Raw genomic sequence first — 230,686 nt, 5'->3', positions numbered from 1 at the left:
TAAAGCAGTCCTCCAAAACCCAAAATGGCTAATACAAGCGGAAAAACCCAGTTAGACATATTGACAAGTTAGTTTAAATGTATTATAATTTGATGATTGATCGTTGAATTGTCGGTGTTTGGAAGGAATTTGCCGAGGAGTGGCCATATCAACAATGCCATACGTGGGTTGGTCCCTCCTCTGCAATTTTCTCTCAAGCACCGGTAAGTATAAGCTCACCCAAAATCCAGCACAAGCCCATTTCCTAAAATTCAGGAAAATTTCAGGAATTTGTCAGGAAAAAAGGTTTAGCATGGTCGCATGCATGCTTACCAAACCAAAGCCAGAAAAATCCCAGGAACAGACTTTCGGGAAGTAAGACGAATAGCTTTTGAAATTTTCAAAAAAATAAAGAAGAAGAGTAGGAGAGCTCCTTATGTTAGATCAGCATACTTTAAAAAAGATAAAGTTTTTTTGAATGTATTCTGGCATCACTTATTTGAAAAACAATGGGCAGATAGGATGAGAAGGTTGATGTATTTTGAAGCGGCAATTGAACTTATTATTAATAGTCGTTTTCCTCCCACCACGAAATCTCATGGGGATAAACCCGGAGATCTACTGCATCGTTTTACTGGCACCACAAGAGATGGAGATATTTTTTATGTACAATTAAAGGAAAAGAAGATTTCAGGCAGAAAAGATCTAATCTCAATTTTCCCTGAAAAATGAAAAAGCCCCCCGCTTAGTTGTGGTATATAAACCACGGGCCGCAGAGCTTCTTCATATATAATTTTAATGAATTCAAAATAAAAATCAACAAAAAAGCCCCCCCGCTAAGCCAGTGCAATCAAAAGCACTCCTGCAAAAATCATCAGAGAGGCACCTAAGCGAATTCCAAAATGCTTTTCTTTAAGAAGATGTCCTCCCGCCAGAACCGCTAAAACCACACCGACTTGCCTAAAGCTCATGACATAGCTCACCGCAGATAAGCTCATGGCGAAAAGGGTGAGGGGGTAGTTGAAGGCCGTTAAAAAACCACTCGAAAGAATGTAGGACCTCTCTTTTTTCCAAAAAGTCCTCACGAGCTTCCACTTACCAATCGCCACCATGTAAAAACTAAACAAAAGTGTGGCAAAACCACACTGAACCGCCGCATAGGTCATGGGATTCATGTGACCAATCCCAATCTTATCCACCACCGCATACACGCCGGTCATGAGCAGCGCGAGGAAGGCAAACTGAATATGGATATCTTTAAAGAGGCCGGAGAAAGGTTTGAGGAAAGCGCGAAAAGACAAGGAAGTCAGGTTGATGCAGTACACGCCAAGGCTGGTGAGCAAAATACCCACCACTCCAATGGGGGTGATCTGCTCGTGCAAGAAAAAAGTCCCAAAGAGCAACACCAAGAGAGGAGTGGATCGAATGATAGGGAAGACTTGTGACAAATCCCCATGATCATAAGCACGGGAATAAAAAATCCAGTAGGCACAGTGCACGAAGCCGGCAGCCAGAGGAATGAGCAGAAACCGAGGATCCACACCATCTTTCCAATAAAAATAAGCGCCAAATGGAATGAAGAGGAACAACGATAAAAAGCTGATCCACCATATGAAAACCTGCTTATCCTGCGATTTTTTGGTCTGGAAATCTCTAAAAGTAAGAAGAACGGCAGAGAGGAGGACAAGCAGAATCGCAGCAAGACTCATGCACGCATCCTAGCACATGCCTTTGAGTCTATTCCAGGCTAAGCCACAAGTTCCGCCTCCCGGCAAAGCTGCAGTAGTCTTTGGTAATCTTCTCCAGTCCAATAGGGGCCTTTTAGATTTTTGACATTAGCCTGACTCATCTGCATGCGGCTAACCGCGGCAGGGATGTTACAACTTTCGTATGCGGTAGCGCAGGTACGGATCCAAGTGAGGATCTCTTCCAACCTTTGCGGATCACTTGTTTGCATAGCCTGGAAAGAGGCAACCTGAGACTGGACTTCCTCCTCCGTAGGGCGGCGCCACTTCATCCTTGTTATCCATCTGGCTTCTGTCAACGGATGGCGAGCAAGCTCTTCCCAAGTTTCATTTTCTTGGGGCAAATCAGGGGAAATATCGCGATCTAACGCCATAGTTTAGGGTTACTTTATTCTTCTTTCTTGGCCTTAGCTTTTTTGGGCTTCTTTTCTTCTTCATCCGCTGTTTCTGCACTCGCTTCAGTGGCGGCCTCCTCTTTGGCTTCTTTCTTGGCCTTGGCTTTCTTTTCTATCGGAGATTCACCCTCCGGGAGGAGAGAGAGACCAATGCGTTTTTCTTCTTTGTTGATTTCAATCACGCGAGCGTCCACGGCTTGACCAACCTCAAGGGCCTTAGCGGGATCTTCGGGGTTTCCGGGAATCTCGGAGTTGTGGATGAGTCCGGTGATGTCATCGGAGAGTTGAACAAAAGCACCAAATTGAGCGAGACGGCTGATCTTGGTCTTGATCTGAGTTCCAATCTTGTATTTCTTCTCGATCTCTTCCCAAGGATCTTTGGTGAGTTGTTTCATGGACAGAGAAATTTTATCTCCATCGATACCGATGATCTTAACCTCCACCTTGTCTCCAAGTCGGGCAAAGTCATGAGCGTCGGAGACATGGCCCCAAGCAATCTCGGAGATGTGCACCAAGCCTTCCAGTCCATCAAAGGCCACGAAGATACCAAACTTCACAATTCCACTCACCGTACCGGAAACCGTGTCCCCGGTGTTGAGTCCGGAAAGGGCATCGCTGCGTTCGCGTTCGTATGCGCTGCGTTCAGAAAGAATGAGTTTTCCATTCTCTTTATCCAGGTTAATGATCTTCACGCTGAATTCCACACCAATAAGATCTTGCAGACGGGAAAGAATCTTCGCGCTGTCGGCACCATTCACTCGTGGGTAGTGCAGAGGAGCGAGTTGGGAAACAGGGATGAATCCCTTAATTCCGTCCACATCCAGCAAAAGACCTCCTTTATTCGCCTCTTTTGGACGAACTTTAAGAGTGGTGTTGTTTTCATAAGCTTTAACAAATCGATCCCAAGTCTTATCTTGACTGGCACGGCGCAGAGAAAGCACCACGAGTCCATCCTCATTTTCAGGATCAAGCACACAAGAAGTCACCTCATCGCCAATCTTAAGGTCATCAATAGTGGCAAAAGAATCTTTAATTTCACGGCCGGAAATCATTCCGGTGAGCACTCCACCAAGGTCCACAATGATGCAGTTCTTTTCAATGGAAACAACCGTTCCCGTGACCATTGCCCCGGGTTCGGGAAGAGTAAGCGCAGGGGAGTCCTGCATGAGTTGGTCCATGGGGACCATGATAAGGGCTTGATTCATAAATCAATCGGCATAAGGTTGAGTTAGAAGTATAGAGCCCTACCGTTCAGCAACCTTATGACTTGATACTGAATGAAGTAAAGCCCGGCGATTCTAATCAGTTTTTCTCTACCTGTAAAGCCGATTTTTCCTCAAGCTTCTTTTTAAGTCCCGCTTTTGTTCGTGGGGCTTTCTTCTTGAGTTCAACCGTATCCTCCTTTTTGACGATTTGGATGGTGTCTCCTTCGGCAAATTGCTCGTCGAGAATACCTTGAGATAGGGGGTCTTCGATGAGTTCTTGCACCTTTCGTCGAACAGGCCTTGCGCCGTAGTCGGGATCCGTGCTCAGTGTCGCGAGCAGGTCGAGCGCATCAGGAGTGAGATCGAGCACAATGCCCTTGTCCTTGATTCGATTTTGAAGCTCGCGCACATGGATTTCCACAATGTTTTTGATGCTCTCATGTGTGAGAGGCCTAAACACGATGATATTGTCCACACGATTGAGGAATTCAGGTTTGAAATGACCCTTGAGATCCTTCATCACTTCCTCTTTTTTGTATTCAAAGGAGTGCATGGCGGCATCCAGCTCTGAACTGCTGAGCTTGAATCCAATGGGGGCGGCACTTTCGGTGAGTTTTCGAGCACCGATGTTGGAAGTCATCACAATAATGGCGTTGGTGAAATCCACTTTTCGTCCTTTTCCATCGGTCAAAACTCCATCTTCCAAAATTTGAAGAAGGATGTTGAACACATCGGAGTGAGCTTTTTCAATTTCATCGAAAAGGATCACACTGTACGGTTTGCGGCGCACCTTTTCGGTGAGCTGACCGCCTTCGTCATAACCCACATAACCCGCCGTGGTTCCGGTGAGTCGAGAGGTATTGTGTCGTTCCATGAACTCACTCATGTCGATTTTAATGAGCGCCTCTTCATCATGATAAATTTCTCGAGCCAAAGTTTTAACGAGTTCAGTTTTACCGACTCCGGTAGGCCCAAGGAAAATAAAGGAAGCAATGGGGCGTTTCCCACTGGAAATTCCGGTGCGACTTCGGCGGATGGCCGTGGCCACCTTTTTAAGCGCTTCTTCCTGACCCACCACATGGCGGACAAGAGTATCTTCGAGCCCTTTGAGCTCTTCGATATCTTCTTTCACCAGTTTGGTAACGGGAACACCAGTCATGCGAGAGATCACTCGTGCAATGTCTTCACCATCGATACTGCCACGCATTTCTCGAGGAATTTTAATATGCTTTTCTTCCTCAATTTTTTCCATAAGGACCAATTCTTGCTGCCTCAAATCGGCCGCTTGTTCATAGTTTTGATCCGAAACCGCCTTTTCCTTCTCTTTGGTGATGCGCTTGATTTGCCGTTGGTATTCTTTAAGCACATCACTTTCTTGTTTGCTCACCATCCCCTTGAGGGCGGCGGCCTCATCCATCACATCAATGGCTTTGTCGGGCAGGAATCGGTCGTTGATGTAGCGTTTGGAAAGCTTAACCGCGGCTTCCAAAGCATCGTCATGAATGATCAAATTGTGATGATTCTCAAAGCTCTCTTTAATTCCCTTTAATATCAAGACCGTGTCTTCTTCGGTGGGTTCATCCACCATAACAGATTGGAAACGGCGTTCGAGTGCGGCATCCGCCTCCACATGTTTACGGTATTCATTGGTGGTGGTGGCTCCAATCACTTGAACCTTTCCTCGGGAGAGGGCGGGTTTAAGGATATTGGCGGCGTCCAAACTTCCTTCGGCGCTTCCGGCCCCAATAACAGTGTGCAGTTCGTCGATAAAAAGAATCACATTGGGTTGACTGGCCGCTTCCTCCAAAATGGTTTTGATGCGTTCTTCAAATTCTCCACGGTACTTGGTGCCCGCTACAACCGCAGCCATGGAAAGGCTCAAAATGCGTTTGTCGAGCATGCTGTCGGGCACTTTTTCTTGAACAATCCGTTGAGCGAGTCCTTCCACCACGGCGGTTTTACCCACCCCGGGTTCTCCGATGAGCACCGGATTGTTTTTGGTTTTTCGCAGCAAAATGGCGACGCATCGTTCGATTTCTTTATCTCGCCCAATGACAGGATCCATCTTTTTATCCTGAGCCTCTTGAACCAAGTCTGTGGTGAAATAGTCGAGGGCGGGGGTGCCGGATTTAGCCTCTTTCTTTTTGGCTTCAAATCCAGATTCTTTGGGTTCCTGTCCGGCAAGGACTCCTTGAAGTCCATTGAGGAAGAATTCTAAAGGATTCACCGCCCCGGGCATCACAGGAGTGATGGGGCCGCCGGCAGGAGGGAGGGGATTCTGTTTCATCCGTTCAAAGGTCTGCATGATTTCTTGGCGAATATCCTCCGGAGAAATTTTCATATTTTCCAAAATAACCGTAGCCGCCGTATTCTCTTGAATCACAAGCGCGTACAAGAGGTGTTCGGTGCCCACAAACATATGCGCAAATTCATGAGCGCTTCGAATAGCATCTTCGATCACTTTTTTTGCAAAACCGGAAAGTCCGCCGGGGTTTTTACCTCCTCGTTGAGACACTTGAGTGCGTCCCACCGTTTTGAGCACCAGGTTTACATTCTCCAGAGTTACACCAAAATTTTGCAAAATAGTGGAGCCCAGGGAGCTGCGTTGAGCCAATATTCCAATAAGAATATGCTCGGTGCCCACATAACTGGTCCCGGTTTTTTTGGCAACCTCTTGCGCCACAATCAGCGCTTGCTTGGCTTCTTTGGTAAACTTGTTGAATTGATCTGGGTTCGACATGAAAAGTTTGAGGTTAAGTGTTCATTTCATCATAGCAAATGCCATGCGTTTTTTCATCTAATCCGCTTTGCCTAAAACAGGAAAAGCGGTCTAATATCACCCTTCTTTTGTGGAGGTGATGGAGTCAGCCATGGTCTGAAGTACGCTTTGGTATTCAGCGGGGCCGCTCAGGGTGTAGCTTCGGCCATCCACTTCAACCGTAATGGAAACGGTGTCTCCGCTGCGGGTAACGCCGCCCACAAGTCTCAGATTGAATTCCAACTTCAAAATGAAAGGGCTATTTTCATCTTCAATGGCTTCATCCCCAAAAACATAGCCGGTATTGCTGCCGGAGTAGTACCAATTGCTCGGATAAGACATGGTGAATTCAAAGGGGGCGCTCGTCAGTTCTCGGTAAGAAGGGAAGGACACTTGCTCGCCTTCAGGCTCAGCCACAGGTTCCTCTTCCTTCACAGGCTCTTCCTCCTTTACAGGTTCTTCAGGAGCTTCAACCACGCCTTCACCCTCTCCGTAAGGAGTGAAGCGGAAGCTGCTCACCAGGCTGGAAAAGACATTCCCGTTGGTCAGCCGATCTTCGTCCGAAACAGATTCATGATAATAGCTGAGTTCAAAAAGCTCCTCACCACGGGGAATGAACGAGTAAGTATCCCCATCGCCGGTTTTATAGCGAACACTCAAGAGGCGATCCGGCCCGATGTAAGTGAGTTCATTCTCAATTCCAACCAAGGCAAGGTATTCCCCCGCCACAAAGTCACGAATTTCGGTGACGCGGTCTTCTTGAGCATCTTCAGTCGTTTTTTCAAGAGCGGCCTCCGTTCGTGCGATGACAATACTGTCCAGGACTCGAATTTCAGAAAGTTCAGACCCCTCCGCCTCTTCCTCCACCGCCGGAGCGGGAGCGGTTAAAATGACGGAATTGGGGGTGGTGCTCAAGGTCCAATTGCTGGGATAGCTCATGGAAAAGCCAAAATCAGGATCTTGGTAAGAGACAGAGGTCACTTCTTCGCTGCCCTCATCTTTTTCGGGGGCATCCGTGATCCGTTTGACCTCAAAAAGGGGCTTATCCAAGTTTTCATAAGTGGTGAGCACGCCATAAGCCTCCACTTCAAGTCCAAAGTAATCGTCGCTGTCCAAATCATAGCGATCGGAATAGGCGTACAGAATTTCGCCCCCCTCAGTCTCAAAGATATGAGTGATGATTTCGGCGACTTTGCCACTTCCCAGAGATTTAAACTCTCCGACAGTGGTTTCATAATCTCGAGTGAGCGGTTCATTGAGTTTGGTCGAAGAACACGCCGTGAGCAGCAGTGCGCAGACAAGAAGGATTCGATAGGTTTTCATACAAGGTGGTTAGGTCGGCGAAGGCCAAAGTAAGTATATCCATTTTCGGTCAAAAGTCTACCCCTGGGCGTGCGTTCCAAAAAACCCAATTGCATCAAGAAGGGTTCGTAAATTTCCTCGATGCTTTCCTCCTCTTCACTGGTGGCGGCGGAAAGGGTGGAGAGTCCAACCGGACCGCCCTTGAACTTGTCCGCCAGGGTGAATAAAAGCTTGCGATCGGTGGAGTCGAGCCCAAGGCCATCGATCCCCAGCAATTCAAGGGTTTCTTCCACCATTTTTTTATCGACACGAGAGCTATTTTGAACCGAGGCAAAGTCCCGTACGCGCCTCAGTAAACGGTTGGCCACGCGCGGCGTCCGCCGCGCGCTCTGTGCTAGTTTTTGAGCCGCCTCTTCCTCCACTTCCACGCCCAGGATCCGTGCGCTGCGGTGCAGAATCTTTCCAATATCTTCTTCGTTATAAAAGTCCAGTTTGAGGACATTGCCAAAACGATCCCTGAGAGGGGAGGAGATGGCCGAAAGTTTGGTGGTGGCACCCACCAGGCTGAATTGGGGGAGCCCAATACGCATGCTGCGGGCCGAAGGCCCTTTGCCCACCACAAGATCCAGCGCAAAATCTTCCATGGCACTGTATAAAATTTCTTCTACGGCCGGGCGAAGTCGATGAATTTCATCAATAAAAAGGATGTCGTTTTCTTGCAAATTGGTGAGGAGAGCCGCCAAGTCGCCCGGCCTCTCGATGGCCGGCCCGCTGGTGATCCGAATTTGTACGCCCATTTCCTTTGCTAAAATAAAAGCCAAGGTGGTTTTCCCGAGTCCGGGGCAGCCGTGCAAAAGCACATGCTCCATAGCTTCTTGCCGTTTTCGTGCCGCCGGCAAAAAGACCGCCAAGTTCTTTTTAATTTCATCTTGCCCAATATAATCCTCAAGACTTTGGGGCCTGAGCACATTTTCACTTTGCCGCTCGTCTTGAGTGGACTGCGCTTGCAGAGGCATACTCATCTCCTCCCCATCGTTGATGTTTTTTTCAATAACCATGGCTTCCAATCTAACAAATTTTTTCGTATAATGCGAGCCAAAGCACAACCATGCAAGTACCTTTCACCCTCCGCGACATTTTCAAAGTTTTTAGCCTCAGCCTCCTGCTTTTTTTGGCACTCACCCTTCTGTTTGAGGCGCTTCCGGAGGCCGCCAATGCTCTGGAGGGATTCCATCCCACCCTTTCTTTTCTAGTTCAATACCTCATCCAATTTGTGATTTTATTTTTCCCACTCTGGATTCTTGTGGTGGATAAATACAATGTTTCTTTGGCCGATTTCGGATTCCAAAAGATCAAGCCCTGGCTCCTCATCAAAACCGTGTTGCTCTGTTATGGCTTTTACCTCCTGGTTTCTTTTGTGTTCGCGGCGATCCTTTATTATACGGATCTCAATCTGCCGGGCTACCAAGAGCAAGAATCCTACCTTCCACTCTTTGGTTACGACGCCATCGGACTCATGGTGGCCTTCCTCGTCATCTCCGTGCTCGCCCCGCTTCTAGAGGAACTCTTTTTCCGAGGTTTTCTCTATCGAACTTTTCAAAAAACTTGGCCCATCTGGCTGTCCAGCATCATCACCGCCACTCTCTTTGCCCTCATCCACTTTCAACTCGAAACCTTTCTCCCGCTCTTCTTTTTGGGGCTGATTTTAAACTATGCCACCCAAAAAACCGGTTCCGTTTGGACCTCCGTGGCTTTCCACAGTTTAAATAACACCATTGCGCTCACCGTGGATATTTATCTATACTTCCATCCCGAACTCCTCGAACAAGTCCTCTTCTAAAATGCCCTGGTAGCTCAGTGGATAGAGCAGCAGCCTTCTAAGCTGTTGGTCGCAGGTTCGATTCCTGCCCAGGGTACCATTTCCTTATCTACAAGCCATAATTCAGAGTTTGAGGGTCGAGCCAATGACCTACAGCCAAAGGCTTATATCCCTTGGCTCCAAATTATGAATATGAATATCAACCAACTCCATGCGAGTTTCTGCGAAGAAGCTCGGCTTATTAAAAATTACACACCGGCCACTATAAAATGGTACACCAGCACCTTGGGGGCTTACCTCAAGCACCAACCACGGATCACTGAATTGAATGAGGTCACACCGGACTCCCTGCGTGAATTTCTTTACTATGGCCGTTTGAAGCGGCTATGGACCGCTGACACATTTTTGAACCATTACAAAGGACTGAAGTCATTTCTAAAGTGGTGTACCAAGCGCGGCTACATCAGCACTAACCCGATCGACTCAATTGAAAAACCCAAGCTTGAAAAGAAACTCCCAAAACGGATCAGCAAGCAGGACGCTCTCAAGCTCCTTGAGTACGCTTTCCATCAACCGCGCTTCTACCGTTTCCAGCGTTATCGTGATCGTGCCGTCTTTGCCGTCATGATTTTCGCCGGACTCCGGAGCAAAGAAGTGCTTGGACTAAAGATGAATGATGTGGACTTGGAGAACAGCGTCATCGCCGTGTTCAGTGGAAAAGGAGGCAAGGACCGTATGGTCCCGATTTGTAGCACCCTCAAAGTCATACTAGAAGAGTACAAAAAAGACAGGCTCCGGCTCCACAAACAAGATATCCAATTCTTTTGCCGTTTAAGGGGTGAAGGACCCTTCACGGTGAATGGACTGAAGAAAGTTGTAGAGGTACTGAGAGCACGCTCCAAGGTCGATTTTTCACCTCATAAGCTCCGCCACACCTTCGCCACTATGATGCTCGAAGGGGGCTGCGATATTTTCACCCTTTCAAAGATGCTTGGACATTCCGACATTAAGACCACTACAATCTACCTGTCTGCTTCCGTTAAGCACATGCAGGAGCAGATTATGAAGCATCCTTTGAATTGATCTTTGCAAGGGGCCGGTCTTCATTGAGCTTCTTGAAATCTATTACTTCTTCACCTTCCAAGTACCATCCCTTTCTAAACTTAGCCGTGTCACCCATCGCAATTCCGAAACCTTCATCTGTAAAAAAGAAATTTTGACAATTTACACTTTCAGGGTGCCTTTCGAATACGGATTTGGTGTCATCTGAATGATGAAGTGCGAACCCATAGAGCCTTCCATTTTCTACGAGTAACTCTAAAATGTCGTAATCTGTTGTCTTGAGGTAATGGGGTAAACCAGTGATCTGATGAAGAGAAGCCTCCCACACGGTAAAAAATGCATCATAGAAAGCAAACGCCTTCACCATAACCTCTTCAACATAACTAAGGTCGAGCTCTCTTCCTGGTCCACCCTCCCTAAATCTATACTTCTCCTTTTTCAGGTCAATGCAGTAATCGGAATGGGAGAACGAGTTCCTTAGATCTGAATTAAAGATTTCATTTAATGCATCCGTAAGATTGTTTTCACCTGCGTCACTCGCCATTTTTTTGAGTTGTTTGAACTTGCTGGTTAAACCTGGGGGCTGAAAAAAGATTTCTTTGGATTTTTTCCTTTTTTTCATGAACTCTTCATTCCAAAGCGGCCGCATTTTAAAAGGCTTTCCGGATAAAACCCTTAAGAGGTTAGCAAGTACATTTTGAACTTCCGTCATTTCAATCGAGTGACAGTACATCAAAAGGGAAATTTTAATTTCCTGCTTACGATTCCCATTACCTTGAGCTTCTTCTAAAATTGTAGGGAAATCTCTAAAGCTGTCCTTAGCTTCTTCTAGAGGGTCCCAGTGCCCGATGAACATACCATCAAACCTTAAAATCGTGGCAATGAAATTCAGGACATCTTTCTTGAAGGCAGCTCCAAAAAGTTTTTTAAACAGATCCTCATAATGCGCGTAGACTTCTTCTGGTGTATTCATCAAAATGATTTTACATTTTTTGGCATCAATTAACATCCAAAAGCGTAAGCCTGCGTGGCAGATGGTCGCTGGCTAAAAAGTCCTCAACTTAAGGTGCTGAATCTCTCAGGTGTCATCAGAGAAGAAACCTTAAGGTTACTTAAGGTCGGGGGGAGGGGGGGTCGGGAAAAACATGGGTCCCATATTCAGTATATTTGGTGCTTCGCTAGTTTTGCGTTTTACGAGTGTCTGACATTGCTATCAATAACTGAGAATTAAAATTAAGATTGGCAGGAAGGGTATTTTTTCATGTCGTGGGTTAAGTGTTAATCAAGATTTTAGTGACTCCCAGTATTCCTTTTTCGCAAGTTCTTTCTTTTCTTCTCGCAACTCTCGTCTTCGTTCGTTGCGGTACCAATTCGCTCGTGCTTTCTCTGTTTTTTTCGTTTCATAGTTTATGAATGCGATAAACCCACCACCAATCGTGAGGAGTATGAGCCAATCCATACCTGTCATTCCAGGGTCTGGACCGTAGCACCGGGGGCTTTCCGGATACTCCTCGCAGTCAGGCTCGCCATAAATATCCTCCGCAGTAGGTGCGATTGCTTTAGCATTGCCGACTTCAAAAATGGCCATTATAAGGATCCAAATGACAATGACCACAGTTGCACTAATGGCGGTTTTCCACATGTTATTTTGATGCTCAGTTTCCTCATTTGAAAGGGGCCGTTTCCCGTAGGCAATGTATAAAACCAGCTTCCAGAGGCCATATAGAATTGCACCATTGATTCCTGTTGCCGTTACAGCGTCAATTATGAAGCCACCGCCATTATAGAAGCCCGCCACGGCACTAGCGGCTAAAATCGTCCAAAATAGAACCTGGCACAGTCTGTACCACCAGTAACTCTTGAGCACTTCAGCGGAAGGATATGTTTTCTCCCTTGTTGGCATTGGCTTTTTGGTTAGGAACGCAAAAGAGGGTACCTAGGTCGTTCAAAACCACTTGCCCCAAGAGGTAGCCGATTTGTGGCTAGGTACCCACCTCTGAGCAAATCAGGGTGGGCACCTCGCTGGGGAACTTGAATACGGTTTTGAACGACAGGGTGATTCTACGCTAGAATGGTGTCATGGCAAAGATTTTTTCACACTCACGGCCGGTTCTTACGCGAAGTGGCCTCCGGTTGACTCCACCTCAAGAGGCCTTCGCTCGAGCCTATGCTGCTTTCGGAAAGGATACATTCTGCAACGGCTACTTGAGCCTAATTCGCACTCGTGAGTTCAAGGGGTCCAAAAATAGTGCCTACTCCTACGCCAGCCAACTCAAGTCACACCATGCGGTCCAGGCCCGCATCCAGGAACTTCTAGAAGACGCCGGATTTAGCGACGGCGAAGTGGACCTGGAGCACCTCAAAGTTATAAAACAAGACAAAGATTTATCCAATAAGATGAAAGGGATCATCGAATATAATCGCCTAAAAAATAGACTAGTGCAGGCCAAGACCTCTATTACTGTTCAGATCGTGGACTTTCCAGCTATGCTTAAAGAGTCTGTCAGACACGAAACCTTGGAAGAAGACTGAAGGCCTGATACATTGGCGGTAATGAATATGAACTGCCAATGATTCTCAAAGTTACTCCCAAAGAAGCATTAAAAAAGATAGATTCACTGCTCGTTGAAGCGGTGGAGTTGAGACGGGACTTTAACGAAGAGTATTGGACATCAGACTTTGAACGGGTCAAGGAGCTTCTTAAGGATCCTGAAAAATTTCTAGAGACTGCTGAAGTACGCGCGGGATCCTTACCATCACTCGTTGAACACTTGGATTCTTTCAAGAAAAAAGTTGCCCAGGAATTGATAAAAACCTACGACGAACTAGCAACGCCAGCACTTTTTCTGGCTTTAGACCGTAAGGTTGTCGTAGCAGACATCCCAAAGAACGGAGATGGCCACTATTTTTACGCCGAAAAAAGGTTAGACCTTTGCATCGACTTCCTCGAAGCTAGACACCAAGAACTCATCAAGGAGATAAAATCACCTTTGCAGTACCTTCGAGAAAAAGCAAAGCTCGTTTACTTCGATGCCGTCTGTCAGTTGACGCCCAACTCAAACGAAGACGAGCTCTGCGACATAATGTGCGATTCTAGTATAGGTGAGTGCAAAGAGATGGATGAGATTTATGAGTACATGAAAGGCAAAGAAACTGGAGATTTCCCCTCCGACTGGAAAAAAACAGTCCGAAATTCCATAGAAGGAGTAAATGAAAAAACGAAAGAAAAGTTTGGATTTCCGATTTTTACTATCAAGAAAAACGCAGTTAGCTTGGTGATCCCAGCCGAGCTAATTGCTTCCTATAGATAAAAATGGCTTAAAAAAGCCATACAATCCTCCCTGCTCCGAACAGCAAGCGGGTTTTTATAATTGGCTCAGTCTTTAACTTTATAAAATGAAAGATAATGAATTCCAAACGACATGCCTCAACACCGCAACGGTGCTGGTGACGGCTGGTTTCGCCCTGCTCTCTATTGAGAAAGGACAAAGTGGTGATCCCCGTCTAAGGTTCCATTTCAACGATGAGCCTCGACTCCACTTGGTACTAGATCGGTACACCCGGCAGGAATTGAACCTTCCTGCCCATGCGGTTCTATCGAACCTGCGTTTTTTGAAGACTCGAATTAACGAATTCAGCATATGAAGAGAAACGATCAATTCCAGCAGTGGGAGAACTCATGGCGCCGTAGCTCGCCTCAGATGAACTTGGAGACCATCAAGGCAGCTTTCCCAGACATGTACGAGGCTGAGACTCATCGGACTCTCCTTGATGATGTCGAAAAATATCAGCGACTGGCTGAGAAATGTAGGGCAATGATGGAAAGGCAGAGAGCCAGTGATCCAAAAACAAAGAAACTTCTGGATCACACGATTCGTGCCGTTGCTGTTCCTCTTATCTCACTTACCCGGGACAGAATTCTGAAGAAACTTTCCATGTTGGGATCCTCAAGCCCACAGGTACGAGTACGCATGACTGAAGAAGACAAAGCACGAGCAAAGGCAGCTCCTATTGTTCAGATAGCAGAGTGGAACGGACTTCATCCAAGAAAAATTGGAGTCCGATTCGTAATCCTGTGCCCCTTCCATGAAGAGAGGCACCCGTCGTGCACGCTGTATCCGGAAACGAATAGTTTCTACTGTTACGGATGTGCCGCCGGCGGAGATGTCATCGCATTCACGAAAGACCTGAGAAGGGAAAGTTTTCCAGAAACCATTAACTACCTAAACCGACTATGAACACACCACTAAATGAAAATGAAGAAAAGAAAATACTGGAAGTCATTTCTCTAGAGAAAGGAGACGAGAAATCCGGTTCAATCACAGAAAAATTACTGAAAATATTTGAAAAAATGGAAGTAGTGCTTTTTATCGATCAGTTCGACACACCATTTTTCTCTACAGTTATCAAAGGAGTGAGAACGAACTTTCCAATTGAAACTAAAAATTTTAGACATTTTGCTCAAAAAGTATCATTTGAGGGGGGCTTAGGGCTGCTCGGTAGGGAGGTTGTACAGAAGGTGGAAGATCTCTTCGCTGCCAAGGCGATCCACGAGGGTGAAGTAATCAACCTGGCCAATAGAGTAGCTTCTTATGAAGAAAGTTTTTGGTATGACCTCGGCAAAGGCCAAGCTATTCGAGTAGATAAAAACGGATGGATGCAGGAAGATGCCCCGATGATATTTAGGTCGTATCAGCACCAACTCCCTCAAGTCTCACCTCAAACCATCGGAGGAGATGCACACCTATTGCTCAGATTTATTACATTAAAGAACAAGGAAAATGAGTGCCTCCTCCTAACATGGACGATCACTTGCCTCATTGCTGATATTCCACACGCCGTCTTAGTTTTACATGGCGAGAAAGGGGCCGGAAAGTCCACAACAATGAGGTTTATTCAAAGCTTGGTGGATCCTTCAAAAGCAGGAATCCTGAGCTTTCCCAGGATATCCGAACTCGTGCAACAAATGCAGCATCATCATTGCATATTCTACGACAATTTAAGAAAACTCAGTGACGCCGAGGCGGATGCTCTTTGTCGGGCAGTAACGGGTGGAGGAAATACCAAAAGGAAACTTTATACAGACGATGAGGATGTGGTGTACAACTTTCGCCGCTGCATAGGGTTGAATGGAATCAGTAACATGGTAGAGACCCCTGATCTCACTGATAGGAGCCTCACTATTGAACTGAGCCGTATTGAAAGCAGCGCAAGAAGAACAGAGCAAGAGATCGATGAAGAATTCGAACTCGCCCGGAGCACAATGCTTGGAGGTTTTTTTGACATTCTTTCCAAAGCCATTGAGCTATACCCAACCGTAAAGCTGAAAAACTACCCCAGGATGGCAGATTTTGCCAGGTGGGGATACGCAATCAGCGAAGCGCTGGGTTACGGAGGTGAATTTTTCCTCAAGGCTTACAACAACAATATTCAAAAGCAAAACGAAGAAGTCGTGGAAGCAAACCCAGTAGCTTTTGCCGTAAGAAAGCTTATGGAAACCGAGGAAGGGTGGCGTGGCACTCCTGCAGAACTTTTGGATCAGTTCACAAAGCATTGGAGTGACTGGAAACTCGACGAAAAGGCGTGCCCAAAAAATCCAAGTGTACTTGGCAAGTTCTTAAAAGAGGTGAAGTCAAACCTTGAAGAAATTGGCATTCACTTCGAATATTCAAAGGACGATCGTGGTCGGCACTATACTTTCGCAAAAACTTCTGTCTTTCCCGTCCTGCCGTCCGGTGAACCTGAATCTGTAGAGGACACGAGGGACAGCAAAGACAGCAGTTTGCCGGCACTTTCGGACGATCAAATCCGGAGTGCTTTGTGGCCCAAAGCTGAAATCATCACTGAACCACTTAAGAAATGAACGACCTAGCCAATCTTCACCGGGAATTTCGCCGTTTTTGCTCTCTAGAAGAGGGGCTGGCTGGTCGAACGGTGAAAGCAATGGAAATGTCGTTCGGAACCTTCCTAAGACGAACAGGCCTTAAGGAATTGAACGAGGTCAGCGAAGCTACCTTACGAGAGTTCTTCTATGAAGGGAGGGAGAAGTATCAATGGTCTCAGAGTCACTACTCAAACAATCACAAATATCTCAAGCGGTTCATGGGCTGGTGTGTGCAGCGTGGACTAAGGAAGGACAATCCATTGGAGGTCATAAAAAGACCGAAAGCCGCACAGCCTTTGCCGCGCAGGTTGACAGGAGAGGACGCACGGAAAATCCTCTATGGGAGCTTCACCTTGCCTTGGCGTTACGAATTCGAGCAGACAAGGAATCACGCCATAATCTCAACATTCCTCTTCACGGGTTTACGCATGAGCGAACTGCTGAACTTGGAACTCACAGATGTCGACCTCAAGAACCGGTCCATCCTTGTCCGCCACGGAAAGGGGAACAAGGACCGATGGGTACCAATTCATTACAAGCTGGTTCGAACACTTTCACAGTATTCGAAAACGAGACTAAAGGCCACTACGCCATGGTTCTTTCCGGGAAAACAAGGCGGAAAACTCACGCCAAAGAATTTGAGCAAAATCTGCAAAAGAATTGGACAGCACACAGGAGTTCGCTTCACTTGCCACCAGTTGAGGCACACTTTCGGAAGTGTAAGCGTGGAACAAGGACTTGGTATTGTTCAGCTCAAGGAAATCATGGGACACAGCAACCTCGCCTCCACTATGATCTACTTGAAGATGTCCGCAAAGAGCCTTGAGGAGGGTGTGAATCGGCTCGAATTGTTTTAGTTCGCGGAGAAGCCGTCCGTCTGATACCTTGGAAATGTCTCACCTCGTTTCAAATGCCCCCGATACAGGAACACATCAACAGTTCAATAGTCTTACTCAATACAGTATGGCCACAGGGAGAGAAAGGAGGAACGGGATTTTTCTATCGCCATATATCTGATGAGAGTCTGAAAACGATTAGTGAGCCTGGATGGGTAACGATTGAAGGACAGTACTTGGTTACCGCAAAACATTGTTTTTTGAGTGAAACACCTGGAACGCTACTTTTGCCAGACAAGGTTGTGCTGCGTTATGTTTTCCCTCAACAAAATGGCATTCCTGCAAAACAATTAGAAGTTCCAATTGAGCGAAAGTTACTTGAGCAACATTTAATTTTCTCTCGTGATCCTAGTGTAGATATAGCAGCGATTAGAGTCACAAATTTGATCGCTTCAGTCGAAGCTCCTGAACTCGCCGGATTTCCTCTTAACCTATCATTCGTACCCACCCATGCATTCACTCGGAACAATCTTCCCAAGCATTCTAAACTCATCGAAGTAGAAGCGACCTCGCGCATTGTGATTATTGGATATCCAGAAGGATACCACGATGAACATAACCTATTCCCTTTATCCAAGTCTGGAAGTATAGCCTCTGGTTGGGGCATGAGATTTAACGATGAGCCTTGCTTTAAAGTCGATGTGCAACTTTTTCCAGTTTCCTCAGGAAGCCCTGTCATTTCCGAACCGACAAACATTGTTGTGAAGGACGGGAAGATAATGACCAATACGCAAAAAGACTTTCTTCTCCTGGGAGTCTATTTAGGAGAGTGGCAGGTCCCTTCTAAGGAAGAATGTACCTTGGTTCAGGATGGTATTGAGAAAAAAGTGGAGTTAAATCGAAGACGATCTTTAGGGATAGGAACTGCTTGCTATGCAGATGAAATCGAAAAAATGATTCTCGACCCAATTTCCTTTGAGGAATTAAAAGCGTTATAACTTTCATTTTCGCTAAACTTAAGACATAATCATAAACGAGCTGTTGGTCGTTGAATAAACGCCGACTCAAAAACTCTGAATGGTCGAATATGGCTAAGGTAAGCCAATAATCAGGCATACCGAAGGTGGAAAACGGCTTCTAAGCTGTTGGTCGCAGGTTCGATTCCTGCCCAGGGTACCATATCTCAATCGGTCTACGCCTCTAAAGGTTCACGAAGGGAATATTCTGGTGGTGTATACTCTGGAAGTGCCTCATCTGCGCTAACAAGAACATCATCTTGATCTGAAATGGGTACAACTTGAACCGTGATACTCACCACATCTGCAATTTCATCTCCAAGGTTCTCTCTAAGAGTTTTCTCTGTTGCAACCCTTGCTGCGTCTAAGAGCTCTCTTTCCGCATGTCTTCTATCTCTACGAACAGCAAACTCCCAGTTTTCCCTTAATTTGGTCAACAAATCTTGCATAGCATCCTTTAGGCTAGCCCCTTTCCCAATATAAATTCCAAATCTTGTAATGTCTGTCTGCGCATCTTCTCGATCATCAATGACGACAAACACCGACCCATTATGAACGACTTGTTTTAAAACCCTACGGCCTTCGTACTCAATCCAACCGACATCCGCTCCCTCTTTGTTACGGAGTTTTTCTGCCTTAATATATTCACCTTGAATGGGGTCACCAGTCTCGCTCATATCCTGAGTATTAGGCATTAAATTTAAGTGTACAGTCTAGAACTTATAGGATGCCCCGTCAAGTCCCTATGTAGGTCCAGTGCGTGATCTTGATAAAATCAGGTTTGACCTGTAACTTGCATGAGTAACCCAAATAAATGAAAAAATATTTTGTCCTTCTCCTCTCTCTCTCATTAGTAAGCTGTTCCACCAGCCCATCTGTAGAGACAGTGAGTTATAAAAATCCTGAAAATGGGTATTCCCTAGAACTCAGCGAGGGTTGGCTTATTGAAGAAGATTCCCATTGCACCAACTTCACCAGCCCCCAATTAACCGCCTATAACGAAGCGTGGATAGAGTCTCATCTAGATGTAACAGGGGGAGACTTTTGGGTCCCGTATGACCTAAGAATCTGCAGAGAGCAAGGGCCAATGCCAACTCCTTATGGTGATTTATCCGATCAAGAATTAATCACCATTGATGGGATTGAAGCCAAGAAAATGAAAGTCCAAGCAGAGCTTTGGACGGGCTCTGTAATCCAAATCTCTTTAGATAGTGAGTATATCGAAATCGAATATCGTCCCAGCCCAGAATGGCTTCCAGAAAGCGACTTCTTAGAAATTTTTGAGACCTTACAACTTGAGATCAATTGAAATTTGATAATAGATTTCATTCAGCTGAAGCCTTTGCGTATTGCAAAAAGAGCACAATGCCAGTAGGCTCACACCTTAGCCATTTAATTTGTTCGCCATGTTTAAAAGATCTTTGCCTCTAGCGCTAGCAGCAGGGCTAGCAGCCTGTGAGTTAGACCCCAAAAGTGATACCTCCGGAGATGTTGACGCTGATGTCCCTCAAATGCATCAAGAGGCGCAGGAGGGATCTGAGGTGCCAGTTGTTGATAAACCTGAATCAAACGGTGTAGAACGATTAGCTGACCAACCTGTCGTGAGAGCCAGAAGAGTGCTTAAGTCCACATATGCAAATTGTCTTGGGAGTGATCATGGGGGTCCAAAGCCTCATAATGCACTGCAGAATCAAGTTGTGACCGCTTATCAAGAGTGTAATCCGCTGCCACCGGATGATTTTGAAGCATGTATCTTGGATCCAGAACAATTTGGAGGTGCAAAAAATTCAAGTGCTCTTGCTGAGTTCTGGGGGAGTAAATATCCCGATCAAGAAGTATCTATGACCCACTATGGGGCTAGGTATGGCAGCTGGCATGAGGCCGACATTCAAGAATATCCTGGTGGCTATTTGGCTGCGCTCGTGGTTAATAAAGGTGAAAACCTTGATTCTGAGACCGTAACATTTGCCATAAATGGAGTACCCATTCATACAGGAAATTTGGGATGGATTGGACTCGTCGATAAAGAGCCTGGAAGAGCCTTCTTCAGAGAAACTGGTGGTGCTGACAGCATGTTTGGCAGCACGAATGTGTTTGTGGTTGATTTCACGGGCATACCAAGCCTTTGTGAATGAAAGTGACTCTTTATAGCTCTATGAGCGAAACCTCTTTAACCGAGTTACAAGCCGATTTGCCCCCGGAAATGTTGAGTAGATCCTTGGAAGCCGTGATGCAGCTTTTTGATTCCTGCCCAGGCTTTTCCTTTGAGGAAGAAATTGAGGAGCGCTTGGATATAACAAACCAAAGAATCCTGAGGGTTTTGAGCGCGGCATGTGGGTCTGGAGCTCATCTTGAAGAACTGTGTAGGACAATCGATACATTTTCGGATTCCCCCATAGCGATAGCTCCGAAAATTGAGGCGATGGGTATAGATCTGAAACCACAGCCATCCCTCATCCCGGAGGAGGTTCTGTGCCTTGGCCCAAGCAGATCGCTTTCTGCACGACTCATCTCGGGTGACATTCAAGATCTCGCCTCCATTCCAGACGATTGGATTGATTTCTATTGGTGTGCCTCAGGATTTCAGTATACCCCAAATACCCTCGAAGCTCTCGAAGAAGCATGGAGGGTGCTTAGGAAGCCAGCGGATGGCTATCCGGGTGGAGTGATGATTATAGATTGTCCTTGGCGACTCCTTTCCAATCCCTCAATTTCTCAAATCTTAGACCGTACCCCAGGAGCAAGAGCAACTTTCTCTTTAAGGCAATCCATGAGTCCATTCACAGATAGGGTGGGAGATCAGTTTATTCTTGCACGAAAGGGGACGGATACGGAATTCAGAGGGTTTCCATTTCGATTCACTGGCGCAATACCAGCCTTTGAAAACCCAGAAAATGCACGAAAAAAACATTGTGTCATCGGGCAGTATGAAGCTTTGGAAAGGTAGAAAAGATCTCATAGTTGTTGGATCATCCAGCCCAGGGTTCTTCGTAGATATAGTAAATCTATGCGAGAGGTGCTAAACTCCGTTCCATTCATATCTATGGAAATTTTTAAAATCTCTCCTGCAGGGCCAGAACTGGATGAACTGAGTAGAAAATCTCTAGTAGAAATACTTGAAGATTGGGACGCAAGAGATACGGGAGGCACAATTTCTTCTGCAACGCAGGGCGTCTCAACCGACTTTCATCCTGAACTCCTACAAACCTACAGTGGAAGGAAAAGGCACAAAGATAAAGGCATTCACAAGCTTCACCGCTTTGGAGACGAAGAGATTCAGAGAACGGCTCAAGAAAGGGGCATACAGGTGCAAGGACTCATCCCAGGTAGTTTTTGTGTGGACTTAGAGGCAAGAATCATAGCGCATCACCCCAGGCTCTCGATGAGAGGCCGTGACGATTATAGGAAAGACAACCCTATGGAGAACTACCGTATTCGTGGAACGGCGATTGATCTCGTTCGAGAGCTCGTAAAATTCAAATTTCGCCTCTACGAACTATTGAATCCATATGAGGGGGGTGAGTATCGACTGGGAAAAGAAATAAACCATGAAGCTTTGGGAGGGCACCCTATTTACCAAAAGTCCGATTAGGGGTATAATCAACAGATATAAGCAATTATTTATGGCGGATACAGACCCAATTGACCCAACAGTCACAACAGTTGATGCAGTAGAAAGTGGAGATTCAGCACCTGCTGAGGCCGCGATGCCTGCTTCACCAGAAGTTGAAATGGTGTGTGCGGAAGAAGGCACTCAGCTTATGGATGTCATTGAAGCCCCTTCAGTTTTGGCTGCTTTGCATCCTGTCCTTAGTGAAGCTTTAAACAGCGATGCCGCGGCTTATCTTCGAGAAGAAAGACGGATCAGGGTGGGGCAAATGACCACGAATCCAGATTTAGAAAGGGTGCTACGAGAACTCAATCAAGAATTCGAGGAATTCTATGAAATTGTGAAAGATCCCAGTAGGAGGTTAGGCGCCACCATGGGACAAAGGTTGATGCAAGCTATCTTGAGGGTCCGCCATATATTGAGGGACTGTGGAGTGGATGATGAGATCATGCTTGCCTTCGCTGCCTTTGCCATGACTACTGGACGGGAACTGATCAAGCAGCACCCTACCACAAAACCTTTCAATCCAGAGGAATTTGAAAGGGAAAAAATGCTACAGGAAATCATGATGGATTTGATCAAAGGACGGAGCGCGAGCTAATGTCTGTCATCCCAGCATCTCATAACTGTTCAGTACGGCAAAAGCCCCTGGCCCGAAGGCTCTTTACAAATCCATAAACATATTGTAGTTTAGGCTATAAAATTTCTCTCTCATGACTCATCTAAGTGAAGTAGAAGCCCGCGCCCTCTACGATAGGGGCTTGGATAAAGTTCTTTCGGCTCCAGGAAGAAACCAAGAAGATGAAAGGCTTTTAGCTACAATGCGTAGTTTCAAAAGTCGAGTACTTTGGGTAGAGTTGCAAGGGGATCGATTGATAAGTGTTGAAGGTGGTACAGGAATTCAAGGATACAAATGCATTATTCCTTTCGAGCATCGTTTGTTTACAACGGCACAACCTATATTTGTTGCAGATCGAACTGACCTCAATCTTCTAATGATGAAAGCCTTTCCTGTGGAGGAGACATGGGCCGGACTGCTAGGAGTACATGAGCATCGACATCTTTACGACAAAGCAGTGGGGATAGAGCCTAAACAATCGAATGCAGGAAGCGCACGATCATCTGCCTACTACGCTGGAGAAGGACGGGCCTACGCAACAGAAAATGCTGCCGCCGATGCGTACACAGAAGGTGAATGGCGCAGGGTTTTAGAAAAAACTATTCAGAGACACGGCATTACAAAGGCAAAAAAGATTTCTAATGCAGTTAGAAAAGGTGCTATCAAAGGGGTGGTTGATCTTCAAGAGCTTGAAAGCGTAATCACCACCAAACCTGCGGAGTCTGAACAAGAAGAAGTCTTAAGAGATGGTTTTAGTCTGATGGCTTTAACCCAATACCTGCTGGAAAAGGAAGGCCGGAAAGAAGATTTCCCTAATCACATACAGGCGATGATGGAGAGACCAAGGCGTAGATAAAAGGATTATCACTTATCGAGACTCTCTAAGCCAACCGGCAGGATTAGCCTGGATTTAACAGAGAAAAAATGCTATAATTAAAAGATTAGAATTCCATCCATTGCAAATATGAGTAAAGGAGCAGCACCAGAGGGGCAAATAACAGCACTCACCAGAGTGGATGCTGCTGTTGACATGCCCGAAACGCTACAACAACTGGAGGAGTTCGGAAAAATGGGTCTTTTTGCCCAGGAGGCACTGCACGCTTATCGGGAGGCAGTCGCGAGGGATGAAGCCGCCATAAATGCATTCAGAAAAAAAAGAGAGGAAATTGACGCGACTGAGTATAAAGAGCCACAACAGTTGAGAGACAGCTTCCCCAACCCAGAATTCGAAAGACTACCTGATGCGCTTCTTGGGTTCAGTACAGAGATTTCTCAAATAATTAGAGTATTGCCTCCCGAGCAAAGGAACCCCAAAAAAATTCTGGAAGAGCTATTCATGCAAGACCCGAGCAAATTAGTCTTGGTAGTAGAGAGCATAGACCTTGATACAAGAGGATTCTCCGACGAAGTAAGCCAGCTCTTTGTGAAGATTTTGAATGTATATTTCAAGGATGAAGGCGGCCCAAAGTTTGGTTCCAAGATTGCTTATGAAAAAAACTTTGATCCACACGTTGATGATAAGGTGAGTACGCCCTCTGCTAGAGTGATAAACAAAGCTCACTCTTCTTATATCGTGGGTGTAGGGTTGCCAGCTGCCCGTAGGGAGACTTTGGCAGATTGGTTCTCAGAGCTATTTTTAAGCATGAAGGAAATGCAGTTGGATCCCAAGGGTAACTTTCCACTGATGGCTAAAGCTACCATCCTTACCCTTGAAGATTTGTCTACAAGGAGAGTTGTCGTCAAGGCCATTATTGACCGGCTTTTCTTGGGTCAAACTGTGGAGCAAAGGGCTGGTTGCCCGGAAGATGTGTGGAGTGCCATGCTGAAAGCGCGTTCCTCATCACAGTTGAAAGCTCCGGTGCTGGGGGAGAACAGTTTGATAGATTTCGTGAGATTACAAATGGTTCACCCCGACTTAGACCAAAGACCACTTTTGAAAAAAGGCTTGCAGAGCCACGCAAGAAAAGCAGCACTTCAATCGGGACTGAAGCCGGAGGATGCAAGCACAAGGCTTGTTATAGAAAGGCTGCTTGGGAAGAACTTTCTCGAAGATCTCACGAAAAAAACAGAAAAATTAGCTTGGATTGTTCCACAGTTGTCCCACAGGTTTGCCACTTGGTACCGCTTTTGGATCAATGAGGACCACATTAAAGAAACAGAGGACATCCTAAACGCTAAGGTTGAACCGGTAGTGGAACAGTTCTATGAAGGCTTTAAAATCGCTACATTTTTTCGTCATCTTGGAGAAAAGCTAGCAAAGGGCGCTGCAGAAAACCCGGAATTTACTGAACAAGCACTCTTGTATTTAGCTTTGGCAAGAGGCATCTCTGAAGAACTGACGCGGCAAGCCTCATTGATTGAGGTGTCTCTTGATATGAAGACACTAGGAGATGGATTTGATCTGAGTGCCGTCATGAACGGCGTGGCAGCATTGGAGTTTTTACGCTCAGATCCAGCTGCGAGTGCAGTAGTGGGCATCATCCAAGATGTACTTCACAAAGTGCAGGCATCCAGTGAACTGGCAAGGCTGGAGTCTTAGGCCAAAACTACATCTCTCCCCACACCCTTCCGGTTCCAAGATCCACGCACCCCTCAAGGCTAAGCCAACTGGCGCCGCCCGGAAGGTCGTGGCAAGGGAAAGAAGAAGTGCAGCGTTCATGTAATAAGGTTAATGTTAAGATGCTTTTCTCCGGTGTATGCGGGTTTGAAGAACTTCTGTCACCAAGGGAGTGCGGAGCGATGGAACTTCCATGAGCAGCAACTTTATGCTCGCAACGATCTTTTGTCCTTTGGACTTATTACCATTTCGTAAAGCGCTTTGAAGATTGAAGACGGCTTTAGCTAAACGCGAGTAGCGGGCAGAAGGGGGAATCATATCCAGTTGATGGATAATCTCATACCTAAAGCCCTGCGATTCCAAGGCTTGAATAGCTCGAGCGGTCTGGGTGAGGTAGGTGAGCTCGTTTGGGTTAAGATCTCTAAGATTCGTATTCCCAAGCTGGACCAAACGATCGTGCAATTCCTCACGCATATCTGCGAGCACAGTGGGGTCTCTTTCTTCGGCTATCTCGTCCTGCAAGAGGTCGATGTGATATTGAGAACGCTGCAAGGCCTCCAAGCGACCTGTAAGTGCAGAAAAAGACTCCATGCTCCAAGGTTAGAAGCATGAATAATAGACCTTTTACTTAAAATGTCAATTTGCCTGCATGAGGCTGGTGTACGGGGTTCCGCCATTTTGTTCCACCACGATCATTCGGTAAATGACCTCGGCCACTTCAATGCGGCTCATGGGGTCCCCGGGGTAGAACAAATCACCACTGATGGGGAAGAGGTTCTTTTCCTTGGCATACGCAACGAAAGGAGCGTACCAAGAGAGGTTGTTCACATCCTCGTAAGGATCTTCTTCAACCACAGGGTCGATTTCGAGGCCTAAGGTGCCAATCATCTTGAGGAATTCCACGCGGTTCACCCCTTGAGTGGGCTTAAAGGAACCATCGGGGTAACCCTGCACCACGCCATTGGAGGCGGCGGTGGCTAAGACATCGGAATACCACTCACCATTTGAGGTGTCGCTGAAGCTAACGGTGAGTCCGCTGTTCACTCCTTGGTCGAGACCGCTGAAGATGAACTTGAGCGCCTCCACGCGGGAAACAGTATTGTCGGGCTTAAAGGAACCGTCGGGATAACCCTGAACCGTGCCTTTTTCAAACAAGTAGCTCACAGAAGTATAAAATTCATGCAGTTCGGAAACATCACTAAAGAGCTGAGATTCCAGGGTGCTGCTTTCGGTCACCTTGGTTCCATAAGTCACGCGAATGATCACATTTTCATCGGAATCAGAGGTGAAATCCACCGTGGCAATACCGGTAGTTAAATCCTTTTTAGTGAACTTATCCTTAGAAAACGATCCGGATCCCTGCACAAGGTCGAGCTCAATGGTTCCATCTCCATAAAATCCTGGAGTGGGCTTACCGGTGAGGTCTTGAGATTGAATTTGAATGCTTTCCGGCTTGCCGGGAACAAAAAACCCATCGTGCGCAACGCCAAACTTGGCAAAAGGTTCAATGCTGGCGATCACATACACGGTGGAAGAATAGTAACTGCGCGTGGCAACCGTTGCCGTAAGGGTCACTTCTCCTTCATGGTCCGCGTAAAGCGAGAGCTCCGCGACTCCATCCTCAAAGTCCGCCGCATTGATCGAGCTACGGTTCAGCTTGGCGGTGCTTTCGTCCGAAACAGTGAGGGTCATGGAGCCTTCAAAATCGGCGTCCTTTCTCACTTCGCCCGCCTCGTCCAAAAGGGTGATGCGGATGCTTTCGTTTTGCCCCGGCATAATGAACGCGGGGGTACTGATTTCGAGGTCACTAAAGTCGATGCTCACCACGGAAGAATCCACTTCCTCTTCAGTGGGGGTTTCCTCTTCCTCCGGCTCCTCTTCTTCTGGAGTGGCCGTGCTTTCTACGGTTGAAACAATGGGCGCATCCGTGAGCGTGGCGTCCTCATCCAAATGGTCTTGGACAAAATCCAAAGGATTGCGCGTGTATCTGTACATATTCTCTTCTCCAACTCCGGCAGTCACCGCCTCCCAAAAACTGTATCCGGCGGCACTGGCCTCTGCACTGGTGAAAGGCCAATAGGGATGCCAAGGCGCATCGTCAGTATCGAGCTGAAAATGCAGATGATAAGTCGTGGCCGTTCCCGTGTCTCCCACTTGGCCAATCACTTCACCCTTGGCTACTTCCTCTCCCTCCGTCACAAAGAAATCAGAAAGGTGAGAATAACTGCTATCCAAGGTGGTGGTTTGTCCTGGGAAATTGGGATCGGGGACACCGTTGTGTCTCACCACAATATATTTTCCAAAACTGCTGGAAGTCCCGGCACTGATCACAACTCCGTTGGCAATGCTGTAGACCGGCGTATTTTCGGGAACTTTAATGTCCACAGCGGGGTGAGTTCCAGATCCTTCACCAGAGTCGTCGAACTCATAGTTGTCCCCATAAGCCACGGAGAAGGTGATTTTGGTGTCTCGAATGATATCGTGTTCAGCATTTCCCCACACCAAGTCATCAGAGTCAAAAGTCAAATAATCATTGCGATATTCCGGAATAGGTCCAAGCGCAGACTTGGGAAGCTCTTGGTAACTCATGTCCCACTGCTCATCCGTCAAGTGCGTCCAACGCGGAGATTCCTGAATCGGCATCACCGTTCCATCAAAAGGATCATGCTCCTCCGTGCCGGTGAGGGATGTGAAGAGCAGGTGTGTTTCGTAACGGTAATTCACTCCAAAGACCGAAACTCCCAAAAGGGTTAAGAGCGAAATCCACTCTCGAACATGACGATTTTGGAGCTGACTGCGGAGTGTCTTCATATTTCTTTTGGTTTGATTTTGTTTTAATCTAGTAATAATAGCATATTTTCATGCAAAATACCACTCAAACCGCCGCGGAGACCATGGCTTTGGCAAAATCCTTGCTTGAGCAGTACCCGGAGCACAAAATTTGGCTGCTCTACGGGAACTTGGGGGCGGGAAAAACCACGCTCGTCAAAGGCTTGGCGGAGGCACTCGGCATTGAAGCAAGCGCCATCAAAAGCCCAACCTTCACATTGATTTCAGAACACCCTGGCCTCATTCATTACGATTTGTACAGACTCGAAAAGCTAGACCCCTTCACTTTGGATCAACTGGAAGAACACTTGGCGCAGGGGAAACACTTGGTGATCGAATGGCCGGAAAAAATAGAAGCACAGCTCCAACGACCCCATTTACGAATCCACCTAGAGCACAAGGGCGGGGATGAACGAGAAATCACGGTAACGGAGGTTCCCTAAAGAGGGAATTCTGGGGAAGATTGTAAAGAATGGGCGAGGTACATAAAGGCTCCCGTACCAGTCCACTATAACGAGGGATTTCTAAAGAGGTGTGAAGCACATAAAGGCTCCCTAACGAGGGAATTCTGGGGAAGATTGTAAAGAATGGGCGAGGTACATAAAGGCTCCCGTACCGAGCGCAATCTTTACAATCTTCCTCCCCTAGAAATCCTCCTTTTGGAGGCTCGCCAAAGTCTTGTCCGGCATCATAAGGGCCAAGCGACCCGCTTCGAGTTCTTCGCGTTGGTAGGCCATGAGACTTTTGCTTTCGTAACGGCTGGCCAAAATGGAGTTGAGCGCGCTGCGCGTTTGAGGCCCGAGGTAACCGGCTCCACTGTCGGTTTCGCTGGTCACGATGCCTTGAGATTGTTGGAATTTATAAAGGGCGTGCGCGGTGCTTTCTCCAAAAAGTCCGGTGGGAGCAATGCGCAAGAATCCAAGCGTTTGCAGTTCTTCTTGCAGGCGAGTCACGGTTTCTCCGCTGTCCCCAAGCGTGAGTGCGGTTCCAAAGCTTTCCTTCTCTTCAAACAAGTGAGGATACTTACTCATCAAGCTCTGTCCCTTTTGCAATTTAACCATTTCGTCCGAAACGCCGCCCAGGATCAAATCGTCAAATTTTCGACGAGTTTGAGGTCCAAAATGACCGGCTCCAAGCTCTTCGGAATCTGAAACAATGGCGTAGTCGGTTTGGAATTCAAACAAGGCTTGAGCGGTGTCCGCTCCATAAAAGCCATTGGTTTCGGTGAGGTAACCCCAATCCACCAAATATTGCTGCATTTTGGTGATTTCCTCTCCGGAATCTCCATAATAAAGGTCATCGGGGAATTCCAAAGTGTTCAAAAAGGTTTGAGTGTAGATGTTTTCAACGGTCAGGTATTGATCGAAGTAAACGGCAGCTTCAATCTCAGGCTTAACCCCATAGACACGGCATTCCACCGTTCGTTTTCCCCAACCGAGTGCTGCACGGAGACCTTCATCTCCATGTCCCATCCAAATATCCAAACGGTCATAAGAATTTCCTCGATTTCCGGCGGTTACAATGGCACCTCCTCTATCATTGACTGAGGTGGTTCCTACTCCGGGGATATAGATCTTAAGGCCAAAAGGGTAGCTCTTGGGAGCGGCGATCATACCCGGAAAAACCGGAGTTCCATCCGCTCCATTGGTCCCCCTTCCATTTAAAGTAATATCCCCTTCATACGAACCGGTCACATAGTTTTGTTGACCGAGCAAAGGAGAATAGTAGGCCGTAATAATGAAGGTTTGTATGTAATACTCAGCCTCTTCTTCGGGAGGAGGGGGAACACTGTCTTCCGCCAAGGCCAATAAAGTCCCACTGACTTGCAAAGCCATGAACAGAGAACTGAATACGAGCGCAAAGGTTTTTTTGACGATCATTTTTATTTTTAGTTTTATTTTTGAATCCTGATTTCAATTCAAGAATTCTTATCATTATAGCAGAAAACCGCGCATCGCGCCGCCCACTCGCCTTGACAAAATAGGGCGATCCAAAGAACCACCAGTAATTTTACAGATCACAATCCCTCCCTAGGGAGACAGTCTAACCTGTAAAGCTAGACAACAAAACGACAGTGATCCCAAAGATCAGGGCAAGGACAAAGGCGCCCACCTTGAGTGCCACAAAGAAGATTCCCCAGATTTTCCATTTGTCTTGAGCTTTTTTAAACTCTTGGACACTGGCCCATTCTTGGCTTCGCCACGCCCATTCATTGCCATGGAGGCCAAGCACAATCCACCAAAAGAGATTGATCGGAGAGATCCAAGATAAAAGAGAAATCCAAACACTGTGGTACGCGCCCCAAATCCAAGTGAGTCCGGCCGCACCCCAGTTCCATCCTTTAAGCTCAGCAGGAATCACGGAAGAAGGACCTTTTCCGGAACGAGCATCCACTTGCGAGAGCCGTGCGGCGGTGGTGTCTTTTCGCGCCAAGAAAAAGATTCCAAGAGGAATTCCAATCATCACGCCCAGGGTTCCAAGCAAACCGATAAAGGCAAGGCTGGTGTTCAAGGCAGCCTGGAGCTCGGAGATCTCTTCATTCGCCAACGGATTGGACCCCAAAATCATATTCACCAGGGCAAAACAAAACAGCGCCACCAGGATAAAAATCGGCGGAAGGATAATAAGCAGAAGACCGATGGATTTATTTTTACTTAAAGCCATAAACAGAGGGGTTAAATGACAGTTCCGAGGCGCCTAAACACCTCCCGTTCCACAAACTCTCTATCGCGGCCGTATTTGAGGCGGGAGAGCTGTTTGTAGGCTTCGGCCGCTTCAGGGTCGCCCTTATCAAGATAAGGATTCAGCGGAACAATGCTGAACGGTTTGGAGGGCTGCGTGTCGATGGAAAGTTTCATCACGGCCTTGTACTTATCGATGTTGATGAGATCTTGATCACTGAACACCGGCGCCATTTCTTTGGCCATGTACTCCGCATCTTGCGCGCCAATTTTGTACGCCATGATGCTTCCCACATTCCCGAATACGGCATCTTTCAGGTTCACGCCCTTGCCCTTCTTTCCATCCGCTTCCAGCTGCGCCAAATACTGATGCGCCATGGCGAGGCCCAGACGGTACTTTCGAGCTTCGGACAAAATCACTTCAATGGAATCGGTCACATAGTTTTGGAACTCATCGATGTAGAGGAAGAAATCCTTTCGCATCTCTTTGGGAAGCCGCTGCCGGCGCAAGGCCGCCACTTGGAGCTTGGACACAATAATCATACCCAACAGTTTACTGTTGATGTCTCCGGTTTCTCCCTTCGAAAGATTCATGAGCAAGATTTTGTTGGTGCTCATCACATCGGTAAAATCAAAGGCGCTGTGCGTTTGCCCAATGATGTTACGCATCATTCCGTTGGTCACAAACTGACCGAACTTGGCGGCAAAGTACGGAATCATTTCCTGCTTTTCTCGAGCCCCGGTCTTGGCCATCTGCTGATCCCAAAACGATTTCACGATGGGGTTTTTGAGGTCTTTGGTACGCTCATACTGGAAATCATCATCCGTAAAGAGGCGAACCATATCGGTGAGACAGCCGCCGTCTTTGTATTCCATCAAAGTCAAACACCCGTTTCTAAAATAATCCTGAATGCGGGGTCCAAATATTTCTTCATCAAACAATTTGATCATCATGTTCATGGCGTCCATGGCCACCAAGTCGCGTTCCTCCGGAGTCTCGGCTTCCAGCAAGTTGAGCCCCAGCGGTCGATCGAGGTCGGCTGGATTGAAATAAATGACATCATCGGCGCGTTCTCGAGGAATGAACGGAAGAATATCATCGATGAGCTGTCCGTGTGGATCCACCACACAAATCCCTTTGCCATTCTGTAGATCCTGGCGAACCATCACCTGTAAAATGGAAGATTTACCGGTACCCGTTTGTCCAATCACATAAAAGTGACGGAAACGATCCTCATTCTTCATGCGGATTTCCTTCTTCACTCCACGGTAAATATTGTGTCCCAACAAAATCCCTTCATCCGGAATGTTGGAAGGGGGAGGGGCAATTTTATAATTTTGCCAGTTGATGGTGGGGGCGCGATTGTAACGAATATTGGGGAGGTGGAACAGGCTTGCGAGCTCTTCCGGACACAAAATCATTTTCTCTGAAAAGAGGAAGCGCAGCGGTCGTTTCATGTCACGCATCAAAAAGTGATGCACCAAATCCCCCAAATAATTATCCCGTGCCGAAAGAGCATTGTTGTCGGTGGTGGTGTACTGGGCGAAGGCGGTCTTCATGCTGTGCAGCAGCGCTTCTGCTTTATTATGGGCATTGGAAACCGCCACCAAACGGATCACCGTTTCAAATCCCACTTGAGTATTTTTTTCCTCAATCGCCTTCACTTGTTCATCCAAAACCGAAGTGGTGCGCCCGCCTCCGGCTTCGTGCTCTTTCCCCGCCTCTCCGCGGAAAAGAATATTCAACATATCTCCAAGCCAAACCAAAGGATTGAAGCCGTGCAAAAAGCCCTCATGTTTATCTTCCATCACGGTTTTAGCCAGCTTGCGCCCCTTGTGTTGCCAGTGGTTGTGTAGGGGGCGAATCATGATTTGAATGCCTGCAGTTTCATAGGTCTCCAACTTGGAAAGCACATTGGTCATGGTGTTGAGCGGATCCGCCGTCATTCGTTGATAGGTGCGGATGGGGTAGGAGTAAGACTTGCTGAGGGTGAAGGTGGCATAAGCGGCCTTAGACCCCTCTTGAAAGAGATTGTAATCGGGCTCTTCTTCAATGTAGCAATCCGGATAAAAAGCCGTGAGCTGCTTCTCCACTACGGTGGTGAGGTGGTGAGGAACCACCAAGAAAAAGTCGATCAAATTGTCGCGAATGACATACTCACAAGAGATGAAATCATTCCCAAAAAAATGCTTGCGCCAAGTCTCATCTTCCAGCGAAGCCAAAGATTCAAAAAACTGCTTCATCACCCCCAGTGTGTCTTTAAAGTCCCGTTGCGAACCCATGGACTCCGTATCCTGCTCTTTATCTTCTTTAGATTCCTTTTTAGGAATACGAATTTTTAGGAACGACATCGAAAGCGAGCGCTTGCGATCCGCCTCAGCCCGCAGGAAATAAAGGAAGCCCCCAACGAGTGCAACGCCTCCAATAGCAACAAGTGCAATGATGAAATAAGTCATGCGTGAAAAAAGCTCGTGCCTACTTTAACACAAGCAGGGGAGATGGGTAAGGAAAAGTTTTACAAGTGCTCCACCCCTTTCACCGCCTCCCGGTACGCGCAAAAGTCGCACTCTTTGCCGGATGCCGGAATCTCTCCGCCCTGCAAACACTTATACAAAGCCCCCACAACACCCTCAATCCACCCATCGTCGCCGGTATACGGAATCAGCTTAATGCTGAACTCCAATTTCCCATCAAACGCGGCCTTGTCCGTGTCGCCGTTGCAGTACACAAAGTAGCCCGTGTCCGAAACGCGAAAGCCATTCCTCCTAAACAGCCATTGATAAATTTCCATCTGCCGCTTGTAGCCGTCCTGCCACTCCGCATCGAGCGAAACCTCCTCTTCTTTGGAAGTCGCCTTGTAGTCCACAATCAGCAGCTCGCCATCCGGCTTCACCCACACATCATCCACTCCTCCCGTCAGCACAAGATTCGTCCCCGGAAACTCATAGGTAATTCCTCTCCGCAACGAATCCCTCCACTCATCCATTCGCTCATCCACCAGCGGCACGGCCTCCAGCCCATACGCCTCCATCAACGGATGCGCCGTCCCTTTCGCCCTATGCAGATCAAACTCTTTCTTCAGCAGCGTATCCACCGCCGAATTCAACGAAAACGGATACCCCGGCGGCTGCCCCACTCCCAACCTCCGATCCAAATAAAAACACCTCGGACATTTTATGAACAGGTCGATTTTAGAGCGACTGATTCGAAACGGCTCCGACGACTTAGGATCGTAGAGATTCCGCGTGCGGTGAGGATTGTAGTATTTGGACATGGGGGAAGTGTAGCATTTAAAAGGTTGCCTAACCAAGTGGGTACTGTATGATTCAGCCAACCAATTTGGAAGGACGAAATTTACCTCACGCAGCAGGCATCATAAATGCAGTATGCTCACGGTGTGCATTGAAAAGTATTGACATTAATTTTGTAATAGCTGTATACATGAAGCATGCAAAGTAAATGTCTCAAAGAAATTTCGGAAATCATAGCAGGCTATACCTTTCGAGAAGCTCTAAAAAGTGATCCTCGGGGTGAAACTCAGGTTTTACTAGCAAAAAACATAAATGACGACGGCAGTATAAATTATCCTGAATTGATCCGCGTCAACTTAACTTTGCCTCGTACAAACGCATTTATTACCAAAAACGATGTTCTTCTCTCTTCACGAGGAGTTTTTCGGGCAGGGGTTTTCGTTAAAGAGCCAGAAGGTATTATCGCCGCCTCATCACTCTTTATATTGAAAATTAAAGACAAAAATGTCCTCCCCAAATATTTGTCCATTTACCTAAATTCCGAAGCAGGACAAAATAGTATTCAGAAAATTCTTACGGGTAGCACTATCAAAACCATTTTGCGAGGAGCCTTGGAAGAGTTATCCATTCCTGTCCCATCATTAGCCATCCAAAAAATGATTATTGAGATAAGTGATAATTGGCAGGAAAGAGAAAAACTTTTAAACCGAAAAATAGACCTCAGCAAAAGTATTACTGAAGGAACCATAAACCAACTTCTAACCACTTGAAATTATGAGCGATTCAACGACTCAAGAACATTTAAACAAAGTCCTCTGGAGTGCTGCGGACTCTTCCCGTACTTCCTTGGATGCTGCGGTATACAAAGACTATGTTTTGGCCATGCTTTTCTTTAAGTATCTAAGTGATCTTGCAAAGAAGGAGCATCAAAAACTCCAAGATCGTCTTGGCAATGATGAAGGCCGTATTCAGGAGAAAATGAAGTCCAGCCGATTCTATCTCCCTCCAGATTCTTCCTTTGATTACATCTACTCGATTCACGAAAAAGACAATATCGGAGAAGAGATGAATAAAGTGATGCACCGAATAGAAGAGAATAATAAAGGAAAACTTGAAGGAATTTTTAGCGGTTTGGACTTCAATTCAGAATCGACTCTGGGAAAAGTTGAGCAGCGCAACAAGATGATTCGCCATCTTATAAATGACTTTCATACGATTGATCTGAGCAGCATGGACGATGATGTGATCGGAAACGCCTACATGTACATGATCGGTCAATTTGGATCACAAGCCGGAAAGAAAGCGGGTGAGTTTTTCACACCACGTCATATTTCACGATTATTGGCAAAACTTGCTCAGCCCAAAGAAGGTGCCCGTATTTGTGATCCGGCCTGTGGATCAGGGGGTCTTCTGTTATTGGCTGGAGAAGAAATCGAAAAGCAGGGATCTAAAAACTACGCCTTATATGGGCAGGAAAGCACCGGTTCAACTTATCAGTTGGCGCGTATGAACATGTTCCTGCACGGCAAGGATTCCACAAGGCTTGAATGGGGCGATACTTTAAACAACCCTTTACTTGTTGAAGATGATCGTTTGATGAAATTTGATGTAGTAATAGCGAACCCCCCTTTCTCTCTCAAAAAATGGGGAGCTGAGAATGCAGAAAACGACAAATATAACCGTTTCTTCCGTGGTGTTCCTCCGAAGGATAAAGGTGACTTCGCTTTCATTACACATATGGTGGAAACCGCCAAAGCTAAGAGCGGCCGAGTGGCTGTAATTGTACCTCACGGAGTCTTATTCCGAGGAGGAGCTGAAGGCAAAATTCGACAATCCCTCATAGAAGAAAATAGTGTTGACGCCGTCATCGGTCTTCCTGCCGGACTTTTTCAAACAACCGGTATTCCTGTCGCCATTTTGATTTTAGATAGATCACGAGAAACAGGCGGTGCCAACGAAAAGAGGAAAGACATCCTGTTCATAGAAGCCTCAAAAGAATTCAAGCAGGGTAAAGCCCAAAATTCGTTGAGTGAAGAAAATATTGATAAAATCTACAATACTTACGCAAATCGTGAAGAAATCGACAAGTTTTCCAGGAAAGTGATGTTGGCAGAGATCAAAGAAAATGACTACAACCTGAATATCACAAGATATGTGGACACTTTTGAGGAGGAAGAAGAAATCGACATCGCAGCAAACCTAGCTGAACTTAAAAAGCTCGAACCAGAACTTCAAAGGCTGGAAAAAGAGATGGAGGGACATCTCAAAATGTTGAATATTTCTTAATTGATAAAGTATGATCAAAAATTTAAGCCCTATGTCTCCGAATAAAGGTTTTGAAGACATCAAAAAAGTTGACGAGCACGGCGTGGAATATTGGGAAGCGAGAGAATTGATGGTGATTTTAGAATATAGCAAGTGGAGTAATTTTGAGAATGTCATCGAAAAAGCAAAAACTGCATGTTCGTTAAGTGAACAACCTGTTGAGGATCACTTTGCCGACATCAGCAAAGTGATAAAAGGCGGCAAAGGAGCCATTCAGTCAATACCTGACTATAAGCTTTCCAGGTACGCTTGTTACCTTATTGCTCAAAATGGAGATTCGACGAAAGAGCCTATTGCGCTGGCTCAAACCTATTTTGCCACTCAAACCAGGAAACAAGAACTCCTTGAGGCCTTAACGGATGATGAAAAAAGGCTTTTAACCCGAGATGAGGTCACAAATCATAATAAAAAACTGTTCAAAACAGCCCAGGATTCCGGAGTAAGAAATTTCGGTAAGTTCAATGATGCTGGTTATTTGGGCTTATACGGGCTAACTAATAAACAAATACAAGAGCAAAAACAGATTGGTGACGATAAAATACTTGATAGAGCTGGTGCCACAGAGTTAGCGGCTAACCTCTTTAGGATAACTCAGACTGATGAACAGCTAAGATCGAAATTGCAAGAGGGAGAGGCCATTGGTGAGAGTCGTGCCTCAAAAGCCCATTTTATTGTGGGTGGAAAAGTCAGAAAGGCTATAAAAGACATCGGAGGGACCATGCCCGAGGATTTATCCGCCCAAGAACACATAGACGAAGTGAAAAAAAGAATTGGGGGCAAGAAGACTCTGAAAGTTGATGTGACTTCACCTCAAATCACAAAAGCAAAATTACTTAAGGATTAGTGCAAATAGTGAGTGGTTAGCAAAAAATTGAATTAATAATTTACTTATGAAAATACAGTCACTAGAAATCAAAGATTTTCCGCCGATTAAAAATCTAAAGTTTGAAAATTTAGGTGATATCGTGATAATTGCGGGAGCAAATGGGTCGGGGAAAACGAGACTAAAAGGAGCGTTAGTACAAACTTTGCAAGGAGACTCACAGTTGACGCTAACGGTGCTAGCCACAAGGGAAGAGGAAACTACTGCCTTTCGAGGAACTTCCATTACCACTCAACAAGGACAAGTAAATCAATCTTTACAGCAGTATATACAGAATCGACGTTTTGGAGGCCGGGCTAGATATGTTGGCTCTCTTGTTCAGATTGACTCCGACAGAAATATAAAAACAGTGAACTATCCGCAGGTCAATTGGCTCGGATCAGATCCGGATGACTCGGACACCCCCTATAATTGGGGTTATGGGAACTTTACAAGTAGGTGGCAGGATTTCATGACATATATTTATCAAAAATATGCAGTCCGCGATAAAAAACTTGCAGACGAGCTAAAGAAAAATCCAAGCGAAGGTGAAAGAATCATTCAGGAGAATCCTGATCCATTGGATAAGTACAAGGAAATTTTTGTGCAACTATTACCAGGGAAGGAATTACAGGACATCAAACCAGAATCCCCACGAGAATTTCAATATAAAGACACCACTGGTAATATTTTACCGTTTAGCTCTCTAAGCTCTGGTGAGCAAGAAGTCGTTAAAGTGATTTTTGATGTTGCGAGAAAAGATATAAAACATTCCGTAATTATTGTTGATGAGCCGGAACTACATCTACATCCAACATTGGCTTTTAAGTTAATAGAAACTTTAAAAACCATTGGTGACCATACGAATCAATTTATCTTCCTAACGCACTCTGCTGATTTAATTTCCACATATTATTCTACCGGAGACGTTTATTTTATAGACTCTGTGCAAACGGGTTCAAACCAAGCACATAAGCTTAGCGAGCTTAATCACAGCCATAAAGAACTCGTGCAATTGATTGGAGAGAATCTTGGCCTCTTTGCTGTAGGTAAGAAACTTGTTTTTGTTGAGGGTGAGGGCAGCAGTTTAGACCGTTTGACCTACCATGCAATTGCACAAAAATATCTACCAGAAGCAAAGATTGTACCAATAGGATCCGTTGAAAAATTAATTGCTCTTAATGCATTTGAGCAAGAGATAAGAAATTCAATTTTTGGAATAGATCTTTACCTGATTCGCGATAGGGATGGTCTTTCGGATGAACAAATAAGTACTGTTGAAACTAGCGGTAAAATAAAATGCCTAAAAAAGAGACACCTTGAAAATTATTTCCTGGATTCAGAAATTCTTTTTAAAGTCGCGGAAAGATTTTGTATAACAGCGAAAAAGACAGACCTAACACAGACTTTCATTGAGACGAAAATCAAAGAAATTGCGACCGAATCGCTAAAATTAAATTTGCTACAAAATACCAAGGAATACCTTGCTTTAAATCACGGTTTTGAAATATCGACAATTCGAGCAGTAGAAACAAAAGATTTAGATACAATAAAATTAGAAATGATTAGCAGTACCCTGAGCTCTATATCCAAGTTATCCACAGATTTGTCGGAAGAAAATTTAAAGCAGTGGATGGATTCTGAACAGGCCAGGCTCGAAGCAGCACTCTCGAGCGATAATTGGAAAAATGAATTTCAAGGGAAAGAAATATTTTCTATTTTCTGCGGTAGAATTTTTGAAGAAGATAAGATAAAAGTTAGAAAAGCATATGTTGAAATTGCCTTGGAAGAAAAACCAGCTATTTTTGATGACATGAAGGTAATTTTTGAAAGTTTTAAATAATTTTTTGCCAATGACTATGATTAAAACAACAATACCAAAAGAATGGAAAATTACTAAAGCATTTGAATGTATTGATGTTCGCGATGGCACACATGCTACGCCTAAGCCAGTAACAGATGGAATCCCTTTGATTACATCAAAGAACATCATTAAGGGTAAACTAACTTTAGTTGATTTTTATAACGTTAGTAATGAGGATGCTCGTGAAATAAATAAAAGATCTCAAGTCGTTATTGGAGATATTTTGATTTCAATGATTGGTACAGTTGGTGAGGCTGCTATTATAATAGATAAGCCCAATTTTGTAGTTAAAAATGTTGGAATTTTCAAAACAGGAAGCAAAGAAATCTTATCTAGTTTTCTAGTAAAGCAATTTCATTCAAAATATTTACAAAATAAAATCCAGTCACTTTCGAGTGGGGGGATTCAAAAGTTTATTTCACTTGGACAACTTCGAAAGCTTCCAATTTTACTACCTCCTCTTCCCGAACAAGAAAAAATCGTCGAAGTCCTCGAAACTTGGAACAGCTATCTCGACAAGCTTGCAGAGGCAATTGAGCTGAAAAAGAAAGTCAAAAAAGGATTGATGGAGAGCTTGTTGAGTGGCAAAACTCAATTGAAAGGATTCAATGATTCTTGGCATAAAATAAAATTAAGTGAGGCTTGTACAATTAATCCTAAGAGCAATATTCTACCTACAGAATTTGTTTATATCGATCTTGAAAGTGTTGAAAAGGGTTTGTTGAAAAAAGAAAGAATTATTAAATTGGAAAATGCGCCAAGTAGAGCTCAGAGGAAACTAAAGAAGAGAGATATTTTGTTCCAAATGGTAAGGCCATATCAAAAGAATAACTTGTATTTCACGAGAGATGGTGATTACGTCGCTTCAACCGGCTATGCGCAAATACGAACTCAAAATAACCCTGAATTTTTATACCATATTCTACACACAGAAACATTTGTTAATCGGGTTTTGGATAAATGCACTGGATCAAACTATCCAGCGATAAATTCTACAGATCTAGGTGAAATTGAGATCAAGTTGCCAATCATCGAAGAGCAAACCGCCATTGCCCAAATTCTCACCGCCGCAGATCAAGAAATTGAAGCGCTAGAAAAGAGAAAGGGATTAATTGAGCAACAGAGAAGATTCTTACTCAATAATATGATTACTGGGAAATTAAGACTACCCGAATTTATCAAGAACAAGCCTTCAGATCGTTTTGCTGACCTCAACAAAACGATAAAAAAATCTAAACTCTAACACTATGATCATCCAAGCAAATTTTGATGAAGCGAAGCAATCACAGCTCCCTGCAGTGGAACTGTTGGTTAATATGGGCTACAAATACCTTTCTCCGGCGGAAGTAGATGCGCAGCGCAGTGGTGATCACTCCAAGTTTATCTTGAAAGATATTGCCTTCAAAAAGTTGATGGAGATCAACTGGTACGATGACATGGGGATTGATTGTTTATTCAGTGAGAAAAATGTCCGTACCGCCATTCAGGAGCTTGAAAACATCCCTTTGGAAGGGCTTATGGATACTTCGCGAGATGTTTATCATACTTTGACATCTTCGAGTGGAAAAACCCTCAAAGAGTTTATTGATGGCAAGATTGAATCTTTTGATTTCAAATTCATTGATTTTGAAAATATTGAAAACAATGACTTCCATGTGACTGTGGAGTTTTGTGCTGAAGGCAAACAAGGCATACGACCCGATATTGTGCTTTTTGTGAATGGAATACCTTTTGCTATTATCGAGAACAAAAAATCCGGAACAAAAGTTGAGGAAGCTTTAAGCCAGATGAATAGAAATCAGGGGCCGGAATACTGCCCAAAACTTTTTGTTTATCCTCAACTTTTAATTGGCACGAATAAAACCGAACTTTTATATGGAACAACAGGGACTCCAAACAAGTTTTACGCGCGTTGGAAAGAAAAAGAAGACCCCCAGTTTGACGAGAAAGTAAGCGGACTCATTTCCAAGCCTATTGAAAGTGAGCTTTATGCGCAAATTTGTGCTGATCTAAATGGTGCTACTTTGGCTCACAAACAAATAACCGATAGGCTTTTAACCGAGCAAGACAAAGGTATAGTGGCTCTTTTGGAACCAAAAAGAATGCTCGATCTCGCCAAAAATTTCATGCTTTATGATGCTGGAATTAAAAAAGTTTCTCGCTATCAACAGTATTTTGCGATTCATAAGAGTTTGAAAACTATCGAAGTAGAAAAAGAAGGCCCTGCAGGTTTAAGAAGAAATGGAGGTTTAATATGGCATACGCAGGGCTCGGGCAAGTCTCTGACTATGGTGATGTTTGTAAAAGCTTTAATTGAGGATGAACGCATCCAAAATCCTCGGGTTATTATTGTTACAGACAGAAAGGATCTCAATAAACAAATAGCGGACACATTCCGTGACTGTAAGCTCAAAAAAGGTGTAGTTGAAGCGACAAGTGGCCAAGACCTTTTAAGATTGATTAAAGAGAAAAATCTCAATGTAATAACTACCTTGGTTCATAAATTTGAAAGTGCAAAAAAACACCGAGCGGGTTTTATTGACGATTCAAAGAATATTTTTGTACTTATCGATGAGGCCCATCGCACACAAGGAGGAATGGCCAACGCAGAGATGAACCGAACCATCCCAAACGCCTGTTATATCGGATTTACAGGCACTCCGTTGATGAAAAAAGACAAAGCCAGTTGGCTTAAATTTGGTGGATATATAGATAAATATACGATTGATGACGCTTTAAGTGATGGCGTAATTTTGCCTCTCATTTATGAAGGCCGTTATGTGGAATTGACTCAAAATAAGGAGCAGATTGATCGACAGGTTGACCGCATTACCAAAGAGCTGAACCAAGAGCAAAAGCGTGAACTCCAAAAATTTGTAGACAAGCGTGTTATTCGTAACAATCCACAAAGAATTGCGGAAATTGCCTATGATATTCAGGATCACTATATCAAGAATTTTCAGGGGACTGGCTTGAAAGCTCAAATTGTTGCTCCTTCGAAGTACTCCGCCATTTTATTCCAGAGAGCTTTTGAGGGGTATGGAGAGAAAATCAACTCCGCAGTAATAATTTCCGAAACAACGACTGAAGAAGATGAGAAGGACACGCATAAAAAAGAGGTCTCCGAGTTTCTCAAGACGATAAACCACAATTTTAGGGATCTCGCTTCTTATGAAAAACAAAAAATCAACAGCTTCAAAAAGAACGATGAGGGGGTAGAAATTCTTATTGTTGTAGACAAGCTACTCACAGGCTTCGATGCGCCGAGAAATACCGTCCTCTATCTGGCTAAAGACCTCAAAGACCATAATCTACTTCAAGCCATTGCTAGGGTGAATCGAATTTATGAAAATAAAAAATCTCCGAAAACAGCAGGTTTCATTATCGATTACTCCGAAAATGCAAAGAATATCGATACGGCAATGAAACTGTTTGGGAACTATGACGATGAAGATGTTAAAAATACCCTAATCGATGTGATAGCCAAGAGAACGGAACTTGAATTTAGTTATGACGCACTGCATGAGATGTTCAAGGAGCTTAAAGGCTCAAAGGATGATGAAGTTTACATCCAAAAGTTGTCAGACGAGCAAGAACGCGCCCTTTTCTACAGGGCACTCAACACATTCATACGGCAATTTAATGAATGCCTTGCCCTTCAGGACTTCTCAATTGGATTCCCGCACCTGGATATGTATAAACAAGATCTCAAAAAATTTCTGGAATTGAGAAAAACTGTAACTCTCAAGTATGCCGACACAGACGATTTTTCTGAGTACAAACTGCAGCTTGTCAAAATCCTTGACCAATACATTGATGCTAAACAGGTCGAGGTGTTGACGAAGCAAATCAGTATTAATGATACGGAAGCGTTCTCCGAGGCGATAGCCAATTTGGGCTCAAATAAATCGAAGGCTGAAGCGATAGCCGCACAGGTTCAAAGGACAATTACTGAAGAAGCGAGAGAAAAAGATCCCGAGTTCTATCATCGTTTTTCCGAAAAAATATCAAAACTCTTACAGAAATTGAGAGAAGGTAAAATTGCTGATGTTGAGGCCTTAAATGAGATCAAGGAAATCAAGGTACAGGTTTTACATAAAGAGGATGAGGAAATTCCCGCCAAGATCAAAGAGAAGATCGGTGCTGATATTTTCTATAGAAATCTGAAAGACATTCTGGTCAAGTATGAGGTTGAGGAAGACTTAATTGTTGATATCATTTTGGACATATTCAATATCTTGAAAGCTGAAACCATTGTTGATTGGCATAAAAATGCCGAGGTCAAAAGGGTCATTACTAACAAATTGGATGACTATCTGTACGACACGGTTAAAACTCAAAAAGCTATAGGACTTAGCGACGAAGACTTACAGACTCTGCTTTCAACAATCATTGATCTCGCTACCAGTAACTATGAAATTTTTCGCCAATGAAAATAAGTACATTCAAATATGGGAAATATTCATATGAATATTATTTAGTATTTCAGGATCGTAAGACAATTGCATTAACGGTTCAGCCGAGCTTAAACATCATTTTAAAATGCCCTATTGGTTATGATATTGATAAAATTGATAAATTCCTAAAAAGAAAATGGTTGTGGCTGGAAAAACAAGTGCAGTACTTCAAAAAGTATCAGAAAAAGGTGGCTCAAAAAGAATATGTTTCAGGCGAAAGTTTTCTATACCTTGGACGGCAATACAAGCTTCTGGTGAAATCAGGAGAAACTCCACAAGTTAAACTCGAAAAGGGAAGGATAACTGTATTTACAACGGAATCACCTCAAAATCGAAGTGTGAACAAGGCAATACTTGATGAATGGTTTGAGCTGAGGATGAAATCAGTTTTTACAGCTCGGCTGGAAGAGGTGATTAAAGATTTTAATAATGATCGCATACCTGAGCTCATCACAAGAAAAATGACAAAACGGTGGGGAAGCTATTTATCCAACAAAAAAATCATTCTCAATCCTTTACTTATACGAGCATCGAAAGATTGCATTGATTATGTGATCACACACGAACTTTGTCACATGAAACACAAGAATCACAACAAGAATTTCTTTAAGCTTCAAGAATCAGTCGTTCCTAATTGGAAAGAAGTGAAAGAAAAACTTGAATTAAGATTTTTGTAAAACTCGGATGGACGCCTAAGCTCCACAGTCTACTCCTCCTCCACGCACTTCACATGCATCTCCTTCAGCGTCTCATCTGGTAACGCGCTGGGTGCTCCGGTGAGCAAGTCCTTCGCCTTGCTGTCCTTTGGAAAGGCAATCACCTCTCGAATATTGGGCTCGTCCCTCAAAAGCATGACGATGCGGTCGAGGCCCCAAGCGATTCCTCCGTGGGGAGGCGCGCCGTAAGAGAAAGCTTCCAGAATGTGGCCGAAGCGGCGTTCGATTTCGATGTTGCTAATGCCTAAAGTTTTGAAGATTTTTTCTTGAACAATAGGGGAGTGGATACGGATGGAACCTCCGCCGATTTCGCTGCCGTTCATGGCGATGTCGTAGGCTTTGGCGAGGACGGTTTTGGGGTCGGTGTCGAGTTTTTCAATCTGGTCGTCCTTGGGGCTGGTGAAAGGGTGGTGGGCGGAAACGAGGCGGCCTTCGTCGCTGGTTTCGAACAAAGGGAAGTCCACAATCCAGAGCAGAGCGAGTTTATTGGGATCGCGGAGTTGGAAACGGTCGCCACAGGCGAGGCGCACATAACCCAGAGAGTTACAAACCACCTCAAAGCTTTCGCTGGCGGAGAAGAAAATGATGTCTCCGGTCTTTGCGTCGGCAGCCTTTATCAGGGCTTCGAGCTCTTCAGGCTTAAAAAATTTCGCAATGGGGGACTTGGGACCTTCGGCTTCCATTTGAATGTAGGCGAGACCCTTGGCTCCATAGACCTTGGCGATTTCGGTCATGTCGTCGATTTCCTTGCGGCTGAACTCGGCACCACCTTGCACCGTGAGGCATTTCACGAATCCTTTTGCGGCGGCATCGGCAAAAACCTTGAAGTCGCAGTCTTTCACGAGCTCGGTCACATCCTTAATTTCCATTCCAAAGCGCATGTCGGGCTTATCGGTTCCAAAGCGGCTCATGGCTTCGTGCCAGGTGAGACGGGGAAACGGCGTTTGCAGAATTTCTTTTTCGGGCACGAGCTCTTTGAGCAAAATCGTCAGCACTTCTTCGTTGAGAGCAATCACATCTTCTTCTTCCACAAAAGACATTTCGAGGTCGAGCTGGGTGAATTCGGGCTGGCGGTCTCCACGGGAATCTTCGTCACGGAAACAGCGGGCGATCTGGAAATATTTGTCCATTCCGGCCACCATCAAAAGCTGTTTGAGCTGTTGAGGCGACTGGGGAAGCACATAAAAAGTCCCCGGGTAGAGACGGGCGGGCACAATGAATTCGCGGGATCCCTCGGGCGTTCCCTTCATGAGCATGGGTGTTTCCACTTCACAGAATCCGCGTTCGTCCATGAGGTCGCGTAGGCGTTTGATGAACTTGTGGCGGAAAAGGATGTTGTTTTTCAAACGATCTTTGCGCAGATCCAGGTAACGGTACTTGAGACGAATTTCCTCATTCACCTCCTTATTTTGGTCGATTTCAAAAGGAGGCGTTTTGGATTTGTTCAAAATTTCAGCCTCACTCACAGCCACTTCAATGGCTCCGGTGGCCATGTCCTTGTTTTCGAGTCCGGCGGGGCGAGTCCCCACTTTCCCGGTCACTTTGAGCACAAACTCGGGGCGCGCTTCCTCCGCAATCTTGTGCGCGGCGGCATTCTCGGCAGGGTTGAACACAATCTGCGTGAGCCCGTAACGATCTCGAAGATCAATAAAAATCAATTCTCCGTGGTCACGGCGGCGATGCACCCATCCGCTCAGGGTCACGGTCTGGCCTTCATGAGAAGGGCGAAGTTCTCCACAGGTGTGCGTTCGATACATAGGGTGAGGTCAAATTAGGTGAGGGTATTCTAAGAGGCAATTGCGTTGAAGTCAAAAAGGAGTTTGGGTAAAATGAGAATGTTTTCGGGACTTTCCCGCGGCCCCGCTAGGAATAGCGGGGAATTTTTGCTTGATTGTTCTGATCACTTAACTTAAAATCTAAGCATTAGTGGCTTCGGCCTCCGAGAGCTCCTTCGTAAGAGGGAGCTCGTTTTTTTTATAAATAATTCTTCAGCCGGAATAGCACTTCAGAAAAGCTTTTCTTATCTATAAAGCCAAGTTTGCGATGTATTCGCTTGGAACTGAAAACTCGAAGTTGAGTCAGATTAGCTAAAGAAGTACCTTCACTGTGATGAATTAAAAGGAGATGAGGATTAGAGTTGACTTTCGAGGTAAGTGGTATGCCCCAAAACATCATTCCATTGAATTTTTTAATTATAAGAACTGGGCGTTCAAAATAAGTATTCTTTCCATCTATTTCTACGCCAATATTTACGCCGAGCGTGCACCACCATATTTCCCTCTCATGGAAATAAAATGATTCCAAGATTCTTTTCTTATCTACTTTCTTTTTCTTCTCATTCCACATATCAAAATTCTTTTCGTACATAAATTAAGTTTTTTAAAGAACCCTCATTATAAAGAACGCTCAGTACAAAAGTCCTGACAAATTCCTGAAAATTTCCTGACATATTGAGCGGGACTACAGTCCCAGCAATTTCTTGAGTTCCGCCTGCACTTCAGCATCGGCCATGTTCACACCAAAAGGCACTTTGACTCGCTTTAAAACAGTGCCGGAAGGAATGTGGATTTCCACGGTGGTCTCGCCTTTGTGCGCCTCCAGGAGAGGTTTGAGTTTTTGCAAAGCGGCGGGGTCACAGCCCTCTTCAAGTTTGATGATATAAGGGCCCACTTCGCCATCCGGAGTTTCAAGCTCTTCCGGTTTTTCTTCACTGCGCAAGGAGGGAACGCCCACCAGATGCTCCTCGGGATCAAAAAGATCTTTTTCGTGAGCGGAATTGAGGATGTTTTCTAAAGAGAGCGGAACGAGCTTGTCCACAATCACTTGAAAATCTTCACCTCGCATGTCGAGGCGACCTTCCATGGAATAAACCTTATCTTCGTCCAGCAAGGCACCATGAGCATCATAGGCTTGGGGGAAAAGCACAAAAGGCACGCGAGCGGTGGGATCTTCCAGCTCTCCCATGGCCATGTAGCGGCCGGATTTGGTCATCACTTTTCTGAGCTGAGCCACAAGACCGGTGACTTTTATTTTCTTTCCAACAGATTTCTCATTCAAAGAGCCGATGAGCTTTCCCTTGCCCTGGAAATAGCGCTTGAGACCCTGGAGAGGATGTCCGCTGATGTAAAGCCCCATGTATTCTTTTTCCCAGCGGAAGCGTTGACTGCTGTCGGCCGCAGGGACGGGAGTGAGCTTGAGCTTCGCCGTTTCGGAATCGGAAATCACGCCAAAAATGTCGGTTTGTCCTTCGGAAAGAGAGGCCTGAATATTCTTGGCATAATTGCTGATTTCATCCGTATTGGCGGCCAATTCGGCCCGTTCTCCCATACCATCCATCGCCCCCGCATAGGCCAAGCACTGAATACTTTTTTTGTTGAGCAGTTTGGCGGGAACTCGTTTTGCAAAATTTTCCAAACCGGTGAAGGGGCCTTCTTTTTCTCGAGCATTGATGATTTCGTGCACGGGGCCAACGCCCATCCCTTTAATAGCGGTGAGTCCAAAACGAATGGTTTTATCATCCACCACGGTGAAATGGGATCGGGATTCGTTCACACTGGGGGGGAGCACGGCGATGCCCATGTTGCGGCACTCCTGAATTTCCACCACGATTCGATCCGTGTTGTCGGCATCGGAAGTGAGCAAAGCGGCCATAAACTCCGCGGGGTAATGCGCCTTGAGGTAAGCGGTTTGAAAAGCGATGAGCGCGTAACAGGCCGCGTGGGACTTGTTGAAACCATATCCGGCAAAAGGCTCGATCACTTCATCAAAGATCTTTTCTGCCAATTTTTTTTGGTTGCCTTGCGCCACAGCCCCCTCAATAAATTTCTGTCTTTGAGCCACGAGTTCTTTGGCCACTTTTTTCCCTATAGCTCTGCGGAGCAAGTCCGCTTCCCCAAGTGAAAAGCCGGCGAAGCGCTTGGCGATTTCCAAAATTTGTTCCTGATAAATGGCGATTCCATAAGTTTCCTTGAGCACCGCTTCCAGCGAAGGATGCAAATAAGTCACCTTTTTCTTTCCATGTTTCCCATCGATGTACACGGAAATAAACTGCATGGGCCCAGGACGGTACAAAGAAACCATGGCGATGATGTCGCCGAATTCCGTGGGTTTGAGGTCCCGCAAATATCGTTTCATCCCGCCGGACTCCAACTGGAAGACTCCGGTGGTTTCTCCCCGTTTCAAGAGTTCATAAGTTTTTTCGTCATCGATCGGCAGCCGAGCCAAATCCAAAACCAAATCGGGCCGCGTGCGCTTTAAAATTCCAAGAGTCGTTTCAATAATACTCAAGTTGCTGAGACCCAAGAAGTCCATCTTAAGCAAGCCAAGTTCCTCGCACGGTTTCATAGAATATTGAGTGATCACGCCCTCCTTTTCTCCGGTGGCTTTTTGGATGGGCGTGTGTTCCATGAGTGGATCCCTGGAAATGATCACGGCACATGCGTGGGTTCCCACTTGCCGAATCGTTCCCTCCAGTTTAATGGCGGTGTCCAAGACTTCCTTGGCATGTTCATCGCTTTGGTAGAGCTTGGAAAGTTCAGGGTCGCTCTGCACAGATTCCTGCAAGGGCGCGTATTTGCCCAAGATGGCGGGGGGAACTTTTTTGGCAATGGCATCCACTTCTCCATAACTGTAAGCCAGCGCCCGTCCCGCGTCTCGGATGGCCGCCTTGGGGGCCAAAGTTCCAAAAGTAATGATTTGCGCCACATGATCCTCTCCATATTTTTGCGTCACATAGCGCAAAACTTCATCTCGGCGATTGTCCGCAAAATCCACATCAATATCCGGCATACTGATGCGCTCCGGATTCAAAAATCGTTCAAAAAGTAAACCGTGGGCGAGGGGGTCGAGCTCGGTGATCCTTAAACAGTAGGCAATAATGGATCCGGCGGCACTTCCACGCCCCGGCCCCACCACAATGTTTTTTTCTTTCGCGTAACGAATAAAATCATGAACGATCAAAAAATAGGTGTCAAAGCCCATCTTGTGGATGGTGTCCAATTCAAACTCGAGCCGTTCCCTGGCTTCGGGGGAGGGTGTTTTGCCATATCTTTCTTCAAAACCCTTGTCGCAAAGCTCTCTTAAATAGACTTGAGGATCCACCCCTCCGGTATCAAAAATCGGAATTTGATAGTGTCCAAACTCAAGTTTCACCTCACACATATCGGCAATTTTAACCGTGTTGCTCAGCGCTTCCGGGCAAAACCGAAAGGCCTCTTCCATATCTTCCGGGGAGCGCATGGCGTAGTTCCCGGTGAAGCGAAACCGGTGCTCGTCTTGCACGGTTTTTTGATTTTGCACACAAATGAGCACATCGTGAGCTTCGCTGTCCTCCGGGTAGGCGTAATGACAATCGTTGGCGGCCACAAGGGGAGCCCCGGTTTCTTCCGCCAAGGTCAGCAGTTTGCTGTTCACAATGCTCCAGTTGGCCACTTCGGGATGATGCTGCAGCTCCAGGAAAAAATAGTCTTTGCCAAAAATACCCTGGTATCTTTCTATAAGGGCCTTGGCTCCTTCCATATTGTTTTCCAAAATCGCTCGGGGAATTCCTCCTCCCAAACTGCCCGAAAGAGCAATGAGCCCGGCCCCGTATTTTTCCAAAAGTTCATCATCAACACGCGGTTTGTAATAAAAGCCTTCCAAAGCCGCAAAGGTCGAGAGCTTGAGGAGGTTTTGGTAGCCCTCATTATTTCGAGCCAAAAGAACCAAGGAATTGTAACGGTTTTCCGGGGTTTTATTCTCGCGTCCCAAGGGTGCAATGTACATTTCCACACCCAAAATAGCCTTGATGCCGGCCGCCTTCGCCGCCTTATAAAACTCAATAGCCCCATACATAACGCCGTTGTCCGTAATCGCCACAGCGGGTGCTCCTTGTTCTTTGGCGATCTTTATATATTGATCGGGCTTGGCGAGGGCCGTAAGAATGCTGTAGTGAGTGTGATTGTGAAGGTGAACAAAGCTCATGAGTTTTTCAAAGTGGTTTCGAGCCAAACATTAATCGCTTCCGTAAAATCTGAGAAGAAGGGGAGTTCCCCCATAACCTTATTGGTGATAAAACCAAGGATCGTCAGGAAAATCGCCGTACCCAAAATAAATCCCAGGCCATGAAAGGTTCCGGCCAAAAAATTCCGCCAAGCAATAGGCCAAGGGTGTGAAAGATACTTAATATACTTTTTAAAGTCCTTCTCATTATCGACTTGAAAATGCATAGTGGGTGGAGTTAGGGGGGAAGACAGACAGGGAAGGCTCGTCTACGACGAGTGTGGTGCTCGGGGAGAGACTTGAACTCTCAATCCTTTCGGAACTGGTTCCTAAGACCAGCGCGTCTACCATTTCGCCACCCGAGCTTCGCGAGAATAGTATAGGATTTGAAGGGTTTGGCAAGCTATTGACATAAACGAAAAATAGGCATAGATTGTACTATCTTACGAAAAGTTGACGAAATGAATGATAAATTTTCTATTGACGCTTATGCCCCATATCAATATCTTAGGGTAGCCCTGAATTTTAGTGAATTTAACTGATTAATCTTTTATGTCCATCTCACTGAAAGCAAACACTCCTGTACTCAAACTCAATTTGACAGAGATCATCGAAGATATTTTCATGGTCCTCACGGAAAAGGAACGAGAAGTGGTGGTGCAAAGGTTTTCACTGGACAACAAGGATCGCCGTACGCTCGAAAGCATCGGCCGTTCCTTTAATGTGACCCGCGAACGCGTTCGACAAATCGAAAAAATCGCCCTCGGAAAACTCAAACGAACCGTGAACAGCAGTAAACTTCGTTTCATTCACGAAGTGGCGGAAGCCATTTTACGAGAAAATGGGGGATTGCTTTTGGAGGAAGAGCTCACTCGAAAAATTCTGAACATGATTGAAAACACCATGGAAGTGGATCGTTCAATCGTACGACTTTCCCTCACTATTTGTCCCGGACTTTCTTACATCGAAAAGAACAACATGATCAAAGTGAGCTGGCACTTGAGCAGCATTTCTCCGGAAGTGATTATGGATCTTTTGGAGCACGCGCAAACCGTCTTCAATCAAAAGAAAGAGCTCATGGATGAAAAAGCGGTTGTGACCGAACTTAAGAAACACAAACACGCGCAAACCTACAGCTTTGAAGATGAATTTTTTGCGGCGCTGCTCCAAATGGATGAACGCATCAAAAAGACCGAACTGGGCTACGGACTGATGGTGTGGAGACACATCAACCCCAAGAGCATCCGAGACAAGGCTTTGATTGTGCTCCGCAGAGAGAACAAACCTCTGCACTTTGTGGACATTGCAAAAAAGATCATGGATGCGCATTTCGATGCAAAAAAAGTAACGGTTCAAGCCGTTCACAACGAACTCATCCGTTACCCTCAATTTGTATTGGTGGGTCGTGGACTGTATGCGCTCAAGGAATGGGGATTTGAAGATGGAACCGTAACGGACATCATCGAATCTTTGCTTGCAAAGAAAAGCCCTCTCAGCAAACAAGACATCATCAAAGGAGTGCTCAAACAACGCCGTGTGAAGAAGGGAACCATTTCCCTCAATCTTCAAAAGAATCCACAGTTCATTCGTGTGGGTCGCGCGGTCTACGATTTGGACCTTTCTAAAAAGAACTAGTTTTCTTTTTGAACCCCGCCATGGAAAAAACTCTTTTTCAAAAAATCATCGATAAAGAACTGCCCGCCGATTTTGTATTTGAAGATGAACGGTGCATCGCCATAAAGGATCTTTACCCAAAGGCTCCCGTCCATTTTTTGGTGATTCCCCGCAAGCCCATTCCCAGCATCGAAGACCTCCAAGAAGAAGATCGAGACCTCGTGGCGCATTTGATTTTTGTGGGCAAACAGCTCGCCAAACAATACAAGTGCGCAGGCTACCGCCTCCAATTCAATGTTGGCGAAAAAGGCGGCCAGGTGATCTTCCACCTGCACCTTCATGTAATGGGGTGGCTCTGATCCTCGGCGGAGCCGAGTCTGTTCCTGTTCTAAGCGAACTTGTGTACCACCTTCAGCCAAACCTCCTTCAAGGCTTCGTAGCTCGCCTCGGCAATTTCTTGAAGTTGGTGAACCACCAATCTCAGTTGAGCCACGGCATCACTTAAGAGTCGATAATTTTGCTTGCGGGAATATTTCTTCACATCAGATTCAAGAGAGGCTTTTTTCTGCAAGAGCACTTGCTTCACCTCACTGCGCATCGCGGATTCTTTAGGAGCGGCGGCCAGCAATCGTTCGCGGAGTGCCATACGGTCTCCCATCTCTTCCAAATGTTTCTTCTCCTTTTGGACATTGGAGGTGTCATCATCTCCCTTTGAGCCCTGTCCGTGAGCCTTATTTTCAGAAGCACCATCTTTGGCGATTTCACTCACTTCTCCGGAAATCAATCCAGATTCCTCATCCAAAGCGCTATCCGTCATCTCCGTTGCCTCAAGCACCTCAGGGTTACTGAGTTTTTCTTCCGCCTCCGATTTTGGATTTTTAAATGGATCCATACACTTGCATTATACACTATTTTCTTGTCTCTCGTCTACAGGTGTGGTTTATTTAGAGCCATGAAAGAAATTGAAAAAACCTATTCGGCCAAAGATCACGAAGATGCTCTTTACAAAATGTGGGAAGAGTCGGGCGCTTTTGCACCGGATCCAGATCCAAAAAAACCGCCATACTCCATCATGATGCCGCCCCCCAACGCCACGGGAACCCTGCACCTTGGACACGCCACCATGCTGGCCATTGAGGATATTTTGGTGCGTTTTAAACGGATGCAAGGTTTTGCGGCGTTGTACCTGCCCGGAACGGATCATGCCGCCATCGCCACGCAAAGTGTGGTGGAGAAAAAACTTCAAGAAAGTGGAATGAAAAATCCTCGCCAGGAGCTCGGAAGGGAAGGTTTATTGGAAGAAATCCGTAAATTTGTGGAAGTGAGTAAGGGAACCATCCGCAATCAGATTCGAAAAATGGGAACCAGCTGTGACTGGAGCCGTGAACGCTACACTTTTAGTGAGGACATGAACACGGCCGTGAACGAACTTTTCCGCATGATGTATGAGGACGGTTTGATCTACCGCGGAGGCCGCATTGTGAATTGGGACCCCAAAATGCAAACCACCGTGGCGGACGACGAACTGGAATATGTGGAGGAAAAAGTCCAGTTTTATACTTTTCAATATGGGCCTTTCCAAATCTCCACCGCTCGCCCGGAAACCAAGTTTGGCGACAAAGTGGTGGTAATGCACCCGGACGACAAACGGTACAAAAAATACAAACACGGCGATACCTTCGAAGCGGAATGGATCAACGGACCCGTGAAAGCGACCGTGATTAAGGACGAAGCGGTGGATCCTGAGTTTGGAACCGGAGTAATGACCATCACACCCTGGCACGATGCCACCGATTTCGACATTGCCCAGCGCCACAACTTGGATAAAGAACAGGTGATTGGTCTGGACGGATGCCTCCTCGACATTGCGGGAGAATTCGCCGGAATGCCCATTCAAAAAGCTCGCCCCAAGATCGTAGAAAAACTCAAAGAGAAGGGCTTGCTCGTGAACATTCAAGAAGATTATGTACACAATGTGGCCGTGAGCTACCGTGGAAAAGGCATTGTGGAGCCTCAAATCATGAAACAATGGTTTGTAGATGTGAACAAGCCCGTGGTGGACTGGAAAGGTAAACAATGCAGCATCAAAGAAGTACTTCAAGACACGGTGCGCAGTGGAATGATCCGCATTGTGCCGGACCGTTTTGATAAAATTTATTTCCATTGGATCGATAACCTCCGCGATTGGTGCATCTCTCGCCAAATTTGGTGGGGCCACCGTATTCCGGTTTGGTACAAGGGCGACGAAATAAGAGTTCAAGCTGAAACTCCCGGGGCCGAATGGACTCAAGACGAAGACACGCTGGACACCTGGTTCAGCTCACAACTCTGGACTTTTTCTACGCTCGGTTGGCCGGAAAAAACGCCAGATCTCATGCGCTTCACCCCCAGCAACTGTTTGGAAACGGGTTACGACATTCTCTTTTTCTGGGTGGCCCGCATGATCATAGGCTCCACTTACGCTCTACGCAAAACCGGCTTCTCCGAAGAAAAATCCATTCCTTTTAAGGATGTGTATTTGCATGGCCTCATCCGTGACATTCGTGGAAAAAAGATGAGCAAATCCAACCCGGAAACCTGCATCGACCCGCTCGACATGATTGAAAAATACGGAACGGATGCCATTCGTCTCAGTTTGGTGATTGGCGGAACGCCCGGAAACGACATGCGCCTTTACGAGGAAAAAATCGCCGGCTACCGCAACTTTGTGAATAAAATTTGGAACGGATCCAGATTCGTGATGATGTCCTCGGCAGACCTCGACCTTTCTTCCGATGAAATCGACCCCAAAAAACTCTCCCGTGCCGACAAGTGGATTCTCACACGCCTCAATGAAATCATTGAAAAAGTGACGAGGGAGCTCGAAAACTACCAACTGTCCGAGGCCGGACTCACCGTCTACGACTTCTTTTGGGGGGAATATTGCGATTGGTATTTGGAAATCAGCAAAGTCCTCAAAAATCCGGCAGTGCTCAAACATGTGCTCACAACCAGCCTCACGCTCATGCATCCCTTCATGCCTTTTGTGACGGAAGCAATCTGGCAAGCAATGGCCGAAGGTGAACCCAGCTCCATGCTCATGACGGCCGACTGGCCCAAGCCCAATCCCGCTTTTGATTTTCCTTCCGAGGCGGACGAAATGGGTCGCATCATGGACACCATCGCCGGCATCCGCGTGCTGCGGGCAGAGGGGGGAGTGGAGGCGGCTAAAAAAATTCACGCCATCATCATTGCGCATGAGGACACCGCGCTCATTCAAGACAAAGCCGAAGTCATTAAACGCTTGGCCAACCTTGGGCAGCTCGATATTTACGAAAATGGCAAAAAAATCGACAAAGCCCTCAGCTCCTTTGTGGGCGACATTGAAATTTTCCTTCCACTCGCGGACCTCATCGATTTTGAGGCGGAAAAGAAACGACTCGCCAAAGAGCTCACCGAACTCGAAAACTACCTCACTTCACTCGAGAAAAAACTTTCCAATAAAGCCTTTGTCCAAAACGCGCCCGAAGAAATCATAAAGAAAGAAAAGGGGAAGATGGAGGAAACGCAGCAAAAAATGGAAAAACTGAAAAAGCAGCTCCTAGACCTTGGAAAATAGTCTGATTTAGGGTATAATGAGGGGATGGCCACGCAGAACCCCAAAATTGCCGAAACCCTGAAGACGCTGAAACGACTGAAGTCCGAAAAGAACTTCGACGCACTGCTTTTGAGCGCTCAGCAAGCTTTACTCCAGTTTCCGGAGGAGAGCAGATTCCTCCAATTTTTGCATGAAGCTCAAGAGGAATATGTTAAGAACAAGCTGGATTCTCAGATTGTGGCCCAACTCATAGAAAAAAAGGATTACGCCGCCTTGGCCGCCGTTTACCAGAGACTGCTCAGCATTTTGCCGAGCTCCCGCAGCCTCCAAAACCGCCTTCAAAAAGTCCAAGAAAAAATTCAAGAGGGTAAAAAAGAAGAGATTGAGGCCTATTTCACCGAAGCCGAAAAGCAAATCACCGTAATGCTACAGAAAAATGACTACGAAAATGCAGTAAAGGCTTGCCACGAAATTTTGGATCAAAATCCTCAAAACAAAACATTCATCAAGCTTTTGGTGAAGGCCGATGCCGGTTTAGAGAAAGAAATGGATCAGCTTTTGCAGGTTTATTATAAGGAGGATTTGCCAAAGTTCACAAAAGAATATCAAGCCGCAAAAGATCAATTCATTCGTATTTAAAGTTTCTTTGCGTTAAACTGGGCGCATGGATTTTAGGGAACAAGTTTTTGCCGTGGTACAAAAGATCCCCAAAGGAGAGGTGCGAAGCTACAAAGAAGTGGCTGCCCTGGCCGGACATCCCGGTGCCGCTCGTGCAGTCGGCACACTCCTTAAGCAAAACTACGACCCCAAAATCCCGTGCCACCGCGTCATTCGCAGCGACGGAGCCTTGGGCGAATACAACCGTGGCGCCGCCCTCAAAAAACAACTCTTAACGGAGGAAGGAGCTCTTAAAGGATAGGTGTTGTTGAGCTTGTAACAACGCTAGCCATGGTACTATGGGGCTGTAGCTTAATTGGCTAAAGCCCACGGATTGACTAAATCGATAAATTAAGTTATAATCAACTCAATTAACCTATTGATTTATGAGTAACGCACCCAGAGAAGAACCAAATTCACTCGGCCAAAGGATTATGGACCTGCTCCAAAATGAGACAAATCGGGCCTCTGTCCTAGAGGCAGTGAGCATTTTTGAGGAAAGTGATGAATTGGTGGATGCCGATGTAGCCTTTAAATTGGATGGTGCGATGAGTGCATGGGGCCTGCGCCCTCAAGCCAGTGAGGCAGAACTCCAGGCTCGTGTTAAACTGGATGAGGCGCGGGTGGGTGTTCCTAGTCCCTATCCTGACATCAAAAGATGCAGCGATGAATTGGACGCAGCCATGGCCGATTGGTCAGAAAAGTTTGAAAAGATAGGAGAACTTCCTTCGGGAACAGAAACACTGCCTGCAAAGATCCAGATGTTGAGTGAAGAACTTACGATTTTGTTACGAGCAAGAAGGGCTCTGGAAGAATTGAAAACCCACAGAGCCAAAGTAAAAGCTTATTTCGTAGATAAAAGTTTAGATTGGAACATTACTCGTTTCGGAGAAAAATTAGCTCAACGCGTGAAGCCAAATGAAACGCTTAACCCTGTGACACAAACAGCATTAGAGGAAGCGGAGGCAAGCTTGGTGAGACGAGAGTCTACCCTTAATAAAGCGGAGGATGCAACTCAGGAAGCACTCGAGAGTTATAGTACTATTCACACAAATATCTTAGCCCTTCTGGAGACTTACCGCGCTGAGAAGGCTGAAATCGGTCAGAGAGCCATTGACGCAACCATTGCAGATACGGTGGCAAGGGTGACAAGTGAAGGGACTCCGGACGATGGAGAGAGCAATTAAAGGAGACATCTCCTCTTGCCCCTTTCCCCCATCATCCTTAAAATACAAATACCCTTAACCAAATCACGATGATGGACCGAGCCACCATTGCCTCTCAGATCCCGCTCGTTCTGAAAGGCACGAATTTCACGAACCTTGGAACTTATTACGAAGGAAAAGTTCGTGACAATTACACGCAAGGCAATCGTCGAATTCTCATCACCACCGACCGGCTTTCGGCTTTCGATCGCATCATTGCGCTCATCCCATTCAAAGGAGAAGTGCTCAACGCCATGACACAGTTTTGGTTTGAAAACACCAAAGACATTTGCCCAAACTATATTGAATCCTACCCCGACCCCAATGTGATTGTGGGGAAGGAGTGCAAGCCCATCATGCTCGAGATGATTGTGCGCGGGTACATCACCGGTTCCACCACCACCTCCGCTTGGTACAATTACGAAAAAGGCGTCCGTAATTTTTGTGGAAATACACTGCCGGACGGACTCAAGAAAAATCAACGACTGCCGGAACCCATCCTCACGCCCACCACCAAAGCGGCGCACGGGGAGCACGATGCGAACCTCAGTGGAATTGAAGCAGTGGAACGGGGACTCGTGACCATGGAAGAATGGCAACAACTCTCTCACTATGCTTTGGGCCTCTACATGCGTGGGGTGGAAATTGCGGCACGCCAAGGAGTGATCCTGGTGGACACCAAATACGAATTTGGCCGCGATCCGGATGGAAAAATCGTGGTGATTGATGAAATCCACACGCCGGACTCTTCCCGTTTCTGGATCGCCGAAACCTACGAAGCAAAAATGGCGGCGGGGCAGGAGCCGGACAACATCAACAAAGAATTCTTGCGCCTCTGGCTCGCGAATCAAGATTATCGTGGGGAAGGAGAAGTGCCAAAGATTCCGGAAGATGTTATTGTGGAAACGGCTGAAAAATACATTCAGGCGTATGAAATGATCACCGGGCAAGCCTTTGTGGGCCATCCGGGAGAACCGCTCTCACGCATTGAAGCTAACCTTAAAAACTACAGCATATGATTGTCCCCTTCATCCTCGGTTCCAGCGTTGACCTCGATCATGCCAAAGTTATTGCAAAGGTCTTGAGCGATTATGGAGTAAAGCACGAAATTTATGTGGCCTCCGCACACAAGGTCCCCGAAAAAACATTGGAAATCATTAAAAAGTTCAACGAAAAAAAAGAATCCGTTGTCTTCGTGACCATTGCGGGTCGCTCCAACGCTCTAAGCGGACTCGTCTCTGCCAACACGCATTTTCCAGTGGTGGCTTGTCCTCCATTTAAAGATCACGCGGACTATTTGGCCAATATTCACTCCACCTTGCAGATGCCAGGCGAAACCCCCTCTCTCACGGTGGTGGACCCCAAAAATGCAGCCCAAGCCGTGGTGCGCATTCTGGCCCTCACCGACAAAGACCTCGCCAAAAAAGTTAAAAACCACATCAAAGTAGTGCAAAATTCCTTCGATACTAAGCCAATAACAAGCTGAAGCGAAGCGCAAGCTAAGCAATAACGCAGCGTAAGCTGCATCAATATTATATTATGATCAACTCCCTCTCTCCCCTCGACGGTCGGTACGCTCCAAAAGTTGGGGAACTCGCACGATTTTTCTCGGAATCCGGGCTTGTCCGCAGCCGAATCGCAGTGGAGGTGGAATGGCTGATCCATTTGTGCAATGTCCTCAAGTTGGAAGGAACAAGCCCCTTACAAGAAAAAGAGCGAGACGCCCTGCGAAAACTCTACACGGATTTTCAGGAATCCTTTGCGGAGGAGATCAAAGAGATTGAAAAAACAACCAATCACGATGTAAAAGCGGTGGAATATTTTTTGCAAAAAGCCGTTGGAGTGCTGGGTCGAAGTGATTTGATCCCTTTCATCCATTTCGCCTGCACTTCCGAAGACATCAATAACCTGGCTTACGCGCAAATGTTGAAGGGAGCGGTTCAAACCGTGCTCATTCCAAATCTGGAACAAGTCCTTGCGGAGATTAAAAAGCTCTCCGAAGAACACCGAAAAGTCCCCATGATGTCCCATACGCACGGTCAGCCCGCCAGCCCCACCACCGTGGGGAAGGAATTTAAGAATGTAGGGGCTCGGCTCTTCCGCCAATTCGAACAACTGCAAAAGATGGAATATTTGGGAAAAATCAACGGAGCTTCGGGAAATTTCAACGCGCACGCCGTGGCTTACCCGGAAGTGGATTGGATTGGAACCTCCAGGCTCTTTGTGGAAGGGCTCGGCCTCACCTGGCAACGCTACACCACTCAAATTGAACCGCACGACAATCTTGCGGAAATCTTTGATTGCCTCCGCCGCATCAACACCATTCAAATGGATCTTTGCCGTGATGTGTGGACTTATATTTCCATGGGCTACTTCAAACAAAAGGTGGTGGCCGGGGAAGTGGGTTCCAGCACCATGCCCCACAAAGTGAACCCCATCGATTTCGAAAATGCCGAAGGAAATCTGGGCCTCGCCAACGCTCTGCTCACCCATTTCAGCGAAAAATTACCGCTCTCTCGCATGCAACGGGATTTGACCGATTCCACCGTTCTTCGGAACATTGGAACCGCGCTGGGCCACTCGCTTTTGGCCATCAAAAGCCTCCTCAAAGGACTTGGCAAGCTTGAAGTGAACGAAGCTCGTCTCCGCGAAGACCTCAATGCAAACTGGGCGCTCCTCTCCGAGGCCATCCAAACCGTGCTCCGTCGCTACGGTGTCCAAAACGCCTACGAACAACTCAAAGAACTCACTCGCGGCGAAACCGTAGACCAAGCCAAAATCGCCGCCTTCATCGAAACTCTGGACATCCCCAAAGACGCCAAAAAACGCCTCATGGAACTTACGCCGGAAAGCTACATTGGATTGGCGGCGAGTCTTTAAGGGAATGGGCTGACATTGAACTCTGCCATCAACCTTGTGAAAAGTATCTTTATATGCTAAAATATTAAGATTTCTTAAATAATAAAAAGATATGAGAGCTCAAACAAATCCTGATCATCCTGAGTATAGTCAGTCGGAGAATTCTAAAGGCGAGCCGCCTAAAGCGGAAGAATTCCAATTTGTAGATGAAGGAGAATCCAGAGATTCAGAGGGTCCAGATCTAGATGGTGAAACAGACGATGTAATAGAGGAATCCCTCGCTTTTAATATAGATAATTATAGTGCATCAATAAAAAGCGCGCTCGGGGCAAATCCAGAAGGAGCAAGAGAAGAACTTGAAGATCTCTACATGAGATTGGCGACCGAGATAACTGAATTGAATAAAAGGGGTCACCAAGGTGCATCCATTGAGTTTGGCGATATTACGATAAGTGTTGAGTGGCCTCAGCGTTTCGAAACAATACGAAAAGGGGATTATCGAGGAGATCATACCCAGAGCACCGACAGGGTTAGAGTGAGCTTCCGAACCGCGAAAAAAGAGGGGGAAAGAGTCGTACCTACAGGTATTGAAGGGCCTCGTTATATCAGATTTACATCATTTGGGCAGGGCGGCATGAGCGCCGACCGTGTTGGCCTTACGGAGCTCGCAAGGTGGATCCAAGAAAAAGGAGGAGGAAGATGCACAGTTAAGGCGTGGGGACAAAAGGAGAAATAAACCCCATCTCCAACTAGCGGGAGCTTTGTGAGAAAAACTGCCGAAGGGCTTCAAAAATGGTACGCATCTGTGAGGCCATCATACTATTTTTGAGGATGACTCCACTCATATCTGAAGGATCGTAAGACCAAAAAGCAACCTTATCTCCATAAATAGCTGTAGTGAGGGTGAGGGGGAATTTCACAGGATCCACAAAAATAAACTCGTCATAGGCTTCAGAAGCCTTTTTTTGATATTCTCGGGCTTTCTCACCATCATTCATGATGATTTTATTTTTATTTTTATGCTTACGGACGGCTGGAAGGTACACATCGTAGGTGTATTCACGAATTTTAGGATGCATCATGTTGTGGCCGGAGATGTAAAGAACTGTTTGGTCGACTGAAGAAAAATCATCCAACATTCGTTCCAGCCCCTTTACACCCTGAAAATACTGAACCAGAGGAAGGCTGGACCACATATTCATCTGTTGTTTAAACAGAGGAACAAGATCTTTAAAGGATTCCATTTGTTTTTTCGCTTCACCAAGCTTATCCAACAAAAAAAACTCAATATGCTCGGGGTTTATTGCGGAATAGTATCGAATCTCATTTTCTTTATGACTAGCCCCAAAACCTTTCTGAACCAGCTCTTGAAAAACATAATCAACGGTCGATCGTGGCAACCCCGTTTTACCCGCTAAAAAGGATGAGGGCTGGGGGCCATACCGTAAAGCAGCCAAATACAACTGTGCCTCTTTTTCACTCAACCCTTGATCCTTGAGAAATGAAATTAAGTCCTGCATATCCGTACAGTAGCTACTAACAGATTAAAAGTCAAGATCTAGACAGCGCTTACTGTAACAAATGCCTCACAACTTCTGGAGGCATCTCAGCTTCAGGCACCTCATCTCGTCTTAACGCCCACCACGCCTGAAAGGCTGCATTTTTGACATGCTCAGAACCAATAGGATCAAGAGAGTACATCTGAGAAATGCCACGAACGGATTCAAAATGTACCCCCGTCTTCTCTGCAGGGGTCATCTGTGCATCCTCGGCTCGTCCATCCGAGTAAGCCGTAAGCAAAGGAGTCAAATAGCTGCTGTACAAGCGAAGACGAGAGAGTTCATTCGAATGTGAAGCGCTCATAAAAAGCAAGGTTTGAGCCAAGGTATCCCCTTTTTTTAATAAGTAAGGTAAAAGCACCCGTTCAAAAACAAAAAGCTGACTTTTGGGTGACATAGGGGCCAGGGAGCCCGGGATTCCTTTTAAGGCCCACCTCATGGAATGATAGGCACTTGCCCCGACGGACGAGAGAGTGGAGGCCTCTGAAGTCTTGAGAAATTCCACAGCAGTATTTTCTCTTTCAGGTTCAGTCTGATCCATCCATTCATCAGACTCAAAAGATCGGAGCAGTTGCCCCCGATTCATCCGGCAATCCATTTCCACACAGTGGAGCCACCAATCAGATCCTTCCAGTTCAGTGGGACCCCCTCCCAGCTCCAAATAGAACTCCCTCAGCATCTGTAAGAGGAGCTCAACAGTCGTTTTTTCCGGTCCATCGAGGAGCGAATCAACCACGCCACCTTGAGCGCTTAGCCCCGAAAGGTACCAAGCCATCTGCTCCAGCGGCTCTTGAGGCAATTCTTTATAAAGTGAGGGCATTAAAACCTCCACAAGTACACGAAGTTTTGGAGATAGAGAAATGCTGTCCACCCATTCGCGCAGGACCGTCCGACAGATTGAGCTTTGATCCTCAGCTTGAGAGAGTTTTGCCCGTGCTGTTACAACGGGCCAGGAAACCGTTTGGATGTAACGCGCAGCCAAGAGATACAAAGCCGCCGGATTTCCCCAATCCACTCTAGCTAAATCCTGCTGGAGAGGACTTCCTTTAAGGTTGGAATCCAGATAACTCAACAAGTCTTTCTGTTTCCCATCACGAACGAGATCTCGGAAAGCATCTCCCAAGGCAAGACTGGAAACCAAGGGGACTTGCCCACACTCGGAAATCTGGCCTTTCACCGCGGGTGAGGATGAAGCTAAAACTCGATAAGGATTAGGATATTTATCTGCTTGGATGTGGCGCTCTCTCAACTCTGGGAGTTTACAAACACTTTGTTTTTGATCGTAAGGTTCGAGAAGAGAATACCGTGGATGGGTTCTTAATTTTTGAACCAGCTGCTTGCTTCGTTCTTCACTCCGTCCATGTAAAATCTTTCGTCCAGGGGAGAGAACGATGAAAGTTAAATGTAAAATTTCGTAATCAAGCAGTGACCAAGCCTTAGCTTGTTCGCCCTCCTGAAGTTCATTCCACAATGCGTCGGGAGGAAGACCAGCTGCTTGCTTTGCACTTTTAGGAGGGATCTTCCAGATCAGTTCCTGTAGAGTCTGATCTTGAGAGAGTATCGACTTTATAATAGAAAAAGCCTCCTTGAACCGTTGAGGATCAAGCACCTCAGAAGCATTCTGAACAGGGATCCCATTAAGACCCATTCCATCTTGAACCGCCTGAAGAAAAGCCTTCATCTCTTGAGCGGACGGATCCCATGAATGATCAGTAGGATCGAGTAAAGCAGGAGCATCAAATAAGATGAGCACACCCTCCTGTTCATGCAGAACCCTCAAAAACTTAAGGATATCCAAGGGAAGGGTGTGTTCACCCTGCCTTACGATCTGTCCATTGGACAAACCAACAATGAAATACAATTGAGCATCTCGTAGGTTTTCACGAGAGGGAGGAGCATCAAGAGCAATTTCCTCAGAGATTGAATTCATTCGACCTGCAATATACAACTATTTTACAAATTCGTCAATAACCAAGTCCCTCTGCCAGCAACTACTGTTGGCAGTTTTTAACAGATCAAAACAAGAATTTTGACAACCCGCTCATTGTGGAGTCTGGTAATCTTTTTTATGATGCTGGCTTAGTTACAACATTAACACTATGCGAAGAAGTATTCCCGAAGGTGTCTCATTTTACCCCGCTAAACCGGCCAGTCAGACCAAAATCAAAATAGACAAAAACCCTACACTGGGTGGTCACTATAAGATGCTAATTGATGATGCAGTAGATTCACATCAGAAAGGAGAGACACCAATTCACTCCCCAACAAAACCTCCCACCAAAGGCCATTCTAGTTGCTCGATTACAGGAAATCTCCTAGCACCGAGAGAGAACCCAGAACTTACTGAACATTTTGGAAGGGTAGTTGGTCAAATTGGCACCATGTTTGATGGCCCTGACAAACCAGAAGTGCTTGGGTGGTCAATTGAACCTCGACCTGAAGACTTGGAGCTAATTGGAGCAGCGCTAAGACAGGGAAGAGATGTAGTGATACGGGACAGCTCAAATGATCCAAGTATTGGCCTACATCTAGACACATTCTTAAAACAATTTGATGTCCACGACTGGAGGCATGAAGGTAAAGGAAAGTTTGGAAATTACATAGCGTCATTAAGGACAATGCTTAATGAGTATATCAACGGAAGAAATAGTGGCCATACAGAAAAACCAAGAGTCTTCGGACCACTGACAAATGAGGAATTTGATCTTTTGCATGGCGACAATCAACTAATGGCTAGACTCCACACGACCCGTTCAAAAAAAGAAGCGGAAAGAGTTCTTATCTGTGAGCCAGCAGTGCCAAGTCGCGCTGAGTTCAATAGTGTAGTGACTGAACATTTGGAAAATTTAGGAGTTAGAGCACTAGAATTGGTCAGAAATTTAGGGGAGCCACGCGAAGTAAAAAAACCGGCAAATGAATGGCCTTGCGGGGGTGTGACTAAAATGTGGACAGCAGAAGGTTTACTTTGGGATCAAGCTGGGGGGAACAGACCAATTCGTCCAGAACAAGTAGCCCATGCAGCCCTAGTTATGGAAAAGCTTTTAGCGACTCCCTATTGCCCCTCATTTATATGGGTTGAAGGTCCATCACAAATCGGAAAAACCACAATGACGGCTCGCCTTGTTCATGCAGCCTCACATGACCTAAGAATGGCCGGGCATCTTGTAGATCTACTCACGGTAAACGCAGATAGTCCCACTCTAAAAAGGGAGGGGCGAGATGAAATCATAAGACAAAGAGGGAGTTATACAACTCACAATGTTCCGACTTTGGCTATTCAAGACGATGTTGATGGTGGAGGGTTAAGTAGAAAGGGGGTAGACACAACTAGAGAAACACTAGAGCGTTTACGTTCGTTACATCCTGGCGTATTTGAATGCAAGTGGACAATCATGCCACCCGTAGTCACGGTAGTAAATACAACAAACAGACCACTAGACCCTAGGCAATTTGCGGAAATACCACGAGAGTTTGCGTATAGAGACGCCTGGAACACATTCAACTGTGTGCATTCACCTGGTGGGCTTTGGCATATCAAGCTACCCGGGAAAGCATACGATTGATAAAAGCTCATTCCATTGAGCTGGAAAACAAGCCCTTGCGGCTTAAGTCAGAGAACGGTAGATTTGGCTTACATAAAGCCACATCATGATTCTATCCGACCACGACATCAAAATTGCCCTTCAAAGCGGACGCATTGCTGTTGAATCTCCAGAGGGAGATCACGAAAAGAATGTGCATGCGTCCAGCATGGATTTGCGACTGGGGAAGTGGTTTAAGGTTTACAACCACAGCAAATTTCCAGTGCTCGATCCGCTTAAGATGCAGTCCTTTCAAGGGCTCACGACTTTGGTGGAAATCACCAATCCGGAGGAGCCTTTCATCGTTCATCCTGGCGATTTTGTGTTGGGAGTGACCATGGAAAAAGTAAAACTTGGGGACGACATCGTGGCCCGTGTGGAAGGCCGAAGCTCCCTCGGGCGACTCGGAATCATCGTGCATTCCACCGCCGGCTTCATTGATGCCGGATTCGAAGGAACCATCACGCTCGAAATCACCAACATCAACCGTATGCCCGTGGCGCTCTATCCAGGAATGCGCGTCTGCCAATTGGCTTTTGAAGAAATGAGCAGCCCCGCCGACATTCCATACAACAAAAAAGCCAGCTCAAAATATCAGGGCCAAAGCCTACCCGAAGAAAGCCGCCTCACCATCGATCCGGAATTCGATAAGATTAAACTTACGGCCTGAAAGGGAAATGGACATTATCAAGGAAGGGTCTTCCCGTTTTGACGCACTCAAAAAAAATACGGAGATCAGAAATCAAAGAATCAGTAGTGGAGTTTAAATACAAAGCATGCCATTGAGCACAACTCTCCACGAGTTCTTGGGAGCTCTGTTGACGATCATAAGAATATTCCGTACTCACCAGTACGGGCAAAAAAGATCGAGAAGAAGTCCAAAATGTTGAGACATACCCTAAGAAATCGAGAGGCCCATTTTCCTGTATTCTTGCAGGCACTTCAATGAGTCCCAGTGCAAAAGCATCTGGGTCCCCTCCGAGGCTATAAGCCAAGGCATGTTCTCCAGGTTGTCGGAATTGTAAGTCCAGGAGCACATTGTCAAAACTGGATCTAATCAGATTTTCTATTGCAACAGGCTGACCATAAGGTTCTCCGCGAACGAGAGCAGCCACACGAACAGGTCCACCTTCACGGGCGCGGGCAAGACTGGTTTCAATACCCCATTTCGGAGAAATTTGAGCGGCAGATTCTGTGGCCATAGGGGTAAATATAATATAAATTATGCTCATGTTCAACCCCATCACCTCGCGCAAAATCCCGGCTCTCATGGCCACTCAGCACCCCGACAACGCCTGTGCGCCTTTTTGGACAGACTCACCTTTTATAAACACGCACAAAGAAGTGGAGGAAATTTATCAGAGTTTTTTTGGGCTCGGCTGTGATGAATACATGTGGGACTGGGAAGGCAAGTTCGCCGACGAAGGCATGATCGAGCGCCTGCTCTCCAATTATTTTGAGGATTTTAAAAAGGATCAACTGGGAAAAGATCGCTTCATCACCCTTCGCATCCCCAACATTTGGGAAGAAAAGTCTTTTAAACTCGCGCGCGCCTACATGAGCGTGCTCTCCGCCGCTGAGTTCATGAAGTCCCTGGGGCTGAACACACCACCTGTTTTTGAGCTGATTTTGCCCATGACCAAATCGGCGGATCAACTCATTCATATTCAAAAAACCTTCGAACGAACCGCTCAACTTCACGAACAGATTTTTTCAGATGAAGAAGGAGCGGATGCCAACCGTTTTGGAGGAGATTACATCCATATCATTCCTCTTTTCGAAAGCGTGGACGACCTCGCAGGCTGTGCCACAGTGCTCGCCGAATTTCTACGGCTCCACAGAGAACATTTTAAAAAAGATCCGCCCTATCTTCGCGTCTTCATCGCACGGTCTGACCCAGCTCTAAACGCGGGTTTTGTACCAGCCGTGCTCGCCTCCCGCCTCGCACTTCGCGAAATCGCTCGCCTCGAAAAAGAAACCGGCATCCCCATGTACCCCATCATCGGAAGTGGGTCCTTGCCTTTCCGCGGCGGAATCAACCCCGAGAATATAGAACAAGTGCTCCCTCAATACGAAGGAGTGCGGACCATATCCATCCAATCCGCCTTCCGTTATGACTACCCTCAAGAAGAAGTTCAAAAAGCGCTGAAATTCATCGAGTCCGAACTCCCAAAAAAGAAAGCCCCCGAATTTGACGATGCGACCTTTGCCAAACTCAAAGACCTCATTCAGCTTTTTAAAAATACTTATCACCCCACACTGGAAGGTTTTGCTCCTCTCATCAACGAAATGGCAAAGCACATTCCCGCTCGTCGTGAACGCGTGCAGCACATCGGTTTATTTGGCTACAACAGGGGAGTGGGTGAAATCAAATTGCCCAGAGCCATCACCTTCACGGGAGCCTGTTATTCCCTCGGCATCCCCCCCGAATTCATCGGCACAGGGCGGGCCCTCAAACAGGTCAAAGAACTTGGCCTCCTCCCACTTTTAGAAGAACATTTTTTCACGATCCGATCCGAACTCAAACATGCGGGCAAGTACTTGAATAGAGAAAATCTTGAAAAATTTGCTGAGACGGAAACCTGGGCGAAGGAAATCTTAGAAGATGTCGAACTCACCCAGCAAATCCTCCAAATTGAACTCGGGCCCCAAAAACCCAATCACTTCCTGCACCGCAACCTCACCTCAAACATCCTCTTCAAACGCGAAATGGGCATCGACTTTCAAGCCGACCTCGTCGAAGCCGCCGTCATGCGAAAGAGCTTGGGTTGATCCGTCTAGCAGCTCGCCAAATACCCCTCAATCGCCCTCGCCAGTTTTTCGTAGATCTCTTTGAGGCGGTCGGGGTGATAGTCCAGAGTGGTGATGCGGAAGCCCAGGTGCGGGCTAAAGAAACTGCTGGCGGGAACGCTGCAAATGCCGGTGTTCGCCAAGAGGTAATACACAAATCGTTTATCCAGCGGAAGATCCGGATTCGCCGTCTTTTCTTCTACAAATTTGCGCACGCCTTCATGCTCAATCGGCAGGGTTTGACCGGGCTTCAGCACGCCCTCTTCAAAAATCGGCATCATGTAAAAAGCTCCATTGGTGCGATTCACCGTGAGCCCCTTCACGCCAGATAAAATTTCCGCAATGATCCGGCTGTTCTCCTCCAAATGTGCATTGTAGGAGTGAAGCCAAGTTTCAAAATCCGGATGCTCATAAATTTTGGGGAGCAAAAACTGAGGCAGGGTCACGCTGCACACTTCCATCAACACGCGTTTTTTTACCGAGTCCACATAATCCTTATAATCCTTATCCAAGTGAGTGCCATGAAATTCCAGCCAACCGCAGCGGCCGCCAGGCCAAGGCACATCTTTGGAGAGGCCGCGCATCACCACCAAAGGCACCTGCTCGTGCGCCAATTCCGTGATGGAAACAAAGTTCATATCGTTGTAAACCAATCGGAAATAAATCTCATCCGAAAAAATCATCAGTCCGTGGGCTTTGGCTAAGGCAATCACTTTTTCCAAGGTCTCTTTGCTGTAAATGGCTCCGGTGGGGTTGTTGGGATTGATGAGCAAAATTCCAATCACTTCCGGATGCGCCACAATTTGAGCCTCCATATCCGCAAGATCGGGCTGCCAATTATTGAGGGGATCCAGTTTGTATAAAATGGGATCCGCACCGGCCGCAAAAGATTCCATGGACGCGTGCGTGGGGTAAGAGGGGCTCGGCTGTAGGATGCGAAGCCCTTTGGGGAGCATGTGGTACAGCGCAGAAATTCCGGCTCCAAGCCCGCTGGTGATCAGCACATTTTCGTAGTCCAAATCCACACTTGGAGAGAACCGTTTGCAGTATTGTGTGATCCATTTGCGCGTTTCAATGTGCCCGCGGGAATGGGTGTAGCCAAAAACTTTATCCCCGGGAATCTCAATTTCCGTGCGAATCAAATCTTTTAAAAAAGGTGGAATGGGCCAACCCTTGGCCACCGGATCTCCAATATTTTCGTTTTCAATGACCAGCGCCGGATTCAGCTCCTGCAATTTCTGCACAAAATCCACAATTTCACGAATTTCATATCGCAGCAGGCTGACTTGAGGATTGGAGGGATTGTGACGCATAGGTAAGGTAACTTTACAAAAGTTAACATGGCGTCAATCCACTGACAAATAAATCTTTCTTCCATTGACGAATTTTATTCTTGGGGGGAAGATGCAGTCTTCTATTCCTTCAAGCTAATTTATGACGGATGCACAGACCCCAGTTGAAGCTGAAATCAAAGAAAATCTTAGACTGCTCGGGGAAAGAGCTTGTGAAGTCGAAAAGCAGTTAGATGCAGTTCTCATGGATGGAGAGCATTGGGAAGAGGGGTCCGCTGATAACGGTACCACAACTAGCGCGCGCCATCTATTTCGGCAAAGGATATGCAATGTGAGGGGTCTTCAGGACTTGTCTCCACAGAGGGATTCAGGTAGGAGTAGAATAACCCAAAGCTTAAAAAGAACCCCAGTAGACCAAGAAGTTGCTGACGCTATTCGTGACCTCTTTGCTATTACAAGGTCGGGGTTATTCATGGGCCAACAAGGAGATAGCCCCCTTGAGGAGATCATCAAAAGCTTGGGTAAACGAGGGGTGTTTGTGAGAGACACCGGCTTCCCAGAATATACAGGCTCATTGCCCACAAGAGCACTTTTCCCCAGACAAATGGGTCCAGAGGAAATAGCCCCTAAACAAAATATTCCACTGATTTACGACCATAATGGGAGACCTCATCTGAGTCTCGCACATCATACATACTGTTTCGATGGAAAAGCAGGAATTAGGGCAAATACGAGAATAGGTAGCGGTATACCTCCAGAGGTGCCACTTCTATGTTTTGTTACGCCAAGCCACTGGAAGACAGCTTCGAGGGATAATGATTGGATGGAGGATTGTAGATTTGGAATAACGCTGGAGGATATAAGTATGGCAAGCCATACGCCCCCAGGTTCTAGGGATCTTCAGTCGCATCAAGATAAGGGTGGGCACTACCAAACTTATAAATACCCCACTAAGGCCACTATTGATTGCTTTGCCTTGGTATAAATGAAAGGGGATTCAGTGCGAGAAAAAGTATCAAATGTGACAACGCAAGGCGGTTTTTTAAAAGCCATTCAATATCCATAAGTAAACAGCTCTTGCTCAGAACACCCTTTATTCCTAGAATAGCCACACATATGTATCGTCCCGTCGATTCCAAAACGCACCTTCCTGAAATTGAGCATAAGCACATGGAGTTTTGGAAACGGAAAAATATTTTTGAACGAAGTGTGGAACAGCGCAAAGGGAAGCCAAAATTCGTGTTCTTTGATGGGCCGCCTTTTGCCAACGGACTTCCGCATTACGGCCACATCATGGCCCTTTCGCTCAAAGATGCCGTGACGCGCTACCAGACCATGCAGGGCTTTTTCGTACCGCGCGTGAACGGTTGGGATTGTCACGGTCTACCGGTAGAATATGAGATTGAAAAAGAACTCGAACTGAGCGGAAGAAAAGATATTGAAAAACTCGGTGTGGAAAAATTCAACACCAAGTGTCGTGAAAGTGTCTTCCGTTATACGGAGCAGTGGGGCGGCCTTTTCGAACGAATCGCTCGCTGGGTGGACACCGAAAACGGCTACGCCACGCTGGACGCCAATTACATGGAATCCATCTGGTGGGTCTTTAAGCAGATTTGGGAAAAGGGAATGATGTACCAGGGATTTAAGTCCATGCATGTTTGCCCTCGTTGCAGCACGCCGCTTTCAAACTTTGAAGTATCCCAGGGCTACAAAGATGTCACGGACCTCACGGTGACCGCGCAGTTTCGAAGCAAAGAAAACAGCAACCTTTACTTTTTGGCCTGGACCACAACACCCTGGACACTCCCCGGCAATGTCGCGCTCGCGGTGGGCAAGGAGATCGACTATGTACAGATCTCCAAAGAGGGGAAATCGTTTATTCTGGCCAAAGCCTTGCTTGAAAAACATTTTGACATGGACGGGCTCACCATCGAAAAAGAAATGAAAGGAGCCGATTTGGTCGGACAAAAATACGAACCGCTTTTCTCCTATTATGAAAATGCCGATCTTCCGGGGATCGAAACCGCCTGGCGCGTCATTGCAACCGATTTTGTAACGACTGAAGATGGAACGGGAATCGTTCACATCGCCCCGGGTTATGGAGAAGACGATTATCTTGCGGGGAAGGCTGAGGGGCTGCCGGTGATTCAACATGTGGGGATGAACGGCCATTTTGAAAAAGAGGTCTTACCTTGGGCCGGGAAATTTGTAAAAGGCCAAGAAAACGCCATCGCCGACTGGCTCGAGGAAAATGGCCTGCTCTTTAAAAAAGAAAACTTCCGTCACAGTTATCCGCACTGTTGGCGCTGCGACACGCCACTTTTAAACTACGCCACCAAGGCTTGGTTCATTCGCGTGACGGAAATCAAAGAGCGGCTTCAGAAAAACAATCAAAAAATTCACTGGCAGCCCGACCACATTAAAGACGGGCGCTTTGGAAAATGGCTGGAAACCGTGCGAGACTGGAACATTTCCAGAAATCGTTTTTGGGGAACTCCATTGCCCATTTGGACCTGTGATTCTTGTGAGAAACAAGTCTGCATCGGTTCCGTGGAAGAGCTCAAAAAAATGAGCGGTGGCAAGCTGCCCACTCGTGATGGAGAACTGGACTTGCACAAACCTTATATCGATGAAATCAAACTTACTTGTCCGGATTGTTCCAGCCCCATGACTCGTATTTCAGAGGTCCTGGACTGCTGGTTTGAATCCGGTGCCATGCCCTACGCGCAGCTGCATTACCCCTTTGAAAACAAGGAGGAATTTGAAAAAAACTTCCCGGCCAATTTCATCGCCGAAGGGCTCGACCAAACCCGCGGCTGGTTCTACACCCTGCATGTACTTGCCACCATTCTCTTTGATGAGCCTGCCTTTAAGAATGTGATTGTGAATGGAATTTTACTCGCAGCCGACGGAGAAAAACTTTCCAAACGCAAAAAAAATTATCCGGATCCCAATCTTCTTTTTGAGGAAAAGGGCGTCGATACTGTGCGCATGTTTCTATACACCTCCACCGCGCCGCTCGCTGAAGATGTACGATTTTCCGAACAACATGTGGATGACCTGCTTAAAAAATTCACGCTCACACTCTGGAATACCTACAGTTTCTTCGTGACCTACGCCAACATCGATCAGTTCGAAGCGCAAGACGCGCCATTTGAGCCCAAGCACAAACTCGATCAATGGATTCTCTCTTACCTCAATACGCTCACCGAAGAAGTGACCCAAAATATGGAAGACTATAATCTCACCAAAGCCACACGACCCATGGTGGAATTTGTGGATCATCTTTCAAATTGGTACATTCGTCGCAGCCGCCGCCGTTTCTGGAAATCGGAAAACGATGCCGATAAATGGGAGGCCTATCAAACCCTGCACACGGTCTTGGTGCAATTTTCTCAACTGCTTGCACCGTTCATGCCGTTCATCTCGGATGAAATATACCGCAATCTCACCAACCAAGAGTCCGTGCACCTTACGGATTGGCCAAAGGCCGATAAAAAACTCATCAATACCGCACTCAATCAGGAAGTGGCTCTGGCAAGACAAATCGTGAATTTGGGGCACGCCATTCGTGGAAAAAAGAAAATTCGTGTTCGCCAGCCGCTCTCCAAAGTGGTGGTGGGTTTGCCACATTCCATTGATCCAAAAGTGGTTCTTCTGCAAAAAGAGGTGATTCTGGAAGAATTGAATGTAAAAGAGCTCGAATTGCTCAAAGATCCGGGCGAAGTCGCGGATTTTGTGGCCATACCCAACGCAAAACTCCTGGGCCCAAAATATGGGAAGGAGGTGCAAAAAATCATTCAAGAGGCCAAGGCCGGTCACTTCACGGTCTCAAAAGACGGAAAAGTGGAAGTGGCGGGTTACTCTTTGGAGCCGGAAGAGCTTGAGCTGGCCTACAAAGGCAAGGAAGGAGTGGATATTGAGTCTGAAGATGGCATCGTGGTGAGTCTGGATACGGAAATAAGCGATGACTTGTATCTGGAAGGCTTGATGCGTGAACTCATCCGCGTCGTACAAGACATGCGGAAAGAAGCCAACTTTGAAGTGAGCGATCACATTCAGCTTTTAATCGAGACCAGTGGACAATTGGAGGAAGCGGTGACCCGTTTTGCAGATAGCATTAAAGAAGAAACGCTTGCCGAAGAGCTTTCACAAAAGGGAAATTTGGATGGGGACCTCGAAAAAAAGATCGAAATCGACGGAATTTCTGCTAAAGTAGGTATCAAAAGAATCAACCCATAAATTTATGAGAATGCTCATCACCATTTTGGCCAACGCTCTCGCCCTATTCCTGGTGAGCAAGCTTCTGGACGGATTCGTTTTTGAAGGGGGGTGGGTGGCTCCACTGATTGTGGCCATAATCCTTACCGTCCTCAACTTTATCCTCAAGCCCATTTTAAAGCTCCTGGCCTTTCCTCTGGTTTTCATAACAGGTGGGCTCTTCCTCATCGTACTGAACGCCCTGATGCTCTACCTGTCGGAAGCGATTTTGGAAGTTTTAGATTTTGAAGGGGTAAATTTGGAAGTGGATGGGGTCTTGACCTATCTGCTCGCAGCCGTTATCTTTGGCTTAGCCAATTGGCTGATTCACTGGTTCTTGAAAGACGAATAACACGGCGTAAGCCATATCCAATATAATTATGCAAACCGCACTTCTCATCGCACAGATCATCGTATCCATTCTCCTGGCCATCTTAATTCTTATTCAGGAACGCGGAAGCGGTCTTGGGGAAGGAATTGCAGGGGTTGGAGGTGGAGCAATTCAAACCAAGAAAAGGGGAGCGGAACGAGTACTTGCCCAAGCTACCGTTGGAATGATTGTTCTATTTTTAGTTCTTTCACTCTCTCTTAACTTCGTTCAATGAATCTATTTTTTAGAACACTTCGTTCCTTCACGCGTAAGGAAAAGGTGCTCAGTCTTTTCATGCTCACCGTTTTTGTCCTGAGCACGCTTTCCATCCTGTTCTGGACCGATGCCCAATTTGGAAGCACTCAAAAAAGCTATAGTGAGGGTCTAGTGGGCGAAATCACCCATCTCAACCCTGTGTTCACGGAATTCAGCGAGGCGGACACCGACATCTCCAGCCTGATCTTTTCAGGTTTGGTGCGATACAATGCCCTCACGGGGACATTTGATGAAGACATTGCCACTCACACCTTGAGTGAAGATCAACTGACATACACCTTCACCTTAAGAAACAATGTATTTTGGCACGATGGCGAAGAAGTGACGGCGGATGATATCTTCTTCACCTATGCCACAGTGATTCAAAGTCCGGAATTCGACAACCCTATCTTAAAATCAAACTTTGAGGGCGTTAAAATCGAGCAGGTCAACACCCGTACGGTCAGCTTCACCCTCAGCTCTCCCAATTCCTTCTTCTTCACCAGTTTGGCCGTTGGACTCTTGCCGGAACACCTTTTGGGCGAAGTTCCCGTCGCCGAACTCGATACTCACGATTTCAATCAACTTCCCGTAGGAACCGGCCCCTATCAAGTGCTTTCTCCTTACGAAATCAATGGGGATGGCTCCACTTCCGTTTCTTTAGAAATATTTCCCCAATACTATGGAAACCTCCCACAAATCGAAAAACTCCGTTTTGTGGCTTACCCAAGCGCACAAGAGCTGGTAAACAATCGATCAGTGTGGAATGGAGCCGCTCGAATCCGTCAGAGTCTTTTGGATGAAATGAATCTCAACAACCTGGTGACTTATCAGTATGAACTCCCTCAGTATACCGCGCTATTCTTCAACACCGATGCACCCTTTCTATCAAAAAACAAAGAACGACTTGGCATTTCAAAGGCAATCGATAAAGAGGAGATTTTGGAAGCCATCAATTATCGCGTTCGAATCGACACCCCTCTTTTGGAATTGAATCAGGAAGAATGGCTCTTTGCGGCAGATACCAATGAGGCGCAAGGTGCACTTTTTGATGCGGGATGGAAGCTGGAAGAAGGGGCAACCGTTCGTAGCAACGAAGAGGGCGAAAGCTTCTCACTGAGACTTTTAAGAAGGGACTTTGGGGTGGAAAACGCCCTGCAAGAAGAAGTGGGGCAGCTCACTGCGGACCTGATCGTAGAACAGTTGGGCGCCATTGGCGTGGAGGTGACGGTAGAGTCCTACCCATTGGAAGTCTTGGAAGAAAAAATAAAAACACGGGATTATGATATTTTGCTTTATGGGCAAAGCCTGGGATACAACCAGGATACTTTTGCATATTGGCATTCCAGCCAAGTGAGTGAAACGGGACTCAATTTATCCAACTACATCAATCCGGAAGCAGATTTCTTAATCGAAAGCATTCGCGGATCCTTTGATGAGGAAAAGAAACAGGAGCTTTTGCAGGATTTGGCAGAAACCATCGCCGCCGATGTCCCTGCCGTTTTCCTTTACACTCCCAGTTATTACTATTTGGTGGACACCAAAGTCACCGGAGTGGAATTCGATAAACTCCTGCTTCCTAAAGACCGGTTCTCCACCATCCATTTATGGACACTGAATTAATAATCCCCAAGCTATGAAAGTTGTACTTTGCACCCTCGTCAAAAATTTAGGCCAAAAAGGAGAAATCAAAGAAGTCTCCGACGGCTATTTCCAGAATTTTCTCGCTCCAAGGAAGCTGGCCGTTCCAGCCACCAGTTCACAGGTTGGACATGTGCGGGCTCAGCAAGCCAAGGCGGTAGAGAAGCTCGAAACCATCAAAGAAAGCGCACTATCCGTGAAGGCCAAATTGGAGGGGAAAACCGTCACTATTCAAGGAAAAGCCAGTGAAACAGGGAAGCTCTACGCCTCCTTGCACGAAAAAGACATTGCCAAAGCCGTGCAAGCTCAATTGCTCGTGGATATTCCGGAGAAGCAGATCAATCTGGCCGAGCCCATCAAGAGCTTGGGGGTCGTTCCCGTTTCGGCTCAACTTTTTAAAGACATTTCCACTAACTTTCTCATCCATGTTATTGCCGAGTGAAGGGAAAATTTGCGCGCTGGATTTGGGGACCGCCTACACGGGAGTTTCCATTTCAGATAAAGATCAAAAAGTCGCGTTTTTAAGAGAGGAGATCAAACACAAATCCAATATGGATCTTTTGATAAAACTCAAAAAAATACTGGAGGAAGAGAACTGTATCGGAGTGCTTTTGGGGCTTCCTCTTCGTTTGGACGGGAAACACAGCCCACAAACCAAGAAAGCCATTCGACAGATCGAACTCATTCGGGACGCTTGTGGTCTCCCCATTTGCACCATCGACGAACGGTTCTCAAGCCAAGAAGCCTTTGTGCCAAGGATGAAGCGCGTAGACAGTCGCAGCGCCCAAATCCTTTTGGAGAATTACATCGCATCTTTATCTAATCCATCAGGATTTTAAGTCCTGGCAGCTCTTTTCCCTCCAGAAACTCCAACATAGCCCCACCACCGGTGGAAATGTGGCCGAACTCTTTTCCTGTGTAGCCAAAATGGTGGATGGCATCCACGGTGTCTCCGCCACCAAGCACTGTAGAGGCACCGGACTCCGCAACTCCTTTCGCAATTGCTTTTGTTCCTTTTGCAAAGGCCTCCATCTCATAGAGCCCCAAGGGCCCGTTCCAAATAATGGTTTTTGCTTTTTCGATCACAGCCAAATAGGCTTCCACCGTTTTTTCACCCAAATCCAAGATTTTAAAAGAACCCTCCACTTCTTCTTGTGCAAAATCCGTGGGCAGCAGAACCTCTTTACCGGCAGCCTCCGCCAGGAACTTACGGGCGACCGAAAGCTTCTCTTCTTCATGGAGCGAAGCCCCAATATCAACACCCTGAGCTTTTAAAAAAGTATTGGCCAAGGCTCCTCCAATAAGAAAAGAGTCGGCAATGGTGAGAAATTTTTCCAAGATTCCAATTTTTGTGTCCACCTTGGCTCCTCCCACAATAAGGCAGACGGGGTGAGCAGGGCTTTCCAACAAAGTACCCAAAGCCTTCACCTCCTTTTCAATCAGGAGTCCGGCAATGGCGGGGAGTTGATGGCCAATTCCCTCTGTACTGGCGTGAGCACGGTGTACGGTACCAAAAGCATCACTCACAAAAACATCGGCAAGTGCCGCCAAGGCTTGAGCAAAGTGAGGATCATTCGCCTCTTCCTCAGGATGAAAGCGCAGATTTTCCAAAAGAATAATGTCTCCCGCTTGCATCGTGGCAATGGCAGCTTCAACCGCTGGGCCAACGCAGTCGTCGAGTTTTTTTACCGGCTTGCCAAGCAGAGCAGAGAGCTCGCGAGCCACAGGATCCAAACGGAATTCATCTGCAGGCTTTCCCTTGGGTCGTCCCAAATGACTCGCAATAATGATTTTAGCCCCCTGACTCTCCAAAAAACGAAGGGTGGGGAGGCTCTCTTCAATTCGAGTCCTATCCTGCACCTCACCATCTTTTACAGGGACATTGTAATCGGTTCGAAGCAGGACCCGTTTGCCGGAAAAATCAGTGGAATGAAGTGTACGAAGGGATGACATGAGCCCAGCTTAACTAAAAACATCGCAAAGGTGTAGTGACAGGTAGTCTTTTTTATGTTAAAATAAGAGGATCTATGAAAAATACAAAGAAAAAGACCATGCTACTTCTTAAGGCCCTGGGGGTGATTTTCATCCTTGGCCTTGCTTTGGGCGTAACTTATTTTCTGTACCATCAAAATGTAGAGGAGCAGATCTTCACCAATAATTACACCACTTCCGTTCTTTTTTCCGACTCTCTTGCAAGCGCAAGCGGAGCCGCACCCTGGGCGCTTCTCAGTTTGAACTGGTTTCTTTGTCGCTCTGCCGTAAAACGCTGGCTGGGCTTTATTAAGAAGCGTTTCGAATGAGTTTCGCCATCTTCACCGCGGTAAAAGCTGCTTCATAGCCTTTTGGAATCCGTGCCAAGGCCTTTTTCTCATCATCCACCATCAAAACTTCAAAAATAATAGGAACTCCGGTTTCGAGCATCGTGGCCATGATTCCATCTCCACACATTGTGCAAACCAGGTCGTAATGCTCGGTTTCTCCTTTAATGACACACCCCAGTGCAATCACGGCATCAGGCCGCTCATTTCGAATGATTTTTTGGGCGGTCAATGGAATTTCAACAGCACCCGGCACGCGGGTCACCAGGGGCTCGATACCCTGTTCCTTAAGCCCTCGCAAGCATTCGGCGAGCAAAGGCTCAGTCACTTCCGGGTTGAATTCAGAGGCCACGATGGCAATTTTCATAGAGAAGGGGCAAGAAGGCTTTCAAGATAGCGCGCCAAGACATCAATTTCAATATTAAGGGAATCCCCTTTTTTGAAAGAAGCCAAATTGGTGGACCTAAGCGTTTCAGGGATCAAGGCGACTTGAATATGATTTGTACTGCGTTTTGCAATGGTGAGACTCACGCCATGCACGGTAATAGAACCCTTTTCAGGGAAATACTTGCAGTACGGCTTTGGGATTTCCAGCTCCAGGAGAGGGGCTTCCCGTAAAACCCGTGCCGTGAAGTCAATGTGGCCCAAAACCAAATGCCCCGCCAAAGCTTTATTGAGGGTAAGGGAGGACTCAAGGTTCACTTTATCCCCAAGTTTTACACTTTTGAACGCCGTTCGTGCCAGGGACTCTTCAACCAGATGGAGGGTGAATTCCTTTTTTTTGGAATCACTCTTTTCCACCGTCAAACACACTCCATTCACCAAAACACTGGTGCCTTTTTTCAGGTATTTTTGCGGAAAATCGCTATGAATCAGGAGCTCAACCCCACCCGCATCGGGCGAAATCTTTTGAACGGTCCCTAAGTTTTCAACAATTCCGGTAAACATAATGATTTTTGTCAGGAAAGATTCAGAACTATTTAAGAATAAATTCAGGATTTTATAAAGGTCAGCTTGTTATAAAAGAAGAGCTTATCATTAACCCCCTTTCTATGAAAAGCATCAATCGTGTGAGTATTTTGGGTCATGTCGTGGCAGACCCCCAAATAAAATCCACCAAAAGTGGAAAATCCGTACTCAGTTTTGCCATCGCCACCAACAACGAATGGCTGGACCAAGAGGGGACACTCAAGAAGAGTGCCGACTTCCACCGCATCGTGGCCTGGGAAAAGCTGGCGGAAATCTGCGCCAAGCATTTGCGCAAAGGCACCCCCGTCATGGTGGAAGGCCGCTTAACCAACCGTGCCTACGAAGGCAACGACAAAGTCATGCACTATGTCACGGAAGTGGTCTTGAATGATGTGCATCTCTTTAAATACGAAAGAGACCATCAAAGCATCCAAAGCCAAGAACTGGCGGAAGAAGCCAAGGAACTTGTGGCGGCGTAGAGGATTCGAGCGCTTATTGGGGAGGCGTGGGATTCATGAGCCCACCTCTCTCCATAGGAATTTTCCAAATTAAGTATTAAAGTAAGGATAATGGCACCCTTTCTTTCCGTCATCATCCCCACTTACAATCGAGCTGAGAAGCTTGAGAAATGTCTTCACGCTTTGCGGGAACAAAGTTTGGCGAGTGAAAGTTTTGAAGTCTTGGTGGTGGACGACGGGAGCACGGACTCCACTCCAAAAGTTTTGGAGCGATGGGCAAAGGACTGGAACAATATAAAACACCTTCATCAGGAAAATGCGGGGCAGGGCAATGCTCGTAATAAAGCACTTCGGCAAGCTCAGGGGCAGGTGATCTTATTTATAGGAGATGACATTTATGGCTCTCCGGATTTTCTTTTGAAACATACGGAGTTTCATCGAGAGCACCCGGAAAAAGAATTCGCCTGCCTGGGGCTCACCGAGTGGGATCCAAGCCAAGAAATCACACCCTTCATGGAATGGCTCACGCACGGAGGCCCTCAATTTGCGTATCATCACTTGAAGCCCATGGAGGAGGTGAGTTTTTGGTATTTTTACACCTCCAACATTTCCATCAAAAAAGATCTTTTGGAAAAGGAGTCTTTCGATCCTGATTTTAAGGTTTACGGATGGGAAGACATCGAGCTCGGATATCGCTTGAGCCAAAGAGGGATGAAGCTTATGTATAAGCCCGAAGCCTTAGCACATCACGATCATTTTATGTCGGAAGATTCTCTCAAAGATCGCGCCTTTAAGATAGGGAAATCGGCAGTCCTCTTCCAAAAAAAGCAGCCCGCTGTTCCCGTCCTGCCAAGTGGGCTCAAGAAAAGTGTCCTCACGGTCTTGAGCTCCAAGCCGATTTTGGCGCTTTCTTTTCTGCTCAAAACCATTTTTCCTCCCCTCAAAAAAATGCACTGGTTTTTAATCAACAAGCACTATTTCCTTCAGGGGATTCGCAGTATATAATGCCAAGGACCACTTCTCGCCGCCATGAAAAAAACCATAAGAATCTCCATCACCGTTTTGCTGCTTGCCTCGCTCCTTCTCACTTCTTGTTTTAGGCAAAAAGGTCAGCAGGATGCGGTAAGAAAAGATCCTGTCACTCTCACATTTTATGGGCTTTTTGAGAACGAAGAGATCTACACACCCCTCATTCAAGCCTACGAAAGCAAGAATCCCCATGTCACCATTTTGTATAAAAAATTCACAAATCCGGAAGAATATTTGGACCTTGTGATCAATGAATTGGCCGAAGGGGAGGGGCCGGATATTTTTATGCTTCACAACACCTTATTCCCAAAACACTATAAAAAACTCACCCCCGCTCCTCAAGATTTCATCACTGCAGACTTGTTCCGGTCTCTATTTGTTTCCATTGCAGGAGATGAAATGATTATTCCCGATGAAGCCGGTGTGGAAAGAGTATGGGGCCTGCCGCTTTACATAGATACCTTGGCACTTTATTACAATGACGACCATATTGAGGAAGCGCTTCCTTCACAAGGCAGGCCCTCGAGCACATGGGAAGGAATCAAAAATGATGTGGTTCAGCTCAACAGACAGGACCAGAGTTTTGAGCGATTTGAACGCGCTGGAATCGCATTGGGACGGGCCGATAACATTCTTCGAGCCTTTGATATTTTGGCGCTCATGATGCTGCAATACAAAGTGAACTTTTATACCGAAGATTTAAAGGAAGTGGTGCTGGCTCAAGATCCAAATGCCTTGACCGCCCTGCAGCTCTACACCAGCTTCGCGCTGCCCACTCAAAAACATTACAGCTGGAATAAAGTTTTGGCGGACACCGAAAGTGCGGAAAAAGAATTGACCACCTTCGCGAGAGGAAAACTTTCCATGCTGTTGGGCTATTCTTACGCCTATGCCGATATTGTGAACGAGATCAATAGACTTAAGGCGGAGGGGGAGGATGCCATTGACCTGGAGAGTATAAAAATCCAAGAAGCTCCTCAAGTGTATGACCCCGAAACATCAGCAGAAACCCGTGAAGCCTATGCGAGTTATTTTGTCCCAGCTGTGAGCCGAACTTCAAAACACGCCGAGGAAGCGTGGGACTTTTTGGCGGAAATGGTCACAGAAGAAAATTTGCGTTACTACAACGAAAAAACACACAAGCCCAGCGCACTGCGCAGTTTGATCGATGAACAAATGGCAGACCCGCTTTACGGGGCCTTTGCCGCTCAAGTGGGTTATGCCGAGAGTTTCCCAATGGCCGATGCGGAGGCGTATCAAACTGCATTTTTAAATGCCATTGAGCAGGTCTTGGACACGGTTAGAATCCAAAATGTTTTGAGCGAACTGAATACTACTCTTCAAAGCCTAATCCCTGCGAATGGCATCAAACCTATTTACATTCTTGAGGAGTAAGGCCTTTTTATGGACCTTGGCCTTTTGCATCTTTGCACTACCCTTTCAAACAAAGCTTTTAACTTATGAAGCCGCTTGGGGGCATGGATTCGCCAACCCTTATCTCAGCATTTACTTCTCTATTTTTGACCTTGCGCTGCTGCTTTCGGGCTGCTTTTATCTCCTTTTTCAAAAAAAAGAACGCACTAAAGAACAGTCCAACCCTATGGTTTTGATGGGATTGATGCTCTTTATATCTTTGGCGAGTCTTTCTTTACTTTTCAGCCCACACACGGATGCCACTCTAAATGGTTTCTTGGAGGTAAAACTTTTAGAAATACTTCTTTTTGCAATCCTGCTTTCACGGGAAAAAGATAAAGAATTTTTAGTGAGGATTTTTGCATGGACAGCCGCCATCCAGGCGCTTTGGGGTATAAGCCAATTTATATTCCAAACAGATTTAGGACTTCAGGTTTTAGGAGAACCCAATCTTGCCAAAGAAATTTCGCAACTTGCAAAGTGGAGCCTTGGAAGCTTGGAGGGATTTAGAGCCTATGGATCCTTTCCACACCCCAACATTTTAGGAGCTTTTTTGGCCTTAGCTTTCTTCTTTTCCCTAGGCTCAAAGACCCTCAAGAAAAATGAGAAAATGGGCCTGTTGACGCTTCAAGGCCTGGGCTTGCTCGCCACATTTTCAAGATCAGCCCTGCTCGCTCTTGTGGTGCTTTTATTGATCTCAGGAGTCCTCAAGAATCACTTCCAAAATAAAAAATATTTTTTACTCACCACGGTATTCCTCGTACTGAGTATCGCTGGGTTCTTACTATGGAGAAGCCCAAATCTACTCAACGAAACAGCTTTTATCGAAAGGATACAAGGATTTTCCACAAGCCTGGAAATGCTAAAAGCATATCCCCTGGGCGTTGGGTTTTCACACTTCACCCTTTTCATGGACACCGTTGTAAAGACGCCGTTGATGCCGTGGGAGTATCAACCTGTTCACAATATCTTTCTCTTAATAATGAACGAGTTGGGGCTACCAAGCCTCATCATCTTAATGGTTTTTCTGGTATCTCAGATCTTCAAATCCAAAAAGAACTTTCCCTCGCTGGGAATCATCTTTTTTTTCATTCTCACAGGTTTTCTCGATCATTATTGGATTTCCTTGGATCAAGGTCGCTTCTTAGGAGTATTGGCGCTGAGCCTGCTGGTCCATTCCAAGGTGCAGCCTAAGAAGGAAGAGTCGCCGATGCAAAGTCCGGAAGCCCAAGAATAAAAGCCTCGGGATGTAGCGCTTTTTTACCTTCCATCTGCAAAAGTTTCACCTTTAAGGCGCCATCGAAAGTTCCAATGAGGAGTTCATGCCCATGGAAAGAAACTTTGCCGGGCTCCAAAACAGCATCACTGAGCTCAAGATCCAAAACCTTAATTCGTTTCCCCAAATAGCTGGTAAAAAGGCCAGGCCAAGGCTGGTAGGCACGAAAGCGATTCAGGATTTTTTGAGCGGACTCTTTGAAATCAATTCGGCCGTGATCCCTTTCAATAAGGAAACATTTCACGGCGCTCGCCTCATCCTGTTCCACAAACTTAAACGCCGGATTCTTTACAATATTCAGCAGAGCACCCGGAATTTTTTCCGCCGCCAGGCGGGCGAATTCCTCAAACATCAAAACAGAGCTGCTGTGAGCTGGGATCTCCACTTTTTCTTGAAAGGCAATGGGGCCATCATCCATTCCTTTACCCATTTTAATGAGTGTCAATCCCGTCTCGTGATCTCCATTCAAAATAGCACTTTGTATAGGGGTGGGGCCTCTGTACAAAGGCAGCAGCGAGGGATGAACATTGAGAGGGGCAATGGTGGGGAGGGACAGCCAGTCTTCGTTTAAAAGTTGGCCATAGGCAAAGGTCAAAATAAAGTCCGGCGGATCTTTTTTAAAAGATGCCAAGAGCTCAGTGTCTCGAGAAAGTTTCTCCGGTTGAAAAACCGGAATCCCATGTTTTTGAGCAATCTTTTTAATTTCCGCCTCATGCACCTCCATATCTCGCCCCTGTTCCTTATCGGGCTGACAAACCAAAGCCTTCACTTCAAACGCAGGATCTTGAAGCAGGGCCTCAAAAAGAGGAATCGAAATGGGACTTGAGGAGAAAAAAAAGAGTGTGATCCGTGACATAAATTATGCTAGTCTTCAGTCGGATTGTACTCCAAAAAAAACTCCACCACCATGTCTGAGGAAAAAGACCGAAGAAAACTACTAGAGATTCCTCATTTTAGAATCTTATCTATCATAGCTCTAGCGACGGTGCTCAGTTGGGCGGCCTGGATTCTGGTGGTGTGGAACCTTGATCCATGGACAGAAACTGGGCTTTCCTTGGCCCTTTTCTTTGTGAGCACCTTTTTGGCTTGTGCCGGATCTTTTTCTATCATTTTGTTTTTTTTAAAGCGCTGGCGAAGTGGCGACTATATTTTTGTAAAGCATGTGTTGATTTCCTTGAGGCAGGGAGTACTTTTGAGCCTATGTACCTGCATTTGTCTCACACTGCTCATGCTCGGGCTACTAAGAATATGGAACGGCCTGCTGTTGGTGGCGTTCATCATGCTTCTGGAGTTTTATCTGAGTGGGAAAGACGAACTAAACTGAATAATCAAAGTCTTTCACAAAGCGAACATGGCTCAAGGGGAAGAGCACCATCTTCACCTCTCCTTCAATAAAATCTTCTATTAAGTAAGGAGAGGTCTTGGCGGTACAGCCGGTTTGTTGAAAGCATCGTCTGGAATCGTTGCTTCGCGTTCGATTGTCTCCAAGCACAAAGTAGGCGCCATCAGGGACAGAAAAGACCTCACTGCTGGTATGGAAAGCCTGAGTGTTCCCTTGATTTTCTTCACTCAAATAGGGCTCATCCAGCTCAATATAAACACCATCTTCATCCAAGACGCTCACAAGTCCATCCTCAACTTTCACTTGATCTCCGGGAAGCCCAATCACCCGTTTAATATAGAAATCACCATCCTCGGAATAGGGCGCCTTAAAAATAATAATGTCTCCCCGTTCAATTGTGGAGGGACTCCACCCAAAAAGATTCCAAGTGGAAAGGCGTGAAGTCAAAACATACTCGCCATCTCCGGAAATACACTCTCCATCATAGTCATTAAATGTGTTGCACATAGATTGACCGTGAACCTGAAAAGGGGCGAAAAGGAAAAGACGGATAATCACCACCAAAACAGCAACAATCACGGTGTCCACCAGAATGTCCAGAAGAAATTTTGAAAGGTTGAAATCTTTATTCGGATTTTCGGACATAGTCGTGTAAAATGCAAAATGAGCCTAGCAAAGAAATCCACCTGAGGCAATGATCATAGATAAAATTCTCTTCCGGAGCTTACTCGACAAAGATGAAAAAATCTTGATGGTGGCGCATGTGCACCCCTTTATTGTGTACGCCCAATTGCTCAAAGCCATGTTTTTTGGAATGCTCATCCCGGCAGGTGGCTATTATCTATTTCCGCCCCTCTGGGCAATTTGGCTGGCTTGGGCCGTGATCGGAGCCCTACTCTTCGCGTATAGATTTTTACAATGGTACTTGGACGCATGGATCGTCACGAACCTTTCTGTAATCGATTACGAGTGGGAATCTCCATTCAGCCAATCCACAAACAGAATTGAATATGGAAATATCGATGGAATTACCAATGAGACAAAAGGATTCTGGGGGACGGTTTTCAGGTTTGGGAACATCCAAATCACCCATGTCTCCGGATCGCCGCTCATTCTGGAGTCCGTGGCTTCTCCACGAAAAGTCGAGCGATTCATTATGGAGCATCAACAAAAATTTGTACAAAATCAGAGCTTCGACGACCACGCCAAACTGAAAGATCTGCTTACAAAATTGTTGCGCTCCAGCGCTAAATAGGCTTAATTTAAAGACATGGAACTTGAAATTGTAATCGGTCTCGAAATCCACGCACAGATCTCAACCAAAACAAAAATGTTTTGCGCGTGTAAAAATAATTCTTTTGGGATGGAGGCCAACACCAATGTTTGCCCTGTTTGCATGGCCTTTCCGGGCATGCTCCCCGTCATCAATAAAGAGGCGGTTCGAAAAGGGGTCATTGCGGCACTCACGCTAAACTGTGAAATTCCCTCTTTCTCAAAATTCGACAGAAAAAATTATTTCTACCCCGATCTCCCGCCGGGTTTTCAGATTTCTCAGTACGACGAACCTGTTTCAAAAGAAGGTTTTGTGGAAATTGCGATAAATGGAGAAAAAAAGAAAATAAGAGTCCTCCGCTTGCATCTGGAGAATGACGCCGGAAAACTCACCCACACAGGAGGGGACACTCTCCTCGACTTCAATCGTGCCGGATGCCCGCTCATGGAAATTGTATCTTATCCGGACATGCACAGTGCGGAGGAAGCGCGCATTTACGCACAAACCGTTCAGCAACTTTTACGCCATTCCGGCAGCTCCGATTGCGACATGGAAAAAGGAATGATGCGTTTTGATGCTTCCGTTTCACTACGGCCCAAAGGGGAGGAGAAGCTCTACCCTCGTGCAGAAATCAAAAATTTAAATTCATTCCGATCTTTGGAAGCGGCCATCGCATATGAAGTGAAGCGACAGGGGAAGCTTTGGGAGGCGGGAACAGTGCCCACAAGCGAGCAAACGGTGGGTTGGGACGATACTCGGGGAACCACGGAACTTTTAAGAGAGAAAGAGAGTGCAGCGGATTATCGGTATTTCCCAGAACCCGATCTTCCACCCGTGGAAATTACAGAAGAACAACTTAAAGAGTGGAAAACCTTGGTGCCGGAAACTCCTATGCAGAAGTACGAGCGGTTCATGCAGACTTTTGCTTTGGGGGAGGCCGAAGCCCGATTTTTCTCGGAAGATCCTGCCTTGGCAAAGTACTTCGAAGAGGTGGCGGAAAAGTCTAAGAATCCCAAAGCTGCGGCATCTTTTGTGGGTACAATCTTAGTGAAAAGGCTCAAAGACGAAGGCCAGTGGATAGAAAATTCAGCGATTCAAGCAGATCAGCTTGCGGAGCTCATTCGCTTGGTGGATGAGGGCAAGATTTCCAACACCATTGCAAAGAGCACCATATTTGACGAAATGATGAAAACGGGAAAAGATCCCAAGCAAATCGTGGAGGAGCAGGGCCTCAGTCAAAAAAACGATTCCGCCGAAATAGAAACCTGGTGTAAGGCCGCCATCGCCCAAAATCCTCAGGCCGCCGCCGATGTAAAAGCGGGCATCCAAAAGGCCTTGGGCAGTCTTGTGGGCCTTGCCATGAAAGAGTCCAAAGGTCAGGCCAATCCAAAACTGGTGAACGAGTCGTTGATGAAACTGCTCTCTTAGTGTTACAATAGAAACAATCTAACCACCCCCGCCATGGTACCTCTAGATATTCTCTTTCTTACTCTATCGGTTTGCGTCGCTTTGGTGACCATTTTCCTCTCCATGACACTGATTTATTTAATGTTCATTCTTAGGGACACCGTAAAAGTAACAGACCAAATTAAAGAAATTGTTGATAAGGTGAATACCTATGTGACCAAGCCGCTTTTACTCACCAAGAGCATCATCGAGTTTGTGGGCCCTTTCATGCGAAATGCCGAAGAAAAGATCAACACTCGTCGCCGAAGAGACTGATGAGGGGAAATTTTACCGCTGCATTGTAAATGCGACGGGCTCTTTTAATCGGTTGAAGACAGAGACGCCAAAGCCATTCGAGCCCTAAGTTTCTAAAGAAAAATGGGGCTCGTTTTATTTCCCCACTCCAAAAATCAAAAGACCCACCCACTCCCATGGTGTGGAATAAATTGGGGATATCTTCAGCATACTCTGCAATCCAGTATTCCTGTTTAGGCGCTCCGTAAGCCACAAGAAGCACTTCAGCTTTCGCTCTTTTTACAGTTTCAGCCGCTTTACTTGACGGATCTTCACTCGAAAAACCCGCTACTTTTAAGTATGGATATTTCTTTTGAAATTTTTCAGCCGTTTTTTGAGCAACTCCCTGTTTCCCACCCAGAAAAAAAACACTTTTTTTATTTTTTTCACTCCACTCAATCACATCCTGCATGAAATCACTCCCATGTATGATTTCCGGGAAAACTTTTTTGAAAGGTTTTTTCCAAACCAGAAAAAGCAGCAATGCGGGAAGGTAGAGCAAGGCTCGCAGCAGCTTAGAGTCAACCTTGAGAAGTGTACTGACCAACAAGAGACCATGGCCATCAGGCAGCATGAGCGTGCCATTCTTTAAGGCTTTTTTAAAACGAGGGTCTTTCCTAGCCTCCAGTAAAATCTCAGGATTAGGTGTAAAAATCAGCTGAGGTTTGTCCAAAGCCGCTCGGGCTTCCGATCGCGTGAGTTCATCAATGTGAACGCCCATCAAGTCCATTTTGTGCAATCGTTAGGATGTTTTTTCCTGTGAAAAGGGTAGCAGACTTACCTTCATTCGTGTAGTCGTTGAATAAAACGGAATATCCGCTTCGCTTAAAGAGTCGTGCAAGTCGAGCCCGGGTGAAGGCAAAATAATAGCGGCGAACGCTATCTTTCCAAGGGACTAAAACTCCACGAAATCCATAGTTGGGGAAGAGCAAACTACGCAGAAACAAGGGCAAAAATCGAACTTGATGAAGGTTCCAATTGATCATAAAAAGGAAGCCGCCGGGCTTGAGATGCTCTTTCCACATCCGAAGAGTTTTCTCGTGATCTTGCGGAGGAAGGTGATGAAACGCCGCGATGACAAAAAGCGCATCGAACTTTTTTTTAGTCGGAAGGGGAGAGCTCATGTCGGCCTCTAAGAACTTCTTCCCGGGCCAGTTCTTTTTAGCCTCCTTTAAAAGCTCCACCGATTGATCGAGGCCAATATACCCTTCGACCCCGTTCTCCTTTAAAAAACCAAGGAGCCTCCCATTCCCACAGCCCAGATCTAAAACTGAAAAATCCCGCTTCAAATAAGGTGTAAAAAAATCAAAATCCTTCCAAAGCGTCTGTCTTGTTTCCGAAAATTCTTTTGCAATGGTATTATAGTCGTCCCTAACCTTCTTCTGGATTCCTTTAGGCTTCATAATATGAAAATACTCTCTTCCGAGGATATACAAAAAGCACTGATTCAACAAGCTTCAAATCTGAAGATCCAAACGGAGGACGAGCTGCACAAACTTAAAAAAGCGTACGCCAGAGATCATGAGATTGATCTGTTGAGCAACTTTAAGTTACAAAAAGCTTATGAAGAAATGTTGAAAGAGGGATGGAAGGGTGACCCGGCGCTGCAACGCTTGCTGCGCAAAAGAAAAGTTCGCACCCTTTCCGGAGTGAGCGTCATCACGGTGCTCACTAAACCGTATCCTTGCCCGGGGAAGTGCGTATTTTGCCCAACAGAACCCGGCATGCCCAAATCTTATCTTTCCAACGAGCCGGGGGCCATGCGCGCGGTTCTCGATGATTTTCACCCCCGCGACCAGGTGAAAACCCGGCTCGATAGCCTCACTCGTCAAGGTCACGAAACCGATAAAATTGAAATGATTGTATTGGGCGGAACTTTTTCAGCCTACAACCGCCGATATCAAAGCGATTTCGTTCGTGCTCTATTCAACGCCTGCAACACACAGCAAGGACGAGGCTTAAAAGAAGCTCAACACATCAATGAGTCCGCCCAGCATCGCATCATCGGTCTCAGTTTGGAGACCCGCCCGGACCACATCACCGAAGATGAAATTAAAAACATGCTGAAGCTCGGCTGCACCAAAGTACAAATTGGCATTCAGCAGATCGATGATGAAATTTTGGAACTCAATAAACGCGGCGAAACGGTGGCTCAGCAGATTGCTGCCATCAAACTCCTTAAGGATGCAGGGCTCAAAGTTGCTGTTCACCTCATGCCCAATTTACCGGGGAGCACGCCGGAAAAAGACAAATGGATGGTTCGAGAATTTTTCCAAAACCCAAACTTTAAGGCCGACCAACTTAAAATCTACCCCTGCGTGGTGACGCCTTACGCAGAGCTTGAACAGTGGTGGAAGGAAGGCCGTTATGAGAGTTATTCCGATGAAGTTTTGATGGATATTTTAATTGAGATGAAGCGACACATTCCAGAATATGTCCGTATAGAACGGCTCTTCCGCGATATTCCAGGAGAGTCCATTTTGGAGGGCAGTCAAATGACCAATATGCGCCAAATTCTTCAAGATAAAATGAAAAAAGAAGGCATTGTCTGTCACTGCATTCGCTGCCGTGAAATCAAAGGCGATGTTTTTGATCCCGACGAAACGGAACTTCGAGTTTTGGAATACGAAGCCTCCGAAGGGAAGGAGTTTTTCATCAGCTTCAATCAAGCGGACCCAAAGGGTCTGCTAGGCAGAGAAGATAAACTGTGTTCACTCTTACGGCTCCGCTTCTCTTCCTATTCTTTGCAAGGCAAACCCCACTTCATTCCCGAGCTCGAAGGAGCCGCTTTGGTGCGGGAAGTCCACACTTACGGTGCTCAAGTCCGCGTAGGCAAATCCACAAAATCCGCCTCACAACACGGCGGCCTCGGCCGTCGCATGATCGCAAAAGCCGAAGAAATTTCCAAAGCCGCCGGCTACAAAAAAATCGCCATCATCGCCGGCGTCGGCACCCGCAACTACTACCGCAAATGGGGCTACGAACTCGAAGGCGCCTACATGACGAAGCAACTTTCTTAGTACCTTGTAAAAACACAGTTTTTCAGGTATAATGAGGAGATTTCAAGTAGCTATGTCAATCACTGATCAACAAATCGAGCATAAAGAGGATGGCAAGAGCCAAACGGATGTCATGCGCCAAGACCTGGAAGAACTTCGTCAAGGAGTCGATGTCGGGCTCGATCAGATTCAAGAAACAGAGGAACCACAGGAGAAACCCAAAGACAGAATACTCCGAATGATTTTAGCCATAGATGCTGAAAAACCGCTCGACGAACAGAAAGAAGCTAAACTAGCCTTAGAGGCCGTGACAGAAGAACTGATCCTCCTAAGCCTGCAAGGCGGAGAAAAGGAGGAAGATTTGGCTCAGAATTCGATGCTACTGACGAAGGTTGCAAAAACAGAAGTTCAAATTCAATCCACTCAAAAGTTAAATGAAATTTTTAACGCCCAGTTTGAACCTACACAAGCATGGTGGAAGATGACTCTCAAATCTGCAAAGAAAAGATACAACAATATCCTTGCAGAAAAAGAAAAAGCCGAGAAACACGAAGAGTCTGATGAAACAAAATGGATGTCCCCAGCGGTTAAAGGCGGCCTCATGCTGGCAGCAGCCGCAGGAGCTGCCTATTTCTTTTGGAACTACTTCAAGGAAGAAGAAGGCAAAGAAGAAAATAAAAACCTAGTTTTTGGATCCATACTCACAACCCTAGGGCTTGGAGTTTTAGTGGGATCTGAACATATAGGGAAGTGGTCTGCAGATTATTTGGGACTAGATGTATCCCAAGACGCCATAAATGATCTTCTGGCAGGTAAGGGTGTGGACTCTCTCTCTTTTAGTTCCAGGGAACCAGGAATAAAAAAAGCCGCCAAGCAACTCGATATTTCTGAGCGAACGCTAATAGATCTCAAAGATGTGAAGTGGAGAGACTTTTCAAACTTTCGCAAAGGAGTAGGTCGTACTGGTAAAGGATATGCCCAATCCATTTTAGAGGCCGTGGGACTAGATAATATGCCGGCTGTGGGCTTCGATAATGGAGGAGAAACCATAAAGGAAGAGGTTAAACTTGAATCTTTCATAAAGCGTCATGAAGATAAAATTGGGGCTGGAATAGAGGATATGAGTATTGGAGAGATTCTAAATGCACTGGAAAAAGAAGGCGTTTTCGGAAACCCCGAGAAAGAAGATACAAAAGAAACCAGTGGAGACACACAAGAAGACCCTTTGAGCCCGGAAGCGGAAGAAGCGCTTACAAAAGCACCACATGTTAAAGCGGCTTGGGAAGGAATGAAGAGTGGAGACTTGAGCTGGGATGATGGAATCCTGGAAATGATAGGCGGAGCAGCGAAAGATGGCTGGTCAATGGGAATATATAATGGGGTGCTCTTTTTAGGAAAACTTGGAATGATCATCCCATTGAGTAGCATCGATATTGTGTGCAGCCAATTTAAGGATTTAATCGAAGCCATGTCTGGAGAAGGAGAGTGGAAAGATGTTCCCTTCGAAACAGAACAAATTTGGTGGGCCGGTTCTTATGCTGCTTTCAACGCCACCAAGACCTTAGTGAAAGGGATAAAAGCTGGAGACATCAAAGGTGGACAAATAGCAGGCACCGCGGCAAGAGGAGCCGTACGAGGAATTTTAGATTCCTATCTCTTGCTCCCAAAGTTAGGGGTAAAAAGTTTATCCGTCGGTACAGAGGCCGCACAAGATCTCAGATATTGGAAACTTACAGCGGAAGCAAATGAACCATTTCTATCCCCGCAAGAAAGAATTCATGTGCTCCATAAGAAAACAGCTTACTTCGCAGAGCGCTACGATTACTATTTTAAAAAAGAACAAACTGCAAAAAGACAAACCGGTTTCGTTAGAAAATACGCTGCCAAAGCCTACGGTAAACTTTTTGGAGAGAAGTGGGTAAACAAAATGATGATTAAATCAGGGAAACAGTATCTCGAGACCAGACAGGCCTTCTTGGAAGCTGCCGGCCTTACGGACGATATTGCACAGATCTCTCAAGAAGGAATAGAAACAGACGCAAGCGACCGAGGAACACTCAATGCCTCAGCAAAGAAATTTCTTACAGATAATCCTACGGAAAATCTTCCAAAGCTACCCAAATATCGGGTACTAAATCCAAAATATAAAACCCATGCAGAAGCCACTGCAAAAGGGTTGGGAGCAAAGGTGAGTACAAAACAACTAGAACGCCTTGAGAAACTAGGCTTAACGCACGAGAGGGTCACACTCCGTATTCGTGAATTTGAATTTTCTCCACAGCAGCTGGATCAATTTCTGGATGAGCTGGAATCCATGCCAAATCCAGAAAAAACAGCTAGGGATTTGGAAACACTTTTATTCAAAATAAAACACCCAGAATTATTTAAAAGCGCTGCAAGACTCAGTAAGGCCGCAGGAATTATTGGGACCTTATATATGCTTCATGAATTTCAAGAATCAAAAGACAAGACGAACACTTATCTTGAAAATGCAAGCATGACAAGCAGCTTTTTATTGGGAGGAAAGTTGACTGCAGCTGCTATTCCTCATCCTGTTGGGAAAGCAGTAGGTTTTGTGGTGGGCGGAACGGCAAGCTCCTTAGGTGGGCAAGCAGCATGGAATGCGTGGGGTCGCCCAAGGCTTCAGAAATATTTTCCAAATCGAAATGAGCTTTTTAAGACCACACCAGCTAAAGGTATTAGCAACTATTTAGCCAGTACAATGAGTCCACTTGGAGCCTTATTGTATACAGCAGATGCAGCAGGACTTTACGGTGATGGAATCGATATCGAAACAGACCCTTTGGACTACCTTCGACAATCCAAATACATTTGGCACCCCGATTTTGTAAAAGAAGTAGTACAAGGAAAACGATGGTGGCCCTATGGAGATCATCGGATGCATGATCTAGTAGATTTGATCAATAACGCGGGCAAAGCCGCCGAAGAGTGTACGGAGGATATTAAGGACATTGAGAAGGAAATTGCAGAAACAAAAATGGATGCCCTCGAAACAGAAGATTTTGAAAAGAAAGAGTCTCTAAAGGAGAAAGAGGAGGATTTACTGGTAAAAAAAGCAGAACTTGAAAAAGAACTCTTAGTATACCAAAGCTATTCAGATGGTTCTTGGATAGATATTAAAAAGATGGATCTTCTTTATACTCAACAAGTCTTAATCATACCTTCTTTCGAACTATTTCGACGGCTTGTGAAAGCCAAATTTGGTGAAGAGGCTGATGACCCATTCATTCGACTCATGCAAAAGTTACAAAAGGGTCAAGAACAGGTTGAGGGAGATGAAGAGATGAGAATTTGGCAATTCCTTTGTGATGAAAAAGTTGAGACCCCGGAAGGGGAGGAAGTCTCCTTTGCTGACTTTGCGACACTTACAATTGCAAATTATAAAGATGCACAATTCTTAGAAGAAATTGAGAAAAGCTTAGCCCCAAATACGCCCACACCGGGGGAGGCAAGCCCAGAGAGTCCCATGCAAGAGGTTTAAGTCTAAGAAATAGTCCCGCACAATATATCTTGTGCGAAGTTAAATGGTAGGAGACTTACCACTCAGGATAGCTTCGAATACCCCAAAGAAGTTGGGTGTCTTCCTCAAGACCCCATCTATTATTTCTTTCGTTTCAGCATCCTGGGCCGCAATTTGCGCAATTCTCAATTCATCAAAATCCATAGCTCCTTCGGGCTCTCTACTCGGCCTCAACGATTTACTTTTAAAACGATCTTCTAGCTCTTCATATGGGATGAGGACTCTTTCGCTCATAAAACTTGCGTTTATACGCGTTATTTTTTAGAAAATGACTTAGGACACGGCGGTGATTTCCATTTGAGCCTCCAATTTGGCGATTTTTTGAGCCAAGGCCGGATACGCTCTTAAATCCATATCTTCGTCCACAAGTCGTAAGGCGCAGGCTCGTGCACGGTCCAAAAGTTCTTTGTCGGCGAAGCTGGCCATGCGCAAGTCCGGTAAACCACTTTGCTTCACGCCATAAACTTCGCCAGGCCCACGCGTTTCAAGATCTTTTTCCGCCAAATCAAAGCCCGAATTAAATTTAACCATATATTGCAATCTTTGCAAGCTATCTGGTGACTGTGAATCTGAAAACAGGAAGCAATAGGACTGATGTGACCCTCGCCCAACCCTTCCCCGAAACTGATGCAGTTGCGCCAAGCCAAAACGATCCGCACCCTCAATCAACATGATGGTGGCATTGGGAACATCAATTCCAACTTCCACCACGGAAGTCGAAACCAAAATATCAACTTCACCCGCAGAAAAGGCTTTCATGGTGGAATCTTTTTCCTCCGCCTTCATCCGACCGTGCAGCAAAGCCAAACGGTGCTGTGGAAAAATGGTTTCCTTAAGTCGCTCATATTCCAAAGTTGCGGCCTTCACTTGCAAAACTTCGGACTCTTCAATGAGCGGACACACCACAAAAACTTGGCGGCCCTTCGCCACTTGATCCGAAATCCACAAATACGCATCCTTTCGTTTATCTTCGGGCACAATCCGAGTAATGATTTCCTGTCGGCCGGGTGGCAATTCGTCCAAAGTGGAAAGATCCTGATCCCCATACAGCGCCAAAGCTAGAGTGCGCGGAATAGGAGTCGCCGAAAGATTGAGCATGTGTGGCGTCCCATAATTTTTAAAGACGGCTCGTTGCTTCACTCCAAATCGATGCTGCTCATCCACTACAGCAATACCCAATTTGGAGAACTGAACACCCTCTTGAATCAGCGAATGCGTGCCCACCACCAAATCACAAGTGCCGGTGGCCAATTGCCTGAGCACGGTTTCACTCTCCGCCGCTGTGCTGGAACCCGTTAAAATTTGAACATTGAATTCAAAAGGACCCAGCAAGCGATGCAAAGTTTTGAAATGCTGCCGCGCCAAAATTTCCGTTGGCGCCATGATGGCACTCTGATAACCCGCTTGCTTCATGGCATAAATAGCGGCTGCCGCGACCACCGTTTTTCCCGCACCCACATCGCCCTGGATCAAACGCATCATGGGATACTCTTTTGCAAAGTCCTCAAAGATTTCCGCTATCACCCTAAACTGAGCCCCTGTCAACTTGAAGGGCAAAGAGTCCAAAAAGGCCTCCAAATTAATGCCCCCCACGAGCCGCTTTTCGCTCTTGGTTCCCTTTTGCCACAAAGCTTTTCGCTTCACGGCCAAAATTTGAAGCATAAAAAGCTCATCAAAAGCCAATCGTCGTCGCGCTTCGGTGAGCCGTTCATCGTCATTGGCAAAATGCACCTGGGCGATTGCTTCGGCCAAGCCCATCAACCCTTCGCTCTCCAAAATCCACTTGGGCATATACTCCTCAAAAAACTTTGCATACGGCAGCATCCCGTAGATTTTTTCCCTCAACCATTTGGAACTGACCTCATCTTTCTCAGGATACACCGGCACAATTCGTCCCGTGTGCAGCAAAGTTGCCGATGGTTTTTCATATTTGGGGCTCATCATTAAAATTTTACCCCGCTCAAACTTCAATTTGCCGGTCAAAATGATTTCCGCACCTTTAAAAAACATCCGTTTAATGTGCGGCTGATTGAACCACAAAACCGGGACTTCACCTGTTTCGTCCGCCACAATGGCTTTGGTAAGCACCTTCCCTCCCCTGCTTGGCAAATTCAGTAAAGATTTTAAAGTTCCACGAATCACATTCACCTGATCTGTTCTCATCTCATTTATCTTGGTGAATTCCTGTTCATCTCGATACGCCCTCGGAAAATACAAAAGCAAATCCCCCACCGTCTTAACGCCCATCTCCTTCAACGACGAGATATAATTATCCCGCGTCTTCAAGATCCGCGCATCCAATCGAGTATCAAGCATAAAGGTGATGTCATTCTAGCACGAGTCCGTGACAAAATGTCACGGACTCGTGGATAGCTCATCTTCAGTTGGTCACCTTTTGTGACCAACTGAACCCATGAGTTATTGACTCTATCGATCTAAAGGTGTACTATAAGGCTAGTTTAAATTAACATTTAAATATACATTATGTTTATACTCGACGATAAAACAGCTCTCATCGGAACCACCGATCTTCGCAGCAGAATGGCTGAAGTGGAAGACATGCAATACGAAAAAATGGTGGTGATGAAACGAGAAAAGCCCATCGCTGTGATCATGACTTTTGACCAATACAAAAAGAACCGTGACCGAACAGAAGAATTGGAAGATCTTATCCTCGGCTACATGGCTAAAGAAAGGGATGAAAAAAGCACCAAAAAGGATTACATTAGCCTCGAAGAGGCAGCTAAAAAACTCGGCATTACCCTTTAGGTTCAGCAGATGTATAAAATCGTTTTACACGAACAAGTGTTGAGCAAAGATTTCAAGGAACTCGATAAACCCGAAATCGAGAAAATTCTTAGAGCCATCAAAGAAAAACTCGAGACCGACCCTCTCACCTTTGGCAAACCCCTCCGCAAAGAACTTAAAGGCTACTACCGTCTCCGTGTCGATATTTACCGTGTGATCTACAAAATCATCAAGCACGAAGTCGTAGTCTCCGTCATCAAAATCGGCAAGCGCAAAGACTCGGAAGTATATGAGGATGCGAGGAAGAGGGTTTAACTGAAGAGTTTGGAGTCAACCAAAAAAGAGCCCTGAAAGTATATTAATCAAGAAAGGAAGTATTAAAACGGAAAAAAGCATAGTAATAGCATTTCTCCTTTTTTTCACAATTTTATGATGTTCGGGACCGAAATCAAATTCTATACTAGGCCACAACTTCAAAATAAAGTTTCGAACTAACCACATAGGGCTTAGACCCATAGCCCAAGTCAAAAAAATGGCAACACCCCAACGGATAAACTCATATTTATCTAAGAATAAACTCAAAGAAGTTTCTTCTGGACTCGGCACATATGGCAACCAAGTCACAGACATAATCCAAAAAAGAAATACTCCAGATATAAAAGCCCCCAGATGTAAAACCAAAACTTTGCTTCGAATAAACCAATGATCCTGTGGTGCAACAGCATTGATAAGTTCCTCCAATTCCTGGAAAGTACTTGAAACCCAATCTCTTTCTCCTCGTACAGTTATGTGATTATAGTAAAGATCTTCTGCACCACATCGCAAACTCAAATCAATATAGGCATCCGAAGAATCACGGTATTCAATATGAATCGCCTTGCATAACTTAGTGTCTAAGACTTCGCCAGGTTTTAACAGATCATTATTGTCACTTTCATAAGTAGTTCCATCTAAACAATTTATAGTGATCCTTTGGACATGGTATGTAAGACCACTTTTAGTCGTAAGACCCACAGATTTTTTTTGGATCTTATCCCATAAATGTTCTAAATTTTCTTTCTTAAAAACCCTGTTTTTAATTTCTTTGGTTCGAGTAGCTTTCATATAAAAAATTAATTCTTCACCCTCCTAAAATTCCTCTTTCCAACCTGTAAAAGTGCCCCATCGCCCGTCAGAGTCACTTCCATTTTTACATCCTCTACTTTTTCGCCTTCCCACTTCACGGCCCCACCTTCGATCAACTGGCGAGCCTTGCTCTTTGTTTCGGCCAAGCCCAACTCCGAGATCAAATCCACAATGTTCCAGGCGCCGTTTGCGCCGGAGCCGGCTCCTAAAGTCACCTCTTCAACCTCCTCCGGCACCTCCCTTTTCTGGTGCACCGTTTTAAAGTGTTCCTCGGCCATTTGGGCGGCCTTTTCGCCGTGGTAAAGCTCCACAATGGCATGAGCCAGCTCCATCTTGAGATTGCGGGGGTTTTCACCCTCCTCCAATCGCTTTTTGAATTCCGCCAATTCATCTCCATCCACACGGGCGGCGAGTTCAAAGTAGTTCAAAATGAGCTCATCCGAAATGGACATGGTTTTTCCATACATATCCTCGGGAGTTTCGGCCACGGCGATGTAATTGCCGGTGCTTTTGCCCATCTTCATACTGCCATCCGTTCCAATCAAAATGGGCACGGTCAAAATGTTTTGAGGCTCCTGGCCGTAGGCTTTTTGCAAAGTGCGCCCGGCGAGCAGGTTAAAAGTTTGATCTGTTCCACCCAGCTCCACATCCGCCTTGAGCGCCACGCTGTCGTAGCCCTGCATGAGCGGATACATGAATTCATGCACGGAAATCGGTTGATTCGCCTTGATGCGATCCTGGAACATGTCCCGTTCGAGCATCTGTGCCACCGTAAACTGCGAAGCCAGAGTCACCACATCCGCAAAGTTGAGTGGAGCGAGCCATTCGGCATTCCAACGCACTTCCACCTTGCTCACATCCAAAATTTTACCCGCTTGCTCCATATAATCCTTCGCGTTGGCTTCAAGTTCTTCCTGTGTGCGCATCGGACGAGTTTCATTCTTTCCGGAGGGATCTCCAATTCTTCCCGTAAAATTACCAAAAAGCAGAATGATTTGATGCCCCAAATCCTGAAATTCCTTGAGCTTGTGCAAGACCACCATATGCCCCAGGTGCAGATCGAAACCCGTGGGATCAATACCCAATTTAATGCGCAAAATCTTTCCACTCCGCAGCTTCTTTTTTAAATCTTCTTTAACAATAACATCAGCTACCCCCAAAGAAAGCAATTGATCGATCATCTTTTCATCTGTATTCACAGCCATGGTTTTCCTGTAAAGTAACCTAAGACCAACTTAACAAAGCCCACCTGAAAATGCAATTTCAAAGCATCATTATAAAAGACAAAGACAGCACCGCCAGACTCGACCAGTTTTTAGCTCCATTTCTAAAATTGACCCGCAATCAGGTTCAGCGCCTCATCAAAGAAGGCTGTATTTTCGTGAACCATAAGCCGGAAAAAGCAAACACCAAGCTCAAAACCGGAGACAAAATCCTCTATCGCATTCCCGAAGCGGAGGAATCCAAACTCGTGCCGGAAAAAATCCCGCTCGAAATTATTTTTGAAGATAAAGATTTTCTGGTCATCAATAAGTCCGCCGGAATGGTGGTGCACCCCGACGAAAGCGGCCACAACAGCGGAACCGTGGTTCACGCCGTTCTAGCCCATTCCAAGAATTTGAGTGGGATTGGTGGAAAAAAACGCCCGGGAATCGTCCATCGTCTCGATAAAGACACCTCCGGGGTCCTGCTCATCGCAAAAAATGATAAAACGCATCAGAAGTTCAGCAAGCTCTTTCAAGATCGAAAGGTGGAAAAAAGCTACCTCGCCCTGGTGAAAGGCACGCCCAAAAGCCAAAAAGGCCGTATTGAGGCTCCCATTGGCCGCAGCAGCAATGAACGAAAGAAGATGGCCGTAAGCACTCAAGGGAAAACCGCCATTTCAAGCTTTGAAGTCTTGGCCATTTACCGCGGTGTGAGCCTGCTTAAAGTAAAGATTGAGACGGGCCGCACTCACCAAATTCGCGTTCATTTGGCCAGCATCGGGCACCCTGTGGTGGGAGATCCCGTTTATGGAGATAAGAAGCTCAACGCGGAATTTAAAGAAAAACACGGTCTCACCCGCCAGTTCCTCCACGCCGCCGAATTGAAAATAGACGGAAAAACCTTTCAAGCACCTCTTCCGGAGGATCTAGAGAAAGTAAAACTTTAATCTATTTACTTCCCTTCAACGGTTTCAACAAGTAATCCTGGTCTGCTGGGGGAATTTCCAATGTACCCAAACGAGCCTGTAATTCATTCAAAGTGGGTGGATTGACCTCCAGCACTTCACAAACTTGAAGAAGCGCCCTTTCTCGCCATCCACCCAAGTCATGGGGACCAGTGTACCCAGCCACCACTTCCTCTACTGCATAAAGTCCGTGCAATAAATATCTGGCCTGGACTGCAGCACTCAACTGAGGAATAGTGCGAGAGTCCACGCGGATTACAGATCCTTCTAACTGTCGATGTCCTGTACACATGGGTCAAAGATATTAAGTGTCTAAATTTACCCTGAAAAGAGGAAATCAGTCAACTAGGCGGCCAACAGTCTCTCATATTCCTCAGGATCACTAGAAATGATTATGGGGCTAAGTTCTAAGAGTCGCCTATCTGTTTGCGCAATGAGGGCACGCACTTTTTGTCGTAGATCGCGCTCACGCTGCCACGCCCGTACAAAAGTACCCACCATCGATTCATGCGCATCGATGTCATCCGGAGTATCTTTATCAGCGACCCAAGGGGATCCGTACAACGCTTTTTCCAAACCTGCCTCACGCAAAATACTCAAAAAATCTCGTTCATAAAAAGTCATAAGCGGAGCCAAAGGCCCCTCGAAATCTCGATGAGCTGCCAAGGTCCCCAACAGCTGATAGCGTCCCATAGAACTGGCATCCAACTGTCCCAAAAGATCGGTTCGTCCCACGGCTGCCGGAAGATCATAAGGTAAACCCACTGCTCTTACACCCGCATCTCGTGCCATGATACGGGCTTGCGTCTGGTCTGCGGTGGATTGAAAAGCTCCCGGTGCATATACGCGTCCCACATGATTACTCAAAAGGATAGAAGCTCCAACTACAGCCGTAGTATGTGGTGCCCACCGTCCACCCATCGCCTCCTGAATGTCCGGATCATTCTTATTTAAAGTTCCAAAAGCTTCAAAAAGTCGCAGCATTTCTCTTTGTTCGTAAGCTGTGGGCAAAGGTGGAACCACTAGAGTTCTACCACCGTGAATCAATTTAAAAGGTGTGTGCCCCACCTGACCCAAACGGAAAACAGAAAGATGTGAATGAAATCGGTTAAAATCCATACCAGAGTCGGTGTGGACCTTTGTCCCTAATGACATACGACCGGGAACCGAAACACGAGCTGCCTGAACACGAGTTTCCATCTCAGGAATGGCAAGCTGCAAATCAACGACGATGTCGCGTTCGAAGCGATCAAAAGAGTCGAAGATTTCTTCCGGTGAACTGGGCCCACAGAGCAAGGCCACTTGCTGACCCAAAGCCCCCTGTTTCTGCCGTGCTGCCAAGACTTTTTCCAAGGCGCCACCCAACACAACCATACGAGTAGCTGGATTGGTGCCTTTGAGCCATGCGCTGGGCTTGAGTCGTTCGCGTCCCACTGCAGCAAAACCCAAGACTCCACTCCATAGCACCGTACCCACTTGCATTTCCAAAGCCTTTTTGAGGTCCAGCACCAACTGATCTACTCCACGATATTCTGCCTTAAAAGATTCATCAGCAATAATCGTATCTGCTTTTAACAAAAGTTCTTTGAGACGGTGCTTTATATCAGAGCTCAAATCCCCTCCTTCTTGAGAAATTTCCTTAACACTCTTAATCAAGCCCTGAGCAGAAGGTATAAATTCCAAAAAAGCCAAAAGAGGCTCAGGAACTTCTAGATGAGGATTGATATCTACGGCAAACGGTTGACGAAGTTCTGCTTGGGTAAGATGGGCAGCCACACGACGATCCAGACCACCCCGTACAAACCGTTCAAATTCCATATAGGGAAGGAGATTGTCCTTCGAAAAAAAGTGGCATAAGACAGCAGCCTTCTGATGGAAATCCTCATCTCCCAAAGAAAATGTACTCGGTTGAACCGCTTCATCGGTAGACTTCACCCAGATATAGGCATAACGCCTAGACAAATAAGCCATGATGACATCGATGAGCCTCTGTGGACCCAGTTTAGTTTCCACTGCTTGTCCAGCCTCCAAAAGATCAACGAGGTATTCAAGACCACTAAAATAGTCTGCCCATCGAGGATCACCGTAATACCGAACGGACTGATTACTGAGCATGGAGTAGATTTCCTGACGGTCTTCATCACTCAGCTTCAACCGTTCTTGTATGGCATTCGCCCATTCAAAGAACTGGTCCAATTGGTCACCAATTTTATCATCCCTCCCCTCATCTGATTCAAAGGCCACATTGATCTGCCCTGAACTTACAAGTTGAGCAGCACCATCACTCATCCAGTTCACAAGATTTTTAAGGAAACTCAAATACCGCGCGAAGGCTTCAGGATCTTTTGCCAAAGCGCAGAACTCAGCAGAGTCACCACTCGCCCATTCCACAAAAGCCCGATAAACCGGCACTTGCATATCCCCTCCTGAGATAAAATTAAGGTCCTCAATCATTTTAGGCAAGCCTCCAGGATACTTGGCCTTAATACGAGGGTACTGCTGTAGAACATCGGGCAGAGAATCTTCAAGCCAAGCCTGGCTTTTATGTAACTCCAAAAGCCTCAGAATTTCTTCGTCGGTATCACAGCTCAAAACACCCTCCAACAGAGTTGAAAGGTTAAGACTATTCTCCAATTCATTTAACTGTTTAAAGTCTCTAGACTCATACGCTGCTGCAATAGCCTCTTCCCAACTTTTAACTTTAAATCGAGGGTATTCCCGAGTATTTCCTAAAAGGTAAATCACCAATTCCTCGATCTCTTTTTGAAAACGGGGTTGCTCCTGCACTGCTTCCAGCTCAGTTATGGCCTTTTCTGCATCAAAGAAAGGAAAACACCTCTTCACATTTCTGCCCCGACGCCATGTCGCCGCACCCTCAAGATACCTGTAAAAAATAGGTAAAAGTATGGACTTACCTCGTTCACGAATCGTAGAATCGGTAGTACTCAGCTGAGTCAAAGCATCTTCGCGCTGATCCTTGTTTATTTGTTTTAGGAATTGCCGAATGGCCCCGTGGTACTCAGGAGAAAAACCTTCCAAGTTAAAATCCGGCTCAAGCTCGGCACCGTCCAAACGATCTGAAGAAAGTTGTTCCATACAAAGTAAAGTATGGACACCTTAACATAAAAAAGAGTTTTGACAAGAACTTCAGGTCCATTCACTCTTGAGGGGATCTAGAGAAAATTATTTAGCGGCCTTTTTTGCAGGAGCTTTCTTAGCGGCCGGCTTTTTAGCTACCACCTTTTCAGCAGGAGCCTCCTTCACTTCAGCCTCTTCCTTGACGGCACTCACCTTCTTTTCAACGGCAGAAATCTTGAGCACTTTGATGGTGCTGAAGAGCTGACGGTGACCTTGACGGCGGTGCGTTCGTTTCTTGGATTGGTAAGTGGCAATGTAGATTTTTTCTCCCTTTCCTTGCTCAAGAACCTGACATTCCACATGAGCTCCAGCAACAAAAGGAGTTCCAATTTTCATGGAGCTTCCATCCTCTTCCGCCATCAAGAGCACTTCATTGATCTTAAAGTTTTTACCCTCTTCGGCATCCACTTTTTCAACTTCAAGCTCGTCTTTTTCACGAACTCGGTACTGTTTCCCTCCAAGATATACAACTGCGAACATAGTTTTTTGAGTTTAAATCGGGGTTACTTTAAGGAATAATGGACTCTTTCGCAAGGTCTTTTTCTAAAATCTCTATCCCTTCTTCAATAGTTTTTTTCAAAATAGGGAGCTCATCAGGTAAAAAGGGGGCCAAAACAAAATCATGCAAAGCAATTTGAGCCGGAGCGATTTCCCCACGAGACTCGATTCCAATGCGAAGCCGTGGAAAATCCATGCTGGAAAGGTGCTCAATCACCGATTTCATCCCATTGTGAGTGCCGGCGGAACCTTTTTCACGAAACCGAAGCGTTCCCAACGGCAAATCCACATCATCATAAATCGTATAAAAATCCTTGAGCGGAACTTTGTAAAAATCCAAAACCTCCCGCACCGCCTCTCCGGATAAATTCATAAACGAAAGAGGGAGCATGAGTAAAATCTTATTTTCTCCAGTACCCTTTGTGCTCACCAAAGCCTTCCCCCTCTCTTCAAAAGGAGGAAATTCATGTTTTTTGGCGAACTCCGCAATAAAGACAAACCCAACATTGTGTCGAGTGCCATTGTATTTTTTACCGGGATTTCCTAAGCCGCAAAGTACTTTCATAAATCATGAAATTCAAGATAATGAGGCCCAATCTGGACCAAGTCGCCCGTTTTTGCCCCTAAACGGACCAAAGCATTGTGGATCTTCATTTTTTTAAGCACATCATACAGGCGATCCAAGGCGCCATCCTTGCTCACATTGGTCATTCGTGAGATTTGCTCCACTCGCCTACCCGTAACCTTAAAAAGGGTGCGAATGGGCATGAGTTCCAGTTCAATGGTCATGCCATAAATCGCCTCGGGGAATTTGGCACTCTCCACGGTTCCCAACTTTTCAACCTCAAAAGAATGGCTATCCACCAAGGCTTGGGGTTTGTAATCCGGTACCGATTCCTCTTCTTCCACAACGGGCATCTTTTCTCGATGCTTTTGAGTGAGCTCATAAAGTTCAAACATCAAAGGAGGAAGCCCTTCGCCACTCACACCGGAAATAAGACGGAAACGAGATTTGAGCTTTGGGAAAGCCTTAAGAAATTCTTTTTTGAGACGATCCCTGTCTTCCGTAGGAATGGAATCGATCTTATTCATCACCACAAAAAACTCCTTTTCAAGCAGGGAGGCATCGTATTTCTTGATCTCATCGGAAAGAATACGATACTGCTCACTGAGGCTGCGTTCTTCGTAAGGAAAGGGATCCAAGACAAAAACCAAAAGCGCCGTTCGTGAAATGTGCCTCAAAAAGGCGTCTCCAAGCCCCTTGCCTTCGGAAGCCCCTTCAATAATTCCCGGCATGTCCGCAATCACAAAGCTTTGATCCTTGCTGCCCCCAAAATCACTCAAATAAACCACCCCCAAATTGGGGATTAAAGTGGTGAACGGGTAAGCCGCAACCTTAGGTTTAGCGGAGGAAACTCTGGAAATCAGAGTGGATTTTCCGGCAGACGGGAATCCCACCAAACCAATATCCGCAACCAAACGAAGCTCAAAGCGAACTTTTTTAAGCTCACCCGTGTCCCCCAACTCCGCAAAATCCGGCGCCTGACGAGTGCTGGACATAAAATTAGAATTCCCATATCCCCCACGGCCCCCCAAGGCGATCAAAAATTTCTGACCGGCTTTCTTAAGATCAATAATCAAATCTCCGCTGTCTTGATCATAAACCAAAGTCCCCACCGGAACTTTTAAGATCAAATCCTCCCCCGCCTTGCCCGCCATATTGTTTCTAAATCCACCCTCCCCATCCTTGGCTCTAAATCGTTTTAAACCCGTAAAATGCTGCAAAGTATTGTAGTTCTCATCCGCCTCCAAAACCACATTTCCTCCATTTCCACCGTCTCCACCATCCGGAGCTCCACATTCCACAAACTTCTCACGGTGAAAGAACACCATCCCATTACCCCCCTTTCCTCCTTCGAGTTCGAGCTTAACTTCATCAAAAAACATAGGGATGGGGTGAACTTTAAATAAAACTAGAGTTCAGACTCTATCACAGCTTCAAAGACTTCGTAAGGCCAAGCGCCCACGAGTTTTTTTCCGTTGATGAAGAAAGCCGGAGTTCCCGTGACTCCATAACTACGGCCCGCCATCATATCCGCATTCACCTCATCCGCCATTTCTCCGTTCTCCAAACAAGTGCGAATATCCGCACCCAGCTCATCTTCCGCAGCCTGAATCATGATTTCCATGGCGGTCTCCTTCCCAGACCAAGTCGCCACATTTTCAAAGAGCCAATCGTGAAAAGCATAGTAGTTTTCATCCCCGGTACATTCCGCAGCCTGAGCCGCAAGATTGGCCTGAGGATGGCCGCTCAATGGGAAATCTCGATACACCAGCTTCACTTTTCCTTTTTCAATGTACTTGCTTAGAATTTGAGGCAAAGTTTGCTCATAAAAACGGCTGCAATACGGACACTGGAAATCGCTGAACTCCACAATGGTCACCGGCGCATCCGCATCTCCCAAAACAGCATCGTCATCCGTACTCACATCCACAATTTCCAAAGAATTCACATCAAAATCAGGTGGAATCGCAGATTCAGTTTCATCACGAACCAAATCATTCCCTCCAAAATTTTCGAGAATTTCACCCTTACTGGCAACTAAAAGTCCAATACCAAGACCAAGAACAAGAAAGCTGAGGGAGGCCCAAACAGCTTGAGAATTACTATTTTTAGGAAACATGCGTGGAAAGTTAAATGGCGGGAAGACAATAGCATATTGTGTCCCAATCACAAATAGTGTAATTTTTGCCCCGTGCCGAAATGGCGGAACTGGCAGACGCGCGGGACTCAAAATCCCGTTCCCTTCATCGGGAGTGTGGGTTCGACCCCCACTTTCGGCACCATACTGTACGAAGTACAGCCTACAAAATAATGAGAAGCTATGGCGTTTCAGATAGAGACCTTTTCCCCTAAGGTCTTGACTGAAATAATTTTATTGAGGAATTCACCCATATGAGTTTGCGCGGCGAGTTTTTGAAGTTTTGTCAAAAGGTGGCTTGACGCCAGCCCGTGAATATGCTAAAACTCCATAGTACACCCTAATTCCAAGTTACTTATGAATAGACCTCTCACAGACTCAGACCTAGGATTGGTATATCCTAAACCCCCTGTGCTTGCAGCATTGATACCTTCTGGAGTCACTCAACGCTTACTCGCCATAGTGGACCCTTCTTCTTTAGATCAGCTCAAAACGCTGGCTTCTTTGTATCATGCTCATTATATAGAAGGTATTGACTCTATGTATGAGGGTCTTGACGAGGTCAGGGCTGTGGCGGGCCTTTTTGGTGGTGAGTTACGACCGAGAAAATTGCCTAGAGAAAAAAGTGTTACTGTTCATAGTGGTACATATAGCCATATAGCAGATGTACAATGGAAAGCAGCTGATCTAAAGGATCAAGGAGATGGAAAGCAAAGGGTTCTTGGTATTTCAACATCTACTGCAGCTCATCCTGATTATCTGCTCGCCATTGGTAGATTTGTAGTTTCTACTTCTTCCGGTTTGTGGTACTTAGAGCTAGGTGCAAAATGCGTTGAGGATGCTGAGTCTCTCAGGGTTCTTTCTGCAGGTTGGCATAATGCTTGGCATGCGGGAGGCCTGAAAAGCGGGCTCGAACGGCCTCTTGTGCTGCCTGATGCAAGCCCTGCAACTGAGTGGAGTGTTGGTGAAAGCGTCGTGTCTGGGGGGAGCTACAATGGGGCGGAAATCGTAGGGGCTCACAAGGTCACTGGCGTAGATGACCGAGTTTGTCTAGCTCCATTTAGAGAAGATGGGCGTGGTCAAGGCCCAGTTGGTGCCTGGTTTAAAACTAAATGACTATCTTCTTGAGGTCCCTGCTCAAGTTTATGGAGCGTTTACAGCTCCTCCTCCACAATCTTCTTAATCAAGCCGCCGTCGGCTTTGCCTTTGAGTTTGCCCATGAGGGCTCCCATAAGTTTACCAACGCCACTTTTGTCGGTGATGCCGAGCGCTTCTTTGGTGGCGCGGACTTCGGCGCGGATCGCATCTTCGCTCATTTGTTCGGGTAAGTAAGCCTGAAGCAGAGCGATTTCTTTTTCCTCTTTAGCGGCAAGTTCTTCGCGACCACCCGCCTTAAATTGTTCCACAGAGTCTCTGCGCTGCTTCAGCATTTTTCCGATCAAAGTTTGAATCAGCTCTTCCGTGATTTCCGTGCCACTGCCATCGGTTTCAATCTTCATCACTTCAGCCTTAAGCATGCGCAGTACGGAAGTTTTGAGTTCGTCCTTGGCCAGCATGGCCTGCTTTAAGCTTTCGTTGAGTTCAGGGAGATTCATGTGCCCATTTTACCTGACAGTTTGTGCAAACGCAAAGAACTACTGGCCCAAAAAAGCTTCTGCATCGATTTCTGCATAGGTGGGCATATTTGGGTATACAGAAACCACCTTTATTGGCAGCTCCATGGTAGTGCCTGCTTCCAAACGAGCCTTAATCTCTGGAAGCAATCCGTGCATATAATCGCGTTTAAATTCAATATGAGTGATTGGAACTCTGTAAGTGTGAGGAGGATGAGAAGGATTATCACGGCTGATGTGTTGAAGGGCGTACTGAAATTCTGGTAATTCTGCGATCAGCAATAGATCTCCAGTGCGCGCCCCCCTCATCACTTGTACCGGAATTCGCAGTTTTGTCCCAACCCCAATCAGCTCTCGTTGTTCCAAAGCCACTATCCTTTCTTTTAACACGGCTTGCACCCTTACATAGCACTGCGCAATAGGCATCCAAAAAGCCTTCCGTTCCTCCTCGCTCAACTTGCTCTTCTCTAAGAGCATTTGAATGTACGAAAGCGTAACTAAAAGCCCTTGGTAATCCTGTCTATTTAAGCCCAGCCGTCCTAGTATACGGTCAACATCATCAGCAAAATCCAAATCCGTACTTATGAAGTCATACAAGCCATCTCGCACTTGATCCGCTGTATCTTTAATATCCTCATGGAGGTCCAGGTAGTGAGTTATCCCAAGTTCTCTACAGTCGTGAGAGTGTCCACTCTCTAAGTCTTCAGAATAACCAGGTACATTTTGAGAAGGGGGTGTCATGTTTTTGGGGGAAGAAGACATTCAAGGAATTCTCCACGCGCTTTCACTCGTGCACAAATCTCCTTCATAAGATCAGACCATTCCACAGGTCGTCTTTTCAATTCTACTTCTGCCCATTCTCCTGGCCATTGTTTTTTCTCTCTTTCTGTCCATCTTTGCCCCCACCACTGTTCTCTTCCTTTTCCTGCCTTCATTTGTGCGAGTGCAGCATCCAGAAAGTGCCTATACATAGCAAAAGTACCCTCCATCAACTGTGACTCTAAATCACTCCACTCGGCCTCAGAAAGTTGGTGACGCCATGTCCCCTCGTTTACCCCGTCGCAGGCAAGCCACAAACTAGAAAAATTGGAGTAGCTAAATCCAACCTCAAGGCCCTGAGAACGAAACCCTTGGCCAAGATCTAAAATGGGAGCGAGAGCCAGCTCACTCACACTTTGTGGTTCCAATGGGATTCCAGGCAAGAAAACAGAGGGATTTGGAGAAGAAAGTTCAACGGATTGAGACCCAGAACATACCTCCCCATCTCCAGGGTCCACTCTAGAAATCACCTCCACCCTCCGCCTGCCTGCTAGTGTGAGCTCAAGCACTGAAGTACAAGCATCTCTATCATGTCCGCGGTATTCCATGGCAGAACGCAGTTCTTGCCAAGCTTTTCTCAAATCTTCATCCGACAATCTTTCCATAAACAAAAATTTAAAATAAGAAAGAATAATAGCTTCTACTTGAGCTTTTGCAAGCTTTTGATGACGGCGTCTCCCACCACCGCAGCTAGGTCTGCTTCGGAAGCGGCTTTAAGGACTTCCACGGATCCAAAGTGTTTGAGGAGTTTCATTTTGGTGGCCTTGCCGATGCCGGGGATTGCGTCCAGAGCGGAGGCGGTGAGGTGTTTTTTGCGGGTGGATTTTTGAAAGGTGATGGCGAAGCGGTGGGCTTCGTCGCGGATCCGCTGCAAAAGATAAGAGGCTTTCGAGTCTTTGGGGATGAGGAGAGGAAAGCTTTTGCCGGGCACAAAAACATCCTCTTCCCGCTTCGCGAGACCGATCATGGGGATTTTAAGCCCCAAAGCATCACGACTTTTCACGGCCATGCCGAGTTGCCCCTTTCCCCCATCGATCACAATGAGATCCGGCTTGGTTTCAAAAGAAGCATCCATATGTTTTGTAGGATCGTAGGCCAAAATTAAATCGAGTTGGTGTTCAGAGAATTCCGTCGGGAAATTCTTGATTTCTTCAAAGCCCAATCGGTCATAAAGAGGGCCCATTTCGTGCACGCAAGAAACATAGAGTCGCTTGAGTTTGAGCTTTTCGATGGCCGTAAAAACCAGAGAGCGCCCCAATTTTTGTTCGCGAGCTTTTGGGGTGACATAGAGCGCCTTGATCAAAGCCGTCCCCTCCTTTCCGGGGAGAAGCCGCAAAAGACCAAGAACTTTCTTATCTTTTAGAACCACCTGATATTCCTCCAAATCCCCCTCCACTTCTTCAAGTCCACGCCATTCTTTTAAAAGAGCCACCATGCCGGGAATATGGGTTTTAGCGGCCTTGCGCACCTGGAAGCCCGCCGGGACTAGAGACAAATGAGAAAGCCGCCTATAAAGGATTTCCTTCATCGATTTAAAATCATCAATCTCCCCATCCGCAATGCTTTGGAGATGAAATTTTCGATAGTCTGATTTTTTTGCGGTGCCATTCTCAAAAACCACCATGGAAGCCACCGTGTCGCTGCCCCCCAAATGGGAAATGTCATAACACTCCATTCGTTTGGCAGGCTTGGGAAGCCCCAGTACTGCTGAAAGTTCTTCAAGCGCTTCCGCATCGGAAGGAGCCATGCTTTCCCACCGCGCCTTATTTTGTTTTTGGAAACTTCGCGCATTTTTTTCCGCCAATTCCAATAGTTGATGTTTTTTACCTCGTTCCGGTATGAGCAACTTAACGCTGCGGCCGGCCTGATTGCTCGCCCAATCCGTGAAGAAATCGGATTCCTCAAAAGAAAGGGGAATTAAAATTTGCGGAGGAATCGTGGTCGACTTTTCATAATATTGGTACAAAAAGCTTTCCACCACTTCTTCTGCCTCCGCCTCTTCTCCCGCTTCATATTCACCACTGTCGGTAATAAAGTTTTCCTGATCAATGAGCTTCCCGTCACGAAGCATAAAAAGCGTCAAAAAGGCCTTCCCCCCTTCAATCACAAAGCCCAAGATATCCATATCTTCGTGAGTGGGAGAAGTAACAATCTGCTTGCTCTCAAACATTCTCCGTAAAGACAAAAGTTTATCTCGTAGCAAAGCCGCCCTTTCGAATTCTTTTTGCTGAACGGCAGCACCCATCTGTTCCTGCAAAGATTGCTCAATATCACCCGTTTTCCCCTCCAAAAAGCGCTCAATCTGCTCAATGGATTTTGCATAATCCTCAGGGCTTATTTTGCCGATGCACGGTGCCGCGCACCGTTTAATGTGATAATCCAAACAGGGATAAGCCATGGTTTTTTTGGTCACCGCGGCCTTGCCTTCCGCCCACTCAATAGAAAGATCACAACTGCGATACATAAAAAGTTTTTGCAAAAGCCCAAGTGTTTTTTTTACGCTGTGCGCGGAGGTCTTTGGGCCAAAATACCGCGCCCCGTCTTTTTCTACTCGTCGCACAATTTCAATGCGCGGAAAATCTTCATTTTTAGTGATTTTGATGTACACAAAATTTTTATCGTCCTTCATGAGCACATTGTATTTGGGCCGAAACTCCTTGATGAGATTCGTCTCCAAAAGCAAAGCTTCCAGGTCACTACCCACCTCCGTCCACTCCAAATCCACCACCCGCTCCAAAAGTTTTTCGGTACGAGTCGCCTTGGTGCTTTTTCTAAAATAAGACCGCACGCGATGGCTCAAATCCTTGGCCTTCCCTATATATAAAATCCGTCCCTCTTCGTCCTTCATCTTATAAACCCCAGGGAGATGGGGAAGTTTTTTGATCAACGCTTCAATTCGCTTTTGAGCCATAGTATGCTTAGCCCCTTTATGGTAAGATAAGTCCCTCACTTAAGCAAATGAGCGAAATTTTCCCCAAGAACATGACGGTGAAGCAGGCGGTGCTTTCCACTCTGGCCTACTTCCATCTGTTTGGAGTCCCCCTCACCCGTAGCGAAATCTCGGAACATCTTTTTTGGGCCGAGCCGGACGAAAAACACATCAGCTCCTATTTAAGGGAAAGCCCCCTCATAACGGAAAGGAACGGATATTACGGCCTAAGCACGGATGCCGCCTTTCAAAGTGAATTCACTCAAAAAATTCAACGATCCCGAACACTTTGGAAAAAAGTGCGCCGCTTCCAATGGATTTTTTCCATTTGTCCTTTTGTAAAACTGGTGTGTGTGTGTAACAGCTTGCCCATTTACGCAACCACGGAGGACAGTGACATCGATCTTTTTGTGGTGACCCAAAAGAACCGACTCTTCCTCGCCAGACTCTGTCTAATTCTTTTAACCAGTGTGATGGGAGTTCGCCGGCATGGGGACAAAGTGCGGGCACGGTTTTGTCTCAGCTTTTTTATAAGCGAAGAACGGATGGATTTCAGCTCCCTTACCTTAAAACCCTACGACATCTACCTGGCCTATTGGATCAAAACTTTGGAACCCATTGCCGGAGATTTTGGAGAATACGAGAAGTTTTTAAGCATCAATACGCCTTGGTTAAGCGAATACTTTAAAACCATTCAAGCCCACCGAAGGTATTTTAGAAAACGAAGTCCACTGCAAGAAAAAATTAAAGCGAAACTCGAAGGCCTCTTGGACAAGGATGAGTGGGAAGAAAAATGGAAGCAAAACCAACTGCGCCGAGCTAAAGATAAATTTTACTCCCTCAAAAACCGGAGCGGCACGGTGATCAGCGAGACGATGCTCAAATTCCACGACGAAGATCGCCGGGAAGATATTCGAAAAGAGTGGATCAGCGCTCTCCAGGCTTTCTAAAGATCATTCGTATGCTGGTTCCATTGAGGCCAAACTGCGCACGCAGTTCATTTTCCAAATAACGACCGTAAGAAAAGTGCATGATCTCAGGCCATTGGCAGTAAAAGACAAAGGTGGGAGGAATGGCATCCACTTGTTCCACGGAAAGCACCGCAAAGCGAGCCTTCCCTCGGGATCCTTTGGGCGGATGTTTTTTGAGCGCTTGATTGAGCCAAACACGAAGATCCTGTTCCGGAATCACCCGTTTTCGTTCTTCCGCGATTTGCATGGCCAACTCAAGGATTTGAAAAATATTTCTTCGTTCAAGCCCCGAAGCAAAAATAACCGGAGCCCACGGCAAATACGCCATGGAGTGTTGAAGTTCGTGGACCAGCATGTGTTCCCGATCTTCTCGTTCTTTATCTTTAAAGAGATCGATTTTATTCACCACCAAGATCAAGCCCTTTCGCTCTTCAAGAACCCGCTCACTAATATGGCAGTCCTGTTTGGTGACCCCTTCCACCGCATCCAAAAGCAGCACACAAATGTCCGCTTGCGAAACCGATTGCATGGACCTCAAAATACTGTACTGCTCAATACCCCGTTCAATCTTTCCCCGTCGACGAATCCCGGCGGTATCAATGAGAGTAAAGGCAGTGTCCTTGTATTCAAAGGGAATTTCTGTGGAATCTCGAGTGGTGCCAGGGACATCGGAAACCACCACCATTTTTTTACCAAAAAGTGCGTTCACCAAAGTGGATTTGCCCACATTGGGACGGCCCAAAAAGGCAATGTGAATACGGTCTTCATCGCTTCGCTCAGGCACTCCTTTCTCAGCCCCGATCGCTTTAAGTTCATCCCCAATGCGGCTTTCGAGTTCATCGATTCCAAAAGAATGCAGCGCCGTGAGGGCGATGGGTTCCCCAAATCCAAGTTCAAATAAATTGAATCGCAGCTCTTCAAACTTAGGGTTGTCACATTTGTTTGCCACCAAAACAACGGGCTTCTTGGATTTTCGAAGAAGCGTTGCCGCATGAAAATCTTCACCGGTGAGCTCCTCTCGGACATCCACCATAAACAAAATCATATCCGCACCCTCGATGGCGGTTTTGGATTGTTCCTGCACATTGGCCTCAATATCGGTTCCGGCTTTGGTCTCAATTCCACCGGTATCCACCAACAAAACACGGTAGCCCTCAATGTCCACGGTATCGTACAGTCGATCACGCGTGGTTCCGGGAACATCCGATTCAATCGCCCGCCGTCTTCCGACGAGTCGGTTAAAAAGCGTAGATTTACCTACATTTGGACGGCCAACGATAGCAATAATTGCAGACATATTTCTTAAGCAGTACTCCCCATACTAGCAAATTCAGATGGGAATCTCAAGATGGACTTGCAGGGAGACCAAAGCCTGGCGTAGGCTGAGCACAGCCACGAACCTCAATCCATGCCTTCGCTCAAAAAAATATTCATAGGATTCCTGACGGTACTCGCGCTTTTAATCGTGCCCGCCGGCTCCGCCCTTGCAAACAATGGGCTTTTACCATCACCCGATGGAACTTACGCAAACTGTGATCCAAGCTCCGCCGACTGGGGGGAGTACTGGGGAGATTTGTTTGAGCAAGATCCAAACACCATCAAAGCGGAACTAGATACGACCACAAAAGCCGGAATCCAAGCGATACTCGGCTGTGCGCTCAAATCCGGCGAAATTCAGTTTTGGATGGTGCCGTATTATGTGATCTTTATCATCGAGTTTTTGATTGAACTGATGGGGCTTTTGGTGGTGGGTATGATTGTGGTGGGCGCGTATTTTTATGTGATAGGAGGAGTGACGGAGGATAAAGAAAAGGGAAAAACCATCATCTCCTATGCCCTCGGTGGATTTGTTCTTGTTCTTTCTTCTTGGATCATCACCAACATTATTTTACTTGCTTTAACCAGTTGATATGGCCGATCGCCTCAATAAATTCATCCAAAGCACCACGGACAATTTAAAGCATTTGAGGAAAACACTTCAACAGCTGAAGGAAGAGCGAAAAGAAAGCCAAAAAATCGAACTCCCCGTTCGTTCGGAAAGAACGGAAAAGAAGGAGGAACTGCTCATTCACTTTTCCTTACTCAGCGTCGCCAAAGCCACCATTGTGATCATCGCCTTGATTGCGCTCAGTCAATTTTTGGGAGACATCGCCCCTATTCTGCTCACTTTCTTTATTGCCATTTTGTTCTCCGCGGCCCTCACCCCAACCGTAAATTCTCTACAAAAATATAAAATCCCAAGGGCCGTCAGCGTGCTCGGAATTTTTCTGATTTTACTTGTAATCCTTGGGTTTTTCGTTTCTCAGCTCATACCGCTTGTGGCCACTCAGCTCATTGAATTGGCCAAAAGCTTATCCAGCTTGATCAACAAAGTCGCGGCCGGCGAAATCGATATTCCTTTTGGAGACCGATTGGAACCCATGTTGCAAGATTTAATGGAACAAGTGGATCGGGAGACCTTGGTGAATCAGCTCAAGGCTTCCTTGGAGGGCTTTGCCGGGCAACTGCAGGTGCTCGCCGGAGACACTTTTGGAGTTATTAAAACCATCTTCAACGGAATCTTCAACTTTGTATTGGTGCTCATTTTGACCTTCTTCTTGGTGGTGAATGGAAAAAATGTAAACGCCTTTTTCATCTCCCTTTTTCCCTCCAAACACGGGGCCTACATTGTGGGAAAAATCGAAGCTATTCAAGAAAAAATTGGATACTGGCTCCGCGGCCAAATCATTTTGATGTTCCTCATGTTTACACTCAGCCTCATTGGTCTGCTCATTTTGGGCATCGACAACGCCCTGACCCTGGCCATGATGACGGGAATTGCGGAACTTCTCCCCGTGGTGGGTCCGATTGGAGCGGGAATCCCTGCCGTTTTAGTGGGTTTCAACGAATCCCCTTGGCTGGCCCTTTGGGTCTTGGGACTCATTATTTTTCTACAACAAATTGAAGGCAACATTTTGGTGCCGGCCGTCATGCGAAAAGCCGTGGGACTCAGCCCCATCATCATCATTTTAGCCATGATGATCGGCTTGGAAAAACTAGGAATCGTGGGGATGATCATGGCGATTCCGGTGGCCACCACGCTTTCGATTTTCGTTAAGGAGTACGCGGAGAAAAAAAAGTAAGCTGCGCTCCGCCGCCTTCTCCCACGAATAAGTCCCTCGCGGCTGCGGCACGGGAACATTTCCTTGCAGCGCTCTAAAGAGCCCGAGATCCAGATCTTCAGGGGTTTTGACGAAGCATGCGTTTTTATAAAGTTCCCGATGCACGGAAATATCACTCAGGATCACAGGGCATTTGGCGCGAACGGCTTCGAGCACAGGGAGGTCAAAGCCCTCATAACGACTCAAGGCCAAAAGCGCGGTCGCGTGGCGTAAAAACCAAGCCTTTTCTTCTTCACTAACCTCCCCCAAAAGAAAGAGATTGGGGCGCGCTTGAATCTTGAGTTTTGCGAAACGGGCCTCTCCTGCTTTCAAACCCAACACAACGAAAGAAATCTTTGGGAAGCGCACCGCCGCTCGAGCACACCATTCAAGCCGTTTGCGGGGATCCGAGGGACTGATCATCAGAAAAAAAGGCCCCTTGTGAAGTTTTTTCACCCCCGCCGCGGCCAAAGAAGCCCCCTCGTACGAAACGGCTTTGGGGATTTTGAGCTTAAGCGACTGAGCAACCGTAAGGGAAGGGGTCAAAACGCCATCGCACAAAGTGAGGAGTCGTTTCAACGGGAAAAGAAAATGCCACAAACGGCTTTTAAAAGAGAGCGTGTTTGAAAAAAGCTCCGGCACACGATCATGAATCGTCATGACCACCGGAGTTGAAGACCTGTAAAACGGTCGCCGATCCGGAATCCAAATAAGATCCGGCTTCTCTTCAAAAAAATCCGCCGGCAATGGGGGAAAGCCCAAAAGGCAGCGCAAGTGAAAACGGGTATTGGAAAGCGGCAGGTGCCGAACTTCTGGGAAAAGAGCATGAATGGATTCTTTTCTTTGGCGGGCTTGATAGAAAAGATCCAAACTCAAATCCTCCGGCCGCTTCAAAAACTCACGAACCAAGGCTTTGGTGTATTGGGTCACTCCGCTTTCAAAAGGTTCAAGCAGCGGACGAAGATCTACGGCGAGTCGAAGCATATTCAAAAGCAAACAAACAAAGTGCGGTCAAACCGAACCAAAAGAGCACGGATCCCACAATAGGAAACTTGGATTGCACCCCATCAATATAAGAAAGATGTTCCACCGCCAAAACAAAACCTTGATGCGTCTCGGCGTTGTATCCATTGAGCTGTTCATGCAAAACTCTCAAAAAAGCATCACCGGCGCTCAAATCGTTTTCAGCGATATTCTCACCGGATCGTGTGATTTCAAAAAGAAGATTTTGTTTTTCTTGCCGCTGCCCCATTAGATTGTAGCCTTCCCCGGCGACGGCCAAAAATTCAGCTCTAAAATGAGGCTCTAGCGTCCATCCCAGTAAAGTATCCGAAAAGTGTTCCGCGGCTCGTTGAAGTTCATAAGAAGAAGTTTCATTGGGCCGCTGCGTTTGATCGATGCCCACCGTCACAAAAGCCAAAACTTTATTGGGAGCCTCTTGATTTTGGAAATACAAAGCGGACCCGGCCAAAGAAAGCACAAAGACCAAGCCCAAAATCCAAAAATAAATCCTGCGAAATTTCATAAATCTACCTTAACATAGCTTCATACTCTTTCCAAGCACTCTCCAAAAAGTGCAGGAGCTCCGTGCGAAAACGGGAAGAGGAAAAGTCTTGAACACTCTTCGCAACCGTGGATGGATCCCACTCCTTTTTCTCAAACTTTCGAATAGCCTTAACCAGGGATTCCGAAGTCTGTTCTTCAAAAAAGAGTCCGGAAACCCCTTCCTGAACCGTCTCCAAGGCTCCCCCGGCCTTGTAGGCAAGCACCGGTGTTCCACAAGCCATGGATTCCAGCGGAACAATTCCAAAATCTTCTTGTTGCGGAAAAATAAGCGCCTTGGCGTTTTGGTAAACCCTTCGTAGTTCACTATCGGAAATTTTTCCAAGAAACTCAATGTCGGCACCCTTGGCCCGCCGTTTCAATTTCGCCAGCTCCGGCCCCTCTCCCACAATCTGAAGACGAATCCCCGTTTTTTTCGCGGCATCAATCACCAAATCAAAGCGCTTATAAGGAATCAGGCGGCCCACCGCCAAGTAAGCTTCTCCATGCTCCTTTCCAAGGGAAAAAGTTCCCAAATCCACCGGAGGGTGAATCACCGTACTCTCTCGCTTATAGTATTTTTGAATGCGCGCCGCGATGTATGCGGAATTGCTGATGAAGCGATCCACCCGATCCGCCGCAACCCTGTCCCACAACCGAATGCGATGTAAAATCGGTTGAGTTAAAAATCGGAGACTCGAAAAAGATCGAAATTGATTTTGGTAGCGATGAGACTGATCCCACACATAACGCATCGGAGAATGGCAGTAGCACACATGCAAAGTTTCGGGCTTGGTGACAATACCCTTGGCCGCGGAATGGCTCGAAGAAATCACCAAATCAAACCCGCTCAAATCCATGCGCTCAAAAACCAAAGGCATCCACGGGAGGAAAAGGCGATGAAAGTGGCGCGCAAACGGAATCAAACGCAAAATCGATTCCCGCACCTCCGCATTCGCCAAGCCGGGAAAAGCCTTCTTATTGTACAGAGAGGTAAAGATCACGGCGTTGGGGAAAAGCTGATGCATTTCCAAAACCACGCGCTCCGCACCGGCAAAGACCGTGAGCCAATCACAAACAATTGCAATCTTCAATTTATCCACGGTCTCATTGCATCACAGCCGCTTTCGCTTCGTCAAGAGAAGCATAAGCATTCACCAATTGAGTGAGCCCGACAACTTGCAAGATATCGAGGATATTTTCTCGAGGTGCTGCCAAAACCAGCTTTCCTCCATTGGTGGAAATTTTGCTGTACCAGTCGGTCAAATATCCAATGGATTTACTGTTCATGTACTCCAAACCAGAGAATTCAAAAATCAAACTGAGGCCCTGAGGATTTTCCTCAATAACCTTATAGATCTTCTTTGCCTCTTCATCCACATTGCTTTCGTCCAACTGACCGCTGATGCGGATAAGCTTGAGCACTTTACCCTGAGGAGCGCCGCTAAGGTCTTCGATGGTGATTTGTACAGGAGTCATAAATCATTTTAGGGTAATAGGCTCGGAGCTTTTGGCCGGAGAAGACAATACCGCGTCCTCTTCCTTTCGTAAATATTTTTTTACTTTAACTCTCAAGCCCCCGGTCGGAATATTTTCAAATATAAGTTCATCCGTCCACTCCCCCACAATTTTAGGCAGTCCACGGCCACGGAAGCCGAGATATTGGGCATTCACCACTTGTCTCCGTTCTTGGTACAAAGCGGTGAGCTGCTCCGCCGTCATTCTTTCTTTACCTGTTCCGGTGTCTTCCACCACCACTTCCAAAGATTTGTTCTTTGTGCTGACGAGCGTAACGGTGATCCGTTGCCCGGCCGCGCTTCCATGCTCGATGGCATTGTTGCACAGCTCATCCACAACCGCTTGAAAGCGAAAAGCCCATTGGGTGGAAAAACCCGTTAAGTTTTTAGTGAGATTCACCACAAAATCCCGAATTCCGGAAAGAAAATAGGCTTGAGTCGGAATAATAATAGTGATTTCCGTGGGGCGCTCATCCAGGGGCATCAGTTTCACCTCTGCGGGTGAAAGTTCCGCCTGAGCCTGTTCCACGGTTTCTTCGAGCTGTTGAGTCTTAGGATCCATTGAGCTGAATTACATCTGTATATTCTATCACAAAAAGATAAAAAAGAAAAGGTCTTGCAGGTTCGCCTTTTAAAGGTATAATCGCTGCGTCTTTAATTCAAGTTTTTCATCTGATTTTGCCATCCTGCTCCTTTTTAAGGGGGTTCACGGTAAAAAAAGACGATGAAAGGCATTAACCCCAAGGATCATGTCTGATCAAAAGACCCTCATGCGAGAGATGCTCGCAAATGCCGTACACTTTGGGCATAAAACAGCAAAGTGGAACCCTAAAATGGCACCTTACCTCTTTGAAAAAAGAAACGGTGTGCATATTTTTGACCTCAATAAGACCTACCAGGGTCTTATGTCCGCAACCGAATTCTTGGAAGCCGCAGCTTCTCAGGGGAAAACGGTGCTTTTTGTGAGCACCAAGCCTCAATCCACTGTTCTCATCCAACAGGTGGCGGAGAAGTGTGGAATGCCCTTTGTAACATCCAAATGGATTCCTGGACTGCTCACCAACTTCAAGACCATTCGATCTCGTGTGAAGTACCTTTTAACGCTCAAGGAGCAAAAGGAAACCGGTGAATTTGAAAAATACACCAAAAAAGAAGCGTCTCAACTCAACAAAGAGATTGAGAAACTCGAAAAAGCGCTGGGAGGAGTCGTTTCCTTGGAAAAACTCCCGGACATTGTGTTTGTACTCGACTGTGTTCGTGACCATATTGCCGTACAAGAAGCACGAAAAATGAAATCCACAGTGGTTGCTGTGGTGGATTCCAATGCGGATCCCGATGGAATCGCTTATGTGATTCCGGGGAATGACGATGCCATCAAATCCATCCGTTTCTTAGTGGACTTTGTTGGGAACGCAACCTTCAGCGGAGTGCAGAAGCTCAGAAAATAATATCTCCTAATCCACGCCTTTTATGACCGACTCAATGCCTTCAAATGCCGCAATGCCAAGCCAAGAAAAAGACTGGCTCGCCGCACTCACCTACATCATTCCAATCCTGTTCATCTACATGATGATGAAGAAAGGAAAAGAAACCATGGCCGTGTGGCACTCCAAGAATGCCGCCGGAATCATCGTGGTGGCCCTTGCCCTCAACATCGTGGTCCAGATCCTTTTCAGTATCCTGCCTTTCACTTGGTCTTTGACCATGACCCTCGTGAATCTCATCAACCTTGCCTTCTTCGTCCTTGTGCTCTACGGAGCATGGCAAGCTTTTGAGGGAAAACAAGTACACTTGCCGATCATCACTCAAGTGGGACAAAAAATCCCTCTCGAGAAATGGTTCAAAGCCGAAGGGCACACTGCTCCGGCAGCAAATCCAGCTCCAGAAGCACCCGCACCAGTAGTAGAAACGCCTGCTCCGGTAGTGGAAACGGCTACTCCAGTGATGGAAGCCCCAGCTCCTACCCCAGCTCCAGAAACACCAGCTCCGGTAGTAGAAGCTCCAGCTCCAGCACCCGTCGAAGAGAAGCCCGAAGCAACGCCCCCAACACCTCCAACACCTCCGGCAGCTCCTTCCATTCAATAAATTTTACACATTCTCTAATTTCAAAAAACATGTCTGTTTCTATCGATCAAATCAAAAAATTGCGTGACCGAACCGGTATTTCCATGACCGCTTGCAAAAGCGCTCTCGAAGAAGCCAATGGTGATGAAGAAAAAGCCATAGAGGTACTGCGAAAAAAAGGAGAAACCAAGGCGGCGGAACGAGCCGACCGTGCCACTTCAAATGGAGTGGTGGCGATTGTGCAAGAAGACAATAAGGCAGCCATGATTTCCCTGGCCTGCGAAACCGACTTTGTGGCCAAGAACGAAGACTTCATTAAAAAAGCACAGGCCTTGGCTCAAAAGCTTCTTAAAGAAGGAGAAAATGCCGATTTGAGCAACGAAATTGCTGATCTCAACATTCAGCTTGGGGAAAAAATTGAAGTGAAAGAAAGAAAAGTGATAAGCGGTCCAAAACTGGATTCTTACACTCACCTCAACAATCGAATTGGAGTGCTCGTTTCCATGTCCGATGGTGAAAGCGAACTCATGAAAGACATTGCCATGCACATTGCCGCCATGAATCCAAAGACCCTTTCTCCGGAAGACATCAGCGCGGACTTGGTCAGCAAAGAAAAAGAAATTTGGCAGGAACTTCTCAAACAAGAAGGGAAACCTGAACAAATCTGGGAAAAGATTATGGAAGGAAAGGAAAAGAAATTCCGTGAAGAGTTTGCCTTGCTCACTCAACCTTTCGTGAAAAACCCGGACCAATTGATCAAAGATCTGATCGGATCCAACACCATCAATGAGTTCTGGCGTTTCGAGGTATAAATAATGTAAGCTGGAGCCATGTGGACCCCCATTGAAGAAGCCATCGATGCATTCCGAAAGGGTAAAATGCTCATTGTGGTGGATGATGAAGATCGTGAAAACGAGGGGGATTTAGTGATGGCCGCCGAAAAAGTGACCCCGGAAGACATCAACTTTATGATGAAAGAGGGCCGTGGGCTGATTTGTGTGCCGATCACGCAAGAACACGCGCAAAGACTCGACCTCTTTCCTATGACCGGAGAAGAAGCCGACATCAGTCGTTGCAACTTCACCATATCGGTGGATTCCAAACAAGGCATCAGCACGGGGATTTCAGCAAAAGATCGTGCGAAAACGATTCAATCCCTGGTGGACCCCAAAAGCGCGGCAAGTGATTTCAATCGACCGGGACATATTTTTCCACTGCTCGCTCGACACGGAGGAGTTTTGGTCCGAGCCGGTCACACGGAAGCAGCCATTGATTTGGCGCGGCTGGCCGGAATGGCTTCGGCGGGGGTGATTTGTGAAATTGCAAAAGACGATGGCGAAATGGCGAGGAGAGACGACCTAAAGCTTTTTGCAGAAAAACACGGCTTGGCCATGATCACCATAAAGGATCTCATCGCCTACCGACGACTCAAAGAAAAATTGATTCAAAAAGAAGTGGAGACCGATTTGGAAACGGAATACGGCCCCTTTAAGATCATGGTCTACAGCAATTCCATCGACAACAGTGAGAGTCTGCTTTTGGTCAAAGGAAGCGTTGAGGGTAAAGAAAATGTACTGGTGCGCGCTCACTCCGAATGCATGACAGGAGATGTTTTCCATTCTCTACACTGCGATTGTGGCAAACAACTTGCCGCCGCCATGAAAATGATCGCCGACCGTGGAGAGGGTGTGATTTTATACATGCGCCAAGAAGGCCGAGGGATTGGGCTGGTCAACAAACTCAAGGCCTACCGTTTACAAAAAGAAGGGCTCGACACCGTGGAAGCCAATGCAGAACTCGGTTTTAAGGCAGACTTGAGAGACTATGGAATTGGAGCCCAAATGCTCAAAGATGCGGGACTCAATACCTTGGAATTGCTCACCAACAATCCTCAAAAAATTGTGGGACTGGAAGGACACGGACTCAAAGTCACCAAAAGAATTCCGCTGGAATGCGAAAGCGGACCACTCTCCAAAAAATACCTCAAAACAAAAAAAGATAAACTGGGACACCTCCTTAAACATGTCTAATCCCGCTTGGCAGATGCGAAGAGCCCTCAGGCTTGCCGAAAAAGGGCGAGGCTGGGTTTTACCGAACCCCATGGTGGGAGCCGTCATTCTCAAGGGTGAAGAACGGATCGGTGAAGGGTATCATCAAAAATGGGGCGGCCCTCACGCGGAAATTGAAGCCTTGAACAGTTGCACCGAATCACCCGAAGGCGCAACACTATTCGTAACGCTGGAGCCCTGCTGTCACCACGGAAAAACTCCTCCTTGCACGGAAGCCATCATCAAAAGTGGAATTAAAAAGGTGGTGGTGGCCTGCAAAGACCCCTCAAAGAAAGTGAATGGGAAAGGCGTGCTTGAACTTGAAGCCGCCGGAATCACGGTAGAGGTAGGCGTTTTGGAAGAGGCAGCTCGATCCCTCAATGAAGCGTTTTTTACTTTTCATGAAAAAAACCGCCCATTCATCACCCTAAAAATGGCCATCAGCTTGGATGGAAAAATCGCCGCCAAAAAAGGAGAAGAGTCCCCCATCACCGGGGAAAAAACCCGAAGACAAGTGCATATTCTAAGAAAGAACCATCAAGCCATTTTGGTGGGAGCGGGAACCGTGCTGAGCGATGACCCCCACTTGGGCGTTCGTTTGGTGGAAGGAAACGACCCACTGCGAATCATTTTAAAGGGAAAGCGCGCCCTCCCAAAAACTGCAAAGATTTTCCGCGATGACAATGTCCTCATTTTAGAGAATCAAAATATTGAGGATTTACTGGATACACTCTATGAAAAGGGAATCGTCTCGATTTTGGTGGAGGGAGGCAGTGAAGTGTTCACGGCTTTTTTGGAAAGCAAAAAGGTGGATAGAGTGGAAGTCTTCCAAGCTCCACTGGTGCTGGGTGAAAAGGCGCTCCCTTTTGCAGCACTCACAGAACCCTTGGCTTTTGAGAGGCTAAACACCACTCAAGTGGGTCAAGATTTTTGGATCACAATGAACTTGAAGGGCAAAAGATAAACCAAAGCCCCAATGGCCGAGAGCAGGAGCAGTCGTGCAAAAGCGGGAATCATCGGGAGCTCGGGGAAAAAGAGAATGGAAAGAGTCATGAAGAACGCGGCCAACACACTATAAAAAAAGGTTTTTAAGGAAAGCAGTTTGAGTAGAGAGGTTTTGAGTGTCTTGGAAAGAAAAATGAGCAGCAGCAAGGCGTTAAAAGAAGAAGCAATAAGGTTTGCAGCCGCCAAGCCCGCGGTGGACCAATCTAAAACTTGTGTGAAAACAAGGCTCAAAACAACATTGAGTGCCATGGTGAGCACGGCCAACAAGACCGGAGTTTTTGTATTGGAGAGCGCATAGAAAGCCCGAGACCAAAGAGGAATCAAACTCTGAGCCAAAGCTCCCCATATTAAAATGGAAAAGGTTTGTTCGGTGCGACTCGCCGCAGCGGTATCAAAAGCTCCCCCTTTTAAAATGACCGCGATCAAAGGTTCACGGAGCAGAAAAAGCCCAAGTACGGCGGGAAAAGCCCAAAACCAAATGGAATGAAAAGAATACCTAAGAAGCTCTATAAATTCCTTCTTGTCTTTGAGCAAAGCTTTCTCCGAAAGCGTGGCAAAAACCGCCACCGAAAAAGAAACCGCTAAAACCCCGTAAGGGAAACTTTGAAGATTCAAGGCATAACTATAAATGGACAAACTTCCCAGCCCTAAAGTGGAGGCCAAGGCAAAATCCACCAAGAGCGTCACTTGAGAGGCCGACATTCCAAGAACACGCGGCAGAGCCAAAGAGAAAAATTCTTTAAGGTCTTGAGTGAGTTTCGGCCACAAAATTTGAAAGCGAAATTTTGTCCTCAAGACTCCGGGGATTTGAATCAAAAGATGAAGAAAGGCTCCAAAACTGGCACCAAAAGCCAAAGCATAAACCCCATACCGAGGCGCAAAGAAAATAGCCGCAAAAATAATGCTGACATTGTAAAGAATGGGAGCCAAGGCCAAACCCAAGAATTTTTTATGAACGCTTTCAATCCCCTGAAGAATCCCACTCAAACCCATAAACAAAGGCGAGAACAAAAGGATGCGGCTCAAATCAACAACCAGATCCAAGAGCTCCGCGTCAAAACCGGGGGCAAAAATCGGGATAAGCCACGGTGCCACAATGTAAAAAATCAACCCAAGAAAAAATAAGGAAAAGAAAACCGCACTGAGCACTCGGTTGGCAAACTCCAATGCCCGCGCCTCTCCTTGTGTTTTGAGACGAACAAAAAGTGGAATAAAAGCAGCGGAAAGCGCACCCAAAATAAGCAGTGAATAAATCAGGTCAGGAATACGAAAAGCCATGTAGTAAGCATCCAATGCAAACACGCCTCCTTCCGTTCCAATACCAAAGACCTTGGCAAACACAAAATCTCTCAAAATCCCCAAACCCCTACTGGCAACCGAAGACAGGGCCAAGAGCAAGGCCCCCAATCCAACCTGAGATAGCTTTGGAATCTTCATCTCAAGCAGTTTAGCAAAAAAAATGGGTGTCCAGATTAGAGACGCTTGCGCATACGGCTAAAACATGTTATAATAACAAGATTCTTCACCCAAACCATGTTCGGAGAAAAGCTCACCAAACTGCTCAATGTATCCAGCACGGAACTCCCGCGAATTCTTGTGGCGTGGCTGCTGGTTTTCCTCATAAGAACGAGCTTTATTATTGGAGGAAGTGTTTTGTTGGCGGTCTTTTTGAGCAAAGTGGGAATCGACTTACTCCCGGGACTTTTCCTGATCAATGCCCTTTTTATGATGGTGGGAGCCTTTGGTTTTAGAAAAATCATTCATAAAATTCGCCGAGAACTGCTGGTGGTCAGTATTGTATTTTTGGCCGCCATAAGCCTTTTGGGTTCGCTCTTCTTCTTGGAACGAGACACGCTTCTCTTTTTCGTCTTTTTCCTCATCGCCGAATCGGTGTTTTTATCCCAACTCAATATCCTGATTTCCTTATTCAATGAAGAGCTTTTCAGCCCATTGGAAAGCCAACGGTGCTTCCCCATCATCGAATCCGCAGAAACCGTGGGAGGTATTATTGGAGGTTTGAGTTTGACCGTGTTTGCCGAAGTGCTCCCCACTTATAAATTCATCCTTATTTGTGTTCTTTTGGCGCTCGCTATTTTACCGGTGGTTCTACTCTTCAATCCAAAGACCATGCCCGTTCCCCATATTGAAGCACACGAAGAAAAAACACATAAAAAACTAAAAGACAGCTTTAAAGAGTTTAGGAAAATTCCTTTTTTAAAAACATTGATGTTGGTCATCCTTTTCCATTGGGCCATCATCAATATGCTTGAATTCCAATACACAAAAGCCATTCAACAGGATGTGTATTCCACCCAAGAAGAGACCTTGGTCATGGAGTCCGGAGATGAGGTGCATTTGGCGGCAGAACCCAGCAGCGAGGATTACCAGCACGACATCACACAAAAACTAGGGACACTGCATCTCATCTTCAATAGCGCCGCTCTTTTTATGCAATTGATTGTAGCGGGCCGCATTCTTTCCTTCCTTGGAATCACCGCCAGCATGTTGCTGCACCCTTTGGTGACCTTCCTCAATATGATTTGGATGCTGCTTCGTTTCAACTTTTTTAGCGCTTCCATGGCGAGAGGAGGATACGAGCTCACGGGAATCCTTTTCAAAAACGCCTACGACTCTTCGTACTACGCCATCCCTCATTCCATGAGAATGGATGTAAAAGAATGGATGCAAGGAGTTATGAAACCACTGGGAGCCATCTTGGGAACCTTGCTGATGATTGGACTCGCCTTTGGCTTGAACGGAGCCACAGAGTCCCTGGCCATCAATCTCACTTTGGTGCTTTTGAGTGGAGGCATGGCCGTACTGTGCTGGAGTTTAGGGAAAAAATACACACACATGTCCGAGGAAAATTTGAGCCACAAACTGGATCTCCCCACTCGGCTCAACGCGATAGAAATCTTGGCACAAAAAGGCCATGAGAAAACCACAAACGCTTTACAAAAAATTCTAAAAAGAAGCAGCGAACCGGAAATCATTAAAGAAGATATTTTGAACACACTCGGGCTTCAAGAAGACCCTGATTCCATCGCCAGTATTTTGGAGATGCTGGATCACAAGAACGAACGATTGCGACTCGCCGCCGCTGAGGCCCTAAGCCATTTCCACAAACTCAAAGAACACCTCATTGACCAATCTTTTACAAGATACCGCGTCATCGAAGCTCTTAAAAATCGACTCAATGAGGAAGAAGTGGAGGCCATTCGAGAAGAATTGGTACTGGTTTTTCATGACTTGGCCCCAGACGCCTTAACGGAATTCCTTGTGGAACGCGTTAAAAAAGAGGGAAGACAAAAGGCAAGTTTCATAAGAATGCTCAGTCTTTTCCACGACCCCAACCTTAAGTTTTACCTGGAAGGACAGCTCAGCAGCAGAGATCCAGGGGTAAAAGCCGCTTCCATCATCGCCTTATGGCAATTCAAAACACTCGGGAACGAACTCCGACATCACCTCAAGCAAATGTTGGAAAGTCCAAAAGAAGAGGTCTTAAAAAAAGGCATCGAAGCCTGTGGCTTTGTAAAAGAAAAGAGTTTTAAAGAAGAGCTTAAAAAACATCTCAATCATGGTTCTCCGGAAATTAAAAAAGCTGTGCTTTTGGCGCTTGGACAAATGGAAGAAGAAAGCACCATCCCCCATCTCGTGGAAGCCTTGAGTGACCCGAGCCACGAATGGTTTCATAAATCCTTCAGTCTTTTGGCTAAATTTCCAAAACAGTTCAGAGCCCTACTCCAAAACGCATTGGACTTGAGGATCAGTGAAAAAATCAACCAAATACTTTCAAAAGAAAAGGACCTCAACTGGACTTCCCTACCGGAGGAGTCTTTACATTTACTCCACGAGCTCTACCAAAAAATAAACGCCCACCACGAGGTACATAAGATCAAAGAGGTGCTGACCAGCAGACAAATGAAGCAGTAGAAGATTTAAAAAACTTTAGCTATAATGCCAGAGATGTCTCAACTCCGCCGCTCCATTTTCATGTCTATACTCCTGCCGAGCTTGATAAGCGGAATTTTAGCATTCGGCCTCTTCTTCCTCCTGGAAAGAACAATCCATCTCGCCACGCAGTTCGCGGCCCCCGCGGCGCTCCTCTTCTTAGTATTGAGTTTTTTAGCAATTTTTGTCATCAAAATCCAAAGACCTCTCACAAAAATCATTCATGAGATGAAGGCGCTGCTCACAGGGAAGCCTTACCGAAAAATATACACCTCAAAAACGAACGAACTTGGTGTTTTAGCTCATTTCTTTAATGAGGTGACGCGCAACCTTGAGAACATTTCCCAAGACATCAAAACGCATGTGCGTATTCAAAAAGAACTCAGTTCGGCACAAGACATACAACGAATGTTGATTCCAAAAACCGCCCCACAGTTTCCCGGACTTAAAATCACCGCAAAGACCAGGCCCGCCTCTGAAATTGGCGGCGACACTTTCGATTTTTTCCTCAAAGAAGATCGAAACCTTCTTTATATTGGAGATTCCACCGGCCACGGAATCCCAGCGGGAATTGTGATGGTGATGGTGGATGTGCTTTTAGAAACTTTCATTGAGCTGGAGAGCACACTCAAGTCTACACTGATTCGCCTCAATCAATATTTAAAGCCCCATCTAAAGCCCAGCATGTTCATGACCATGGTGCTCCTGGAATGGGTGCCTCAAGAACATGCCTTGCACTGGGTTGGAGCCGGGCACGAGCATTTGATCCACATTAAAACAAGCACCGGAGAGGTGGACGCTATTCGTGCCGGAGGACTTGCCGTGGGCATGCTCCCGGACATCAGTCCATTTATTCAAGAAAAGAAAATCATACTGGAAAGCGATGACTTTGTGGTGCTCTATTCAGATGGAATCATCGAGGCTCAAAACATAAATGGAGAGCAGTACACTTTGAGCCGTTTACAGAAATTCCTCAAAGAACAGGTGAATAAAGAAATCAGCACCGAAGATCTTTTTGAAAAAATTGCTATTGATGTGGGACGATTTATGGAAGGCCAAGCGCAACTCGATGACATGACGCTCATTGTAATGAAGTACAGCCAAAAGAGCGAAGCGGGAGACCTGAGCACCGAATGGGCGGCCGGCGCTTAAGAGCTCCTAAAGAAAGTGGGGCAAGATTCGAGGCGCCTTGAGACCGGGAATTTTTTTAATAAGCGCCAGATCTCTGAGATTGTATTTTCCATAATAAAGATCCTTAAGATCTCCTCCATTTTTAACAAAATCTTCAACTTGCAGGTAACCGGAAAAATACAATAAATCTTTTGTAAAAGCTCCCGGCTGGGAACTATCCCCGAGCCCCCGTTTCACTTTAAGAGAAGTTTGCAAGGCGCGGTCTTCACTCATACCAAGCTTGAGACAATAATCATAAGTTTCTGCAAAAGAATGTTTAAGGGCATAGTCCACAATAAAAATGAGTGTAGCGCTGCGATATTTCTTTTCAGTTTCATGCAAACACACCTGCTCTTGATTCCAAATGGCCAAACCTTCCTGAGTCTCCAAAAAGTTGCCAAAACCCCTGTTGAACAAACGGTAATTCTGCGCCTTTCCATTCTCCGCCGTGAGCACATGGGTCTCAATTTCATGAGCCAAAAGCATCCTCAAATTTTCCTCAGAAAAAAGTGCACCCTCCCGTATGAAAAGTGTGGATTCCTTCCCTGCAGAACACGCGCTCACCATGTGCCGATTCACCTTGATCCGCCAATGTGAAAGCCCGTATTCACGGAATACCCTTTCAAATTCAATACTGGCCTCCGCAACTGAAAACCATTTTTTGGGCTCCTCAAATTGCTCAGGCTTGAACTTCAGTTTCTCCCTGGCTCTATCCAAAAGATCTGGCGTGGGCTTGCCATACAAATCGATACTCCGTTCCGTGAGCAAATCTCCCCCACGAGCCTCCAAAAGCAATATTTTCTTGTGCAGCTCTTCAGCCTTTCTCAAAAAGAGTTCTCCAAGTTCCCCGCCGGCACAAGTGAGCTCAATTTTCTTGAGCTGCAGCTTGAATGCAAGCGCATCAAAAGAGAGGTCACGGTACTCAAACTGCGGCTCATAAGAAGTATCCTTTAAGAATTTTTCTTTCTCTTCTTTGAGATTGGTGGGCTTGAGTTGAGACAAAAGCTTAAGTTTAGAATCCATCTCGGCCAATTCAAGGTCCACTTGAGCAAAAGGAGTGGAACTCAGCTCAGGCAAGAGGGGCCGTTGAAGCAGTTTGGTTTTTCCTTTCATGGGGTCAATCAAAAACCCGCTGAGATCTCGCCGTCCAATGAGCATTCCATAATTTTTCTTGGAAAAATCGTCCGTATACGCCAGCGTTTGGATGCGTTTTTTACCCAAAGAGATCTTCATTTTCAACTGCCCCAGTTCAGTTTTTTCCACAAGCCCCAAGTCTTTTGCAAGCTCCTCATCCACTACACTGCTTTCCAAAAGAGGATTGATGGAAGCCCAAACATGGCGCACTTCCTGCGGAGCAATGATTTTAATCTCCTCTTCATTCCCAATCACTTCTCGGCTCTCTTTCACCTCCTTTGTCACCTTGTGTCCAAAAATTTCTTGAGCGATACGCACTCCTTTTTCAGGACTGCTCACTTGAATGCCATGCACTTTTTCCAGGCGTTTACGCAAAGGAGCCAAGTTGGCAATTTGAAGACCCAAGCCGGCGTGAGCATTGATTTCAAGCAGCATCGGTCCGGCATTCCGGTCCAAAGAAAGATCCACGGCACAGTACCCCAAATTGGTGGCCAACTGAATGCGGGAGGCAATAAGCAAAAGCTCATCCCAATACGGAATAACAAAGCCACGAATAGACCCCGCACCCGGAATTTCATCCACAATTTTTCCTTTATATACCGTGTGCGTAGCGGTTCCCTTGGCAATATCAACGCCCACCCCAACCGCACCTTGGTGCAAATTAGCCTTCCCGTCAGACTCCCGCGTGGGCAAGCGAAGCATCGCCATCACGGGGACCAAATTGTGAACCAAAATCCGAATATCCGGAATTCCTTTATAACAAAATTGCGCGAGCCGAGGATCACAAATAATAAGTTGCTCAAAAAAAGCAGTATCCTGAAGCTCAGAAATACTGAACCGTCCCTCTAAAATATCACTAATGTGCTCCCGCAGTTCATCTTCCTCTATCAAGCTTCCACTGCTCTTCACAAAGGAAGAGCCCTTGTTGTCCACAATAGGAATAATCCCTTCCCCACCAAACCCAAGATTGGGCTTGAGCACAAAACTTTTGGGGAGCGTGGAGAAATTAAATTCCTCAAGCTCCGATACCGATCGAATCACTCCGTAAAGTCTTGGAACGGGGATGCCTCTGGCAGAAAGAAAATGCTTGGTCTTCAACTTATCATCCGCCAAACGAATGGCCTTTTTTTTGTTGAATGGACGGACATAGAGGAGGTTCCGGGCATTCATGCCCAAGATCCCATGATTTTTGAAAAGCATTATTCTTCAATGTGATGAATAATTTCCCTAAAACGAATGTACTCAACCAAACGAAGACCCGCCCATCGCGCCAAGAAAAGGTTGAAAGGCAGACAAAGCAGCACCAATTCGGGATGACCCAAAACCCAGATTTCCAAGATATTCCACTGCGCCACCAAAGAACAAAGCATGGCCACAAGCAGAACTTCACCCCCGATGCGCATGGCATTTTTCATACCCTTATCACTTTGAATAGTGACAAATTTTTCCACCATGGTCGCCATAATAAGAATGGGGAAAATGGCCAGTTGATCTATTTTTTGATCGAACAAAGATCCAAGGAAAAGCACCAAAAGAATGGCAAAACTGGAGATGGAGAGAATAATCGCCATTCTGGGAATATACAAAAGGCGATACCGATGCAAAAGAGAACGAGCCAAACTGGCCACCAAAAACAAAATCACAAAAACCAAAAGGCCGTACCATAAATTGAGGGCAATGAAGGAAAGAGAAAGAATAGACGGCGTATAAATTCCAAGAGTATTGAGCCCCACCACTTGCTTCATAAAAGCAATCACCGTGGCAATAATGGGCAGCATCAAAACCAAAAGGATGGTGTTCGTGGGAACTCCGTGGCTCAACATATTGTTCACCAAAACCGATAGGAAATTCCACGGGCGAATTTCCAGGTGTTTATCCACCACTGTGTATTCAATGCCCCGTTCCTCCAAAATTTGCGTCAACTCAAGCACATTTTCCGCTTCCAAAAGAACCCACAAGGCCTCTGGCCGTGTGAGCACAATTTGTTGAGATTGAATGGTGCTGTAGACCCCCCTCGCAATGTTTTCCATGGCACCAAGACTGTGCTCCGAGATAAAAATAACATTCTTGCCCTTAAAAGGTGCCTCATCCCCCAAACTTTCCTGGAGCTGGGAGAGTACCGTGAGTCCTGAAGTCCCGGAGGTGTAAATCAATAAGTCTTCCGTATTTTCCAAAGAAGAGATTTTCTCTAAAAGTTGGCGACGAAGTTCCTCTTCTTCCAAAAATCCGGAGTGCGTACTGGCACTGAGCAGATCGATATAAATACCTTGTTCTCGAGCAGTGGTCACCAAGCCCAATAGTTTTTCGTCTTCATCGGTCACCGTGCTCACCAAAACAAAAGACTTACTAAAAGCAAAAATCGTTTTAGAAACCGAAGCTTCTCGCCCCTCAGGATCTCGAACCGTAAGCGTTACCGCGTACTCACCGGCTTGAGCATAAGAATGCACCACTTCACTTCCCTCTTGCCGATTTCCATCCCCAAAGTGCCATTCAAAACGCAAAGCCCCATCCGAGATAGACTCGGAAGAAGCCCCGCTAAAAATAATGTTGCGATCCACCCCAATACTGTCCACCGAATCAATTTCGGCATAAATTTCAGATTCAACTTGAGCGGCAGCCTCCTCCGGAAGCTCCACGGCGAGCACAGAATTCCCCCACAAAAAAGCGGAGAAAAGGGCAAGAAAAAAAACTTTAAACATAAAGGTGGATTGGGATGCTGTCAGTCTAGCAGACGGGCATCTTGTTCTCCACCCCAAAATCTGCTATAATGACAAGATAAAAATAAAAACAAACCACGGTATGGCTACCCTGTTCTTAAAAGGATTACAGAAAACACGCTTTCTTTTGGTCGCGGCACTGGTGCTGACGCTTCTTTCGAGTCCATTTTTGACCAACGCGGGTTCAAAAGGGAACAGCGACATCACTATTTCATCAATAACAGACACCCTGGCGGGTTTTTCTCAAGAGATCCATTTGAAAGGAACCGGCTATGAAACCATGGAACTCGCCCTCAAGAAACCGGATGGAACCGTACTCCTTTTGGAAGAAACCGCAGATGCAAGCGGAGCCGCCACCCTGATGATTTCAGAGTACCACCTTCGAAGAGCAGGAATCTATCAAGTTGCCGCACGAGAAGCACTCTCCGGAGAAACTTATGGAACCGCCGTGGATTTTGAAGTCTTCCCCTCCACCGTTTCAGATACAAAAACAAGCGTGGCGTGGAACAAGCAGTCCGCTTCCTTGGGAGAATCTTTGGAGATGACCGTAAGCCTAAAAGATGACTATGGAAACGCTATTGATGGGCATGTGCTCAAAGTGATTCCAAAACAAGCCGGCGTTACGGCTTACAGCCCAAACTTTGTGAGTGATGAAAGAGGAGAAATGAAATTCTTTGTCTCAAGCACCGCACAGGGAATTTATGAGTTCACTCTCTTCGACTCCAGCATCAACAAGACTATTTTTGTAGACGAGAAAGTGGCCTTCTCAGGAAGCGAAATAAGTGACTATACGGCCGTCGGAGGACACGAAGACAGTGTCTTTCTTGCGGCTGAAAGCGGTGAAGTGGATGCATTTTTAATCGAAGGATTGGGCGCAAGCACCACCGTGGGTGATGCGGAGACGGTAACGGTTTCCGCCATAGACGGAAATGGGGACACCGTGCAAGACTACACCGGAACCATTCGATTTTCCTCCACCGATGACAGCGCAACGCTTCCGGGGGATTACACCTTCCTGGCGGAAGATCAGGGCGCACATTCCTTCAGCCTTGCTGTAAAATTTGTGACTCCGGGGGATCAAGCCCTCAGTGTCACGGATTTGGATGAATTCAGTCTGAGAGGAGAGACTCAAACCACGGTGGTGACCACCGAAGCCAGCGGAACCGACTATGAAGGAGATTTTGAAAGCACCGATTTTGAGCGAGAAGGATCTTTTACCCTCATTAGCCCCGCTGCCGGATCCTACTCCAGTGATTCCATAGAAGTACAAGGAGAGGCGGAATATGGGCTCACCGCAGTGGTGTACTTGAGTGGAGAAGAAATGGTTCGCAGTCCGGTTGAATTCGACAACAGCTTTACCGTTACCGTCGAAGACATTGAAGATGGCACCTACGATTTGTTTGTGGACATCGTGGAATTGGGAGAAGGAGAAGAAGGTGAAGAAGAAATTTTGGAAGTGATTGAAACTTCCGACAGTGAAAAAATCACCATCGACACCACGGCACCCAAAATTGTGAGCATCAGCACCGACCCCGAAGAAGATTTGAAGCCGGGAGACACTGTTAAAGTCACGGTGCTCAGTGAAAAAAACTTAGAAGAAGCTTCCATCATTCTTGAGGAGGAAATTTTTGAGCTCAAAGAAAGCAGCACCGCCGGTAAATATGAAGCCGACTTGGTTTTGCCAAGCACCGAAGGCGAGTTCAGTGTGGATCTCATTCTTATGGATGTTCTTGGGAATGAGGTGGAATACCGCGACGAACTCACCCTTTCAACACTAAGCACAAGCGGAACCCCCTCCGGTCAAAGCGGCATCGCAGCCGTAACCGGCCTCAGCGTCACCGGTGCAATAGAAACCGCTCTACTCAGCTGGGAAGCCGCCGAAAGTGGCAATCCCATCGCTTTTTACCGAGTCTACTACGGCCCGGATAGCAACTCTCTTTATGCGATTTCCGAGACCTACGATGCCTCCACCAATTGGTCCATTTTGAACCTGGCTGGAGGGGAAGAATACTATTTTGCCGTAAGTGCCGTGGATTCCGAGGGGCTTGAAGGTCCACGAAGTGAGGTGGTGAAAGCCATTCCTTCTCTATCCAAAGTGGTGGATGATAAAGATCTCGTCGATGACACAAACACTCAACCTCTTCTAACAGGACAAGAAGGCAATATTAAAGAGAATCCGGAAACAGGACCCGTACAAAGCGGCCTCATCCTCATCAGCCTTTTGGGTGCAAGCATCGCCGTTGTGATACGAAAGCGTGCAGTTCAAAAAGCTTTCTGATACAATCCACCGCAGAATAACTTCTACTCGTGGATCCTTTGGCTTTCCTTCAACAAACCATCAATATCCTTGCAGATTTGCTCACCGTGCTCATCGTCTTGAGGGTGATTTTGAGTTGGTTCCACCACGAAGCCTACGGCCTCACCGAACTCCTCTTTAAAACCACTGAGCCTATTTTGGGACCCATCCGCAGAATCCTGCCAAGCTTGGGGGTCTTGGACCTCTCCCCATTGGTGGCCCTCATTTTACTTGAACTCTTGCGCAATCTTCTCAACTCCACACTATGATTCAAATTTACGACAGCCTCAAAGGGCAAAAAGTCCCTTTCAATAAAAAGCCGGGGGAAGAAATTAAAATGTATGTCTGTGGCCCAACCGTTTACGATTTTGCACATTTGGGGCATGGTCGCAGCGCCGTGGCCTTTGATCTGGTGCGCCGTTTCTTGGAATTCTCAGGATTTGAAGTGGTTTTCACCTTCAACACCACCGATATTGAGGACAAAATGATCACCAGGGCCGCCAAAGAGGGAATCACGGTGGACCAGCTCGCCGAAAAAATCATCCCCGAGTACAAGGCCGATTACGCCGCGCTTGGGGTCAAAGCCCCCACCCACAATCCCAGAGCCACCGAATTTGTGGAGCCCATGATCAACTTGATTAAAAAACTCGAAGAAAAAGGCCACTCGTACGAGCTTTCGGATGGCATTTATTTCGACATCAAAACTTTTCCGGAATATGGAAAGCTCTCCCACCAAAACCTCGATGAATTGAATGCCGGCGCGCGAGTGGAAGAACGAACCGATAAAAGAAATCATCAAGACTTTGTGCTGTGGAAATTCAAAAAAGAGGGCGAGCCCTTTTGGGCGAGCCCTTGGGGAGACGGCCGCCCCGGATGGCACATCGAGTGCAGCGCCATGAGTTCAGAGCTCCTCGGGGAATCTTTTGATATCCATGGGGGCGGCCTGGACCTCAAATTTCCTCACCATGAATGTGAAATTGCTCAAAGTGAAGCGGCCTCCGGAAAACCCTTGGCCGATATTTGGATGCACAACGGCTACATCACCGTGAACGAAGAGAAAATGAGCAAATCCCTTGGAAATTTTTTCACCCTCAAAGAAATCTTTAAAGAAGTGCACCCTCGTGTGGTTCGTTTCTTCTTGCTTGGAACGCACTACCGCTCCCCCATCGAATACAGCCTCGAAAGCCTGGAGCAAGCCAAAAACACACTCAAACGGTTGGATGAATTCACCCTCCGCCACCTAGATGGGACGCACGAAAAAGACAATGAAGTGGATACCGAACTCCTCACCGCCTTCACAGAAAAATTGGAAAACGATTTCGACAGCGCCGGCGCCCTCGCGATGCTTTTTGAGTGGATGCCCACCGCCACCAAAAACATCCAAGGCACCCTCGAACGGATCAACCAAGTCCTCAACATTTTCCCCCTCGATTTCACGCTCACCGCTGAGCAAAACGCTCTCATCCAGAGCCGCGAAGAAGCCCGCCAATCCAAAGACTGGCCCCGCTCCGACTCCCTCCGTGAAGAACTTGCTGCCCAAAACATTGAAGTGGAAGACACCCCCACCGGCCCTTTTGCCAAACCGCTTTTATAAAAGCAAGTCCTCCGCAATCTTTCCGATGTCGCCCGCTCCCATCAGAATCACCAAGTCCCCGTCACCAACAGTGTCGTTCAAGTATTCAGCGGTGGCCACAATGCCCTCACCATCTTTTACATTATCATGATGGTGAGAAATTTCTTCCACCAATCGTTCGACGGAAACCGCGTGTTTGTCCGCATCGGTATCCCGGGCCTCATAGATATTCGGAATAATCACCTCATCCGCATCCTCAAAACTTTCCGCAAAAGCCTCCAGTAAAGCAGCGGTACGGCTGTATTGATGGGGCTGAAAAACCGCCACAATCCGGGCTTCGGGATACTTTTCGCGTGCTCCGGCCAAAGTGGCCTGCACCTCACTGGGATGGTGCGCGTAATCATCATAAAGAGTGGCCCCTTCCACGGTAATACCCTTGTACTCAAAGCGTCTCCAAGCCCCTTTGTACTCTTTCAAGGCTTCGGCAATAGCTCCCTCCGAAACGCCCAATCTTCGCGCCATCTGCGCCGCAAGACCGGCGTCCAAAGCATTATGCGCGCCCGGAAGGCCCAGCTCTCCTTCATATTCCGCACTGTCTTCCGGCCAAATCACCTCCCCGCTTTGAGCCGCCAAGTCCTTAAACGCCGCTTCATAATCCGCCTGATTTTTAAAATAATCCAAATGATCCAATTCAATATTCGTAATCCCCAAAAGTTCCGGATGCAAACTCATAAAATTCCGCCTATATTCACAGGCCTCTAGAACAAAAAGGTCACTCTCCCCCACCTTCACATTACGATTTCCAAACTCTTTCAACTTACTGCCCAAAAGCACCGTGGGATCCAAACCGGCCGTTTCCAAAATGAGTCCCAACATGGCCGTGGTGGTGGTTTTTCCGTGCGTACCGGCAATGGCAATCAAACGATAATTCTTAGTCACTTCCCCCAAAGCCTCAAAATAAGTCATCGTGGGAATCCCCAGTGCTCGCGCGTGCACAAGCTCCGGATTCCCCTCCGGGATCGCCTCGCTGTAAACCACAAGTTCCGTGCTTTCAGGCAAGTTTTCGGGCAAGTGCCCCAAAAGCACCGGAATTCCATCCGCCTCCAGCTCCGCCGTGGTGGAAGAAGCCGAAATATCGCTTCCCAAAACCGTCTTCCCAAAAGCTTTTAAGAGCCGTGCCAAGCCACTCATTCCAATTCCACCAATTCCAATGCAATACACTTCGTTCTGGTCTTCAAAAAAAGACATAAGGGGAGTAAGATAGGTCGGCCTAAGTCTAACAAAAATGATCCAAGAAAGCTACGAGAAGCAATTCAACACCATGCGACTACTCTTAATTGTAGGATTTTTGGTGGTGGCCTACATGCTCTACAAGCTCACGGTCTCCATCTACGAAAACTACCAAATCGAGAAGCATATTCAAGAATTTGAGGCAAAAAATGCCGAGCTCCAAGCCGAAAATGAGGCAAAACTGGCCGATTTTCAGTACTACACCTCCGAAGAATATGTAGAAAAAGTCGCCAAACAAAACCTTGGGCTCATCAACCCCGGAGAGCAAGTTTTGGTCATCCCCGATGAAGACCTCATCGTCCTTTCCCAAAACGAAGAAGAACAACGCGTCGCAGAAGAAATCCGCGCCTCCTGGAGCAGTCCCAAGAAATGGTGGAAGTTTTTCTTCAGTAGCAACCCGTTCAAAGCCTAACTTGCCAAAGCAGAGCTTTTTCCCTAGAATTCACCCCGCATTCAACGGCTGGATAGCTCAGTTGGTTAGAGCACGGGACTCATAAGCCCGGGGTCGGTGGTTCAAATCCACTTCCAGCCACCATTTTAAAAACAAAAAGCGCCTCCGAAGAAGCGCTTTTCTTTGAATTCCATTGAATCTATTCAACAGGAGTCTCCACCGCTTCATCATCCTCAAGATCCATCATTTCATCGCGCCATTCTTCCATGGATTCCACTCGATCATTCAGTTCGCTTCCGCCCTCGTCATCTCCAAACTCTCCCCAATTTCCCCAATCTCCCATCATTTCACGCATGTTGTTGGTGGCAGCGGCGCAAGTCGCCCAAGAACCGATGAGACCAAGAATAATTCCAACCCAAAACCAAACTTTAAGTTGTTTTTTTGTGGCAAACCGTGCCATCCAAACGATGCCGGCAACAAGACCTAAAAGGGCAAGAAACATGAACAGCCCGTGGAGCATAAGCCCAAGGCCAAGTGAAGAAGAGGAACCGTACATCATAGGGTGTGGGTTAAGATGTAATTTAAGCCTACCTTACCCTCATCCTTCAGGCAAGAGTAGCCCTTGCCACCTCCCCCCTTTTTCCGTATAGTCCCTCTGCGGGGTAGAGCAGTGGCAGCTCGTCGGGCTCATAACCCGGAGGTCGTTGGTTCGAATCCAACCCCCGCAACCAATTTGACATGCCATAGTAAATATGCAATGATATAGCAGAAGATAACCCAAACACCTATGGCAGAAGATAGATTGGATGAACCCAAATATAGCGACGACATGTTAGTAAGTGATGATCGCTTCACCGCTACTCTTGCAACCGATGTAGCTATAGTGGAACGAGGTGGAGTACGCACTACTACAACCGGCGAAATTAACGACCCTGCAATCGAGGCAAGAGCTGCTCAATTGATGCAAGATCCTGCTGAACTTATGCGAGCTATCCAGCATTTAGTTGGCATGACTTCATCAGAAACCGAAGAAGAGCAGGGTTAATAACGCTACGAGATATAAAAAGTTCAAAGATCGTCCAATTGAGGTCAACCACTATGCTCCCATTCAAAACCCTCCCCGCCGGTGAAGCACTCGAATTCCTGAAAAATAATCAAGAAAAAGTGTTCTTGATGGATGTGCGAACCCCGGGAGAATTTGAAGACAGACACCTGGAGGGAGCACTAAATATTTCAGTGGAGACCATTCCCGGACGGCTCCAAGAAATTCCTCAAGATAAAACGGTGGTGGTGTATTGTGAACACGGAAGCCGCAGCAAACTGGCGGCGGCGTATTTGGCAAACCACGGCTACCCCGAAGTGATGCACATTGAAGGCGGGCTTGCGGGCCTTCCCTACTAGTTCATTAAAACAAACTCACCTGCCCTTGAACGGACTTTGCCACTTCCTTGGGGAGATTTTGAATGTGCGGAATGTCTTTGAGTTCTTTTAAGCCACCATTTTGTAAAACCCTGAGGAATTTGATCAAAAGGTGTGCAGTGGCTCGTGCATCGTGCAAAGCGCGGTGAGCCTGAGGCAAGTCCACGCCAAACGCCATGCATAAACTGCCAAGCCCGTACTTGGAAAGGTTGGGATGCACCAGCTTCGCCAATTTAAAAGTACAAAGGTAAGGATTGTTCAACGGAGCTCGCTGCATACTCAAAAGCTGCTTGTTTAAAAAGGTCCAATCAAAGTCCACATTGTGCGCCACAAAAACAGACTCCTCACCCATAAAGCGCAAATAGTCATCCACAATATCGGCAAACAAAGGAGCGTCCGCCACCATTTCGGTGGTGATCCCCGTGATTTGAGTGCATTCCTGCGGGAGGAAAACTCCGGGATTCACAGTGGTGTCCCATTCATCCACCACTTCCCCATTCACCACGCGCACCGCCGCAATTTCCACAATACTATCCAAGCCGGCGTGCAGGCCGGTCGTTTCTAAATCGACAACGACAAATGAGGTTTTGGAAATCATGACAAAAGGCACTGTAACATGTGAGCACCGTATAAAAAAGACCTTTTCATGTCTTTGTGAGGCACATAAAGGCCCCCGTGCCGAGCACCGTAAAGAAAGACCCTTTCATGTCTTTGTGAGGCACATAAAGGCCCCCGTGCTGAGCACCGTAAAGAAAGACCCTTTCATGTCTTTGTGAGGCACATAAAGGCTCCCGTGCTGAGCGAAGATATGAAAGGGTCTTTTCCTAATGCACGAGTTCAGAAATCACTTGATGAATTTCCGAAAAATCTGCGACATCCGGGAGCAAAATATAAGCTCCACTTTCATTAATCAGGGAGTACAAATAATTCCCGCTGCTCAAGACCAAACCGGTGTTGAGTTCAAAGTCCTGATAATCATAATAATAACCCACAAGATCCAAGACATTCATATCCGTGGTGGTGGATTCGATCGCCGTCTGGAAAATGGAAGTGAGCTCCTTCATTTCCATAACACTGTCGAGTTGAACCACCTTGGTTCGCAGCGCCGCCAAAATTTCTTGCTGACGGGCGGCACGGTCAAAATCGGAAGAAGATTTACGACTTCGTGCATACCGAAGCGCCTCCTCTCCCGTCATGTGATGCTGACCTTCTTCAATAGAATAAGCGCTGTAGCCTCCGTTTCCGTTGGGATACAAACCATCATAAATGGCCTCAGCAACAAAGACATCCAAGCCACCCAAAATATCCACAATATCCACAAAGCCCTCCAAATCCACTTGAACGAAATGATCCATCTCCAAGCCCGTCACTTCCGAGACCATGCGGCCCAATTGTTCCACTCCATAGTAAGTGTAGTATTCGTTGATGCGGCGCCCGTTGATGTACAAATCCCGCGGGATGGAAAAGAGAGAAATTTTTCGATCGTCTTCATTGATGCTGGCCACAATAATTGTGTCCGTGTGAGCTCCATTGGTACCCAAAACCAAAACATCAAAAGTAGTATCTTCCACCGTGCTTGCAGCCGCCCCAGCCAAGTCTACACTCTGATTGCGCGTGGGAACCCGCGACAAAATGTTTGAGAAAAGCTCCTGCATCTTTCCTGCATCTCCGGATGCCGCAGCAGACCCCAAACTGGAAAAATCCACCACAATGGATTGCAAGATTTGCTCCTGAGAACTCACCTGCTGTGAAAGCAAAAAATTAGCCTGCTTGAGCTCCCCGATCTCATCGATCATCGAAGTCATTTGAGATTCCTGGTCGTGCAAAGAAGATTTAAAAATCGCCGTCACCGCAATAAAGCTGATGAAGACGACTCCCATCGATAAAAAAATAGGAAGACTTTGAAAACGAGGCCGTGGTGCCACAGGAGGAACTTCGGGGTCCAAGTGCAAAACATTATAATCTTTAAACGGGTCCATTGGATGGCGTGGTGGGTGGCGTAACGGGTGGATTCACTTCCGCAGTGTAATCGGGTTTAACTTCATCGCCAAGAGTATTGATATCAATTCCGATGCGCGCTCCAATTTCTTGCTCCACAAAACTCTTCTTGCGGCCGTACTTCATACGAGAATATTGCTTCACAATATCCCGCACTTTTGGATTGGCCTTGCTCTGATCCCAAATGGTTTCGAGCGAGAAAGGTCGTGAAGCGGCACTGTTGATGTTGAGCTTCATGTACGCCTTGTAATTGGCGATTCCAATCACATCTTGTTCGGTGAGCACCGGCGCATATTCTTTCGCCAAATATTCCGCATCCTCGGCACCAATTTTAAAGGATTGGAGCGTACCCACATTCCCGAATACGGCGTCACGAATCTGCGTGCTGGTTTGTCCAAATTTAGAAACCGTGAGCTGCCCAATGTATTGATGCGCCATGATCAAACACAAACGGTACTTTCGGGCTTCGGAAAGAATCGAACAAAAAGTATCGGTGGCAAAGTTTTGGAATTCATCCACATAAAGGTAAAAATCTTTTCGTTGCTCCTCCGGCAAATCCACGCGGCTCATGGCCGCCTGCTGAATTTGTGCCACAAGCACCAGACCCAAAAGCTGAGTATTGAGCCCTCCAAGCTTACCCTTAGAAAGGTTCACCAAAAGAATTTTTTGATTGTCCATCACCTCACGAATATTGAATCCGCTCTTGGCCTGCCCAATCGTATTACGCATAATGGAGTTCGTAATAAAAGGACCAAACTTCGCAGAAAAGTAAGGAATCATTTCCTGTCGTTCGCGGTCTCCGGTGCTGGCATATTCATGCTCCCAAAACGATTTCACCACCGGGTTTTTAACCTTAGAAACCTTGTAGCGCATAAACGCGTCATCCACAAAGATTCGCGGCACATCAATCAAAGTGGCGCCCTCATCCGGATCTTCCATCAAAGTGAGACAGGCGTTTCGGAAATAGTGCTGAATACGGGGTCCAAAAATTTCATCTCCAAATATTTTAATAAAGATTTCCGTGGCCTGGCTGGAAGCCATGTCTTGCTGCTCGGGTGTTTTGGCCTCAAGCATATTGAGTCCCATCGGCCGTTCCGTATCCGAAGGATCAAAAATAATCACATCCTTGGCCCGTTCTTTAGGAATAAATTGAAGGATTTCTTCAATCAAATCTCCATGAGGATCCACCACACAAACCCCATCTCCATTGGCAATATCTTGCCTGGCCATGTAGCTGATGAAGGCAGATTTACCTGTACCGGTTTGCCCAATAATGTAGTGATGCCGTGTGCGGTCTTTTCTTTTAAAATGGACTTCTCGTTTCACCCCACGGTACACATTGTGACCGAGTAAAATACCTTCGGTTGGGAGATCCGTGGGTGCAGGGAGAACCTTGTAAGAAAGCCATTTAATAACCGGCGTGTAATTGTAACGACTGCTGGGAAAGTGGAAAATGGAAGCCAGTTCCTCGGGAGTCAAAATGGACATTTTTTCTCCAAACTGAAAGGATCGAGTCTCCAAAGAATCATTAAGAATAGGACTGTTGATGGAGTCAAAAGGCAAGAATCGTCGAGCTTGGAACCAGTTTGAAGCCGCATCTTTGGTCACATTAAAGGCCACAAAGAGCCCGTTCAAAATACCGTCACATTGCGCCTCTCCTTTATCGGAGGACGCCATAATACGAACGATGGAATCAAAACCCACTTGATTGGATTTTTCTCCAATCCGTTTGGCCACCTCTTCATCCGTTTGCAGCATACGCACATAGGAGTCCCCGGAGCTGCTTCCGGGAGGATGGCTGTTTTTTTCCGCAGAATCGTAGCCAAAAACAGTGGCTCTAAAAATCCATCCCAAGGCTCCCACTATTTTCCCAAAGAAACCACTATTCCCGGGTTTTTTATTTTTAAACAACATCGTAGCAAAGGCTCTGGCTTCCTTCTGCCATTTTTCGTGACGGGGCTGAATCATAATTTGAATCACCGCTCGATCGTTCTCGTCCAGCTTGGAAAGCACATTCGTAAAATCATTCAAAGAGTCGTTTTCAATCGTTTTATAAGTTTTAAGCGGATACCAGTTGAGCTTCTTAAGATACAAATAATAGCCCTTCATCGTGATTTTTCCCTTAAAATCCTTAGCCTTTAAACCCTCAGGTCGAATGAAATCAATGGAAGCGCTGGGGTAAAACGCCGTAATCTGCTTCTCCAAAATCCCGGCATAATAAGGATGCATCGAAATATAAAAAGTGATGTCCTTATGCCTGGCATGGATTTCAAAAGAAACGGTATCCCGTTTAAACATCCAAACCATAAACCGATTCCCCAAATCCAGTTCACGAATCTCATGTACGGCACGGTAAAGCTGCTCCATAATTCCAATCCTTTCCTTAAAATCCTTCTCCGTGGCATTTTCTTTATCTTTTTGAGACTCCTCGCGCGGCATGGTCACTTGAATGAAAACCCGTTTGCGAGCGGTCCAATGCTCGTAAAATTGTCGAAGGGCCCAAGGCAAAAGCCGGTTGAAGAGCAAGGCCAAAACAAGCCAAAAGATAATCCAATCCCAATGCGCGGAAACGGCTTCCAGAGCCACTTTAAGCGACCCCAACACCATTTCCAGAATTTCTTTTAATTTTGCCATACGCCTTTTTTCTGTTTTTTATCTTATAAGTATAACAGAAAAGAGGGTTTTTTACAACAGCCGCTTGCTCAAATAAGCTTCCAAATCCTCCATCTTCACGCGCTCCTGTTTCATACTGTCCCGTTCGCGAACGGTCACCGCAGCATCGTCATCGGACTGAAAGTCGTAAGTCACACAGAAAGGGGTCCCAATTTCATCCTGACGGCGATAGCGTTTACCAATGGCACCGCTTTCATCGTATTCGGAGCGGAAAGATTTTTTGAGCGATTTGTAGAGCTTGCTTGCGGCTTCACTCTGTTGTTTTTGCAGGGGGAAAACGGCCACCTGCACCGGAGCCAAAGCCGGGGCAAAATGCATCACGGTTCGTTTTTCACCACCCTCCAATTCCTGTTCTTCGTAAGCACTCAAAAGCACAATCAAGACGCTTCGAGTCAGACCAAGGGCGGGTTCCACGGTATGAGGTACAAAAACCTCATTACTGACGGGGTCTCGATACTGCAATTTTTCACCGGAGAATTTGCTGTGTTGATCCAGGTCAAACGAGCCACGATGCGCAATACCCATCAATTCACCCCATCCAAAGGGGTACTCGTACTCAAAATCCACGGTTTTGGAGGAATAATGCGAAAGTTCATCCTTTTCATGATAACGAAGTCTCAATTTGTTTTCGGGAATCCCCAAAGCCACAAAAAACTGTTTAAAATCCTCCACCCATTGGTCAAAAGCTCGTTCCGAATCCTCCGGTCTCACAAAATATTCAATCTCCATTTGCTCAAATTCACGCGTGCGGAAAATAAAATTCCCGGGAGTGATTTCATTACGGAAAGACTTCCCAACCTGTCCCACTCCAAACGGCAACCGAACCCGCATCGAATCCAAAATGTTTTTGAAATTCACAAAAATCCCCTGCGCGGTCTCCGGTCTCAAATAAATTTGCTCCGCCGTATCCTCCACCACCCCTTGGTAAGTCTTGAACATCAGGTTAAAAGCACGCGGCTCCGTCCAATTCACCTTGCCACATTTGGGGCACGGAATTTTAGCATCCATAATCCGTGCATAGATCTCTTGGTTGCTGAGCCCCGCAATCGTCTCTTTTAAATGCTCTTCCAGGATTTTATCTCCTCGCACTCGTTCTTTACAGTTTTTACAATCCATCAAAGGGTCCGCAAAGTTGGCAATATGCCCGCTGGCTTCCCACACACGGGGATTCATCAAAATCGCACTGTCGAGCGCGAGCATATCGTCCCGATCTTCAATAAACGACTTCCACCACAAATTCACGATGTTGCGCTTGAGCACGGCCCCGTACGGTCCATAATCCCAAGTATTCGCAAGACCCCCATAAATTTCACTGCCCGGGTACACAAAGCCCCGTCGCTTGCACAAAGAGATGACTTCATCCATGGTCGACATAGAACAGGGTTAAGGAACCCCGCAATCTTAGGGGAACTTCCCCATAGAATCAAGTCAGGCCACTGTAAAACTAGGCGTTAGTGGGATATGGAGGCATAGGTGCTTCCGGCATCGGTCCCATTGGAGCAGGTCCCATCGGTGCTGGACCCATTGGAGCAGGAGCTTCCATAACAGGAGCAGCAGGAGCCATCGGCGCAGGAGCGGCAGCAGCTTGTTGAGCTTGCTTCTTTTTAAAGTCCTCCATGGCACCCGCAAGCACATTGAGGAAAGATTCCGCCGTGCGTTGGTTCATGTTGACCCGACTCACCACTTCAATAATAGGAGCAGGAGTATTGGGCAGTAAATATCCAAAATCCAGAACCACTTCATTGGAGTTCACATTAACGGAAACGGCATTGGAGTAAGTTCCTTTTTGGACTTCATCAGGCACTTTGACCTGAAGTTGTTGCTGGCCTTGAGCGCCTTGAGCGCCGGCATTTTGGTTTTGGTTTGCGTCGGACATGGGCTGAATGGGGTTAAAAAAATATTAAACTTAGTAATAGTATATCACAAAATCTTGGCAAGGTCACGCACTTGCAAAAACTTTTTTTAAGCGGAGAATGAGATTACTTATAATTCTAACCACGCCTCTATGTGTTTCTCCCACTCTCGTGACAGCCAAGTATGGCTCGGCCTCGTTGCCTTTGTCGTCGGTGCTGTTCTCCTTTTGCAACGCTTCGACTTGGTCCCACCCGAAACTTGGGATTACCTCTTGCCCAGCATTTTGGTGGTGAGTGGACTCAAATGGATGATTCGTAGCAATAGAGAGGCTTCATGTTGCGATGGCTCTGATGCCTGCGGCGCGTGTGGAGATGATGCTTGTGGCGGTTGTGGTTCTTGCGAAATGCCCATGATGATGCCGGAAATGCCAAAAGCTGCAAAAAAGAACGGAAAGAAGAAATCTAAAAAATAACATTCGGCGGTGCCGAAAATACCCCTCTCCTATGAAAAAATATCTCCTTATTGCCGGACTCCTTCTCTTGAGCGCTTGTCAAAGCGAAGAGATTGATGAAACCCCTATTGAAGACCCCATTACAGAAGAACCCGCTGTGGAGGAACCCATCGTGCTTACTTATATTAAGTTGGAAGACGATGGCGCCACCGGCATGCCCGTAGGCTGCGGAGATTCTTCCATTGCTGTGGAAATGGACCCCCAACCCATCCTGACCTTGGAAGGTGAAGAAAAAGTGGAGTGGGTTTTGGAGGAATTGTTCAGCAACGAAGATTGGGAAGAAACCGGTTTATACAATGCCTTGGATGAATCCGCCCTCACCGTAGATAGCGTCAGCATCGAAGGAGACATCCTCACGGTTGCGCTCTCCGGAGAGTTGCTGCTTGGCGGTACCTGTGACGACCCAAGAGCCCATGCTCAAATCACAAAAACGATTGAAGCCAATAGTGGAGACCTGGATTACAGCACACTCTTGGTGACGCTCAATGGCCAGGATCTCAGTATTTACCTCAGTGGAAAGGGTGAATAAAATAGAAATTCCCGTTATCTACGAAGACGAGTTCCTGCTGGCGGTGAATAAGCCCGCGGGACTCGTTTCGGTGCCGGCCCCCCACATTCCGGAATACAGAACACTCCAAGGTCAGCTGCGAGAACAGGCGATTCGAGAGGGAAAAGACTACAAGCCCTACCTCCTCAACCGCTTGGATCAAGACACTTCCGGCGTGCTGCTTTTGGGCAAACACCCCCGAGACCGTGAAGCTTTGGAGTCCATTTTTGAGGATTCAAGAACTCAAAAAACCTACCTTGCGTGGGTCAAATGGGTGCCCAAACAAGCCGAAGGAACCATCAGCTTCCCCCTCGAAGCCCGCAGCATCAAAAAGAAGGTGCCCGCCGTGACGCATTATAAAATTCTTAAAAAAATCGCAAACTCTTCGCTTTTAGAAGTCCGCATTGAAACCGGTCGCAAACACCAAATCCGCAAACACTTGGCCATGATCGGCCATCCCTTGATTCTGGACCGTGAATACGGCGACAAAACCTTCAACAACTTGATCCAACGCCAAAAAAAAGGCAAAGGAAAATTCTATCTCCACTCCTGGAAAACCCGCTTCCACCACCCCCGCCTCAACATCGAAGTGGAAATTGAGGCTCCGGCACCCGTTCTTTCCTAAACTTTTTGCCAAACAGAAAACTCATGAAGTTGGAGGATGCAGCTTTTTGCCAAATCCATCCGATGGATCAGCTCCGCCCTTTCTTCTTCCAAAAAATCCAGCAAACACTCCGGATCATGGGGAAGATATTTTCGGCCAAACTTTGTTTGTTCAAAAGAGATCAAACCCCGCTCAAGAAGGGCCGACAAAACCGGATACAAGGAAACCCGTTTGATTCCAAGCCGTTTGGCCAAGAGTGTGGCGGGCGCAGGCCCATTTCTAAGAAGCAGCAAATAGAGCATCGCTTCCTTCTCCGAAAGACCCAGACAAGTAAGATTTTCATTGAACATATGGCAGTGCGGCAATGTGGCACAAGCATAAGCGCCCCCCTTAAGTTTTGTAAAGAAAGTACTGTCGTCAGCATTGGATGACAGTTCAGCAAAAACCAGTGTTGTCAACGCTACAACAACGCGATTTAGATCTGGAAACCCTCAGTCGCTATTTCACAAAACACAGCACAGAGCAGTACCATGAATTTTCCTAGCCCCTTCCCCATGCACATCCTCATTGTCACTCCACATTTGCTCCAAGGCTCCACGCTCAGCGCGGCCCTCAAACGAAACAATTTTTCGAGTCTCGTGGTTTCGCCACTCAGCCTCTCGCATCATTCTCACTTTGAAACCGATGGCATCGTATTCCCCCACACGCTCATCAAAGAACAATGGGCCTTCATCGAAGTATTCTTAAAATCCATTTCCAGCCGCACCCCCATTATTTTTTTCGATTCAAGTGAACGAAAGCATTTTCAGGGGAAAACTTCCAGCTCCTTGCTCAAACAATGTATTTTTATGAACGAATCCATCGCCCTATCACAATTGCCATTTTTTATACACGAAATCGTCCAAAAATCCTCTCCACAAAAAGCAATGCAGGTGGGGCAAATCAGTCTGGACCGGATTTCCAGAAGTGTTTCATTTAAAGAAAAAACCATTGAACTTTCTCGTAAAGAATTTTTTCTCCTCGAGCTCTTCCTCCTCAACTCCGGCCGCACCATCAGTCGGGAATATATTATTGATTATGTCTGGGACAAGCGGGATTTTGTGGCCCAAAACACCATCGATGTTTACATCAGCCGTCTCCGCAAAAAATTTGCTCCGGTCAGCCAAACTCCCATCATCCGTACTATTCCTTGTCTGGGCTATCAAATGGATCTACAATGATCTCTAAGTAAACCCATGGATAAAGAGGACCTCCTCAGAACCCTGCAAACAATGGGCTTTAAAGAGAAAGAAGCCCGTGTGTATTTGGCGCTTTTAGAGTTGAATGAAGCTCTCCCCGGCACCCTTTCCCGAAAAACCGGCGTCAAACGCTCCACCACTTACTTGATTTTGGAGCAGCTGGAACGAAAAGGCTTGGCCAGCCACATCAAAAAAATGGGCCATTTGTATTTCCAAGCCTGCAAACCCGAACTCCTCATCGAAGCCCAAACCAAAAAATACGCCAAAGCCAAAACCGAACTCGAATCCCTCAAAACCATCCTCCCCGCCCTCAGCCACCTCCACCAAGACCTCACCGCCACCCCCCAAATGTCCGTCTTCCGCGGCAAAGAAGGCCTCATCCAAATCATGGAAGACACCCTCACCGTAAAAGACAAAATGCTACTGTGTTGGGCGAATACAGATCTTGCCGTAAACACACTGTTGAGTGACTACCACCCAAGTTATCTCAAGAAAAAGATAAAAAGAAAAATCTGGAGCAAATGTTTGTTTTTAAACGACGAGACCGGGATAAAACTCCAAAATAGAAGTCAAAAAGAATTACGCGAAGTCCGTTTCATCCCGAAAGACCTCTATTATTTTGAGAATGAAATCAACATTTATGACGATAAAATGAGCATCATCTCGCACAAAGATATGCTGGGAGTGATTATTCAAAACGAAGCCATTGCGAATACACAACGCACTATTTTCAGATTTGCATTTGAGTACGCAAAAAGTCTAGGAAAAGGCTAAATCAAACTTGAGACTCTCTCAAGCTACTTGATGTCATCAATACGGCCATCCCTCAAAATATATATTCGCTCGGGTGCAACAGCTCCCAAGGCAGGAATCGGCGTGTAAAAATAAACTCGAATCTCAGAACCAACATCTAAATGAGTTTGTGCGAACTGAGCTCCATCTAAAATAACCTGTAGATTTACTCTCCGATCATTTTGACCATCTTTCTGAAAAAACCCTTTGATAACACCAACCTGTTTCCCTTTAGCCGTACTTGCAAGCTTAAAAAGAGCAGCTGAAACACCCCTGCATTTGACTAAAAATGGACATGAATCCTCATCAGTTTGTTTCTTCTCATCATGAACATCCTCCGCTCCCGAATCTGGATCAGCAACTATTAACTTCTCTTTAAAAAGAGTAGTTTTAGCTGGTTCGGACTCAAGTGCCCTTCTAATTTCTTCTCTCAACCTAGCTTCTGGAATGGCTTCAACAATGTAAGGATCTACTCCAAGTTGATGCGCTGTAGACATTAAAGTTAAAGCGTAAGATCTATCTAAATGAGGAAGTTTTGGAAATTTTGCTGGCTTACCAGTAACCTCAGGAGACAAATACCGACCCCAGCCCTCACCATTGTGATCAAACATCATCAAGACTCGTCCGAGTGTACGGCTAGGATCAGCCATATTTTTACGAACAGCTCTCATAGCCTGTTCAAAAGCCTGCTGCTGAAGATCCACAACCCCAGGCCGTCGATCGTCACTAAAAAGCATATCTCCCGCAATAACCGATTCGATAGCTATACTGGATCGTGCAGCTGAAGTTTTTGGCTTAGACATATGGAACTTAAAGGCAACAGATTAAACTCTAAGATTGAGCATCAGTCAAGATATGATTGAACAATCATAAAAAATATAGTAGTATTATCTAGGAATTATTCAATCATGTCAACCCAGCTCAATCTTATTCTCAACGACATCGGATTAAATGAAAAGGAGGTAAAAATTTACCTCGCATTACTTGAGCTTCATGAAGCCCTACCTGGAGTCGTTTCTAAGAAGGCTGGGGTAAAACGCCCAACCACCTATGTCATTCTAGAACAATTACAAAAGAAAGGCCTAGTCAGTCACTTTAAAAGAAAAAACATCACCTATTTTAGAGCAGTTAATCCTAAACAAATTCTCGAAGAGCAAAAACGGAAATTGAGTAGACTTGAATCCGCTTTACCAGAGCTCACAAATCTACACGAAAAGTACACGGTTACTCCACAATTATCTCTATTCGAGGGAAGGGATGGTTTGATTCAAATCATGGAAGACACCCTTACAACCTCAACCGAATTACTTTGTTGGGCGAACCCTCAAATTGTAATGGGATTACTGGAAGACTATTACCCATCATATATTAAAAAGAAGGTTGAAAAGCAAATTTTCCTTAAAGGCATATTTTGCTACGATGAAATCGGGATGAAATTTAAGGGGAAAGGGGAAGAGGAATTGAGGGAAGTCTACTTAATACCAAAAGAAAAGTTCCCATTCAAAAATGAAATCAATATTTACGATGATAAAGTAGCAATAATTTCCCACCAAGACGGTGTAGGAGTTATTATCCAAAATAAGAACATTGCGGACACTCAAAGAGCAATTTTTAATTTAGGATTCGAATATGCAAGGCTTCTAGAGAGAGACTTGCTTTCACCTGAGGACAAGAGATATCTAGGCTTATAGAGGGTTTTGTCAACATTTTTGACAACAGCAAATTTGGTGTGAGCTATTTACATTCATGGGGATTTGTTTGATACTCCTGGTTGGCCGATTTGAGTAAAACACGGATTCAGAGGTCAACCCCCTAACAACTGTCAAAATGGTTAACACCAACTTTACCTTCGATAGCAAGCTGAGTCCGCAACAGATTAAGCTGCGAGAGTTGGTGAGAAGTCTGCTGATTGTACTTTCCGATAAGGAAAAGTACATCATTAAAAGTCGTTTTGCGCTGGACACCAAGAAGAAACAGACGCTGGAAGAGATTGGGGATCACTTTGGAGTAACAAGAGAACGGGTGCGACAAATCGAGAAAACGGCACTCCGAAAGCTGGAGAGAAACGCGCAAAACACCAACATCAAAATTCTAACCGAGTTCAGCAAAGCTCTTCTGGACAAAGAAGGGGGCATCGCGAGAGACAGTTACTTTAAAGAACTGCTCATGCGCATCCTCCCCAATGTGGGCGAACAAGAAATTCAAGATCTGCATTTGGCCCTCAATCTCGACTCGGACATCTCTTTTGAACCCAACACGCTCAAATTCCATCCCTACTGGCGTTTAAGCACCTTCAGCGATGAAAAAGTAAGAAAAGTAACAAGCTCCGCGGTCAAGACTCTGCAAAAAACCAAGCATGTGCTCTCCATCGACAAACTTGCGGAGAAAATAAACGAATCCCTAAAGCTCAACTTACCGGAAAACACCATTGCAAACATCCTTCGCGCCTCCAAAGACTGCAAGTTTACGGAAAACGGGATTGGACTGTTCACATGGAGACACATCCACCCTCGAACCTTGAAGGACAAAATTTTCTTCATTTTGCATCACGAAAAGAAGCCGCTACATTTCGAGAAAATTGCCGAGCTCATTCAAACCGGAAAGTTCGATAGCAAACGCGTGAATGTTCAGGCCGTGCACAATGAACTCATTCGAAACGACAACTTCATCCTCATCGGCCGTGGAATTTATGCTCTCAAAGATTGGGGATATAAAACAGGAACGGTTGCCGATGTAGTGAGTGAAATTTTATTGGATGGCGTGCCACGAAGCCGAGAAGAAATCACCAAAGCGGTACTCGACCAACGACATGTGAAGACCATCACCATCTACTTGAACCTCAAGAACAAGAACCAATTCTCCCGTGTGGGTCGCGACAAATACACCCTCGCCAAGTTCACACAAGCCTAAGCCCACTTAATAGAACACCCCATGGAATGAGTCTGCGCCGCTGCAGGCTCTTTTCCTTTAAGAAGATCCTGAACAGCCGCCTCCAAACCAGAAAAAGCCCCGTGATACGCCAATTGTTGAGCAGCATTGTACACAAAAATATCAGGGGTGCATTGCGCATCATAAAGTTTGGCCACCCCCTGATTCTCATCATAAAGGTAAGGAAACTCTTGAGCCTTGGCCCGGGCATATTCTTTCATTTTTTCGAAAGAATCTTCGGGATAATTGGGATTTGCATTGGAGTTGATTCCCAAAAACTGCACCTCCTCCGGCATCCGTTTCTCAAGCGCCACCAAGTCCTCCCAAATCTCCTGGACGAAAGGGCAATGGTTGCACATAAAAATAATGACCAAAACTTTTTTATCTCGATAGCCTTCCAAGGAGTGCTCGGCACCATCAATCCCCATTAAATGAAAAGATGGAGCAGCGGAGCCCAAAGGAATGGCATTAGAATGCAATAAGACCATAGAATTCAGGAACGAAAAAAAGTAAAGTGGCGAAGCCAAAAATGGAAACCAACACTAAAGAAGTGAGCACCCGCCATCCCACTTGTTTGGATCCAAAAAACAAGACAATACCAGCCTTGGAAAGCGTGTTGGTGACCACCGCCAAAAGAATGGCCGTAGTGGCCGTGAGATCCGTAAGCGCTCCGGTTTTATGCAAATTCACCATGGAAACCGTAATGGCATCCACATCAAAAATTCCAGATAGAAAAGCGGTGAGGTAAACCCCTTGTGTGCCCAAAACGCCCGCCGCGAATTTAGAGATAAAAAGAAGTCCGGCAAAAAGCAGTCCAAATTGAACCGCAGGCCAGAGTCGAAAAGGACTTTCTAAATGGAGTGCCTCAATAGAGACCTCCTTGACCGCTCCGGAGTCCTTTTTGCTCCAAAAATAAGCGGCAAACAGGAGTCCCAAAATTCCCATGAGCCCCAATGGGACCGCCAAACCCTCCAAAAGAGCCCTGTGCAGCACCCCAACGGTAATGAGCACACGGAAAAACATGGCGGAAGACGCCAAAACAATGGCGAAGACAAAAGGATTCACGATTTTGCTGCTCTTTTTACTCAAAACCGAAAGGCTCATAGAAACCGCCGTGGAAGAGATGAGTCCTCCCAAAAAGCCACTGATCCCAATCCCCCGCTTTGGCCCCACAATCTTAATGGCGATATAGCTGACAAAGGAAATGGTGGAGATCAGAACCACCATGAGCCAAATTTGATAAGGATTCAGCACTTCCAAAGGTCCATACGCCATATTGGGGAGCAAGGGCAGCACCACAAAAGCAATGGCCACGAACTTAAGTGCATCATAAAGCTCCTCTTTTGCAATCTTATGAGCAAATGCATGGAGGGTCTGCTTAAAGTACAAAAGAGTAACCACCACCAAACAAATAACAGTGGCAATCAAGGTCTCCCCCATTGCCATCAAAACTCCAATAAAATAAGTGAAAAGCCCCGCAATTTCCGTGGTGGCCCCGGTATCTCTAGCAATATAAGAAGACATCACATAGGAAGCCACGAGCAAAAGCAAAAATCCGGCCGTGACCACCGGAAAAATAATGGAATCGGAAAAAAACATAAACACCAAATACCCAAAGACACTGATGAGGGAAAGGGTTCGAATCCCTCCAAACTGATGCCCATCCACTTCATTGTGATTGCGCTCCCGCTCAATTCCAATAAGACTGCCCAAAAGAAGCGCGAGGCCCAGGTTCTGCAGGAATAGAATCTTTTCAGACATGATTTTTAAGGTGCGGAATAAACCCATCATACAAAAAAACTTGTACTCTGCGCAAGATCCGCTAAAATGCGTTGGCAAGTTTGCACAAGTGGCGGAATGGTAGACGCGCCAGCTTGAGGTGCTGGTCCTGAGTTTAATCGGGGTGGAGGTTCAAGTCCTCTCTTGTGCACCAGACTCGCCGCAGGCGAGCCTACCAAAAACCGTCGCGTAAGCGACACCACTATCGTCGGGCGCTTAGCTCAGTTGGTTAGAGCATCTCGTTTACACCGAGAGGGTCGGGGGTTCGAATCCCTCAGCGCCCACCATTCAAGTCTTCTATCAAACTCCTGAATCTACAGTTTGTTCTATTGAATCCCAAGTACTTGATCGTAGTGCTTTCGATTTTCAGCGATGACATCTTCAGGAACCTCAATCTCTTCACCAAGTTCTTCAACTAAGCGGGCGACAGTTTCACTTACAGTGGCTGGACTTTTTAGAGCTTGAATCGTTTTGAGATCTAGATCAAGGCCAGGGATTTGTTTTCGCAATCGACGCTGTAGTAAAGCTGCATCCATTTGTACACGGAAGCCCAGTTCCATTCCTACCTCCCAAACAGGAGATGTTGATACACCTGGTATTCTCGTATGACCAGCTAGCACTGCTAAGGCATCGGGGGTACTCAATCTATTAGTAGCCATGATTTGTGAATTATGAGACAAAAGGCATATTAACATGACTTTTAGTATTTTGTCAATGCTTCACTCGACTCAGTCGAGTTTTTTCTTCCGCCCCTTCTTCAGCTCCTTGTGGTAGCCTTCCGCGGCCTCCCAGGCGAGCTCGAAGGTTTGCTTGAAGGCCGTGGCGATTTCTTTGCTTTCAATAATGATGCCGATTTTTCCCTTCCAGTCGGCGATCATGATTTTGTCATCAAAAAAGTTGATTTCAGGAGTGAAATCGAGCTTACTTTTAGGCACCACCAAACTGCGGCGAAGCTCCTCTTTATCCAGCGCATGGCGTTCCCAGTTCTTGGGTTCGTCCGGAAAAATACCTCGGATCGGAATCTTTTTTGCAGCACGGCGTTTGTAGTATTTTGGAAAGTACCACGGAATGGCTTCCTGATTGGCTTGATCGCTGGCGTAGGCCAAAATCTCTTCACTGGAGGTAAGCGTTTCTTCATACACGCGAATCAGCCCCTCATCTCCTTCATAAAAATACACCCGAGGACGGTTTGAAAGCGCATGATAGTGCGTATTGAGCTCCGGCAAAACCTCCTTTGCTTCTTCGGCCAGCCTGGCGTAGCGCTCGCTTTCTTCTTTTAAATGTGCCACCAACTTTTCCGGTGCCTGCGCCCGGTAATAACGATATTTTTTATGATTCGAGCCAATGATCAGCCCCCGTTTCACCAAAGATTCCAAAAGATCGTAAGCCGTGGTCCGGTTGACATTGGCCCTCTTGGCGATGGTGGAAACCGGCGAGGCCTCCCCCAGCTCCAGCGTGGCCATATAAAGGGTCGCTTCCTTCACCGTGAGCCCGAGTTTTTGCAGCTGTTCAATCATGTTTGAATTGTGTGGGAAAATTCCGTCAGAATCAAGTATAGCATATATTCACAGATTTAAAAGGTCAAGTATAGTGTGGAAGATTTAGCACGATTAGTTGACAGGCCCTTGAGGTCTTGTATGATACAGGCAGTTTTTAATTTTTGTACTCATGAATGATGTAATGATTTCATTTTGGAACAGGAGAGCACGAACCGGTCTGACCGAAAAAGAAACCAAAGAGATTTATGACGCGGAAAGGCACCATTACAGTACGGATGAGACATTTCACTACGATGAACAGGATGGTCAGAACGATAAACATGAGAACCCCGACTTCAAGGGCGCTAACGATGAACAGGCAATGGCAAGAAAATATACGAGGCATCAGGAGGTTTTTGACGAAATGGAATCTAGGATTGAAGAAGCAATTGATAAACTTCATGACGAACTCCTAGCTTTGATCAATGGAGTTTTGGGTCGAAATTTGGAGATTTCTACCGATTTAGATCGTATGGATAAGTGCTTCGATATAAGCTACACAATTATTCTTGACGACCCAATTTCTACATTCAGACTTTATCATGCAATTATGGAGCAATTTCCGGAAGAAAGCGGATGGACAGTAGCCTTCCTTCCAACTATGGAGGAAATACATACAGACCTTGCTGCACTTAAAGGGCAAGTTGTACCATTTGACCAACAAAGAACTAACCGAAGGAGAGCTAGAAAACTTCCCTCCTTTATTGGTGAAGAGGAATAATCCGAAGTCGAACTTGATTATAATCGCAATACTACTCATGTTAAAAACCCTACCACTACTTCTCACATTCACTGCCTGCCAACCTCAAGTCCTAGACTTGGTGGAGGAGGCAGACCAGTTACCGGGAGTGGAAGTAGCGAGCAAAGAAGTGATTCCCCATCGGCTTGAACCGGTAGGTACTGAAGTGGTAGCGAGGCTTACAAATGTCAGAGAAGAAACCAGGCAATCCTTAAACGGATTCTCAGAAGAAACCGAGCGGACTACAGCCTGTACTGTAGAGCTAATGCTAGAAGACCCCAAACCCAAATTCGCTGTCACTTGCTGGGAATAAAATTAATACCATCTTATGCCCTATTTTACGCCCATCGATGGGCCAAAGAGAGAAGAAATAATAAAAGAAGTTGAGACTGCACAGAGGCACCGTGGGATCTATCGAGGCGTTGATAGTATAAATCAAGCAGACTTCTCTGTTGAAGATGGGCAAGTCTATAGAGTAGTAGACGGCAATAAGATCTTGGAGGGAAGAGTTTACAACATATCAAAAATAAGAGACCGGGTGAAGGACTTAATCTTCATGCAACAGGGAGATTGCGTCGCATTCACAATCAACATGGAAAATGGGGAGAGCATATCGGGGTGGGTAATGGCGATGCTACCCGGCCTCACTCTCACCTCCTGGTGAATAATATTAACTTTAATAATTTAAAATTCTTATGCCCACCCTCACCTGTCCTCGTTGCTCACAAACTTTTGAAATCGATGAGAGAGATCAAGCGTACTACACCAAGCGAGGCGTGCCGGCGCCAAAGTTGTGTCCAAAAGATCGGTTGAAGCGACGGCTTTCCTTTCGAAATGAACGCAAGCTCTACGCGCGCACATGTGACGCCAGCGGGAAGCAAATTGTATCCAATATTCGGCCCGATGCGCCCTTCCCTGTTTTTCACACGGACGAATGGCAAAAACAGGCGCACGAAGTGCCAAAATTGGAGGCATTTGATTTCAATCGCTCGTTCCTTGAACAGTTTAAGGAGCTGTGGCTCAAAGCCCCGCGCATGCACAAGGCCACGGCGGGGAACGAAGAAAATTCTGAGTACAGCAACCACTGCGGAAACTGTCGCAATTGCTACTTTATTTTCAACTCCGAAGAAGACCAAGATTGCATGTACCTGAAATTTGGGGACAAATGCCAGGATTGCGTGGACTGCCACAATATCATCCTTTCCCAGCTTTGCTACGAATGCGTAAATGTAAAAAACTGCTACAACCTCAAATTTTCCGATGACTGCGAAAGTTGCAGTGATGGTGCTTTCCTCCGCAACTGTCGAAGCACCAAAAATTCCATGTTTTGTTACGGACTGGATCATCAGGAATTCTGCCTCTTCAATCAAAAATACAGCAAAGAAGAGTATCAGGAAAAAATCAAAGAGTACCGTTTGGATTCCTACGCGGGGCTGCAAGCGGCAAAAAAAGTGTGGGAAGATTTTTCGGCGCAATGGCCCAAGATGCGTCACATCATTTTGAACTCCGAGAACTGCAGTGGCGAGTCCATTTACAACAGCAAAAACTGCACCGACTGCTATACCGTTTCCAACTGTGAGGATTGCCGCTTCGTGCTCAACAGCGTGGATACAAAAGATTCCTACGACTTCTTTGCTTATGGGATGAAAACAGCACTCATGTATGAAGCCATCACCATCGCGGGCTGTTATGACCTCAAATTCTGCACCTACTGCATGTACAGCAGCAACTTGGAATATTGTGAAAGTTGTTGGGCCTGTGAAGACTGCTTTGGCTGCGTGGGCCTGAAAAAAGCCAAGTTCTGCATCTTCAACAAGCAGTACACCGAAGAGGAATACAAGGCCCTGATCCCCAAAATCAAAGACCACATGATGAAAACCGGCGAATACGGTGAATTCTTTCCGGAAGAATTCTCACACTTCCCTTATGAAGACAGCCTGGCTCAGGATTATTTCCCTGAGGCGGAAGCCCAAAAAACAACGAAGCTGCCCGAAGGGATTTTATCGGTGGAACAAATTCCGGACCTGGTGAGCCAAGTTCAGGGCGACATCACCAGCTTCACCTTCCTCTGCCCCGTTACTCAAAAGGCTTTCAAATTTCAGGGGAACGAAATCAAATTCTACAAAAAGATAAATGTAGCCCTCCCCCGCATGAGCTTTGAAGCCAGGTATAAAAACCGCAATCAGCTGATTCCCTTCCCTTACTGAGGGGATGCTTAACTGAGCTGGGAAACAGATTGGGCGAAAGAAAAGAGTTTGATCATCCCGAGGTGCAGAAAACACGAGCTTTCTATCTACTGAGTGCTCAACGCTCCATTTGACTTTATAGATCAAATATATTATAATGATACTATCTTTGACAGATTAATCTATAACTTAGAATATATGGAAGCTACAAGTCATGACGACTTAGACACTAAAATGAAAGCTGATATGCAAACCACCCGTGAAGCGTTGGATCAGGCAGAGCATGATCTGGCAGTAGCAGGAGACAAGCAGAGACCTGTAGAAGAACGAACAGCATTAGTAGAAAGATATATCCGGTTAATGAAAACGCGCCCTATACATTTGGCGGGTTTCTCAATGGAAGGACCTACCCACCTAATGAGTGCAGGAGTGGATGTAAAGTATCCGACTGAATGGGGAGATATTTTGCGAAGATCAAAGGATATTTCGAGAAAATGGCTCGAATTATTTCAGACTCATGAGACTCCATTAAGTCCTGATCTTGGCGAGCTTCAAGGCTGGGTAGGTCTAAAGCTTGCCAGGCTAAACTTGCCAGCCGTAGACATGTCAAATGGAGCACCAGGAAGGGATACTAATTTCATTGCTCCAGATGGTAGCCTTCGACCTGAAAGACCCTCTGCTGAAGAGGTGCTTGGCAAACGAAAGTATGCTATCTTACTCACTGTTAAACGATACGGGACATGGGCTGCAGTACAGCAATACAATTCAGGGTCAGATTTATTGGCTGTAACCCAAGAGATGATAGACCAGGGCTATCTTAGCTCTAGTGAGGATGGAGAACTCCTTCAAGTAACAGAGAAAACATTCAGCGAGATGGCACTATAGTCTCATTGATCTACCCTCTACTGAGCGCTCTCTTCCAGCTTCACTTGGATGGAAAGGATTTCGCCATCACGCCAGACTTTGAGTGTGATGGTTTCGCCCACCAAATAGCCGGCAATGGCATTGGCGAGGGAGTAAGTGGTGGTGAGCGCCTTGCCCTCCACCTCCAAAATCACATCTTTTTCTTTTAATCCCGCGTCATCGGCAGGGCTGTCTTCCACAACGCCCGGAGCTCCGGCTTTTAGATCTCCAATAATAAGCATCCCACTCTCCGCTTCAATCTGGAACCGTTCTTGAACGGCGGGCGTTACGGGAATGTAACGAACCCCAACAAAAGGCCGTACGATGCGACCAAATTCCTGATACGACTTCACCACCGTGGCAATATCATTGGCAGGAATGGCAAATCCAATCCCGCTGGCCGTAGTATCGATGGCCGTGTTCATGCCCACCACCTCGGCATTCATATTAAGAAGAGGCCCACCGCTATTGCCGGGGTTGATGGCCGCATCCGTTTGAATCAAATTCACCAAATTTTCGCTGCTGCCAAAACCACTGGAAGCAATGATTTCTCGCCCTGTAGCTGAAATAATGCCCACTGTTGTGGTGTTGGAATATTCACCCAAAGCGTTCCCGATGGCCACCACAGGATCTCCAACACTGATTTGATCGGAATCGGCAAAATCCAAAGCAGGGAGGGAACCCAAGCGCTCATCTTCCCCGGTGATCTGAACCAAAGCAATATCATTGAGACTGTCTCTGTCCAAAACCTCGGCATCCAACTGAGTCCCGTCTTCCAAAATCACAATATAAGTGGCCCCATCATCCGCAACCACATGTTTGTTGGTCACCAAGAAACCATCCGGAGTGATGATGAATCCCGTTCCGCTGCTCATCTCCACAAGCTCTCCCTTCACATCCTTAAAAGCCACCACGGAGACAACGGCGGGAGATGCCGCCTCCCACACAGATTTATAAGAACCATTTTCAAAATTAATGACGGTCTCCGCAGGTTCAGGCTCAAATTGCGAAAGAATAAGAAAACTCGTGAGTCCACCGCCAACCGCACCAAAAATAAGGCTAAATAAAGAGGCCAGAATAATGGTGAAATTTTTCATTGAAGTTGCCATAGGTTTTGATTAAAAAGCTCCGGGATTTTAGCACATTTTTTTGCTTTACAAAATAGGTCTATAAAGGCACACTGAAACCGGTTTTCCTTACCTATGAAAAACGCCATCCGCAACCAAATGCGTGAGAAGCGCCAAGCGCTCTCGCCGGCTTTGCATGCGGAAAAAAGTAAAAAGATTCGCGAAATGGTGGAGCAATTGCCGGAGTTCAAAAACGCCAAAAAAATCCTGATTTATGTTTCAATCGGAGAGGAAGTGGATACCCACGAACTCATTAAAGACGCTTTGACCCAAGGCCGAGCCCTTTTCGTGCCCAAAACCAAGCCCGATGGAATTGCGGTCACGCCTCTTAAAGATTGGGCAGACTTGAAGCCGGGGACCTTTGGTGTCCTCGAACCCGAGACTCAAGAAGAAGCGGACCCTCAAGAAATGGACCTCATCATCGTCCCCGGCCTGGCCTTTGATGCTCATGGCCACCGAATCGGCTACGGCAAGGGCTATTATGATCGATTGCTCAAACTCTCGTTGGGCTATACAGTAGGCCTTGCATTCACCGAGCAAATGGTAGAAAAAATTCCCCACGAAGCTCACGATGTTCCCCTCAACCTTGTCCTCACCTCTTAACCCCCCTGCCCCATGACCCATCAGATCAACCCCGCCGTTCTAAAGAACTGGGAAATGCTCGCCATGAACGACCCTGATATTTTTAATGCGATCACCGGGGAAGAAAAACGGGAAATGGAAGGGATCGAACTCATCCCATCCGAGAACTACACTTATCCCGAAGTTTTTGCCGCCAACGGATCCGTGCTCACAAACAAATACGCCGAAGGATATCCCGGCCGCCGCTATTACGGAGGACAAGAATTCACCGATATTGTGGAAAGCCTCGCCATCGACCGTGCTAAAAAAGTATTCCGTTGTGACCATGCCAATGTTCAACCGCTCTCCGGTTCTCCAATGAACCAAGCGGTCTACCTCGCTTTCCTCAAACCCGGCGACACCGTGCTCGGGATGGATCTTTCTCATGGAGGTCACCTCACTCACGGACACCCCGTTTCTCACATGGGAAAAATCTTCAACTTTGTGCGTTACAAAACTCACCCTGAAAAGCAGGGTTGGATTGATCCGGATGAAATCATGCGTCTCGCGCTTGAGCACAAACCTAAAATCATTTTGTGTGGATATACTTCTTATCCTCGTGATATTGATTACAGCATTTTCCGCAAGGCCGCCGATGCGGTGGGAGCCATCACCATGGCCGATGTAGCTCACATTGGGGGACTCATTGCCGGAGGCGTGATGCGAAATCCTTTTGACTACGGTTTTGACATCGTGACCACCACCACGCACAAATCGCTCCGCGGACCGAGAGGAGGAATGATTCTGTGTAAGGAACAATTCGCCAAAGACATCGATAAATCCGTGTTCCCGGGTCTCCAAGGAGGTCCCCACATGCAAACCATCGCGTCCATTGCCGTGACACTAGGGAAAGCGCTGCAACCCGAGTTCAAAGAATACGCCGCTCAAGTGCTTAAAAACGCAAAAGCTTTGGCCGAAACTTTGATGGCCGGAGGCGCCAAACTCATCACCGATGGGACCGACAACCACATGATGGTGGTGGACACCACCGTGAGCTTTGGAGTGGGTGGAACGGAAGCCGAAATCGCTCTCGATAAAGCGGGAATCACCTGCAACAAACAAGTGATCCCAGATGACCCCAATCCACCTCTAAGACCCAGCGGAATTCGTTTGGGAACTCCTTGCGCCACCACCCGTGGCATGAAGGAAGCGGAACTCAAACAAATCGGCGAATGGATGCTCGATGCCCTCAAGCACGCGAATGACGACGCTTACTTGGCCGGCATCAAAACCAAAGTCGTTGAATTCTGCCTCAAATACCCCGTACCGGGGGTGAGCGCATAGCAAAACGGCTTACTTAAGCCACAAATTGAGGCAAAATCTGTGCGCGGGCACAAGTGTTAATTTTCTATGTTTGATTTACACGACAAATCTTTCCTCACAGAAAGCGAAAAAGCTCTCCGCCAAGTTGTGGCTTATAAACCACGGCCGAAAGCTTTAACAAAACGATTTTAGCAAAAGACAAATCGAAAATGCAAGAGTTTGAGAAATTTAGTTCTGCTTAAAGCCTCTCAACAGAGTCGCGACTCTACTTCTCACCTCCCCAAGGAATTTATTCACCGCCCCCGGATCATTATAAGCATGCTCCATATTAACATAAGGCTTATACCCCCATTTTTCCAGATAAGCTGTTTTTGAATCGGGAGATCCTGTCATTTGCACCCATTTAGAGCTTGATTGTGGCCTATAATTTGCTTTAGTGGCCTGATGTTCAACAATAGGATTAGCTGTTATCAAGGAGAAAATAATTCCACGATCAAGAGGATTTCTTGCCAAAGCTTCTTCCTGTAATTTAGCCAAAATTTCTTCAGAGATTCCATTGCCACGAAAAGCGTGCGTCACAATCAGCGTTCCCAGCTCAACAATGGAATTTTTTGGATAACTAGGGTTATCCTGATAATACCGGATTCCACCCATCCCAATAGGCTCCCCCTCAGAGAAAAGGACCACCGTCTCAGGCTGAGCTAGGACATAATGAAGATAGTCAAGAATTTCAGAATCCTTAAGCCCATTCCCTCCTTCCCCCTGCTGAGCCAGAAACTGTTCTTTATAAGAGACAAACAGTGCCTGTGTCTGCCGCTCTTCCAGATGGAGTTCAGCCCCACCATGGCGAATTTCAAATTTTAGTTTTTCGATTCCCATATTTATTTCTTCTTCATTACCACCACCGTGATGTCATCCAAATGCTCACGCGTCCCGATGAACTGCATGACGGCGGCTAAAATGGCATCCTTGATGTGTTCGGCGCTGCCCTCTTTAGCGGATTCCATGGCCGCTTTGAGACGAGCGACTCCATAGCTTTCGCCGTTCTCGTTTTGGGCATCGGGAATACCGTCGCTGTACAGCACAATGAGATCATCTTTTTTGAGAGGAATGTCTCGTTGTTCAAGGTGTGCGGTCACTTCATCCACCATACCAAAGGCCATACCCTGAAGTTTGATTTCATTGAGGCTTTGGGCCTCGGCATCAAAATGAAGCATCGGCAAATGGCCGGCGTTGAGGTAACGAAGCGTGCTACTTTGTTCATCCCAAACCGTGAGACCCATGGTGATGAACATGGTGTTGGAAGATTTTTTTTGAATCACGGCATTCAAACGATCCGCAATCACCATAAGATCAGGCTCCGCGCGGAGCGAATACAAAAGCGCGTTGGAAATGGACGCCATGATTCCGGCCGGAACTCCATGTCCCGTTCCATCCCCAATGTAAATCAGAGTATTTCCATCTTCCATGGGAATAAAGTCATAAGCATCTCCTCCCACTTCCGTGGCAGGAACCAAACCTCCCACCACCTCCAACGAAGGCAATTCCAATTGAGTTTTGGGCAAAAGGTCCACTTGAATTTTGGCGGCCAATTCGAGCTCTTTCGCCACTCGTTCTTTATAAATTTTAGCTTCCAAACTCGCCGCGAGATCCTCCGCCATCTGATTAAAAGTTCCCGCAAGCACTCCGACTTCATCTCGAGTACGAACAAGCACACGAGCAGAAAAATCACCCGCGGCAATCTTTAAAGCCCCGGCCTTAAGTTCCTTAAGCGGCCTAGTGATGCTGACGGAAAGCATAAAGGAAATCATGAGGGTGAGGATGAAGCCCAAGCCCGCAATCACCCCAATTTGGATTTTTGCAGCGAATAAACTCGCTTCCATCGCCTCGTAAGAAACCTGATAAATCACCGCGAAGGCATTATTGGTGGGCACCACAATATTTGTGATTCGCGCTGTGCTGCTGGGCGGTTCCACCGAATCTTCATTGAAGTCGACAAAGGAAATATGCTTATCGGAATCCACTTTCAAATAAACGACTTGCCCATCTTCCAGCAAAAGAGAAGTTTTACCCCCCTGTACCCGTTCCAGCGTTTTTTCATCCAAAACCCGTGGTTCTCCCGAGTATCTTTCTTGATGCTCACCTTTAGAGTCATACAGCAAAGAGCCACTGTAACCGGCAATAGAAATATCGGAAATTTCTTCCGCATGACGAAGCGTATAGTCCACTTGCCGTGTGAATTGGATGAAATTCCCGGGTTGAAGTAAGTCACGATAGGCGGAAACCAAAGGCTCCGCCGTGAACACTGCAAAGGACTGGCTGTTGTCCGAAATACCCTCCGCCAATTCTCGTGTTTTGGCCTCAACCAAAAAGAGACCCAACGCGGTAAACAGAACCACAATCAGGGATCCAAACGCGAGTACGAATTTTGCCTTCAGGCTTCGAAACATGTGCAAACCATAAAATATCTCCTTATTCTACCACATTTTCGATAATTTCTGAAGCCCAAATCTGTCCGTCCAATCTGAAGTCATAATACAAGTCCGGAGAAAGCGCGTAGAGCACCTCAGACTCAAAAAGGGGAAGTACCGTTTGAGTTTCCAGTAAACGCGAAGAGAGCAGTGTCAAAGCCTCCCTTCTTTCCATGGGGTCAAAGAGAGATGCAAGGGCCTCAATATCGCGATCCATCGAAGCATCGGCATAGCCAAAAGCATTGAAGGTTCCATAAGTGCCAACCGGCGAGTGCACAACACCAGTGAAAAAATCCTCTCCATCCGCCAAATCATATTTCCACCCAAAGAAGTAAAAGTCCGAAAGCCCCGTCATGATGAGGTCCTCATATTCTTGAGTCGCTGTGCTTCTCACCGTAACGGCGATATCAATGACGGCGAGATCTTCTTGCACCATTTCACCCAAACTCTCCAAACCCTCAGGAATATCCAAGGTCAGGCTCATTTCCTCAGGAAGTTTATGACGATACTCCCAGGCAAGATCCAAATTTTGGCTTCGCTCAGGAACTTCCGGATCATAACCCGTGATTCCCGTGGCCGCAAACTGCGAACTGGCTCGCAAGTGCCCACCTCCCAATTTTTCCGCGAAATCGCTACCCAACGCATGCCAAACCGCGGCTCGCACATTGGGATCCGCAAAACGGGTATTTTGATTCAAAAACAAAAAACTATTTTCCAGCCCGGGAGCCTCTTCCAAAAGAATTCCATGCTCTGCAAGCTGCGCAGCCCCTTGCGGAGGGACATTGGCCAAAAGTCCGATTTCACCCGAAAGCATGCCTTCAAGCCGATCCTTAAAATCAGGAATATATTGAAGCCGCGCTTCCTTAAAATAAGCCAGAGGACCCCAATAACCCTCAAACCGCTCCAAAACCAAAGTGTCTGAAATAAGTTGTGAAGCACGATAAGGCCCCGTACCCACAGGAAGATCAAAATTCTCATAATCCACCGGCACCATGTTCACAAATGAAAGTTCATTGAGCAAAAGTGGATCCGGCTGATCGGTACGAATTTGAACCCTAAATTCATCTATTTTCTCAACGGAAGCCACGCTGCTCAGCAAAGATTCAAGCTCCGAGCCTTCGTACTCCCGAGCAAGTTGCAAAGAGTAGAGCACCGAATCGGCATTGAAGGCTTGTCCATCATGAAAAACGACACCTTTCCGTAAACGAAAATCCCAAGTTTTCTCATCCAAGCGCCCCCAAGAAACCGCCAAAGCGGACTCCGTATTGAAGGACGCATCAAAACGCACCAGCGGCTCATAAAGATTCACCAAATACTTACGATTTTTAGCTTCATAAGTCAGCGGAGAATAGCTGGAAATCGGCTCCGCATAAGCAATCGTAACACTCTCTCCCGTTCCTCCAGTCAAAAGTTCCTGCGGAGTGCAGGAAGCAAGCAGAAGCGCAAGGATGGGGAGCAGGCGTGAAAGCTTCATCAACAATGATTCTAGTCGTTCTTCTTGAGCACCGCAAGAAATGCCTCTTGAGGAACCTCAACTTTCCCAAACATTTTCATCCGTTTTTTTCCTTTTTTCTGTTTATCGAGCAATTTGTTTTTTCGTGAAACATCGCCTCCATACAAATATCCCGTCACATCCTTGCGGAACGATCCGATGGTTTCTCGTGCAATGATTTTAGCTCCAATGGCCGCTTGAATAGGAATCTCAAATTGAGCTTTGGGAATGATTTCTTTGAGCCGTTTGCAGACCAATCCTCCATGATATTGCGCCGAACTCCGGTGAATAATCACCGAAAGGGCATCCATTTTTTCTCCGTGAACCAAAACATCCAGCCTCACCAAATCCCCCGGCCTAAATTCAATAAATTCATAGCTCATGGAGGCGTATCCGGAGGAAACACTTTTGAGCTCATCATAAAAATCCACCACAATGGAGGCCAGTGGGATTTCATAAATCAAATTCACTCGTTGCTCGTCCAAATACTGCATGTTTTTAGAAAGTCCACGGCGCTCTTGCACCAACTGCATAATGGCCCCCACGAAATCCTTGGGAATCAAAATTTCCACCTTCATCCAAGGCTCACGAATTTCATCAATTTGAGAAGGATCCGGGAGTTCGCCGGGGTTGGAAATCCGCTTCACAATGCCTTTGGAATCTTTCACTTCGTAAGACACGCTGGGGGCCGTAACAATAAGATCCAAATTATATTCGCGTTCGAGTCGTTCTTGCACAATATCCAAGTGCAACAAGCCCAAAAATCCACAACGGAACCCATGCCCAAGAGCACCGGAATGCTCCGGCTCAAAGGTCAAAGCACTGTCGTTCAAACTCAGTTTTTCAAGCGCGTCACGAAGCAAGGGATATCCCTCTCCTTCAATACAAAAAATTCCGGCATACACAAAAGGAACCACTCGTTTGTACCCGGGCAAAGCCTCCGCATCCGTCTCCTCTTTCACATTCACCCCATCTTTTCTCCAAATCGTGTCTCCCACTCGTGCGTCCGCAACCGATTTCATCCCCGTAACAATGTAACCCACTTCCCCACCATCCAGAGCATCCAAAGCCTTGTATTTTGGCTTAAAACAACCCACTTCAATGATGTCACTCACCGCTTTGGTGTTCAAAAATTTAATCTTCTGCCCTCGCTCCAAATGCCCCTCCATCACCCGCACAAAAGCCACAATTCCTTTATAAGGATCATAAACCGAATCAAAGATCAGAGCCTTGGTTTCGGCGGAAGGCCCCACCGATTTTGGAGCGGGCACTCGTTCAATCACGCGTTCCAAAACTTTTTCTACATTGGTCCCCTCTTTGGCAGAAATACAAATGATTTCATCCCGAGAAAGTCCCAAAGCATTTTCAAGCTCAATGGCCCTTCTTTCCGGTTCAGCAGCGGGCAAATCAATCTTATTCAGTACCGGAATGATGGTCAAATTGTGCTCAAGCGCCATGTAGCAATTCGCCAAAGTTTGCGCTTGAATCCCTTGGCTCGCGTCCACCACCAAAATGGCTCCCTCACACGCCGCCAAACTGCGGGAAACTTCATAGCTGAAATCCACATGGCCCGGAGTATCGATCAAATTCATTTGGTACTCTTGCCCCTTATACTTCCAATCCATTCGCACCGGCTGCAACTTGATGGTGATTCCTCGCTCTTGCTCAATATCCATGGTGTCGAGCATCTGCCCATGCTTCATCTCTCTGCGCGTCATGGTCCCCGTGACCTCCAAAAAACGGTCCGCCAGGGTGGATTTTCCATGATCGATGTGCGCAATGATGCAAAAATTTCGTATGTTTTTCATGCCGTGAGAGTCTACCAGGTTTAGCTCCTTGAAAAAAGGCCTGATTTCTGATATACTTAGGAGATTAAAAAACGCATGCAATACAAAATTCCACAAAATGTACAAATCGAAGATAAAATAGTGGGCCCGCTAACCCTCAAGCAGCTCATCATGCTTGGAGTGGGCGGAGGGCTTACCTATGCCATTTATACGATTCTTGCAAGCAAGTATTACATCGAGGTTTGGCTGGTTCCCACCGTCATTCCGGGTCTCATCACCCTGGCCGTCACCTTTCTAAAAATCAGCGGAATCCCTTTTGGAAAATGGTGTCTTTTGATGGTGGAGTACTTTGTGAATCCCAAAAAACGCTCCTTTGTGATGGGGGCCGCTGACAATTACGCCGCCACGCTGTTTGCAGATAAAAGTAAAAAGGTGCAAACTAAAGAAGTCAACTCAGACAAGTTGCTTCGTGACCGTGAACGGCTTCAAAAGATCGGAGAAATCACAAAAACATTGGACGCCTACGGCAAACCCCATCCATCGCTATGAATAAAGTAAAATCCAAAAAAGAGAGCACTCAAATGCATCTCAAAATCGCCGAAATCCACGACAGCACCGTGATTTTAAAGAATGGGGGGCTCCGGAGCGTACTCAAAACCTCCAGCATCAACCTCAGTTTGAAGTCTGAACAAGAGCAAAATGCCGTTATTTACTCCTACCAAAACTTTCTCAACACGCTTGAATTCCCCATTCAAATTGTGGTGCGAAGCAAAAAGTTGGATTTGGACGACTACATCATCAAACTCAAGAAAATTGGCGTCAAACAAGCCAATCCTCTCCTGCAAAAACAAACTTTTGAATACACCGAATACATCAGTCGTTTAGTGGAATACGCCAACATCATGGAGAAACAATTCTTTGTGGTGGTGCCTCAAGAAGCTTTCGGCCAAGAACGCCGTGGATTCTTAAAATCTTTCTTGGAAAATATTTTTCCACAAGACAGCGTGGTTAAAATTCAACAAAGACAAAGACAATTTGAAGAACTCAAAAAGCGCCTCAGCCAACGCACCAACACGGTTCGAGCCGGACTGGAAGGCTGCGGGCTTAAAGTGGAAGAGCTGAATACCGAAGAGCTGATTGAACTTTTTTACGAAACCTACAATCCTCTCACCTCTCGCAGTCAAAAAATAAACCCGGGCGATGAGCTGGCCTTAGAGAAGGATGAAGAGTCTAAAAAGGCTGCCGACACCGTGAAAGCACCCAAGTAGCCCCCTTCTCGATGCCTGACACCCAATCTCCAAACAGAGAAATAGACCCAGGGACAGATGAGGGAATAAAAGAATCCTACGGTGATTTTGATTATCAAAGACCTCCCTTTCCCATCCCGGAAGAAAGGTGGCATGCGGAGCCCGCCTATGCGGAAATCGACGAACGCCCCATGTGGAGAATAGAAGAACGGATTTTTCAGTTTGCCGTTGATCAGATCCAGCTCCCGCCACATTTGGACGAAGATCATCCCCTCAAAGAAAGCGCCATCGCTCTAAAAAATGCCAAAAGAGAGTTGGATCAATCCATGGATACCATGTGGGAAAAATCCGGGAAAGGCGTCCTGAAAAGGATAAGAGACGCTCGAATACAAATGCAAGCCACGGAACTTCTAAGTGTTTCTCCCGAAACCATCATTTCCATCCCTCAAGAGACCCAAGGGTATTCAAAAGAAGAGGAAGATAAAGATAGAGGACATCATTACACAAAAAAAGCGCTGTATTTTCAAAACTTGAGCTGTTTTTTACAACTGCTTTCCGCTTACAAAAAAGAAGAAGATCCCTCTTTTGAAACCGGTATAGAAGACCTCGACGAGTTCATCGAGTGGACGGAAGTGATTCAACTGGGACACCTCTACTATGCGGCCGTGCGCAGTGCGGTACACACCGGAGGCCATAAGCACAACAAGGCGAAGCGCCGAAGAAAGGATGGTCAGCTCACCATGAACCATATTTATTCCGTTTGCGTGGATGTCATCAATGGATACAGTCTGGAATTGGAGATGGAGCCCGATCCGGAAAAGAGAAAGGCCATTTTCAGAAACATGAAGCTTGGAGTAACCGAAGCCGAAGGTCACGATTATGCGGAAGATCATCGGAATCTTGGGATCGGATTCTTAAAACAAAAACTGGCAGAAAAACCGACCTGGGACACCGGAATCCAAGATCGACTGACACGAAAAAGATATCCATCCATATCTGGGGAAACCAATATCATGTATCGAAGAAAAGAAGAAGAAGGGGCTCTGATTTTAAGAGGAATCCAAGCTCTCACCAAACCGGAAGATGAAAAGGACCATCCCGGCTACTTAAAAAGACAAATGCTCCCGCTCCCGGAAGAAGAACGAGAAGTTACGCTAAGAGTTAAGGCTGCAGATCGACTCAATAATCTTCATACATTAAAAATCCAAAAACTCCAAACGCAGATACGAACGGTTTTAGAAACGCCGGACATCATTGAAATGATGGAGGAGATAGAAGAGGGGAAACCCATCTTCATTCAGCGCAAAAATCGATTAATAGAGGAGAATCTTCACTGGTGCAAGGAATTACTAAAAGAAGACAGCTTGGAGTCAGGTGACCGCGAAAGTTTAGAGGGTGTGAGGGCACTCATGCTGCAAAAAGCAGCATAAAAAAAGAGGGCGGTTGTCCACCCTCCTTTTTAAATATCAGAAACTATCGAGTCACTGAAATGGTTTCAGCAAGTTCAGCATCTGGAGCCGCAACCGTTACTCGACCATCCGCATCCACGGCAATCGTGTAGCCGGAAGAATAAGTGGTGCAGTCCGTGTATCCGGCACCGGTGGTGCTGGGATCAAAAGGAATGGCTGTGAGGTAAGTGGGAACAAGGTCCGTACAAATATCGATCTCTGTAGCTCCGCTGCCCACCACCGTTGCGGTAGCAGTGATAGCAGCCGGAAGAGTACCTCGATTCTCAATACCATACTGGTGTACGGCATCTAAAATCGCCAACACATCACTGCTGCGTTGAGAATTGTTGGCCTGAGAAATCTGACGGCCGGGATTAACGGCAATGATCACGATTCCTGCCAAAATGGCAATAATCACGATCACAAGGAGGACTTCAATCAGAGTGAAGGCCTTTTTATGAAGACGGTTCATAGGGCGTGGTTATGAATAATTACTATAAATAAAATTACTCTACCTCAAGCTTTTTGACAAATTTAAATAATCGTCCAGTTGAATCACCGGTAAATTGATCTCCACGGAAGCGTCGTGAGAGAGTTCCCCATTCGGCTCATAAAAATAAACCGTGCTCAAGTAAATCAACATGGCAATAAAAAGAGCCAGAATAATGTAAAATGGTAGAAAAATTTTATCGAACATACAGCTGAAGGGTTAGAACGACATTCTGAGCCAATTGCCCCTGGGGCCCTACCGCAAACTCCAAAGACTTGTATTGAAGGGTTTCAACCCGAACATAGTAAGGAAGGGCCTCCAGCTCTTTTAGAAAAGCGATCAAGTCATTGCGGCTTCCAAAAAATTCCACGCGATAGCGCAGTACGCTCCCCAAATTGTCAGGCTTGGGTGTATCGAGCGACTCCAGGTTCACATCCAAAGCCAAGTTTTGGCCAATGCCCTCAACACTGGAAATAAAATCGATGTATTCTCCTTCAGAATCCGGACGAAGCGTTTGAACATAATCAATGGCATCTTGAGCTCCTTCCGTATAAAAATTCAAACTTTCTTCAAAGTTGGGCTTCACCTCCGCAGCACTCAACAAAAAGATCTCCAAAACCTCAATATCCAAAGCTAATTTTTTGTTGGAAATTCCCAAAATGATGCTCGCCGCAAAAAAGAACAGCATTAAAACCATGCAAACATGGAATAATTTTGGCAACCGATCAATTGTTTTCTGAGCTTGCATAAAAAGGAAGATGAGGAAAATCTAAGAGAATGGAAACCGTGAAAGAAGTGTCGGTTTTTTGGTCGTAAGAAGAAAGAGGAATATCAAAGTCCTTCACAAACTCAGCCGCCTCCAAATTGTCCTGCAAGGCAAGAAGCGCCTCTCGACTGGTGGAAATCCCTGTGATCTCCACAGAAAGACTCTCGTCTATAAAATCAATCGCCAAAACTTGAACCTGGCTCGGGATCAGTTCCAGGACATCTTCCAAAACGAGAGGCAAAGAGATAAGGGTTTGATCGATTTTCTTTAAAGCCGTAACCTCCTTGTTGAACTCGGTAAGCTCTTCTTTGACACCAATGTACCGGGTTCCAAACAATGTTTTTTCAATACCGGATTTCTGAATTTCAAGATTCAAGCGAGAAAAAGAGAGCTGGCGATTTTGATAAAAAACCGAAGAAGTAAAAAAGGCGGCACAAAGCGTCATGAGAAGAGAGCTCGCACCCATAATGAGCGCCAACCTTTGTTGAGAAAAATGTGCTTTGAGGGTGTCCGGAATGAGATTGAGCGCTCGCCCCGACCCATAAAGAGCCCTGAGCGCCACTCCAATGGCATCCGTAAAATAAATGGAATAAGGCACCTTCCCTCCATATTTCTCGGGGTCGGATGCAAACTTTTTATCATCAATAATCAACCTGGATTTAGGATCTCCAATAAGCACGGTCTTCCCTACAAAAGTCTCCTTAGCCCGCTCATAAAATAAAGGGAGGTTCGAGAACTCTCCGGTAAAGAGCAGGCCCTTTAAGTTTTTTTCTTCAAGCCCGAGGGTTTCTTTAAGTATGGTCTGCACTTGCTTGTAAGCCTCCTCAATAAAGGCATTCAGATCGGGTTGAAAGCGCTCCTCTGTTTTATGCTGCTCCCAGTTGGCCCACAGTTCATCGGAAGACAGAGAAAAATTGCGACTCAAAGTTTGGATAAGATCCTCAATACCCCCGTTGATGCTCACGAATTTCTGAATGACAGATCCATTTAAGAACAAATAATTGGTGGCCAAAGCTCCGAGTTCAACCACCATGGTGGTTTCCTCAGGAACCAATTTATAAGCCAAAGCGTTTTGCAAGGCCTCCGGCTGTATGCCAAAAAGAACAGATTTAAAGCCAAGCTCATTAAAAAGTTTCAAGTATTGATCCGCGGAAACTTTTGGGGTGGCGGCAAACAAAACACTCTGCCCGTCATCCTTATGTTTTTCAAGAATAGTGAAGTCCCAATACACCTCCGCCGCCGCGTATGGCAAAATATTTTCAACCTCCACGGGAATGAGTTTCCTCAAATCCGAGATCGATAAATTTGCGGGAAAGTGAAAAATGTGAATAAAAGTGACTTGAGTCGGTAAAATAAGCGCAATTTCTTTAGATCGTGCCGGGTTGGGGTTGGCCTCCTTCAAAAGCTTCTTAAGGAGTTCTTTAAGCTCTTCTTCTTTTTTTATTTCTCCATCTTGAATATAACCCTCCGGAATCGTTAAACGATTGTACGCCTCTAAAGAAAACTTTTTGCCTCTTTTCTTCAATTCAACAAACTGCACAAGGTGATCATGCAGGTCGATGCCCAGAATATTTTTGGAGAATAGGAACATGAGGCGAGGTGAATCAATACTACACTAAATTTCTTCCCAAGTTAAAAGTTCATTGTTGTAAATTTGTCCGTTTTGAGTGATGGAAACGGTGGCTTGAAAGCTCTGACTGTACTCCAGAAAATCCACCGTCACCAAAACCGTCTTGGGATTGGCGCCGCTAACGGTCACCGAACAAGTGGTGTCTTCATCCAAAGAAAGAGTAGTGGTGGTAAAAGCCGCGTCCTGCTCCGTACGAAGCAAGGCTTCCTCCAAACAAGCTTCCGCACCATAATAGCTGATCTTTGAGGAATCAAAGTTGAAAGATTGATCCGCATTGGAGAGGCCCGATATCGAAGTTGCCACCAAAAGGAGCAGCGTGAAAGCTGAAATAATCAGAATACTAATGAGCGCAACGGAAGCTTGTGGATTTTTCATGGACGAAGGGAAATGGTAAAGTGAAGAGAAAGGTCTGCATCAATATTTGCGAGGTCGGAGGGCACCGTGAAGATGGCGTCCACCTGAATTTGATCCGGAGTTTTATCATAAGTGATCCGATGGAACCGTAAAGAAGTAACCTGAAGCAAGGAGGAATGTAAAGCCTCCGCGGCTCCCGCCCCCTCTTGCATAAAAATCTGCCCGTTCGAGACGGAGAACACCGTAGGGTTCGATTCCACCTCACTCATGGTGAGAGTCAAAATTCCGGCATCCGCATCAAAAACACTGTTTGCCCCATCCACCTCCTCCGCCGTCAAAAGAGCGGTTTTCATATTCTCTTCCACAAAGGAAGATTGTGCCTCAAGTTCATATAAACGAGAAGTCAGTTCACTGAGATTAACAATCTGAATCGCAAAAGAAAACGCTGCCGTTAAAAACACTCCAAAAATAGTGAAGTAAACAAGGATTTCAATGAGAGTAGTGGCGGAGCGATTCTTCATGGGTTGTAATTAACAGAAAAACTTTCCAAAGCGGGCGTCGAAACTCCATCAGAAGTCATGGTGATTTTTACTTGGATAAATCGATTTCCGCTGCGAGCAGGATCCAAAACAATCACGGTGGGAGAAGTGGTATAAGAAGTGGCAGAGGTTCCGTCGCTCCCAACCCAAGTGGCGGAAGAGAGTGCGGCGGAGGAATTGGCGGTACGCAGTTGAAAACTGATAGAGCCCGTCATCGGCACCGTGGCCTCCCATTCAATAAAATTAAACCGCGTATCCACACTTCCGGTGTCCAAAGCCTCTGAAGTAAAGGTACCGGGGCTGGCCAATTCAACATTCACGGTGTCTCGAATCACCAAGCCCTCATTGGCGGTATCGATGCTCAAGAAAACCCTGTCCGCATTGGTATCCACCCCCGTCCCCTTCCCGGAAAGATCCGCATAATAGGTGATCTCCGGCCCCAGCGGGGTACTCACATTCAAGACCGCCAAAGCATTGTTTGTGACATCCGTGGGCGCATACAAATACCCCCCTTCGACTTTAAGATCTTGTACACTGCCACCCACATTCATTGAAGAACTTAAAGTGGGACTCAAGGGATTGCTCAAATTAATAACTTTTAAAGAACTGGTGGCACTGTCCGTACCCGCATAAAGAACCGACGAATAGTATTCCAAGGCGTACGCTCTTCCAGATAAATTGAGTGAGGCAACAGAACTCATGGAAGATGGATTGGAAATATCCACCACCCGAAGCGTCGAGGAAGCGTTATCGATTCCAATGTAAGCATAATTGCCATTGATCTCCACTGTCCTTGTCGCGGCACTCGGGTTGTATGCTCCCAAAAAGACGGGGTTGGAGGGACTGCTGATATCGTAAGCCACAAAACTGTTGCTGCTTTTTTCGACCCCCATGAAAAGGGTATTCCCGCTCACAAAAGGCTGATTCCCATAACCTCCAAGGTTGATTTGCCTCACCAAATCCGGATCATCCGGATCCGAAACATCCACCACCGCCAAGCCCTTGCTCGAGCTTTGAACTCCAATATAAAGGTAATTTCCACTCTTCACTAAAAACCGTCCCTTCCCTCCTATGTCGACTTCCTTCTCATCAAATTCATCGTCACAATTCTCACTTTCCGCTTCACCCAAGGCGGACATGTCCGCCGTAATAAGCCCACTCCCTGAGTTCCCGGTAGTGAAATACGCATAATCATCCGCCATCACAATATCGGTTCCGTGAGACCCCGCCTCCACCGAACAAAAAAAGTCACTTTGCCCTTCCACCAGGGTGAGTTCAACGGTGCAGTTGTCCGCTGGAGGAGCAATACTGGCCAAAGCACTGGTGTCCGTAAAGGTCCCACCGGCAAATTCGGTACAAGTGGTTTGCATCCATTCATCTCCGGTCCAATTTGTAAGATAAGTGACCAAAGAAATAGATTTTGGGAACAAAGCTTTCCAATTCCAATCCACCGTAACTGTCACTTTTTTGGTCTCCGGATCCAAAGCTCCCATAGGAACAATATCTCCGTTTCCATCCCTATACACATCTTCAACCAAAACGGTTCGTTGATAGTAGCCATCGATGGTTTCCGGAGCTGCTCCCAAAGACCAAGTATCCGAAGAGAAGCTCAAGCCATAAGAGCCAGCGACAAGATCCAAATAGTTGCGATCTCGAATATTTCGAGCGGCTTCAATCCCCTCCTCCGCATACAGCAGGGCTTCATTCTTGAGTTCCACCTGCACCGCACGGGAAGCGGTATCCAAAGAGAGGTAAACCATCCCCGTTGAAAACAAAGAAAATACAAAAATAGCGAGCAAGATCTCAATGAGAGAAAATGCTTTTATAGAAGTCAAAAATCTGCGCTTTTTAGTAATCAAGGATGCCATTGGCGTAAATCGTTATTAAAACCGTTTCACCGGTGGAAAGAGAAGTAAAGTTAAGTGATCCATAAGTATCGGTCTCCCCATATGGAATCGTAAAAATAAGGTCTGAACCTCCCCCATTGAGTGCAATATTTTGGATCTCAATCGTGGGAGGAAGCTCCACCAGAATATTCAGCGGATCCAGTGGATCATAAACGGCTCCGGAAAAAAGCGTGTAAGAATCCGATTCCACACGAACCCCGTGAGCAAGCCCATGCTTACCACTCGCGGCATCACTTTGTGCAAGCCGCACATAAGAAACAAACGAATCGGCCTGACCATGAAGATCAGCCCTCAGCTGAGACACTTGAGCATAAAGAACAGCAAGTCCAAACGACAATCCCATGATGGTAAAGACCAAAAGCATCTCGAGTAAGGTGAAGGCTTTTTTCATCGAGAAAGAAGATTAGGCAACTGGTAAATCGGTAAAATAATCGAAATCGCCACGCCTCCAACCATGAGGCCCATGAAAACCAACAGAATGGGTTCGAGCAAAACCGTTAAATTACGAGTAAGGCCATCCACATTCCGTTCATACAAAAGGGCCAATTGCTTCATGGTGGTCTCCAAACTTCCGGTTTTCTCTCCCACATACAGCATTTTAACCGTTAAAATGGGGAAAAGTTTTTCCTCTCCTTCAAAGGCCTCCCCCAACTGCCCACCTTGTTCCACTTTAGCCGCGGAATTCTGAACGGCCTCTTGATACAAACTGTTGGTCATCATTTTTGCAATGACATTCAAGGCCTTTGTAATCGGCATCCCCGCTTGTAAAAGAGAAGTGAGGGTGCGCGCAAATCGTGCCAAACTGGCATAGCGCAAAACCTTACCAAAAACAGGCAAATGCAAGGCGATCCAATCGCGAGAATGCTTAAGGGCCTTCCACTTGAGCAGAAACACCACAAAACCCGTAAAAAGGATGGCCGCCAGTAAGGTGAGAAGCGGCTGAGCCGTAAGCAAAGAGCTGAACCCAATGAGGAACCGGGTTGGCAGCGGAAGCGTGATGTCAAAAGAAGTAAAAATATCCGTAATTTTAGGCATGATGAAAAACACGATTCCAAGCGTTAGAAGCAAAGTGATGCCCATGATCACAGCGGGATAAATAAACGCTGAAATCACCTTTTTCCGGAGTTCATATTCTTTGTCGAGCTGTTCGTCCAAATAATCCAAAATTTGGTCGAGGGTTCCACTTTTTTCCCCCGTCTCAATCATATTGATGAACAAATCAGAAAAAATAGTGTCGTAAGGTTTCAGACTTTCCGAAAGAGATTGTCCCGCCCTCACGCTCCGTTGAATACTTTCATACATTTGGCGATTTTTGGCCTGAACCGTTTGAGACGCCAAAATTTGAAGCGCCTCCGTAATGGTGATGCCCGCACGAAGCATGGTGGCAAAGTGCTTTGTAAAAAGAAGTTTTTCCTCAAAACTCAAGTGAGGCCTATCCCAAAATGGCTGTGACCCTCGTTTAAGTTCTCGAATAGAAATGACCGTATGCCCCAGCTCCGTAAGCTTTTTAATGGCATCGTGCTCCGTTTCAGCCTCAAGAACCCCTTTGGCCTCGGGCCCCAATTTATCTCCAAGCTTGTATTTAAAAGATTTGGCCATAATTAAAGTTAAGAGCGCATCACTCGAAGCACTTCTTCAATAGTCGTGATTCCTTGCAAGACTTTGATCATTCCATCCACAAACATCGGCACCATCCCCTCTTTAACGGCCACGGCTTGAATGGCGGTGGGCGATTCATTATCCAAAATCTTCTTTCGAATCTCATCAGAAATTTCCATCACTTCACAAATAGAGGTTCGTCCCTTAAATCCACCCGTACAAGCCTCACAACCGGTGCCCTTGTAGAGGGTAAAGGTTCCATCTTTAGCTTCCTGAATCCCCGAGAAGATTTGTTCCAGATTCTCCTTAACATTGGATTTTTTCTCGAGTTCCTTGAGCTGATCGATGCGAAGCGTATAGGGCGTCTTACATTTCTCACAAATTTTACGGATCAATCGCTGAGCAATCACCATTTTGGCAGTCGCCGAGACCAAAAAGCTCTCCACATTCATTTCGAGCAATCGTGGCAATGTAGAGGCGGCATCATTGGTGTGCAGCGTAGCCAAAACCAAATGTCCGGTGAGCGCCGCATTGATGGCGGTGCTGGCGGTTTCTTCATCACGAATTTCCCCCACCATCACAATATCTGGATCCTGACGAAGCAAAGACCTCAGCCCATTGGCAAAAGTAAGGTTGGTCTTGGGATTAACCTGCGTTTGGTTGATCCGATCGAGATGGTATTCAATAGGATCTTCAATCGTAGAAATATTGACCTCGGGAGTGTTGAGGATTTTTAAGATAGAATACAAGGTCGTGGTTTTACCGGATCCCGTAGGCCCCGTCATAAGCACAATCCCATTCGTTTTACGGATATTATTTTTAATGATTTCCAAGTTTTTGGGCGTATAGCCAAACCCGGCCAAATCCAATTCCTGCCGTGAAGAAGTAAGCAAACGAAGCACGGCCTTTTCCCCATCGTAAGTAGGCAAAATAGAAACACGCAAAGTGATCTCATTCCCTTCAAGAGTAATCTTAAATCGCCCATCCTGCGCCGCACGGTGTTCATCAATTCGAAGTTTCGCAAGCACCTTAATGCGAGTGATGATGAGATCGGAAATAACAATAGGAAGTTCCGCAATGGTGTGTAAAATGCCATCAATACGGTAGCGCACCACAAAAAGATTTTTATGGCTCTCCAGATGAATGTCCGAAGCCTCACTTTGATAAGCAAGCAAAATCACCGTATCCACAATCTGGGAAGCATCCTTTAAGGATTCCAATTTCTTGGTGTCCGTCAACGCCCCCTGAAGCAAGGTATCCAGCTTATCGTTCACATTTCGGTTATAGACCTTCAAAGAAGCTTGCAGATCTTTTTTAGTGGCGTAATGGGGCAGAACCTTTAAGCCCGTTTTGTTTTCCAAAAAATTAATGAGCTCATAATCATGAGGATTGTTGAAAGCCACCAAAAGCTCACCCTCTTTGCGTTCAAAGGGCAAAACAAACTGATGGGAAGCCACCAGATAAGGTACCATCAAGAGCAAATCATCAGAAACTGGCTTGTCCTTCAAAGAAATGAAGGGGACTTCATAGATTTCTGCAATCACTTTTCCCAAAACCTCCTCCGAAAGCACTTCCCGCTCAAAAAGAAGATTCTCCAAAGACCCTCCTTGTGTTTTGAGGGAAGATTGAAGTTTTTCCAAAACTTTGGCATCAACAAGCCCTTTTTCGATGAGCTTACCGGCAAGCAAATCATCACGAACGGCCATTTGTTTTGTTTTTATCTTATTTAAATCTGCTAATTATAGCACAAAAAAGAGGATTTTGGAACCTCCTTTATCAAATCAAAGGAACTTCCCTCACAAAAAAAAGCGGCTTAGTTCAGGTATCGCCCTACTCTCCCATCACTAATTGTGACAGTACGATCGGCGAAGAGGAGCTTAACTGCCGTGTTCGGAATGGGAACGGGTGTGACCTCCTCTCTATAGATACCTGAACAAAACCGCTTTTTAACTTGGCGAGGCCAAGACTTTATTCTCTCAAATTGCCACAAAAAAGACGAAAGAAAACATTAAAACATCATTCATCTGTTAGTACCGATCGGCTGAACCCATCACTGGGCGTACACCTTCGGCCTATCAACCTCGTAGTCTACAAGGAGATTAATTGGGAAAATTTTCTTAGGACTGGCTTCCCGCTTAGATGCTTTCAGCGGTTATCCAGACCAAACATAGCTACCCTGCTATGCCGTTGACACGACAACAGGTACACTAGAGGTTTGTTCACCCCGGTCCTCTCGTACTAGGGGCAACTTCCTTCAATTTTCCTTCAGACATGGCGGATAGAGGCCAAACTGTCTCACGACGTTTTGAACCCAGCTCGCGTGCCGCTTTAATTGGCGAACAGCCAAACCCTTGGGAGCTTCTCCACCCCCAGGATGCGACGAGCCGACATCGAGGTGCCGAACCTGGTCGTCGATATGGACTCTTGGACCAGACTAGCCTGTTATCCCCGGCGTAACTTTTATCCGTTGAGCGATACCCCACCCACATGGTGGTACCGGATCATTTTCACCGACTTTCGTCCCTGCTCGGCTTGTAGGCCTTGCAGTCAAGCCGCCTTGTGCGAATACACTATGCGTCCGATTTCCATCCGGACTTAGGCGACCAATTGCGCGCCTCCGTTACTCTTTAGGAGGCAACCGCCCCAGTTAAACTACCCATCAAACACTGTTCCCCTTTTGTGAGGGGTTAGACTCTAAGCAAAATCAGGGTGGTATCTCACTGTTGGCTCCACCAAGGCTTGCGCCTCGGCTTCACTGCCTCCCACCTATTCTGCACAGATAGTACTCAGAGTCAATGTTAGACTATAGTAAAGCTGCACGGGGTCTTTTCGTCCTGCCACGTCTAATCGGCATTTTTACCGATATTGTAATTTCACCGGGTCTAAGCTCGAGACAGTATACCCATCATTACTCCATTCGTGCGGGTCGGAACTTACCCGACAAGGAATTTCGCTACCTTAGGACCGTTATAGTTACGGCCGCCGTTCACCAGGGCTTAGTTTTGGAGCATACACCCCTCCACTTGACCTTCTGGCACTGGGCAGGAGTCAGCCCGTATACATCGTCTTACGACTTTGCACGGACCTGTGTTTTTGATAAACAGTTGCAGGTATTCGTTCGCTGCGACCTACATCCAGTTGATATAATCGCAAGATGCAGGTAAGGCTTATCCCGAAGTTACGCCTGCTGTTTTGCCGAGTTCCTTAAGCTTAGTTATCCCGATCACCTTGGTATACTCTACCAGTCCACCAGCGTTGGTTTGCGGTACGGTATTTTGAAACTCTCGAAGCGAGGATTTTCTCGTCCGCGGAAGCGTTTTGAATCTAGTCTTACGACCATTTGCATCGTGCCTTACGAACCCTAACGGATTTACCTGAAAGGGCATAAGCTCAACACTTGCACGCAAATTCATTGATGCGCTCAAAGACTCCTACGGCGTCCCCCCGAATCTAGCGCCACTTTCAATTGATGATATTCCCCTCGCAATCCCGAAGGACCTTGAGTGGAACGATATCGCTTTCCAGTTTTGCTTGGGCGATTTTCAAAATGTACAGGAATATTAACCTGTTGTCCATCAGCTTATGGCTTTCGCCTGGGCCTTAGGACCGACTAACCCCAAGTCGATTAACGTGGCTTGGGAAACCTTGGACATTCGGTGTTTACGTTTTTCACGTAAATGACGTTACTTATGCCAACATTTGCACTTCTCAACGCTCCACCAGACTTTACAATCTGGCTTCAGTGCCGATGAGAACGCTCTTCTACCGTATAATAAATATACCCGCATCTTCGGTTAGAGATTTGAGCCCCGTTGTATTTTCGGCGCAAAATCGCATAGACCAGTGAGCTATTACGCACTCTTTAAAGGAATGGCTGCTTCTAAGCCAACCTCCTGGTTGTATACGCAATTTCACATCCTTTACCACTAAATCTCTATTAGGGACCTTAAATGGCGGTCTGGGCTGTTACCCTCTCGACGATGGCACTTAGCTGTCACCGTCTGACTCCCGTATCATACAATTGGTATTCGAAGTTTGTCTAAGTTTGGTAGACATATTTTGCCCCCTAGCCTAAACAGTGCTCTACCCCCAATTGGTTTAAAATACGAGGCTAGCCCGAAAGCTATTTCGAAGAGAACCAGCTATCTCCGGGTTCGATTAGAATTTCTCTCCTACCCACAGGTCATCCACTTGTCTTACAATACAAGTTGGTTCGGTCCTCCAATAGGTTTTAACCCATCTTCAACCTGCCCATGGGTAGCTCACCCGGTTTCGGGTCTAGTGCATGGTACTTGGCGCCGGTTAAGACTCGCTTTCGCTACGCCTCCGGGTTTAACTCCCTTAGGCTTGCACCATACAGCTAACTCGTTGGCCCATTCTACAAAAGGTAGGCCGTCACCCCGAAGGGCTCCGACTTATTTCAAGCAAAGAATTTCAGGATCTATTTCACTCCCCTTCCTGGGGTGCTTTTCACCTTTCCCTCATGGTACTTGTTCACTATCGATCTCAAAACTTATTTAGCCTTGGAAAGTGGTCTTCCCAGATTCAGGCCGGATTTCTCGTGTCCGACCCTACTCAGGAACACTCTGGAAATCGTATCTATTTTCGCCGACGGGGCTATCACCCTCTATGGCCGCCCTTTCCAGGGTCGTTTGGCTAATAGAAAACGCTTTCGTGTTGAGGTCCTACAACCCCCTATCCCGAAGGATAAGGTTTGGGCTGTTCCCGGTTCGCTCGCCGCTACTACGGGAATCTCTATGTGATTTCTTTTATCCAGGGTACTAAGATGTTTCAATTCCCCTAGTTTCCGCCTCTTTCGAGGCTACAGAACATTACTTCTGTAAGGTTTCCCCATTCGGAGATCTTCGGGTCAAAGCTTGCTTAGCAGCTCGCCGAAGCTTATCGCAGCTGGCCGCGTCCTTCATCGGAGTTTTGAGTCAAGGCATCCATTCTTTGCATTTTTTTCAATGATTTAACGTCATCTTCCGTGCTTTTTTATGGCAATTAGAAAGAATAATTACTCATCAACAGGCTCTTCCTGTTGTGAGTCTTAAAATTGTTTTGTTCGTTCGAACTGAAGTAGTCGTTCAGTTCAAACCCGAATTTTCAAGGAACAAAAAGGTGTATGTTTCCATACACCCTAGAAGCTCAAACGGTCCGAAGGACCTGTGTGGTTTGAAACTCTAGGGTAAATGGATCAGTATCATTAAGGAGGATAAAGGACCGCGCTTACTGATTAAGCTGGGGCATTATAGGAAGCCGACAAGGTGAAGTCAATAGGAATTTTATTCGGATTTTTCTGGCTCATATCCGAGTGGAGTGGCGTGCCAGATTATGTGACAGGTATCATCTTGAGCCACAGAGATGGTCAACTGCACATCACCATCCGAAAAAGTCCACCCAGACAGGGAGAGGTTAAGATCTGAATCCTCATCCTCTGGCTCATAGGTTGGATGCTCAACCGCCTTTTCTAAACAATCAATCTGATCCTTATTCGCCGAAGTGGTATCGATACGCAACCTCAACTGGGCACACATATCATCAGAATCAGGCCTAGGCGTAAAAGATCTTGGACCAATAGGATCTTGCAAAGCAAGATGGCAGTCCATCCCAATCTGAGCGAGCAGGGGGTCGGCTACCTCAAGTGCAACTGCTTGTCCAGTTTGAGAAGTTACATAATCATAAACCGCACCGCCCATCCCGAGTACCACGGCACCCGCAAATGCAGATTTAAAGTGTCTCATAAAAACAAGTTAAAATGACAAGACCAGGAGTCTAACAATAAAAGTTAGAATAGTCAATAGTCGTCTTGACATATACCCATATTGGCTCTTTAATTTCCGGGAAGTACCATTTTATAAAAAATATGTCTGAAGTATCTGAAGCCATCGACGCGCCTCAACCCACCACGGAATCCCCTGAACGCCTCCAAGAACTCTTGAATCGTTTGAATGCAATGAGGCCTCGTTTAATAAGGACTATGGTGGAAGGGGGCCTGTGCAATAAAGAAGAAGCGGAAGACATATTTGGAGAAGTAGTATTGAAAATCCTTAAAAATCCAACCAGATTCAGCGGTGGAGAGTATGCAAACAACTATTTCTATAGAGCTGTTTCAAACCACGCCCTCAACCTTATTCGTAACAGGAAGAATCGCTCGAAACTTCTTGCCAAACATTCAGAGACAACCCCCACTTCAAGTGAAGGATTACGGGAATTGGAGTTGAGAAGTCAACAACAAAAAATACGAGCTCTTTTGAGACCCCACTTAGAAGGGTTATCCCAAATCCACCGTGAAATTTTGGCCCTGAGGTACGAACAGGATATGCAGTACGACGAGATTGCAGCTGAACTGACGATTGAAATGGGCACGGTCATGTCTCGTTTATCTCGAGCAAAAAAGGCTCTACGCGAAAGATTGGACCCCGAAACAGAAGAAGCCCTTAAAAAGCTTCTTTAAGAAGCACCCAGACTAAGACACAAATCGTCCAAAGGTGTTCAATAAGAAATCTTGCAAGGTTCCCATCGCCCACATGAGGGAGAGGATGAAGATGAAAACACCTAAAAACAAAAGGAAGGTCCAGGTCCCCCCCGCGCCGAGAGTCCGTTCTGCAAAACCAATATCTCCGGTGAAATTTTTGATTTGAGGTCTAAAAATAAGAATCAAGAACCCGAGCACCATTCCTATAAGTCCCTGTAAAAGCATAAGTATAAAATGAAAGCCCCCTCAGTTTGCCATGTCTGCTTGATTTTTTGAACCCCAAAGTGATATAAGTTCTTCGCTCTCGTTTTTTTAGCGTTGAGCACTAGTGGGGCCTTAGCTCAGTTGGCTAGAGCGCCTCGTTTGCACCGAGGAGGTCAAGGGTTCGACTCCCTTAGGCTCCACCACCACGCACTTTAGTGCGTACCAAAAGAGTCCCGGCAGGGACTCAATGCTATTCGGGCGATTAGCTCAGTTGGTTAGAGCGCGACACTGATAATGTCGAGGTCGGAAGTTCAAATCTTCCATCGCCCACCATTTTTCTTATTGAGCGTGCACGGTACTTCCATCCGGCAATAGGTACGCAACACGGTGTTTTTCAAGAGAGTATGGGGGCCTGAACAGTACACAATCCTCCAGTGCTTTTTGCAAATACGCCCTCTCCATCGAGGCAAGAAGCTGATTCATGTAATAACTCTTGAAATCCGTATGTTTAAGAACAACAAGAGCAGGATTATATAAATCAAAAGACTCATGGAAACCCGCCGCGTGCTGCAAAACGCACGCATCAAAAATTTCCCCATACGCCCTGCATTGGGTCTCCGGAGCAACAGAAAAACCTAAAGAACGAATCCATCTCTGAAAAACAAACCTTTTGAAAAGAGTGGTATTGCCATACACATGATTAGGAACAGACATAGCGCGCTCAGCCAATTGTTCCTTCAAGACATCGAATAGTTCAAAGGGGCTGAACCCAGAAACTTCCTTGGAAGGATTGGACTCACCAGCAAAAAAAAGCAGTAAATCTTCAGGGCCCACACTCTCCACAATTTTAATCAAGTTACGGAAATACTCAGTATAAGCAGGAAGTTTTGTCCGGGATGGCGGATCTACCTCTCCTCCCATTACAAATCCGGGATGAACAAGGAGATGAACAGTATCTAATTGTTGAGGAGCTTTAGATCGAGCCATAATTTATAGTGCAGCCCAGTTTTCTATATTAGTTCTTCTCTGAATCCTCTGGCCACTCCATCCACTTCCCCGCCGGGGTGCCGCAAACCAAAAACTTGGGCAGAAACCTTCTGCTCACCAGTCTCTGGCCAGTCGTGAAGAGAAACTTTGACAACGATGTGATCAACTCCTCTTTCAGCAGCAACTCTTTTTAAATCTGCCACAAAAGCATTTTGATCAATATCTCCATAGTCGAGATACCTTCCATCTATTCCAAGGACAACCGCATCCTTAAATTCCTGTTCCGATAAAGTATCCTCTCCAAAATGCGACGAAAGCTCAACGCTCACGGGAAGATCCCCATCCAAATTCGCGCGAGCCACTAATTTTTGGGTAAGAGTTAGTGCTTGAGTCTGGAACTCGGGGCTGAATGTGGGTACTGCCTCACTCGTACCATTTAAAGCTTCATGCACTCGATTCCGAAGAGTTTCGACGGCCACCGGGTCAGCCCCCTCATGCGCCAGACCAAAGACCTCAGCACCATACGATTCGCCATCAGGATAGTTGAAAAGAGTAATGAGAATCTGTATCAGATCGACAGGAAGAGCACTCACGAACTTTATGTCCTCAATAAAAGCTTCTTGGACCGTATCACCTGAACCGGGCTTATCATACCAAAAGTATTTCGGCCCTCGTCCAACGACGAGAGCTCTAGTGACTTCTTCGCGAGTTAAATCCGGGCTTTCAATGGGATGATCATTAGCAATCTTAAACCGCAATCGAGGATCATCTAAAGAAAGTCCCGCTTTTTCCACGCAAGTTTGAACAAAGTTCAGAGCCTCTTCCCTAAAGCCCTCTGTGAATTCGGGCACTACAGGGTCTGGAGACGGGAGATCAGTGGGCATGGTATAAAAATTTAATGCTAAAATGGAGCCCACTATATAGTGGAAACGGCTTCCACTCAAGCAAAAAAGCCCCTTTCGGGGCTTCTAGGTTTCTTCAATTGATACGCTGCGGAAGTAAATCTGCAGTCTGATAATCCAGATCTAAAAGAGAGGCAAACTCTAGGGTGAATGCATCTCGCGGTGCACTCGCTCTCCCAGTAAAGGGAGAGGCGACCTAGGAATGGTTACACGACTTCTTTCGAAGTCCTTCGTAACTCCTTAATAGGAGGTAGTCCATCCGCACGTTCTCGTACGGATACCTTGTTACGACTTAGTCCCAATCGTTAGTTTTACCTTAGGCCCCACTGAGTGGGAACTTCGGGCACCCCTAACTTTCATGACTTGACGGGCGGTGAGTACAAGACCCAGGAACATATTCAATGCGCCGTGGCTGATACACATTTACTAGCGATTCCAGCTTCATGAAGGCGAGTTGCAGCCTTCAATCCGAACTTGGACCGGTTTTGGGGATTGGCTCCGGATCACTCCTTGGCTGCCCGTTGTACCGGCCATTGTAGCGCGTGTGTCGCCCAGAGTATAAGGGCCATGCTGATTTGGCGTCATCCTTACCTTCCTCCTAGTTATGCTAGGCAGTCTCCTTAGAAAAATACAACTAAGGACAAGGGTTGCGCTCGTTTACGGACTTAACCGAACACCTCAAGGCACGAGCTGACGACAACCATGCAGCACCTGTCTTCCCGTTCCTTACGGCACTTCTCTGTTTCCAGAAAATTCGGGAGATGTCAAACCCTGGTAAGGTTCCTCGCTTATTATCGAATTAAACCACACGCTCCACCGCTTGTGTGGGTCCCCGTCTATTCCTTTGAGTTTTAATCTTGCGATCGTACTTCTCAGGCGGATCACTTATCGCGTTTGCTTAGACACCGAGAGGGTCGAACTCCCGACATCGAGTGATCATCGTTTACAGCGTAGACTACCGGGGTATCTAATCCCGTTTGCTACCTACGCTTTCGTCCATGAGTGTCAGAGAATGGCCAGTGAGCTGCCTTCGCTTTTGGTGTTCCTCTGCATATCTACGGATTTTACCCCTACATGCAGAATTCCACTCACCTCTCCACCTCTCTAGCATAGTAGTTTCAAGCACAGTCTTGAAGTTGAGCCTCAAGATTTAACACCTGACTTGCTACGCCACCTGCGGACGCTTTACGCCCAATAATTCCGGGTAATGTTTGCACCTCACGTATTACCGCGGCTGCTGGCACGTGATTTGCCGGTGCTTATTCTTAGGGTACATTCAGAATTATTCCCCCAAAAAAGCAGTTTACGACCCAAGGGCCTTCATCCTGCACGCGGTGTCGCTCCATCAGACTTTCGTCCATTGTGGAAGATTCTTTACTGCTGCCTTCCGTAGAAGTGGGAACCGTGTCTCAGTTTCCCTCTGACTGGCCATCCTCTCAGACCAGTTACCCGTCATAGGCTTGGTGAGCCGTTACCTCACCAACTACCTGATAGGACGCAGGCACCTCTCAAACCGCAAAAGCTTTACCCTTACGGGACCATCCGGTATTAGCTATGATTTCTCATAGTTATCCCTGAGTTTGAGGTAGCTACCAACGCGTTACTCAGCCGTCCGCCGCTCGGCTCGAAGCCTCGCTCGACTTGCATGTATTAGACGCACCGCCAACATTCACCCTGAGCCAGGATCAAACTCTCCAATAAAGTACCCGAGGGTACTTTTGAGAAAGATCGAAGCTGATGCCCCCTGTTGGCCAGGGGGCTAGCCTAAATTTAAATTTATTTATACTCGGAAAACCGAGATTAAAACCTAGAATTTGGGACTCTCTATTAGATCTGAATTGTCAAAGGTCAATTGAAGAACGAACACAAGTCTTGAAAGAAATGTGCCAGACGATTCTAGCGTGCATCCAGGTAAAGTCAATACTATTTTTAGTCTAAACGAAAATAGATTTGGCTGGGGGTATTCAACTGCTATAATGCAGCCACATTAACTCCACGCACCCAATGAACGATTTTCACCATTATACAAAAAGCAGTCTTCTTAAAGCTCAGGCCAAATATCTTCGCGACAATCGAGGGCTTTCCCGTGAGCTCACCAGCATGCTGGTTCCCACCGTACTCGAGAAAACACACGAAGGGGAACGGGCCTACGACATTTATTCCCGTTTGCTCAAGGACCGCGTGATTTTCATGTTCACGGAAGTGGAATCCGGCATGGCGAGCTTGCTCATCGCCCAAATGCTCTTTTTGGAAAATGAGGATGCCAAGCGAGACATCACCATGTACATCAACTCTCCGGGCGGCCATGTGACCGCAGGTTTGGCCATTTACGACACGATGCAGTACTTGAAGCCGGATGTTTCCACCGTCGTGATGGGCATGGCCGCCTCCATGGGCGCCGTACTCCTCTGTGGCGGAGCCAAGGGAAAACGATTTGCACTCCCCAATGCCGAAGTGATGATTCATCAACCTTTGGGAGGAACCGAAGGTCAGGCTTCCGATATTCGCATTCACGCCGACCACATCATCAAAACCAAGAACCTGCTCAATGGAATCATCGCACACCACACGGGTCAAAAACTCAGCAAAGTGGAAGTGGATACCGACCGGGATAATTTCATGAGTGCCGAAGAGGCAAAGAAGTATGGTTTGGTGGATGCCATTGTAACTCGCCGCTAAGCACTTTTATGCCTTTTGGTAAAAAGAAATATCGCAACCTGAATGTGGTGCATGTTTTTAAGGATGCCTTAAAGCACAACCTGCACCTCTACCAAAAATGGTGCCCCCACCAAGCCATTTGTCCGGTTTTAAAATCCAACGCCTACGGGCACGGGCTCACCCTGGTGGCCAAGGCACTCGACGACGAAAACCTCCCCTTTTTTGTGGTGGATTCCCTGTACGAAGCCTACGAACTCAAAAAAGCCCGCATCAAAACCCCTATTCTTATTATAGGAGCCTCTCACCCGGAGAGTTTGCACACCGGAATCATCGGCCGCGTCCGCCGTCTTCCCTTTCATTTTTCAGTCTATAATAAAGAAAGCGCCGAGCTTTTTGCCAAACTGGGCTACCCCGTGCACCTCAAAATCGAGACCGGGTTTTCTCGTCTGGGCTTTTCTTTGGAAGCATTGACCGAGCAGCTTCCCTTCTTCAAAAAAATCGGTCTGAATATTGAAGGCGTTTACACTCATTTTGCCGATGCGGACAACCCTCACAACGATGCGAAAACCACGGAACAAGTGCAGCGCTTTGAGACCGCTCTGACCTTGATCGAAAAAACGGGCTTCAGCCCCAAGTGGATTCACTGTGCAAACAGTGCCGGAGCGCTCAAAGTCAAAAATCCAAAATTCAATATGGCACGCCTGGGCATCAGCCTCTACGGCATCCCCGTCATTGAAGGATTCGAGGGCCTAAAACCCGCCATGGAACTGGAATCCACCCTCATCGCCATCAACGAAGTCAAAAAAGGTGAAACCGTGGGCTACGGCGGAACATTTACCGCCCCCCACCCCATGCGAATCGGCATCATCCCCGTGGGTTATTACGAGGCCCTGCCCCGTAGTCTCAGCAATGCCGGTTGTGTGGAAGTGAATGGAACCCTCTGCCCCATTGTGGGCCGCGTGTGCATGAATCTCTGCATGGTGGATTTAAGCCATGCGGAAGCCAAACTCTACGATCCCGTGATCGTGTACTCTCGCCATCCCGAACAAAAAAACTCCGTGCTGGAACAAAGCAAGGCCGCCCAGCTGATCCCTTACGAACTCCTTGTTCACATCAGCGAGAGCGTCGCACGACGCCTGGAGTAAGCAAACCCTGCACACATCAGTCCTTTTCAATTTCCATGGTAGGCTCATCCGGACCAAGATCCTCTTCCCCAGTTGAAGTACCTAAAAATGCATTAAGAGTTCCTTTCCTATGAAGATCTTGTAAAACCGCGACTTGATCTGCATTGTGCCTCTCCGCCCACACCCCCTCAGCACCTCTTGTTGCAGACAAGGGAGCATAAGGAAAATTATCCCCGCCCCGACGCAGTTCAAAGTCAGCCCCAACAAGAGATGTACAATTTTTATCTAAACTCATAAAATTTGAAATTAATAATAAACAGCCTGAGCAATAAAATATTTACCGTTTTAGTAAAATAAAGTCAACAGATTTCAATGGCCCGTATACAAGAATTCAAGTAAACTGCGGCCAATGAAGAAAATCCTAATCAGTTTATTCCTCACCTCTCTACTCCTAACGGCGTGCGGCGGTTCGGACTCCACAACGGATGGAACTACAGAGGATTCCGAGGAAGCTTTTTATTTCACATACAAAACTTCTGAGTTTGAAATGGAAGTTCCGGACGACTGGGAAATTGAAGATGCCTTCACTCCAGAATATCCGGACAATTTGGAAGTGGCGTTTAAAAATGCCATTCAGGACAGTGTCTTCACTTCCAATGTGACCGTGCTGAAAGAAAACAATACTCGCGGAGACACCAGTTACGATTTTGGTCAAAGAAAACTCGCAGATCACGAAGGGACACTGGTCAATTTTGCGCTCATCTCACAGGAAACTGTCACCCTGACCGTGGGTGGAGCTGAAAGCAAAACCATGCTCAGCATTTTTGAGGGGAAAAACGACAATTCCGGGCCCAAACTTCGCTTCATGCAGATCACCCTCACCAAGGGCACCGAAGCCTGGACCGTGACCGGGACCGCTCGAAGTGGCGAAGATGAGCTGATTCTTGAGACCATCGACACCATGCTCCGTTCCTTCACCCTCAAATAATGATTTGGAATATCGATCCTGTTCTGGTGGATTTGGGTCCGCTGGAAATCCGCTACTATGGCGTATTTTTTGCCCTCGGTTTGTTTCTGGCCTACAGCCTGATTCGCTTCATGGCAAAGAAGAAAGGGCTTTCTCTGGATATCGTGGAAAACCTCACCGTGGTTTTACTGGTGGGGCTCATCGTGGGAGCTCGTTTGGGGCACATCGTGTTTTATGAACTGGATTACTACCTCGCCAACCCCATACAGATCCTAAAAGTATGGGAAGGAGGCCTTGCCAGCCACGGAGCCGCCATCGGACTTTTGGTGGCCTTTGGATTCTTTTTGTGGAGACACCCCAAAGTGCGATTCTTGGACTATGCCGATGTGCTGGTGGTGGGCGCCACTATTCCGGTAAGCCTCATCCGCTTGGGAAATTTTTTCAATAGTGAACTGGTGGGACGAGTGACCGAAGTGCCTTGGGCCGTTGTCTTTGAACGAGTCGATGCCCTCTCCCGACATCCCTCACAGCTCTACGAGTTTGGCATGGGCATGTTGCTCTTTGCCATCCTCTTCCCTCTTTGGTTGAAGAAATACAAAACCCTCAAACCCGGTTTCTTCTTCGGCCTCTTTTTTATGCTTTATTTTGCCATGCGCTTCTCGGTGGAATTCTTCAAAGATTTTCCTCTCCATCAAGGGTTTTTGGACCTCACCACCGGCCAAATCTTGAGTATTCCCTTCTTTACACTGGGCTTTGCGGTATTTCTCTATTCTCATGCAAAAAAACACAGCTAAAGAAGTTGCTGACGCGCTCAAAAATTTAGCCACTCCTGACCGTGCAAAAAACTCCGCTCGATTTTTTAAAACAGATCCCGGTCAATATGGCCACGGCGATCGCTTTATAGGAGTCACTGTTCCAGAGATACGACTGGTCGTGAGCAAATACAACGCATTGTCACTCAAGGAAATTGAAAAGTTACTCCACTCCCCCATTCATGAAGACCGTCTGGCAGCGTTGCTCATCCTGGTAAGCCAATATAAAAAAGCGAAAAACAATGAAGTATTACAGGAGGAGCTGGTGGATTTTTATTTGGCCAATATCGCGTTCATCAATAACTGGGATCTGGTGGATGGTTCCGCACCGTATATTTTAGGTCATTATTTGTGGGAAAAACCAAAGACTCTGCTCGAAAACTTAGCAAACTCAAACAACTTGTGGGAAAGGCGCATCGCCATGATCAGTTGTTTCTACTTCATAAGACAAGGGGAATCAAAAGAAGCACTTCAAATTGCTCAAATGCTCCTCAAAGATCCGCATGATTTGATGCACAAAGCGGTGGGATGGATGCTACGGGAAATTGGGAAAAATTGCGGAGAAAAAACATTGAAAGATTTCTTGGAGAAGAACTATTCAAAACTACCACGCACGGCGTTTCGTTACGCCATAGAACGCTTTCCGGAAAAAGAAAGAAAAGCTTGGCTGAAACGCTAGAAGCCGTTCACATAAAATGGTGCCTGGGGTGGGGATCGAACCCACACGGTCTTGCGACCACAAGATTTTAAGTCTCGCGTGTATACCATTTCACCACCCAGGCGAGGGACAGACAGGAACGCTCGTCTTCGACGAGTGGAGGCAAGGACGGGATTCGAACCCGTGTGGTACGGTTTTGCAAACCGCTGCGTAACCGCTCCGCCACCTTGCCATAAATGAAGCCCTCCATTTGTAACACAGCTCGTCCCCTTATTCCAGATCAAGTTTCATGCAAAAAACAGACCCCCCCGATTTTAAGTATTCAGAAGTATCCACGCCGTAAACCTCAAAACCTCGCTCTTTCAAGATCCCTTCAAGTCGTGGACAGCCTTCCGGAATCACCACAAATTTTTGATCCAGACAATGCAGATTGCATGCAAACCGATACGCTTCTTCTTCCGTCACCTCAATCGAACGAGGGTGGTTGCGCAAGATTTCTAAAGCGCCCTCCTCCGTAAAAGCCGGCCGATAAAAAACCGCCGTTTCTGCATCCACAATCGCAAGACAGGTATCCAAATGATAAAAGTCCGGATGAGCCAACTCCAGGGACCGCACCGGTTTCCCAATGATGTGCTCGATGGCCCGATGCGCCACCTCTGTAGTTCGGGGCCCGATTCCTGCCCATAAAAAAGCCCGATCCGCGGAATAAATAAAATCTCCCATCCCTTCAAAAGTGAGATCCGGAGGTAGTTTCACCAGCTCATATCCATGAGCCAAAAACCACTGCTCAAAAAAAACAACTTCTCCCGATCGTTCCGGATTGGCCATGTTGGAAAGAATCACCGCCTTTGACCCATCCGCTCGCTCAAAAGGTAGACTTTGGTTGGCACAAAAAACCATGTCCGGATAACCCGGCTGCCCCGGCAAAACAAAAAGTTCAGCACCTATTTTTTCATAAACACCTCCCAAAGCCTCCCACTGTTCCGCCGCTTTGGCGCCGTCCACACTCCCCACTTTCATGTGAGGGTTGATGGCGTAAAGAATGGCAAAATAATCGGGCGAAACGCGGAGGATTTTCATAAAAGAGAATCAGTTGGCTCGTTCCACATACTCACCGGTCTCCGTATTGATACGGATCAGGTCTCCTTCATTCACAAACAGAGGAACCTGGACATTGATTCCGGTTTCCATTTTGGCGGGCTTGGTTCCGGATTGCGCACGATCTCCCTTCACTCCAGGGCTCGTTTCCACAACCTTCAAAACCACTTTAGGTGGAATTTGGATGGTGATGGGACGACCCTCATACAAAACCGCGACCACATTTTCTCCGTCCTTGAGGTATCCCATAAGATCTCCAAGGTTTTCCACGGTAAAGCTGAACTGCTCATAAGTTTCCATATCCATAAAATTGGCATCGGTGGCATCTTTGTAGAGATATTGGCAGGTCTTTCGTGCCACATCCGCCACCTCAAACGCCTCTCCAGACACAAAAGTTTTCTCCATCACACTTCCATTCATAAGATTACGAAGCTTGGTCCTCATCACCGGCTTGCGTTGTGCGGTGCGCATAAAAGAATTGGAAATGATTTGCCAGGGCGCGCCCGCATGATTGAGAACCACTCCAACTCGCAGATCGGTGAGAGATTGTGCCATAAACTGGGGTTAATGAGAAGGAGTCGCTTACGCGACAAGCTATTGATACGCACTAAAGTGCGTGGTGGACCGGGCGGGATTCGAACCCGCGACCAAAAGATTAAGAGTCTTCTGCTCTACCAACTGAGCTACCGATCCGGGGGGATTTTAGCAAAAGCTCCCTGAGCTGCCAAGCAGAATCGCAGGGGATTGATTTTCGTCTTGCCAAAAGGGTGAGTGTATACTACCCTTGTGATATGAAACTCAAAACCATCTTCGTCTGCCAAAACTGTTCCTTCCAAAGTGGGAAATGGCTGGGCAAATGCCCCAGTTGTGACCAGTGGAACACCTTGCTGGAAGACATCATCAATGTGGGCAAACCCGACTCCGTCAACACCGGCCGAAGACCTGTTCCCCGCAATCCGGGGAAGCCACAAGCCATTTCCGCCTCTCACACTCCAAGAACCAGAATCCTCACCGGCATCGGCGAATTCGACCAAGTGATTGGGGGCGGTTTTGTGGAAGGCAGCCTGATTCTGCTGTCGGGCGAACCGGGCATAGGGAAATCAACGCTCACCCTGCAAATCACCAATCAAATGGCTGCTCAAAAAAGCCGCGTCCTTTACATCACCGGAGAAGAATCCATCGAACAAGTGGCAGACCGCGCCAAACGGTTAAAATCGAAACAAGAAAATATTGAGTTGCTCTACGAAAACAATTTGGAAAACATTCTGGCCGTCATCGAAGGGCAAAAACCGGACTTTTTAGTCGTCGATTCCATTCAAGTGATGAGCTCTGCGGAAATTCCCGGCGCTTCCGGCAGCCTCAGCCAAGTGCGATTCGTCACCGAAATGCTGATGAATGCCATCAAAACGCACAATATTCCAACCCTGCTCATCGGTCATGTGAACAAAGAGGGCAATATCGCCGGCCCCAAAGTGCTCGAACATTTAGTAGATACTGTGCTTATTTTGGAAGGAGAACGCGATCATGAACTCCGCATGCTCCGCGCCATGAAAAATCGTTTTGGCCCCGTAAACGAAGTGGGTATTTTCGAAATGACGGAAGAGGGCCTTCACGAACTCAAAAATCCGGGCCAGCGCATCTTGGAGAACCGAAAAGAAAGCTGCTTGGGCACCTGTCTCACCATGAGCATGGAGGGCAATCGACCCTTGCTTGTTGAGATCCAAGCCTTGGTAAATCACACCGATTTTGGCTACCCCAAACGATCCGCCAACGGGTTTGATCGAAACCGGCTGGAGCTCCTTATCGCCGTTCTGCAAAAACACGGCGGATATTCTCTTTCGGATCAAGATGTGTACATCAATGTCACCGGGGGCATCCATGTGAGCGACCCAGCCTGCGACAGCGCAGTTTGCATGGCCATTATTTCCAGCTTACTTAAAAAGCCTATTCCGGAGATGAATGTCATTGTAGGCGAAGTAGGACTATCCGGTGAAATTCGCAAAAGCTACAAAGATAAAGATCGAGAGAAAAGTACCAAAAAAATGGGTCTGGAACTCCTCCTCCCTCATTCAATAGCCACCTTAAGGACTATTTTTATAGCTTGATAAGGGTGAAAAACAATGAAATGATGCTAAAACTACATTCGCTCCACTTTCTCTATTCCAAGCAATTCCAAAGATTTCGATAACAAGGAATGGGAATACTGAACAAGTGCAAGTCGGGTATTTTTAAGTTCAGGAGCAATGGGGTCTTGACCCGCCAGTGCCGGCTTAAAAATCGGACACTTCTCGTAGAAAACCGCAAACGCTTTAGCCAACTTGTACACATAATCAGATAAAAGCGTTTGATCAAGAGTCCTCTGAATAGTTTTCATACAATCTGTAAATTCAACCAATGTCATCAAAAGGTCATGCTCAGCTGGGTCAGCCAGAGTAGAAAAATCCGGAGCTGCGCCAGGCGTTGAAACTCCCCCACCATTGTCTTCAGCAGTTTGGAGAATCTTTCCACTGCGGACATATTGATAAAGAATATAAGGACCTGTCTTCCCTTCAAGCTTTACCGATTGTTCCGGATCAAATTTTATTCTACTGTCAGGGCGACTCGACAGAAGGTAATAGCGCATAGCTGCAATACCAATTTTGTCAGCGACTTCATCCTCAAGCACCTCCCGTCGAGGCACCCTTCCGGCATCTGCAAGATCCGAAGATTGAGCACTCACTGCTTTTACATTGTCACGCAGCGCATCAAGGATATCGTCCGCATCCACCACCGTTCCTTCACGAGATTTCATTCGTCCCGAGGGAAGGTCCACCATACCATAAGGAATGTGTTTGAGTTTATCAGCCCAGCCGTAGCCCAAAGCCTTAAGAATTCCAAAAAGGACTTCGAAGTGACGAAGTTGTTCATCAGCCACTACATACATACTGTTATCCGGGTGATAGTCCTTCGCTTTGAGTTCCGCCATAGCCAAATCCTGAGTGATGTATACACTCGTTCCATCAGAGCGCAGCAAAACTTTCTTACCACTCAAGGGATTCCCCTTTCTATCCCGCACCCCAAGTTTTTCTAAATCAGCAACTACAGCACCGCTTGGATCCCTTTCAAAGGTACCACTGTCCAAACCTTTCTGAATCATGTCCATCGCAAGCTTATAAGTCTGTGATTCGAAATAGATAATGTCAAAATGCGTGTCGAGACGATCCAGCGTTTGTTCCATACCTCCAATAGCCCAGCCGTTCATCTTTTCCCATAGCGCCCGCACCTCCGGATCTCCATCTTCCCATTTTTGAAGCATTTCATTCACTTCAAGAACGAGGGGAGCTTCAGCTTTAGCCTGACTTACAACACGTTCTTCCAAGTTTGCGTGTTTTTTCTTGGCTTTTTCAAAAGCAAGCTTGAGTGTTTTATCAGTAGGCTGATCTTTCATTGCCGATTCAAGTTTTGCGAGTTCTTCGCTGGATGCCAACAGCTCTGCTGCCATCTCAGGCTCACTCTTGATGCGCTCAATAATGGGTTTTAGCTGTGCCTGCAAATCTTTCTCGTAACGAACATAGTAATCCCCAACAAAATGATCGCCTTTAACGCCGGTGGACTCAGGCGTGGCTTCACCGCCATACAATTGGTAGGCAAGCATAGATTTACAAATATGAGCACCACGATCATTGAACAGATTCACTTTGGTGACATCGTGTCCGAAAAACTGGAGCAATCGGGCCAAACTTTCTCCCAATGCAATATTTCTAAGATGCCCCAAGTGCATGGGCTTATTGGTGTTGGGACTAAAAAACTCCAACATAGTACGATCACCGACAGGCTCTATTCCTCCGTTAGGCTGATCAACAATATTTGCAACAACCCGTCCCAACGCTTCGTTCGAAACTTGAAAATTAATAAAACCTTTTTCAGCAGAAATCGTAATACCAGCAGGGATCAATCCTATAATAAGGTCCCTGATTCTCACAACAACATCATCTATACTTTCTGTAGCCTCACGCAAAGCATGGAGGTTCAAACCATAGTCCGCTCCCTCAACTCTCGCCCTCGTAACAGGTTGCCCCAGTTTCTTTCCAAGAGTACCTTCAACAACAGAGGTCAGCTCATCACAAAGGCTATAAACATGAGATTCTGCAGTTGACATAATAATGAATGACTGTAATTGCTTCAGAAGGTCAGCTTACAGCCTTTCTGGCATCAAATCAAGATACTCTCTTCCAATACAAGATGGGCCTGAAAGTGGTTGCATCATCAATCTTTGCGGTAGTCTGCGTCAAATCAGTCAAAAATTTTCGACATTAAGGTACTGGAAAACCCTGCCCAGTATGACGCAAAAAGACCGATAAACTACGCTTACTTGGCAATAAATATAATGAGTAATGAGATCCAGATCCACGACTGGTTTGTTCAAAACTTGAAACAACCTTAGCGAATACATCATCCATGAATCCCATATGTTCACGGCCTCTTCTCACCTGCTCATAAGACATCCATCCTTCTAGGTACTTGTCATAGAGACTAAATCCAATAACCTCCAAATCCTGAGCGGAAAAAACAACAAGTGGATTCCTATCATCACTGTGCCGTGATACGAGTTGATCAGCAGGAATATCGGTAAAATCCCTTACTATCCTTTCAACTAACCGTCCAGCAATCTCTTCTTTTCTGACTGTAAGGTTCTCGGAAGTCGAAGAAGTAGAGTCCCCGTCATCTTTACACGCCAGAAAGCCACCATCAAAAATCGCCTCTTCAACACCAGCAGAATTCATCACTTTAAGGAGTATACCAGTAATCTCGGCAGACCGAGCTTCGACTTCCCGTAACTGCTCGAACATTTGTGGACTTACGCGAACATCACCAGCCCTAACCTTTGGCTGATCAACGGTTAAATTATTTATTCTTGCATTCATCTCTTTAGGGATTACAAACAAAGATTCAAGATACTGAATAAACTTATCAATGATTCACTCTTTTCACCATCATAATGTGATCAATACCCGCATCATCAAAAATCTCACCCTCCTCAACAAAACCAAGCTTTTGATAGAATGGCACGACCTCCAGTTGAGCACCCAGAACTATAGTTGTATAGCCACTATTCTGAATATAATTCATGGCGGTCTCCATTATTTTTCGTCCAATTCCAAGTTTTCTATGATCCTTTTTCACAGCTACACGCCCAATTTTGACATGATCATCCTCAGCAAGAATACGAAGTGTGCCAACTATCTGATCGCCCTGTAATGCAAAAAAATGCATGGCCTCTTGATCAAATTCATCAATTTCAAGCTCAATCGGAACATGCTGCTCAACTACAAAAACCTCATGACGCAAATCAAAAATAGCAGACATGAAGTCGGATTTTCCATCAGTCATTTGAATTTCAATTGGCATCATACTTCCGTAAGAGTTGTGAAATAATATCCAAACCCTCATCCATCTGCGATAATGATATATATTCATTATCCGCATGAGCCATAAGAATATCCCCTGGACCAAACATCATAATCTTTTTAAATTTCTTAGCGTACAAGGGACTATCCGAAGAAAAAAGTACACGAATAGCATTCTCCCTATACTGAGGTGGAACATAAAAGACAAATGGCTTCAGGGCAGGATCCAGCATCTTTACAGACGCGTTCAAGCATATCTTTTTTATCTTCCGCAAAATCAGAGCGGGGTCCTCCTGTATACGAACAGATATATGTGCAGTAGCAGTTCCCGTACTAACATTCAGCGCTTCACCCCCTTGAATGTAACCAACATTTATCGAACTACCATATTTCCCGTTCAATAATAGATGTATGTCGAGGACTAAGTCATGAATAGCCGAACGAAAGCCTGGAATAGAAGTATGCTGCTTTTTTGCCGTCGTCGAGAGGCTAAAATCCAAAATTCCAGCTGATGCATGTATGAATTTATTCCCCGTTGGCTCTCCATTAAGAAGATATTCGGAACCAATACTCGAATGGTTAATAAGATGTCTCGCCCCAATACTATCCACTTCCTCTCCAATCACATAAAAACAGGCATATTCACTAAGACCACTCTTGATCATTCGCTTCAAAGCGGAAAGCTGAGCAACAATTTGGCCCTTTGCATCACATGATCCACGACCATATACTCTGCCGGAGGCCATTCTGACATGAGGACCACCAGGCACAGTATCAAGATGTGATGTTAGTGTGAGTGAAGGATTTCCTCTTCTCAATACAATATTTGATCTCCCGTTTATAACATTCTGCAATTCCAAAACATCATGGGGTAAGTTTCGTTTCATCCACTGGAACAAAAACATGGCGGACGCATGCTCGCTTCCTGTTACAGACGGAACATTCAAGAAATCCACAAGGAAAGAAATTTCATCAGGAAGCATGGTTCAAAGAGTTTTGAATAACATCATACAAAAACACACCTATATTGATAGGTGCGAGAAGGGAAAACATGGAGAGCAATGGCTTCAAGATATGTTTTTGGTTATGTGATAATTATCAATAAATAAGTGTTCCACAGGGGAACTCAAAAAGCTCTTGAGAGCATCTTCGGGAGTCTCCACAATTGGCTCATCCTTACCATTGAAAGAAGTATTGAGGATAATAGGCACCTGAGTTTGATCAAAAAATTTATGAATCAAGGAATACAGTTTTGCATTTTGTTTGCGATTGATCGTCTGCAACCTTGAAGTGCCATCCACATGAACAATGCCAGGAGCCATTTCCTTAGTCTTCTCTCTAACACGAGGAGAAAAAAGCATAAATGGCGATGGACAGCTGATATCAAAAAAATCTCGCATGTATTCTTCCAAAACAATCGGCGCCAAAGGCCTGAATGTCTCTCTGAACTTCACTTTCGCATTGATATAGTCTTTCGTCTCTACACGCATAGGGTTCCCTAAACAGCTTCGGTGGCCCAAAGCTCTTGGGCCAAATTCACATCCCTCCTGAAACCACATGATCACATTGTCTTTCACCAATAAATCAGCAGCAAGAGTCGTGAGCTCATCTTCATTCAGCTCTTCAAACTCTACTTGGTCGCTATACTTCTCTAAGACTTCCAACTCCTGACTCTGAGTATAGGCCTTGCCAAAATAAGCAATGTCCAACGGCTCAGTACGCGGAAGGCCCAAAAGCTGATGAGCAACAAAATAGGCTGCTCCAAAAGAAATTCCATTGTCTCCAGGGCCTGGGAAAACAAAAACATTCTTAAATTTCGATTGCATTAAAGCCTTGGCATTCATCACGCAGTTGAGTCCAATCCCACCAGAGATACACAAATTCTCACTCTCTGCTATTTCATAAAGATGATGGATGTAGAAGAAAACAATTTCCTCAAAAACACGTTGAAACGAAGCGGCTATATTTGCTCTCAGTTCAAAAGCACTTCTATCTTGCACAGCATCGGAAAAAGCATTGAAAAGCTCACCATTTTTAATCGAAACACAATCCGGCTGAAAAATAAGAAAATCCTTTATAAAATCATAATATTTTGGTTCGCCATACGCCGCCAAACCCATCATTTTCCCCTCATCAAACATTCCAAAACCGGACAAAAGAGTTCCTATCCGATAGAAAACTCCTAAAGAATTTTCCATATCGTAATAGCTCGTCACATGGCCCGTGACCAACTTAAGCTTCTTAATAGATTGATCTCTACCTTTGGCCAACATCAAGGTCTCGTAGCACTGACTGTTGCAAAGATCGCCGTAACCATCCGCCACAAAAATAGCAGCCTCTCGAAATCCAGAAGCATAAAAAGCCGCAGAGGCATGCGCCAAATGATGATTAATATGAATGGAGTTACCATGAAACGGAAAAGCCAAATGCAGTGAATTCCCCGCAATCACATCAATGTCATCCATAGTGATGCCCAAAGCGTTTAAGCAGTAATCAATGGAGGGTTGCAACCGAGCTTCGTTTTCTTCAGAAGAGGATTTTTCCAACTCCATTTGGGAAAAGATCGAAGGATTTTTCCTGGACTCTCCATAGAGTGCAAGTCCATGTTTGACACGAGAAAGTCTCTCTTCCTCAATAGCAATGAGGGGAACAGCATCTCTGAAAATACACACCGATCTATCATGCAAGGAATCTGAGAAACCGAGGATATAACGTTGCCCAGCTTTATTCATAGAAATCTTATACTTTATAAAAAGTTTTTTGAGTATCGCTCAAATGAATATTCACTCTCTGAAGCCAACGATCCGAACCGTCGTATTTTGCTTCAAACGGTTCTCGCCCATGAGCAACTCTTGTATTATTAATAACAAGCAAATCGCCCGGATCAATAACAACATTATGGAAAAGTGGCCCGTGAACGGCTACTATTTTCTGAACAACGGCCTGACTCTCGGGAGTAATACCTCGGGTATACTCTACATCATAGCGCCAAACACGAATCCCATCCACGAGGGAAAGAATTCGGAAAGGTTCAGTAAAAACCGTACTGTTTAAATCTTTACGCAGTGATTCATCTATTTCTGTAATAAAAAGAGGCTCATACAAAAGAGCAATTTCTGACTCCGTTAAGAAGTCGAGAAGCTCGTCCAATTTCAAAATAGGCGTATTCACCTTATAGTCGGCCGTGCGTAAACCCAAAAGAACAAGGAAATCGGGAGGATCCGTCATACAAGACAATTCCGTATGAAGAGTCAGCATAACGCCCGAAGATTTGGAAGATTGGTTTTGTGAAAGTTTTTTGACAGGATAAATGTTATGGATCAAAAACCCGGCGTTTTCGGCATCAATAGCAAAAGGCGTACCCAGCAAAGTACTGGCCATGAGCAGTAGATGCTCCGACAAGAAAGTACTTTTAAAAAAAGATGGAGATTCATCAAGAGGAGTGGATGGCAAATCCAAATCCAGTGGACAGTTCTTGATAACAAGTGCATCAGCAAAAGATCCCGCATCGAGATAGGATAAGAATATATCTTTTAAAAAAGGGGGCGCCAGGCGAAAAAAATCCGTGCGCTGATGGAGATATCCAGAAATAGAATAGCTCTGTGCGTAAACATCTTCGGAACTAAAAGACTCCAACAGATCACTCAAAATCGTCCGCTGAGAACTCGTAAGAATGACTTGGCGGAGATGAAACATAGAAGGGATAGCAATGAAATAGAGACTCGTTAACCTGCAATAGCAGAGTATAACACCATCTTCATCCTCCGATCTACCTCAACTTCACCGACTCTATCATAAGCACTGACACAAAACGGTCTTTTTTTAAATAGGCTCAGAATCTTGCGAAAAGTCGGAAGTAGTCATAGTGAAATCAGTAAACTTTCATAGTAACTCAAAGCATCATTACCAGGTGCACCCAGAGTAGCACGACCTTGTAACACTTTTTGGGGATCTTCACCAAGGGCTCGAAAGCCATCTTTAAACTTCGTCATAACCTCCTGGTAGGCATCACGAAAGGGTATTCCTTTTTCGAAGCTCAGCTGAGTAGCTAAATCTGCGGAATAAATGTCATCCTGTGTTTTAGTTAAAATCTCATCAGATTTAGGCTTGATACCGCCAATAAAAACAGAAATCAGCTGCAAACTATCCTGAACAATGGAAGTGCTTTGAATAACGGCTTTTTTGATAAGTTGATAATCTCTGTTATAACCGGAAGGCAAGCCCTTTGAAATCCCTTGCACCATTTCTTTGTTTGCGAAACAAACGGAAAGATTAGCGCGTAAAACTTCCAATAAATCCAGATTTTTTTTCTGGGGCATAATGGAAGATCCCGTCGTGAGATCCGCAGCGACTTCAAAGAAAGAAAATTCCCTGGTAGTAAACATTAGAAAATCAGCGGCCAATCGTCCAAGAGTCATCATGATCTGATTAACTCCCTCCAAGTAAACGCTCTCAAATTTACCCCGGCTACTCTGACAATAAATAGAGTTAATTTGAGTCGACGCGAATCCAAGTTCCTTTGTAGTCAACTCACGATCTAGAGGAACATTACTGCCAAAACCAGCTGCCGATCCCAGTGGATTTTTATCGATATGTTTAAGCACACTATCCAGGAAAGAAAAGTCATCCAACAAACTCTCTACAAACGAAAGCATGTGGTGGCCGACACTCGTGAGCATAGCTTGTTGTGTGTGAGTGTAACCAGGCATAGCCACAGAACGGTACTTTTTGGCATACACCAGTATCTCCTCAGCAAGTTTTTTAACAAGTTGCTGTGTAACCAGGAGGTTCTCTTTCATGAACAACCTAAGCGCTACCAACGATTGATCATTTCGACTACGACCCGTATGAATCTTTTTACCAAGATCTCCCAGCTCTGAGACGAGGTAGTTTTCCATAACGGTATGGCAATCCTCATCTTCAATAGAAATCGTCACATCACCGCTCTTCACCAATTCCGCTAAAGCTTTGAGAGTTTTTTGAATGCTAGAAAGCTCTTCCAAAGAAATAACTTTCGCTTGGGCCAAAGCCTTAGCATGAGCAAGCGTCCCAATAATGTCGTAGGGGAAAAGAACCCTATCTAGGAGATAGTCCTCCCCAACCGTATAGCGTTCCACCACACTGTTGAGTTTAACAGCACCTTCCTTTTGCCAAAGTTTAGACATAGTTATTTGGAGTGATTTTCTTGTTCTACTTGGTAGTGAGTTTTCATCGCCAAGGAGTAAATTTCTATGAAACCAGCAGACGCATTTTGGTTGAAAGCCACATTTTTATTGAAAGTTGCCAAATTTTCGTTGAAAAGAGAATAAGGGGAATTTACCGTGAGTACATCTATTTTACCCTTATAAAGGGAAAATCTCACCTTACCCGTAACTTTTTCATTCATACTGGCGATGAAACTGTTTACATGCTTCATTGTAGGGTCCATCCACTTTGCACTGTAGCACATATAAGCCCACTTGCTGTCCATGAATTCCTTGAGTTCATTTTCAGTTTGAGTAGAAACAATTTTCTCTAAATTCTTATGAGTGGTAACAATAATATGCGCTCCGGGGTTTTCATAAACTCCACGAACTTTCAAGCCAACCAAACGATCTTCAATAAGAATCACATATCCAATGGCATGTTTTGCCCCCATGGCATTACAATCCTTAATAATATCTTGCAAGGCTTTCTTCTCTCCATTGATTGCAACCGGGACGCCGGCAGCAAACTCAATCTCAAATTCTTCCTTTTGGTCTGAGGCCTCTTCCTGAGTCTTACAAACCTGCAAAATAAGCTCCAACTTAGGTTTGAGACTTGGGTTTTCAATTTCCCCACCCTCTCCGGTAAGGCCCCACATATTGTCATCCCAGGAATAAGGAAGATTTTTCTTAGTTTGAGGAGTTTCTATCCCATGTTTTTTTGCATATTCAATTTCTTCCTCTCGGCCCATTCCCCATTCGCGAACAGGAGCAATAATTTTCATTTTTGGAGCATAACAAAGAACCGTTGCCTCAATACGCACCTGATCATTCCCTTTGCCTGTACATCCATGAGCAATGGCATCAGCCCCCTCTTGAAGTGCAATTTCGACAGCCTTTTTAGCAATCAAAGGTCTACCGATGGGTGTACTTAAATGGTAATCCCCCTGATAAGAAGCATTTGCCTTGATGGCCTTAGAGATATAGTCATTGGCAAACTCTTCCTTACAATCTAAAACATAAGCCTTAGAAGCCCCCAACCGAAGCGCCTTGGCCTTCACCTCTTCAAGATCATCGGCCTGTTGACCAAGATCAAGAGTCAAAGCAATAATTTCACACCCATAGGTATCCTTAATCCACTTCAACATTACAGAAGTGTCCAGACCTCCCGAGTAAAGCAGTACACATTTCTTAACCTGCCCTATCTGAGCCTCGTAAGAAGCGGCTTTTTGATAAGTAGTATTAGAGTCCATAAGAAGAAAAAGTTTTAAATGATAGAAAAACACCCCTTAAGGTCAGGGGCGAATCTTATGATCCGCGGTACCACCCTGTTCACTTCCAGGTTACCCTGGAAAGTCTTATTCGATACATCTCTAGTTAGCTAGGAAATATATCGTGAGCTTGATAACGGACTCTGCCGGCGACACCTACTTGCCACAAGGGCTTTCTTCGGCTGCTGTCTTAATTTGAAGGGCGTTCAGTGGGACGAGTTGCCGGGCTTTCACCACCCCCAGCTCTCTACAAACATCGTGGGTCCACTTACTTTTCTTCAGACATTTCAAAGGAACTCTACCTCAAAAAAATTGGATTGCAAGTAAAAATTTAACTTATTGAAAAGTGAGTTCATCCCCACCGTTCACCTCCAAGTGATCTCTCAAGGGAAATGTGAAGCGAAGAGGAATAGGACTGCCCCCAAGCATAGAGCGGATTCTGCCTCCTATTGTAAGCTGCCCACCAGCAATCGTGATCTGATCCAGGATATAGCCCAAATGAGGGGGGATACCTTCTCCTCTCAAAGCATCCAAATCATGAAGTTCTTCAAAACCTTCCTCCAAGGCACGCGCCAAAGAAGTTCGCACAGAAAAAGTTAATGGATCCTCTTTCATCAATTCTGGCCTACAAAGATCAAGTATTCGGTCTTCAGCATTTTCTCCACGGAAAGTAACAAATTGAGCAGATCCAGCGTCTGAAAGATAAACCCTAAGTTCATGGACATCACATCCAAATTTTTCAGCCTGAGATAAAAGGTGCTCCATCATTGCGTCTTGAGTAAGAGACGACGCCCCAAATAAAGCGCTTACTTGTTCGGCAGAAAGTTGCTGAATAATCTCTCGCAGCAAAGGATGGGAAAGACTCACTGGAGCATCATACAAGCAGGTAGCCGATGAAGGAGTGTCAGAAGGTCCCATAAATCTTCGAGTTGTAGTCACGAGCATAACACTAAAAATTAATTCTGTAAAGACGCGAAGAAGCGGCCTATTAAAGCCAAAATTTGACTTTAATAAAGCGTGAACCTATGATGGCACTGTTTCCTATCAACGCTTATTATTCACAAGGAAAAAGACTCACAAAAGTAATAGATATGACCAACGAACAAAAATATGTCTACGGAAGAATTTTTCAAAGTGTCCAAACTGTACTTAAAAAAGGATTCCACATGCTAAGCATGGAAATTCCTAAAAAAATGTAATCTTTGTAATCTTTAACACTTTTTAAAATGTCCACGAAACGACCTGACCCAACACGCCTTAAAATCGATCATGTTATGTACGATGGCTACAAAGGCAATTGTAGAGATTTGGAAGATCTAAGGGATCTCCACAGCTCTATGCAATACATAGCCGATCAATTAGGAATAGCACTGGTCAACCCTCCTCACCTTTTCCCCTACTTCGATGGAAAGAAACCTGAAGATAAAGGAATTTCCGGAATGGGGGTCTTCCCCGGAGGCCATATGACCGTCCATAGCTTCAGTGACCCAACAAGGGCTTGCGTATTTGCAGATCTTGCCCTCGCAAGAGGAGCCAGACCTACTAACGGAACTTCCACAAGACGAAGTGGGAAAAGACCAGATCTAAAAAACCTTTTAAAGGGTGAAATGATTGAGCAATTCCGTACGAAGAAACACGATCTTTTTGAACGCGGGAAAACCAAACCCACCGATACCGCTGAAATCGATCACTCCTTTGGCCCTCACCTTATGATGGAAGGGGTCTTGCCTGAAGATCAAAGAGATCTCGATTGGCTCTATGACTTCATGAAAAGGTTGCCTCCATCAATAGGGATGACCCCGGTAACGACCCCTTATGTTACAAAAGAAGGAGGATGGACAGATGGCGTGCTTCTCATTGCAGAATCACACATTGCCCTGCATGTTGACGCAGAAGGAAGATACTTTTTTGATCTCTTCAGCTGTAGGAGCTTTGATGTCCAGCCAGTGCTAGAGGAAATCCGAGCAAGAGGACTTGCCTTTGATCCTGCGACAGTGAGCCTCACTGCACGAGGAAAGGAATTCCCAAGATAATATCCTTAAGAAATTCTTTTTATGACTAGCTTGATGGAGGGAGAGAAATGTGATTACCTCATGATCATGGAGAGTCCACCTGCAGAGGTGGGCTATTGGCCAAATGGAATCCCAGAGGCAGCCCCCGGGAATGGCCATATGCAAGAAGCTCAAGAGAAAAAATGGTTGGGGGATGTAACAAGACTAAGACAAGAACATCAAGCTTTGATCGCCCGACTTGCACGAAGTGGCGTGCCATTGATTGTGGTCCCCTATCCAAAAGAGGATGTCTTTAAAGAAAATGGGTTAACTCAAGATATAGAATTTTTACGAGATCCTTCCCTTACAAGGCCGGACGGCACAATGCTCCTCTTAAATATGGGTGCACCCACTCGTAGAAACGAGCCTGAACTCAACAAAGTATTTTTCGATGCTCTTGGAGTTCCGACTCAAACAATGCCAAAGGGATATCACGAAGGAGGTAATACACGATTTTTCAAATTGGACGGAAAAACTTGGTACATTTCAGGCACCTCCACTCGTTCAGATGCAGAGGGTCTACAAGTCGTCACAGAGTTCCTAACAGAAAAAGATCCAACCATCAGACATGAATGCTTCGATCTTGTCGACGGATTACATCTAGACTGTGTCTTCACACATCTTGTGACTCAAGATGGCGTTAAATTCTTTGCATGGATGGATGCTTTTACAGCTCCATCAAGAAGAAAAATGGAAAAGCTTGCCAAAGACCTTTCAGCACCACTCTACCCCATCACCAAGGCAGATGCAGATGCGCTCACCCCCAATCAAGTACAATGGGGGGATGAAGTATTTGCGAGCGGGAAATATACAAGCAAGCAAGTTCAACAGGAGGCAGAAACAGGCGTCACCCGACACACGCTTGATCTCAGTCAAAATCGTTTTTTGGGGGGGGCGGCCCACTGTTTGACTAGGGAAGTTACCACTCAAGCTCCAATCGATCCAAAAAGGGCAACCGCTCACCTCCAAAACAGTGGTTTATTCCAGTACGATGCAAGGTTGAGAGTCTTCAATAATTATTGAACCGAAAAAGGTTAAGACTATTCTCCAAAATGAGGGCTTGCATCTCTGCTTTTGAGATAGTTCTTAACTCCGCCAACTTCTCCCCAACTTCCCGCACATAGGCCATTTCATTGCGCTGCCCTCGTATGGATTGGGGGGCGAGCCAAGGACAATCGGTTTCGGTAAGAATCAAGTGAGCCGGAGCAATGCGCGCCGCTTCTTGAATTTCCTTGGCATTGGGGTACGACACCACTCCGCTGAAACTGGTGAAATAACCCGCCTCCCAGACCTTGCGAGCAAAGTCCGGGCCATAACTGAAGCAATGAAAAACAACTTTTGTGGCTTTTTCTTCAAGCAAAATGCTCAAGGTGTCTTCGGCCGCGTCGCGAGAATGCACAATGCAAGGCAAGTCCAGCTCTTTGGCTAAAGCAATTTGCCTTCTGAATGCTATTTCTTGTTCTTCACGAGTCGTCTCTTTGTGGTAGTAATCAAGCCCCATCTCCCCAATCGCCACAATTTTAGGGTGAGCTGCTTGGGTTTCGATCAAGGCCAAGACCTCCTCACTAAAAAGATTCGCCTCACACGGATGAATGCCCACCGCTCCCCAAGCATCCGGCTCCTCACCAATAATCCTCAACACATCTCGATTCGCCTCCAAGTCATACCCCACCACAATAAATTTCGAAACTCCGGCCGCCCGCGCCCGCTCAAAAGCCGCACCTTCCTCCTGACGGAGCGAGGCCGCAAACGGATGACAATGCGTATCAATCCACATCGCAGCCATTCTAAGTTAAAAGATCAGTCGTGACAACTAGGCATCTTCGCACGGTTACCTTTCCTAAAATACCACACAAGTTCTCTATTCTTTGGACACCTCAAGAAAGCCATTTGATCCTCTAGCGTCCACCCAGTGCCTCTCATTTCATAAGCGAAATTGCACATAGCCTGTTCAAGAAGGGCTTGAGAAGCTGCATCCACATGCTCCGCCTCCCTGTGAGCTTGTGCAAGTATTTCCTCTAAGAGATGCTCACCACCACTATCCTCCCCAGCAATATTTTCCTCACCTGGCATGAGAATAAAAATAAATAAGCCAGCCTATTAAAGCATAGTCTATTAATAAGTCAACCCCTCACTCCGCAGCGGCGGCCAGTCTCTTGGTTTGATCTTCCAGGATCAAGGCTTCGATGATGGGGTCGATTTCGCCTTCCATGATGGCGGGGAGGTTGCTGAAGTTTTGGCCGATGCGGTGGTCGGTGACGCGGTCTTGGGGGAAGTTGTAGGTGCGAATTTTGTCGCCCCGTTCGCCGGTGGCTGCCAAAGATTCGCGAGCCTCGCCCAGCTCCCGATCTCGTTTTTCCTTTTCCAGGGCATACAAGCGAGAGCGAAGCACGCCCATGGCCTTGATCTTGTTTTTGAGTTGAGATTTTTCATCCTGACACACCACCACAAGTCCCGAAGGAATGTGAGTGATGCGCACGGCGGAATCGGTGGTGTTCACGCTTTGCCCCCCATGACCGCCGGATCGGTACACATCAATGCGCAAATCTTGATCTCGAATTTCCAATTCCACTTCATCCACTTCGGGCAGCACCACCACCGAAGCAGCGGAAGTATGCACTCGCCCCTTGGCTTCGGTTTCAGGGATTCTTTGCACGCGATGCACGCCACTTTCATACTTCATTCGGCCGTAAGCCCCGGGACCAATAACCTTAAAAATAAACTCTTTCATTCCCTTTTCTCCCAAACTCTCGCTGATGGCCTCCACCTGGTAGCCCTTCTCTTTCACATAGCGAAGATACATTCGTGACATCTCTTCACAAAACAAAGCCGCCTCATCTCCCCCGGTTCCGGCCCGCAGTTCCATAATGCAGTTTTTTCCATCCTTAGGATCCCTGGGCACCAACTCCAATTTGAGTTTTTCCGTGAGCTCTTCGAACGCTTCTTTGGCTTGCTTAAGCTCTTCTTTAGCCATTTCACGGATTTCCTCATCCTTGTCCTCCAAAAGCACCTGGCTGTCCTCTATTCTTTTCTCTTGAATTTGAAGTTCTCGAAACAAAGACACAGCTCCTTCCAACTCCCGCCTTCGCGCCAAAAGTTTTTGAAAAGCCTCTTGATCCGAAAAAATAGCCGGATCCGCCATACGCAGCTCCACCTGGGTGTATTCTTCCTCAAGTTTTTGTAATTTATCTTTCATCGCGGCTCATTCTACCTAAAAATCACATTCTTTCCAGGACAAAATGCCGATCAAGCCCCTGCAAATCCTGCAAAAGCATGAATGTGGCTTCCGGAAACATCGCCGTACAAAGCTCTCGAATAGCTTCTCCCTGACTGAAACCCACTTCACCCAAGATAAACTTAAACGACCGTTCCTGAGATAAGACCTCCTCAAAAAGTCGCCTGTACAGCTCCAAGCCATCCTTGCCTCCAAAAAGAGCCAAATGAGGTTCATGTTTTTCCACTTCTTCGGACACAAAGGCGTGAAGTTCCGTGCCGATATAGGGGAGATTTGCCACCAAAACATCAAAATCTTCCTGAGGCACTTTTTCTAAAAGATCAGATTGAAGCAGCTCCAATTCCACCCCAAGTTGAACACAATTTTTGTTCGCAACCTCCAAGGCAGCCTCACTGATGTCCGTGGCCACCACCCGAAGCTCGGGCCGGTTCTTTTTGATGCTGCAGGCCACCGCCCCACTCCCGGTACCCAGCTCCAAAACACTCTTTTTGGCGTAGTGCAGGGCCAAATCCACCAACTGTTCCGTCTCCGGCCTCGGGATCAAAACCCGTTCATCCACAAAAAAAGGCAGGCCATAAAACTCTTTCTGCTGTGTTAAATAGGCCACGGGCACTCCATCCTGAAGAGCGATCCAGCCTTTTTGAAGCGGAGCGAGCGACTCAACCGGAATTTCTTCTTCACTTCGTGCAATCAGATCCAAACGAGAACAATCGAGTAAAAAGGCTAAAAAAACCTCCATCTCTGTGCGAAGTCCCGCCTTTTGAGCAAGGGCAAGCACCCTTCCGATCGTCATTTATTGATAGAACTTATTCTTCTCTCGAGCCGCACGGTACTCTTCTCGTTTGAGAGCCTTTTTGCGAATCAAGCGAGGAGTGAGATCCTTTTGGTTGTAACGACGACCCTTAACCAGTTCTCCGATTCGAGATCGATTGAACCACTGTTTGAAGCGGGCAACCCTCTTTTCAGAAGACTCGTTGGCATCTGCCGAAACCCAGAAATTTGTTGGATGAGCCATTTAAAAATTCTAAAGCGAGGGGAGTATACGAGAACTAGAGTGAGGAAGTCAACAAGAATTACCTTCCCGTTGTTTCCAGATAGCGTTGATACGCCCCAAAAATCATCTGATGCACCGCTTCCGAGTAGGCATAAGCCTTTTTTCCAATTTTTTGAATCATTCCACACTCATATTCGTCCTCCGCTAAAGGATCTTCAATAAAAAGGTAGGTTTGCTTTTGATCTTGCACCTTTTCCAAACGATAGCTCGTGCCTTCAAACGCTTGATTGAGCAGTCCAACAAGGTGCTCAAGGTCTTCGAAGTTTCCAATCTCAAGCATCGTGGCTTCGGTCTTCATAAAAGGTGAGTGAACAAATCTTTATATTATATCAAAAAACAGATCAAAGAACAAGACTACTTGAGGTGGTCGAGAAGACTGCCATCCTCATCCAAACTATAGTACCAAACAAAGTTCTGGGACTGATCCGGAATGGGCGATTCAGCAAGAATATTCAATTCTTGATCGAAAAAAACCAAGACAATGACATCAGGGCGATCAGAAAAAGCCGCATGAACAAGAATTTCAGCACCATCTTCCCTCAACACCTCCGTGCGATCCACGGCCTGAGAATCTTCATTATAAACACAAGCGTAGACGGGGGCCTCCGCATCGGAGCCACCCACTTCATAAGTATCCCGAAAAGTCTCCGTGCCCAGATCATAGCTCGCGGCCACCTCGGCCGTATCCACAAATTGAACCGATGAATGAGGAGTAGAAGAGACTTCTCCTCGCAGATCATTGCACAAATCCGCCTCCATCACCGTGGTTCCCGTCTCAGTCTCGGAACCCCCATCCGTAGACCCGCCATCCCCGGAGCTTTCGCCCCCATCTTCCGAGGCTTCTCCACCATCGCCTTGTGCCGAGCCACCCCCATCCCCTTCGTCATCATCGTCGTCCTCATCCACATCCGAGCCTCCATCCCAGCTCTCCTCATCATCATCCTCATCCTCTTCCTCCTCCGCTTCACTACCCCCATCCAAACTGATGTTCGCGTACGGATCAGCCTCCGGATCCTGAGCCCACCGTTTATCGCATGCTCCAAGCAGGAGCAGATTTCCCAGCACGGCCGCGCGGAAACTGGGAAGAGCGGCTCGAGTCCGCCTTTTCAGCGAACTCGGTGAAGCGCCGGAAACGCTCAATTCCGTTAAAGAATCGAACTCAAAACCATGCAATGCATCCATAGGTAAAAGTTAAGGATACACCTGTTATAACAGCCCAACCTTGATGAAATCCTGAATTTTTTCTGAATTTTTCCTTAAACTTTCCTGACAAATTCTCAAAAACCACGGCAAAAAAGGTGTGCAAATGTGCAAAACCCCCGCCCAAAACTAAATATCCAAATTCTTCACTCGCTTAGCGTGCGTTTGAATGAATTTTTTACGAGGAGCCACTTCGCTACCCATCAGAGTTTCAAAAATGTAATCGGAGCGCTCGGCATCCTCCACCGTCACGCGAAGCATGGTACGAGTTTCAGGATCCATGGTGGTTTCCCACAACTGTTCGGCATCCATTTCTCCAAGACCCTTGTATCGTGCGATTTTGGGCTTCTTATCACCAAATTCCTTGAGTCGGAGATCTCGCTCCTCATCGGTAAAGGCGTATTTAACCGTCTTCCCAAATTCCAATTTATACAGAGGAGGTTGCGCAATATAAAGGAAGCCCTGTTCGATGATTCCACGGAAATACCGGTAAAACAAAGTGAGCAGCAAGGTACGAATGTGCGCGCCATCCACATCGGCATCGGTCATGATCACAATACGATGGTAACGGAGTCGACTCAAATCTGTGGTTTCCCCAATTCCAGCCCCCATGGCAATAACCAGATTTTTGATTTCATTATTGGCAATCATTCGGTCGAGACGCGCTTGCTCCACATTTAAAATTTTCCCACGAAGAGGCAAAATGGCCTGGAATTCTCGATTTCTTCCCTGTTTGGCGGATCCACCGGCGCTGTCTCCCTCCACGATGTAGAGTTCAGAGGAGCTGGGGTCTTTTGAGCTGCAATCCGCAAGCTTTCCGGGAAGGGTCATTCCTTCCAAGGCACCCTTTCGAATCACGGTGTCACGGGCAGCGCGAGCCGCGAGGCGAGCGCGTTGAGCCAAAGCACATTTTCCAACAATGGCCCTCGCATCCGATGGATTTTCATCCATGTACTGTTCCAAATGATCTCCAAATACCGTCTCAACCGCAGTCCTCATTTCCGCATTTCCAAGTTTACTCTTGGTCTGTCCCTCAAATTGAGGATCAGCCAATTTCACCGAAATAACAGCGGTGAGACCTTCGCGGACATCTTCCGCGGAAAAGTTTTGGTCTTTTTCCTTAATAAGCTCATTCTTGCGAGCATAATTGTTCAAAACTCGAGTCAAAGCGCTGCGGAAACCCGTAAGATGCATGCCTCCTTCCACCGTATGAATATTGTTGGCAAAGGTGAAAACGGTCTCCTGGAAAGCCTCCGTATACTGCAAAGAAACTTCAATGAGCCCTTCGGGGACCTCATTTTCCAAATAAATCACATCTCCAATTTTCTCACGGTCTCGATTGAGATGCTGTACATAAGATTTTATTCCTCCTTCAAAGTGGAACATGATTTTCCGTCCGTCACGATGATCTTGAATACGGATGGTGACTCCCTTTGTGAGATAAGCCTGCTGGCGCGCTCGATTTACAATGGTTTCAAAAATAAAGTTTCGATCCGGGAAAATTTCCGGATCCGGAGTAAAGGTGATGGCGGTACCTGTTCCTTCCGCTTCTCCAACAGCTTTCACATCTCCCATAGAGTTCCCTTGTTCAAATTCCTGCACAAACAGCTTCCCGTCTCGTCGAACTTCGGCCTTCAAGTGGCTCGAAAGCGCATTCACCACCGAACTTCCCACTCCATGCAAACCTCCGGACACCTTGTATCCGCCTCCTCCAAATTTTCCTCCGGCATGCAAAACCGTAAGCACCGTTTCCAGGGCGGATTTTCCGGTGGTCTTGTGTTTATCCACGGGAATTCCACGGCCATCATCCGTCACTCTTAGAGAGCCATCTGCATTGATATCAACAGAAATGTCCTTACAAAATCCGGCCATGGCTTCATCAATCGCATTGTCCAAAATCTCCCAGACCATATGATGGAGTCCGGCGATATCCGTGGTTCCAATATACATTCCAGGGCGTTTGCGAACCGCCGCCAAGCCCTCCAAAACCTGAATCTGGTCTGCAGAATATTGTTGATCAGCCATACTTAAATTAAATCGGCGGAATTCTAACAAAGAAAACCCCCGCTGTCACACCAATTTTATTGATCTGAAAGAGCCGAAAAAGTGGCGAAAAGGGCCGCTTCCAACTGACCCAGCGCAATATCCGGGAACGACTGTGGACTTCCATTAAAATCCCAAACCACTTCAGAAACCAAGCCGGTATCCAGATCAAAATTCCCGGAGACCAAAAGACTTTCCTGAGTCAAAACCCCTTCAAAAAGGAATAAGTTGTCTTCCAAATCCAGCACTTCAAAATGGAAAGCGCCCAACTTAAGTCCGGCCTCGTCAAAGGCTTTTTCCACCAAGGAAAGCGCCACCGCTTCAGTGAGTGAAGATTCCTCTGCCGGAGCCTGAGTTTCTTCTTCAGAAACGGGGACTTCCTCGGATTCCTTCATCGCCAAAGCAATAACCCCACTGGCATTTTCAAGGGTAAGCCCGGTGGAAAATCGCAACTGCCCTTCCACCACCGTATCATAGAGAATCTCCGTGATGCGATCGTAGTTGGCCTCAAAGGCATAACCCGCGGTGTGCGCGCCCACAACTGCAAACAAGCGATTGGCGCTGTCTCCCAAAGACTCCACCTCCTTAAATTGAATACCGGCCTCCGTTAAATCCATTTTCACCGAAGCAATAGCCTCCTCCAAACCGAGCTCCGCGGGCACTTCTTCTCCCGATCGAAGGCTCTGCAAATAAGCGTTCAAATCCTCAAGATCCTCCGCTTTGGCCTCAAAAGCACGGAGCCCTTCATTAAAATCATCATAAGAGAAGAATTCCGGCGAATCGATGAATTGCACCGAGAGCTTGTAATCCTCAATCTTTTCTGCAAAGTAAGACCGAACCGCCGTATCGGAATGGATGGAGCTTAAAAGAGCTTCGGCATCCGCCAAAAGTTCATTGGCCAAAGGCACCGCATCGGAGACGGAAACCTTCTTTTCCACCACAAATTCAAAGAGATGCGCCAAATAGCGCAATTTGCTTTGTACAAAAGCTTGGCGCTCTTCATCCAAATCGGTATCCGAACCCGCAAGAAAGAGAATTTTGTCCTCCAAGTCCGATAAAAGCTCTATGGAATCCGTGCTATAAAAAACAGAATAACTACGAAGCAAAAGTTCCAATAAATAGTATTCTCGCGTGATTTCATCCAAACGAGAAACATCATCCAAGTGAGCTCCATCCAAAACTTGTTCAAATTGAGTTTTATAGCTTATATACGCGGTTTGCGCTTGCACCAAAGACCCTTCTTGCAAAAGAGATTCAATCTCCTGAAATTGCCTTCGAAGCACCGTTAAAGGATCTTCTTGAGAATAAAGAAGCGTGCCCGCGCTCGCCTTGGCGGGATACAACGGGTCCCCGGGCAGAGCAAAAAACAAAGAGGAATACACCTCTTGAACTTTTGCCGTGTCCGGCTGAGCATTGTGCCACTCCAAAAGCCATTCCTCGCCCACCGCCGTTTCCCCAAACAAAAGATTGCTGAGCCCATACTGCAAAGATTCCTCTTTTTGTACTTCTTCCAAGCGGTTTTCCGCAGTGGGCAGAAAGGTCAAAGAAGCCCGTAAAAAGGCATATGTTCGGCTCACAAAAGAGCCCAAGCCCACGCGCGCAGGCCCAAAGTGACTGTTTTTCTGCAAATCCTCCGTAAACGCCAACTCGCTGGCCTTATACAAGGCTCCGCTCTGTGCAAGCACCGCTTGTTCAGCCTCCATAAGTTCTTCTTCTTTAATATCAAAAACCGGAAATTCTTTGCTCAATTTGGTGAGACGAAGTCGTGCCAAAGAAGGCCCCACCTTACTGGCAGGAATCTTCATAAAGGAACCGGACGGCACCAAAAGCGCGTTCAAATCCTCTCCACCCGAAACAAAAGTCACCAGGGTGGCATGCTCCAAGGCATAAACCGTCAGATTTTGCCCCTCGGCATCCAAGCGCAAGAGGGCCGAACTGTTTTGAGATTCCACTCGAGCAAAAGCCGTGTGAACCTCTACCTTAAAATCATCCGCAAGGGTAGAAAAGACCAGGCCACCGGCCTGAAGCTCTCCTTGCAACCGTTTTTCTGAATCTTCCCAAGCCCATTCCACCATCCCCCCATCAAGAACACTCACCAAATCCCGGCCCCAAGGCGAAAGGCTGCTTCCCTCTTCGAGCTGAATCCAAGGATCTTCACCGGAAATCACCGTAGATTCCGAGCTCGGGAAAGCCCCAAAAGAGGCTAAGGCAAGCCCTGCGGCAAAGAGTCCGGTGAGCAGCGAATTGAGGAGAGAAGAAAACTTCATTCGTAAACCTGTTTTAAATCTATTAATTATAGCAAATTTTCAGCTTTTTTAAAAGAGGATTGGCACAAGCACGGCCCCTATGTTAATTTGACCGCATGAAAAAAATAATACCCGCCATTCTATTCAGTCTTTTGCTCGCCGTTCAAACTTCCTTTGCCGCCTTTGAAGATGTCCCCACCACTCACCCCTATTACGATGGGATCAGTTATTTAGAGCTGGTTGGAGCCGTGGACCCGGCCGCGGAATTTCGTCCCGACGATAAAGTCACCCGCGCCGAATTTTTTAAGATTCTATTCAAAATTTTAGGCGAAGACCTGGAAATTCCAGAAAAATCCTCCTTCACGGATGTGAGCCCGGAAGCCTGGTTCGCCCCTTATGCGGAATTTGCCGCTCAAAGCAAATTGATTGAAGATGAAGTTTTTGAAGGAGAAAAAACCCTGGAACGAGTGAAGTCCCTAGCCACCGCCATGAAAGCCTATGGTCTGAGTGCGCCCATCATTCCATCTTCCCAACGGCAAACACTTTTTGATGACATTGGAGTCAAACACCCCTTTTACTCCATTTTGGTTCAAGCGAGCCGAATCGGAATCGTGAACACCAGTCTTGAGGAAAATTTTCGCCCCTATAAAAGCATCACCCGCGGTGAATTGGCGGATCAACTTTACCGGCTGGAAAGCTGGGAAAATGACACTTTAGCACAAGAAGTGAGCAGTGATTTCTATAAATCCGACATTTTTGCAGACATTTGGAATCGTATTTTAGAAGAATTCTATCTTCCGGACGGCTTCATCATTGATAAAGAAATTCTCTTCCAAGCGGCCGTGAACGGAGTTTTAGAAAGTCTCAACGACCCGTACAGCATGTACTTCAGCGCATCGGAAGCCAGCGAATTCAGCAATGCTCTTGAAGGAGAATTCGAAGGCATCGGAGTTATTTTGATGCAAGATGAGGAAAACCTGGAGATTTTCATTGCAGAAATTTTGGAAAACAGTCCCGCCTCAGCCTCCGGCCTGAAATCCGAAGATCAGTTGATGGCAGTGGATGGAGTCTCTATTGAGGGCATGGCCATGGAAGAAGTCCTGGCTCGCATCAAAGGAAACGCCGGAACCGAAGTGGAAATCACCATAGAAAGAGATGGGAAGTCGTATTCCTATGTCCTCGTGCGCGCCCAAATCGCACTGAATCTGGTGAAAGGAAAAATCTACAATGGAGATGCGTGGTTTATCGACATCGATTCTTTTGGCAGCAACATTTACGCGGAAATGATGGAAACCCTTCAAGAGTTGGAGGCTGAAGAGCCCAATCCCTCTGCCGTCATTTTGGATCTGCGCAACAATCCCGGCGGATACATCAACATGAGCAATTTCGTGGCGGGCCTTTTTGTACCTCAACTCACCCCCCTCGTCTCCTTGGACTACGGAGGATTTGAAGAAAGCATTGTGAACGGAGACACGGGGCCTTACCAAGATATTCCCGTTTACATTTTAGTGAATGGCTACAGCGCCTCCGCATCAGAGATCTTGGCCCTCACCCTACAGGAAGTCGCCGGAGCCACCGTGATCGGAACTCAAACTTTTGGGAAAGGTTCCGCACAGGAAATCATCACTTACTGGGATGGCTCCCTGCTCAAACTCACCATTGCCCATTGGCTTTCCTCTCAAGGAAACTCCGTGCAAGGCGTTGGCGTGACCCCGGACATTGTGCTCAGCGAAACAGTCGTCGAAGAAGACGAATGGCTGAAGGCTTTGAACGACGCCTTATAGTCCGCTGCGCCCTCGCCCCAAACTCATTCGCAAGGATTTTAGGCCAATGCGCCTTTGTCCACTCTTTTTCGAAGCGATGAAACAGTTCCAAATCTCTTTTTCGAAGTTCCCGTTCAATCACCTGCCCCGCGTGCGGACTTTTATATTTCTGCTCCAAGGGTGAACAAAACCCATGCGCATAGTGGCAAAGCTCATGCGCAATCGTGGCCCGCACCACCTCCTCTGGCACCTCCAACTGTCGAAAAATCCCATTGATAATAATGCTGCTTCTCTTTTTATCCCGACTCATTCGAATAGACCCCAGCCTCCGCTGCGCCTTCCGCCCAAACTGAATCGTAATCCTATTCGGCCTCTCCATATCCGAAAAATGCTTCTCCAGAAGAAAATCCAACTGCCCCTGTAACCACACTTGATCGCGCATGCCCCGACTTTCTCACAATGCCCCGGGGCTTGGCAAGGCGGAGAAGCCGCACCAGGCACCATCCCACGCACTATTGACAATACATAAAAGGTATTTTACCTTGTGTCCTTATACACTTCTCTAAAGCTATGTTAGATTTAGATACGACAAGCTCATTGACTGATCAAGGTCGACTTCCTCAGGAGCTAGTGGATGAGATGGCCCAGCGATTTAAGGAGGGGGGTTTTGATTTGCTTGCCCTTCGTGTGGCTTTAGATGTTCGTGAAGAAATTTCCCATGTATATAGGTATATGGATTTATTCTCCTGTCCAAGTTTTGGAATTTGTGATGAACCTGAGATTTTGCAGGGGAAAATGGAGGGCCTAGCGCAGGTTCTCGGTGAGCCCAGAATGATAGAGGGCTGTACAGCAAACTATAGGGGGCTCCTTCGTTATAGCCGTTGGGATGAAACTAGAACAGATAGGGTAGTGGTGCAAGTTTTCTCTGATCCTGAAGAGGCCTTGGGTATTGCAAAAAAACTACAGGGAGATGAATACTCACCTTATAATTATTCCCCGATTCAACTCGTCGATGAAAGGCTTCGTCGTATTTTTGAGGCCCTAGATCCAGAAGATTATAGCACCTTTGATCCACCCAGTTCTCGCCGCAATAGAGAAGTTGGTCATCAGTTTTTTTATCTGGATGGGCGAGTTTTAACGCTTGTTTCGCCAAGATCTCCAACCGATAGAGGTTATGATCCTCAGTGGCACACTTCTAGTAGCCCCTCCACAAGTGAGAGTCAATTCGCACTAGCTTGCGTCGACAGGAAAAAAGGTGAAAAAGATGCGTAAATGGAGATGGCTTGCTTAAGCCACAAATCGAGGGAAAATCTGTGCGTGCGCACATGTGTTTTTACGAACCATTGATATTTTTGCGGAGGAGTCTAGACAAAAAAAAGAACAACCTATATTGTAAAAAACCTTCTTTAATATTTATAAAATCAACATGAGATTGGATCAAAATACAGAACGCACAGGCCTTCCCCAAGGCACATTCCCCCCCAGGATAGAAAATAATCCTATATTTGAAACTTTTTCTCCGGTAGAAGGTACTCTTTTTGTAAGGGGAAAAGGCGGAGGCGTAGGTCGTATTGATGGGGATCTGTTTGTGGCACACCCCGCTCAAGTGGATGCCATCCTCGATGCGGTAGAAAACGGCGGAATTTATCTACCGAGCTATGTCCTTGTAATAGATGATGGAATAAGCCTTATCCAACACCGTGTTGAAAGAGGAACTCGTTTAGGAGTAAGAGTCATACCCCTAGACCCAAACAAAAATGATTTTGGAGATCCTAAGTTTATAAAAGAGTGGGGACCTCTAAGAGAAAATCCAAAAGATCTCATGGAAACAATGAGAAGAAGAGTTCTGGCGGTACGCACTTAAACTTTTCGAGATTTTGAGGTATTGGCCCAAATCAAAGCTCCATTGGAATAAGAATAGCTAACACCTGAGTGTGTGCCTAATTTTTGCGGCTCACCAAATTCAACAATCCTCAATGCGCCCTTTGCATCTCTTAAGCGTGAAGCCTTTATCAAATCTGGGAAATCTCCTCCTCGGTTTGTACATGCCCCCAAAATTTGTCCATCCTCTGGAGGCACCACAACTCCGTCATAGCCGTTTTCAGCAGCAAAGTTCGTTATAGTGTCGTACATATATCTATAACACTGATCCGATGAAACTTGCCCTAAAAATCCTTCAAATGGATTCGGCCCAAACCATAAATATTTCTTCCCGTCTTTCGCCTTAATGTTCATTAGCATACAGACTCCAATACACTTCCCACTTTCTTCATCTTTCATTACGAGTTCAAAATAATTCGGATTTTTCCACATGGTTTCATCACCGGAAATACATAAATACGCACCCATTCTGGCGTTTGCCGATTCCTTGGTTTTCGTAATATATCCGCGGATTTTGCGTTTTTTTGCACTCTTCCCAACCGCTTTATGTTTTGCTCCGCCCATTTGTGTTTGCTTCATCTCAACCTCCAAAATTTCATCATATTTAGAAACCTCAGCACCAATTAAGTTGATATCGGCATTAAAGAGTTCTTCCAATTTTCCATTTAGATTTTGTAAATAGCGCTGCCTCAATCTCAAAAGTTGCGGAATCGCTTCAGAAAAAAACTTTTCAGCGTTCACAAGCTCGCCCTCCTTACAGTTCTCAACAATCATTTTCACCTGTTCTGTAAATTTTGCTTTTTCTTCGTCATCCTTAAATTTAATATTCGAAGAAAAAATACCATAAACTTGCTTGTACAACTCTTCAGCTTTCCCTGGTTTATATTTTTCCTCTTCCATTCCCGTTTCTTTGTTTTTTACTTTTATGATATGGCCTTTCTCTGGGATATGTGGATTTTCTAAAGTAGTTTTAAATCGCTCTTTTTGTTTATCGTTTAAGGCAAATTTTTCCTTTCCAGGCATCAACGAATCAAAGATATTCTCAATATCGGCTTTGTGCTTACTATCTCTCTCAAATTCCTCAAAAAGATCATGCCTCAAAACATGCTTCAAATTCTCTCCATAAATCACAGAAAGCTCTCTCCACAGATTAAAATTCTTACTAACAGGATCTTTAAACCTGCTAGTTTCATCCGAAGTTCTTTGGATGTAAGCCTCCAGATTTTCATGAAAAGCGTATTTATATTCAACGATCAAATCTCCAACATCGTATTCGTAAGGTTCCTGCCTCGCCCTTTTGATAATAATATTCAAGGCCAAAATCAATAATTTTTCCTTGAGTGTCAGCTTTTTAAGTTGCTTGAACTCCTCAGCAACATTTTTCTCAAAAATCGAATCGATTTTTTCTTCAAAGGCTTTTTGCAATGCCTTATTATCTGGCCCTCTGCTGGCCACAAAGTCTCTTATTCCAGCCAGCCTCTTCTTATAATTATTGAGCAAGTCCTCGTTCTCCACCTGCCCCTCCTTTAATTGATAACCCAGCAAACCAGTCATCTCGGCCGGATAACCCTCTTTATTAAATTTATAAGCCTTTAAGTGCTCCAACCTATCCCCACAAGCCAAATTCCTCTCATGATTGGAATAATTCCCACTTGGGTAAACGCGTGTCACATAAAAGAGATATTCATCATCTTTTCTCAAATCCATAGGGATCTTCTCACCGATCAATCCTTTGGATTTCCGGACCAGTCCTTCTATGTATTTTTTGGCATTTTCCTCCCCATCCCTTTGATAAATTTTATAAAAGTTTTTTAATGTTTTCAGGTCTATCTGGTCGCTGATTTCCAGGAATTTTACTGAAATTTCCAATTTATTCAAATCATTTTTCCTATCCCTTTGAAAAAACGCCCTAATTTCCAGTAATCCATCACAAATATCTTTTCTGTCAGCCTTAAGCAGATCAAATACAAAACGAGACACCTTCAAGTCACCCAGGACTAAATCACCGTACTGACCTAACACCCTCGCAGCCTTTTTATCTTCTTTACACAAGTCAAAGTAGTACCTTGCCTTCTCTCTGTTTCCCTCAATGCTCCTTTCCCAAACATCAGCCAAGATCCTCCCCGCTTCTTTGTCCTCCTTTATCAGGTCAAAGTAGAACCTTGCAGCCTCCCTATCAATTCCAATTAAACGCTGATAACCATTTATCAAAACCTTCCCCGCTTCCTGGTTCTCCCTTATTAAATCAAAGTAAAATTTAACGAGGTCTTTATCAAAGGAGGCTTTTTCAGCAAGTGCATAGAATCCCATTAAAATCAAAGCTGCGTCGGGATCAGTTTTTACTAAGTCAAAACAAAATTTTATCCAATTTTTATCAGTGTTTTTACCAATTAAGTTTTCCCCATAATTGCTCGCAATAATTCCTGCAGCATTTTTATCCTCACACACTAAATCATAACAAAACTTGATATCATCAGGGTTTTTTGTATACATCTCTCTAAAACAAGCAAGCGCTTTAGCATCGTCGCCATGACCTGAAGCAATCAGTGAGATATAAAACTTTACTATTTCAGGGGTGGATAAAAAAGCACGCAGGCATTCCTCCAAAACCCTAATTTGATCGGGATCATTCAGGAAAAAATTAAATTCTTTACTATCCTTGCCAAAAAAATTCTCCACCTCGATAAAAGATTGTATTTCGCTTCTCACATAACCATATGTATTGGGCCTACCAAAGGTGTGGTTCAAATAAAAATCAAGTCTCGCATCATCTGAAACAATTTCTGTTGGAAGTGAATTATAAAAATCAACAAAAAAATCAATTCGTATGTCAGCTTTCAAACAATATTCAAAAAATTTTATAAGATTTTCTTTTCTGTGAGTATCATTTGAAAACTTTTTTGACACATCAATAAATAATCTTAAAAATGTTTCAAATGAATAAGTCCCATTCACCCCATTTAAACCCTTATAGTCCTGTGTCGTATTTTTTTCATAAAAATCAAACATATAATCCAAGGTTTCCGGATCCTCTTTAAAGAAGCTGATAAAGTCCACCAGGGCAACTAGGTTGGTTCCCGATTTTTCAGAATGGCCATGACCATTAAGTCCATTTGCCATAATTTTCTCGTAGAACTTAAAAAAGTATGAAAATAAATCCTTTCTAGCTACAAATAGATTCTTATTCTCTAAGATTTTACCTAAAAGATTGGTTTCACAGAGACGCGTAGATCGGAAAGGACTCAAGATTCTCAAACATTGCTCAAGTATTAGCTCATCTTCCTTGTAAACATCAGCGAATTCGATCAAAAAATTCAATCCTTTTCTGCCGGAAGACTGAAATGCGCTTACAAATTTTCCAAACCGATCCAGATGACCCTCACACAATGCTTTTACATCTTCACCAAAGAGCAAAGCAAAATCTTCATCGGAATTACTATGAACATAGAATCCTAAGAATGGATCCATTAAAGTTTTTAACTTCTCGGGATCGTCCCCGTAGAGGTCTTTATAATGAGCTAGCCCTTCAATAAATGTACTGGTTCGAGGTAGAGAGTGTTGACCATTCCCAGTCTTTTGCAAATAGGAGTGTATGAGAACGAATAAATCAAAGTTGTCACCATAAATTTCAGAACATTCTAGCAAAGTCTCAAACATGTGCTCCCGATTCTCATAGGAATACACTATATCCCAAAACTCCGGGTTCTCACCGAAGGTATTTTTCAGTTTTTTAAAAACAGGAGATACAACTCTATGACCCCAAATTCGATTGTATTTCCCCGTGTACTTTTTAATCTGGTCCAAAACTACTTTATCCTTTTTCTCTCTTTCACTTATTCTTGTCATCAGTTTTTTCTGATCAGGATCACCGAATAACAACTTGAGAATTCGCCCCTTTGTATACCCCCCCATCGCCCTAATTTCGTCATCGGTAAATTCATCAGGATTGAATTTGGCTTCTTCTTCGTCAGGTTGAAATCCTAGATCTTCATTATCTGGCATGGAAATAATTTTTATTTTTACTTCTTTTCCTCAAACACCACCGGAACCTCTTGCACGGGAGCTGGAGCCCCAGTGGCATTGGCGGGGTCGGTGAGGACGGCGGAAGTGGGTGCTTCCACCGCTTGGTCCAAAACAGTGGCAACATTTTCAGTGAATCCGGCCTCCATTTTGGCTTCTTCAGGGGGGAGGACGGGAGCCGCTTCAGCCACAGGCGCAGCCTCAGCCAACGCAGCCGTTGCTCGTTCCGTAGCCTTCGCCACCACAGTAGCCTGCTCCGTCTCAAAAGCGGCGGCGGCGTTGCTTTGGGCTAAGAGTTCTTCAGGATTGGTGGTCACAATTTTATCTTCGCTGAAGGAGGCGATCACTTGAATGGCCACATGCTTGAGACCGGCAAAAAAGAGCCCTTGCCCCACTCCGGAGTTCAGCAGCATATATTTTTCCCCTTCCGTGAGGTTGAAAACCTTGGCCAAAGGCTCAATGGCCGATGGAGACTGCTTCAACAAAAGCTGCATGGAGGAGTTGGTGACAATCGGTTTGCCCATCGGACTGTTGATGAAATCTTCCACATCTTGAGTGATGGTGGTCACGCCGAGGTAGTACTTTCGAGCGCGCTTCACGAGTCCAAACAAAAACTTCGCGCTGTCTTCGTGCTGCATCAAAGTCCAGGCCTCATCAATCACCAAAATGCGCTTTTTGAGGGTGGAACGAACCCGGTTCCAAATGTAATTCAAAATAATATACATGGCCACGGGCCGGAGCTCATCCTCCAAATCCCGTACAGAAAAGACCATGAGCCCGGTATCGAGGGTCACATTGGTTTCTTTATTAAAGACTCCGGCATAAGTCCCCGTCACAAACTTGGCGATCCGTTGCGCCATATCGGCGGCCCCTTCCATCGCGGAGAGCACATTGTAAAAATCCACCATTGTGGGCACAGGGTAGGGAGAAGGATCCACCATATCCATGGTGATTCCCTTGGTGGAATAGGTGTCGATGAGCGCTTTGTCCAAAAGTCCCTCTTCCTGAGCCGTGATCTTCCCCAACATCAATTTCATAAGACCCGTAAGATTAATGACACTGCTGCGCAGCAAATCTCCAGGCTTGAGCTCCTCACCCTCCATGGGGCTGGGCAAATCAAAAGGATTAATGCGGCGATCCGAGTTCAAAGAAACCGTAAGATAAGTCCCACCCACCGTGTCACACAGCGCGCGGTATTCATTCTCCGGATCAATCACAATCACATCGGTACCAAACATCAAAGATCGCAAGATTTCCAGTTTCACGGCATACGACTTTCCGGCTCCCGACTTGGCAAAAACCGTGGAGTTGGCATTTTCCAAAGAGAAACGATCAAAAATAATCAGCGATTCATTGTGACGATTGAGTCCGTACAAAATTCCATCATTGGAAGTGAGTTCGGAAGAAATGAAAGGGAAAGTGGTGGAAAGCGGTGAGGTGTTCATGTTGCGTTGCACCGCAATGTCGTCCAAACACAAAGGAATCGTGGAAGTGAAGCCTCGCTCCATCTGCAAATCGGCGCGTTTGCTGAGCACCAATTTTCCGGCAAGCAAGCTTTGCAATTCCTTGGTCGCCTTGCGGAGTTCATCCTCATTGGCGGAGTAAACCGTAAAATAAAGTCCAAATTGAAAGAATTTCTCCTGACCTCGTTGCAATTCGGTTCGAAGTTGCTCCGCATCCTCCAAAGCGGTTTCCAGTGCAGGATCGCGCACAATGCCCTTATCCGCCGCAATGCGAATGGAAGATTGAAGTTGCGCCACCTTGGTTCTCAAGGTTTTCATGATGTCTTCCGAAGAAATCGGATAAACAAACTGCGAAATATCCATGGTCACATCATAATTCACAACAGGAGAGAGCCAGTTGCTGTCGATGTAGCGCGGGTAAGTGTAAACAAAAAAGGTTTGAGAATAGAGCCCGTCGATTTTCACAAGATCATAAGCCACTTCAAATGAAGAAGGCGCAATCAAGTCCCGAATGGAGGCAATTCCTTCCTGAAAAAGCTTCTCCGCTTCAAGAATCTGTTTCTTCTCAATCAGATTTTTTTGCGCCGCCGTATTCACTTTGGCCGCCGCAGCACTGGCTTGTGGCGCCACAACCGAAGGAGTTACCGGAGGGGTAACCGAAGCAGCCGCAGGCTTTGCGGGGCTTACTGTAGCGCTTTGTACGATCGGCGTGTTGTCAGCCATGCGTGGTGGTTCTTTTTAATCTTATCATTGTATCATAAAAGCACCAGTTTTCCTAGACCTTTGAGGTGAAAATGCCTAACATGGGACCCATGGCCCTCACAATCATCTTTTTTCTCATCTACATTGCAATAGTTGTGACGATCGGCATTGTTTCAGCACGCAAAGAGAGTGAAGACGGTTTTATGATTGCGGAACGAAAGCTTGAGGGCGTACAAGTTGCTGCCACCATGAGCGCAGGTTTTTTTGATGGCGCCACTCTCTCAATTTACATTGCATTTCTTTACCTTTATGGATTTTCCGCAATCTGGCTTTTTGTGGGCATTGCGCTCGGATTTTTATTCGTAAGAAGGCTTGCACCTAAAATCAAACAAAAAGCCGACGAACTGAAGGTGTACACCATGCCGGAATATTTTTCCAAAATTCTAGGGAAGAAAAACGGCCTCATGTTTTCATTTTTCCTCGTTTTGCAATTTTTCCTGCTGCTCATCGTTAATTTAGTGATCAGCGGAAAAGTGTTATCAGCCATTTTCCCCATTCCCTATTTTCTTGCGGTCATCATCGGCGGCGCGATTGTGCTGATCTATCTTCTGCTTGCAGGATTCAAGGCAGTGGTCAGAACCGATTTTTTCCAAATGATAATCATGTTTGTCATGAGTTTATCCGTGGGCGTTTTTCTTTTTGGCAAAACCGCCATTCCTGTTTCCGAATTTAATCTCGGTACAATGGGAATCGGTAACATCATCGGCTTTTTAGTGCTTATGGGGTTTGGCATCATGGTTGCGCCGGATTTGTGGCAAAGAATTTTTGCAACAAAAGATGAACGAAATTTGAAACGGGGGCTCAGTTATGCCGCCGTTATCCTACTGATACTCGGCATCGTCATCAGCATCCTTGGACTTGCGACAAAACAGTCTTTCCCACATATCGCTCCCGAAGACGCCTTGGTGACTGGCTTTTCTCAATTGCTTCCGTTTGGACTCAAAGAGTTTGGCATGGTTTTGCTTTACGCCGTGGCACTTTCATCTTCGGATACTGTGACCTTCGTGGTTTCCTCAATCTTTACTCGCGACCTCAAGAACTATTCAAAAAAATACAGTGAGGAATCCATGAAAAAACTCACTCGCTTTTTCATCGTTTTCTTCATAGCGCTTGCGGTAGCCATCGGCATTTTCTACCAGAATATTTTGGCTCTTGGATTTTCGCTCGCAAGTTTAAATCTCGCTCTTTTCCCCGTAGTTTTTGGCTCACTCTACTGGAAACTTAAAGAAAACGCTGTTTTTTGGAGTTTGATTTTAGGATTTATGAGCATTGCAGTTTTATTCGCCACAAATCAGCTCAACCCACAAAATGCAGTCATCTCTTTGCCAGTGGTTTTCCTTTCCCTACTGATTTTCCAAAAACTGTTCAAACATAACTTCAACTAAGACGCATAAAAATAGCTACCCCGCTCCTTACGCGACTTGCCATATTTGTAAATTATGATACCATTCAAGTATGACACTCTCTAATCAACCCATTTTATCCGAAGATCCACTTGAAGAACGAAGGCACCTTCTTGCAGAAAGGGGCGGTTTCGAGAGTTCACACTCTTTGAGAGTACTCAGGGAGAGTGGCGCACCTATAAAGGTCGCATTCAATGCAGTATTTGACTATGGGGAGGAAAAATGGCGAATGCTCAGAATGGCAGGTTACACTCTTAGAGAACTGGTGGATTTTATGCGCAACGGATATTGGTTGAACCCCACAAAAGATGAGATTGGCGATCCGTACTTTCACTTAATGAGCCCATGGACTAGACTCTTTTTCTACTGTGGATTTGATGTCAGTGAGCTTAAAACGGTAGGGTTTAAGGGTAAGATTTCACCAGAAGAAGAGAGTGAATTAAAACAAAAAAGAGCCCGAATGACATGGCGTTTCCCTTGACCCTACCAAGGCTGTAAAGGCTCTATCGTGCTATCAACATAAATTTTGTAGTCCCCTGAGTGTCACAGATCCCATCCCAAATGGAGGGGTTTTTAAGCACTTTGAGTGAGTAAATGGGAAAGACCGAAAAAAAGAAAGTTCGCAAAAACACCAGTGCGCACGCACAGATTTTCATTCGATTTGTGGCTTAAACAAGCCATTTTATTTTTAAAATGGGCTCAACGGGCGCTGTTTAGGCGAACCCTGAAAACTCTAGCGCTTATCCAAAGGAGTACAACGGATAGAAACAGGATTCGAAGGAAGGCTTTCAGTAACCATCAAGTTCGCTGTGGAACACTGCAAATCGTATGTCGAGGTCAGACATCCCACAGACGCACCATCGGAGTCATCATGGCAAGGTCTTGGTGCTACCATACATCCAGCTGATTCAAGCTGGGCCAAACTGGTAAATTCTCGCCAAACATCACAGACACCCTTTTTGGAATGACTTTCCTGAGTTGAAATTTGAGTATGTGCACTCTCAGGTACCAGTGCCGGCTCAGTAGACGCAGCGGCCATTTCCTGAGAAAGATCAATAGTCGGCG

196 protein-coding genes, 12 tRNA genes, 3 rRNA genes and 4 pseudogenes (2 of these 215 only partly in view) are annotated in these 230,686 nt (G+C 46.2%); 112 read left to right on the top strand and 103 right to left on the bottom strand.

What is annotated here, in order from left to right; genetic code table 25:
- On the bottom strand, positions 1–59 hold the 5' end (the start) of the coding sequence (locus tag WC777_06125) for a DNA recombination protein RmuC (GenBank protein MFA6024741.1). It extends 1,057 nt beyond the left edge of the window; the window shows 59 of its 1,116 coding nt (coding positions 1–59); the start codon lies at positions 57–59; its stop codon lies beyond the left edge, outside the window.
- Positions 60–300: 241 nt separating this feature from the next.
- Here WC777_06125 and WC777_06120 point away from each other — a divergent pair, with 241 nt between their 5' ends.
- The gene (locus WC777_06120) at positions 301–741 is read left to right on the top strand and encodes a hypothetical protein (protein MFA6024740.1); all 441 of its coding nucleotides are present in this window, start codon (positions 301–303) and stop codon (positions 739–741) included.
- A gap of 74 nt (positions 742–815) precedes the next feature.
- Here WC777_06120 and WC777_06115 read toward each other — a convergent pair whose 3' ends face one another.
- The 6 genes from WC777_06115 to ruvB form a co-directional block, all read right to left on the bottom strand.
- Positions 816–1,688 (bottom strand): EamA family transporter, encoded by an 873-nt coding sequence (locus tag WC777_06115; protein MFA6024739.1) that lies wholly within the window; start codon positions 1,686–1,688, stop codon positions 816–818.
- Positions 1,689–1,726: 38 nt separating this feature from the next.
- A complete protein-coding gene (locus WC777_06110) occupies positions 1,727–2,098 on the bottom strand; it encodes a hypothetical protein (GenBank protein ID MFA6024738.1) in 372 nt (123 codons plus the stop codon).
- Positions 2,099–2,112: 14 nt separating this feature from the next.
- Positions 2,113–3,324 carry a S1 RNA-binding domain-containing protein gene (locus tag WC777_06105; protein ID MFA6024737.1) on the bottom strand — a complete coding sequence of 404 codons (1,212 nt, stop codon included), beginning with the start codon at positions 3,322–3,324 and terminating at the stop codon, positions 2,113–2,115.
- 55 nt (positions 3,325–3,379) lie between these two features.
- The gene (locus WC777_06100; protein MFA6024736.1) at positions 3,380–6,064 is read right to left on the bottom strand and encodes an ATP-dependent Clp protease ATP-binding subunit; all 2,685 of its coding nucleotides are present in this window, start codon (positions 6,062–6,064) and stop codon (positions 3,380–3,382) included.
- A 90-nt stretch (positions 6,065–6,154) separates the two neighbouring features.
- Positions 6,155–7,021, bottom strand: a complete 867-nt coding sequence (locus tag WC777_06095) for a hypothetical protein (protein MFA6024735.1) — start codon at positions 7,019–7,021, stop codon at positions 6,155–6,157.
- Entirely contained in the window at positions 6,967–8,442 is a 1,476-nt protein-coding gene (ruvB, locus tag WC777_06090; GenBank protein ID MFA6024734.1) for a Holliday junction branch migration DNA helicase RuvB, read from the bottom strand. The genes WC777_06095 and ruvB overlap by 55 nt, the downstream gene beginning before the upstream one ends.
- A gap of 50 nt (positions 8,443–8,492) precedes the next feature.
- On the opposite strand from ruvB, the gene WC777_06085 reads away from it, so the two are divergent.
- The 3 genes from WC777_06085 (at position 8,493) to WC777_06075 (ending at position 10,364) form a co-directional block, all read left to right on the top strand.
- Positions 8,493–9,224, top strand: coding sequence for a type II CAAX endopeptidase family protein (locus WC777_06085; GenBank protein MFA6024733.1), 732 nt, complete (start codon positions 8,493–8,495; stop codon positions 9,222–9,224).
- A 3-nt stretch (positions 9,225–9,227) separates the two neighbouring features.
- Positions 9,228–9,303, top strand: a tRNA-Arg gene (locus tag WC777_06080).
- A gap of 92 nt (positions 9,304–9,395) precedes the next feature.
- Positions 9,396–10,364: a tyrosine-type recombinase/integrase gene (locus WC777_06075; GenBank protein MFA6024732.1), complete on the top strand. Its 969-nt coding sequence runs from the start codon at positions 9,396–9,398 to the stop codon at positions 10,362–10,364.
- Here WC777_06075 and WC777_06070 read toward each other — a convergent pair.
- Together WC777_06070 and WC777_06065 are read right to left on the bottom strand one after the other, a co-directional pair.
- Positions 10,264–11,238: a hypothetical protein gene (locus WC777_06070; protein ID MFA6024731.1), complete on the bottom strand. Its 975-nt coding sequence runs from the start codon at positions 11,236–11,238 to the stop codon at positions 10,264–10,266. The two genes, WC777_06075 and WC777_06070, sit on opposite strands and share 101 nt — an antisense overlap.
- A gap of 237 nt (positions 11,239–11,475) precedes the next feature.
- The gene (locus tag WC777_06065; protein MFA6024730.1) at positions 11,476–12,168 is read right to left on the bottom strand and encodes a hypothetical protein; all 693 of its coding nucleotides are present in this window, start codon (positions 12,166–12,168) and stop codon (positions 11,476–11,478) included.
- Between the two features lie 176 nt (positions 12,169–12,344).
- Here WC777_06065 and WC777_06060 point away from each other — a divergent pair, with 176 nt between their 5' ends.
- The 6 genes from WC777_06060 to WC777_06035 all read left to right on the top strand — a co-directional run bounded on the left by WC777_06060 (position 12,345) and on the right by WC777_06035 (position 17,983).
- Positions 12,345–12,869 (top strand): hypothetical protein, encoded by a 525-nt coding sequence (locus WC777_06060; GenBank protein ID MFA6024729.1) that lies wholly within the window; start codon positions 12,345–12,347, stop codon positions 12,867–12,869.
- Positions 12,836–13,576, top strand: coding sequence for a hypothetical protein (locus WC777_06055; GenBank protein ID MFA6024728.1), 741 nt, complete (start codon positions 12,836–12,838; stop codon positions 13,574–13,576). Before WC777_06060 ends, WC777_06055 begins: the two co-directional genes overlap by 34 nt.
- Positions 13,577–13,906: 330 nt before the next feature.
- Entirely contained in the window at positions 13,907–14,515 is a 609-nt protein-coding gene (locus tag WC777_06050; protein MFA6024727.1) for a CHC2 zinc finger domain-containing protein, read from the top strand.
- Positions 14,500–16,137, top strand: coding sequence for a hypothetical protein (locus tag WC777_06045; GenBank protein MFA6024726.1), 1,638 nt, complete (start codon positions 14,500–14,502; stop codon positions 16,135–16,137). The genes WC777_06050 and WC777_06045 overlap by 16 nt, the downstream gene beginning before the upstream one ends.
- Complete coding sequence (locus tag WC777_06040) at positions 16,125–17,006, top strand: tyrosine-type recombinase/integrase (GenBank protein MFA6024725.1); 882 nt, start codon at positions 16,125–16,127, stop codon at positions 17,004–17,006. Before WC777_06045 ends, WC777_06040 begins: the two co-directional genes overlap by 13 nt.
- 53 nt (positions 17,007–17,059) lie before the next feature.
- The gene (locus WC777_06035; GenBank protein MFA6024724.1) at positions 17,060–17,983 is read left to right on the top strand and encodes a trypsin-like peptidase domain-containing protein; all 924 of its coding nucleotides are present in this window, start codon (positions 17,060–17,062) and stop codon (positions 17,981–17,983) included.
- Between the two features lie 194 nt (positions 17,984–18,177).
- On the opposite strand, the gene WC777_06030 is transcribed toward WC777_06035, so the two are convergent.
- The gene (locus WC777_06030) at positions 18,178–18,696 is read right to left on the bottom strand and encodes a hypothetical protein (protein MFA6024723.1); all 519 of its coding nucleotides are present in this window, start codon (positions 18,694–18,696) and stop codon (positions 18,178–18,180) included.
- A 119-nt stretch (positions 18,697–18,815) separates the two neighbouring features.
- Between WC777_06030 and WC777_06025 the strand changes: the two genes are divergently transcribed.
- The 7 genes from WC777_06025 to WC777_05995 all read left to right on the top strand — a co-directional run bounded on the left by WC777_06025 (position 18,816) and on the right by WC777_05995 (position 24,769).
- Positions 18,816–19,376: a hypothetical protein gene (locus WC777_06025; GenBank protein ID MFA6024722.1), complete on the top strand. Its 561-nt coding sequence runs from the start codon at positions 18,816–18,818 to the stop codon at positions 19,374–19,376.
- 31 nt (positions 19,377–19,407) lie between these two features.
- Positions 19,408–20,175 carry a hypothetical protein gene (locus tag WC777_06020; protein MFA6024721.1) on the top strand — a complete coding sequence of 256 codons (768 nt, stop codon included), beginning with the start codon at positions 19,408–19,410 and terminating at the stop codon, positions 20,173–20,175.
- Positions 20,157–20,948: a class I SAM-dependent methyltransferase gene (locus tag WC777_06015; protein MFA6024720.1), complete on the top strand. Its 792-nt coding sequence runs from the start codon at positions 20,157–20,159 to the stop codon at positions 20,946–20,948. The genes WC777_06020 and WC777_06015 overlap by 19 nt, the downstream gene beginning before the upstream one ends.
- 96 nt (positions 20,949–21,044) lie before the next feature.
- A complete protein-coding gene (locus tag WC777_06010; protein ID MFA6024719.1) occupies positions 21,045–21,593 on the top strand; it encodes a hypothetical protein in 549 nt (182 codons plus the stop codon).
- Between the two features lie 31 nt (positions 21,594–21,624).
- Positions 21,625–22,212, top strand: coding sequence for a hypothetical protein (locus tag WC777_06005; GenBank protein MFA6024718.1), 588 nt, complete (start codon positions 21,625–21,627; stop codon positions 22,210–22,212).
- 112 nt (positions 22,213–22,324) lie between these two features.
- Positions 22,325–23,086 (top strand): hypothetical protein, encoded by a 762-nt coding sequence (locus tag WC777_06000; GenBank protein MFA6024717.1) that lies wholly within the window; start codon positions 22,325–22,327, stop codon positions 23,084–23,086.
- Positions 23,087–23,653: 567 nt separating this feature from the next.
- Positions 23,654–24,769, top strand: a complete 1,116-nt coding sequence (locus tag WC777_05995; GenBank protein ID MFA6024716.1) for a hypothetical protein — start codon at positions 23,654–23,656, stop codon at positions 24,767–24,769.
- 135 nt (positions 24,770–24,904) lie between these two features.
- On the opposite strand, the gene WC777_05990 is transcribed toward WC777_05995, so the two are convergent.
- The gene (locus tag WC777_05990) at positions 24,905–25,378 is read right to left on the bottom strand and encodes a hypothetical protein (protein ID MFA6024715.1); all 474 of its coding nucleotides are present in this window, start codon (positions 25,376–25,378) and stop codon (positions 24,905–24,907) included.
- 33 nt (positions 25,379–25,411) lie between these two features.
- The gene (locus tag WC777_05985) at positions 25,412–27,598 is read right to left on the bottom strand and encodes an S-layer homology domain-containing protein (protein MFA6024714.1); all 2,187 of its coding nucleotides are present in this window, start codon (positions 27,596–27,598) and stop codon (positions 25,412–25,414) included.
- 50 nt (positions 27,599–27,648) lie between these two features.
- Here WC777_05985 and tsaE point away from each other — a divergent pair, with 50 nt between their 5' ends.
- The gene (gene tsaE / locus WC777_05980) at positions 27,649–28,059 is read left to right on the top strand and encodes a tRNA (adenosine(37)-N6)-threonylcarbamoyltransferase complex ATPase subunit type 1 TsaE (GenBank protein ID MFA6024713.1); all 411 of its coding nucleotides are present in this window, start codon (positions 27,649–27,651) and stop codon (positions 28,057–28,059) included.
- Positions 28,060–28,260: 201 nt separating this feature from the next.
- Here tsaE and WC777_05975 read toward each other — a convergent pair whose 3' ends face one another.
- The 4 genes from WC777_05975 to WC777_05960 form a co-directional block, all read right to left on the bottom strand.
- Entirely contained in the window at positions 28,261–29,496 is a 1,236-nt protein-coding gene (locus tag WC777_05975) for a peptidoglycan-binding protein (GenBank protein ID MFA6024712.1), read from the bottom strand.
- Between the two features lie 163 nt (positions 29,497–29,659).
- The gene (locus tag WC777_05970) at positions 29,660–30,280 is read right to left on the bottom strand and encodes a hypothetical protein (protein MFA6024711.1); all 621 of its coding nucleotides are present in this window, start codon (positions 30,278–30,280) and stop codon (positions 29,660–29,662) included.
- An 11-nt stretch (positions 30,281–30,291) separates the two neighbouring features.
- Positions 30,292–32,754: a type IV secretion system DNA-binding domain-containing protein gene (locus WC777_05965; protein ID MFA6024710.1), complete on the bottom strand. Its 2,463-nt coding sequence runs from the start codon at positions 32,752–32,754 to the stop codon at positions 30,292–30,294.
- 59 nt (positions 32,755–32,813) lie between these two features.
- Positions 32,814–33,572 carry a PD-(D/E)XK nuclease family protein gene (locus tag WC777_05960; protein MFA6024709.1) on the bottom strand — a complete coding sequence of 253 codons (759 nt, stop codon included), beginning with the start codon at positions 33,570–33,572 and terminating at the stop codon, positions 32,814–32,816.
- Between the two features lie 174 nt (positions 33,573–33,746).
- Here WC777_05960 and WC777_05955 point away from each other — a divergent pair.
- The 7 genes and pseudogenes from WC777_05955 to WC777_05925 all read left to right on the top strand — a co-directional run bounded on the left by WC777_05955 (position 33,747) and on the right by WC777_05925 (position 43,734).
- A pseudogene (locus WC777_05955) lies at positions 33,747–34,244 on the top strand (restriction endonuclease subunit S).
- A gap of 79 nt (positions 34,245–34,323) precedes the next feature.
- Complete coding sequence (locus WC777_05950; GenBank protein ID MFA6024708.1) at positions 34,324–35,835, top strand: type I restriction-modification system subunit M; 1,512 nt, start codon at positions 34,324–34,326, stop codon at positions 35,833–35,835.
- A 10-nt stretch (positions 35,836–35,845) separates the two neighbouring features.
- The gene (dinD, locus tag WC777_05945; GenBank protein ID MFA6024707.1) at positions 35,846–36,718 is read left to right on the top strand and encodes a DNA damage-inducible protein D; all 873 of its coding nucleotides are present in this window, start codon (positions 35,846–35,848) and stop codon (positions 36,716–36,718) included.
- A gap of 46 nt (positions 36,719–36,764) precedes the next feature.
- The gene (locus tag WC777_05940) at positions 36,765–38,579 is read left to right on the top strand and encodes an AAA family ATPase (protein MFA6024706.1); all 1,815 of its coding nucleotides are present in this window, start codon (positions 36,765–36,767) and stop codon (positions 38,577–38,579) included.
- 10 nt (positions 38,580–38,589) lie between these two features.
- Positions 38,590–39,843 carry a restriction endonuclease subunit S gene (locus tag WC777_05935; GenBank protein ID MFA6024705.1) on the top strand — a complete coding sequence of 418 codons (1,254 nt, stop codon included), beginning with the start codon at positions 38,590–38,592 and terminating at the stop codon, positions 39,841–39,843.
- Positions 39,844–39,847: 4 nt separating this feature from the next.
- Positions 39,848–43,039, top strand: coding sequence for an HsdR family type I site-specific deoxyribonuclease (locus WC777_05930; protein MFA6024704.1), 3,192 nt, complete (start codon positions 39,848–39,850; stop codon positions 43,037–43,039).
- Positions 43,030–43,734, top strand: a complete 705-nt coding sequence (locus WC777_05925; GenBank protein MFA6024703.1) for a SprT family zinc-dependent metalloprotease — start codon at positions 43,030–43,032, stop codon at positions 43,732–43,734. The genes WC777_05930 and WC777_05925 overlap by 10 nt, the downstream gene beginning before the upstream one ends.
- Before the next feature lie 29 nt (positions 43,735–43,763).
- On the opposite strand, the gene aspS is transcribed toward WC777_05925, so the two are convergent.
- From aspS to WC777_05905, 4 genes are all read right to left on the bottom strand, one after another.
- Complete coding sequence (gene aspS / locus WC777_05920; protein ID MFA6024702.1) at positions 43,764–45,530, bottom strand: aspartate--tRNA ligase; 1,767 nt, start codon at positions 45,528–45,530, stop codon at positions 43,764–43,766.
- A 217-nt stretch (positions 45,531–45,747) separates the two neighbouring features.
- A complete protein-coding gene (locus WC777_05915; GenBank protein MFA6024701.1) occupies positions 45,748–46,140 on the bottom strand; it encodes a type II toxin-antitoxin system PemK/MazF family toxin in 393 nt (130 codons plus the stop codon).
- A 93-nt stretch (positions 46,141–46,233) separates the two neighbouring features.
- The gene (gene dnaE / locus WC777_05910; GenBank protein ID MFA6024700.1) at positions 46,234–49,734 is read right to left on the bottom strand and encodes a DNA polymerase III subunit alpha; all 3,501 of its coding nucleotides are present in this window, start codon (positions 49,732–49,734) and stop codon (positions 46,234–46,236) included.
- Positions 49,735–50,033: 299 nt separating this feature from the next.
- Positions 50,034–50,117, bottom strand: a tRNA-Leu gene (locus tag WC777_05905).
- 187 nt (positions 50,118–50,304) lie between these two features.
- Here WC777_05905 and WC777_05900 point away from each other — a divergent pair.
- Entirely contained in the window at positions 50,305–51,387 is a 1,083-nt protein-coding gene (locus tag WC777_05900; protein MFA6024699.1) for a sigma factor-like helix-turn-helix DNA-binding protein, read from the top strand.
- Between the two features lie 20 nt (positions 51,388–51,407).
- Complete coding sequence (locus tag WC777_05895) at positions 51,408–51,758, top strand: histidine triad nucleotide-binding protein (GenBank protein ID MFA6024698.1); 351 nt, start codon at positions 51,408–51,410, stop codon at positions 51,756–51,758.
- Here the strand turns inward: WC777_05895 and WC777_05890 are convergent.
- Positions 51,755–52,258, bottom strand: coding sequence for a hypothetical protein (locus WC777_05890; GenBank protein ID MFA6024697.1), 504 nt, complete (start codon positions 52,256–52,258; stop codon positions 51,755–51,757). The genes WC777_05895 and WC777_05890 overlap by 4 nt on opposite strands.
- A 60-nt stretch (positions 52,259–52,318) precedes the next feature.
- Between WC777_05890 and WC777_05885 the strand changes: the two genes are divergently transcribed.
- The 8 genes from WC777_05885 (at position 52,319) to WC777_05850 (ending at position 60,400) form a co-directional block, all read left to right on the top strand.
- The gene (locus WC777_05885; GenBank protein ID MFA6024696.1) at positions 52,319–54,964 is read left to right on the top strand and encodes a valine--tRNA ligase; all 2,646 of its coding nucleotides are present in this window, start codon (positions 52,319–52,321) and stop codon (positions 54,962–54,964) included.
- Between the two features lie 24 nt (positions 54,965–54,988).
- Positions 54,989–55,582 carry a hypothetical protein gene (locus WC777_05880; protein ID MFA6024695.1) on the top strand — a complete coding sequence of 198 codons (594 nt, stop codon included), beginning with the start codon at positions 54,989–54,991 and terminating at the stop codon, positions 55,580–55,582.
- Positions 55,583–55,607: 25 nt separating this feature from the next.
- Positions 55,608–55,862: an MGMT family protein gene (locus WC777_05875; GenBank protein ID MFA6024694.1), complete on the top strand. Its 255-nt coding sequence runs from the start codon at positions 55,608–55,610 to the stop codon at positions 55,860–55,862.
- Positions 55,863–55,986: 124 nt separating this feature from the next.
- Positions 55,987–56,787, top strand: a complete 801-nt coding sequence (locus tag WC777_05870; protein MFA6024693.1) for a hypothetical protein — start codon at positions 55,987–55,989, stop codon at positions 56,785–56,787.
- A gap of 71 nt (positions 56,788–56,858) precedes the next feature.
- On the top strand, positions 56,859–57,905 hold the full coding sequence (locus tag WC777_05865; protein ID MFA6024692.1) for a phosphoribosylaminoimidazolesuccinocarboxamide synthase: 1,047 nt from the start codon (positions 56,859–56,861) through the stop codon (positions 57,903–57,905).
- Positions 57,821–58,315: an AIR carboxylase family protein gene (locus WC777_05860; GenBank protein ID MFA6024691.1), complete on the top strand. Its 495-nt coding sequence runs from the start codon at positions 57,821–57,823 to the stop codon at positions 58,313–58,315. The genes WC777_05865 and WC777_05860 overlap by 85 nt, the downstream gene beginning before the upstream one ends.
- 29 nt (positions 58,316–58,344) lie before the next feature.
- Complete coding sequence (purB, locus tag WC777_05855) at positions 58,345–59,685, top strand: adenylosuccinate lyase (protein MFA6024690.1); 1,341 nt, start codon at positions 58,345–58,347, stop codon at positions 59,683–59,685.
- 91 nt (positions 59,686–59,776) lie between these two features.
- Positions 59,777–60,400, top strand: a complete 624-nt coding sequence (locus tag WC777_05850; protein MFA6024689.1) for a hypothetical protein — start codon at positions 59,777–59,779, stop codon at positions 60,398–60,400.
- A gap of 13 nt (positions 60,401–60,413) precedes the next feature.
- Here the strand turns inward: WC777_05850 and WC777_05845 are convergent, their stop codons facing one another.
- Both WC777_05845 and WC777_05840 read right to left on the bottom strand, forming a co-directional pair.
- The gene (locus WC777_05845) at positions 60,414–61,184 is read right to left on the bottom strand and encodes a helix-turn-helix domain-containing protein (GenBank protein MFA6024688.1); all 771 of its coding nucleotides are present in this window, start codon (positions 61,182–61,184) and stop codon (positions 60,414–60,416) included.
- A gap of 49 nt (positions 61,185–61,233) precedes the next feature.
- A complete protein-coding gene (locus WC777_05840; protein MFA6024687.1) occupies positions 61,234–63,153 on the bottom strand; it encodes a hypothetical protein in 1,920 nt (639 codons plus the stop codon).
- A 169-nt stretch (positions 63,154–63,322) separates the two neighbouring features.
- Here WC777_05840 and WC777_05835 point away from each other — a divergent pair, with 169 nt between their 5' ends.
- Entirely contained in the window at positions 63,323–64,789 is a 1,467-nt protein-coding gene (locus WC777_05835) for a hypothetical protein (protein MFA6024686.1), read from the top strand.
- Positions 64,790–64,871: 82 nt separating this feature from the next.
- Entirely contained in the window at positions 64,872–65,561 is a 690-nt protein-coding gene (gene dcd, locus WC777_05830; GenBank protein MFA6024685.1) for a dCTP deaminase, read from the top strand.
- Here the strand turns inward: dcd and WC777_05825 are convergent.
- Positions 65,464–66,006 carry a hypothetical protein gene (locus WC777_05825; protein MFA6024684.1) on the bottom strand — a complete coding sequence of 181 codons (543 nt, stop codon included), beginning with the start codon at positions 66,004–66,006 and terminating at the stop codon, positions 65,464–65,466. The two genes, dcd and WC777_05825, sit on opposite strands and share 98 nt — an antisense overlap.
- 28 nt (positions 66,007–66,034) lie before the next feature.
- Here WC777_05825 and ppcA point away from each other — a divergent pair, with 28 nt between their 5' ends.
- Positions 66,035–67,585: a phosphoenolpyruvate carboxylase gene (ppcA, locus tag WC777_05820; protein ID MFA6024683.1), complete on the top strand. Its 1,551-nt coding sequence runs from the start codon at positions 66,035–66,037 to the stop codon at positions 67,583–67,585.
- Here the strand turns inward: ppcA and WC777_05815 are convergent.
- Positions 67,582–68,907: a pyridoxal phosphate-dependent aminotransferase gene (locus WC777_05815; GenBank protein ID MFA6024682.1), complete on the bottom strand. Its 1,326-nt coding sequence runs from the start codon at positions 68,905–68,907 to the stop codon at positions 67,582–67,584. The genes ppcA and WC777_05815 overlap by 4 nt on opposite strands.
- A 121-nt stretch (positions 68,908–69,028) precedes the next feature.
- Between WC777_05815 and WC777_05810 the strand changes: the two genes are divergently transcribed.
- From WC777_05810 to ruvX, 6 genes are all read left to right on the top strand, one after another.
- Positions 69,029–69,871 (top strand): hypothetical protein, encoded by an 843-nt coding sequence (locus WC777_05810; protein MFA6024681.1) that lies wholly within the window; start codon positions 69,029–69,031, stop codon positions 69,869–69,871.
- 131 nt (positions 69,872–70,002) lie between these two features.
- On the top strand, positions 70,003–73,128 hold the full coding sequence (gene ileS, locus WC777_05805; GenBank protein ID MFA6024680.1) for an isoleucine--tRNA ligase: 3,126 nt from the start codon (positions 70,003–70,005) through the stop codon (positions 73,126–73,128).
- Between the two features lie 4 nt (positions 73,129–73,132).
- A complete protein-coding gene (locus tag WC777_05800; protein ID MFA6024679.1) occupies positions 73,133–73,498 on the top strand; it encodes a phage holin family protein in 366 nt (121 codons plus the stop codon).
- A 249-nt stretch (positions 73,499–73,747) separates the two neighbouring features.
- Positions 73,748–75,394 (top strand): peptide ABC transporter substrate-binding protein, encoded by a 1,647-nt coding sequence (locus tag WC777_05795; protein ID MFA6024678.1) that lies wholly within the window; start codon positions 73,748–73,750, stop codon positions 75,392–75,394.
- 13 nt (positions 75,395–75,407) lie between these two features.
- Positions 75,408–75,914: a 50S ribosomal protein L9 gene (rplI, locus tag WC777_05790; GenBank protein MFA6024677.1), complete on the top strand. Its 507-nt coding sequence runs from the start codon at positions 75,408–75,410 to the stop codon at positions 75,912–75,914.
- A complete protein-coding gene (gene ruvX, locus WC777_05785) occupies positions 75,838–76,251 on the top strand; it encodes a Holliday junction resolvase RuvX (protein MFA6024676.1) in 414 nt (137 codons plus the stop codon). The genes rplI and ruvX overlap by 77 nt, the downstream gene beginning before the upstream one ends.
- On the opposite strand, the gene WC777_05780 is transcribed toward ruvX, so the two are convergent.
- Both WC777_05780 and ribH read right to left on the bottom strand, forming a co-directional pair.
- Complete coding sequence (locus tag WC777_05780; GenBank protein ID MFA6024675.1) at positions 76,232–77,365, bottom strand: phosphoglycerate kinase; 1,134 nt, start codon at positions 77,363–77,365, stop codon at positions 76,232–76,234. The two genes, ruvX and WC777_05780, sit on opposite strands and share 20 nt — an antisense overlap.
- A 327-nt stretch (positions 77,366–77,692) precedes the next feature.
- Entirely contained in the window at positions 77,693–78,097 is a 405-nt protein-coding gene (ribH, locus tag WC777_05775) for a 6,7-dimethyl-8-ribityllumazine synthase (protein MFA6024674.1), read from the bottom strand.
- A gap of 287 nt (positions 78,098–78,384) precedes the next feature.
- Here ribH and WC777_05770 point away from each other — a divergent pair, with 287 nt between their 5' ends.
- The 5 genes from WC777_05770 to WC777_05750 all read left to right on the top strand — a co-directional run bounded on the left by WC777_05770 (position 78,385) and on the right by WC777_05750 (position 82,836).
- Positions 78,385–78,654, top strand: a complete 270-nt coding sequence (locus tag WC777_05770; GenBank protein MFA6024673.1) for a hypothetical protein — start codon at positions 78,385–78,387, stop codon at positions 78,652–78,654.
- 128 nt (positions 78,655–78,782) lie between these two features.
- The gene (locus WC777_05765) at positions 78,783–79,178 is read left to right on the top strand and encodes a single-stranded DNA-binding protein (protein ID MFA6024672.1); all 396 of its coding nucleotides are present in this window, start codon (positions 78,783–78,785) and stop codon (positions 79,176–79,178) included.
- Positions 79,179–79,268: 90 nt separating this feature from the next.
- On the top strand, positions 79,269–80,162 hold the full coding sequence (locus WC777_05760) for a glycosyltransferase family 2 protein (protein MFA6024671.1): 894 nt from the start codon (positions 79,269–79,271) through the stop codon (positions 80,160–80,162).
- Between the two features lie 24 nt (positions 80,163–80,186).
- Positions 80,187–81,581 carry an extracellular solute-binding protein gene (locus WC777_05755; protein MFA6024670.1) on the top strand — a complete coding sequence of 465 codons (1,395 nt, stop codon included), beginning with the start codon at positions 80,187–80,189 and terminating at the stop codon, positions 81,579–81,581.
- Positions 81,547–82,836 (top strand): O-antigen ligase family protein, encoded by a 1,290-nt coding sequence (locus WC777_05750; protein ID MFA6024669.1) that lies wholly within the window; start codon positions 81,547–81,549, stop codon positions 82,834–82,836. Before WC777_05755 ends, WC777_05750 begins: the two co-directional genes overlap by 35 nt.
- Here the strand turns inward: WC777_05750 and fmt are convergent.
- Both fmt and lepB read right to left on the bottom strand, forming a co-directional pair.
- On the bottom strand, positions 82,790–83,731 hold the full coding sequence (gene fmt / locus WC777_05745) for a methionyl-tRNA formyltransferase (GenBank protein MFA6024668.1): 942 nt from the start codon (positions 83,729–83,731) through the stop codon (positions 82,790–82,792). The two genes, WC777_05750 and fmt, sit on opposite strands and share 47 nt — an antisense overlap.
- A gap of 459 nt (positions 83,732–84,190) precedes the next feature.
- The gene (lepB, locus tag WC777_05740) at positions 84,191–84,862 is read right to left on the bottom strand and encodes a signal peptidase I (GenBank protein ID MFA6024667.1); all 672 of its coding nucleotides are present in this window, start codon (positions 84,860–84,862) and stop codon (positions 84,191–84,193) included.
- A 49-nt stretch (positions 84,863–84,911) separates the two neighbouring features.
- Between lepB and WC777_05735 the strand changes: the two genes are divergently transcribed.
- The 4 genes from WC777_05735 to WC777_05720 all read left to right on the top strand — a co-directional run bounded on the left by WC777_05735 (position 84,912) and on the right by WC777_05720 (position 87,749).
- The gene (locus WC777_05735) at positions 84,912–85,472 is read left to right on the top strand and encodes a hypothetical protein (protein MFA6024666.1); all 561 of its coding nucleotides are present in this window, start codon (positions 84,912–84,914) and stop codon (positions 85,470–85,472) included.
- Positions 85,473–85,487: 15 nt separating this feature from the next.
- Positions 85,488–86,918 (top strand): Asp-tRNA(Asn)/Glu-tRNA(Gln) amidotransferase subunit GatB, encoded by a 1,431-nt coding sequence (gene gatB, locus WC777_05730; GenBank protein ID MFA6024665.1) that lies wholly within the window; start codon positions 85,488–85,490, stop codon positions 86,916–86,918.
- Between the two features lie 33 nt (positions 86,919–86,951).
- On the top strand, positions 86,952–87,260 hold the full coding sequence (locus tag WC777_05725; protein ID MFA6024664.1) for a hypothetical protein: 309 nt from the start codon (positions 86,952–86,954) through the stop codon (positions 87,258–87,260).
- 270 nt (positions 87,261–87,530) lie between these two features.
- Positions 87,531–87,749: a hypothetical protein gene (locus WC777_05720; GenBank protein ID MFA6024663.1), complete on the top strand. Its 219-nt coding sequence runs from the start codon at positions 87,531–87,533 to the stop codon at positions 87,747–87,749.
- 122 nt (positions 87,750–87,871) lie between these two features.
- On the opposite strand, the gene WC777_05715 is transcribed toward WC777_05720, so the two are convergent.
- The gene (locus WC777_05715; protein ID MFA6024662.1) at positions 87,872–88,633 is read right to left on the bottom strand and encodes a methyltransferase domain-containing protein; all 762 of its coding nucleotides are present in this window, start codon (positions 88,631–88,633) and stop codon (positions 87,872–87,874) included.
- A gap of 3 nt (positions 88,634–88,636) precedes the next feature.
- On the opposite strand from WC777_05715, the gene WC777_05710 reads away from it, so the two are divergent.
- Together WC777_05710 and WC777_05705 are read left to right on the top strand one after the other, a co-directional pair.
- A complete protein-coding gene (locus tag WC777_05710; GenBank protein MFA6024661.1) occupies positions 88,637–90,250 on the top strand; it encodes a tRNA uridine(34) 5-carboxymethylaminomethyl modification radical SAM/GNAT enzyme Elp3 in 1,614 nt (537 codons plus the stop codon).
- A 52-nt stretch (positions 90,251–90,302) separates the two neighbouring features.
- The gene (locus WC777_05705) at positions 90,303–93,731 is read left to right on the top strand and encodes a hypothetical protein (protein MFA6024660.1); all 3,429 of its coding nucleotides are present in this window, start codon (positions 90,303–90,305) and stop codon (positions 93,729–93,731) included.
- A gap of 39 nt (positions 93,732–93,770) precedes the next feature.
- Here WC777_05705 and WC777_05700 read toward each other — a convergent pair whose 3' ends face one another.
- Complete coding sequence (locus tag WC777_05700; GenBank protein MFA6024659.1) at positions 93,771–94,004, bottom strand: hypothetical protein; 234 nt, start codon at positions 94,002–94,004, stop codon at positions 93,771–93,773.
- Positions 94,005–94,043: 39 nt separating this feature from the next.
- Positions 94,044–96,086, bottom strand: coding sequence for an ATP-dependent DNA helicase RecG (recG, locus tag WC777_05695; GenBank protein ID MFA6024658.1), 2,043 nt, complete (start codon positions 96,084–96,086; stop codon positions 94,044–94,046).
- 168 nt (positions 96,087–96,254) lie between these two features.
- Between recG and WC777_05690 the strand changes: the two genes are divergently transcribed.
- Together WC777_05690 and WC777_05685 are read left to right on the top strand one after the other, a co-directional pair.
- A complete protein-coding gene (locus WC777_05690) occupies positions 96,255–96,539 on the top strand; it encodes a hypothetical protein (GenBank protein ID MFA6024657.1) in 285 nt (94 codons plus the stop codon).
- Positions 96,540–96,548: 9 nt separating this feature from the next.
- Positions 96,549–96,833, top strand: a complete 285-nt coding sequence (locus tag WC777_05685) for a type II toxin-antitoxin system RelE/ParE family toxin (protein MFA6024656.1) — start codon at positions 96,549–96,551, stop codon at positions 96,831–96,833.
- 797 nt (positions 96,834–97,630) lie between these two features.
- Here WC777_05685 and tyrS read toward each other — a convergent pair.
- Positions 97,631–98,848 (bottom strand): tyrosine--tRNA ligase, encoded by a 1,218-nt coding sequence (gene tyrS / locus WC777_05680; protein MFA6024655.1) that lies wholly within the window; start codon positions 98,846–98,848, stop codon positions 97,631–97,633.
- 50 nt (positions 98,849–98,898) lie between these two features.
- On the opposite strand from tyrS, the gene WC777_05675 reads away from it, so the two are divergent.
- Entirely contained in the window at positions 98,899–99,795 is an 897-nt protein-coding gene (locus WC777_05675) for an RluA family pseudouridine synthase (GenBank protein MFA6024654.1), read from the top strand.
- Between the two features lies 1 nt (position 99,796).
- Here WC777_05675 and WC777_05670 read toward each other — a convergent pair whose 3' ends face one another.
- The 6 genes from WC777_05670 to WC777_05645 form a co-directional block, all read right to left on the bottom strand.
- Positions 99,797–100,105, bottom strand: coding sequence for a hypothetical protein (locus tag WC777_05670; protein ID MFA6024653.1), 309 nt, complete (start codon positions 100,103–100,105; stop codon positions 99,797–99,799).
- A 53-nt stretch (positions 100,106–100,158) separates the two neighbouring features.
- A complete protein-coding gene (locus WC777_05665) occupies positions 100,159–102,909 on the bottom strand; it encodes a hypothetical protein (protein ID MFA6024652.1) in 2,751 nt (916 codons plus the stop codon).
- A gap of 87 nt (positions 102,910–102,996) precedes the next feature.
- Positions 102,997–103,431, bottom strand: a complete 435-nt coding sequence (rplU, locus tag WC777_05660; protein ID MFA6024651.1) for a 50S ribosomal protein L21 — start codon at positions 103,429–103,431, stop codon at positions 102,997–102,999.
- Positions 103,432–103,459: 28 nt separating this feature from the next.
- Positions 103,460–104,014 (bottom strand): aminoacyl-tRNA hydrolase, encoded by a 555-nt coding sequence (gene pth, locus WC777_05655; protein MFA6024650.1) that lies wholly within the window; start codon positions 104,012–104,014, stop codon positions 103,460–103,462.
- Complete coding sequence (gene obgE / locus WC777_05650) at positions 103,993–105,396, bottom strand: GTPase ObgE (GenBank protein ID MFA6024649.1); 1,404 nt, start codon at positions 105,394–105,396, stop codon at positions 103,993–103,995. The genes pth and obgE overlap by 22 nt, the downstream gene beginning before the upstream one ends.
- A 26-nt stretch (positions 105,397–105,422) precedes the next feature.
- Positions 105,423–106,133, bottom strand: coding sequence for a DsbA family protein (locus tag WC777_05645; GenBank protein ID MFA6024648.1), 711 nt, complete (start codon positions 106,131–106,133; stop codon positions 105,423–105,425).
- 74 nt (positions 106,134–106,207) lie between these two features.
- On the opposite strand from WC777_05645, the gene WC777_05640 reads away from it, so the two are divergent.
- Positions 106,208–106,296 (top strand) — tRNA-Leu (locus WC777_05640).
- Positions 106,297–107,305: 1,009 nt separating this feature from the next.
- Here the strand turns inward: WC777_05640 and WC777_05635 are convergent.
- The 5 genes from WC777_05635 to der form a co-directional block, all read right to left on the bottom strand.
- The gene (locus WC777_05635) at positions 107,306–107,746 is read right to left on the bottom strand and encodes a GatB/YqeY domain-containing protein (GenBank protein MFA6024647.1); all 441 of its coding nucleotides are present in this window, start codon (positions 107,744–107,746) and stop codon (positions 107,306–107,308) included.
- Between the two features lie 39 nt (positions 107,747–107,785).
- The gene (locus WC777_05630) at positions 107,786–108,505 is read right to left on the bottom strand and encodes a hypothetical protein (GenBank protein ID MFA6024646.1); all 720 of its coding nucleotides are present in this window, start codon (positions 108,503–108,505) and stop codon (positions 107,786–107,788) included.
- Positions 108,460–109,188 (bottom strand): hypothetical protein, encoded by a 729-nt coding sequence (locus WC777_05625; protein ID MFA6024645.1) that lies wholly within the window; start codon positions 109,186–109,188, stop codon positions 108,460–108,462. The genes WC777_05630 and WC777_05625 overlap by 46 nt, the downstream gene beginning before the upstream one ends.
- A 35-nt stretch (positions 109,189–109,223) precedes the next feature.
- A complete protein-coding gene (uvrC, locus tag WC777_05620) occupies positions 109,224–111,494 on the bottom strand; it encodes an excinuclease ABC subunit UvrC (protein ID MFA6024644.1) in 2,271 nt (756 codons plus the stop codon).
- Between the two features lie 837 nt (positions 111,495–112,331).
- Entirely contained in the window at positions 112,332–113,780 is a 1,449-nt protein-coding gene (gene der, locus WC777_05615) for a ribosome biogenesis GTPase Der (protein MFA6024643.1), read from the bottom strand.
- A 111-nt stretch (positions 113,781–113,891) separates the two neighbouring features.
- Here der and WC777_05610 point away from each other — a divergent pair, with 111 nt between their 5' ends.
- Together WC777_05610 and WC777_05605 are read left to right on the top strand one after the other, a co-directional pair.
- Positions 113,892–114,413, top strand: coding sequence for a pilin (locus WC777_05610; protein MFA6024642.1), 522 nt, complete (start codon positions 113,892–113,894; stop codon positions 114,411–114,413).
- Complete coding sequence (locus WC777_05605; GenBank protein ID MFA6024641.1) at positions 114,394–115,605, top strand: AI-2E family transporter; 1,212 nt, start codon at positions 114,394–114,396, stop codon at positions 115,603–115,605. The genes WC777_05610 and WC777_05605 overlap by 20 nt, the downstream gene beginning before the upstream one ends.
- On the opposite strand, the gene WC777_05600 is transcribed toward WC777_05605, so the two are convergent.
- Positions 115,519–116,607, bottom strand: a complete 1,089-nt coding sequence (locus WC777_05600) for a glycosyltransferase (GenBank protein ID MFA6024640.1) — start codon at positions 116,605–116,607, stop codon at positions 115,519–115,521. The genes WC777_05605 and WC777_05600 overlap by 87 nt on opposite strands.
- 97 nt (positions 116,608–116,704) lie before the next feature.
- Between WC777_05600 and WC777_05595 the strand changes: the two genes are divergently transcribed.
- Positions 116,705–116,878 (top strand): hypothetical protein, encoded by a 174-nt coding sequence (locus tag WC777_05595; protein MFA6024639.1) that lies wholly within the window; start codon positions 116,705–116,707, stop codon positions 116,876–116,878.
- 274 nt (positions 116,879–117,152) lie between these two features.
- Here the strand turns inward: WC777_05595 and WC777_05590 are convergent, their stop codons facing one another.
- On the bottom strand, positions 117,153–118,319 hold the full coding sequence (locus tag WC777_05590) for a glycosyltransferase (GenBank protein ID MFA6024638.1): 1,167 nt from the start codon (positions 118,317–118,319) through the stop codon (positions 117,153–117,155).
- Positions 118,261–119,244 carry an anti-sigma factor antagonist gene (locus WC777_05585; GenBank protein MFA6024637.1) on the bottom strand — a complete coding sequence of 328 codons (984 nt, stop codon included), beginning with the start codon at positions 119,242–119,244 and terminating at the stop codon, positions 118,261–118,263. The genes WC777_05590 and WC777_05585 overlap by 59 nt, the downstream gene beginning before the upstream one ends.
- Before the next feature lie 187 nt (positions 119,245–119,431).
- Between WC777_05585 and rpsB the strand changes: the two genes are divergently transcribed.
- The 5 genes from rpsB to ribD are packed head-to-tail and all read left to right on the top strand — an operon-like array spanning position 119,432 to position 123,758.
- Positions 119,432–120,130 (top strand): 30S ribosomal protein S2, encoded by a 699-nt coding sequence (rpsB, locus tag WC777_05580; GenBank protein ID MFA6024636.1) that lies wholly within the window; start codon positions 119,432–119,434, stop codon positions 120,128–120,130.
- A gap of 22 nt (positions 120,131–120,152) precedes the next feature.
- Entirely contained in the window at positions 120,153–120,767 is a 615-nt protein-coding gene (locus tag WC777_05575; GenBank protein ID MFA6024635.1) for a hypothetical protein, read from the top strand.
- 29 nt (positions 120,768–120,796) lie between these two features.
- Positions 120,797–121,558: a translation elongation factor Ts gene (gene tsf / locus WC777_05570; GenBank protein MFA6024634.1), complete on the top strand. Its 762-nt coding sequence runs from the start codon at positions 120,797–120,799 to the stop codon at positions 121,556–121,558.
- Positions 121,559–121,576: 18 nt separating this feature from the next.
- Positions 121,577–122,776 carry a bifunctional 3,4-dihydroxy-2-butanone-4-phosphate synthase/GTP cyclohydrolase II gene (locus WC777_05565; protein MFA6024633.1) on the top strand — a complete coding sequence of 400 codons (1,200 nt, stop codon included), beginning with the start codon at positions 121,577–121,579 and terminating at the stop codon, positions 122,774–122,776.
- Entirely contained in the window at positions 122,769–123,758 is a 990-nt protein-coding gene (ribD, locus tag WC777_05560; GenBank protein MFA6024632.1) for a bifunctional diaminohydroxyphosphoribosylaminopyrimidine deaminase/5-amino-6-(5-phosphoribosylamino)uracil reductase RibD, read from the top strand. The genes WC777_05565 and ribD overlap by 8 nt, the downstream gene beginning before the upstream one ends.
- A gap of 38 nt (positions 123,759–123,796) precedes the next feature.
- Here ribD and murJ read toward each other — a convergent pair.
- Positions 123,797–125,236, bottom strand: a pseudogene (murJ, locus tag WC777_05555) (murein biosynthesis integral membrane protein MurJ).
- A gap of 96 nt (positions 125,237–125,332) precedes the next feature.
- Between murJ and WC777_05550 the strand changes: the two are divergent.
- Together WC777_05550 and WC777_05545 are read left to right on the top strand one after the other, a co-directional pair.
- On the top strand, positions 125,333–127,732 hold the full coding sequence (locus tag WC777_05550) for a HEAT repeat domain-containing protein (protein MFA6024631.1): 2,400 nt from the start codon (positions 125,333–125,335) through the stop codon (positions 127,730–127,732).
- Between the two features lie 33 nt (positions 127,733–127,765).
- Positions 127,766–128,902 (top strand): SpoIIE family protein phosphatase, encoded by a 1,137-nt coding sequence (locus tag WC777_05545; protein MFA6024630.1) that lies wholly within the window; start codon positions 127,766–127,768, stop codon positions 128,900–128,902.
- A 6-nt stretch (positions 128,903–128,908) separates the two neighbouring features.
- Here the strand turns inward: WC777_05545 and WC777_05540 are convergent, their stop codons facing one another.
- The gene (locus WC777_05540; protein MFA6024629.1) at positions 128,909–131,224 is read right to left on the bottom strand and encodes a tyrosine/phenylalanine carboxypeptidase domain-containing protein; all 2,316 of its coding nucleotides are present in this window, start codon (positions 131,222–131,224) and stop codon (positions 128,909–128,911) included.
- A 29-nt stretch (positions 131,225–131,253) separates the two neighbouring features.
- Positions 131,254–132,753 (bottom strand): 7TM domain-containing protein, encoded by a 1,500-nt coding sequence (locus WC777_05535; GenBank protein MFA6024628.1) that lies wholly within the window; start codon positions 132,751–132,753, stop codon positions 131,254–131,256.
- A 100-nt stretch (positions 132,754–132,853) separates the two neighbouring features.
- Here WC777_05535 and WC777_05530 point away from each other — a divergent pair.
- The 3 genes and pseudogenes from WC777_05530 (at position 132,854) to cysS (ending at position 136,661) form a co-directional block, all read left to right on the top strand.
- Positions 132,854–134,821, top strand: a pseudogene (locus tag WC777_05530) (fibronectin type III domain-containing protein).
- A gap of 257 nt (positions 134,822–135,078) precedes the next feature.
- Positions 135,079–135,261 (top strand): annotated as a pseudogene (locus tag WC777_05525) (YggT family protein).
- A gap of 71 nt (positions 135,262–135,332) precedes the next feature.
- Positions 135,333–136,661 (top strand): cysteine--tRNA ligase, encoded by a 1,329-nt coding sequence (gene cysS, locus WC777_05520; protein ID MFA6024627.1) that lies wholly within the window; start codon positions 135,333–135,335, stop codon positions 136,659–136,661.
- Here the strand turns inward: cysS and WC777_05515 are convergent.
- Entirely contained in the window at positions 136,656–137,888 is a 1,233-nt protein-coding gene (locus WC777_05515; GenBank protein ID MFA6024626.1) for a Mur ligase domain-containing protein, read from the bottom strand. The two genes, cysS and WC777_05515, sit on opposite strands and share 6 nt — an antisense overlap.
- Positions 137,889–137,961: 73 nt before the next feature.
- Here WC777_05515 and WC777_05510 point away from each other — a divergent pair, with 73 nt between their 5' ends.
- Both WC777_05510 and WC777_05505 read left to right on the top strand, forming a co-directional pair.
- Positions 137,962–138,342: a septum formation initiator family protein gene (locus WC777_05510; GenBank protein ID MFA6024625.1), complete on the top strand. Its 381-nt coding sequence runs from the start codon at positions 137,962–137,964 to the stop codon at positions 138,340–138,342.
- A gap of 46 nt (positions 138,343–138,388) precedes the next feature.
- Positions 138,389–138,465, top strand: a tRNA-Met gene (locus WC777_05505).
- Between the two features lie 55 nt (positions 138,466–138,520).
- On the opposite strand, the gene WC777_05500 is transcribed toward WC777_05505, so the two are convergent.
- A complete protein-coding gene (locus tag WC777_05500) occupies positions 138,521–138,880 on the bottom strand; it encodes a hypothetical protein (protein ID MFA6024624.1) in 360 nt (119 codons plus the stop codon).
- Positions 138,881–138,977: 97 nt separating this feature from the next.
- On the opposite strand from WC777_05500, the gene WC777_05495 reads away from it, so the two are divergent.
- From WC777_05495 to WC777_05485, 3 genes are all read left to right on the top strand, one after another.
- Positions 138,978–139,052: transfer RNA gene (locus WC777_05495), tRNA-Met, on the top strand.
- 56 nt (positions 139,053–139,108) lie between these two features.
- On the top strand, positions 139,109–139,366 hold the full coding sequence (locus WC777_05490) for a hypothetical protein (GenBank protein MFA6024623.1): 258 nt from the start codon (positions 139,109–139,111) through the stop codon (positions 139,364–139,366).
- 53 nt (positions 139,367–139,419) lie between these two features.
- A complete protein-coding gene (locus WC777_05485) occupies positions 139,420–139,722 on the top strand; it encodes a rhodanese-like domain-containing protein (GenBank protein ID MFA6024622.1) in 303 nt (100 codons plus the stop codon).
- Between the two features lie 4 nt (positions 139,723–139,726).
- On the opposite strand, the gene WC777_05480 is transcribed toward WC777_05485, so the two are convergent.
- The 5 genes from WC777_05480 to WC777_05460 form a co-directional block, all read right to left on the bottom strand.
- On the bottom strand, positions 139,727–140,338 hold the full coding sequence (locus WC777_05480; GenBank protein ID MFA6024621.1) for a 3'-5' exonuclease: 612 nt from the start codon (positions 140,336–140,338) through the stop codon (positions 139,727–139,729).
- A gap of 226 nt (positions 140,339–140,564) precedes the next feature.
- Entirely contained in the window at positions 140,565–141,719 is a 1,155-nt protein-coding gene (locus tag WC777_05475) for an LCP family protein (protein MFA6024620.1), read from the bottom strand.
- Positions 141,706–144,372: a type IV secretion system DNA-binding domain-containing protein gene (locus tag WC777_05470; protein ID MFA6024619.1), complete on the bottom strand. Its 2,667-nt coding sequence runs from the start codon at positions 144,370–144,372 to the stop codon at positions 141,706–141,708. The genes WC777_05475 and WC777_05470 overlap by 14 nt, the downstream gene beginning before the upstream one ends.
- Before the next feature lie 51 nt (positions 144,373–144,423).
- On the bottom strand, positions 144,424–145,785 hold the full coding sequence (locus WC777_05465; protein ID MFA6024618.1) for a glycine--tRNA ligase: 1,362 nt from the start codon (positions 145,783–145,785) through the stop codon (positions 144,424–144,426).
- 70 nt (positions 145,786–145,855) lie between these two features.
- Positions 145,856–146,287: a DUF3467 domain-containing protein gene (locus WC777_05460; GenBank protein ID MFA6024617.1), complete on the bottom strand. Its 432-nt coding sequence runs from the start codon at positions 146,285–146,287 to the stop codon at positions 145,856–145,858.
- Positions 146,288–146,416: 129 nt separating this feature from the next.
- On the opposite strand from WC777_05460, the gene WC777_05455 reads away from it, so the two are divergent.
- Genes WC777_05455 through WC777_05445 form a run of 3 tightly spaced genes read left to right on the top strand, consistent with a single transcriptional unit; the run spans position 146,417 to position 147,948 of the window.
- Positions 146,417–146,737 (top strand): hypothetical protein, encoded by a 321-nt coding sequence (locus WC777_05455; protein MFA6024616.1) that lies wholly within the window; start codon positions 146,417–146,419, stop codon positions 146,735–146,737.
- Between the two features lie 31 nt (positions 146,738–146,768).
- Positions 146,769–147,305, top strand: a complete 537-nt coding sequence (locus WC777_05450; protein MFA6024615.1) for a GerMN domain-containing protein — start codon at positions 146,769–146,771, stop codon at positions 147,303–147,305.
- Positions 147,298–147,948, top strand: coding sequence for an RluA family pseudouridine synthase (locus WC777_05445; GenBank protein ID MFA6024614.1), 651 nt, complete (start codon positions 147,298–147,300; stop codon positions 147,946–147,948). Before WC777_05450 ends, WC777_05445 begins: the two co-directional genes overlap by 8 nt.
- On the opposite strand, the gene WC777_05440 is transcribed toward WC777_05445, so the two are convergent.
- Positions 147,945–148,277 (bottom strand): helix-turn-helix domain-containing protein, encoded by a 333-nt coding sequence (locus tag WC777_05440; GenBank protein MFA6024613.1) that lies wholly within the window; start codon positions 148,275–148,277, stop codon positions 147,945–147,947. The two genes, WC777_05445 and WC777_05440, sit on opposite strands and share 4 nt — an antisense overlap.
- A gap of 204 nt (positions 148,278–148,481) precedes the next feature.
- Here WC777_05440 and WC777_05435 point away from each other — a divergent pair, with 204 nt between their 5' ends.
- Positions 148,482–149,939: a winged helix-turn-helix domain-containing protein gene (locus WC777_05435; protein MFA6024612.1), complete on the top strand. Its 1,458-nt coding sequence runs from the start codon at positions 148,482–148,484 to the stop codon at positions 149,937–149,939.
- 23 nt (positions 149,940–149,962) lie between these two features.
- Here WC777_05435 and WC777_05430 read toward each other — a convergent pair whose 3' ends face one another.
- Positions 149,963–150,760, bottom strand: a complete 798-nt coding sequence (locus tag WC777_05430; protein ID MFA6024611.1) for a hypothetical protein — start codon at positions 150,758–150,760, stop codon at positions 149,963–149,965.
- A gap of 105 nt (positions 150,761–150,865) precedes the next feature.
- Between WC777_05430 and WC777_05425 the strand changes: the two genes are divergently transcribed.
- Positions 150,866–151,648 (top strand): helix-turn-helix domain-containing protein, encoded by a 783-nt coding sequence (locus WC777_05425; GenBank protein MFA6024610.1) that lies wholly within the window; start codon positions 150,866–150,868, stop codon positions 151,646–151,648.
- Between the two features lie 136 nt (positions 151,649–151,784).
- Positions 151,785–152,867, top strand: coding sequence for a sigma factor-like helix-turn-helix DNA-binding protein (locus tag WC777_05420; GenBank protein MFA6024609.1), 1,083 nt, complete (start codon positions 151,785–151,787; stop codon positions 152,865–152,867).
- Here the strand turns inward: WC777_05420 and WC777_05415 are convergent.
- Together WC777_05415 and WC777_05410 are read right to left on the bottom strand one after the other, a co-directional pair.
- Positions 152,864–153,373 (bottom strand): thioredoxin family protein, encoded by a 510-nt coding sequence (locus tag WC777_05415; protein MFA6024608.1) that lies wholly within the window; start codon positions 153,371–153,373, stop codon positions 152,864–152,866. The genes WC777_05420 and WC777_05415 overlap by 4 nt on opposite strands.
- Positions 153,354–154,646 (bottom strand): MgtC/SapB family protein, encoded by a 1,293-nt coding sequence (locus WC777_05410; GenBank protein ID MFA6024607.1) that lies wholly within the window; start codon positions 154,644–154,646, stop codon positions 153,354–153,356. Before WC777_05410 ends, WC777_05415 begins: the two co-directional genes overlap by 20 nt.
- 82 nt (positions 154,647–154,728) lie before the next feature.
- On the opposite strand from WC777_05410, the gene WC777_05405 reads away from it, so the two are divergent.
- Both WC777_05405 and WC777_05400 read left to right on the top strand, forming a co-directional pair.
- A tRNA-Leu gene (locus tag WC777_05405) sits at positions 154,729–154,818 on the top strand.
- A 56-nt stretch (positions 154,819–154,874) separates the two neighbouring features.
- Positions 154,875–154,951 (top strand) — tRNA-Val (locus tag WC777_05400).
- Between the two features lie 39 nt (positions 154,952–154,990).
- On the opposite strand, the gene WC777_05395 is transcribed toward WC777_05400, so the two are convergent.
- A complete protein-coding gene (locus tag WC777_05395; GenBank protein MFA6024606.1) occupies positions 154,991–156,181 on the bottom strand; it encodes a helix-turn-helix domain-containing protein in 1,191 nt (396 codons plus the stop codon).
- Between the two features lie 151 nt (positions 156,182–156,332).
- On the opposite strand from WC777_05395, the gene WC777_05390 reads away from it, so the two are divergent.
- The 5 genes from WC777_05390 to WC777_05370 all read left to right on the top strand — a co-directional run bounded on the left by WC777_05390 (position 156,333) and on the right by WC777_05370 (position 160,012).
- Positions 156,333–156,923, top strand: coding sequence for a hypothetical protein (locus WC777_05390; protein ID MFA6024605.1), 591 nt, complete (start codon positions 156,333–156,335; stop codon positions 156,921–156,923).
- A 37-nt stretch (positions 156,924–156,960) separates the two neighbouring features.
- A complete protein-coding gene (locus WC777_05385; GenBank protein MFA6024604.1) occupies positions 156,961–157,254 on the top strand; it encodes a hypothetical protein in 294 nt (97 codons plus the stop codon).
- Between the two features lie 15 nt (positions 157,255–157,269).
- On the top strand, positions 157,270–157,629 hold the full coding sequence (locus tag WC777_05380; protein MFA6024603.1) for a hypothetical protein: 360 nt from the start codon (positions 157,270–157,272) through the stop codon (positions 157,627–157,629).
- A 7-nt stretch (positions 157,630–157,636) separates the two neighbouring features.
- Positions 157,637–159,160 (top strand): hypothetical protein, encoded by a 1,524-nt coding sequence (locus WC777_05375; GenBank protein ID MFA6024602.1) that lies wholly within the window; start codon positions 157,637–157,639, stop codon positions 159,158–159,160.
- A gap of 165 nt (positions 159,161–159,325) precedes the next feature.
- Complete coding sequence (locus tag WC777_05370; protein MFA6024601.1) at positions 159,326–160,012, top strand: hypothetical protein; 687 nt, start codon at positions 159,326–159,328, stop codon at positions 160,010–160,012.
- Between the two features lie 17 nt (positions 160,013–160,029).
- On the opposite strand, the gene WC777_05365 is transcribed toward WC777_05370, so the two are convergent.
- Entirely contained in the window at positions 160,030–161,139 is a 1,110-nt protein-coding gene (locus WC777_05365) for a trypsin-like peptidase domain-containing protein (protein ID MFA6024600.1), read from the bottom strand.
- A 93-nt stretch (positions 161,140–161,232) separates the two neighbouring features.
- Between WC777_05365 and WC777_05360 the strand changes: the two genes are divergently transcribed.
- Entirely contained in the window at positions 161,233–161,760 is a 528-nt protein-coding gene (locus WC777_05360; GenBank protein ID MFA6024599.1) for a 5-formyltetrahydrofolate cyclo-ligase, read from the top strand.
- Between the two features lie 12 nt (positions 161,761–161,772).
- Positions 161,773–163,062, top strand: coding sequence for a serine hydroxymethyltransferase (gene glyA / locus WC777_05355; protein ID MFA6024598.1), 1,290 nt, complete (start codon positions 161,773–161,775; stop codon positions 163,060–163,062).
- 207 nt (positions 163,063–163,269) lie between these two features.
- Here glyA and WC777_05350 read toward each other — a convergent pair whose 3' ends face one another.
- The 4 genes from WC777_05350 to lepA are packed head-to-tail and all read right to left on the bottom strand — an operon-like array spanning position 163,270 to position 168,812.
- A complete protein-coding gene (locus WC777_05350) occupies positions 163,270–163,920 on the bottom strand; it encodes a GNAT family N-acetyltransferase (GenBank protein MFA6024597.1) in 651 nt (216 codons plus the stop codon).
- Positions 163,921–163,922: 2 nt separating this feature from the next.
- Positions 163,923–165,491 carry a SpoIIE family protein phosphatase gene (locus WC777_05345; protein MFA6024596.1) on the bottom strand — a complete coding sequence of 523 codons (1,569 nt, stop codon included), beginning with the start codon at positions 165,489–165,491 and terminating at the stop codon, positions 163,923–163,925.
- Positions 165,492–165,513: 22 nt separating this feature from the next.
- The gene (locus WC777_05340) at positions 165,514–166,986 is read right to left on the bottom strand and encodes an ABC transporter substrate-binding protein (GenBank protein ID MFA6024595.1); all 1,473 of its coding nucleotides are present in this window, start codon (positions 166,984–166,986) and stop codon (positions 165,514–165,516) included.
- Positions 166,987–166,997: 11 nt separating this feature from the next.
- Complete coding sequence (gene lepA / locus WC777_05335; protein ID MFA6024594.1) at positions 166,998–168,812, bottom strand: translation elongation factor 4; 1,815 nt, start codon at positions 168,810–168,812, stop codon at positions 166,998–167,000.
- Positions 168,813–168,887: 75 nt separating this feature from the next.
- Here lepA and WC777_05330 point away from each other — a divergent pair, with 75 nt between their 5' ends.
- Genes WC777_05330 through WC777_05320 form a run of 3 tightly spaced genes read left to right on the top strand, consistent with a single transcriptional unit; the run spans position 168,888 to position 171,468 of the window.
- The gene (locus WC777_05330) at positions 168,888–169,349 is read left to right on the top strand and encodes a PrgI family protein (GenBank protein ID MFA6024593.1); all 462 of its coding nucleotides are present in this window, start codon (positions 168,888–168,890) and stop codon (positions 169,347–169,349) included.
- Positions 169,337–170,059, top strand: a complete 723-nt coding sequence (locus tag WC777_05325; GenBank protein ID MFA6024592.1) for a hypothetical protein — start codon at positions 169,337–169,339, stop codon at positions 170,057–170,059. Before WC777_05330 ends, WC777_05325 begins: the two co-directional genes overlap by 13 nt.
- 11 nt (positions 170,060–170,070) lie before the next feature.
- Positions 170,071–171,468 carry a hypothetical protein gene (locus WC777_05320; GenBank protein MFA6024591.1) on the top strand — a complete coding sequence of 466 codons (1,398 nt, stop codon included), beginning with the start codon at positions 170,071–170,073 and terminating at the stop codon, positions 171,466–171,468.
- A 43-nt stretch (positions 171,469–171,511) separates the two neighbouring features.
- Here the strand turns inward: WC777_05320 and WC777_05315 are convergent, their stop codons facing one another.
- The 9 genes from WC777_05315 to WC777_05275 form a co-directional block, all read right to left on the bottom strand.
- Complete coding sequence (locus WC777_05315) at positions 171,512–171,958, bottom strand: type II secretion system protein (protein MFA6024590.1); 447 nt, start codon at positions 171,956–171,958, stop codon at positions 171,512–171,514.
- Positions 171,959–172,020: 62 nt separating this feature from the next.
- A complete protein-coding gene (pilM, locus tag WC777_05310; GenBank protein ID MFA6024589.1) occupies positions 172,021–174,333 on the bottom strand; it encodes a pilus assembly protein PilM in 2,313 nt (770 codons plus the stop codon).
- Positions 174,334–174,357: 24 nt separating this feature from the next.
- On the bottom strand, positions 174,358–174,747 hold the full coding sequence (locus WC777_05305; protein MFA6024588.1) for a hypothetical protein: 390 nt from the start codon (positions 174,745–174,747) through the stop codon (positions 174,358–174,360).
- Between the two features lie 430 nt (positions 174,748–175,177).
- Positions 175,178–177,133: a hypothetical protein gene (locus WC777_05300; protein MFA6024587.1), complete on the bottom strand. Its 1,956-nt coding sequence runs from the start codon at positions 177,131–177,133 to the stop codon at positions 175,178–175,180.
- Positions 177,134–177,148: 15 nt separating this feature from the next.
- A complete protein-coding gene (locus WC777_05295; protein ID MFA6024586.1) occupies positions 177,149–178,771 on the bottom strand; it encodes a type II secretion system F family protein in 1,623 nt (540 codons plus the stop codon).
- 8 nt (positions 178,772–178,779) lie between these two features.
- On the bottom strand, positions 178,780–180,477 hold the full coding sequence (locus WC777_05290) for a GspE/PulE family protein (protein MFA6024585.1): 1,698 nt from the start codon (positions 180,475–180,477) through the stop codon (positions 178,780–178,782).
- Positions 180,478–180,588: 111 nt separating this feature from the next.
- Positions 180,589–180,704 (bottom strand): 5S ribosomal RNA (gene rrf, locus WC777_05285).
- 74 nt (positions 180,705–180,778) lie between these two features.
- Positions 180,779–183,746: ribosomal RNA gene (locus WC777_05280) — 23S ribosomal RNA — on the bottom strand.
- A gap of 310 nt (positions 183,747–184,056) precedes the next feature.
- A complete protein-coding gene (locus tag WC777_05275) occupies positions 184,057–184,515 on the bottom strand; it encodes a hypothetical protein (protein MFA6024584.1) in 459 nt (152 codons plus the stop codon).
- Positions 184,516–184,637: 122 nt separating this feature from the next.
- Here WC777_05275 and WC777_05270 point away from each other — a divergent pair, with 122 nt between their 5' ends.
- The gene (locus tag WC777_05270; GenBank protein MFA6024583.1) at positions 184,638–185,228 is read left to right on the top strand and encodes an RNA polymerase sigma factor; all 591 of its coding nucleotides are present in this window, start codon (positions 184,638–184,640) and stop codon (positions 185,226–185,228) included.
- 12 nt (positions 185,229–185,240) lie between these two features.
- Here WC777_05270 and WC777_05265 read toward each other — a convergent pair whose 3' ends face one another.
- A complete protein-coding gene (locus WC777_05265) occupies positions 185,241–185,474 on the bottom strand; it encodes a hypothetical protein (protein ID MFA6024582.1) in 234 nt (77 codons plus the stop codon).
- A 105-nt stretch (positions 185,475–185,579) separates the two neighbouring features.
- Between WC777_05265 and WC777_05260 the strand changes: the two genes are divergently transcribed.
- Positions 185,580–185,656: transfer RNA gene (locus tag WC777_05260), tRNA-Ala, on the top strand.
- A gap of 53 nt (positions 185,657–185,709) precedes the next feature.
- Positions 185,710–185,786, top strand: a tRNA-Ile gene (locus WC777_05255).
- Between the two features lie 6 nt (positions 185,787–185,792).
- On the opposite strand, the gene WC777_05250 is transcribed toward WC777_05255, so the two are convergent.
- The 3 genes from WC777_05250 to WC777_05240 form a co-directional block, all read right to left on the bottom strand.
- Positions 185,793–186,440, bottom strand: a complete 648-nt coding sequence (locus tag WC777_05250) for a hypothetical protein (protein ID MFA6024581.1) — start codon at positions 186,438–186,440, stop codon at positions 185,793–185,795.
- A gap of 23 nt (positions 186,441–186,463) precedes the next feature.
- On the bottom strand, positions 186,464–187,324 hold the full coding sequence (locus tag WC777_05245; protein ID MFA6024580.1) for a hypothetical protein: 861 nt from the start codon (positions 187,322–187,324) through the stop codon (positions 186,464–186,466).
- 261 nt (positions 187,325–187,585) lie between these two features.
- Positions 187,586–189,043, bottom strand: a 16S ribosomal RNA gene (locus WC777_05240).
- Positions 189,044–189,442: 399 nt separating this feature from the next.
- On the opposite strand from WC777_05240, the gene WC777_05235 reads away from it, so the two are divergent.
- The 5 genes from WC777_05235 to WC777_05215 all read left to right on the top strand — a co-directional run bounded on the left by WC777_05235 (position 189,443) and on the right by WC777_05215 (position 193,582).
- The gene (locus WC777_05235) at positions 189,443–190,021 is read left to right on the top strand and encodes an ATP-dependent Clp protease proteolytic subunit (protein MFA6024579.1); all 579 of its coding nucleotides are present in this window, start codon (positions 189,443–189,445) and stop codon (positions 190,019–190,021) included.
- Between the two features lie 8 nt (positions 190,022–190,029).
- Entirely contained in the window at positions 190,030–191,145 is a 1,116-nt protein-coding gene (gene alr, locus WC777_05230; GenBank protein MFA6024578.1) for an alanine racemase, read from the top strand.
- 388 nt (positions 191,146–191,533) lie between these two features.
- On the top strand, positions 191,534–192,112 hold the full coding sequence (locus WC777_05225; protein MFA6024577.1) for a hypothetical protein: 579 nt from the start codon (positions 191,534–191,536) through the stop codon (positions 192,110–192,112).
- Positions 192,112–192,885: a prolipoprotein diacylglyceryl transferase gene (gene lgt / locus WC777_05220; protein MFA6024576.1), complete on the top strand. Its 774-nt coding sequence runs from the start codon at positions 192,112–192,114 to the stop codon at positions 192,883–192,885. Before WC777_05225 ends, lgt begins: the two co-directional genes overlap by 1 nt.
- Entirely contained in the window at positions 192,866–193,582 is a 717-nt protein-coding gene (locus WC777_05215; protein ID MFA6024575.1) for a DNA alkylation repair protein, read from the top strand. Before lgt ends, WC777_05215 begins: the two co-directional genes overlap by 20 nt.
- A 17-nt stretch (positions 193,583–193,599) precedes the next feature.
- On the opposite strand, the gene WC777_05210 is transcribed toward WC777_05215, so the two are convergent.
- The 4 genes from WC777_05210 to WC777_05195 form a co-directional block, all read right to left on the bottom strand.
- Positions 193,600–193,685, bottom strand: a tRNA-Leu gene (locus tag WC777_05210).
- A 33-nt stretch (positions 193,686–193,718) separates the two neighbouring features.
- Positions 193,719–193,793 (bottom strand) — tRNA-Cys (locus tag WC777_05205).
- 38 nt (positions 193,794–193,831) lie between these two features.
- Positions 193,832–195,214, bottom strand: a complete 1,383-nt coding sequence (efp, locus tag WC777_05200; GenBank protein MFA6024574.1) for an elongation factor P — start codon at positions 195,212–195,214, stop codon at positions 193,832–193,834.
- Positions 195,215–195,276: 62 nt separating this feature from the next.
- Positions 195,277–195,352: transfer RNA gene (locus tag WC777_05195), tRNA-Lys, on the bottom strand.
- A 98-nt stretch (positions 195,353–195,450) separates the two neighbouring features.
- On the opposite strand from WC777_05195, the gene radA reads away from it, so the two are divergent.
- Entirely contained in the window at positions 195,451–196,767 is a 1,317-nt protein-coding gene (gene radA, locus WC777_05190) for a DNA repair protein RadA (GenBank protein ID MFA6024573.1), read from the top strand.
- A gap of 29 nt (positions 196,768–196,796) precedes the next feature.
- On the opposite strand, the gene argS is transcribed toward radA, so the two are convergent.
- The 8 genes from argS to WC777_05150 form a co-directional block, all read right to left on the bottom strand.
- Positions 196,797–198,797 carry an arginine--tRNA ligase gene (gene argS, locus WC777_05185; protein MFA6024572.1) on the bottom strand — a complete coding sequence of 667 codons (2,001 nt, stop codon included), beginning with the start codon at positions 198,795–198,797 and terminating at the stop codon, positions 196,797–196,799.
- Between the two features lie 154 nt (positions 198,798–198,951).
- Positions 198,952–199,563 (bottom strand): hypothetical protein, encoded by a 612-nt coding sequence (locus tag WC777_05180; GenBank protein MFA6024571.1) that lies wholly within the window; start codon positions 199,561–199,563, stop codon positions 198,952–198,954.
- A 43-nt stretch (positions 199,564–199,606) separates the two neighbouring features.
- Positions 199,607–200,050 carry a GNAT family N-acetyltransferase gene (locus WC777_05175; protein MFA6024570.1) on the bottom strand — a complete coding sequence of 148 codons (444 nt, stop codon included), beginning with the start codon at positions 200,048–200,050 and terminating at the stop codon, positions 199,607–199,609.
- A gap of 1,018 nt (positions 200,051–201,068) precedes the next feature.
- On the bottom strand, positions 201,069–202,778 hold the full coding sequence (locus tag WC777_05170; protein ID MFA6024569.1) for a carbamoyltransferase C-terminal domain-containing protein: 1,710 nt from the start codon (positions 202,776–202,778) through the stop codon (positions 201,069–201,071).
- 7 nt (positions 202,779–202,785) lie between these two features.
- Positions 202,786–203,742 carry a TauD/TfdA family dioxygenase gene (locus WC777_05165; protein ID MFA6024568.1) on the bottom strand — a complete coding sequence of 319 codons (957 nt, stop codon included), beginning with the start codon at positions 203,740–203,742 and terminating at the stop codon, positions 202,786–202,788.
- A 29-nt stretch (positions 203,743–203,771) separates the two neighbouring features.
- Positions 203,772–205,211: an argininosuccinate lyase gene (argH, locus tag WC777_05160; GenBank protein MFA6024567.1), complete on the bottom strand. Its 1,440-nt coding sequence runs from the start codon at positions 205,209–205,211 to the stop codon at positions 203,772–203,774.
- 2 nt (positions 205,212–205,213) lie between these two features.
- The gene (locus tag WC777_05155; protein MFA6024566.1) at positions 205,214–206,482 is read right to left on the bottom strand and encodes an argininosuccinate synthase; all 1,269 of its coding nucleotides are present in this window, start codon (positions 206,480–206,482) and stop codon (positions 205,214–205,216) included.
- Positions 206,483–206,836: 354 nt separating this feature from the next.
- The gene (locus WC777_05150) at positions 206,837–207,418 is read right to left on the bottom strand and encodes a hypothetical protein (GenBank protein ID MFA6024565.1); all 582 of its coding nucleotides are present in this window, start codon (positions 207,416–207,418) and stop codon (positions 206,837–206,839) included.
- A gap of 110 nt (positions 207,419–207,528) precedes the next feature.
- Between WC777_05150 and WC777_05145 the strand changes: the two genes are divergently transcribed.
- From WC777_05145 to WC777_05135, 3 genes are read left to right on the top strand one after another with little or no spacing between them, the layout of a single operon-like run.
- Positions 207,529–207,699 (top strand): hypothetical protein, encoded by a 171-nt coding sequence (locus WC777_05145; GenBank protein ID MFA6024564.1) that lies wholly within the window; start codon positions 207,529–207,531, stop codon positions 207,697–207,699.
- Between the two features lie 27 nt (positions 207,700–207,726).
- On the top strand, positions 207,727–208,533 hold the full coding sequence (locus WC777_05140) for an S-adenosylmethionine decarboxylase (protein MFA6024563.1): 807 nt from the start codon (positions 207,727–207,729) through the stop codon (positions 208,531–208,533).
- Between the two features lie 21 nt (positions 208,534–208,554).
- Positions 208,555–209,589 carry an arginine deiminase-related protein gene (locus WC777_05135; GenBank protein ID MFA6024562.1) on the top strand — a complete coding sequence of 345 codons (1,035 nt, stop codon included), beginning with the start codon at positions 208,555–208,557 and terminating at the stop codon, positions 209,587–209,589.
- Here the strand turns inward: WC777_05135 and WC777_05130 are convergent.
- The 8 genes from WC777_05130 to WC777_05095 form a co-directional block, all read right to left on the bottom strand.
- Positions 209,471–210,337: a TatD family hydrolase gene (locus WC777_05130; GenBank protein MFA6024561.1), complete on the bottom strand. Its 867-nt coding sequence runs from the start codon at positions 210,335–210,337 to the stop codon at positions 209,471–209,473. The two genes, WC777_05135 and WC777_05130, sit on opposite strands and share 119 nt — an antisense overlap.
- Positions 210,338–210,589: 252 nt before the next feature.
- Complete coding sequence (prfA, locus tag WC777_05125) at positions 210,590–211,747, bottom strand: peptide chain release factor 1 (protein ID MFA6024560.1); 1,158 nt, start codon at positions 211,745–211,747, stop codon at positions 210,590–210,592.
- The gene (prmC, locus tag WC777_05120) at positions 211,737–212,579 is read right to left on the bottom strand and encodes a peptide chain release factor N(5)-glutamine methyltransferase (GenBank protein ID MFA6024559.1); all 843 of its coding nucleotides are present in this window, start codon (positions 212,577–212,579) and stop codon (positions 211,737–211,739) included. The genes prfA and prmC overlap by 11 nt, the downstream gene beginning before the upstream one ends.
- Positions 212,580–212,801, bottom strand: coding sequence for a hypothetical protein (locus tag WC777_05115; GenBank protein ID MFA6024558.1), 222 nt, complete (start codon positions 212,799–212,801; stop codon positions 212,580–212,582).
- Between the two features lie 58 nt (positions 212,802–212,859).
- Positions 212,860–213,138, bottom strand: coding sequence for a hypothetical protein (locus WC777_05110; GenBank protein MFA6024557.1), 279 nt, complete (start codon positions 213,136–213,138; stop codon positions 212,860–212,862).
- A gap of 56 nt (positions 213,139–213,194) precedes the next feature.
- The gene (locus tag WC777_05105; GenBank protein ID MFA6024556.1) at positions 213,195–214,022 is read right to left on the bottom strand and encodes a hypothetical protein; all 828 of its coding nucleotides are present in this window, start codon (positions 214,020–214,022) and stop codon (positions 213,195–213,197) included.
- Positions 214,023–214,169: 147 nt separating this feature from the next.
- Complete coding sequence (gene gyrB, locus WC777_05100) at positions 214,170–216,065, bottom strand: DNA topoisomerase (ATP-hydrolyzing) subunit B (protein ID MFA6024555.1); 1,896 nt, start codon at positions 216,063–216,065, stop codon at positions 214,170–214,172.
- A 56-nt stretch (positions 216,066–216,121) separates the two neighbouring features.
- Positions 216,122–218,350, bottom strand: coding sequence for a hypothetical protein (locus WC777_05095; GenBank protein MFA6024554.1), 2,229 nt, complete (start codon positions 218,348–218,350; stop codon positions 216,122–216,124).
- Between the two features lie 95 nt (positions 218,351–218,445).
- Between WC777_05095 and WC777_05090 the strand changes: the two genes are divergently transcribed.
- The 3 genes from WC777_05090 (at position 218,446) to WC777_05080 (ending at position 221,956) form a co-directional block, all read left to right on the top strand.
- Entirely contained in the window at positions 218,446–220,113 is a 1,668-nt protein-coding gene (locus WC777_05090; GenBank protein MFA6024553.1) for a S41 family peptidase, read from the top strand.
- A gap of 549 nt (positions 220,114–220,662) precedes the next feature.
- Entirely contained in the window at positions 220,663–221,364 is a 702-nt protein-coding gene (locus WC777_05085; GenBank protein MFA6024552.1) for a hypothetical protein, read from the top strand.
- A 154-nt stretch (positions 221,365–221,518) separates the two neighbouring features.
- A complete protein-coding gene (locus tag WC777_05080; protein MFA6024551.1) occupies positions 221,519–221,956 on the top strand; it encodes a hypothetical protein in 438 nt (145 codons plus the stop codon).
- On the opposite strand, the gene WC777_05075 is transcribed toward WC777_05080, so the two are convergent.
- Entirely contained in the window at positions 221,953–225,975 is a 4,023-nt protein-coding gene (locus WC777_05075) for a hypothetical protein (protein MFA6024550.1), read from the bottom strand. The two genes, WC777_05080 and WC777_05075, sit on opposite strands and share 4 nt — an antisense overlap.
- 17 nt (positions 225,976–225,992) lie before the next feature.
- A complete protein-coding gene (locus tag WC777_05070; GenBank protein MFA6024549.1) occupies positions 225,993–228,179 on the bottom strand; it encodes a DUF87 domain-containing protein in 2,187 nt (728 codons plus the stop codon).
- 89 nt (positions 228,180–228,268) lie between these two features.
- On the opposite strand from WC777_05070, the gene WC777_05065 reads away from it, so the two are divergent.
- Both WC777_05065 and WC777_05060 read left to right on the top strand, forming a co-directional pair.
- Positions 228,269–229,603 (top strand): sodium:solute symporter family protein, encoded by a 1,335-nt coding sequence (locus WC777_05065; protein ID MFA6024548.1) that lies wholly within the window; start codon positions 228,269–228,271, stop codon positions 229,601–229,603.
- Positions 229,604–229,673: 70 nt separating this feature from the next.
- Positions 229,674–230,144: a hypothetical protein gene (locus tag WC777_05060; protein ID MFA6024547.1), complete on the top strand. Its 471-nt coding sequence runs from the start codon at positions 229,674–229,676 to the stop codon at positions 230,142–230,144.
- Between the two features lie 210 nt (positions 230,145–230,354).
- On the opposite strand, the gene WC777_05055 is transcribed toward WC777_05060, so the two are convergent.
- Positions 230,355–230,686: the end of a hypothetical protein gene (locus WC777_05055; protein ID MFA6024546.1), read on the bottom strand. 763 nt of this gene lie beyond the right edge of the window; 332 of the gene's 1,095 nt are visible here — the last part of the coding sequence; its start codon lies off the right edge, out of view; its stop codon occupies positions 230,355–230,357.

The sequence above is a fragment of the Candidatus Gracilibacteria bacterium genome (assembly GCA_041661045.1).
Classification (GTDB): Bacteria; Patescibacteriota; Gracilibacteria; order UBA1369; family 2-02-FULL-48-14; genus 2-02-FULL-48-14.
The sequence above is the reverse complement of the archived record's forward strand: the minus strand, read 5'-3'. Positions and strand labels throughout refer to the sequence as shown.